Genomic DNA, 225,323 nt, shown 5'->3' with positions numbered 1-225,323 from the left:
TGAGAAATCCTCTGTGCTTTGCGATTGATTTAATGATAACCATTCTCAATTGTTCGTCAAGTGAAGCGCCTGCCTATCTTGTAAATATTTATCACTGAGGCTCGGTCACGAACCCGATCTTGCGCACACCGGCCCGTTGGGCGGCAGACATGGCCTGGGCCACGCGCTCATAGCGGACTTCCTTGTCGCCACGGATGTGCAGATCGGGTTGCGGATCCTTCACCGCTTCGGCTTTCAGGCGGGGTTCGAGTTCGTCGTCGCCAATCGTCAGTTCATTCCAGTGGTATTTGCCATCGGCGGTGACACTGAGACGAATGGTCTCGGGCTTGACGTCTTCGCGCTGATTGGAAGCGCGTGGCAGATCCACTGGCACGGCATGCTTCATCACCGGCACCGTGATGATGAATATGATGAGCAGCACCAGCATGACGTCCACCAGCGGCGTCATGTTGATTTCGTTCATCACCTCGTCGGAGTCGTCCTGGGTTCCGAAAGACATGGTTTTCAGCCCTTCTTGATCGGCAGCACCTTGGCTTGCTCGCCAGGGGCGCTGACGCGTGCGCCCGTCACGAAGTAGGCGTGCAGGTCATGCGCGAAGCTGTTCAGGTTGTTCAGGATGGACTTGTTTCCCCGCACCAGCGCGTTGTAGCCCAGCACGGCAGGAATCGCCACGGCCAGTCCGAGGGCCGTCATGATCAGTGCCTCGCCGATCGGGCCGGCCACCTTGTCGATGGTCGATTGGCCCGAAGTGCCGATCGCCACCAGCGCGTGGTAAATGCCCCAGACGGTGCCAAACAGGCCGATGAACGGGGCGGTCGAGCCGACCGAGGCCAGCACGGCCAGGCCCGATTGCACGCGGGCCGTGAACTCGTCGATGCAATTGCGCAGGCTGCGCGTGACCCAGTCGCTCACATCCAGGCTGTCATGCAGATGCGCCTTGGTATTGCGGTGGTGCGCCGTGGCTTCGCGCCCTTCCAGAGCCAGATGGCGGAAGGGGTTGGCAGGGTCGTCGCCGAGCTTGCTCAGGCCGGCGGCGAAGTCTTCGCTGTGCCAGAAATCACGTGCGCCACGCGCATGTTTCTTGAAGCGGAAGATGTCCATTGCCTTGATCAGGATGACGATCCAGGAGGCCAAAGACATGCCGAGCAACAGCACGGCAACAGCGCGGGTGACAAAGTCACCCTGGATCCAAACGTTGGCAATGCCGAAATGCGATTCCATGAAAACTCCTGAAAATTATTCGAGAACAAAATTGACGGGGACCAGGTTCCACATGGTCTCGGGCTCGCCGTTGCGTTTGCCCGGCACGAAGCGCCAGCGCATCACGGCGTCCTGGGCCTGGCGATCCAGCCGGTCGAAGCCGCTGGACTTGTTGATTTCCACCTTCTGCGGAAGCCCGTCCGTGCCGATGAGCACGCGCAGCACGACCTTGCCTTGTTCACCCAGCCGCTTGCTGATGGCGGGGTAGGTCGGCCTGGGGTTGTTCAGGTAGGCCGCATCGCTGGAAGGCAACTCGATCTTTGGAGGTGCTGGCGGCGCTGGAGGAGCGGGCGGTGGCGCAGGGGGCGCCATTGGTGCCGCGATCGGCGGCGCAGGAGGCTGGGGTTCGGTGATTCCAGTTGGCGCATTGGGCGCAGGTGTGCGGTCGGGAATGGCCACCGGCATGGGCGCCGGACGCGGGGCAGGCGCTTTGGGGGCCGGTTTCGGCGGAGGCGGCGGCGCCGGCTTGGGGGGCGGTGGAACGGGTGGAGCAGGGGGCGCTGGCGGCGTGATGAACTCGCTCAGCACTTCGGCAGGCACGATGACCTCTGCGGCCTTGCGCAGCAGGCCCGACTGAAGTGCCCACAATCCGGCCACGTGCAACAGCACGACGGAACCTGCGATCACGGCGTTGCGGCTCACACCCCGTGAGGAGCCATATCGATCAAATTGGGACATAAAAATGATAGCTGCCAACGCCCACAGGACAAGCGCCAGAGGCCTAGAAGGCCAAGTTACTTACGGAAGATCCACCACACGGAGCCGATGACGAGAATCAGGCTGCCTGCGAGGGTTGAGAGCAGTTCCATGCTTTGCTTTCCAAGATGGAGTTGGCAAGCTGGATCGTCTGCGAGGCGATCTCTTTGTGCAGCGCGGCGACCGGATGCGAAACGCTGCATTGGGCCACGACATCCCGTGCGCAGCTTTCGCAACGGCCGCATTGGGTGGCCACGCCCAGCTCGAACTGGATCTCGTCGAAACTCATGCCAGCATGTGCATGGCGTGCAATTTCGCGGTCAGAAACCCGGCGGCAGACACAAACGATCATGGTGCAGGCAGTGTTGGCTGGCTGTTGACAATAGTTCATTATAAATGCGAATTCATCGCATTTGCAATCCTTTGGTTTCTTGCTTGTTGAAAAGCATTGGATTGACACACCGGCCGCGCATGGGTTCCCGGTGGTGCAGGCGAAAAAAAGCCGGCAGTGGTGCCGGCTTCGTTTTTCATTCGCCGCCTGCTGAACGTGCAGACGATGGAATGCTTACTTCACGTGCTTGCCGATCAGGCCAGCCATTTCGAACATGGAAACCTGGGGCTTGCCGAACACTTCCTTGAGCTTGGCGTCGGCATTGATCATCCGCTTGTTGCTGGCGTCTTGCAGGTCGTTGGCCTTGATGTAGACCCACAGCTTGCTGATGATCTCGGTACGGGGCAAGGGCGTGGAGCCCACGACGGCAGCCAGGGCAGGGCTGGGCGTAAGGGCTTTCATGAAAGCGGCGTTCGGGGTGCGCTTCTTCGCGGGGGCTGCGGCCTTGGCTTCGGAGGCCGGCGCTTTCTTTGCAGTTGCCATGTTGGGTTTTCCTTGTTGGAAGTGAAATATCGTCACCAGCGAAAACCTGCTTCTCCACTGGCCCGCAGATGCTACTGGGAAAAAAACGCGTTTCCAAGCGAGGCATGGCTTTTTTTGCCTCCATTTGTTGCTTGGGTACCGCGCAAGCGCCACGGTGCTGGCGCCCGTCACGGCTACTGCAGTGAGGTGCGCATGCTCTCCGGTGGCGCATCGGCAGCGATCTCATCGCGATCGACGCGAGACGAAAATGGCCACGACCGCGGACAGGATCAACGCGCAGGCGACCCATTCGCCGGCGGTCAGGTGCTCGCCAGCGATGGCGCTGCCGAGCAGCAAGGCGATGAGCGGGTTGACGAAGGCATAACTCGATGCCATTGCCGGCGTCGCATGGCGCAACAGATAAAGGTAGGCGCTGAATCCCACCAGCGAGCCCAGCGTCACCAGGTAGAGCCATGCCAGCACGGCTTCGGGTCGCGGCGGCCACGCAGGCTGCTCGCCCAGCGCCAGGGACACGGCCATCAGCACGGCGCCTCCGCACAGCATCTCGCTGGCGAAACCACTGGCTCCGTCGGCCAGCGGGAAGCGCGTGGTGGACAGCACAGAGCCCAAAGACCAGGACAAGGTCGCCGCGAGGATGCAGACCATGCTGATAGGGGATGCAGAAAAGCTGGCGCCTTGCATCAGTACCAAAACACCCAGGGCGCCCAGCAGCATGCCCATCGTCTCGCCGCGTGTCGGCCGCCTTCCCCACAATAGCCCCCATGCGGCGATCATCATGGGCACTACGGCCACGCAAGCCGCGATGAGGCCGGAGCCGACGTGCAAGCTGGCGGTGGCCGTCAACCCCATCCCGCCGCCCAACATCAGCGCACCGACGATGAGCGCATGGAGCCATTGCCGCTTCGTCGGGCACTTCGGTGGGTTGCCGCTTTGGGGCTTGCGCCATGCCACCCATGCCATCAGCAGTGCACCTGCAGCGAGAAAGCGGGTTCCCATCTGGAAGAACGGTGGAAAGCTTTTGAGAGCCACCTGGATGGCGAGATAGGTGGAGCCCCAGATGAGATAGCAGGCCAAAAGGGCCAGGAGCAGCACCGTGGGGAGGCCGCGTGCAGCGGGGCTGGCGGGGGATGTGGAAAGTGAAGTCATGCTGCAGATGCTATGTAGGCAGAGTGTGCTCTTCCATGGCATTTGCAAGGCTGAAGATATGGATCGCCTTTGTTTCAATGGTTAAATAATGCCATGACCGAAGTTTCTCAACTAGATGCCCATGACGGCAGGATTTTGGCCGAATTGCAGCAGGATGCGCGCATTTCGATGGCAGAACTGGGCCGGCGGGTGCATCTCAGTCAGCCCGCGGTGACCGAACGGGTTCGCAAACTGGAAGCTTCGGGGGTGATACGGGGCTATGGCGTTCGTCTGGATTACGCCCGCCTGGGCTATGGCATTCGCGCCATCATCCGCGTGGGCCGGGCGGAATATGCCCGGGTGGTTCGACTGATCGAAGAGACGCCCGAGGTCTTGAATGCCTACAACGTCACGGGGGAAGACAGCTGGGTCCTGGAAATCGCAGTGATCGATGTCAGCCATCTGGATGCTGTAGTGACGGGGTTCTGCCTGCTGGCGGAAACCTCCACGTGCATCGTGCTCAACGCCCCTCGCGAGCATGCGCAGGTGTTGCCGGCGCGGCGCGATAGCATCAAGCCCCCCATCCGCAAAGTGACGGGACGTTAACCCCTGGAGCAGAAGGCGGAATCAATGCCGAGGTGATTGCGAGTCCATCGCTTTGGCATTGGCTTCGGATGAACGCTGGCGCACTGAAGATTTTTCAGGAAGCGTGGCCAGGACGACGCTGGCGATCGCAATACCGAAAGCGATCAGTTGAACCGGGGCAAGACGCTCTCCGAGCACCAGCACCCCCACCAACGCCGCGCTGATGGGAAGCATCACCGTAAAGACGCCGCCTTGTGCGGCAGGCACCGCCTTGAGCCCCGTCATCCACAGCCACACGGTCCACATGCTCGCGGCCAGTGCGTAGAAGACGAGCAACGTCCAAAGACCGGGTGTGAGGCTGGCAAAGTCAAAATGCCATGCTGCGTACAGTCCCATGGGGGTTGCCAGCGCGAATCCCCACAGGTTGATCAACGAAGTGATTCGGCGCGGCCCCAGCGTGCCCGTCAGTTTCTTGCCGATGACCGAATAGGCTGCCTCGCACAGAACGGCGCCCAGCAAGAGCAATTGCCCAAGCCAAACCAGGTTGGGAGCGTTTTCGCCCTCATGCCGTTGATTTGATTGGGTGTGATGCTCTGAATTTGATAGCGAAAAGAGCGCGGTGCCAACGACGGCGCACCCGACCGCGATCCAGGTCCGCGCAGAGACCTTTTCCTTCAGGAAGAACCAGCTCATCACCGCCACTGCGGCAGGTATTCCGGCCATCGTCACCCCTGCCGATACGGCGCTAGTGAGAGTCACGCCCGAGATCATGCAAAGGGTGAAGAGGAAGTTACCCAGAAAAGATTCGAGAAACAGCAGGCGCCGCACCTGCGGTGTCATCGGGCCTTCATCCGCTGGTTTTTTGAGCCAGTGGAGCATTCCCAATCCCCCAATACCGAACCGCATCCAAGCCAGCAGGAAGACCGGCAGCGCGGCCGCCAGCGGCTTGGACAAGGCGACATAGCTGCCCACGAGCGACATGCTCAATGCTAGGCAGAGATAGGCGATGGGGCGGCTTGGCATGTTCGCGTGTTGGCTAGACTTTGCGGGTAAGTACCCTGGAGCGCGCCATCATGCCCGACGAAACCCTTCATCCTTTTTCACGCTACGTTTTTGTCTATGGCACCTTGCGCCGTGGCGGCAGCAATGACATCACCCGCTTGACGCCCCGCGCGGCCTTTTTGGGGGATGCCACCGTCTGCGGAACGCTTTATGACCTCGGTGCCTATCCCGGCATTGCGCTGCATTTGGTGGACGTAGCGGAGCAGGGCGATTTTTCGGTGCACGGCGAGGTCTATGCGATTTCGCCCGAGCTGGAGATCCGGCTGGACGAAATCGAGGGGCTGCTGCCTGAGCCCAATGGTGAGTACGAGAAGCGGGAGATCTCAGTCTCCGTGGGGGGGCAGCAGCTGCAATGCCTGGTGTATGAAATCAATTCCGAATACTTGCAGAACGCAACCCGGATCGTGCATGGCGACTGGATGAGCGGTCGCCGTCCCTAATTTTTGCATCGCAGAATTTGCTTTTCATATTGCAAAATTAAATTATGTTGCGCTGCGGAAAAATTTCTTGATATGAGAAATTAAATTTCACCATAAGAAATTATCTGAGTAACTTATTGATTTAAAACAATAAATTTTATCTCTTATATAAGACATAAGAGCTTGATCAAGTCTTGTGCAAGACTTAAAGTGATCTCCAAGGGCGGCCTCTCGCAGCCCGGCTCATCAACCAACCCACGGAGTGACTTATGCCGCAATCCTTCAATGAACAGCTCAGCCGCGAACAGCAAATTGCCGCCCTCGAAAAAGACTGGGCACAGAACCCGCGTTGGAAGGGCATCAAGCGCGGTTACAGCGCTGCGGATGTCGTGCGTCTTCGGGGCTCCTTCCAGGTGGAATACACGCTGGCACGGCGTGGCGCCGAAAAACTGTGGGGGTTGGTCAACAACGAGCCTTATGTGAACTGCCTGGGCGCACTCACGGGAGGCCAGGCCATGCAGCAAGTCAAGGCCGGCATCAAGGCCATTTACCTGTCGGGCTGGCAGGTTGCGGCAGACAACAATGAATATGCGGCGATGTACCCAGACCAGTCGCTGTATCCCGTCGATTCGGTGCCGAAGGTGGTGGAGCGCATCAACAACGCTTTCACCCGCGCCGATGAAATTCAATGGTCCAAAGGGGCCAATCCTGGCGACGCCGGTTTTGTCGACTACTACGCGCCCATCGTGGCCGACGCGGAGGCAGGCTTCGGTGGCGTGCTGAACGCCTACGAATTGATGAAGGCCATGATCCGCGCGGGGGCCGGCGGCGTGCATTTCGAAGACCAGTTGGCGTCTGTGAAGAAGTGTGGCCACATGGGCGGCAAGGTGCTGGTTCCCACCCAGGAGGCGGTGCAGAAGTTGATCGCTGCACGCATGGCTGCAGACGTCTACGGCGTGCCGACCCTGGTGATCGCCCGGACCGATGCGGAAGCCGCCGACCTGATCACCAGCGATTACGACGCCAATGACAAGCCGTTCCTGACGGGTGAGCGCACGGCCGAAGGTTTCTACAAGACCAAGAAGGGCTTGGATCAGGCCATCAGCCGCGCCGTTGCATACGCGGATTACGCGGATCTGGTGTGGTGCGAGACAGGCACGCCGGACCTGGAATTCGCAAAGAAGTTTGCGGATGCAGTGCATGCCAAGCACCCCGGCAAACTGCTGGCGTACAACTGCTCGCCATCATTCAACTGGAAGAAGAACCTCGACGATGCCACCATCGCCAAGTTCCAGCGCGAACTGGGCGCCATGGGCTACAAGTACCAGTTCATCACGCTGGCCGGCATCCACAGCATGTGGTTCAACATGTTCGATCTGGCGCAGGATTATGTGAAGCGCGGTATGTCGGCCTATGTCGAGAAGGTGCAAGAGCCTGAATTTGCAGCGCGCGATCGGGGCTACACCTTCGTGTCGCACCAGCAAGAAGTGGGCACCGGTTATTTCGACGATGTGACCACGGTGATCCAGGGCGGCAAATCCAGCGTGACGGCACTCACGGGTTCGACCGAAGAAGAGCAGTTCCACTGACCTGGTGTTGTCGATGGGCCTGGGGCTTCAAGGCCCCAGGCTTTTTCCATTGGGGGCAGGTTAGAATCCCGCGACCATCCCATCAGCACAAGAGCGAGAAAGGCACATCTGGTTATGACACCGCGAACTACAACGGAGATGTTGACCGGCCTTTAAGGCTGCCTGTTCGCGCCTGCACAGATTTGCACTCTTCTTCCAAAAGCGCGGACTTCGTTCCGCGCTTTTTGCTTTGTGGCACCGCGCGCCACCCCCCCCCTCGACAAGGATTCTTCAATGATTCAGATCACGCTCCCCGACAATTCCCAACGCGAATATCCTGGCCCGGTGACGGTGGCAGAGGTGGCTCAGTCCATCGGTCCAGGACTGGCCAAGATGACGGTGGCAGGCAAAGTGGATGGGCGCCTGGTGGATGCCAGCGATGTGATCGACCACGATGCCCGCCTGCAAATCATCACGCCGCGCGATGAGGAAGGCGTGGAGATCATCCGCCACTCCTGCGCTCACTTGGTCGGCCACGCCGTGAAGCAACTCTATCCGACGGCTCGGATGGTCATCGGCCCCGTCATCGACGAAGGCTTTTACTACGACATCGCCTATGAGCGGCCTTTCACGCCCGACGACATCGCTGCCATCGAGCAGCGCATGAAGGAGCTGATTGCGCAGGACTACGACGTGATCAAGAAGATGACCCCGCGGGACGAGGTGATTGAGGTGTTCAAGGCGCGTGGGGAAGACTATAAGCTGCGTCTTGTGGAGGACATGCCCGAAGAGAAAGCAATGGGCCTGTACTACCACCAGGAGTACGTGGACATGTGCCGCGGCCCCCATGTACCCAACACGCGATTCTTGAAAGTCTTCAAGCTGACCCGGGTGTCCGGTGCTTACTGGCGTGGCGATGCAAAGAACGAGCAATTGCAACGCGTCTACGGTACCGCGTGGGCCGACAAAAAAGACTTGGACGCGTACGTCAAGCGCATCGAAGAGGCCGAAAAGCGCGATCACCGTCGCCTCGGCAGAGAGCTGGACCTGTTCCACATTGACGAGCACTCGCCCGGTACCGTTTTTTGGCACCCCAAAGGTTGGACGATCTGGCAGGGCGTCGAACAGTACATGCGGCAGGTGTATCGCGACAACGGCTACCAAGAGGTGAAAGGCCCGCAAATCCTGGACAAGCACCTGTGGGAAAAAACGGGGCACTGGGACAAGTACCGCGAGAACATGTTCACGACGGAGAGCGAAAAGCACGACTACGCGCTCAAGCCGATGAACTGCCCCGGGCACATCCTGATCTTCAACCAAGGCGTGAAGAGCTATCGCGATCTGCCTTTGCGCTTCGGCGAGTTCGGCCAGTGCCATCGCAATGAGCCGACGGGCGGCCTGCATGGAATCATGCGAGTGCGTGCGTTCACCCAGGATGATGGACATATCTTCTGCACCGAAGAGCAGATCCAGCAGGAATGCATCAACTTCACCACGCTGCTGCAAAAGGTCTATAAAGACTTCGGCTTCACGGACATCATCTACAAAGTCGCCACCCGGCCCGAAAAGCGCATCGGCTCCGAAGAAAGCTGGGACAAGGCAGAGAATGCATTGATTGAAAGCCTGAAGGCATCTGGCTGCGACTACCAAATCGCCGTCGGTGACGGCGCTTTCTACGGCCCCAAGCTGGAATACACGCTGCGCGATGCCATTGGCCGTCACTGGCAATGCGGCACCATTCAGGTCGATCCTTCCATGCCTGAGCGGCTGGGTGCCGAGTACGTTGGGGAAGATGGTGCCCGCCATCGCCCCATCGTTCTTCACCGTGCCATCGTTGGCAGCCTGGAGCGTTTCATCGGAATTCTGATCGAGCAGCACGCAGGCGCGTTGCCGGTCTGGTTGGCGCCAGTGCAGGTGGCCGTGCTGAACATCACGGGTGCACAGGACGATTACTGTCGTGAAATCGCCGCAAAGCTTCAAAAAGCACTGCCGAATCAAGACCTTAGGGTGGCGCTTGACCTGCGTAACGAAAAGATTACGTATAAAATACGAGAGCATTCGTTGCAAAAGCTGCCTTACATCATCGTCGCCGGTGAGAAGGAAAAGGCAGCAGGAGCTGTCGCAGTGCGCGCCCGGGGCAATCGAGACCTCGGTGTGATGTCCCTCGAAGCGTTCGTAGCGCTGATCGCCCAGGACATCGCTTCTAAAGCTTGATTTGGTGTCAAACTTGGCTTTAGCCCGCGTGAGCTGTGCGGTACTCGCTACGTTATTCGTAGCATTTTGATTGAAGGAAAATAGCCATCGCTACTGAATTTCGTGATCGTCGCCAGCGCGAAGAGCGCAAGCACCGCCTGAACCGTGAAATCATGGCCCCTGAGGTTCGCCTCTCCGGCCCTGAGAACGAGCCGCTCGGGGTCGTGAGCCTCATGGAAGCCCTCCGCATGGCGGGCGAGCTGGATGTGGACTTGGTGGAGATTGCCGCCACGGCCAACCCTCCCGTGTGTCGCCTGATGGACTATGGCAAGTTCAAGTATCAGGAGCAAAAACGCGCGGCAGAGGCCAAGGCCAAGCAGACGGTCATCGAGATCAAGGAAATCAAATTCCGTCCTGGTACGGATGATGGTGACTACAACATCAAGATGCGCAACATTCGCCGCTTTCTGGCGGAAGGTGATAAATGCAAGATCACCTTGCGCTTTCGCGGTCGGGAAATCACCCATCAGGAATTGGGCTTGGCCTTGCTCAATCGCATTCGCGATGATTTGGGCGACACCATCCTGATCGAGCAGTTTCCCAAGCTCGAAGGTCGGCAAATGATCATGATGATCGCGCCCGGCAAGAAGAAGCCCGCTGGCAAACCTGCAGCGGAAGGCGCCACCACCGCTGCTTGATGTGGCCGGTAAGCCAAGTGGTTAAGTGAATTGACCGGGTCAGCCTCAAGGCTGGCTCGGGCATAGGGGCCGTGAAAGCGGCACCGAACGGCAGGCCAAGGCCTTGCCGTCAAAAAGTGACTCGGGGCCAACAAGGTTGCGGATCGGTTCGCAAACGCCTCGCGAGCACAAACAAAAGGAGCATTCACATGCCCAAAATGAAGACCAAGAGCAGCGCGAAAAAGCGTTTCCGCGTTCGTCCCGGTGGCACCGTCAAGCGCGGTCAAGCCTTCAAGCGTCACATCTTGACGAAGAAGACCACCAAGAATAAGCGCCATCTGCGTGGTGCAGTTTCTGTGCATGAGACCAATATGGGCTCCATTGCACAAATGCTGCCTGGTGCTGGCCTTTAACAACGACGAACAAGGAGTACTCACATGCCTCGCGTCAAACGTGGTGTAACGGCCCGTGCCCGTCACAAGAAAGTTCTGGCCCTTGCAAAGGGTTTCCGTGGTCGCCGCGGTAATGTTTTCCGTATCGCCAAACAGGCGGTAATGAAGGCTGGGCAGTATGCCTACCGTGACCGCCGCACCAAGAAGCGCGTGTTCCGCCAACTGTGGATCGCCCGTATCAACGCCGCTTCGCGCGAATTGGGCCTGACCTACAGCCAATTCACGAACGGCCTGAAGAAGGCTGCCATTGAGATCGACCGCAAGATGCTGGCCGACCTCGCTGTGCACGACAAGGCTGCTTTCGGCAGCATCGTGGAGCAAGTTAAGGCCAAGCTGGCTGCTGCTTGAGTTCACGACTGGTAGCTATCTTATTGATAGCTGCTTGCGCAATAAACGCAAGGGCTAGGGCTTGAAAAGGCACTAGCCCTTGTTCATTTCCAAGAGACGATGAGAGCTGGTATGAACGAGTTGGACTCCCTGGTCGAAAGCGCGCGGAACCTGTTCGCGCAAGCCGTCACCCCTGCCGATCTGGAAAATGCCAAGGCGCAGTTCCTGGGCAAGTCGGGGCGAGTGACCGAGCTCATGAAGGGCATGGCCCAGCTGTCCGTTGAGGAAAAGAAATCCCGCGGTGCCGCCATCAATGTCGCCAAGCAGGCCATTGAAGCATCCCTGAACGCAAGCCGAAAAGCGTTGGCGGATGCCGAACTGGAAGCACAACTGCAGGCGGAATCGTTGGATGTCACCTTGCCTGGACGCCAACGGGGGCAAGGTGGATTGCATCCCGTGTCCTTGACCCTGGAGCGCATCGAGGGCATTTTCGGCTCGATGGGTTTTGACGTGGCCGAGGGGCCCGAGATTGAATCCGACTGGTTCAATTTCACGGCGTTGAATACGCCTGAAGACCACCCGGCGCGCTCCATGCACGACACGTTCTATGTCGAGGGCGGCACGGCCACCGCTCCGAACCTGTTGCGCACGCATACCAGCCCCATGCAGATCCGCCATGCCGTTCAGCATGTCAAAAAACACCGCGCGTTGATCGACTCGGGCCAGGCCATGCCGGAGATCCGCGTCATTGCCCCGGGCCGTACGTACCGCGTGGACAGCGATGCCACGCACTCACCCATGTTCCATCAGTGCGAAGGCCTGTGGATCGGCGAGAACGTGAGCTTCAAGGATCTGAAGGTCGTCTTCACCGACTTCTGCCGTACTTTCTTTGAAAGCGATGATTTGGTCTTGCGCTTTCGGCCCAGCTTTTTCCCTTTCACCGAGCCCAGTGCCGAAATAGACATCCAGTTCCAGACGGGCCCTTTGGCCGGACGCTGGCTCGAAGTGGCGGGCTCCGGGCAGGTGCATCCGAACGTCGTGCGAAACATGGGCCTCGATCCAGAAAAATACATCGGCTTTGCGTTCGGCATGGGTCCTGACCGGCTGACGATGCTGCGCTATGGGGTCAATGATTTGCGCCTCTTCTTTGATGGCGACATTCGTTTTCTTTCGCAGTTCCAGTAAACCGCACGCCGCGTTCCATACAGGCGGCCCACCTAACGAGGGCTGCTGCGCTTAAGAATCACTGAAGACTGAATATGCAATTTCCAGAATCCTGGCTGCGCGAGTTCTGCAATCCTCCACTTTCGACCACAGAATTGGCCGAGACACTGACCATGGCAGGGCTCGAAGTGGAAGAGCTGCAGCCTGTGGCGCCTCCTTTCACGAAGATCGTGGTGGGAGAAATCAAGGAGGCGATGCAGCATCCAAATGCTGATCGCCTGCGCGTTTGCCAGGTCGATACGGGGCAGGGTGCTTTGCTCAACATCGTTTGTGGTGCGCCCAATGCACGCGTCGGTATCAAAGTGCCTTGCGCGCTTGTCGGTGCGGAGTTGCCTCCCGGGGAGGATGGCAAACCGTTCTTGATCAAGGTGGGCAAGCTTCGCGGTGTGGAAAGCCAGGGCATGCTGTGCTCCGCCAGGGAGTTGAAGCTCTCGGAAGACCATGGAGGCCTTTTGGAACTGGCGGCCGATGCTCCGCTCGGGCAGGACATTCGGACTCATCTGAACCTGGACGACACGCTGTTCACCCTCAAGCTCACGCCCAATCTGGCACATGCCTTGAGCGTTTACGGCATCGCGCGTGAAGTCTCTGCGCTGACTGGAGCGCCGCTGAAGCCGCTGCAGTTTCCGTCGGTACTGGTGGGTCATGGCGACGTTTTGCCAGTCAAGATCAGCGCCTCGGATCTGTGTGGGCGATTCTCGGGACGTATCGTTCGCAACATCAACACGCAGGCTGCGACTCCGCAGTGGATGCTGGACCGGCTTGCACGTTGCGGGCAGCGAAGCGTCTCCCCATTGGTCGATATTTCCAACTATGTGATGTTTGAGCTGGGTCGCCCCTCGCACATTTTTGATCTGGACAAAATTCACGGCGCCCTGGATGTGCGTTGGGCGCGTGCAGGCGAAGAGCTCAAATTGCTGAATGGCAACACCGTCGCCCTCGACGAAAAGGTGGGCGTCATTGCGGATGCAAGCCAGGTCGAATCGCTGGCGGGCATCATGGGGGGCGATGCGACGGCCGTGTCGAACGACACCCGCCATATCTACATCGAAGCCGCTTTCTGGTGGCCCAAGGCCGTGGCTGGCCGCTCGCGCCGCTATAACTTCTCGACCGATGCCGGACATCGTTTCGAACGTGGCGTGGATCCGAGCCAGACCGTGGAACACATTGAGCGCATCACGCAGTTGGTGATCGACATCTGCGGCACGCCTGAAACCGTTTGCGGGCCGATGGACGACCAGTGTCCGAACATGCCTGAAGCCAAGCCCGTCACGCTTCGCGTTGCCAGAGCCGTCAAGGTGATCGGCATGCCATTGACGCAAGAGCAGTGTGCCGATGCGCTGAAGCGCCTGGGACTGCCAGTGACCTCTGGCGAGGGCACGTTGACGGTTCTGCCGCCTGCCTATCGGTTCGATCTCGCGATCGAGGAAGATCTCATCGAAGAAGTGGCTCGCATGGTGGGCTACCAGCAATTGCCTACCACGCCGCCATTGGCGCCCATCACGCCCAAGCTGCGTGCCGAAGAGCGTCGGGGGCCTTTTGCCGTGCGTCGTGCACTGGCGGGACTTGGATATCAGGAAACCATCAACTTCAGCTTCGTGGAGGAGCAGTGGGAACACGAGCTGGCGGGCAATCCACAGCCCATCCGTTTGTTGAACCCCATTGCCAGCCAGATGAGCGTGATGCGCTCGTCGCTGTTGGGCTCCTTGCTGCAGGTCTTGAAGTTCAACCTGGATCGCAAGGCACCGCGCGTGCGGGTTTTCGAGTTGGGCCGGGTCTTTCTGCGCGATGCATCCGTTGCGGGGTCTGATACCACGGTAGAAGGTTTTCATCAGCCCATGCGCGTGGCTGGTCTTGCGTACGGCGCAGCCGACCTTCTTCAGTGGGGCCGCAGAGAGCAGGGCGTGGATTTCTTCGATGCCAAAGGCGATGTCGAGGCGCTGCTTGCTCCCCTGAAGCCCGTTTTTGAGCCTGCAACGCACCCGGCCATGCACCCTGGCCGGTGTGCCCGCGTGCTGTTGGATGGCCAAGCCGTTGGGTTCATCGGGGAGTTGCACCCTCGGTGGCGCCAGTCCTGGGAGCTTCCCCAAGCCCCAGTCATGTTCGAGCTGGAACTCGATGCGGTCATGCAGCGGCAGGTCCCTCGTTTTCATGCAGTGGCCAAGCACCAGGCTGTGGAGCGGGATCTGGCCGTAGTGGTTGCCGAGCGGATCACGCACGCCGATGTGATGGCAGCCATTCAGGCTGCCGTGCCTCCTACACGGCTTCGCGCGGCGGTGCTGTTTGACGTGTTCCGGCCCAAGCCTTTGCGTGATGGCGAAGCCGCTGTTGGTGGTCTCGCCAGCGGTGAAAAGAGCTTGGCCGTGCGCCTGACGCTGGGGGCTGATGGCGCCACGCTGACGGATGCTGAAATCGAAGCGACGATTCAGTCGGTGGTCGAACAACTGTCGAGCCGTACCGGCGCGAGGTTGCGGTGATGACGATGCTGAACGGGAGCGCTGACGTGATGGAATTTGCGGTAGAAAGCCTGGAAACCCCTGCGTTGACGAAGGCGCAGCTGGCGGACCTTCTGTTCGATCACATTGGTCTGAATAAACGTGAATCGAAAGACATGATCGATGCTTTTTTCGATCTGATTGCGCAGCGCTTGGTGGACGGTCAAGACGTGAAGCTGTCGGGCTTCGGTAACTTTCAGATCCGTACCAAAGCCCCGAGGCCGGGGCGAAATCCCCGCACGGGCGAGGCGATTCCGATTCAGGCCCGCCGTGTCGTGACTTTCCATGCCAGCAGCAAGCTCAAGGAGCAGATCCAGAACGCGGGCGCTGCTGGCTGAAGCGCTGTCTCTTTCCCGCCTGCCACTGAACGGAAGTGGCTGGCGCCTTTGTTCCGGCTGCAGTACGCTGCTTGTTTATTCGCTAGAAACCGCGTCCCATGGGCACACCGCTTCCTCCCATCCCGGCCAAACGGTATTTCACCATTGGAGAGGTGGCCGCGCTCTGTGGCGTCAAACCGCACGTACTGCGCTATTGGGAGCAGGAGTTCACGCAGCTTCGGCCCATGAAGCGCAGGGGAAACCGCCGCTATTACCAGCACCACGAGGTGCTCATGATCCGTCGCATCCGGGATCTGCTGTACGAGCAAGGCTTCACGATCAGCGGCGCGCGCAATCGCCTTCAGGAGGTCGACTCCCTGCCGCCGGAAATGGACGGCAACTCCTCTTTTGCCCTGCAGACAGCACATGGGACCGACCTGTCGAGCCCGACAACAGCGTTGCCCTCGATTGCCCTCCTGGATGCTCAGGTCCTGCGGCGGGAATTATTTGAAATTCGTGCGCTGCTTTCCTTGAACTGAGTTTTTTGTGCATATAATCTAAGTCTTGTCGGCGTGTAGCGCAGCCTGGTAGCGCACTTGCATGGGGTGCAAGGGGTCGCGAGTTCGAATCCCGCCACGCCGACCATTTATAAAAAATCAACGGGCTATCGCCAAAAGCGGTAGCCCGTTTTTTCTTTGTCTTACCGCATTCTCTTGCCCTCTGGGCTTTGCGGTTCCCACAGTGCAGGGTCGACCTCTCCATTCCTCTCTGCACCCGCATTGATCGTTGCTCGGTCAGTCGGCATCAAGGCGATCTACGACCCCGTGCTCGCTAGGGGCGCTCCAGATAAACCGGGACCCGGCTTTGGCCCGCTTGCCTGTGAGGGATTCATCAACCGAGCCGTAGAAAGCTCGCGAAACGTTCAGCAATGCCGACATCGCTTAGCAATACGCTTGGCCCCCTACAAAAAAGGGAGGGCATGGATGAACGATCGGGTGATATGGCCGGCAAGCATGGGAGCGCTGACCCGTTTTGAGGCGCATGGCTGGAGGGTGCATGCGACCCAGGAGGTTTCATATGAAGTGCGCCAGATCGATGGCATCTTCGGTCTCGACTCCCTCGAATTGATCGCCTGCGGCAGGGCCCAGCCTTGTTTGCGCCAAGCCATCGTGATCGATGCACGCGTGGATCAGCTCTACGGCGAAGAAATGCGTGCGTACTATGGTCACCATGGAGTCGAGGTTTCCATCCTGAGTCTTTCCGTTTCGGAAGAAACGAAAGACCTGGATGCGGCCATGACGATCGCCCGCCACCTCGAATCGGCAGGGGTGCTGCGCCGTTCGGAGCCCGTGGTTGCCATCGGAGGTGGCGTGTTGCTCGACCTCGTCGGTTTTGCAGCAGGGCTCTATCGGCGGGGGATTCCTTACGTCAAGGTTCCCACCAACGCCATGGCGCTGTGGGATGCCGCGGTGGGTATCAAGACGGCCGTGAATGCGCTGGATCGTCGCAACCGCCTGGGCTCCTACCACGCGCCCACCGTTGCCCTGCTGGATCGCAGCTTCTTGTCGACGGTGGAGTCCCGCGAACTCTCCAATGGAATGGGAGAGTTGCTCAAACTCGCGGTGATCAAGAGCCCTCGGTTGTTCGACCTGCTGGAGCGGCACTCCGAGATGCTGCTGCTGACCCGCTTCCAGGACGGGATCGTCGCTCCTGAGGTCATCGGTCTGGCGGTGGAGGGCATGCTGGAAGAGTTGGCTCCCAACCTGTGGGAGCTCACGCTGGACCGATGCGTCGATTTCGGACACTCGTTTGCTCCGCTGATCGAGATGAAGGCGCTGCCCGAATTGCTGCATGGCGAGGCGGTCGCTTTGGATGTTCTGTTTTCTTGCCGCCTGGCGCGGGCGAGAGGGCTTCTTGCAGACCAGGATGTGCGTCGGGTCGTGCGTGTCATGAAATCCATGCAATTGCCTTTGCGGCATCGCTTTTTCGAGCAGCCCGGCCTGCTGCAGGAGGCGCTGGCCGACACGATGCGTCATCGCGATGGCCGGCAGCGACTGCCACTGCCCGACGGGATCGGCGCATGCCGCTTTGTGAATGATGTGGACGCCGATGCCATCGGCATTGCTGCCGAGGAGATGGCGCATGCAGATGCCTGAAACCGGTCTTTCGCGGCTGAGCGCCAGTCAGGCGCAGCAATTGGTGCAGAGCGCGCTGATCACAGGCCTGGACGAAGGCCTGGCCGTCTCGGCGGCGGCGGTGGACAGTTCCGGACACCTTCTGGCGTTTGCCCGTGCGGACGATGCCTTTCTGGGATCGATCGACGCGTCGATTGCGAAGGCGCGAACAGCGGTTTATTTCCGCAGGGACACCGCCGCGATGCAGCAGGCGCTGGAACAGGGCAAGACCGCCTATCTCGCCCTGGCCGACGTCCTGCCCCTGGAAGGCGGCGTTCCGCTGCTGGTGGGAGGAACCTTGGTGGGCGGACTCGGAATCAGCGGTGCCGCATCTGCCCAGGATGGGGTGCTGGCCCGGGCCATCGCATCGTTGCTGAACTCGTTGTCAGGTCGGACCCCATGAACGCTTTCAAGGACAGGGTGGTGCTGGTCACTGGCGGAGGGACGGGCATCGGGAGGGCGACGGCGCTTGCTTTCGCCAAGCAAGGCGCCCACGTGGCCATCGCTGGCCGCACGGTGTCTTTTTGCGCTGAGACCGCCAAGATGATTCTGGACGCCGGCGGCATCGGCTTCGCGGTGGCCTGCGATGTCGGCAGCGAGAACGACGTGATGAACCTGATGGACGATGTCGAGCGCCGCCTTGGTGTCGTGGACATCGCATTCCTCAATGCGGGCGTTGGAACAGCCTCGGCCATCGTCGACCAAGACATCGACGCGTTTGAAGCGGTCATGCGCACCAATTGCACAGGGCTCATGCTGTGCATGAAACATCTGCTCAGACCGATGTACGAGCGGCGTTCGGGCTGCATCGTCAACAACCTTTCCGTACACGCCCATCGCACGATCCTGGAAGGAACGGGCGCGTACACCGCTTCCAAGCATGCAGCGCTTGCGCTGACCAAGGCCGCCGCAGTCGAGGCGGCGCCTTATGGTGTGCGCGTGAATGCCGTGTCCCCTGGGCCGATTTCCACGGAGATGCTGGCCCGCTCCAGCGCTGTCTCCGGCGGTCTGGAGGGATGGGCCGAGCGGCTGCCCATGAAGCGCGTGGGTGAGCCGAATGACGTGGCGCAAGCCGTACTTTGGCTCAGCAGTCCCCAGGCCTCTTTTTTGACGGGCGCGGTGGTTCCCGTAGACGGCGGCTTTCTCGCACTTTGATGCCCGAACATGACATGGATTGCTTTGGGCCTGCTGGCCGGGTTGGTGCTGGGAACCTACGACTTTTTGACCAAACTCGCCCTCAAGGAAAAAACGGTCCTGGAGGTGGTGCTGTGGTCGTCCGTTCTCGGCGCGCTGATCTGGGCTCCGTTCTTTTTCCTGCCGGCCGCTTGGGCAGGCACGCTGCAACCCATGGGGTTGTACCCTGCCGCGTTGACCCGGGCCGAGCAGTTGGCCTTGCTGCCCAAATCCGCAATGATGGTGGCCACGTGGATTCTTTCGTACTACTCGGTCAAGTCCTTGCCGTTGTCGCTCTCCGCGGGCGTGCGCGCTTCTGGGCCGCTCTGGACGGCGGTGGGTGCCATCGTTTTTCTGTCCGAGCAACTCAACTGGTGGCAATGGATGGGGCTCGCAGTCTCCATGGGGTCCTACTACCTGTTCTCTTTGATCGGGCAAAAAGAGGGCATCCGGTTTCAGCGCAACGGGTGGGTGCTGTGCATGCTCGCGGCCACGTTGCTGTCTTCGGCCAACGCGCTTTACGACAAGCACATTCTGGCAACCCTGCAATTGGACTTGGCCGCCGTCCAGGCGTATTCGGCCATTCAGCGGGGCGGCATGGCGCTGCTGCTATTGCCCTGGGTTTTCGGGGCGATGGAATGCCGAAGCCTGCTGTCCCGAAATTGGGCGGTTCCTGCGATTGCCGCCGCGTACATATTGGCCGAGTTCATTTATCTCACGGCCGTGCAGACCGAGGGCGCTTTGATCTCGGTGATATCGGTGCTTCGGCGAACCAATCTCGTCATGGTGTTCGCGTTGAGCGCCCTGTTCTTCGCCGAGCGATTCATTCGGCAAAAAATGCTGGCAATTTCAGGCGTGTTGGTCGGCATCGTGCTGACCATCGTTCATTAGCCATCTTGCACCAATGCGCGGATCCAATGGATCACCGTGCTGCCGTGGCGAGAGATCAGGGCCCGCTCCGATGCGAGCAAGAAATAAGCTTGCTCCGCCGGAATGGCGATGTCGGAAACCCGCACCAGACTGCCGTTTTGAAGAAGGCCTTTCACCAGAGAACGCCGACCCAGTGCGATCCCTTGCAGATTGAGGGCTGCATCCAGCATGAAGCCCGTGTCGGAATAGGTCAGCGTGCGCTGCGCCGGCGAGATCTGTATGCCGGCCTTCTTGAGCCAGGGTTCCCAGGGCTGCCTGCTATGGGACAGGAACACCGCGCGTTTGAACAGGTCCTGGACACTGGGCGCATCGCAACGTTTCAGATAGGCCGGTGCAGCCACCGGAAACCACTCGTCCTCCAGCAGCGGTTCGCAATGGTGGGCCTGGGGCCGTGCTTTGGCGAACCGGATGGCAATGTCTGCCTCTCCCTGATCGACGTCCACCTTGCATGTGGTCGGCGACACCTCGATGGAGACGGCAGGGTGCACGCGCTGGAATTCGGTGAGCGCTGGAACCAGCCGAAAGCGTGCAAAAGAAGGCAACACGCTGATTCGGATCACGCTGCGCTCCTGCGTGAAGCCGGAAAAGGCCTCTTCCAGCGTGTCCAACGCGTCTTTCATCTGCTGGTGCAAATGCTCGCCTTCGGGGGTCATCGCGACCGAACGGGTCGTCCGTGTGAACAGGCTATTGCCCAGCAGTCGTTCCAGTTCACGAATCCGGTGGCTGACGGAACTGTGGGAAATATTCAGCTCGTCTGCCGCTTTGTTGAAGCTGCGCATGCGTGCCACAGCGTCGAACGCAAGAATCAAATGGATGGGGGGTATCTTTCGCATGGACGCGGATAAGGAAAATTCGAAGGAAAGATTCCATATCGGGATCGATCTGGGCGGGACGAAAATCGAAGGCATCGTACTCGACCATCAATATCGAGAATGCCGGCGAATCCGAATGGAGACCCGGGCCAGCGACGGCTATCTTCCAGTTTTGCAGCGCATTATCGAAATGCATTCCCAACTGGCTGCTGTGGTTTTGGGTGAAGAAGCGACATTGGGAATCTGCACCCCGGGGTCCATTTCGAAAACCACCGGCTTGCTGAAAAATTGCAATGCAACCGAGTTGAACGGCCATCCTCTGCAGGCGGATCTGCGCCAGCGGCTGGGCCGCCCATTCGCCATGGAAAACGATGCCAACTGCTTTGCGATGGCCGAAGCCCTCCAAGGCGCAGGCAGCGGGCACGGCTGCGTGCTCGGGCTCGTGCTCGGCACGGGGGTGGGGGCGGGCATCGTGGTCGATGGTCGCGTGTGGAGCGGGCGCCATGGCATCGCCGGAGAATGGGGCCATATGTCCATCGATCCGGGCGGGCCTGCCTGCTATTGCGGCCGCCAAGGATGCGTCGAGCGCTATCTGAGCGGAACTGCGCTGGAGGCCAGCTACCGGCAGTCCACCGGCCAGTCTGCCGATGTCGCCCGCGTCGTTGAAATGGCGCGCCATGGCGATGGCGCAGCCGTCGAATTGCTGGACCGATTTCTCAGCCAATTTGCCGGCGCGGTCGCCAACGTGGTCGCCGTGCTGGACCCGGATGTGATCGTCATCGGCGGTGGGCTTGCCAGCATGGATGAACTGTATGAAGAGGGGGCTCTTCGGCTGCAGCGCATGGTCTTCAACGATGACTTCCACACCCCCGTGCTGCGCAACAGGCTGGGCAATTCGGCTGGTGTGATCGGCGCTGCCATGGTCGGGGTTTGAAGTGCGTGTCCTGACGATTGGTGGTGCCACGCTCGACATCGTGGTTGCAGGGGTGGACGCGATGCGTGGCACCGGAGCCAAACACGATGTGGCCAGCGTGCAATGGTCCAGCGGGGGCGGCGCGGTGAACGCGGCGCTGGGATTTGCGGCCTTTCACGCACAGGTCACGGCCTGCTGCGCTGTCGGCGCGGATGTGGAAGGGCGATGGCTGAGCGACACGTTGGACCGGCAAGGCATCGCGGTGGAACGTGTGCAGACCATCCCCGGATGCCCCACGGGAAAGGCCGTGATCCACCTGGACCCGCAGGGCGATGCCACCGTGTTCGCGCAGCGCGGTGCCAGTACCCGGCTGTCGTTGGCGGATGCCTCTGCAATGCTCATGCAAGCCGAGCTTGTCTATGTGTCCGCGTTGGCCGATGCCGCCACCGACGAGTTGAGCCACGCGTTGGCGGGCCTGCCGTCCCGGCCTTTCCAACTGGTGATCAATCCGGGCGCACGTTCACTGCGCCAATCGCCCGACTCCTTGGAACGGTTGCTGCAAGCGGCTGACCTGGTCTGCCTGAACGCGATCGAAGCGCAGTGGCTGGCCACGCACAGAGGTGTGACCTGCACCCCGGAGATGGATGCCCACGAGGCCGTGGCGCTTGCCGCTGCATTGGTACGCCGCCAGGGGCAAGGGGTGCTGGTTACCCTCGGCGCTGGCGGTGCGGCGTTCTTCGATGGGCGGCACGGCCACCACCACCCTGCAGAGCCCACCACCGTCGTATCCACACTGGGTGCAGGGGACGCCTATGCGTCGGCGTTTGCCTTCCACTGGTTTTCGGGGCGTGGGGTCCGGGCCTCGCTGGAGGCGGCCAACCGCCGTGCGGTGGAAGTGCTTGGCGTCGCGGCTGCGAATCTCGCCACCTTGGTCATGTAGGGCAAAGGGGCGTCAACGCTGCGTTGCGGCACGCAATAAAAAAAGCCACCCGAGGGTGGCTTTTTTGTTCCCGACTTGGAATCAGGACTGTCTTTGGCGGAGAGGGCGACCGCATGAACACGAATCCGAAGTAGTCTGGTTCGATGCGCAGAAGTACGCTAACTCCGCGCCAGCACTTGCTTTGTGAACGATCTCCCCTTTAAACAACCTCCAGCTGAATTCCAGAAAATCCAGTAGTATCCAGCCATAAAATATGGTTAGAAAGATGGTTTGCAAAGCTCCCCAGCACAACGCCGGAGACACCTACAGGGAACCTCTCAAAACCCATCCGGTCCCTTGTTGATCGAGAATGCGTGCTCCATCCTTTGCCATGATCACTCCCCGTAGCGCCCTGAAGTTCGACCTGTTCGCTGAGGCCTCGCGCCAACACAAGAGAGATGAGGTGGGCGATCCGCTGCAGGTGATCGCGCGGCACATCGACTTCGCAGAACTGGCCCGGCTGGTGGATGCCTTGATCGAACGCGGGGGTGGCCGCCGGGGCGGTCGGCCCGCCTACCCCACCGAGGTGATGGTGCGCATCCTGGTGTTGAAGCGGCTGTACAACCTGTCCGATGAGCAGATGGGCTTTGTTGCACAAACCGAATCGAGCGCGTTATGACCCCAGCCCCAGGCGCACTCATGCCACAGCCGCCACCGCGACGGTTTCAGGCCGTCCAAGCTGGCTGAACCGGTTCAGCAGCGCAACTCGGACATGCAGCTCAACCACCTGACGCTCAAACGTTCGTGCCATGACCCGCTCGCCCAAGCGCTTGAAGCAGTGCATCTTGGTCTCCACCAGGCTGCGCCGGTGGTAGCCGCTCCAGCTCTTCCAGATACGCCAGCCCAGGCGCCTGCAGGCCCGTACGGCTTCGTTACGGCTGGCTGACCCGGGACTGGCCCGTTTCCAGAAACTGGCGTTCTTGCGTGGCGGGATCACGGCCTGTGCACCTCGTCTGGCAATGGTGTCCAGACAGGCCCGCGTGTCATAAGCTCCGTCAGCACTGACACTGACACTGACACTGACACTGACACTGGCGATGGGCTCATCGACCTCAATTTGCGCCAGCAACTGCGGCAGCATGGGCGCATCTCCAATGGCGTTGCTGGTGACCTCGATGGCCCGGATCTCCAGTGTCTGAGCATCGATGCCCAAATGAACCTTACGCCATTCGCGCCGGTATTCGGCCCCGTGCCTTTTGCGCTTGCATTCACCTTCTCCCAGGAACTTAATGCCTGTGCTGTCCACCAGCAGGTGCAGCGGTGAGCTCCTCGGCTGGTAGTTCAGTTGGACTTGCAGATCCTTTTGGCGCCGACAGACCGTGCTGAAGTCAGGGACCGGCCAGTTCACCCCAGCCAGCTTGAGCAGGCTTTGGACCATGCCAAGCGCTTGGCGAAGGGGCTGACCAAACAGGCACTTGATGCTCAGACAGAACTGGATCGCGGCATCCGAGAACGTTTGGTTGCGACCGCGTTTGCCTTTGGGCTCAGCCAGCCACTGCATCCCCCTATCCAGCCACATCGTCAGCGATCCACGGGCCTTCAATGCCGCGTTGTACTGTGCCCAGTTTGTCGTGCGGTAGCGGGTCCGCATCTTCTTGCCTTCACTCATCTGGTCAGACTACCAGCGAGCTGCATCGCTTTGTGCAACAAAGCCTATAGATAGGGCCAATCGCCTCAATTGCTTCGAGCAAACGTGCGTGATCTTCGGGTCCATCAGATCGTGCAATGCCACGACTGAGGTCTAGCTCGTACTTTGAGAGCTTACTGGCCAGGTCGAAGTCTGTGATCTTGGGTTTGTACATCGCAATGGCTTTGTTGCACAAATCGCGATGCTGATGCCCGTAGACTGACTGCGTGACAGAGACGAAGAACAGGCAGCGGAGCAAGTACCGCACGACGAACTGGAAGGCGTACAACGCGGCGCTGAAAGCGCGAGGCTCGTTGACGATGTGGCTAGATGAGGGCATGCAGTGGTTTGGCACGCCGACCGGCAGGCGTGGACGCAGCCGAACCTTCTCGGACGCAGCAATCCAGTTCTGCCTGAGCATCAAGTGCCTGTTCGGCCAGCCCTTGCGACAGGCGCTGGGCATGGTGCAGAGCCTGCTGCGGCTGGCAAAGCTGGACTGGCCGGTACCTGACTTCAGCACTGTTTGCCGGCGCCAAAAGACCTTGCAGGTCGAACTGAGCTACCAGCGAACCAACTCGCCGCTGCAGTTGCTGGTGGACAGCACCGGCATCAAGTTCCTGGGCGAAGGAGAGTGGAAACGCAAGAAGCATGGTGCTGAATACCGGCGCGAATGGCGCAAGGTCCATCTGGGCATCGACGCGCAGACGCTGGAAATACGCGCCATCGAGGTGACCAGCAACGCCATTGGGGATGCGCCGATGTTGCCCGGGTTGCTGGCTCAGATTCCCACTGACGAATCCATCGAAAGCGTCAGTGCCGATGGCGCCTACGACACGCGCGCCTGCCTGGACGCCATTGCCGAGCGGCACGCGATGGCGGTGATCCCGCCCCGCAAGAACGCCAGCCATTGGAAGAAGTCGAGTCCGGGCTCGGCGCATCGTAATGAGGCCATTCGGGCGTGCCAGCGCCTGGGTCGCGGCATTTGGAAGAAGTGGAGCGGCTACCACCGGCGCAGCCTTGTGGAGACGAAGATGCACTGCTTCAAGCGACTGGGCGAACGGGTGATCGCGCGCACGTTCGACCGCCAGGTTGTGGAGCTGCATGTCCGCGTGGCCTTGCTCAATCGGTTCAGTCAGATCGGCCGTCCTCACACCGTGTCGGTGACTGCTGTGGCATAGGTCCGTCTGGGGTTGGGGTCATGCCGTCTGCAATTCGATTTGTGCAACAGCGCCCATCGCAATGGCACGCAGGTAGTCCAAGGCTCGCAGTTTAGCGAGCTGTGGATCACGAGTACCAAGGGAACGTTTGAACTGTTTCTTACCTACACGCGTGTGCAGGTAGAACATGCCGTTGCGGCTGTAAACAGGGAGTGTGAGCACTTTTTGCTACCAAAAGTGCTACCAGTCCTTTTGCCGATTTGCCAAAAAATCGTTATAAATCAACGACTTAGGCCAACTGGCGGAGAGGGCGGGATTCGAACCCGCGGTGGGGATTAGCCCACACACGCTTTCCAGGCGTGCGACTTAAACCGCTCATCCACCTCTCCGAAGCCCGCGATTGTAGCAGTGGTTTTGCCCTGTTTTTGGAAAAACCGTTGAAGCGCCGTTCAAGGCGCGCGTTGGGTCGTTTGAACCATCTTCATGGCGGAGCCGATCAGGGCGGACACTTCGCTCATGTTGCTGGGCACGATCAGCGTGGTGGTCGCATCCGCGGCCACCTTGCCGTACGCGTCCACGGCGCGCTCGGCCACCTTCAGCTGCACGGCCTGTTCGCCGCCCGGCTGCCGGATGGCCGCGGCGACTCGCTCGATGGCCTGGGCGGTGGCTTCGGCCACGGCCGTGATGGAGGCGGCCTCGCCCTGGGCGTTGTTGATCTGCGCCTGCTTTTCGCCCTCCGACCGTGCGATGAATGCTTCGCGCTCGCCGGTGGCGATGTTGATCTGCTCCTGGCGGCGGCCTTCCGAGGCGGCGATGAGGGCGCGTTTTTCGCGCTCGGCCGTGATCTGCGCCTGCATGGATCGCAGGATTTCGGCCGGTGGCGTGAGGTCCTTGATTTCGTAGCGCAGCACCTTCACGCCCCAGTTCAAAGCGGCCTCGTCGATCGCCTGGACCACCTGGGCATTGATGATGTCGCGCTCTTCGAAGGTCTTGTCGAGTTCGAGCTTGCCGATCACGCTGCGCAGCGACGTTTGGGCCAGCTGGGTGACGGCCATGATGTAGTTGCTGGAGCCGTAGCTGGCGCGCATGGGGTCGGTCACCTGGAAGTAGAGAATGCCGTCCACCTGCAGCTGGGTGTTGTCACGCGTGATGCAGACCTGGCTGGGCACGTCCAGCGGAATTTCCTTGAGGCTGTGTTTATAGGCCACGCGGTCGACGAACGGCACGAGGAAGTTCAGCCCCGGCGTGAGGGTGCCGGCATATTTGCCCAGCCGCTCCTTGACCCAGGCGTTCTGTTGGGGAACCACCTTCACCGAGCGTGCGATGAAGATGCCGGCGATGACGACGATGACGAGGGCGATGATTTCCATGGGGTCCTTTGCGATGGTGAAGATTCGGGTGGGTGCGTTGCTTTGTGGCGGTGCGTGAGGGGGCGGGGGGCCGGCCTCAGAGCTTGTCGACCAGCAGCCGGTTGCCGATGACTTCCGCCACGCGGTGCATGCCGGAGGAGGGGGCATTGCCGGGGCGCAGGACCACCGTCCATTGGGCGCCGCGGTAACGCACCTGCGCGGTGCCGTCGGAGTTCCAGATCTCCACGTTCACGGACTCGCCCACATCCATGTTCACATCGCGGTTGCTCGATGCGGGCTGGGCGCCCGGGTTCTTTTTACGGAACACATAGCAGCTCACCACGCCCGCGGAACCGACCACGGCCGCCGCCAGCAGTTGCGCCGCGACCGAGCCGCCCGCGTGGGCCGCGAGGGCGCCGGCGGCCAGGCCGATGGCCAGCATGAGCAGGTAGAACGTGCCCGTGAACAGCTCCACGGCAACGGCCCCTCCCGCCATCAGCCACCAGAGGGTGGATTGCTCTATCACTGCGCGCTCCTCGTTGTGTTTAGTGCACCACATTCTGGGTCAAAAGACCGGACCGTCAAAGGCGTGACAACGTTATTCCTTACACTTCGCGCCTGTTTCGTTTTTTGGGCCCGCTCGCTCGGAGGCTGCGCATGAAATTCCGCTTTCCCATCGTCATCATCGACGAGGACTATCGTTCCGAGAACACGTCGGGCCTGGGCATCCGCGCGCTGGCGCAGGCCATCGAGTCGGAGGGCTTCGAGGTGCTGGGCGTCACGAGCTACGGCGACCTGTCGCAGTTCGCGCAGCAGCAAAGCCGCGCGAGCGCGTTCATCCTGTCGATCGACGACGAGGAGTTCACCCTCGGCTCGGGCCTGGACCCCATCGTGCTGAGCCTGCGCACCTTCATCGCCGAGGTGCGCCGCAAGAACTCCGACGTGCCGATCTACGTGCACGGCGAGACCAAGACCAGCCGCCACCTGCCCAACGACATCCTGCGGGAGTTGCACGGCTTCATCCACATGTTCGAGGACACGCCGGAGTTCGTGGCCCGCCACATCATCCGCGAAGCCAAGAGCTACCTGGAGAGCGTGCAGCCGCCGTTCTTCAAGGCGCTGCTGGACTATGCCGAAGACGGCTCGTACAGCTGGCACTGCCCCGGCCACTCCGGCGGCGTGGCGTTCCTCAAGAGCCCCGTGGGACAGATGTTCCACCAGTTCTTCGGCGAGAACATGCTGCGCGCCGACGTGTGCAATGCGGTCGAGGAACTGGGCCAGCTGCTGGACCACAACGGCGCCATCGGCGAGAGCGAGCGCAATGCCGCGCGCATCTTCAATGCAGACCACTGCTTCTTCGTGACCAACGGCACCAGCACGTCCAACAAGATGGTGTGGCACCACACGGTGGCGCCCGGCGATGTGGTGGTGGTGGACCGCAACTGCCACAAGTCCATCCTGCACAGCATCATCATGACGGGCGCCATTCCGGTGTTCATGAAGCCCACGCGCAACCACTTCGGCATCATCGGCCCGATCCCCCAGTCGGAGTTCGAGCCCGAGGCGATCCAGGCCAAGATCCGCGCCAATCCGCTGCTCAAGGGCGTGGATGCCAAGGCTGTGAAGCCGCGCGTTCTCACGCTCACGCAATCCACCTACGACGGCGTGCTCTACAACACCGAAACCATCAAGGGCATGCTCGACGGCTACGTGGACAACCTGCATTTCGACGAGGCCTGGCTGCCGCACGCGGCTTTCCACCCGTTCTACGGCAGCTACCACGCGATGGGCAAGAAGCGCGCGCGGCCCAAGCACTCGGTGGTTTATGCCACGCAGTCCATCCACAAGCTGCTGGCCGGCATCAGCCAGGCCAGCCACGTGCTGGTGCAGGACTCGCAGACGGTGAAGCTCGACCGGCCGCTGTTCAACGAGGCGTACCTGATGCACACCTCGACCTCGCCGCAGTACAGCATCATCGCCAGCTGCGACGTGGCCGCCGCGATGATGGAGCCGCCCGGCGGAACGGCGCTGGTCGAGGAAAGCCTGCTCGAAGCCCTGGACTTCCGCCGCGCGATGCGCAAGGTGGAAGAGGAGTTCGGCAAGGACGACTGGTGGTTCAAGGTGTGGGGTCCGGACAAGCTCGTGGACGAGGGCCTGGGCCGCGCCGAGGACTGGGTCATCCGCAGCGACGGCAAGGGCAAGAAGAACCACGCCAGCAAGTGGCACGGCTTCGGCCAGCTGGCCGACGGCTTCAACATGCTGGACCCGATCAAGTCCACCATCGTCACGCCGGGCCTGAACCTGGACGGCAAGTTCGACGAGAACGGCATTCCCGCCTCCATCGTGACCAAGTACCTGGCCGAGCACGGCGTGGTGGTGGAGAAGACGGGGCTCTACAGCTTCTTCATCATGTTCACCATCGGCATCACCAAGGGTCGCTGGAACACGCTGCTGACGGCGCTGCAGCAGTTCAAGGACGACTACGAGAAGAACCAGCCGATGTGGCGCATCCTTCCGGAGTTCTGCCAGCAGCACAAGCGCTACGAGCGCATGGGCCTGCGCGATCTGTGCCAGCACGTGCACCAGCTCTATGCCAAGTACGACATCGCGCGCCTGACCACCGAGATGTACCTGTCGGACCTGACGCCGTCGATGAAGCCCAGCGACGCCTATGCGCACATCGCGCACCGCAAGACCGAGCGCGTGGAGATCGATGCGCTGGAAGGCCGCATCACGACCAGCCTGATCACGCCGTACCCGCCCGGCATTCCGCTGCTCATTCCGGGCGAGGTCTTCAACAAGAAGATCGTGGATTACCTCAAGTTCTCGCGCGAGTTCTCCAAGCTGTGCCCCGGCTTCGAGACCGACATCCACGGGCTGGTGGAGATCGAGGACGACAACGGCAACGTGCGCTACTACGCCGATTGCGTGGCTGCCGCGCCGCAGCCGCCGTCCGCGCGCAAGAGCCGCAAGAACGCGCCCGCCGCCGAGGACATCGTGCAGGTGGGCAGCGACGGACCGTTCGGCCGCAAGGTCTGATCGCTGCGCGAGGCCGTGGGCCTTGACCCCGAAAGCCCGGCGGTGCGAAAGCGCCTCCGGGCTTTTTGTATGGGAATGTCACGGGTCTGAATCCAGGCGGCGTCCTGCCCCGTATCAGTGTTCAGCCGCGCGAATCTTCGGGCGGCATTCCACCCACTGACCCAACGGAGATATCCATGACCTTTCGCCTGAATGCCCGCCTGACCGCCGCCAGCCTCACGCTCGCCCTGTCTGCCGCCGCGATGCCCGCCTTCGCGCAAGTGACCGTCGGTGGTGCGCCGATGTATCCGACCAAGGACATCATCGACAACGCGGTGAACTCCAAGGACCACACCACGCTGGTCGCCGCCGTGAAGGCCGCAGGCCTGGTGGACACGCTCAAGGGCCCCGGTCCGTTCACGGTGTTCGCGCCCACCAACGCCGCCTTCGCGGCACTGCCTGCCGGCACGGTGGACACGCTGCTGAAGCCCGAGAACAAGGCCACGCTGACCAAGGTCCTGACCTACCACGTGGTGGCGGGCAAGGTCGATGCGGCCGCGCTGTCCAAGATGATTGCCGACGGCAAGGGCTCGGCCAGTCTGAAGACCGTGGCCGGCGGCACGTTGACGGCCAAGGCCAGCGGTTCCTCGATTGCGCTGACGGATGAAAAGGGCGGTACGTCCAAGGTGACCATCGCCGACGTGTACCAGTCCAACGGCGTGATCCACGTCGTGGACAAGGTGCTGCTGCCCAAGTAAGACTGCCAGGCCGTTCGCATCGCTGGCCCTCGTATGGCCGCCAGCCGTTGTGCGGGTCAGGCCTTGATGCAACGAAGCCGCACGGCACCCGGGGCGGGCGCCTTGCGGCTTTTTCGTGGGAGCCCGGCCCCGGTCCCGCTAGTGTCCTGTCCCGTTAATTCGCCCGCATAGTCTGGCGAGTTTTTCGAGGATGGAGTCTGCTGTAGCTGTCCAAGTAAACGGCTGGCAGGACTGGTTGTAATTCGCGATGAATGTGTCGATCTTGTTGATCAGATCCTTCACGCTGGTGAACGAGCCACGGCGGATTGCCCGCGTGGTGATGATCGAGAAGAAGCGCTCGACCTGATTGAGCCAGCTTGAATAGGTCGGAACGAAGTGCATGTGCCAGCGAGGCCGCTCGGCCAACCAAGCGCGCACCTTTGGATGCTTGTGGCTGGCGTAGTTATCAGCTATGCAGTGCACATCCAGTTCGTCGGGCACTGCCTTGTCGATGGCGCGCAGGAAGGCAAGGAACTCTTGATGACGATGCCGGGGCCGGCACTGCGCGATCACTTGGCCATTCATCACGTTCAGGGCCGCGAACAAGGTGGTGGTGCCGTGGCGCACGTAGTCGTGCGTGACACCTTCGACATAGCCAAACCCCATTGGCAGCATCGGCTGCGTACGCTCCAAAGCTTGGCATTGGCTCTTCTCGTCCACGCACAGCACCAGCGCGTTGTCAGGTGGGTTCAGGTACAGCCCCACAACGTCGCGCAGCTTCTCGATGAACAGCGGATCGGTCGACAGCTTGAAGCTGTCGGCCCGGTGCGGCTTGAGGTTGAAGGTCTGCAGATAGCGCGCCACCGTGCTCTTGCTGATGCCCGTATCGGCGGCCAGCGTGCGGGTGCTCCAGTGGGTACCCCCATCAGCAGGCTTGGTGTGCAACGTCTTGGTAATCAACTCAGCAACACGCTCGTCATCTACCGTGCGGGGGCGACCCGGGCGCAACTCGTCGTAAAGCCCTGCAATGCGATGGCGCGCATAGCGCCCGCGCCACTTGGTGACAGTGCTACGACTGATCCCCAGAGCCTGCGCAACCGCGGTGCTGGCTTTATCTGTGCCTTCGCAAGTCAGCACGATGCGCGCCCTGAGCGACAACGCCGCTGGCAGCGAACGTGATCGCGCCATGGACGTCAGTTCCGCGCGCTCCACTTCACTAAGCGCAATTTCTGTTCGGGTCGTTGCATTGGGCATGGCGGCACCTCAAGGATGGCCCGAAACCATGCAGCTATCGTGCCTGCGAATTAACGGGACAGGACACTAGGGCGCAGCGGCGTGCATGTCTTCGCGCACGCGAAGGAAGCTGGCGAAGCGCGGCAGGCCGCCCTCGTGCGTGCCGCGAAAGCGGTAGGTCACCCAGCTGCCCAGGGGCGGCGGATGCGCCCGGTCCGCATCGGTGAAGCCGGCGCCCAGCCGAAAGCGCTGGCCGCCGGGCATCTCCACCAGCAAGGCGCCCATGCGGCCCCGGTGCCGGCCTTTGCCGGGCACGTAGCCCACGACCCGCGCCTCGGTGTCTTCATGGGTCTTGAGCTTGATGAGATCGTCGCTGCGGCCGGCTTGGTAGAGCGACGCCCCACGGTGCAGCATCAGCCCCTCGCCGCCATCGCGCACCGTGCGGTGCAGCAGGGCCTGCAACCGGGCATCGGTGGCGATGCGCTGCTGGGGCACGGCCTGCACCCAGGGATGGCCGATGCGCGCCACGGCGGTCTGCAATGCCGGCAGGCGCTCGTCGAACGGGCCGCCCTGCGCGGGCAGGTCGAACACCATGAACTGCAGGTGGCGCCAGGCCGCATCGTCGGGCCGCTGCTGCCGCACGGTGGACTGCGCCTGGGCGAAGCGGCCCCGGCCGGCCCAAAGCTCGCCATCCATCGGGATCGCGGGCCAGCCCTGCGTGAACCAGGCGGGCGCATTCACCCGCTCGCCACCGCGCGTGTGCAACTGGTGGCCGTCCCAGTAGCCGCGCACCCCGTCGTACTTTTCGCTCACCCAGTAGTCCGCCAGCGGTAGCCCGGCGCGGTAGACGTTGGCCAGCAGCAGGGGCGGCGGCGAGGCGGGCGATACCGGCGCTGGGGGTTGCGCCCAGGCCGGCAGCGCGCCGCAGACCAGCAGGACGGTGATGGCGATGCGGCGAAGCATGGGACTATTTTGCTATTATTTTAATAGCAGTATGCCCTAGGGAAATATGCGCTGGTGGCCGATTCGGCTTGAATCTCAGGACAGCTCGGCGCTTTCCCGGCTGATGCCGCCCGTCTGGCTGAAGCCGCCGTCCACGTACATGATCTCGGCCGTCACGCCGCTGGCCAGGTCCGACAGCAGGAAGGCGGCGGCATTGCCCACGTCTTCGATCGTCACGTTGCGGCGCAGGGGCGAGGCGCCGGCGACCACGCCCAGCAGCTTGCCGAAGTCCTTGATGCCGCTGGCCGCCAGGGTCTTGATGGGGCCGGCGCTGATGCCGTTGGCGCGCATGCCGCGCGGGCCCAGCGATTCGGCCAGGTAGCGCACGCTGGCCTCCAGGCTGGCCTTGGCCAGGCCCATGGTGTTGTAGTTGGGCACCGTGCGCAGCGCGCCCAGGTAGCTCAGGGTGACCACGGACGATTTTTCGTTGAGATAGGGCAGGGCGGCCTTGGCCATGGCGGGAAAGCTGTAGGCGCTGATGTCATGCGCGATGCGGAACGACTCGCGCGACAGCCCTTCGAGAAAATCGCCGGCGATCGCCTCGCGCGGCGCGAAGCCGATGCTGTGCACGAAGCCGTCGAACTTCGGCCAGGCCTGCGACAGGTCGGCGAACATGCGGTCGATCTGCTCGTCGCTGCCCACGTCGCAATCGAAGATGAGCTTGGAGTCGAACTCGGCGGCGAAGTCGGTGATGCGGTCCTTGAAGCGCTCGCCGACGTAACTGAAGGCAAGTTCTGCGCCTTGCGCGTGGCAGGCGCGGGCGATGCCGTAGGCGATCGAGCGGTTGGACAACACGCCGGTGATAAGCAGCTTCTTGCCGGTCAGAAAACCCATGTTTCTTCTCCTGTGGAATGCGGGGGATTGGGGGCGTGGCGGCGGCGCGTGCGCCGCTGATGGCCCACCGGGGCATGTGACATGCGACCCGTCGGGGCGCCGCCAGCGTAGTGCAGAATTGTCGCATGCGTCTTTGGCCGATCTTGTTGCTGTGGGGGAGTGCGATGCCCGTGTGGGCGGGACACGCCTATGCGCTGTGGGGCGAGCCCCGGATGCCTGCGGGCTTCGACCACTTCGGGTACGTCAACCCCGATGCGCCCAAGGGCGGCGAACTGCGGCTGGTGAGCAACCTGCGCGTCTCCACCTTCGACAAATACAACCCGTTCACCATCAAGGGCAATTCCCCGGCCTACCTGTCGGACCTGATGTTCGATACGTTGCTCACCGGCTCGCTCGATGAGACCGCCACCGGCTACGGCCTGCTGGCGCAGGACGTGGAGGTGGCCGCCGATGGCCTCTCGGTGGTGTTCCGCCTGCGGCCCGAAGCGCGCTTTCACAACGGGAAGCCGGTGTTGGCGCAGGACGTGAAGTTCAGCTACGACACGCTGATGGGCCCCTACACCTCGCCGGCCTACAAGACGGCGCTGTTCGACGTGGCGGGCATCGACGTGATCGACGACCGCACGGTGCGCTACCGCTTCAAGCACCCCAACCGCGAGCTGCCGCTCACGGTGGGCGGGCTGCCGGTCTTCAGCCGCGACTGGGGCGTGGAGAACGGCAAGGCCAAGCGCTTCGATCAGGTGGTGATGGACATCCCGATCGGCAGCGGACCCTACAAGATCGGGCCGGTGCGCTTCGGCAAGGACATCACCTACGTGCGCGATCCCGGCTATTGGGCGCGCGATCTCAACGTGCGCAAGGGCACCGCCAATTTCGACCGCATCCTGGTGAAGATCTACCGCGACAACACCGCGCGGCTGGAGGCGCTCAAAGCGGGCGAGTTCGACCTCATGCGCTTTTTCAGCGCGGGCGACTGGGCGCGCCGCGTCACGGGGCGCAAGTTCGATACCGGCGAGCTGGTCAAGGGCAACTTCGAGCACAAGCTGCCTTCGGGCTTCCAGAGCTACGTGCTCAACACGCGCCGGCCGCTGCTGCAGGATGCCCGCGTGCGCGAAGCGCTGGGACTGGCCTACGACTTCGAGTGGATGAGCCGCCAGCTGTTCTACGGCGCCTACCAGCGCATCAACGGCCTGTTCGGCAACACCCTGTGCGAGACCCGCGGCACACCCACGCCCGAGGAGCTGGCGCTGATGGAGCCCTGGCGCCAGAGCCTTCCCGCCAGCGCTTTCGGACCCATGACCACGCCGCCGCGCACCGAGGGCGGCACCACGCTGCGCGACAACCTACGCCGTGCCCAGGCCCTTTTGAGAGAGGCGGGCTGGGAGGTGAAGGACGGCGCGTTGCGCAACGCGCAGGGCCAGGCCATGGTGCTGGAGTACCTGGACAGCAGCGAGGGCGGCGTGCGGTCGCTGTCGTCGTGGATCCGCAACCTGCAAAAGCTCGGCATCACGCTGAACTTCCGGGCGGTGGATTTCGCGCTCTACCAGCAGCGCCTGAGCAAGTTCGACTTCGACATCACCACCATCGCGTACCAGGGCACCAACAACCCGGGGCAGGAACTGGCCGACATGTTCGGCTCGCAGGCGGCGGACACGGAAGACTCGGGCAACTTCCCCGGCGTGAAGAGCAAGGCCGTGGACGCGATGATCCGCAGCATCGTGTCGGCCAAGACGCTGGACGAGCTGCTGCCCGCCTGCCATGTTCTGGAGCGCGTCATCGCGCACGGGCACTACCTGATTCCCCAGTACACCGCGCCTTCGCACCGCATGGTCTACAACGCCTGGCGCCTGGAGCGGCCGGCCACCCTGCCGCCGTATTCCACGGGCGAGGCCTGGGCCATCGACACCTGGTGGGCGCGCATGCCGCCCCAGACGGCGCCGGACCCCGCGCGGCGCTGATCCGTTCGACCCCCAGCACCGTCCAGACCCGCCCAATTTTCCGACCCACCACCGCCGCCATGTTCGCCTACATCCTCAAGCGCGTGCTGCTCATGCTGCCCACCCTGCTGGGCGTGCTGCTGCTGACCTTCGTGGTGATCCAGTTCGTGCCCGGCGGCCCCGTCGAGCAGTACCTGGCCGAGTCCAAGGCCGGGATGGGACGCGGCGGCGGCGGGGCCGAAGGCGGCGGCCTGGCCTACCGGGGTGCGCAGGGCGTGGACCCGAAGCGGCTGGAGCAGATCAAGGCGCTCTACGGCTTCGACAAGCCGGCGCATGAGCGCTTTTTCCAGATGCTCGGGCAGTTCGCGCGCTTCGACCTGGGCCGCAGCTTCTTTCAGAACAAGGACGTGTGGCAGCTCGTGAAGGAAAAGCTGCCCGTGTCGATCAGCCTGGGCCTGTGGACCTTCTTCATCAGTTATCTCGTGGCCGTGCCGCTCGGCGTGGCCAAGGCGGTGCGGGCGGGCTCGCGCTTCGACTTCGTCACCACGCTCATCGTGCTGGTGGGCTACGCCATTCCCGGCTTCGTGCTGGGCGTGGCGCTCCTGGTGATCTTCGGCGGGCAGTTGCAGTGGTTCCCGCTGCGGGGACTCACCTCGGCGAACTGGGATGAGATGACCTGGGGCGCGCGCATCGTGGACTACCTGTGGCACATCACGCTGCCGGTCACGGCCATGGTGCTGGGCAGCTTCGCGGTGACGGCCATGCTGACCAAGAACGCCTTCCTCGAAGAGATCCGCAAGCAATACGTGCTCACGGCCCGCGCCAAGGGGCTGTCGGAGCGGCAGGTGCTGTGGAAGCACGTGTTCCGCAATGCCCTCATTCCCATCATCACGGGCTTTCCGGCGGCGTTCATCGGGGCGTTCTTCGCCGGCTCGTTGCTGATCGAGACGCTGTTCTCGCTCGACGGCCTGGGCCTGCTGAGCTACGAAAGCGTGATCCGGCGCGACTACCCCGTGGTGCTGGGCACGCTGTATCTCTTCACGCTGATCGGACTGGTGACCAAGCTGGTGAGCGATCTTTGCTACGTATGGGTGGACCCACGTGTCAAGTTTGACTAACCCCCCGGAGTCGGCCGGTGGCCGCCCCCCGAGCGGCGCCGCGCCCGTGGCCCCGTCGCTCTCGCCCGGCCGCCGTGCGTGGCGCCGCTTCAAGCGCAATCGGCTGGGCTACTGGAGCCTGATCCTGTTCAGCGCGCTGGTGGCCCTGAGCCTGGTGGCGGAACTGATCAGCAACGACCGTCCCTTGATCGTGCGCTACGAAGGGCAGACCTACCTGCCCATGCTGCACGACTACCCCGAGAAGACTTTCGGCGGCGATTTCGACACCCCCACCGACTACCTGGACCCGTTCATCCGCGAGCGGCTGCAGCAAGGCAGCAACTGGGCGCTGTACACGCTGAACCCCTACGGTCCGGACACGCTGAACTATTTCGCGAAGTCGGCCAACCCGTCGGGCCCCACGGCGCAGAACTGGCTGGGCACGGACGACCGGGGCCGCGACCTGCTCGCGCAGCTGATCTACGGCTTTCGCGTGAGCGTGCTGTTCGGCATCGCGCTCACGGTGGTGGGCGTGCTGCTGGGCGTCATCACCGGGGCGATCCAGGGGTTTTTCGGCGGCAAGACCGACCTGGCGTTCCAGCGCTTCATCGAGATCTGGGGTTCGATGCCCGAGCTGTACCTGCTCATCATCTTCAGCGCCGTGTTCGCCCCCAGCGTGGGGCTGCTGCTGGTGCTGCTGTCATTGTTCGGCTGGATGGGCCTGTCGGATTACGTGCGCGCGGAGTTCCTGCGCAACCGCCAGCTCGACTACGTGAAGGCCGCCCGCGCGCTGGGCGTGCCCAACGGGCAGATCATCTGGCGCCACATCCTGCCCAACAGCATGACGCCGGTGGTGACCTTTCTGCCGTTTCGCATGAGCGCGGCCATCCTGGCGCTCGCCTCGCTGGACTTCCTGGGCCTGGGCGTGCCGCCCGGCACGCCGTCGCTGGGCGAGCTGCTCAACCAGGGCAAGAACAACATCGACGCCTGGTGGATTTCGCTGTTCACGTTCGCGGCGCTGGTGGTCACGCTGCTGCTGCTCACCTTCATGGGCGATGCGCTGCGCGATGCGCTCGACCCCCGCAAGGCAGACCATTCATGAGCGACGCACGCATGCGCGGCACTGCGCCGATTCCAGGCTCTTCTGCTTCATCGTCTTCGGCCGGCACTTCGTCTTCCGGCTCGTCGGCGCCGCTGCTGCAAGTGCAGGACCTGCACGTGCGCTTCGGCGACAAAGAGGTGGTGCGCGGGGTCGGCTTCGACATCGCGGCGGGCGAGAAGCTCGCGCTGGTGGGCGAATCGGGCTCGGGCAAGACCATCACCGCGCTGTCGATCCTGCGGCTGGCGGGCGATGCACACATCACCGGCCGGGCGCTGATGGACGGGCAGGACCTGCTGGCCTTGTCCGAGCGCGAGATGCGCGGTGTGCGCGGCGGCGACATCGCCATGGTGTTCCAGGAGCCCATGACGGCGCTCAACCCGCTCATGGCGGTGGGGGACCAGGTGGCAGAGGTGCTGCAGCTCAAGCAGGCGCTCTCGCGCGCCCAGGCCCGCCAGGCGGCCGTCGAACTGCTGGCCAGCACCGGCATTCCCGAGCCGGCCCGGCGTGCGGACGCGTTCCCGCACCAGTTGTCGGGCGGGCAGCGCCAGCGCGCGATGATCGCCATGGCCCTGGCCAGCCGCCCGCGCCTGCTGCTGGCCGACGAGCCCACCACCGCGCTGGACGTGACGCTGCGCGGCCAGATCCTCGACCTGCTGTCCGACCTGCAGCGCCAGACCGGCATGGCCGTGCTGCTCATCACCCACGACCTGCACCTGGTGCGCAAGTTCGCGGACCGCGTGGCGGTCATGGAGCACGGCGTGCTGGTGGAGGCCGGCGCCGTGTCGGACGTGTTCCGCGCGCCGCAGCACGCGTACACGCAGCGGCTCATCGGCAGCGTGCCGCGACGCGACGTGCTGGAGCCGGAGGCCTCGGCCACCGCGGTACCCGCGGCGCAGGCGCACGCGCTGCGCGTGGCCTATGCCACGCCGCTGCCCGGCATCCGCGGCTGGTTCCGCCGCGGGGAGTTCGTGGCGGTGAAGGGGGCCGACTTTTCCATCGCGCCGGCCCGCACGCTCGGGGTGGTGGGCGAATCGGGTTCGGGCAAGTCCACACTGGCGCAGGCGCTGCTGGGGCTGCTGCCGTACCAGGGCGACCTGCGGATCGCAGGGCAGGGCTGGCAGTTGCCGGCCCAGCGCAACACCCCGGCCAATCAGGCCTTGCGCCGGCAGGTGCAGGTGGTGTTCCAGGACCCGTTTTCGTCGCTGTCGCCGCGCCTGACGGTCGAGGAGATCGTGGGCGAGGGACTGCAGGTGCACGAGCCCGGCCTGTCGCCCGCCGACCGCCGCGCGCGCGTGGAGTCGGCGCTGCAGGACGTGGGACTGACCGACGCGCAGTTCCCGGGCCTGCTGGCGCGCTATCCGCACGAGTTTTCCGGAGGGCAGCGCCAGCGGCTGGCGATTGCCCGTGCGCTCATCCTGAGCCCCCGGCTGCTGGTGCTGGACGAGCCCACCAGCGCGCTCGACGTCACCATCCAGCAGCAGGTGCTGGCACTGCTGCAGCGCCTTCAGAAGGAGCGTTCGCTCAGCTACCTGCTCATCACGCACGACGTGGCGGTCATCCGTGCGATGGCGCACGACGTGATCGTGATGAAGGATGGCGAGGTGCTGGAGTCGGGCCCGGTGCAGACGGTGCTGGATGCACCCCGGCATCCCTATACCCAGCGGCTGGTGTCCGCGGCCGGGCTGGATGGAGAGGGTTGAGCCGATTTTGGGTGTTTTCGGCCCCATGCCGGGGTATTGATTGTCCTGATTGCTATCAATTAAATAGCAAATCGCAGGCTTGAGGCGTTGGGTCGCGCCGCGCGTTCGTGCGGTCGGCTGGGCGCCGTGCGCGGCGATCAGGCGAAGGTATCGACCTGCGTGCCCAGCGTGGTGGAGGCGGCGGGCGGGGTCTTCTTCTGGTCGGCCGACTGCTGCTGTTCCATGGCCTTTTCCATGGCCTTTTGTTGCTGTTCCTGTTGCTGGGCTTGCTGGATGGCTGCGATCTGCTGCTGCACGAGCTGGATCTGGTTCTGCAGCGCCTGCAACTTCTGCTGCTTGGCTTTGGCGTCGTTGGGGTCGGACGCCTGGCTGGCTTCTGCCGACGCCTGCTTGAGATCGGCCGTGAGGTCCTTGAGCTGCTTTTGAAGCGCCGCGATGTCGCCGCTCGATTGGCCCGAAGAGCGGCTCCCCGAAACGCTGGTGGAGGAGGTGCTGGAGGCGGAGGAGATGGACAGGGACATGAAGGAGTATCGGCCGGTCGGGGACGAAACTGTAGGCCTTGCCGGCTTTTATTCGGTCATTTCTTGTCCGCCGGCACGATGGTGGGCTCCTGGTCGGGCCCGGCATACAGCCGGAAATGCCCCCGCCCCGCGCGCTTGGCCGCATACATCGCCATGTCCGCGCTGCGCGACAGCTCCTCGAAATTGCGGCCATGCTGTGGAAACAGCGCGATGCCGCCGCTCAGGCCGATCTGCCGGACCTCGCCCTGCAGATCGAACGGCGGTTCGCACGCGGCCATGATCTTTTGCGACACCAGGCAGGCCTGGTCGGCGTTGTCCAGCTTGGGCAGCAGCACGACGAACTCGTCGCCCCCCTGGCGGCACACCGTGTCGGAATGCCGCACCGCGCCCTTGAAGCGGCGGGCGACCTGCACCAGCAGCAGGTCGCCGGCATCGTGGCCGAGGGTGTCGTTCACCTGCTTGAACCCGTCCAGGTCGATGTACATCAGCGCCAGGCTGCGGTCGTCCCGCAGGGCGTGCGCGATGGCCTGCTGGGCCCGGTCCTGCAGCAGCACGCGGTTGGGCAGGTCGGTCAGCACGTCGTACTGCGCAAGGTGGGCCATGCGGCGCGACATCTCCATGGCCTCGGTCACGTCGCGCAGCACCATCACCGTACCGGTGACTTGCCCGTGCCGGTCGGTGATGGGGCTGACCGATTTCTCGATGTCGATGCGCCGTCCGTCGCGGCACTGGAGCACCACGCCGCGTTTCGAGGGCTGGGCGCGGCCCTCGGCCAGCGCCTGGCGGGTGGGGCTCAAGCCGCTGTCGCTGCCGGCTTCCTGCAGCGGTACGACGTCGTCGATGTCCGATCCGGCGGCATGAAAGGCCTGCCAGCCGGTCATCTTCTCGGCCACCGGGTTGATGTAGGTGACGCAGCCCTGGGCATCGGTGCAGATGACCGCATCGCCGATGGACTGCAGCGTCAGCCGGATCAGCTCCTTTTCCTCGAACAGCAGGTCTTCCATGCGCTTGCGGTCGGTCAGGTCGTCGATCTGCACGAAGATGCCCTGCACCTCGTCGCCTTCCTTGTCCGGGATGTACGACACCAGCGTGTGGCGCACCTCGCCGGAGGGCAGCGGCATCGTCCGCTCGAAGACCTGCTTGTGGCCCTTGAGCGCCTGCCGGATGTGCGTCAACGCGTGTTCGTAGGTTCCCCGGTCGAGCACGTCCAGCAGCTTCACGTTGGGCATGCGCTCGCGCGAGACGCCCAGCCAGTCCATGTACGCCTGATTGGCGAAGCGGTTGTGCTGGTCCTTGTCCCAATAGCTCACCATCGAAGGCAGGTTGTCCAGGATGGTGCGCGTGTCGTGTTCGGCCTGCTTCAGCTGTGCCGCGATGGCCTGGCGGCGCTGCAGCTCCCGCGCGAACAGTGCGGACAGGCCCAGGCAGGCGGCCATCAGCAGCACCGCGAAAGCGCCCAGCACCTTGGCGCTGGCGCGCCACTTGGCCAGGATGGTGTCCGCCGACTGCCCAACGCTCACCGCCAGCGGGTAGTTGCCGATGCGGCGGAAGGTGTGCAGCCGCTCGGTGCGGTCCTGCGGGTCCTGCGCCGTGTAGCTGCCGCTGTCGACCGTCTGCAGCCGGGCCAGCAGGCCGGCGTCGTCCATCGGCTGGCCGACATCCCCTTCGGCGTAGGGAAAGCGCGCGACGGTAATGCCATCGCGGGTGCTCCACAGCTCCACTCGGCTCATCGGCCCGACGTCGATGGAGGCGAACAGCTCCTTGAAATAGTTGATTCTCACGGTGCCCACCACGACGCCGCCGAAGCTGCCGTCGCTGCGGAAATACGCGCGGCTGATGGGCAGGTTGTACGAGCCCGACACCCGGCCCCGGATGGGGTGGCCGATGTAGAGCCCCTCGCGTTGGCTGGTCTGGTGCACCTGGAAGTAATCGCGGTCTGCCAGGTTGAGGTTCAGGGGCTCCAGGCTGGTGGAGCGCGTTATCAAGTTGCCCTTGTCATCCAGCACCGCGACCGCGCCCAGGCCGGGCGTGTGCAGGGAGTGGTCGAACAGGAAGGTGTTGCGCATCTGCGGGGTCAGGCTCGGAAGGCCGGGGTCCGACAGGCTCTTGGCCACCCCGACCAGCGAGTAGTCGAAGCCGTTCAGGGTGCGCTGGATGTTCTGCTCGATGGTGCGTGCCAGGCTGCTGTTGGTGTGCAGCGCGTACGACCAGGCATCGTCGCGGATCGTGAGGATCGCCCGCACGAAGAGCGCACCGATGCCTGCCGACAGCACGAGGGCCAGCAGGACGATGCGACGGGGCGAAATCTGGGGCATGGCGCAATGCGGCCGGCACGCAGGCCGGCGGATGCTGCGCGATTACTTTATCGGGGAATCGGTGGGTTGGGAGAACAAATCCCAGGTGGCGATGAAGAGTGCTGCGATCACCGGGCCGATGACGAAACCGGTCAACCCGAACAGCGCCATGCCGCCCAGGGTGGAGATGAGGACGATGTAGTCCGGCATCTTCGTGTCCTTGCCCACCAGCACCGGGCGCAGGGCGTTGTCCACCAGCCCGATCACGCAGACGCAAAAAGCCACCAGCACCGAGCCCTGCCAGATGGCGCCGGTCGCGAAGAAATAGATGGCCACCGGGCCCCAGATCAGACCGGCACCGATGGCCGGCAGCAGCGACAGGAAGGCCATCAGCACGCCCCAGAGGATGGGGCCCTGGATGCCCAGGATCCAGAAGATCCCCCCGCCCAGCGCACCCTGCACGGCCGCCACCACGATGTTGCCCTTGACGGTGGCGCGGATCACCGTGGTGAACTTGCTGGCCAGCTGGCGCTTGTGCTCTTCGTCGAGGGGCACGGCCTGGCGGATGCGGTTGACCAGCGAACTGCCGTCACGCACCAGGAAGAACAGCAGGTACAGCATGATGCCGAAGCTCACGATGAACTGCAGCGTGTTCTGGCCCACGTCCAGCGCCTTGGTGGCCAGGAACTGGCCGGCCTGTACGGACACGGACGAGAGCTTGGCCTCCACCTCGGCGGCCGAGGTGAGGTTGAAGCGGTCCAGCAGGCCCAGCAGCCAGGAGGGCAGGGCACTCAGCACCTGCTGCACGTAGGCGCCGAAGTTGAGCTGCCCCGATTTCATGCGTTCGTAGATGAGCCCGGCCTCCTGGACCAGCGAAATGCTGATGAAGGTCATGGGCAGGATCACGATCACCAGGCACAGTCCGAGGGTGCACAGGGCGGCCAGGTTGCGCCGCCCCCGCATGCGCCGCAGCAGCCGCCGGTGCAGCGGCGTGAACAGGATCGCCAGGATGACGCCCCAGAAAACCGCTCCGTGGAACGGCCACAGGATGGCGAAGAACGCGACAGTGACCGCGATGAGAAGAAGCAACAGCGTGCGGCTCTGAAGGGTGGGTGAGTTCATAGAGGCGGGGTACGGATAATGACGAAATGTAAGCGACCGCAGTGACACGGCGGCGAAGGAACACGCGCTTACGCCGTGTAGGGCTCGCTCCTGGGCGTTCGGTGGCACAATGGCGCCCGCACCCCCGGCCCTTCCCCAGCCACAGTCGCATCCGCCAATCGGTTCAGCCGTGTCGCGGAAGGTTTTACCCACCAGCTAATGCTTCCCTCAGGGAAGCGGAGGTCAGCGGAATATGAGCGATACGACATCCGTATACCAAGCCTACCAAGGCAACACCTATCTTTTCGGCGGCAATGCGCCCTATGTCGAAGAGATGTACGAGAACTATCTCGTCAACCCCGGCAGCGTGCCCGACACGTGGCGCGAATACTTCGATGCCCTGCAGCACGTGCCTGCCGTCGACGGATCGAACGCCAAGGACGTGCCCCACCTGCCCGTGGTCAATGCCTTCGCCGAGCGCGCCAAGCAAGGCGGCACGAAGGTCGTCGGTGCCACCGGCGCCGACTCCGAAATGGGCCGCAAGCGCACCGCCGTCCAGCAACTGATCTCGGCCTACCGCAATGTCGGCCAGCGCTGGGCCGATCTGGACCCCCTGAAGCGCACCGAGCGCCCTGAAATTCCCGAACTCGAAGCCTCCTTCTACGGCTTCAGCGACGCCGACCAGGAAACGGTGTTCAACACGAGCAACACCTTCTTCGGCAAGGAAGCCATGCCGTTGCGCGAGCTGACCAACGCGCTGCGCGAAACGTACTGCGGCTCGATCGGGGTCGAGTACATGTATGCCACCGACCAGAACCAGAAGCGCTGGTGGCAGGAAAAGCTCGAGACCATCCGCAGCAAGCCCAGCTTCGGTCCCGACAAGAAAAAGCACATCCTGGACCGCCTCACGGCCGCCGAAGGCCTGGAGCGTTTCCTGCACACGAAGTACGTCGGCCAAAAGCGTTTCTCGCTCGAAGGCGGCGAAAGCTTCATCGCCGCCATGGATGAACTCATCCAGGCTGCCGGCACCAAGGGCGTTCAGGAAATCGTGATCGGCATGGCCCACCGCGGCCGCCTGAACGTGCTGGTGAACACGCTGGGCAAGATGCCCAAGGACCTGTTCGCCGAGTTCGACCACACCGCTCCGGAAGACCTGCCGGCAGGCGACGTGAAGTACCACCAGGGCTTCAGCTCCGACGTCAGCACCCCTGGCGGCCCGGTGCATCTGTCGCTGGCCTTCAACCCCTCGCACCTGGAAATCGTGAACCCCGTTGTGGAAGGTTCGGTGCGCGCCCGCATGGACCGCCGCGCCGACCCGCATGGCAAGCAGGTGCTGCCCGTGCTGGTGCACGGCGACGCGGCCTTCGCCGGCCAGGGCGTCATCCAGGAAACGCTGGCGCTGGCCCAGACCCGTGGCTATTCCACGGGCGGCACGGTGCACATCGTCATCAACAACCAGATCGGCTTCACCACCTCCGATCCGCGCGACAGCCGCTCCACGCTGTATTGCACGGACGTGGTCAAGATGATCGAGTCGCCCGTGCTGCACGTGAACGGCGACGATCCCGAAGCGGTCGTGTTCGCCACGCAGCTCGCCCTCGAATTCCGCATGGAGTTCCAGAAGGACGTGGTGGTGGACATCATCTGCTTCCGCAAGCTGGGCCACAACGAGCAAGACACGCCCGCGCTCACCCAGCCGCTGATGTACAAGAAGATCGGTGCGCACCCCGGCACCCGCAAGCTGTACGCCGACAAGCTGGCCACGCAGGGCCTGGGCGAGACCCTGGGCGACGACATGTCCAAGGCCTACCGCGCCGCCATGGATGCGGGCAAGCACACGGTCGATCCGGTGCTGACCAACTTCAAGAGCAAGTACGCGGTGGACTGGAGCCCCTTCCTGGGCAAGAAGTGGACCGATGCCGGCGACACCGCCATCCCGCTGGCCGAGTGGAAGCGCCTGTCCGAAAAGATCACCACCATTCCTGAAGGCGTGACGCCGCACCAACTGGTCAAGAAGGTGTACGACGACCGCGCCGCCATGGGCCGTGGCGACATTCCGGTGGACTGGGGCATGGGCGAGCACATGGCTTTCGCCTCGCTGGTGGCCAGCGGCTTCCCCGTGCGCCTGTCCGGCGAGGACTGCGGCCGCGGCACGTTCACCCACCGCCATTCGGTCATCCATGACCAAAAGCGCGAGAAGTGGGACACGGGCACCTATGTGCCTCTGCAGAACGTGAGCGAGAACCAGGCACCGTTCGTCGTGATCGACTCCATCCTGTCCGAAGAGGCGGTGCTGGGCTTCGAATACGGCTATGCCTCCAACGACCCCAACACGCTCGTGATCTGGGAGGCGCAATTCGGCGACTTCGCCAACGGTGCGCAGGTCGTGATCGACCAGTTCATCGCCTCCGGCGAAGTGAAGTGGGGCCGCGTGAACGGCATCACGCTGATGCTGCCGCACGGCTACGAAGGCCAGGGCCCCGAGCACAGCTCGGCCCGCCTGGAGCGCTTCATGCAGCTGTCGGCCGACGCCAACATGCAGGTGGTTCAGCCCACCACCGCCAGCCAGATCTTCCACGTGCTGCGCCGCCAGATGGTCCGCCACCTGCGCAAGCCGCTGATCATCATGACGCCGAAGTCGCTGCTGCGTAACAAGGACGCGACCTCGCCGCTGTCCGAGTTCACCAAGGGCAGCTTCCAGACGGTGATCCCGGAGCAGAACGAAGCCATCGAGAAGAAGGCCGAGAAGGTCAAGCGCGTGATCGCCTGCTCGGGCAAGGTGTACTACGACCTGGTCAAGAAGCGCGAAGAGAAGGAAGCCGACGACGTCGTCACCCTGCGCGTGGAACAGCTCTATCCGTTCCCGCACAAGGCCTTCGCCGCCGAGCTGAAGAAGTACCCTAACGCCACCGACATCGTGTGGTGCCAGGACGAGCCGCAGAACCAGGGCGCCTGGTTCTTCGTGCAGCACTACATCCACGAGAACATGCTCGAAGGCCAGAAGCTGGGTTACTCCGGCCGTGCCGCCTCGGCATCGCCCGCGGTGGGCTATTCGCACCTGCACCAGGAGCAGCAAAAGGCCCTGGTGGACGGCGCGTTCGCCAAGCTCAAGGGGTTTGTCCTGACCAAGTAAGGCCGGAAACCCGAACACACAAAAAGCAGAAACAAACCCCGAAAGAATTCCCATGGCTATCGTTGAAGTCAAAGTCCCCCAACTGTCCGAATCCGTGGCGGAAGCCACGATGCTCACGTGGAAGAAGAAGGCCGGCGAGGCTGTCGCCGTCGATGAAATCCTGATCGAAATCGAGACCGACAAGGTCGTGCTCGAAGTGCCCGCTCCCTCGGCCGGCGTGCTGGCGGAAATCGTGCAAGGCGACGGCGCCACCGTGGTGGCCGACCAGCTCATCGCCAAGATCGACACCGAAGGCAAGGCCGGCGCCGCCGCCGCTCCTGCCGCTCCCGCTCCCGCAGCCGCTACGGCGCCCGCACCAGCCGCTGCAGCCCCCGCTGCCGCGGGCGGCTCCAAGGGCGACGTGGCCATGCCTGCCGCCGCCAAGCTGCTGGCCGACAACAACCTGTCCGTTTCGGCCGTGGCCGGCACGGGCAAGGATGGCCGCGTGACCAAGGGCGACGTGCTGGGTGCCGTGGCATCGGGCACGGGCAAGGCCGCTGCGGCCGCACCGAGCGCTATCCCCACGGGCGTGCCCACCAAGGCGCTGCCGCAGGTGGCTGCACCCACCGCCAAGGAAGACCTGAGCGGCCGCCCCGAGCAGCGCGTGCCCATGAGCCGCCTGCGCGCCCGCGTGGCCGAGCGCCTGCTGCAGTCGCAATCGACCAATGCCATCCTGACCACGTTCAACGAAGTGAACATGGCCCCGGTGATGGACATGCGCAAGAAGTTCCAGGACGCCTTCACCAAGGAACACGGCGTGAAGATCGGCTTCATGAGCTTCTTCGTGAAGGCGGCCGTGCATGCCCTGAAGAAGTACCCGGTGCTGAACGCTTCGGTCGACGGCAACGACATCGTCTACCACGGCTATTTCGACATCGGCATCGCCGTGGGCTCGCCCCGCGGCCTGGTGGTGCCCATCCTGCGCAATGCCGACCAGATGACGTTCGCCGACATCGAAAAGAAGATCGCCGAGTTCGGCCAGAAGGCCAAGGACGGCAAGCTGGGCATCGAAGAGATGACCGGCGGCACGTTCTCGATCTCCAATGGCGGCACGTTCGGCTCCATGCTGTCCACCCCCATCATCAACCCGCCGCAGTCGGCCATCCTGGGCGTGCACGCCACCAAGGACCGTGCCGTGGTGGAAAACGGCCAGATCGTCATCCGCCCGATGAACTACCTGGCCATGTCGTATGACCACCGCATCATCGACGGCCGTGAAGCCGTGCTGGGCCTGGTGGCCATGAAGGAAGCGCTGGAAGATCCTTCGCGCCTGCTGTTCGACATCTGATCCCCCTGGATGGACCCGCCCGCGTGGCCCGGCCGTTGGCCGCGCCCGCCGGTGGGTCTTTCTTCAACTGATTGAGTGAGATTGACATGAGCAAACAATTCGACGTGATCGTGATCGGTGGCGGCCCCGGCGGCTACATCGCTGCCATCCGGGCCGCGCAACTGGGCTTCAACGTGGCCTGCATCGACGAGTGGAAGAACGGCAAGGGTGGCCCTGCACCGGGCGGCACTTGCACCAACGTGGGCTGCATCCCCTCCAAGGCGCTGCTGCAGTCGTCCGAGCATTTCGACCAGGCCAACCACCACTTCGCCGACCATGGCATCGAGGTCAAGGACGTGCGCATGGACGTGGCCAAGATGATCGCCCGCAAGGACAGCGTGGTGAAGCAGAACAACGACGGCATCCTGTACCTGTTCAAGAAGAACAAGATCACGTTCTTCCACGGCCGTGGCTCGTTCGTGAAGGCCGCCGACGGTGGCTATGAAATCCGCGTGGCCGGCGCTGCCGAAGAGTCCATCACCGGCAAGCAGATCGTCCTGGCCACGGGCTCCAACGCCCGCGCGCTGCCCGGCGTGCCGTTCGACGAAGAGCACATCCTCTCCAACGACGGTGCCCTGCGCATCGGCGAGACACCCAAGAAACTGGGCCTGATCGGCGCCGGCGTGATCGGCCTGGAAATGGGTTCGGTCTGGCGCCGGCTGGGCGCCGAAGTGACGGTGCTGGAAGGGCTGCCCACGTTCCTGGGCGCGGTGGACGAGCAGATCGCCAAGGAAGCCAAGAAGGCGTTCGACAAGCAGAACCTCAAGATCGAGCTGGGCGTGAAGATCGGCGAGATCAAGACCGGCAAGAAGAGCGTGAGCGTGGCCTACACCAACGCCAAGGGCGAAGCCCAGACGCTGGAAGTGGACAAGCTCATCGTGTCCATCGGCCGCGTGCCCAACACCATCGGTCTCAACGGCGAAGCCGTGGGCCTGCAACTGGACGAGCGCGGCGCGATCGTGGTCGATGCCGATTGCAAGACCAACCTGCCGGGCGTGTGGGCGGTGGGCGACGTGGTGCGTGGCCCGATGCTGGCGCACAAGGCCGAGGAAGAGGGCGTGGCCGTCGCCGAACGCATCGCGGGCCAGCATGGCCATGTGAACTTCAACACCATCCCCTGGGTGATCTACACCAACCCCGAGATCGCATGGGTGGGCCGCACCGAGCAGCAGCTCAAGGCGGACGGCGTGAAGTACAAGGCCGGCACGTTCCCATTCCTGGCCAACGGCCGCGCCCGCGCGCTGGGCGACACGACCGGCATGGTCAAGTTCCTGGCCGACGCGGCCACGGATGAGATCCTGGGCGTGCACATCGTCGGCCCCATGGCCAGCGAACTGATCGCCGAAGCCGTGGTCGCCATGGAGTTCAAGGCCAGCGCCGAAGACATCGCGCGCATCTGCCACGCCCATCCGAGCTTGAGCGAAGCCACCAAGGAAGCGGCCCTGGCCGTGGACAAGCGCACGCTGAACTTCTGATCCCGGGACTTTGGGTAAAAATGGCTGCCTGCGCTTGAAACACTAGCGCAGGCAGCTATCTTTTTTATAGCGTTTGGAGTGTGCGTGTGAATGTGAAGCAGGCGTATGAGGCGGAGCTGGCCAGCAAGGGCTATCAAAGCGATCCGGCCCAGCTGCGCGCCGTCGAGGCGTTGCAGCGGTGTGCCGACGATTGGGCGCTGTACAAGGAGCGCCGCTCCAACGCCTTGAAGAAGCTCATCAACCGGCCCGAGGTGCCGCGCGGCGTGTACATGTACGGCGGCGTGGGGCGGGGCAAGAGCTTTCTCATGGACTGCTTTTTCAACGCCGTGCCCATCCGCCGCAAGGTGCGGCTGCATTTCCACGAGTTCATGCGCGAAGTGCACCGCGAACTGGCGGGCCTGCAGGGCACCGTCAATCCGCTGGATGTGCTGGGCGAGCGCATTTCCAAGCGCTACAAGCTCATCTGCTTCGACGAGTTCCATGTGGCGGACATCACCGACGCGATGATCCTGCACCGCCTGCTGGCGGCGCTGTTCGACAACGGCGTGGGTTTCGTCACTACTTCCAATTTCGAGCCTGACGGGTTGTACCCCGGCGGGCTGCACCGCGACCGCATCCTGCCGGCCATCGAGCTGCTGAACCAGCGGATGGAAGTGGTCAATGTGGACAACGGCACCGACTACCGTCGCCGCACGCTGGAGATGGTGCGGCTGTACCACACGCCGCTCGGGCCCCAGGCCGATGCGGAGATGTCCGAGGCGTTCGACCAACTGGCCGAAGTGCGCGACGAAGACCCGGTGCTGCACATCGAGGCACGCGAGATCCGTGCGCGCCGCAAGGCCGGCGGTGTCGTCTGGTTCGATTTCAGCGTGCTGTGCGGCGGGCCCCGCTCGCAGAACGACTACCTGGAAATCGCCACGCAGTTCCACACCGTGTTGCTGTCGGACGTGCCCCACATGCCCGTGTCGATGGCGTCGCCGGCCCGGCGCTTCACGTGGCTGGTGGACGTGCTGTACGACCGGCGCGTCAAACTCATCCTGTCCGCCGCCGTGCCGCCCGAAGCGCTGTACACCGAGGGCCCTCTGGCCCATGAATTTCCGCGCACCGTCTCCCGGCTCAATGAAATGCAGTCCAAGGAGTTCCTGGACCTCGAGCGGCGCGTGGTGGACACCGGACTGACGTAACCTCTTTTCTCACCATGCCATCCTTCCAACGCTTTTTCTTTGCCACCGCACTGGCGCTCGCCTCGACGCTGGCGGTGGCCCAGTCACCGCTGGCTGCATCGCGCGCCGCTGCCGATGCCGCGCAGGCCGAGCGCCGCGCCGAGCGGGACCAGATCCAACGCGACCGCCGCGCACTGGAGGCGCGGCGCATCAAGGAAGAGGCCGTCTGCTATCAGCGCTTTTCCGTCGAAGACTGCCTGATCGGCGTGCGGGCGCAGGTGCGGGACCAGGAAAGCGCCCTGCGGCAGCGCGAAGTGGCCTTGAATGACGCCGATCGCCGCGAAAAGGCGGCCTTGCGCGTGCAGTCGATCGAGCAAAAGCAGCAGGAGCAGCGCGAGAAGCTCGAAGCCGGCGAACGCCCGGCGCCCATGCAGGCCGCATCCCGCGCCCAGGCGCAAGCGCAGGGCCGTGCGGAGCGCGAGCACGACGCGCAGCAACGCGCCGCACAGCAGCATTCGCGGGAGCAGTCGCACGACGCCGCCAAGGCCGAGCGCGCGGCGGCGCAACCCGGCCAGATTTCCGAGGCGCGTGCCCGCTACGAGGCCAAGCAGAAGGCCGCCCAGGAGCGGCGCGAAAAGCACGAGAAGGCGCGGGCCGATGCCGAAGCCCAGGGCCGCAAGCCGGCAGCGGCGCTGCCGCCGCCACCGCCGGTTCCATCGGCCAGCGCTGCCCCCTGAAGTCGGCGGCGAACCGCGTCTCGCACCAGGCACGTTGCCCCGCCATGGTGGGCCGGGCCCTTGGAGCGGGGGGCGCCGGGCGCTCGGCTCAGCGGACGAGCCGGGCCGGCTTCTTCTCTTCGGCCAGCGCCTCGATCTTCACGATGGCGAGCGAGAGGTTGTCTCCGCCACCACGGGCCCGTGACCGCGCTTTCTCGATAAGGAATTCCGTGGCTTCGCGCGGGGACAGCGAGTCCACCACCGAGGCCAGTTCCGTGGGCGAAAAATAGTGCCAGACACCGTCGCTGCACGCCAGGAGCACGTCGCCCGGCAGCAGTTGCGGAATCATGTGCTGGGCCACCGGCGGATCGCTCTCGGTGCCAAGGCAGCCCACCAGGATGTTGGAGTGCGGATGGGTGTTGGCCTCGGCCTCGGTGATTTCGCCGCGGTCGACCAGGGCCTGCACATACGAGTGGTCGCTGGTGCGATGGGCCAGCCGCGCGCCCTGGAAGTGGTAGATGCGCGAATCGCCGGCATGCGCCCAGTGGCAGTCGCCCCGGGGATTGATGATGAAGGCCGCCACCGTGCTGTGGGGCTCCTGCTCGGCCGAGATGGCGGTGAGGCGGATCACAATGTGCGCCTCTTCCACCATGTGCTTGAGCATCGTCGCGGTGTCGTCGGTGTCCGGCGAGTACCGCTCGAACCATTGCCGGGCCGTGAGCATCACCTGATCGGACGCCTTGCGCCCTCCGCTGCGCCCCCCCATGCCGTCTGCCACGACCCCGAGCACGCAGCCGTTGTAGCGGGGGTGGGCGATCAACGCGACCTGGTCCTGCTGGTATTCACGATCGCCTTTGTGGATGCCGGTTGACGCAGTGAGGCGAAACGGTTTGGTCATGGCAGAAATGGTGGAAGGCGCGGGCCGGCCGAAGGGCCGGGCGAAGCACGTATTATCGGGCGCCCTTTGGCAGTTTTGCCATGCGACGCCTCTCCTTCCTCCTTTCCTTGCACCGCCTTTTTTCCTGTCCGTCTCCTCCCGGTCCCACCATGCGGTCCAGTGCGGTCGCCCGCGAGCGCAGGCGGGGATGAACGGCATGGAACTGCCTCGCATCGAATCGCTCGTCCATGGCGTGCAGGCCGCGTTCGAAGAGGGCGGCGTGCTGTCGCTGGCCCAGGCGCATTTCTCGCCCCGCGCCGGCCAGACCGAGATGGCGCTGGCGGTGGCCGAAACCATCGAGCAGGGTGGCGCCCTGGTGGTGGAGGCGGGAACGGGCGTCGGCAAGACGTTTTCCTATCTGGTGCCGGCGTTGCTCAGTGGCGAGCGGGTGCTGGTGTCCACCGCCACCAAGGCGCTGCAGGACCAGCTGTTCGCACGCGACCTGCCCCGCCTTGTTCAGGCGCTGGCTTTGCCGGTGCGCACCGCGTTGCTCAAGGGGCGGGCCAGCTACCTTTGCCTGCACCGCATGGAGTTGGCGCGCCAGGACGGCGCCGCGCACGATGCGGCTGTGGCGCGGGTGCTGGCCCGGGTGGAAACCTGGTCGCAGGGCACGGTGAGCGGCGACCTGGCCGAGCTGCCGGGGCTGGATGAGCGGTCTCCGGTGATTCCGCTGGTCACCTCCACCCGCGAGAACTGCCTGGGTTCGCCGTGCCCGCGCTTTCGGGCCTGCCATGTCCACCGTGCCCGGCGCGAGGCGCTGGCTGCCGATGTGGTGGTGATCAACCACCACCTCTTTTTTGCGGACCAGGCTGTTCGCGATTCCGGCATGGCCGAACTGCTGCCTTCCGTGCGCGTCGTCGTCTTCGACGAAGCGCACCAACTGAACGAAACCGGCGTGCAATTCATGGGCCGGCAAGCCTCCACCGCGCAGTTGCTGGACTTTTCGCGCGACGTGATGGCGGTGGGCCTGCAGTTCGCCCGCGGGCTGGCCGATTGGCTGGGGGTGGCCGCCGCGCTGGACCGCGCCGGCCGCGACCTGCGCCTGGCCGCGGGCCGTGCCCCGGCGGGTTCTCGGTTGCGCTGGACCGGCGAGGTGCCCGACGGGGTGGATCCCGGCGAATGGCATGCGGCCATGCATCAGGTGGTCGGTGCCTGCCGCGCCGCCCTGTCGGCCCTGGACACCGTGAGCGAGATCGCCCCGGACTTCGTGCGCCTGCATGGTCGTGCCCTCCAGCTCATGGAGCGCATGGACGGCTTTTCGCAGCCCTGCGGCGCGGATGCGGTCCGATGGGTGGATGTGGCGGGTGCGTTGCGGCTCGTGGAAGCGCCGCTCGACATCGCGGGCCCGATGCGGTCCCTGTGGCAGCTGCCTGCCGGTGAGCCCGAGACCGAGGCATCGGCCTGGGACGAGCCGGAAGCGGCCGCGGTGCTGTCTCAGGGCAAGCCCCGCGCATGGATCTTCACCTCGGCCACCCTGGGGGACGATGCGACCCTGCGCTGGTTCACCGAGCCCTGCGGTTTGCAGGACGCGCGCATCCTGCGGGTGGAGAGCCCGTTCGACTATGCATCGCAGGCGGCCTTCCATGTGCCCCTGGAACTGCCCAAGCCTTCCGACCCCGTCCACAGCGCGGCATTGGCAGCCTGGGTGGGCGGCGCGGTGGTGGTGCTCGGAGGGCGCACCCTGGTGCTCACCACCACGCTCAAGGCCCTGCGGACCATCGGCGATGCGCTGCAGGTCCGGTTCGCCGCGGATTCCGGCATCGAGGTGCTGGTGCAGGGCCAGTGGCCCAAGCGGCGTTTGATGGAGCGGTTCCGCGAAGGCGCGTCCGAGGGGCGGGCAGGGTGCGTGCTGGTCGCGTCCGCCACGTTCTGGGAAGGGTTCGACGTGCCGGGCGAGGCCCTGCAACTGGTGGTGATCGACAAGCTGCCGTTTCCGCCACCGGGCGATCCGCTGGTGGAGGCGCGCTCCCAGCGGCTGGAGCAGGCCAAACGCAGTGCCTTCCGGTACTTTTCGCTGCCGGAGGCCGCGATCGCCCTCAAACAGGGTGCGGGGCGGTTGATTCGCAATGAGAGCGACCGGGGCGTACTGGTGGTGGCCGACACCCGCCTGGTCGAGATGGGCTACGGCAAGCGCCTGCTGTCAGCCTTGCCACCCATGCGGCGCCTTCACACGGCGCAGGAATTCGATGCGGCGCTGCGCGCGCTCACCACACCTTCCACCACGGCTCCGACTTGGCCTTGAGGCCATCGCGGTTCAATTCGCTCTGCGGATAGGAACTCGCCATGACGCGCTGCGCATCGTCGCGCAACTGGGTCATGCCCAGCGCGTCGTAGGACTTCACCAGGATGTACAGGGCCTCTTCCAGCGCAGGCACTTCCTTGTAGTCGGCCAGGGCGATCTGGGCCCGGCTGATGGCCGCCACATAGGCGCCGCGCTCGTAGTAGTAGCGGGCCACGTGCACTTCGTACTGCGCCAGGGAATTGACGATGTAGGTCATGCGCTGGCGCGAGTCCTGGGCATAGCGCGATTCCGGGAACCGCGTGGTCAGCTCGCGGAAGGACTCGAACGAATCCTTGGCCGCCTTCTGGTCGCGCTCGGACAGGTCCTGCCGCGACAGCCAGGAGAACAGCCCCAGGTTGTCGTTGAAGTTGACGAGGCCCTTCAGGTACAGCGCGTAGTCGTAGGCGGGGCTGGCGGGGTGCAGCTTCATGAAGCGGTCCAGCGTGGCGATGGCCTGGGCTTTTTCGCCGGCCTTGTACTGGGCGTAGGCCTTTTCCAGTTGGGCCTGCTGCGCCAGCGGCGTGCCGGCTGCGCGGCCTTCGAGCTTCTCCAGCAGGGGCACGGCCTTGTCGTAGCCACCGCTGTTGAGTTCGTCGCGGGCTTCGGAGTAGATGCGATTGGGGCTCCAGCCGGCGGTCTTGTCTTCGGGGGTGCTGGAGCAGCCCGCCATCAGGCCGGCGGCCAGCAGGGCGGACAACAGGGGCAGGGGAAAACGCGGCATGGAGGCAGCTTTCAGGCAAAAGAAGGGCATCGGTTCCCGCTTCCGATCAGGGGCCGGGACGGCCACAGGGGGCTGGCCGCGGCGATCGGGCAGGAGCCGGATTGTACCGGCGTGCCAGCCGGCGGCTTGAACGAAACGCTGGGGCTCTGGTGCGGGGCAGGGAAGCGGGCGTTCCTACAATACCCGCCATGTTTGTCCATTTGCGCCTGCACACCGAATTTTCCGTCGTCGACGGCACCAACCGCATCGATGAAGTGGCCAAGGCGGCCGCCAAGGACGGCCAGCCCGCCCTGGCGATCACCGACCTCGGCAATCTTTTCGGCGCCATCAAGTTCTACAAGGAAGCGCGGGGCAAGGGCGTCAAGCCCGTGCTGGGCGCCGAAGTGTTCGTCGAGCCCGAGGAGCCGGGCAATCCGCCCTCCCGCATGATCCTGCTGGTGCAGGGCAAGCAGGGGTACCTGAACCTCTCGGAACTGCTCGCGCGCGCCTGGACGCGCAATGTGGTGAAGAACCAGCCCCTGTGCACCTGGGCCTGGCTGGAGGAATTGGGGGAGGGCCTCATCGCGTTGGCGGGTGCCCAGGCCGGTCCCGTGGGACAGGCGATCGTGAAGGGCGACGACGCGGGGGCCGCGCGCCTGGCACTGCGGCTGGCCGGGCTGTTCCCCCATCGCTTCTACCTGGAGATCCAGCGCGCGGGCCGGCCCGACGACGAAGCCCACGTGGTGTCGGCCGTGCAACTGGCCGCCCGGCTGAACCTGCCCGTCGTCGCGACCCATCCCGTGCAGTTCGCCACGGCCGACGATTACGAGGCGCACGAGGCGCGCGTCTGCATCTCCGAGGGCGAAATCCTGGGTAACCAGCGGCGCGTGCGTAAGTTCACGCGCGAGCAGTACTTCAAATCGAGCGCGCAGATGGAGGCGCTGTTCGCCGACGTGCCGTCCGCGATCGCCAACACGCTGGAGATCGCCAAGCGCTGCAACCTGACCCTGGTGCTGGGCAAGCCGCAGCTGCCGGATTTTCCCACCCCGGGTGGCATGCCCATCGACGAGTACTTCCGGGTGGCTTCGCTGGAGGGGCTGGAAGAACGCCTGGCGCACCTGTACCCCAAGGAGGCCGAGCGCGACCAGGAGCGCCCGCGCTACCTGGAGCGGCTGGAGTTCGAGATCAACACCATCCTGAAGATGGGGTTCCCGGGCTACTTCCTGATCGTGGGGGACTTCATCCAGTGGGCCAAGAACAACGGCTGTCCGGTGGGGCCGGGCCGGGGCTCCGGTGCGGGCTCGCTGGTGGCCTATGCGCTCAAGATCACCGACCTGGACCCGCTGCAGTACAACCTGCTGTTCGAACGGTTCCTGAACCCCGAGCGGGTGTCGATGCCCGACTTCGACATCGATTTCTGCCAGTCCAACCGCGACCGCGTGATCGACTATGTGAAGGACAAGTACGGCAAGGATGCCGTGAGCCAGATCGCCACGTTCGGCACCATGGCCGCAAAGGCCGCCATCCGCGACGTGGGCCGGGTCATGGACATGAGCTACACCTTCTGCGACGGCATTTCCAAGCTCGTGCCCGGCAAGCCCGGCATGTCGTACACGCTGCAGTACCCGCCCAACCCCAAGAAGGAAGGCGACAAGAACAACTACGCACTCGAACTGGAGCCGCTGCTGGCCGAGCGCGTGCAGAAGGAAGAAGACGTCAAGACCATCATCGAGATGGCGCAAAAGCTCGAGGGCATGACCCGCAACATCGGCATGCACGCCGGGGGCGTGCTCATCGCCCCGGGCAAGCTCACCGATTTTTGCCCGCTCTACCAGCAGCCGGGCAGCGATTCCGCCGTGAGCCAGTACGACAAGGACGATGTGGAAGCCATCGGCCTGGTGAAGTTCGACTTCTTGGGCCTGGCCACGCTGACCATCCTGGAGATCGCCAAGGAGTTCATCGTCGAGCGCCACAAGGGCCAGGAGAACTTCACGTTCGAGAACATTCCGCTGGACGATGCGCGCACCTACCAGCTGTTCTCCGATGGCAAGACCGAAGCCGTGTTCCAGTTTGAAAGCCGCGGCATGCAGGGCATGCTCAAGGAGGCACGTCCCAGCCGGCTGGAAGACCTGATCGCTCTGAACGCGCTGTACCGGCCGGGTCCGATGGACCTGATCCCCAGTTTCGTGAACCGCAAGCACGGAAAGGAGGTGGTGGAGTACCCCCATCCGTTGGTCGAGAAGGTGCTGTCGGAAACCTACGGGATCATGGTGTACCAGGAGCAGGTGATGCAGACCGCCCAGGTGCTGGGCGGCTACTCGCTCGGCGGCGCCGACATGCTGCGCCGGGCGATGGGCAAGAAGAAGGCCGAGGAGATGGCCGAGCACCGCGAGATCTTCCGCGCGGGTGCGGCCAAGCAGAACATCAGCCAGGAAAAGGCCGACGAGGTGTTCGACCTGATGGAGAAGTTCGCGGGGTACGGCTTCAACAAGTCGCACGCGGCCGCCTACTCGCTGCTGGCCTACCAGACCGGCTGGCTCAAGGTGCACTACACGGCCGAATTCTTCTGCGCCAACATGACGGTGGAAATGGACGACACCGACAAGCTCAAGGTGCTGTTCGAAGACGCCATGAAGAAGTTCGGGCTGACGTTCGAGCCGCCGGACGTGAACCGGGGCATGTACCGGTTCGAGCCGGTCACGGACAAGGTCATCCGCTACGGCCTGGGTGCCATCAAGGGCACGGGCCAGCAGGCGATCGAGGCCATCATCGCGGCCCGGGACGGGCGCGGGGCGGGACCGCGCAGCGATACCAAGGGCCCTTTCACCAGCCTGTTCGACTTCTGCGTGCGCGTGGACCGCACGCGCCTGAACAAGCGCACGCTGGAGGCGCTCATCAAGGCGGGCGCCTTCGATGCCATGAACATGAACCGGGCCTCGCTCGTTGCCTCGATCGACCGGGCGTTCGACTTCGCGAACGCGACGCTGGCCAACGCCAACCAGGGCGGCCTGTTCGACATGATGGGCGAGGACGCCCACGGCTCCAGCACGCAAGAGCCCGAACTCGTCGAGATGGTGCCCTGGGGCGTGAAGGAACGCCTCACGCAGGAAAAGACGGCCGTGGGCTTTTACCTGTCGGGCCACCTGTTCGACGAGGTGGCCAGCGAGGTGCGCTGTTTCGTGCGCACGCAGATCGAGGAACTGCTCGACAGCCGAGAACCCCAGATCCTGGCCGGCATCATCAGCGATTTCCGGGTCATCAACGGGCAGCGGGGCCGGCTGGCCTTGTTCAAGCTGGACGACAAGTCCGCCACCATCGAAGCCTCGGCTGACGAGAACGTGGTCAATGCCCACCGGGACATGCTGAAGGACGACGAATTCGTGGTCATGAGCGGCCGCCTGCAGCTCGACCATTTCAGCGGCGGGCTGCGGGTCAAGGTGCAGCAGGTGTGGGACCTGGCGGCGGCGCGGGCCAAGTTCGGGCGCTACCTGCAGGTTGCCATCGGCGATACCGCGCCGGACGTGCAGCGCCTGGTGCGTGAATTCCCACCCCGCCGGCAGGAAACCGAGCAGGGCGAGGTGCTGGTGCACGGCCTTCGGGTGCGCATGGGCATCCGCTGCAAGGCCGGCCAGGGCCAGGCCGTGGCGGAGTTGCAACTGGGCGAGGGCAGCCGTTTCTTCCCCTCCGATGCCGCTTTGGCGGCGTGGAGCGCCCAGGCCGGCACCGGTTCGGTCAATGTGGTGTACGACGCGGGCTAGACGGAGCGCGGGGTAAGGCTTGAAACACCGTTGGGTGATCACTACATGGGAGAGGCTGCGTCGACCGCCGTGGCTCGCTAGAATGAAATCCATGGCAACTAAACCACCTTCCCCCACCCCCGCTCCGCCCACCAGGACGCCAGCGCGGGACGATGGCGGTTCGGTCGTGCTCGAACGTCGCACGCAAAAGACCCAGCCGCCGCAAATGTTTCAGGTGGTCATGCTCAATGATGACTTCACGCCGATGGAATTCGTCATCGTCGTGCTGCAGGAATTCTTCAGCAAAGACCGGGAAGCCGCCACGCAGATCATGCTGAAAATCCATTTGGACGGCAAAGGCGTATGTGGGGTGTATTCCCGCGATGTCGCCGCCACCAAAGTGGAGCAGGTCCGCGAGGCGGCCCACAAGGCGGGGCATCCGCTGCAATGCCTCAGCGAGCCTGTTGAATAAACGGCCTTTGGTCCCGATCTACAGTAATCCCTTCCACGCAAGCACAAAGGAGTTCACATGATTGCCCAGGAACTGGAAGTCAGCTTGCACATGGCCTTTGTCGAGGCCCGCCAGCAGCGCCACGAGTTCATTACCGTGGAGCATCTGCTGCTTGCACTGCTAGATAACCCCAGCGCAGCCGAGGTGCTGCGCGCATGTTCGGCCAACATCGATGATCTGCGTTCATCGCTGGCCAATTTCATCAAAGACAATACCCCTCAGGTCGCCGGCACCGACGAGGTGGACACGCAGCCCACGCTGGGTTTCCAGCGCGTGATCCAGCGCGCCATCATGCATGTGCAGTCCACGGGCAACGGCAAGAAGGAAGTCACGGGCGCCAACGTGCTCGTGGCCATCTTCGGCGAGAAGGATTCGCACGCCGTGTACTACCTGCACCAGCAGGGCGTCACGCGCCTGGACGTGGTCAATTTCATTGCCCACGGCATCAAGAAAGGCGAGCCGCCGGAACCTGCCAAGCCTGAGAACCAGGCCGAAGGCGAAGAGGGCGGTGGCGGTGGCGAGCGCAACGAGAAAGCCTCGCCGCTCGAGCAATACACCCAGAACCTCAATCAGGCGGCCAAGGACGGCAAGATCGACCCGCTGATCGGCCGCCACTACGAGGTCGAGCGCACGATCCAGATCCTGTGCCGGCGCCGCAAGAACAACCCGCTGCTCGTGGGCGAAGCCGGCGTGGGCAAGACGGCCATCGCCGAGGGCCTGGCGTGGCGCATCACGCAGAACGACGTGCCGGAGATCCTGGCCGAGGCGGTGGTGTATTCGCTCGACATGGGCGCCTTGCTGGCGGGCACCAAGTACCGTGGTGATTTCGAACAGCGCCTGAAGGGTGTGCTCAAGTCGCTCAAGGACAAGCCCAACGCGGTGCTGTTCATCGACGAAATCCACACGCTGATCGGCGCCGGTGCGGCCTCGGGCGGCACGCTGGACGCGTCCAACCTGCTCAAGCCGGCGCTCTCCAGCGGCCAGCTCAAATGCATCGGCGCGACCACGTTCACCGAGTACCGCGGCATCTTCGAAAAAGACGCGGCCCTGTCGCGCCGGTTCCAGAAGGTCGATGTGGTGGAGCCGACCGTGCAGGAAACGGTGGACATCCTCAAGGGCCTCAAGTCGCGCTTCGAAGAGCACCACAGCGTGAAGTACGCCGCGGCGGCGCTGCAGGCAGCGGCCGAATTGTCGGCCAAGTACATCAACGACCGTCACCTGCCCGACAAGGCGATCGACGTGATCGACGAAGCCGGCGCAGCGCAACGCATCCAGGTGGCCAGCAAGCGCAAGAAGACCATCGGCAAGGCCGAGATCGAGGAAATCGTGGCGAAGATCGCGCGCATCCCGCCCGCGAACGTGTCCAACGACGACCGCAGCAAGCTGCAGACCATCGAGCGCGACCTCAAGAGCGTGGTGTTCGGCCAGGACAAGGCGCTGGAGGTGCTCGCTTCCGCCGTGAAGATGGCGCGTTCGGGCCTGGGCAAGGGCGACAAGCCGATCGGCTCGTTCCTGTTCAGCGGCCCCACTGGCGTCGGCAAGACCGAAGCGGCCAAGCAGCTCGCCTACATCATGGGCATCGAGCTGATCCGCTTCGACATGTCCGAGTACATGGAGCGCCATGCGGTGAGCCGCCTGATCGGTGCGCCTCCGGGCTATGTCGGGTTCGACCAGGGCGGGTTGCTGACCGAGGCGGTCACGAAGAAGCCGCACTCGGTGCTGCTGCTCGACGAGATCGAAAAGGCGCATCCGGACATCTTCAACGTGCTGCTGCAGGTGATGGACCACGGCACGCTGACCGACAACAACGGGCGCAAGGCCGACTTCCGCAACGTCATCATCATCATGACGACGAACGCGGGTGCCGAGACCATGAACAAGGCCACCATCGGGTTCACGAACCCGCGGCAGGCGGGCGACGAAATGGGCGACATCAAGCGCCTGTTCACGCCCGAGTTCCGCAACCGGCTGGATGCCATCGTGAACTTCAAGGCGCTGGACGAGCAGATCATCCTGCGCGTGGTGGACAAGTTCCTGCTGCAACTCGAGACCCAGTTGAGCGAGAAGAAGGTGGAGGTGACCTTCACCGACACGCTGCGCAAGCACCTGGCCAAGAAGGGCTTCGATCCGCTGATGGGCGCTCGCCCGATGCAGCGCCTGATCCAGGACACCATCCGCCGCGCCCTGGCCGACGAACTGCTGTTCGGCCGACTGACCGAAGGTGGACGCCTGACGGTGGACATCGAAGTGAAGACGGACGAAAAAGGCGTGGAAACGCCCGAGGTGCTGCTGGACATCCAGCCGCTGCCCAAGCGGGAGCGCTCGGCGAAATCCGAGCCGGCCGAGCCGGAAGAGGCGACGGCAGACTGATCTGCCGATGGATCGCGTGGCCTCCCATGGTGGCCGCCTGATGTGAAAAAAGCCCGCGTTTGCCGCGGGCTTTTTGTTTTCGACCCTTGCCCTGGCTTGCAGGCCGCTCAGGGCAGGTCAGGCGGCGCCGGCCCGCATCACGGCGCCATCAGCCGCTGCAGCAACTCCAAGGTGGGATAGCCGTCGGCCACCACGCCGATGCTCTGCTGGAACTGGCGCAGGCCGGCGCGCGTGGCGGGGCCCATAACGCCGTCCGCTGTGCCTGCGGAAAACCCCCGCTGGTTCAATGCCGTCTGCAGGTCTTTCACCTGGCTGCGCGACAGGGGCTGCAGGTCCCGCGGCCAGGGGGCCACCACGCCCGTGCCGCCCTCGATCTGCCGCGCCAGCAGGCCCACCGCCAGGGCGTAGTTCACCGAGTTGTTGTAGCGCAGGATGCTGCGGAAGTTGTCGCCCACCAGGAAGGCTGGCCCGTGCGCACCCGCGGGGGCGATGACATACGCCGCACCCAGGTCGGGCAGGGGTTGCCGGTCGATGGCCACTACCCCTTCCGCGGCCCACTGGGCGGACGGCTGGCGCACGGTGTTCTCGGCGCGGGCGTGATCAAAGCCCGGTGGCAGCTGCACCTCGACGCCCCAGGGCTGCCCGCTGCGCCAGCCTGAGCTAGCCAGGTAGTTGGCGGTGGACGACGCCACATCGGGGATGCTGCCCCAGATGTCGCGGCGGCCGTCTCCGTCGGCGTCGACCGCGTAGGCCAGGAACACGGACGGCAGGAACTGAGTGTGGCCCATGGCCCCGGCCCACGATCCGATCATGCGGTCGGCCGCGATGTCGCCCTGGTCCAGGATGCGCAGTGCCGCCAGCAGTTCGTTGCGGGCCCATTGGGCGCGGCGGCCCTCGAACCCCAGCGTGGCCAGCGCATCGACGGCACGGAAGGTGCCGAAATTGCCGCCGTAGTTGCTCTCCATGCCCCAGATGGCGGTGACGATCGAGGCCGGCACGCCGTATCGCGCGGCGGCGGCTTCCAGGGGCACCGCGTATTCGGCCCGCTTGGCCTGGCCCTGGGCGATGCGCTGGGCAGAAACAGCGCTGTCCAGGTAGGCCCACGGAGTGCGCGTGAACTCGGGCTGCGCGCGGTCCAGCTCGATCACCCGCTGTTGCAACTGCGCGCCGGCCAAGGCCGTCTGCACGGTGTCGGGCCGGATCCCGGCCGCCAGTGCGTCCTGGGTGAAGGCCGCGATCCAGGCCGTGAAACCGGCCTGTTCGGCCGCAGCGGCTTCTTCGGGGCTGACCGCAGGCGCCGCGGTGTCCTGGACCAGGGGAGGGGGCGGGGCAGAAGGCATCGCAGCCGGTGGGGACACTGCGGGCTGCGGAGGCGGCATGGCGGGAGCGGCGTGGGCCAGGGCCGCTTCCGGAGGCTGGGCGCGCGGCGCCGATGCACAGCCTGCGAGGGCCGCCGCAGCGGCCAGGGGAACCAGCCAGTGGGCTGCGCGGGTTCTGGTGGAGGGGCGGAGGGGCGATGGGGGGGCAAGGCGTCGTTGCATGCCTTATTGTCCCGCGCCCCGGCATACTTGCGGGCTTCGGTGTTACCGGCTGCACGATTTCATGCATACCTTTTTCTGGCACGACTACGAAACCTTTGGCGCCAACACGCGCCGTGACCGCCCCGCGCAGTTCGCGGGCATCCGCACCGATGCGGACCTGAACGAAATCGGCGAACCGCTGATGGTCTATTGCCAGCCCGCGCCCGATTACCTGCCCGACCCGGTGTCGTGCCTGATCACGGGCATCACGCCGCAGGTCGCATTGGAGCGTGGCCTGCCGGAGCATGCGTTCGCGGCGCGCATCGAGGCCGAGCTGGCGCTGCCCGGCACCATCGGCGTCGGCTACAACACCATCCGGTTCGACGACGAGATCACGCGCTTCATGTTCTGGCGCAACCTGATGGACCCCTATGCCCGGGAATGGCAGAACCAGTGCGGCCGGTGGGATCTGCTCGACGTGGTGCGCATGGCCTACGCGCTGCGCCCGGATGGCATCGTCTGGCCGAAGAAGGAAGACGGCTCGCCCAGCTTCAAGCTGCAGCACCTGTCCAAAGCCAATGGCCTGGCGCACGAGGCCGCGCACGATGCGCTCTCCGACGTGCGCGCCACCATCGCCCTGGCCCGGCTGATCCGCGACCGGCAGCCCAAGCTGTTCGAGTTCGCGCTGGGGCTGCATAAAAAAGACCGCGTGGCCGCCGAATTGCGCCTGCCCGCCACGGCCGACACCGCACGGCCCTTTTTGCACATCTCGGGCATGTTCCCTGCCGAGCGTGGCTGCGTCGCGGTGATGTGGCCGCTCGCCAGCCATCCCACCAACAAGAACGAACTGATCGCCTGGGACCTGGCCCACGATCCGTCCGAACTGGCCCTGCTGGGCGCCGATGCGATCCGCGAGCGGCTGTTCAGCCGGGCGGATGCGTTGCCCGAAGGCGTGACGCGCCTGCCCATCAAGACCGTGCACCTGAACAAGTCGCCGATGGTGGTGGGCAACGTCAACACGCTGACGCCGCAGATGGCCCAGCGCTGGGCCGTCGATCTGGAGCGGGCCGCCGGCCACGCCGAGGTGGCGCGCGCCTTGCCCGACATGAGCGCCATCTGGGCCAGCGTGTTCGCGCGGCCGCAGGAAGCCGCACCGGACGTGGACCAGGACCTGTACGGCGGCTTCGTCGGCAACGAGGACCGTCGCCGCCTGAACCGCCTGCGTGCCCTGCCACCCCAGGGGCTTGCCTTGGCCAAGACGGGCTTCGATGACGAGCGGCTCGAAGAGCTGGTGTGGCGCTACCGTGCGCGCAATTTCCCGCACACGCTGGACGGGGCCGACCAGGAGCGCTGGGAGGGCCACCGCGTGGCCTGTCTGATGGAAGGGGCAGGCGGCGCGCTCACCTTCAACGAATTGTTCGCCAAGCTGGACGAACTGGGCGCCGAGGCGGACGAGCGGGGCGAGGAAATCCTGGGCGCGCTGTACGACTACGCGGAACGCATCGCGCCCGCGATGTAGCGGGAGACTTCGATGTCCACGACTCCGTCCCCTTTGAATAGCACCACCACGCCAAACCCGGCCGAGGCCATGGCCGCCACCGCCGAGGCCGGCGTGCAGGCGCTGGCGGAGTTCATGGCGGCGCACCCTCGGGTGTTCGTGCTCACCGGGGCGGGCTGCAGCACGGCTGCGGGCATTCCCGATTACCGCGATGGCAATGGCGAATGGAAGCGGCCGCCGCCCCTCACGTTCCAGGCCTTCATGGGCGACGAGGCCACGCGCCGACGCTACTGGGCGCGCAGCTTCATCGGCTGGCGTGTGATGGGGCGGGCGCGCCCTGCACCGGCGCACCATGCGCTCGCCGCGCTGGAAGCGGCCGGCCGGGTGGAACTGCTGCTCACGCAGAACGTGGACGGCCTGCACACGGCTGCGGGGAGCCTTCGCACCATCGATCTGCACGGGCGCATCGACACCGTGCGCTGCATGGCCTGCGAAGCCCGTTTGCCACGCGCCGAACTGCAGGACGAGTTGCTGCGCCGCAATCCCGATTGGGCCGCGCTGCATGCGCATGCGGCGCCCGATGGCGATGCGGACCTGGAAGGCCAGGATTTCAGCGCGTTCGATGTGCCGCCGTGCCCGCGCTGCGGCGCCGGCCCGCTCAAGCCCGATGTGGTGTTCTTCGGCGAAAGCGTGCCGCGCGATCGCGTGCAGGCCGCCCGCGATGCGCTGCTGCGCGCCGACGCCATGCTGGTGGCCGGCTCGTCGCTCATGGTGTATTCGGGCTTTCGCTTCGTGCAGATGGCGGCGGATGCGGGCAAGCCCGTGGCGACCGTCAACTGGGGCCGTACGCGGGCCGATCCGCTGCTGTCGCTCAAGGTCGAGCAGGATGTCGGAACGGCGCTGGGCGCGGTGGCCCGGGTGCTGGCTGAAGGGGCTGCCGGTCTGCTTTGATCAAGGGCTGCATGCTGCATGGGAGCGCGCGGATTGGGGGCTTCAGGATGATCCGAGGGCGCCGCCAGGGCTTTGGAAACATCCTGGCCCTGCCATTGGTGTAAGGTGCCAGTCGCCCAAGCAACACCCTGGCGCCACGCAGCGCCGGGCGATGACAGAGCCCCAAGGAGACAGCATGCAGACGAACGCATTCCTCGGTGCGCCCGGCCCGACGCCGGGCGAGGTGGCCGCTTCGGCGGCGCAGCGGATCACGCAGGCGCACGAGCGCTCCACCGCCTTCGGCCTGCGGCGGCACGAGTCGGCGGACCTGCGGCCCCTGGATGCCGAAGCCCTGGCCTGGATGGTGGCCCGCAACGAAGCGCTGTTCGCCCACGCCCGCCCCGTGATGGAAACGCTGTCGGCCCAGATCGCCGGCACGCAGAGCATGGTGCTGCTGACCGATGCGCAGGGCGTGGTGCTGCACGCCCTGGGCGACGACGAGTTCCTGGACCGGGCGAGCCGGGTCGCCCTGCGCCCCGGTGCGGCGTGGTCCGAGCGCAGCAAGGGCACCAATGCCATCGGCACGGCCCTGGCGCTGGGCGAGGCGCTGCAGGTCAACGGCAATGAGCACTTTCTGCAGGCCAACCATTTCCTGACCTGTTCCTGCGCGCCCATCCTCGACCCGCACGGGCATGTGATCGGCGCGCTCGACGTGAGCGGCGACCACCGCAGCCAGAGCGCCCACACCATGGCGCTGGTGCGCATGTCGGCCAAGATGGTGGAGAACCACCTGTTCGGCAAGGTGTTCGAAGACGCCGTGCGACTACGCTTCCATGCGCGACAGGAGTTCCTCGGCACGCTGGTGGAGGGGTTGGCCGCGTTCACGCCGGACGGGCGGTTCCTCGCTGCCAACCGCAGCGGGCAGTTCCAGCTGGGCATGTCGGCCAATGCGTTGCAGGCGCACACGTTCTCTTCGCTGTTTGGCATGCCCATGGCGGCGCTGCTCGCGCATGCCCGCCAGGCCGTTCCGGAGCCGCTGCGCCTGCAGCTGCCCGGCGGCGTGGCGGTGCAGGCGCTGGTGGAGGGTCGGCCGCGCTCGGGCACGCTGCTGCCCTGGGTCGATCCGGGCGATGGGCCCGATCGGTCTGATCGGTCCGACGGGGCCGGGGCGCCAACGGCGATCCAGCCAGGGGAGGGCGATGCGCCGGGCGCGCTGCCCGCCCGGCCACGACCGGCGAAGCCGGCCCGGCTGTCCAGCCTGCGCTACCTGGACACGGGCGATGCCCAGCTCGCCCAGGTGATCGACCGGGTCACGCGGCTGCTGGGCAGCGACGTGTCCACGCTGATCCTGGGCGAGACCGGCACGGGCAAGGAACTGCTGGCCCGCGCCATCCACCAGGACGGGCCGCGGCAGGGCGGCCCTTTCGTGGCGGTCAATTGCGCGTCGATTCCCGAGACGCTGATCGAGTCCGAGCTGTTCGGCTACGACGAAGGCGCCTTCACTGGCGCACGGCGCAAGGGCCATCCCGGCAAGATCGTGCAGGCCCATGGCGGCACGCTGTTCCTCGACGAGATCGGCGACATGCCGCTGTCGATGCAGGCGCGCCTGCTGCGCGTGCTGCAGGAGCGCAGCGTCTCGCCGCTGGGCGCCGCGCGGCAGGTGCCGGTGGATGTGGCCGTGGTCTGCGCCACGCACCGAAACCTGCGCGAGATGATGGCGCAGGGCACCTTCCGCGACGACCTGTATTACCGGCTGAACGGGCTCGTGGTGCGGCTGCCCGCGCTGCGCGAGCGCACCGACCTGGCCGTGATCGTCGAGCGCATTCTGCGTGCGCAGGCCGACGCCCCCGCCAGCGCGGTGCCGCGCGTCGCGCCCGAGGCCATGGCGCTGTTCGCCGCGCATGCCTGGCCGGGCAACCTGCGCCAGTTGAGCAGCGTGCTGCGCACCGCGGCGCTGATGGCGCGGGGCGAGGCCGGGGTGATCCAGCGGGCGCATTTGCCCGAGGATTTCCTGGAGGATTGCGACCTGCTGCTGGCCCATGCCAACGGCACTGGCAACGCGGCCAAGGGAGCTACCGTCCCGGCGGCTACAACAATGCCGGGCAGTCCCCCGGTGGCGCGCAGCCCCGTCGCCGTGCCGCGCCTGGGCGATACCACCGCAGCGGCCCTGGCGCAGGCACTCGCGGCCCATGGCGGCAACGTATCGGCCTCGGCGCGTGCGTTGGGCGTGTCGCGCAATACCGTGTACCGGCACCTCAAGGCGGCGCAGGCCGCGGTCAGGCCCGAGGCCCCTGCGTCGGCGGCCCGAGCGCGCTGACAGCCTCCCATTCCGCGTCGCTGTACAGCCGCGACCGTGTGAGAAAGCGCAGGCCCGTGGGCCGTTCCAGCGAGAACATGCCGCCGTTGCCGGGCACCGCATCGATGATGAGGTGCGTGTGCTCCCAGTAGGCGAACTGCGAGCGGCTCATGTAGAAGGGCGTCCCCGCGATCTCGCCCAGCAGCACGTCCGAATCGCCCAGCAGAAACTCCCCCAGCGCGAAGCACATCGGCGCGCTGCCGTCGCAGCACCCCCCCGACTGGTGGAACATGAGCGGGCCGTGCTGCGCGACTAGGCGCTCGATGAGCGCGACGGCCGCCGGCGTGGCAGAGACGCGGCCCACGGGCCCGGTCTCCGGGGCGGGTACCGGGGTGGAGGGAGCGGCCGGCGTGTTCATGGGGATCAGGCCGCAGCCATGTCCAGCACGATGCGCCCCTGTATCTGTCCCTGGCGCATGCGGTCGAACACGTCGTTGATGTTCTCGAGCTTTTCCGTGGCCACGGTGGCCTTCACCTGGCCGCGGGCGGCGAAGTCGAGCGACTCCTGCAGGTCGAGCCGCGTGCCCACGATGGAGCCGCGCACCGTCACGCCGCGCAGCACCATGTCGAAGATCGGCAGGGGAAAGTTGCCGGGCGGCAGGCCGTTGAGCGCCACCGTGCCGCCGCGCCGCACCATGCCCAGGGCCTGCTCGAAGGCCTTGGGCGACACGGCCGTCACCAGCGCGCCGTGGGCGCCGCCGATCTCCTTTTGCAGGTAGGCGGCGGGGTCGGTGGTCTTGGCGTTCACCGTCACGCTCGCACCCAGTTGCCTGGCGAGGTCGAGCTTGTCGTCCTCCACGTCCACGGCCGCCACGTTCAGGCCCATGGCCTTGGCGTACTGCACGGCCATGTGGCCCAGGCCGCCGATGCCCGAGATGACGACCCAGTCGCCGGGCTTGGTGTCGGTCACCTTGAGGCCCTTGTACACCGTGACCCCCGCGCACAGCACCGGCGCGATGTCCACGAAGCCGATGTCCTTGGGCAGGTGGCCCACGAAGTTCGGATCGGCCAGGGCATAGTCGGCAAAGCCGCCGTTGACCGAATAGCCGGTGTTGCTCTGCGACTCGCACAGTGTCTCCCAGCCGCCCATGCAATGCGTGCAGTAGCCGCACGCCGAGTGCAGCCAGGGCACGCCCACGCGGTCGCCTTCCTTCACGTGCTTGACGTTCTTGCCGACGCCGGCCACGAAGCCCACGCCCTCATGGCCCGGTATGAACGGCGGGTTCGGCTTGACGGGCCAGTCGCCTTCCGCGGCGTGCAGGTCGGTGTGGCACACGCCGGAGGCCTCGATCTTCACGAGGATCTGGTCGTCCGAAGGCGTGGGCACGGGCACTTCCTCGATGGTGAGCGGCTGGCCGAATGTGCGAACGACAGCGGCCTTCATGGTCTTGGCGGTCATGGGTGGGGAAATCCTTTCGTCTGCAGCGGATGTGCAGCGGGTTCAACGGGGTGTCGGGCCTTCACGGTAGGCCCGACACCCGGTGGCTGGGCTGATGCAGATCAAGCGATCAGAAGAAGCCCAGCGGCGCCTGCGAGTAGCTCACCAGCAGGTTCTTGGTCTGTTGGTAGTGGTCCAGCATCATCTTGTGGTTCTCGCGGCCGATGCCCGATTGCTTGTAGCCGCCGAAGGCCGCGTGCGCAGGGTACTGGTGGTAGCAGTTGGTCCACACGCGCCCGGCCTGGATGCCCTTGCCCATGCGGAAGGCGCGTGCACCATCGCGGCTCCACACGCCGGCGCCCAGGCCGTAGAGCGTGTCGTTGGCGATCTCCAGCGCCTCTTCCTCGGTCTTGAAGGTGGTCACCGACAGCACGGGGCCGAAGATCTCCTCCTGGAAGATGCGCATCTTGTTGTGGCCCTTGAACACCGTGGGCTTCACGTAGTAGCCGCCGGCCAGGTCGCCGTCGAGTTGGTTGCGCTCGCCGCCGATCAGGCACTGCGCGCCCTCCTGCTTGCCCAGGTCCAGGTACGAGAGGATCTTCTCCAACTGCTCCTGCGAGGCCTGCGCGCCGATCATGGTGCTCTTGTCCAGAGGGTGACCCTGCTTGATGGCCGCCACGCGCTTCAAGGCGCGTTCCATGAACCTGTCGTAGATCGATTCCTGCACCAGCGCGCGGCTGGGGCAGGTGCAGACCTCGCCCTGGTTGAGCGCGAACATCGCAAAGCCTTCCAGCGCCTTGTCGAAGAAGCCATCGTCGGCCGCCATCACGTCTTCGAAGAACACGTTGGGGCTCTTGCCGCCCAGCTCCAGCGTCACGGGGATGATGTTCTGGCTGGCGTACTGCATGATGAGCCGGCCCGTGGTGGTCTCGCCCGTGAAGGCTATTTTTGCGATGCGCGGGCTGCTGGCCAGCGGCTTGCCGGCTTCCAGGCCGAACCCGTTCACCACGTTGACCACGCCGGGCGGCAGCAGGTCGCCCACCAGTTCCAGCAGCACCAGGATGGAGGCGGGCGTCTGCTCGGCGGGCTTGAGCACCACGCAGTTGCCGGCGGCCAGGGCCGGTGCGAGCTTCCATACCGCCATGAGGATCGGGAAGTTCCACGGAATGATTTGCCCCACCACGCCCAGCGGCTCGTGGAAGTGGTAGGCCATGGTTTCGTGGTCGATCTCGCTGATGCCGCCTTCCTGCGCGCGGATGCAGCCGGCGAAGTAGCGGAAGTGGTCGATGGCCAGGGGAATGTCGGCGGCCATGGTCTCGCGCAGCGGCTTGCCGTTGTCCAGCGTCTCGGCCACCGCGATGGTGAGCAGGTTGGCTTCCATGCGGTCGGCGATCTTCAGCAGGGCGTTCGCCCGGTCGGTGGTGGAGGTCTTGCCCCAGGCGGCCTTGGCCTTGTGGGCGGCATCCAGCGCAGCGTTGATGTCCTTGTCGTTGGAGCGGGGGATGGAGGTGAACACCTGGCCGTTGATCGGCGAAGTGTTTTCGAAATACTGTCCGTCGACGGGCGGCACCCATTGCCCGCCGATGTAGTTGCCGTACTGCTTCTTGTAAGGGTTGGCGATGCCGAGGCTGGCGATTTCTGCCATGTTCATGGTGCGTGTCTCCTGTGGTCGGTTGGGGTGTTCCACGCCACCGGGGCGGCGCGGGCCTCTTTGTTGGCGCAATGCACGTGCCAGCCGGGTCAGGGCAGGCAAGCCGTCAAAATGGATAGCAAGAAAGCCAAGCGGGGAAGGCGGTGGTGCCCGATTTCTCTTCGATTCGTTCAAAACCGTATAGAACGCGGTTGCGCGCCGTGACGCAACGGGTGTTCCGTTGCGGAACAGTTCGCGGGTCGATGTGGAACATCGCCGAGCCCCGCACAATGGGCGTATTTCTCCCTCCCGAACCGCTGCACGCCTCTCCGATGAAAAAGCCGCCTTCCGCTCCCGTGAGTGCCTTCGCCCAGGAACTCCCTGGGGTCTTCGCGCCCTGGGGCTCCATACGGTTGCGGCGCATGTTCGGCGGCTGGGGCGTCTTTCACGAAGACCACATGCTGGCGCTGGTGGTGAACGATGCGCTGTACCTCAAGGCCGACGCGCTCACCGCGCCGGTGTTCGACGCCCTTGGACTGCAGCCTTTCGTCTACGAGCGCCATGGCCGCCCGGTGGCGCTTTCGTACCGGCAGGCCCCGGCGGAAATGTACGAAGGCCCGGCCGAAGCGGTGGAGTGGGCCGGCCGGGCGTGGGAGGCCGCGCTGCGGTCGGCTTCCAGGCCGGGGCCGGCGGCAAGCCGCAGGCCGGGTGGTTCGGTGGACAAAAAGGGGCGGTGAGCCACCGCGCCGTTCGATGCTATTGATTTGATAGCTACCAGGGCAATCAAAACCCCGGCGTGGGCTCTTTTTCGCCTCAAGGGTGGCGGTAACCGCGGCGGCGCGGGGTCGCGGGTGTATAACCGATGCCCTCCGGGTCGGGCGCCCGTGCAGCGCATGCGGGCGCGGGGGGCATTCCTCCCATGCCGTCGCCCGGCCCATCCAACCAATCGATCAATCAATCAATCAACGACGCGGGACGCCTGGAGCGCCGCAAACCAAGGAATCGTCACGATGGGCGCGCAGTGGAAAGCAAAGGGCAAGGCACAGGTCGCGGATGCCAAGGGCAAGCTGTTCGGCAAGCTGGTCAAGGAAATCATGGTCGCGGCGCGCGGCGGCGCCGATCCGGCGGGCAATGCGCGGCTGCGCCTGGTGGTGGAGCAGGCCCGCAAGGTGTCCATGCCCAAGGACACCCTGGAGCGCGCCATCAAGAAGGGCGCGGGCCTGTCCGGCGATGCGGTCAATTACGAGCGCGTGATCTATGAAGGCTTCGCCCCGCACCAGGTGGCGGTGATGGTGGAGTGCCTCACCGACAACGTGAACCGCACGGCGCCGGAAATGCGGGTGCTTTTTCGCAAGGGCCAACTGGGCACGTCCGGCTCCGTGGCCTGGGACTTCCACCATGTGGGCATCATCGAGGCCGAGCCGGCGTCTGCCGATGCGGACCCCGAAATGGCCGCCATCGAGGCGGGCGCTCAGGATTTCGAGCCTGGCGAGGAAGAGGGCAACACCACGTTCTGGACCGATCCCACCGACCTGGACCTGGTGTGCCGCGCGCTGCCGGCGCAGGGGTTCACGGTGCTGTCGGCCAAGCTGGGCTACCGGCCCAAGAACCCGGTGAACCCGGCCAATCTCAGCGCGGAGCAACTGGAGGAGGTCGAATCGTTCCTGGCCGCCATCGACGGCAACGACGACGTGCAGAACGTGTTCGTGGCGCTGGCGGGCTGAGCGCCTCCGGCACGCCTGCCTTCCAAAAAGAAAGCCGCCCCGGCCGTGAGGCCGGGGCGGCTTTTTCAATGCGCCAGGAGACGCTTCAGAAGTCCAGGATGTTGGACTGCACCACGGTCGGAATGTGCGACTGCACGAACGACTGGATGGTGCTGCAGGGCAGGAAGAACGGCCGCTGGGTGATCGTCACGGTGCAGGTCTGGCCGTTCACCGAAAACGTGCCAGCCACCGTACCCAGTGGCGTGCCCACCGAAAAGCTGCCACCCGCGGGACCGCCCGAGATGACGCCGCCATTCTGGTGAATGAGGGCGGCGATCTTGACGAACAGGTCCTGGGCGCTGCCCGTGAAGCTCACATTGAAAGGGCTGCATGAAGCCATGGTTTTTCTCCTGCGTAATGAAAAATGGCCGAATTGATTTTATTTTTGATTCGGCCCCTCCCTTGGTGGCAAATCAGCAGCGGCCCACCACCGTGCCGCTGAAAATGGGATTGCCGTTGAGGTAAATGGTGACTTTCAGACCCGTGGGGATAAAAGAGCCGCAAGTCTGGGCGCAGGCCTTCAGTTGGCCACCGACGGGAATGCGGATCGGAGAGGTAATGCACAGGTTGCCGTAGATCGGCACCGAGAAGCAGATCTGGTTGGTGGCCGGGTTGTAGCTGGCGCCCACGCAGACGGACAGCTTCAGGGCTTCCACGCCTTCCAGGTTGGGACCGGCGGCAGCGTTGCTGAGCAGTGCAGGTGCGTGGCTGCTGCCCTCGGCGAAACCCACGGCCGTGAAGTTCGGCACATGGGTCGAGTCGTCTTGGGCGCCGTTTTGGTTGCAATTACAGTCGGACATTATGTTTCCTAGAGGGTTTGTTTTCTCTGAACAAAATACCGGCTTCAGCAAGATTGCGTGGCCGGTTGCTTTCTCATGATGCCCCTCGATTATTTTTTTAATGGCGCTTTTAACGCCGCTTAAAAATCCCCCTCGGTTGCGATTCATGAGTGGGCGGATTTTGTTCTTCGCCCCCTTTTATTGCCCTTAAAGCGGCCTTGGAAAACCTGAAGCGTTCTGAAACAATCTTGGTGTAGAGTGAGAGACCCGCCGGGGAGGCTGGGTTGTTAGAGGCGACAAGAACTTGCGGGCCATGACCACTGAATTCACGTTTTCCCACTTCACGCTGAGGGTCCACGAGCGCCAGTTGCTGGCCCACGGTAAGCCTGTCCTGCTGGGAGCCCGCGCTTTCGATGTGCTGTGCGCCCTGGTCCACAAAGCCGGCGCGCTGGTGACCAAATCGGAGCTGTTCAACCTCGTCTGGCCGGGCATGGTGGTGGAGGAAAACAACCTGCAGGTGCATGTGTCCTCGCTGCGCAAGCTGCTGGGCTCCGACCTGATCATGACCATCCCGGGGCAGGGCTACCGGTTCGTCGCGCGTGTCGCGCCGGTGGCCAGTGGCACCCAGGTGCCTGAGCCGCTGCCGGTCGCCATGGTGTCCAGCGCCTCCCGCTCGGTGGCGGTGCTGCCGTTCGGTGTGGCGGGTGGTCTGGCCGAAGACGGCTACCTGGCCGACGGCATGGCCGAGGACATCATCAACCGCCTTTCCCGCTCGCGCTGGCTGTACGTGATCGCCCGCAGCTCCTCGGTGAGCTACCGGCATCCGCTGCCACCCAATGGCACCATCAGCCAGGAATTGGGCGTGCGCTACCTCGTGTCAGGCCTGATCCGGTTCAACGGCAACCGGTTGCGCGTGACCGCGGAGCTGATCGACGGGCCGCGCAATGAAACCATCTGGGCGCAAAGCTTCGACCGGCCGGTGGACGACCTCTTTCAGGTGCAGGACGAGATATCGGCCGCCATCGTGAGCGCCATCGAGCCGGTGTACCTGCGGCGCGAGGAATGGGTCAGCAGCCAGACCACGCCCCGCGACCGCGAGCATTGGGAACTGCTGATGCGCGCGCGCTGGCATTTCTGGCGCTCCACGCGCGACCACATGGAGAAGGCGGAGTACTTCGCGCAAAAGGCGCTGGACACCAAGCCCGACGATCCCCCGGCCCTGGCCCTGCTGGCATTCATCCTGATGTCGCGGGTGTGGGCCGGCTGGTCCGAATCCGCCCGCATGGACATCGCCGAAGCCAACCGCCATGCCCTGCAGGCGGTGAGCCACGACGACACCGACGCCTTCGCCCATTTCACGCTGGGCACGGTGCTTTCGTTCTCGCGCAATTTTCCGCAGGCGATTTCCGAGCAGGAGCACGCCCTGTCGATCTATCCGCAGTTCGCCGCGGCGGCGGGCGAACTGGGGCGTTTGCTGGCGTTTTGCGGGCGCACGCAGGAGGCCGCGAGCTACGCATTGCAGGCCTGCGAGGCCAGCCCGCTCGATCCGCACCTGAGCCTGTGGATTCGCACACGGGCGCTGGCGAGCTTCATCGAGGGCGATTACCAGGCTGCGCTGGGCTTCGCCTTGCAGGCGCTGTCCAAGCGCCCGGACTGGTTCTTCAACCACTACCTGCTGGCCGCGTGCCAGGTCGCGTCCGGCCGCCCGGAGGACGGGCAGCAGACCCTGCGGCAGGCCCAGAAGTTCGGCCCGTACTCCCTGCAGGCGTTGAAGGCCGGCCACCCTTTCGTGCATGACGAGCATCTGAACCATTACACCGACTGCCTGCGCCAGGCGGGCTGGAGCGAGTGAGGCGCGCATCCACCCGGTCGTCCACGAGAAACCCAACCATCGGCAATCCAAAAGAGAGAGGGAAACGGTATGTCTGAAGCGAATGCACCCCAGAAAATCGCCATCCTGGGGGGCGGCCTGGCCGCCCTGACGGCGGCCTACGAACTGACCAGCCAACCCGGCTGGCAGGAGAAATACGCCATCACGGTGTACCAGATGGGCTGGCGGCTCGGCGGCAAGTGCGCCACCAAGCGGGGGCCCAACAACCGCATCGAGGAGCACGGCATCCACGGGTTCCTGGGTAGCTACTACAACGCGCTGCCGATCATGGCCGACTGCTACAAGGCCCTGGGCCGCCCGGCGGACGCCAAGCTGGCCACGTTCGAGCAGGCCTTCATTCCCGAGAGCTTCGTGCTGATGTGGGAGTTCGAGAACGGCGGCTTCAAGCGCTGGCCCATGACCGTGCCGACCAATTCGCTGACCCCGGACGATGCCTCGTCGCTGCAGACCATCCGCCAGTGGATCGGCGGGCTGATCGAGACCACGCAAGGACTGATCGACCCTGAGGCCACGCCCGGCCTGAGCGAGATCCACAAGCTGGAGCTGCGCGCCGGCCAGGACATCCTGGAGCGTCTGCAGACCGCGATCCTCGACGAGAACGCCGAGCTGGGCACCAGCCACCCCGCGCTCGATGAGGTGTGGGACTGGCTGCACGCGCGGCTCAAAAGCCTGATCGACGAGAACGACGACCTGCGGCGCCTGTACATCCTGCTCGAATACCTGATGGCCATCGTGCGCGGCGTGCTGGCCGACCGCATCATCGAGCGCGGCTTCGACGCGGTGGACAACGAGAATTTCAGCGACTGGCTGGCGCGCCACGGCGCTTCGGTGATGACGGTGTCGTCCCCGCTCGCGCTCAACACGGTGAACCTGTCCTACCAGTACCCGCAGGGCGACACGGCCCGCACCGCCAGCATGGCGGCAGGCGCCTACCTGCACTGGTCGCTGCGCAGCTATGCGTACATGGGTGCGTTCGCCTGGCTGTTCGCGGCGGGCACGGGCGAGACGGTGATCGCGCCGCTGTACCTGGTGCTGCGCCAGCGCGGCGTGCAGTTCGAGTTCTTCCACAAGGTCGAGAACCTCGCGCTGTCGGCGGACGGCCAATCGGTGGCTGCCGTGGAGATGGGCGTGCAGGCCACCCTGGTGAAGCCGGATGCGCCCTACGAGCCGCTCGTGCCGGTCGAGGGCCTGCCATCCTGGCCGTCCGGCCCCTGCTACGACCAGTTGGTGGAGGGCGATGCGCTGCGCGAGCAGGACATCGAACTGGAGTCTTACTGGACGCCCTGGAAGAACGTGGGCCAGAAGACCCTGAAGGCCGGCGAAGATTTCGACCAGGTGATGCTGGCCATCGCGGTGGGCGCCGTGCCCTACCTGTGCAAGGAGCTGCTGGCCGCGCGTCCCGAATGGCGCGCGATGGTCGAGAAGGTGCCCACTGTGCAGACGCAGACCATGCAGGTCTGGCTGAACCGCAGCACCACCGACCTGGGCTGGGACATTCCCCTCAAAAACCCCACCGACACGGTGATCGGCGCCACCTACATGAACCCGCTGGATGGCCAGGTGGACTTCACCCACCTGCTGCAGTGGGAGTCGTGGCCGGCCAGCCAGATGCCCAAATCGCTGTGGTACTTCTCGGGCGCCATGGCCGATTACGAGCCGCCGCCGCCCCTGACCGACACCGGCTACCCCGCACGGGCCCACGCCCGGGTGAAAGCCCAGTGCATCCAGTACCTGCAGGTGTGCATGGGACCGCTGCTGCCGAAATCCACGACCAACGTGGTCTCGCCCCCGGGTGACCCGACGGGCATGGATTTCAGCCTGCTGCAGGACCACGACCCGGCCAATGCCGGGCTGGGCGTGCAGCGCTTTGACCAGCAGTTCTGGCGCGCCAACATCGACCCGTCCGAGCGCTATGTGATCAGCCCGCCGGGCAGCACCGCCGCGCGGCTCAAGGCCTGGGAGTCCGGCTTCAGCAACCTCGTGCTGGCGGGCGACTGGATCTACACCGGGCTGAACGTGGGCAGCGCCGAGGGCGCGACCATGGGCGGTCGGCTGGCGTCGTACGCCATCAGCGGCTATCCGGCGCTGACGGACATCGTGGGGTATCCGGTCTCGGCCGAAGCCCCGTGCGCACCGCCTGCGGCGCCCCCCGCCGCTGAATAAGGCAACAGGGCCAGCGTGAAACCGGGCTGCGGCGGCGCAGCCCGCGCGCCCTTCAGCCGAGCAGGAAGTCCGCGTGACCGGGTCGGCCGGGCAGATGCAGCGCCGCCACGGGCGCCGGGCTGCCCGCCACCCGCCGGCCGCGCCGCCACACCCCCAGGCGCGTGGCGCGCAGCCGGATCGCCTCGGCCGGATCGCGCGCATGCAGCAGCACGAAGTCGGCATGGCAGCCGGCCTGCAGGCCGTAGCCCTCCAGGCCCAGCAGCCGGGCCGGGTTCGTGGTCACTGCCTCGAAGCACTGGCGCATGGCCTGCTGGCCTGTCATCTGCCCCACGTGCAGGCCCATGTGGGCCGCCTCCAGCATGTCGCCGCTGCCGCCGCCGTACCACGGGTCCATCACGCAATCGTGGCCGAAGGCCACCGTCAGGCCCGCGGCCATCAGCTCGGGCACGCGGGTCATGCCGCGGCGCTTGGGGTAGGTGTCGTGGCGGCCCTGCAGGGTGATGTTGATGAGCGGGTTGGCCACCACGCCCAGCTGCGCCTCGGCCATCAGGGGGATGAGCTTGCTCACGTAGTAGTTGTCCATGCTGTGCATGGAGGTGAGGTGCGAGCCCGTCACCCGGCCATGCAGGCCCAGGCGCTGCGTTTCGAAGGCCAGCGTTTCGACGTGGCGCGAGAGCGGGTCGTCCGTCTCGTCGCAGTGCATGTCCACCCGCTTGCCCAGGTTGGCGGCCAGCTCGCACAGGATGCGCACGCTCTCCGCCCCCTGCGCCATGGTGCGTTCGAAATGGGGAATGCCGCCCACCACGTCCACGCCCAGGTCCAGCGCGCGCTGAAGGTTGTCCAGGCCGCCCGCGGCGCGCAGCACGCCGTCCTGGGGGAAGGCGACGAGCTGCAGGTCGAGGTAGGGCGCCACGCGGCGCTTCACGTCCAGCAGTGCGTGCACGGGCAGCAGCCGCGGGTCGCTGGTGTCCACGTGCGAGCGGATGGCCAGCAGGCCGCGCGCCACCGCCCAGTCGCAGTAGTGCATCGCCCGCTCCACGATGGCCTCGTGCGTCAACTGGGGCTTCAGTTCGCCCCACAGCGCAATGCCCTCCAGCAGCGTGCCGCTCTCGTTCACGCGCGGCTGGCCGTAGCTCAGCGTCGAGTCCATGTGGAAGTGCGCATCGACGAACGGCGGGCTCAGCAGCAGGCCGCCCGCATCGACGGTCTCGTGCGCCGGGGCCTGCAGGCCCTCGGTCACTTCGGCAATGCGCCTGTCCTGCACGGCCACGGAAACGTTCGTGCGGCCATCGGGCAGGATGGCGTTGTGGATGAGCAGGTCGAGCATGGTGTGTGGGGCCGGACAAGGGTGAGAGGGGTTGGCGGGAGCGGTGCAGGCCGGCATGCAAAAGGCTTGCCTGCGGCGCCACCGGGCCTGCCAGTGTAGGCCGCGGGGGGTGCCGTGGCGCAGCCCGATGGCCGGGCCGGGTGCGCCGGCCGGGATGACGGCCCATGTCGGATTTCTTCCAGACCGCACGGAAAAGGCCGCCTATGCTGCGGGCACGTTCGATCCACCCTGTCTTTTGCTGAAGGAGACCCCATGCAGTTCGGCTACACCATTCTTTACGTCGAGGACGTGCCCGGCACCGTCGCTTTCTACGAGGCCGCGTTCGGTCTTTCGCGCCGTTTCGTGCACGAGGCGGGCGATTTCGGCGAGATGGAGACCGGCGCCACCGCGCTGGCGTTCTCGTCGCTCCAGCTGATGGCCCAGCTGGGCAAGAACCCGCAGCGGGCGGTGGCGGGCGCGCCCCAGTGCGAGATCGCTTTCACCACGGCCGATGTCGCCGCGGCCGTGGACCGCGCGATCCAGGCCGGCGCCACCCTGGTGCAGGCCCCAGAGTCCATGCCCTGGGGCCAGACGGTGGCCTATGTGCACGACTGCAACGGCTTTCTGGTGGAGCTGTGCACGCCGATGGGCGCGGGCAACTGACGGGGGGGCGGCGCTTGGGCGGCGCTGCGCCGTTCAACGCGGCTGGTTCGATGTGGCCGATGGCAAGGCAGCGTTCAGCCGTAGCCGCTGGACTGCACGGAGGCCAGCAGGTCCTTCGATGCCCGCAGCCGGGAGGGCGTCTGTCCCAGCCAGTGCCGGCATTCGCGGCCGAAGTGCGCCTGGTCGGCGTAGCCATGGTCCGCCGCGATGGCGGCAAGCGGCGGGGCTTCATCGCCCGCCAGGGCCTGGGCCGCTCGGCGCACCCGCGCGAGCGCGCGTCAGTAGCGTGGGGGCTCGCCGGTCGCGGTGCGCATCAGCCGCTCCAGCGTGCGCTCCGACACGCCCAGCGCCCGCGCGGCGGCCCCCACGGTCGGGGCCTGCCCCAGGGCGGCCAGTGCCTCCTGCACGCGCGCGTCGCACCGCGTGAAGTCGGCCAGCGCCGCATGCACGCGGGCGGTGGTCTCGGACGGATCGCTGGCCAGGTCGATGGCCTGCACCGTCTGCAGCAGCGCATCGGCGTCCACCCCCACGCCGGGATGCAGTCGAAAGCCCAGCCAGTCCTCGCCGGCGCTGGCGGGCACGCCGTAGGCCTGCTGCGGCAAATGCGACACCATCCAGTGCACGGTATCGTGTGCGTCGATCTGCACGATGAGGTCGCGGCACCCGTCGGGCAGCACGCAGGTCACGCCGGCTTCGGTGCCCTGGTGCTGCCAGCGTTCCAGCACCGTGGGCGGCAGCCACACCGCGGTGGGGCAGGCGGGCAGCAGGGGGCGTTCCATGGGAGGCCGGAGCCCTTCAGCCGCGATGCACGCCGGCCAGCCAGTCGGTGCGGGCGAGCCGGTACAGGCAATGCGGCCGCACCGGGTGGCCCACCGGCACGGCCGGGTGGTCGAACGCTTCGGCGGGGCTTTCGCGCATGCCCAGGCGCTGCATCACCGCGCGCGAGCGCTGGTTGCCCAGGGTGGTGAACGACACGATCTCCGCCAGGCCCAAGTCTTCGAAGCCTGCCCGCAGCGCCAGGCGCGCCGCCTCGCTGGCCAGGCCCTGGCCCCAGAAGGGCCGGGCGAGCCGCCAGCCGATCTCCACGCACGGCGCGAAGGGCAGTTCGGCCGAGGGCGTGTGCAGGCCGACGAAGCCCATGAAGCGCGGGCCACCGTCGCTCAACAGGCAATCCGCGGCCCAGAAACCCCAGCCGCGCTGCGCGATCAGCGCCTGGATCCGGTCGGCCATGGCATCGCTGGTGTCGCGGGCCAGCGGCGCGGAAAAGTGCTCCATCACCGCCGGGTCGGCATTCATCGCGGCGAAGGGCGCGCGGTCGGCGGCAGTCCATGGCCGAAGGCGCAGCCGCGGCGTGGCCAGGGACTCCGGGGCGATGGGGACGAAGGTGTCCGGGGGCTGGGGTGTCGGCATGCGCCGATGTTATGGGAGACAAGAGGGGGCCGAGGCCCGGCCGCCCGAGGTTCGCTAGCGCTCGCCCTTGCGGTAGGGCTTCATCAGCGCCTGCGGATACGCCGCCTTGCGGGCCACCAGCACCAGCGCCAGGATCGACAGCAGGTAGGGCAGCATCAGGTAGACCTGGTACGGCAGCCACGCATCGCCCGCCTGTTGCAGCCGCAGCTGCAGCGCATCGAAAAAGGCGAACAGCAGCGCGCCCAGCAGCGCCTTGCCGGGCCGCCACGAGGCGAACACCACCAGCGCCACGCAGATCCAGCCGCGCCCGTTGACCATGTTGAAGAAGAACGCATTGAACGCCGACAGCGTGAGAAACGCGCCCGCCACGCCCATCAGGGCCGAGCCCGCCACCACCGAAGCGGTGCGCGTGGCCGCCACCGGAATGCCCTGGCCCTCGGCCGCCTGGTGGTTCTCGCCCACCATGCGCACCGCCAGCCCGAGCGGGGTGCGCAGCAGCACCCAGGCCAGCAGCGGCACCAGCAGCAGGGCCAGCAGCGTGAGCGGCGTCTGGGCCGACAGGATGGGAATGCCCAGCCAGGCCATGGGCGCGAACGGCTCGATCGTGGGGGGCGTGGTCACCTTCGGAAAGCCCACGCGGTAGCCGTAGTAGCTGAGCGAGGTGGCCAGCAGCGTGATGCCCAGCCCCGACACGTGCTGCGACAGCGCGAGCCCCACGGTCAGCCAGGCGTGCAGCAGCCCGAAGGCCGCCCCGGTCAGCGCGGCCACCAGCACGCCGGTCCAAAGGCCATGGCCGGCATACACAGTGAGCCAGCCCGTGAAGGCGCCTGCCACCATGATCCCCTCGATGCCCAGGTTCAAAACGCCTGCGCGCTCGCACAGCAGCACGCCCAGCGTGCCCAGGATGAGCGGCGTGGCCACCCGCAGCGTGGCGATCCAGAACGCCGGGTTGGCCAGGATGTCCATCAGCTCGGTCATGCGGGCGGCGCCTTTTGGGTATTTGCTATTGTTTTAATAGCATCGGGGGCAATTATGACTAGGGCATGGGGGCGATTCGGCTTGAAATCGGTCATGGCATGCTCCCGCATCACTTCCAGCGCACCCGGTACTGCGCGAGCAGCCCCGCCACCAGCACCGCGATCAGCGAGGCCGCCACGATCACGTCGGCGATGTAGGTGGGAACGCCCACCGCGCGGCTCATGCTGTCCGCCCCCACCAGCACCCCCGCCACGAAGACGCCCGCGGCCACCACGCCCAGCGGGTGAAGGCCCGCCAGCATGGCGATCACGATGCCGCTGTAGCCATAGCCTGGCGACATGTCGAGCGTCACGTAGCTGGTGCGGCCCGCCACCTCGATGGCGCCTGCCAGCCCTGCCAGGCCGCCCGAGAGCAGGGCCACCAGCACCACCGTGCGCGTGATGGGCACGCCGGCGAACGCCGCCGCGCGGGCATTGGCCCCCGCCGCGCGGATTTCGAAACCCGGCACCGTGCGCGTGAGCAGCGCCCACAGCAGCACGGCCAGCCCCACGGCCCACAGCAGGCCGGTGTGCAGCCGCGTCTGCGGCACCAGGCGCGACAGTTCCAGCTCGCCTTGCAGCGCCACGCTTTGCGGCCAGCCGAGGGCGAGGGGGTCTTTCATGGGACCGTCGAGCAGGGCGGACACCAGCAGCAGCATCACGAAGTTCAGCAGCAGCGTGGTCACCACCTCGTCGACCCCGAGCCGCGCCTTCATCAGCGCCGGCCCCAGCAGCAGGGCGGCCCCGGCCAGCGCGGCGGCCAGCATCATGAGCGGGAACAGCACCGGCACCGGCCACTGCAGGCCGGTGCCGCCGTGCATGCCGCCCACCGCCACCGCCGCGATCGCGCCGGCATACAACTGGCCCTCCGCGCCGATGTTGAAGAGCCGCGCGCGGAACGCCACGGCCGCGGACAGCCCCGTCAGGATGAGCGGCGTGGCGCGCGTCAAGGTCTCGGTCAGCGCGAACACCGAGCCTAACGCGCCCTGCGCCAGCAGCGCGTAGGTGCGCCCCACGGGGGCGCCGGCCCATAGCACCAGCAGGGCGCTCACCAGCAGGGTGAAGGCCACCGCGCCGACCGGGGCCGCCACATAGGCCAGCGCCGAAGTGCGCTCGCGTTTTTCCAGTCTCATGGGGTGTCGCTTTCAGGGGCGGGCGCCACGGTGGCCGGTGCGGCGTCGGCGGTGCCGCGGGCCCCTCCGGGGTCTGCCCCGGCCATGGCCAGGCCGATGGCCTCGCGCGTCCAGCCCTCGGCGGGGCGGGCTTCGCTCAGGTACCCGGCGTGCATCACCGCCACGCGGTCGCCCAGCGCCAGCACCTCGTCCAGGTCGTCGGAGATCAGCAGCACGGCCGCGCCGGCATCGCGCGCCGCCACCAACTGCCGCTGCACGAACGTGACCGCGCCGATGTCCAGGCCCCAGGTGGGCTGGTGCGCCACGATCAGGCGGGGGGCCGGCTGCGTTCCGTCACCCGGCGGCAGCAGGGCCCGGCCCAGGATGAGTTTTTGCATGTTGCCGCCTGACAGCGACCGCGCCGGCGCGTCCAGCCCGCCGCCGCGCACGTCGAACGTCTCGGCCACGCGCCGGGCATGCTGGCGCGCCACGCCGCGCCGTATCCAGAAGCCGGCGAACGCGCCGCGCGAGAACCAGCGGCTGGACAGGCGCTCGGACACCGCGTTCTCCCAGACCGGCAGATCGCCCACCACACCCACGGCATGGCGGTCTTCGGGAATGCGGGCCACGCCCTGTGCCACCAGCCGGGTGGGCCGGGCGGCCAGCGGGGCGCCCAGCAGCGTGGCGGTGCCGCCCGTGGGGGCACGCACGCCGCATAGCACATCGGCCAGCGCCACCTGGCCATTGCCCGATACGCCTGCGATGGCCACGATCTCGCCCGCATGCAGCGTGAGGCTCACGCCCTGCAGCGCGTCGTGCGCCGACCGCGCCGACGCCTGCGTCCGCACGTCGTCCAGGGTGCACACCGGCGCACCCACCGCGCGGGCCGGGCTGCGCGCCGCCACCTCCACCGCGTGGCCTACCATCCACTGCGCGAGCTGGCCCTGCGTGGTGCCCCGCGCGGGTGCCTCGGCCACGAGGCGGCCCTGCCGCAGCACGGCGATGCGGTGCGACACGCGCAGCACCTCGCCCAGCTTGTGGCTGATGAACACGATCGACAGGCCCTGCGCCACCATCTGGGCCAGGGTGTGGAACAGCGCCTCGCTCTCTTGCGGCGTGAGCACCGCGGTGGGCTCGTCCAGGATCAGGATGCGGGCGCCGCGGTACAGCGCTTTCAGGATTTCCACGCGCTGCCGTTCGCCCACCGAGAGGCTGCCCACGCGGGCATCGGGCGCCACCGGCAGGCCGAATCGGGCCGAGACGTCCAGCAGCCGCGCGCGGGCCGCGGCCCGGCGCGAGAACGGCTGCCACAGCGGCTCGCTGCCCAGCATCACGTTATCGAGCACGCTCAGGTTGTCGGCCAGTGTGAAGTGCTGGTGCACCATGCCGATGCCGGCCGCCAGCGACGCGCGGGGCTGGCCCGGCGGCAGCGGCTGGCCGAAGACCTCGATGTGCCCCGCATCGGCCCGGTAGTGCCCGAAGAGGATCGACATCAGCGTGGACTTGCCCGCGCCGTTTTCGCCCAGCAGCGCCAGCACCTCGCCCCGGGCGAGGGTCAGGTCGATGCCGTCGTTGGCCACCAGCGGGCCGAACCGCTTGGTGATGCCGCGAAGGCGCAGCACGGGCGGCGCGGCCTCGGTGGACGGCGGGCGGGCGGCGGGCTCACCCACGCGGCGTGCTCCGCCCGGCGCAGCGCGCGCGCATCACTTGGCCGTGGACTTGGGCTGGCTGTCGTCCACCTTCACGGTGAACTTGCCTGCCAGGATGTCGGCCTCCCTGGCCTTCACCTTGGCCACGACCTCGGCCGGCACCTTCTTCTCGAACGTGCCCAGCGGCGCGAGTTCGGAGCCTTTGTGCTTCATCATCGAATAGGGGCCGTAGTCCTCGGCGGCGAACTTGCCTTCCTTGACCAACGCGATCGCGCGGTCCACGCTGGGCTCCATGTGCCACAGCGCCGAGGCCACCACCGTTTCCGGGTACTGGGCCTGCGTGTTGATCACGTTGCCGATCGCCAGCTTGCCCTTTTCCTTGGCGGCGTCGGACACGCCGAAACGCTCGGCATACAGCACGTCGGCGCCCTTGTCGATCATGGCGAAGGTCGCCTCCTTGGCCTTCGGGGGGTCGAACCAGCTGTTGATGAAGGTGATGGTGAACTCGGCCTTCGGGTTCACCTCCTTCGCGCCGGCCATGAAGGCGTGCATCAGGCGGTTGACCTCCGGAATCGGAAAGCCGCCCACCATGCCGATCTTGTTCGTCTTGGTCATGCCGCCTGCCACCATGCCGGACAGATAGGCGGGCTCCTGGATGTAGTTGTCGAACACGCTGAAATTGGGCGCCTGCGGCTTGCCGGAGGAACCCATCACGAAGGCCGTCTTGGGAAAGTCCTTGGCCACCTTGCGCGCGGCGGCCTCCACACCGAACACCTCGCCGAAGATCAGCTGGTTGCCCCCGGTGGCGTACTCGCGCATCACGCGCTCGTAATCGGCATTGGCCACGTTCTCGCTGCTCTTGTATTCGATCTCGCCACGCGTTTCCGCCGCCTTGAGCGCCTTGTGGATGCGGCTCACCCATTGCTGTTCATAGGGCACCGTGTAGATCGCCGCCACCTTCAGCTTGGCCTGCGAGAAGGCCAGCGTGGGCGCCAATCCCAAGGTGGCGGAGATGGCCAGGGAGGTGCAGAACAGGCGGCCGGTGAAGAGGCGGCGAGAGGTCATGGAGCGTCTTTCTATGCGAGGAATCGATGCCGAGGTAACGCAATATACGTGCCCAACAAAGCTTTTGAAAGTGGATGCGGTGCAACGAAATTGATGGAAAGTCAATGCGATTGCGTAATTTGTTGTTTGCGTGACTATTTTTGGAAAATATGAGAATAGGTGCTAGTCCTACATAAACATTGCAAGATTTTGTCGTATAGCATCTTCGCCTTTCGATAGGCAGGAAAGTGTGTGATGGTGGCGATTAATGTGTCGGCAATGGCCGGTGGATCAACCGAGGAGCGCCGATCGGCGGATCCCATCACCGACAGGGGAGGACATGGCGGCATCGCCGCCCTTTGCCTCGTCGCCCGAATGCACCATGTGGCAGCCGATCCGGGCACCCTCGCACATCAAATGGGCTTGCAACCCAGCGAGGTACCCACGCTGCAGGATCTGGTCCGCGCGGCCAAGCACATCGGCCTGAAAGCCAAGATCAGTGTCACCACCCCCGACCGGCTGGCCCTCAGCCCCTTGCCGGCCCTGGCCATGGTGCGCAACGCAGCCGGCGAGGTGCGGGCCATCGTCCTGGCGCAATGCAACGGCCAGCGTGTGCTGCTGCAAGACCCTTCCGCCGGCCCCGGCGGCAACCGGCCCACCATCGAATCCCTGGAAGACTTCGCCGCGCAGTGGACCGGCGAGTTGCTGCTGATCACCAGCCGCGCCAGCCTGGCGGGCGAGCTGGCCAAGTTCGACTTCTCGTGGTTCATTCCCAGCCTCGTCAAGCACCGCAAGCTGCTGGGCGAGGTGCTGCTGATTTCTTTCATGCTGCAGCTCTTCGCGCTGATCAGCCCCTTGTTCTTCCAGGTGGTGATGGACAAGGTGCTCGTCCACCATGGTGTGACCACGCTGGATGTTCTGGTCATCGGCCTGGTCGTGGTGGTGGTGTTTGAGAGCCTGCTGAACGGCCTGCGCGGCTACGTCTTCAGCCACACCACCAATCGCATCGACGTGGAACTGGGCGCGCGGCTGTTCCGCCACCTCATGCAGCTGCCGCTGTCTTACTTCCAGGCGCGCCGCGTGGGCGATTCGGTGGCCCGCGTGCGGGAGTTGGAGAACATCCGTAGCTTCCTGACCGGCAACGCTCTCACCGTGGTGCTGGACGTGCTGTTTTCTGTCATCTTCATCGCCGTGATGCTGTTCTACAGCGTGCCGCTCACGTTGATCGTGCTGGTCAGCCTGCCGCTGTATTTCGGCCTGAGCCTGGCCATCGTGCCCGTGCTGCGTCGCCGGCTGGACCACAAGTTCGCGCGCGGCGCGGAGAACCAGGCCATGCTCGTGGAAACCGTCACCGGCATTCAGACCGTCAAGGCCAGCGCGCTGGAGCCTTCGTTCGCCCGCCGCTGGGACAATCAACTGGCCGCCTACGTCAGCGCCAGCTTCAAGACGCAGAACGTCGCCGCCTGGGCGCACGAGGCCGTCAACCTGATCGGCAAATTGGTGAACGCCGCTACCCTCTGGTACGGGGCCCACCTCGTCATGGACAACCAGCTCACCGTGGGCCAGTTCGTCGCCTTCAACATGTTCGCGCAGCGCGTGGCCCAGCCCATCATGCGCATGGCCCAGCTGTGGACCGACTTCCAGCAGACCGGCATCTCCATGGCGCGCCTGGGCGACATCCTCAACACCCGCACCGAAGTGCCGCCTTCCAGCGCCGCGCAGCTGCCCCCCATCCAGGGCCGCATCACCCTGGACGGCGTGCACTTTCGCTACCGGCCCGAAGCCTCGCCCGTGCTGGGCGGTGTGAGCCTGGACGTGCGGCCTGGGGAGGTCATCGGCATCGTGGGCCGTTCGGGCTCGGGCAAGAGCACCCTCACAAAATTAGTGCAGCGACTGTACGTGCCGGAGCAGGGCCGCATCCTGGTCGATGGCATCGACATCAGCCTCATCGATGCCGCCCAACTGCGCCGCCAGGTGGGCGTGGTGCTGCAGGAGAACCTGCTGTTCAACCGCAGCGTGCGCGAGAACATCGCCATCGCCGACCCCGCTGCGCCCATCGAAGCCGTGGTGCACGCCGCCCGCCTGGCCGGCGCGCACGACTTCATCAGCGAGTTGCCCGAAGGCTACGACACCCTGGTGGGAGAGCAGGGCGGCAGCCTGTCGGGCGGCCAGCGCCAGCGCATCGCCATCGCGCGGGCCCTGTTCACCAATCCCCGCATCCTCATCCTGGACGAAGCCACCAGCGCGCTCGACTACGAGAGCGAGGCCATCATCCAGCGCAACATGGCGCACATCTGCCAAGGGCGCACCGTGCTCATCATCGCCCACCGCCTGAGCGCCGTGCGGCATGCGAATCGCATCATCGTCATGGACAAGGGGCGGATCGTCGAGGCCGGGCCCCACGATGCGCTGATCCAGCGGCAGCAGGGCCTCTATGCCCACCTGTGGCGCATGCAGGACGGCAGCAAGGCCGCTCCCGCTGCCGAAGGAGCGATCGCATGACGGACACCGTGATCGCCAGCGCCGCCGTGCCGTCGGATACCCCTGGGAATGCCCCCGCGAGTGCCCCCGTCGCCAAACCCCAAACGCAGCGCCACCCTGGCATTGAACTGCTGGGCCGCTACCGCGCCGTGTTTCGTGCCGCCTGGGCGCACCGCACCGAACTGGCCGGCCCTTCGCGCCTGGCGGACGAGCAGGCCTTTTTGCCTGCCGCGTTGAGCTTGCAGGAAACGCCGGTCCACCCGGCGCCCCGGCGCATCGCCTTCGTGCTGATGGCGCTCTTCGCCATCGCGTTGCTGTGGGCCATCTTCGGCAAGATCGACATCGTGGCCGTGGCGCCCGGGCGGGTCATCGTGAGCGACCGCACCAAGCTCGTGCAGCCGCTGGAGAACAGCGTCATCCGCCGCATCCTGGTCAAGGACGGCGACCACGTGCAGGCCGGCCAGCCCTTGCTGGAGCTGGACCCCACCGCCGCGCGGGCCGACAAGGCCAGCTTCCACGAAGCGCGGCGGTCCGCAGATTCGGAATGGGTGCGCAGCCGGGCACTGCAGCAGATGCTATCGAATCAGGAGCAAAAGAACCTTGCTGGTAATGCGGTGGTGGCCCGTTTGACCGCAAAGGACCTTCCCGCCGAATGGAGCCGGGAAGAAACCGCAGAGGCCAATGCCTACCTGGCTGCCGAGTGGAGCGACATCACCGCGCGCTTGGCCAAGCTGGCCGCAGAACGCCAGCGCCGCCAGGCGGAGATGGCCACCGTGCACGCCATGATCGGCAAGCTGGAGGCCACCGTGCCCATCGCGCGCCAGCGCGAGCAGGACTTCAAGGCCCTGGCCAGCCAGGGTTTCGTGTCGGGCCACGCCAACCAGGACCGCACGCGCGAGCGCATCGAACAGGAGCGGGACCTGGCCACCCAGCAGGCCCGGCTGCAAGAGGCCCAAGCCGCCCTGCGCGAGGCCGAGCAGGCCCGTGGCGCCTACCTGGCCGAAACCCGCCGCGCCCTGAGCGATCGCCAGGCGCAGGCGGACTTGAAGCGCCAGCAATCGGGCCAGGAACTGGCCAAGGCCACCCAGCGCGAGCACCTCGCCACGCTCACGGCCCCCGTGGCTGGCACCGTGCAGCAACTGGCCGCCCACACCGAGGGCGGGGTGGTCACCCAGGCCCAGGCGCTGATGGTGATCGTGCCCGACAGCGCCGGCGTGAGCGCCGAGGTGACCCTGGAAAACAAGGACATCGGCTTCGTGGCGCCAGGGCAGGAGGTGGCCATCAAGCTGGAGACCTTCCCGTTCACGCGCTACGGCACCGTGAAGGCCACGGTGGACAAGGTGACGCAGGACGCGGTCACCGATGAAAAGCGCGGCGCGATCTTCCCGGCGCTGATCACCTTGAACCAGAGCCACATCGACGTCGACGGCAAGCCCATCCGACTGGCGCCGGGGATGAGCCTGACCGCGGAAATCAAGACCGGGCAGCGGCGGGTCATCGAATACCTGCTCAGCCCCATCCAGCGGGCGGGCAGCGAGAGCTTGAGGGAACGCTGACGGCACAACGGACGCACGGGACTGCCATCGGTTGCCATCTTCCAACGTGGCACAGGCAGACAGCGTGTCCGCACCACGAAACACCTCCTGCGAGCCATCGCACAGCCGCGGCTGTGAAGCGATGGGCGTGGGTTTTACAGATCCATTGACAACGAAAGGAATCCCGATGAGCAGCAACAACAACCAGAACGCCCCCGCCGTTTCGTGGCGCTTCCAGGGCACACAGGGCGTGACACCCTGGAAGGAAAGCTATGCCGAATCCACCCTTGCGGCGGAGCTCGCCAGCACGGTGGTGCTTCCTGCTGGCGGCACCGCTGCCGCACCCGCGCTCTCTGCCGCCGCGCAGGAAGCGCGGCTGACGCAGGCCTCCATTGCACAGGCGACGGCCACTGCGGCAGACACCGTGCAATGGAACCTGGAGGCGTTGCACTCGCGTGGCCAGAACGGCGTGCTGGGCGAACTGGTTGGCACCGAGGCGGCTTCGCAGGCCATCGCCAGCGTGGAGAGCATGCGTCCCTACGCTTACGGGTCGGGGATGGACTCGGCACAGGACCCAGCGCTCTCGGAAGGCGCTGTTGCACAAATCGAATTGCAGACGGCATGACCCCAACCCCAGACGGACCTATGCCACAGCAGTCACCGACACGGTGTGAGGACGGCCGATCTGACTGAACCGATTGAGCAAGGCCACGCGGACATGCAGCTCCACAACCTGGCGGTCGAACGTGCGCGCGATCACCCGTTCGCCCAGTCGCTTGAAGCAGTGCATCTTCGTCTCCACAAGGCTGCGCCGGTGGTAGCCGCTCCACTTCTTCCAAATGCCGCGACCCAGGCGCTGGCACGCCCGAATGGCCTCATTACGATGCGCCGAGCCCGGACTCGACTTCTTCCAATGGCTGGCGTTCTTGCGGGGCGGGATCACCGCCATCGCGTGCCGCTCGGCAATGGCGTCCAGGCAGGCGCGCGTGTCGTAGGCGCCATCGGCACTGACGCTTTCGATGGATTCGTCAGTGGGAATCTGAGCCAGCAACCCGGGCAACATCGGCGCATCCCCAATGGCGTTGCTGGTCACCTCGATGGCGCGTATTTCCAGCGTCTGCGCGTCGATGCCCAGATGGACCTTGCGCCATTCGCGCCGGTATTCAGCACCATGCTTCTTGCGTTTCCACTCTCCTTCGCCCAGGAACTTGATGCCGGTGCTGTCCACCAGCAACTGCAGCGGCGAGTTGGTTCGCTGGTAGCTCAGTTCGACCTGCAAGGTCTTTTGGCGCCGGCAAACAGTGCTGAAGTCAGGTACCGGCCAGTCCAGCTTTGCCAGCCGCAGCAGGCTCTGCACCATGCCCAGCGCCTGTCGCAAGGGCTGGCCGAACAGGCACTTGATGCTCAGGCAGAACTGGATTGCTGCGTCCGAGAAGGTTCGGCTGCGTCCACGCCTGCCGGTCGGCGTGCCAAACCACTGCATGCCCTCATCTAGTGTCCTGTCCCGTTAATTCGCCCGCATAGTCTGGCGAGTTTTTCGAGGATGGAGTCTGCTGTAGCTGTCCAAGTAAACGGCTGGCAGGACTGGTTGTAATTCGCGATGAATGTGTCGATCTTGTTGATCAGATCCTTCACGCTGGTGAACGAGCCACGGCGGATTGCCCGCGTGGTGATGATCGAGAAGAAGCGCTCGACCTGATTGAGCCAGCTTGAATAGGTCGGAACGAAGTGCATGTGCCAGCGAGGCCGCTCGGCCAACCAAGCGCGCACCTTTGGATGCTTGTGGCTGGCGTAGTTATCAGCTATGCAGTGCACATCCAGTTCGTCGGGCACTGCCTTGTCGATGGCGCGCAGGAAGGCAAGGAACTCTTGATGACGATGCCGGGGCCGGCACTGCGCGATCACTTGGCCATTCATCACGTTCAGGGCCGCGAACAAGGTGGTGGTGCCGTGGCGCACGTAGTCGTGCGTGACACCTTCGACATAGCCAAACCCCATTGGCAGCATCGGCTGCGTACGCTCCAAAGCTTGGCATTGGCTCTTCTCGTCCACGCACAGCACCAGCGCGTTGTCAGGTGGGTTCAGGTACAGCCCCACAACGTCGCGCAGCTTCTCGATGAACAGCGGATCGGTCGACAGCTTGAAGCTGTCGGCCCGGTGCGGCTTGAGGTTGAAGGTCTGCAGATAGCGCGCCACCGTGCTCTTGCTGATGCCCGTATCGGCGGCCAGCGTGCGGGTGCTCCAGTGGGTACCCCCATCAGCAGGCTTGGTGTGCAACGTCTTGGTAATCAACTCAGCAACACGCTCGTCATCTACCGTGCGGGGGCGACCCGGGCGCAACTCGTCGTAAAGCCCTGCAATGCGATGGCGCGCATAGCGCCCGCGCCACTTGGTGACAGTGCTACGACTGATCCCCAGAGCCTGCGCAACCGCGGTGCTGGCTTTATCTGTGCCTTCGCAAGTCAGCACGATGCGCGCCCTGAGCGACAACGCCGCTGGCAGCGAACGTGATCGCGCCATGGACGTCAGTTCCGCGCGCTCCACTTCACTAAGCGCAATTTCTGTTCGGGTCGTTGCATTGGGCATGGCGGCACCTCAAGGATGGCCCGAAACCATGCAGCTATCGTGCCTGCGAATTAACGGGACAGGACACTAGCCACATCGTCAACGAGCCTCGCGCTTTCAGCGCCGCGTTGTACGCCTTCCAGTTCGTCGTGCGGTACTTGCTCCGCTGCCTGTTCTTCGTCTCTGTCACGCAGTCAGTCTACGGGCATCAGCATCGCGATTTGTGCAACAAAGCCGTTGCAAATCAAAATGGATATACGGCAAATAGTGTTTTGAATGCTATATCTTTGGGCACAAATACGGACTATCTCGCCGCAAAAAGCTGGGCTCCATCCCGCGACCCCCTGGTCCTGGACCTGGACGGAGACGGCATCGAAGCCGTCGGCATCGACCCCGCCCGCCCCATCCTGTTCGACCACTACGGCGACGGCACGCGCAACGCCACCGGCTGGATCAAGGGTGATGACGGCATCGTCGTGCTGGATCGCAACGGCAACGGGGTCATCGACTCCGGGCGCGAACTGTTCGGCGACCAGACCTTGAAACCCGTGGGCAGCGATGGCCGGGCGCAGAACCATGCCAACGGCTACGAGGCCCTGGCGGCAGAGGATGGCAACGGCGACAAGGTGATCGACGCCAACGATGCGGTGTATTCGCAACTGCGCATCTGGAAGGACACCAACCAGGATGGAATCTCCCAGGCGGGCGAACTGCACACCCTGGCCGACCTGGGCATCGCCCGCATCGGCGTGGCGGGCACCGCCAGCAATGTGAACCTGGGCAACGGCAATACCCAGCCCTTGAGCGGTAGCTTCACCCGCACCGACGGCACCACCGGGGCGAGCGGCGTGGCCGAGGTCACCGGCAGCCTGCTGCTGGCCTCCAATAATTTCTACCGCGAGTTTTCCGACGACCCGGCCGTGACGGCGGCGGCAGGTGCCTTGCCCCAGATGGGCGGCAGCGGATGGGTGCGCGATCTGCGCGAGGCGATGAGCTTGCCCGGCGAGGCGGCGCAGTCCATATCAAATTGCTATCAAAAGAAGAGCAAAACAGGCAATCAATACGCCGGCATGAAGGGGATTTCATGCAAAAAACAAACGGGAACCCGTTTCAAAGCCTTGTGGGCAGGCCGACAGGGCTTTGAAATGGGTTTCGATGCAACGCAAAGGATGTAGACTTCAAAGTAACGTAATTTATTGTTCACATGAACATCCCAGCCACTGGAAGCGCGTCATGGTTGCGCGGTGTCCCGGTGGGTCCGGCCCCCCCTATCGGCGTCGCTGGCGCCTCATGCTAGGAAATTGCTATCGAAAAAAGAGCAAGGTAGGCAATCGATACGCCGGGATGAAAGGGATTTCATGCAAAAAACCTCGAAAACACCCGGACGAACGCGGAAAATCCGAGCGCCTTGTGAACTGGAACCGGTTTCAAAGCCTTGCGGGTTGACCGCCAGTGCTTTGAAATCGGGTTTCGATGAAACGGAAGGAATGTGAATCTTGAATAATTTCTCAACGGTGTTTCAACGTGAAAGGGAGTTCTGGTAATGGATTCGGTTTTTAAGAAAAGCAAGGTGCCGCGCAAGGGGCGATGGATCATCGTCGTGCTGGCGTTGATGATTCTGTACATGGGCTATGTGGCATGGCGGTTGGCCAGAGTCGGAAACAACGCCTTTGCCGCAGGCTTTCAGCCACCGGAAATGGCGGCAGCGCAATACACCGACCGCACGGTGCGCGCGAATCTGGGCGGGGTGCCCGTGGCGATTCCACCGTATTTTGCGGAGTACGTGGAATATGACGGCGACCCAGGTTGGGGGGAAAAGCGAAAAGGGCCGAAGCCTGTCAGGACGCAGGAATCCAGAATCACGAGTTTTGGCTTTGACGTGCGCTATCCCGACATGGCGGGAAAGAGTACGCCTGAATTATGGGATGACTATAAAAAAAGGAGACTGGCGACCAATCAATGGATTCATGTTGGATTTAATTCTGGTGAAATATATAACGGCGCTGGAAGTGCTGACCGAATAGGAAAAGGATCTATTGATTCAGTATCAAAATATTGGTGGAATACATATGAAAAATTAAAAGAAAAGGAGCACGGACTGGAGGTTTATGCGCTCGTTGGCGTGGACCCTAAGGAAGGAAAACCAGCCCGAGAACATCGCAATGCTGAGGATATTTTCATCAAAAGGAATGATGCTGGAAAAATAGAGACATTTATCAAATGTAGCAATTTGGAAATCCCGTCACCTCCATGTAAGCAATTCTTTGATCTAGAACCGGAGATGCGCACATCGGTCACCGTTAGTTATCGGCGGGGGTTGCTCCCCGAATGGCAGCAGATTCAGGAAAAGGTCAAAAAAACAGTCCTGGGTTTTTCGGTGAATGAGAAGAATTGATACCAATATTTTTGAAAGGGAAGATATGAATAACCTGACAGTTTCGCAATTAACGTCTTATCGTCATGCTATTGAAACGGGAGGCGTGAGTGCCGCCCGAGTGGTTTACTCCGATCTCTATTCCCAAGGTTACAACTACGCAGGCTGGGCATTGGGCGTAGCCACCGGCAATACCATCACGGGGCAGTCGGCGCTGGATTATCTTGGCGGCACAGCCATGATTGGCCTCGGGGGCGATGCTTGCCGCAATCTGACGCCCGCTCAAATCGATGCGATCCGCTTAAATATGTCTTTAGGATATATCGATACATTGATTGTAGTCGCAGAAAATGAGAACGGTATATTGAGCCGCGATGTGAAATTTGATGAGACTGCGGATTTCCACAAATCAGCCTTCGAAAAAAGCGGCCTCACCCTGGAAAACTGGACCCTGAACGTCCCGATGGAAATCATCCGCCGCCAGCAAGGTGACCAGGCGGTGGAAGAGCTGTGGACCCGCATCCGGGACACCGGAGGCGATGGCATCGACGCTTTGCTGATCAGCACCGGGCTGGCCAACACCGTGGGCCACGCCAGCGTGTCGCCCGATGCGGATATCCGGCAGATGGCGCAGGACTGGATCGACAAGGTGCCCGGCGTGGCCAACTGGGCCCAGATCGGGCGTTTCACCGAGGTGTTCTCCAAGGCATGGTCCGGAACGTTCGGCGATTGGGGCGGCACGGTGGCCCGGATCGCCAACGACCTGTACCTGAGCGCCCGCAACTGGGTCTTCCCCCGCGACCCCCTGGTCCTGGACCTGGACGGAGACGGCATCGAAGCCGTCGGCATCGACCCCGCCCGCCCCATCCTGTTCGACCACTACGGCGACGGCACGCGCAACGCCACCGGCTGGATCAAGGGTGATGACGGCATCGTCGTGCTGGATCGCAACGGCAACGGGGTCATCGACTCCGGGCGCGAACTGTTCGGCGACCAGACCTTGAAACCCGTGGGCAGCGATGGCCGGGCGCAGAACCATGCCAACGGCTACGAGGCCCTGGCGGCAGAGGATGGCAACGGCGACAAGGTGATCGACGCCAACGATGCGGTGTATTCGCAACTGCGCATCTGGAAGGACACCAACCAGGATGGAATCTCCCAGGCGGGCGAACTGCACACCCTGGCCGACCTGGGCATCGCCCGCATCGGCGTGGCGGGCACCGCCAGCAATGTGAACCTGGGCAACGGCAATACCCAGCCCTTGAGCGGTAGCTTCACCCGCACCGACGGCACCACCGGGGCGAGCGGCGTGGCCGAGGTCACCGGCAGCCTGCTGCTGGCCTCCAATAATTTCTACCGCGAGTTTTCCGACGACCCGGCCGTGACGGCGGCGGCAGGTGCCTTGCCCCAGATGGGCGGCAGCGGATGGGTGCGCGATCTGCGCGAGGCGATGAGCTTGCCCGGCGAGGCGGCGCAGGGCCTGCAGGACAGCGTGGGGCGGTTCGCGGCAGCGGGCACGCGGGATGCGCAGATGGCGCTGATCGACGAGTTGCTCGCCGACTGGGCCGGTACCTCGGGAAAACTCATCCACGGCATTGCAAGCTATGACTTGGTATCGGACGGCCATGGCAGTTTGGTCACCGCCGACAAGCCCGATGCCGACCCGACCTACGTCACCACGGCAATGCTGAACCTGACTTCCGTGGCCGGCATGATGGTGCCCAACCCCCAGGCCGGCGGCACGGGCCAGTCAGATGAAATCCTGGGCGAAGCCGGTCGCCAATTGCTGCGCCGGATGAACGTGCTGGAGGTCTTCAACGGCACCAAGTTCTTCCAGATTCCGTTCCAGACCGGCTCCGGTGGCGGTGGGGGCGGCGCGGCGTCCCCGGGCGGCGGCGGCTCGGGCGGCGAGTCGGATGGCATCAGTCGCTACACGGCCACCCTTTCCGCCCCCCAGGCCGCCTTGCTCAACCAAAGCTACGACGAACTGCGCGAAAGCGTCTATGGCGCCCTGGTCGTGCAGACGCGCCTCAAGCCCTACCTGGACAGCGTGGCGCTCACCATTGACGACCAAGGCGTCGGCTTCGACACCACCGGGCTGTCTGCCATGCTGGATGCCCGCAAGGCAGTCAGCGAGCGCGATGGGTTGATCGATCTGGTGGAATTGACCCGTTACCAGGGAAACCTGCTCACCGCCGTGGGCTTCGACGGGCTGGGCACGCTGGCGCAGTGGATCGATGCCCTGCCGGCGGGCGATGCGTTGCGCGGCGAATTGGCGGGCATGGTCCTGTCCGGTGCTGCTCCGGGAACGGGCCACAACGACCTCTACCTGGGCGGCGCGGGCAATGACACCTTCCTGGCCGGGGATGGGGACGATCAGGTGAAGGGCGGTGCAGGCGATGACCAGCTGTACGGCGGTGCGGGCGATGACATGCTGGAAGGCGGGGCAGGCAACGACCGACTCAACGGCGGGGCCGGTGCCAACACCTACCGCTTCGGTAGGGGGGATGGGCAGGATCTGATCGAGCGCAAGGTCAACGACGGCAAGATCGGTGTGCTGCGGTTCAAGGAGGGCGTGCAGGCTTCGGACTTGGTTCTGCGCCGGGTCCATGACTATGAGCGGTCCGTGCACAATGGCGCGCTGGAGGTGTCGATCGCTGGTACGAACGACAAGGTGGTCATCAACGGGTTTTTCGATAACGTGCAGAACGGCAATGGCGACCCGGTGGCGACCGACAGTTCAGTGCAGCGCTTCCAGTTCGCCGACGGCACGGTGTGGGACTTGGCCGCGATGACGCAGCGGATGCTCATGGGCACCGATGGAGCCGACCTCATCGTCGGTACGTCCGGCAACGACACGATCCGTGGCAACGGGGGCGACGATGTCCTCTACGGCGCGGCGGGCGACGACACGCTGGACGGCGGGGCGGGCAACGATCGGCTGAACGGCGGAGTAGGCGCAGATACTTACCGGTTCGGTAAGGGCGATGGCCAGGACGTGATCGAACGCAAGGCCAGCGACGGCAGCATCGGCGTGCTGCGGTTCAAGGACGGCGTGCAGGCCTCGGAGCTGGTTCTGCGTCGGGTCTATGACTATGAGCGGTCCGTCTACAACGGCGCGCTGGAGGTGTCGATCGCCGGCACGAACGACAAGGTGGTCATCAACGGGTTCTTTCAGAACGTGGCGAACGGTGATCCGGTGGCGACGGATAGCGCAGTGCAGCAGATCCAGTTCGCCGACGGCACGGTGTGGGACCTGGCGGCGATGACGCAACGGATGCTCAACGGCACGGATGCCGCCGACACCATCGTCGGTACGTCCGGCAACGACACGCTCCACGGCAATGGAGGCAACGACGCCCTTTACGGCGCGGCGGGCGATGACGTGCTGTACGGCGGTGCGGGTGATGACCTGCTGGACGGTGCGACAGGCGACGACGTGCTCGACGGCGGTGCGGGCAATGACCGGCTCGATGGCGGGGCGGGGGCCAACACCTACCGCTTCGGCAAGGGCGATGGCCAGGACACCATCGCGTTCAAGCGCGACGGCAGCGATGGCAAGACCGGCGTGCTGCAGTTCAAGGAGGGGGTGCAGGCCTCGGAGCTGATCCTGCGTCGCGTGTATGACACCGATCGTTCCTTGTACAACAGTGCGCTGGAAGTATCGATCGCTGGCACGAACGACAAGGTGGTCGTCAACGGGTTTTTCGGTAATGTGCAGAACGGCGATCCAGTGGCGACGGACAGCTCGGTGCAGCAGATCCAGTTCGCCGACGGCACGGTATGGGACCTGGCCGCGATGACGCAACGGATGCTTACGGGCACCAATGGCGCCGATCTCATCGTTGGCACGTCAAGCAACGACACGATCCACGGCAATGGAGGCGATGATGCCCTGTATGGCGCGGCGGGCGATGACACGCTGGACGGCGGGGCAGGCAACGACCGGCTCAATGGTGGAGCGGGTGCCAACACCTACCGCTTCGGCAAGGGTGACGGGCAGGACGTGATCGAAACCAAGGCCAATGACGGCAAGACCGGCGTGCTGCAGCTCAAGGACGGGGTGCAGGCCTCGGAGGTGATCCTGCGCCGTGTGTATGACACGGAACGGGCCTTGTACAACAGCGCGCTGGAGGTGTCCATCGCCGGCACGAGCGACAAGGTGATCGTCAACGGGTTTTTCGGTAACGTGCAGAACGGTGATCCGGTGGCGACGGACAGTTCGGTGCAGCAGATTCAGTTCGCCGACGGCACGGTATGGGACCTGGCGGCGATGACGCAACGGATGCTCACGGGCACCAATGCTGCCGACACCATCGTTGGCACGTCCGGCAACGACACGATCCAGGGCAATGGAGGCGACGACGCCCTGTATGGCGCGGCGGGCGATGACACGCTGGACGGCGGGGCAGGTAACGACCGGCTCAATGGCGGGGCAGGTGCGGACACGTACCGGTTCGGCAAGGGCGATGGCCAGGACGTGATCGAGCGCAAGGCCAACGACGGCAACATCGGTGTGCTGCAATTCAAGGATGGCGTGCTGGCCTCGGATGTGACGCTGCGCCGGGTTTATGACCAGGAGCGCTATGAATCCAATGGCGCGCTGGAGGTATCGATTGCTGGCACAGCCGATAAGGTGGTCATCAACGGGTTCTTCCAGAACGGCGACCCGGTGGCGATTGAGAGTTCTGTGCAGCGGTTCCAGTTCGCTGATGGCACAGCCTGGGATCTGGCAGCGATTCAAAACCAGCTGGCGGTTGCGTCCACATCACAAGCAGGCAAGGACGCAATGATTGCCAACGATTCGACGGAGTTAAACAGCGAAAGACCTTACGTGTTCGACGATGGCGTTGCCGGCATGTCCGGCACCAACAAGCCCGATCTGTTCACGGATTTGGACGATGCCGACTTCGTGGCGCTGAAGCCGCTGGAAAAAGAAGCATCGGTCAGCACGGTGACGCCGCTCGACTGGGGCATCGCGCCGTTGGAGCTCTCCGCAGGCGTTCAGTGGAAGCCGTTGTTTCACTCGATCGAGGCGGATGGCGCCTCCGCTTCACTGGACAGCCAGGCCCGATTGCTGGCGGACGCGATGGCACAGTTTGCACCGCCTGCAGGCATCGATGCCAAGGGCGGGGCAGCGGCCCAGGACGGCCAATGGAAGGTCATTGCTGCGCATTGGCAGTAAACCTGACTCGCGCACAAACAAAAACCCTGGGGCGGCGCCCCAGGGTTTTTGTGACGGCGGCGTGGGTTACTTCGTCCCGAAGATCCTGTCGCCAGCATCGCCCAGCCCGGGCAGGATGTAGCCGTGTTCATTCAGTTCGCGGTCGATCGCGGCGGTGTAGATCGGCACGTCGGGGTGGGCCTTTTGCAAGGTGGCCACGCCTTCCGGTGCGGCCAGCAGGCAGACGAACTTGATCGAGCGGGGGTTGAGTTTCTTGAGGCGGTCCACCGCGGCCGCGGCGGAGTTGCCGGTGGCGAGCATGGGGTCCACGACGATGATGTCGCGCTCTTCCATCTCGGAAGGCATCTTGAAGTAGTACTCGACCGGCTGCAGGGTCTGCGGGTCGCGGTACAGGCCGATGTGGCCCACGCGGGCGCCCGGGATCACGTTGAGCATGCCGTCCAGAAATCCGTTGCCGGCGCGCAGGATGGACACGAGCACCTGCTTCTTGCCGTCGATCACCTGGCCCGTCATGGTTTCCAGCGGGGTTTCGATCTGCACGTCCTGCAGCGGCATGTCGCGCGTGACCTCGTAGGCCATCAGGGTGCTGAGTTCGCCGAGCAGGCGGCGAAAGCTATTGGTGCTGGCGTCCTTCTTGCGCATCAGGGTCAGCTTGTGCTGGACCAGGGGATGGGTGATGACGTGGACATTGCTCATGGGCTGGGGCCTCTTGTTGGGAAAGTGAAAAGCTGGAAAACCGGTCTGCAGGGGGCAGGGGAAAGAAAAGGTGCGTGCGTCGCCGCCCAGGGGCGGCGCGGGGCGCGGATCAGTCTGCCAGAAAGCGTGCGTACCGCGCCAGGTCGACGTTGCCGCCGCTCACGATGATGCCCACGCGCTTGCCATGCAGGTCCACGCCGCCATGCAGGGCGCCCGCGAAGGCGAGGGCGCCGGTGGGCTCCACGACGATCTTCATGCGCTCGGCGAAGAAGCGCAGGGCCTGCACCAGCTGCTCGTCGGTGGCGGTGACGATGTCGGCCACGTCGCGCTGGATCATGGGAAAGGTGATGCTGCCCAGCGCCTGGGTCTGCGCGCCGTCGGCGATGGTGTGGGGCGTGTCGATGCGCACGATGCGGCCCGCGCGCAGCGATTGCTGGGCGTCGTTGCCGGCTGCCGGTTCCACGCCGATCACCTGGCAATCGGGTGCCAGCGCCTTCGCGGCCAACAGGCTGCCGGACAGCAGTCCACCACCTCCCAGGCACACGAACAGGTAGTCGAGGTCGGGCACTTCTTCGAGCAGCTCCTTGGCGGCGGTGCCCTGGCCGGCGATGACATGCGGATGGTCGAACGGCGGCACCAGGGTCATGCCGCGCTCTTGCGCGAGCCGATGGCTGATGGCCTCGCGGTCCTCGGTGAACCGGTTGTAGGTGACGACCTGGGCGCCGTACTCGCGCGTGGCCGCCATCTTGGCGGTGGGCGCGTCCTCGGGCATGACTATCACGGCCGGCATGTCCAGCAGGCGTGCGGAGAGGGCGATGGCCTGCGCGTGATTGCCGGAGGAAAAAGCCAGCACGCCGCCTTCGCGCTGGGTGGCGTCGAACTGCGCCAGGGTGTTGTAGGCGCCACGGAACTTGAAGGCGCCCATGCGCTGCAGGTTCTCGCACTTGAAAAAGAGCTGTGCCCCGCACTGCTGGTCCGCCGTGCTGGAGCGCGCCACGGGTGTGCGGTGCGCGACGCCCTGGAGCCGATGGGCCGCGTCGGCGACGTCGGTGTAGGTGGGCAGGGCCGGGATGTGCGTAGGCATGGCTGCGTCCTCGCGTAGACGGGATCGGAAAGAGCACGCATCATAGCCCGCCAGCGAGTGGCGAAGCGCCGAAATGGGCTGCAGCGCAAGCCCAGCAAGCGCAGGCAGCTATCGAATTTGATAGCAAAGGCCCGCCTGCCGCAGCCCGCAGGCCGAGCGGACCGATCGCTCACTCTCCATCGCTGAAGCGCTGCAGCGGCGCGAGCGCGGGAAAGGCGCCTTCGCGCCTGCCACGCATCGCGTCCACGGCCTCGCCCACATGCCGGTTGCTCCAGATCGCGCCCTGCAGCCAGCCCATCTGGCGCAGGCTGTCGTCCACCGAGTGGTCACGCGCATAGTGCACGGCCTGCTTGGTGCCCCAGATGGCGACCGGCGGCTTGGCGGCGATCTCGCGGGCGCAGGCCAGGGCCGCGTCCAGCATCGCCGCCTGCGTGTCGAACAATTCGTTGACCAGCCCGCAGGCCAGGGCGCGCGGTGCGGGCAGGCGCCGGCCGGTGTAGGCCAGCTCCTTGACGATGCCCAGCGGAATCAGCTTGGGCAGGCGCTGCAGCGTGCCCACGTCGGCCACCATGCCGATGTTGATCTCCTGGATGCAGAAGAACGCGTCCTGCGTGGCGTAGCGGATGCAGGCGGCCGTCACCATGTCCACCGCGCCGCCGATGCAGCCGCCGTGGATGGCGGCGATCACGGGAATGCGCAGCGATTCGATGCGCGTGAACGTGGCCTGCATGTCGGTCAGCAGGTCGAAAAGGGCGGCGCGGCCTTCGGGGCTCTGGTCGTCCATGGCGATGGCGCCACCGAACGTATCCAGCGCCATGCCGGCCGAAAAGTGCTTGCCCGTGCTGCTGATGACCAGCGCGCGCGCCTCGCCCGACCGGTGCAGCCGCGCCAGCACGGTGTCCAGCTCGCGCCAGAACGCCGGGTGCATGGTGTTCAGGGCCTCCGGCCGGTTCAGCACCAGATGCGCCATCTGGTCGGTGATGGCGAGCGAAAAGCAGGTGAGGGCGGGGAAGGCGGTGGTATCGGTCATGCGGGGCACTCTAGGCGGGTTGGACTGTGGGCCGCCGTCACCTGTGCGACGGCGGCCTCGGGGCGGCACCGCAAGGGAGGCACGGGGGGGGCGGCCGATATACTTCCTGGTCCTGTTTCCGGGCTTTCCCGCCCCATCTCCCCATGCAAATCTCCCGCCGCCTTTTCGCCCTGGGCCTTGGCCTGGCTGCCGCAATGACCGCTCCGCTGGCTGCCCATGCGCAGGACCGCGAGCTGACCGTGGCCTCCAGCGCCACCTACGCGCCGTTCGCCTTCGAGAACAAGGACAAGCAGATCGTCGGTTTCGACATCGACATCATCAACGCCATCGCGAAGAAGCAGTCGCTCAAGATCAAGGTGGTGAACACCCCCTGGAGCGGCATTTTCGCGGCGCTGAACAACGGCGATGTGGACCTGGTGATCTCCGGCGTGACCATCAACGACAAGCGCCGCCAGAGCTACGACTTCACCGAGCCGTACTTTGCCGCGCAGCAGCTGATCGCCGTGCCCAAGGCGAGCTCCGTGGCCTCGCTGAAGGACCTGGCAGGCAAGAAGATCGCCGTGGTGAATGCCTCCACGGCGGACGACGTGGCCTCGCGCGAGTTCGGCAAGACCAGCCCGAACATCCGGCGCTTCGAGAGTACGCCGCTCATCATTTCCGAACTGGCGGGCGGCGGCGTGGATGCGGCCATCGGCGACAACGGCGTGATCGCCTACCGCGTGGCGCAGAACGCTGCGCTGAAGACGGTGGAAGACCCCGCGTTCCCCGTCGAGGGCTTCGGCATCGTCGTCAAGAAGGGCGACAAGGCACTGCAGGACAAGCTCAACGCTGGCCTGGCCGCCGTACGGGCCGATGGCAGCTACAACGAGATCTACAAGAAGTGGTTCGGTAAGGAATACAAGCCACGCTGATCGCTGATCGGCACGCCGCTTTTCGGCATGACACCACGGCCGCGCTGCGGCCGTTTTTGCGGGCGCCTGTGCGCCCGACGCGACCAATGAGAGGAAGAGGCCATGGAGCCTGTTGAGTGGTTTGGCTGGTTCCGGCCGGACATCCTGGTGGAATACAAGGACCTGTTCATCCAGGGCGCGTGGATGACGATCGGCGTGACGGTGGTGTGCGTGTTGCTGGGCGGCACATGGGGTCTGTTGCTCGCGCTGGCCCGCCTGGCGCAGGCGCGCCATGCGCCGCTGAGCTGGGTGTGCCGCTATCTGCTGCGGTGGCCATCCACCGTGTATGTGAGCTTCTTTCGCGGCACGCCGTTGTTCGTGCAGATCCTGCTGATGCACTTCGCGGTGCTGCCGCTGTTCATCCATCCGACGTCGGGCCTGCTGGTGACGGGCGACTTCGCGCGCACGCTCAAGCAGGAGCATGGCGCGCTGATCTCGGGGATCGTGGCGCTCACGCTCAATTCCGCCGCGTACATCTCGGAGGTGTTCCGCGCGGGCATCCAGTCGATCGCGCGTGGGCAGTCCGATGCGGGGCGCTCGCTGGGCTTCACACCCGGGCAGGTGATGCGCTACGTGGTGCTGCCGCAGGCCTTTCGCCGAATGCTGCCGCCGCTGGGCAACAACGCGATTGCGCTGCTGAAAGACACCTCGCTGATCTCCGCCATCGGCCTGGCCGAGATGGCCTATGCCGCGCGCACCGTGGCCGGGGCCTATTCGCGCTACTGGGAGCCGTATCTGGCGATTGCCCTGGCCTACTGGATCATGACGCTCGCGTTGACCGGCGCCCTGCGCAGGCTGGAAAGCCACCTGGCGCGCAGCGATCGGGTCTGAGGCCGCTGCTGGAAGGCACTGGCGGTTTCAGCGCCGCACGGTGCTGGCGTCCTGCCCGAACAGCACCTTCTTCGCGTCTTCGTCCACGGTGGGGGCGGTGTTGATGCGCTGGACCAGGTCGTACGCCCTGACGGTGGCGGGGCGCTCGCGGATGCGTTCGAACCATTGCGCCAGGTGCGGAAAGTCGTTGAGGTTCTGCCGCTGGCGCTCGTGCGGCACGATCCAGGGGTAGCAGGCCATGTCGGCGATGGAATACGTGCCGGCGATGTACTCGCGCCCATCGGACAGGTGCTTGTCCAGCACGCCATACAGGCGCCCGGTCTCCTTCACGTAGCGGTCGATCGCGTAGGCGATGGGCTCCGGCGCATATTGCGTGAAGTGGTGATTCTGGCCCGCCATGGGGCCCAGGCCGCCCATCTGCCAGAACAGCCACTGCAGGGCTCCGGTGCGGCCGCGCAGGTCCTGGGGAACGAACTTTCCCGTCTTGTCGGCCAGGTACAGCAGGATGGCGCCGGACTCGAACACCGAAATGGGCTCGCCGCCCCCCGTGGGCGCATGGTCCACGATGGCGGGGATGCGGTTGTTGGGCGCGATGCGCAGGAAGTCGGGCTGGAACTGCTCGCCCCGGCCGATGTTCACGGGCAGCACGCGGTAAGGCAATGCGGCCTCTTCAAGGAACATTGTGATCTTGTGGCCGTTGGGTGTGGTCCAGTAGTGCAGGTCGATCATGGCAGGGGTCCTTGGTTTTTCTTGCGAGGGGGCAGATCCCTCAGCGCTTGCGGCCGCCGAACAGGCTGCCCAGCACGCCGCGCAGGATTTCCTTGCCCAGCGAGGTGCCCATGGTGCGCACGGCGGATCTGGCCATGGTCTGCACCAGCCCGTCGTGCTTGCCGCCGCGCGGGCCGGTCGAGCCGAACAGCACGTCGTTCAGCCCGCCCATGACACCGCCGCCCGCGCCATCGGTGGCGCCGCCCTTCGTGCTGGCGGGCGCCGTGGCGGCGGCTTCGGTGCGGCCCTGGAGCTTTTCGTAGGCGGATTCACGGTCCACGGCTTTCTCGTACACGCCGGCGACGAGCGAACCGGCCAGCAACCCCTGGCGCTGGGCGGGCGTGATGGGTCCCAACTGGCTGGCGGGGGGGAGCACGAACACGCGCTCGGTCACGCTGGGCCGGCCCTTGGCGTCCAGGAAGCTCACCAGCGCCTCGCCCACCGCCAGTTCGGTGATGGCGGTTTCGATGTCCAGGCCCGGTTTCTGGCGCATGGTGGTGGCCGTGGCCTTCACCGCTTTCTGATCGCGCGGTGTGAAGGCGCGCAGCGCGTGCTGCACGCGGTTGCCCAGCTGGGCCAGGACGCTGTCGGGAATGTCGAGCGGGTTCTGGGTGACGAAGTACACGCCCACGCCCTTGGACCGCACCAGCCGCACCACCAGTTCGATGCGCTCGACGAGCACCTTGGGCGCTTCGTTGAACAGCAGGTGGGCCTCGTCGAAAAAGAAGACGAGCTTGGGGACTTCCGGGTCGCCGATCTCGGGCAACTGCTCGAACAGTTCCGACAGCATCCACAGCAAGAAGGTGGCATACAGGCGCGGCGAATTCATGAGCTTGTCGGCGGCCAGGATGTTCACGACGCCTCGCCCGTCCACCGTCTGCATGAGGTCGTTGATGTCGAGCATGGGCTCGCCGAAGAACTGGGTGCCGCCCTGTTGCTCGATCTGCAACAGGCCCCGTTGGATCGCGCCTACGCTGGCGGCGCTGATATTGCCGTACCCTGTCGTGAATTCCTTGGCGTTGTCGCCGACGTACTGGAGCATGGCCCGCAGGTCTTTGAGGTCGAGCAGCAGCAGTCCGTTGTCGTCGGCGATCTTGAAAACCAGGTTGAGCACGCCCAGCTGGGTCTCGTTCAGGTTGAGCATGCGGCCCAGCAGCAGCGGCCCCATGTCGGACACCGTGGCGCGCACCGGGTGGCCTTGCTGGCCGAACACATCCCACAGGGTGGTGGGGCAGGCCAGGGGCTCCGGCAGCGGAAGGTTACGCTCCTTGAGCGTGGCCGCCAGCTTGTCGCCGATACTGCCCGGTTGGCTGATGCCGGTGAGGTCGCCCTTGATGTCGGCCATGAACACCGGCACCCCGATGCGCGAGAAGCCTTCGGCCAGCGTCTGCAGGGTGACCGTCTTACCCGTGCCAGTGGCACCGGTGATGAGGCCGTGGCGGTTGGCCAGGCCGGGCAGCAGGTGGCATTCGGTGGTGCCGTGCTTGGCAATGAGAAGAGGTTCGGCCATGGCGTCAGGGTGCGGAGTGGGGTGGATGCGTCAAAAGTAAAATCGCGGGCAGTAGATTAAATCAATACCAGAAGGACTCCTGTGGCAGGACACAGCAAATGGGCAAACATCCAGCACCGCAAAGGTCGGCAGGATGAAAAGCGCGGCAAGATCTGGACCCGGATCATTCGAGAGATCACGGTGGCGGCACGGGCGGGCGGGGGCGATGTCTCTGCCAATCCCCGGTTGCGTCTGGCCATCGAGAAGGCCAAGGCCGCGAACATGCCGGCCGACCGCATCAAGTACAACATCGACAAGGCCACCGGCAATGCCGAGGGCGTGAGCTACGAGGAAATCCGCTACGAAGGCTACGGCATCGGCGGTGCGGCCATCATCGTGGACACCATGACCGACAACCGCGTGCGCACCGTGGCAGAAGTGCGCCACGCCTTCAGCAAGCATGGCGGCAACATGGGCACCGAAGGCTCCGTGGCCTTTCAGTTCAAGCACTGCGGCCAACTGATCTTCGCACCCGGCACCAGCGAGGACCAGGTGATGGAAGTGGCCCTGGAGGCCGGCGCGGAGGATGTGGTCACGGGCGAGGACGGCGCCATCGAAGTGCTCACCGCCTACGCCGATTTCGAAGCGGTGAAGAACGCGCTGGAGGCCGCGGGCCTGGTGCCCGAGGTGGCCGAGGTCACCATGCGCGCCGAAAACACCATCGAGCTCGAAGGCGAAGACGCCGCGCGCATGCAAAAACTCCTCGACGTGCTGGAAGACCTGGACGACGTGCAAGAGGTCTATCACAACGCTGCTTTATGAACATGAGCCTGAACCTCTGCAATCGATCCCTGCCCGCCGAAGGGCCCACCTGCCTGCCGCCAGCGGCCCATCGGAGTCCGGTATGAAAGTCCTTGTGATTGGCGGCGGCGGCCGTGAACACGCCATGGCCTGGAAGCTTTCGCAGTCTCCCAAGGTCACGAAGGTCTATGTGGCGCCGGGCAACGGCGGCACGGCCCTGAACCCCAAGCTGGAGAACGTGGCCATCACCGATGTGCGCGAACTGCGCGCCTGGGCGCACGACCAGAAGATCGCGCTGACCGTGGTCGGCCCCGAGGCGCCTCTGGCCGCCGGCGTGGTGGACGAATTCCGCGCGCACGGGCTGCGCATCTTCGGCCCCACGAAGGCTGCCGCGCAGCTTGAAAGCTCCAAGGCGTTCTCCAAGGCCTTCATGCGCCGCCATGGCATTCCCACGGCGGACTACGACACGTTCACCGACCCGGCGGCGGCCCATGCCTTCGTGGAGCGGCTGGGCGCCCCGATCGTCATTAAGGCCGACGGCTTGGCGGCCGGCAAAGGCGTGGTGGTGGCCATGTCGCTGCAGGAGGCCCACGACGCGGTGGACTTCATGCTGGTGGACAACAAGTACGGCGTGACGCACAACGAAGGCGGCGCACGCGTCGTGATCGAAGCGTTCCTGCAGGGCGAGGAAGCCAGCTTCATCGTGCTGTGCGACGGCAAGAACGTCACCGCCCTGGCGACCAGCCAGGACCACAAGCGCCTGAAGGACGGCGACCAGGGCCCCAACACCGGTGGCATGGGTGCGTATTCGCCTGCGCCCGTGGTGACTGCCGACGTGCACGCCCGGGCCATGCGCGAGATCATCCTGCCTACCATCCGTGGCATGGAAAAGGATGGCATTCCGTACACGGGCTTCCTGTACGCCGGCCTGATGATCGATTCGACCGGCCACCCCAAGACGCTGGAGTTCAACTGCCGCATGGGTGACCCCGAGACCCAGCCGATCATCATGCGCCTCAAGAGCGATTTCGTCGATGTGCTGGGCGCCGCGGTGGACGGCAAGCTCGACCAGGTCGAATTGCAATGGGACCGCCGCACTGCGCTGGGCGTGGTGATGGCCGCGCACGGCTACCCGGAAGATCCGCGCAAGGGCGATGCGATCACGGGCCTGCCTGCGGACGCCGACGAAGCCATGGTGTTCCATGCCGGCACGGCGCTGAAGGACGGCGTGCCGCACACCACGGGCGGGCGCGTGCTGTGCGTGACGGTGCTGGCCGACAGCGTGAAGCAGGCGCAGCAGCGCGTGTACGACGTGGCCCGTGGCATCCATTTCGATGGCGCGCAGTACCGCCGCGACATCGGCCACCGTGCGGTGAAGAGCTGATGGCGGCACCCGCACCGGCGCCTGCCCTGAACGCGGCCGACACGGCCACCCGCGTGCGGACCTACCTGGAAGGGCTGCAGGCACGCATCACCTCGGCCCTGGAAGAGATCGAAGGGCCCGCGGCGCGCGGCGGTGGCCGGTTCCTAAACGATGCGTGGCGCAAGGCGCCGGGCGAACCGCTTCAGGGCGACGGCATCACCCGCATCCTGGAGGGCGGCCGCGTGTTCGAGCGCGCGGGCTGCGGCTTCTCGCACGTGCGGGGCGCCACGCTGCCGCCATCGGCCACGCAGCACCGGCCCGAGCTGGCCGGTGCGCCGTTCGAGGCCATGGGGGTATCGCTGGTGTTCCACCCGGTCAACCCCTATGTGCCGACGGTGCACATGAACGTGCGCATGATCGTGGCGGCTCCGGCCGAAGGCGCGCCGGTGTGCTGGTTCGGCGGTGGCATGGACCTCACGCCCTACTACGGTTTCGAGGAAGACGCGGTGCACTTTCACCGCGCCTGCCGCGATGCGCTCAACCCCTTCGGCGAGGGCCTGTACCTGCGTTTCAAGCGCTGGTGCGACGAGTACTTCTATCTCAAGCACCGCAACGAGCAGCGTGGCGTGGGCGGCATCTTCTTCGACGACTTTTCCGAGCTGGGCTTCGAGCGCAGCCTGGGCATGGTGCAGTCCGTGGGGGACGCGTTCTTGGGCGCCTACCTGCCCATCGTGCATCGGCGCCAGGCGATCCCGTTCGGTGATCGGCAGCGCGAGTTCCAGTGCTATCGGCGCGGTCGCTACGTGGAGTTCAACCTAGTGTGGGATCGGGGCACGCACTTCGGCCTGCAGTCGGGCGGGCGCACCGAATCGATCTTGCTGTCGATGCCGCCCATGGCGGGCTGGTCGTACCAGCGCCAGGAGGCTCCGGGCTCGCCCGAGGCCGAGCTCACGCGGCGCTTTCTGGTGCGGCGGGACTGGCTTTGACCCAGCCCGTGCGTTCGCAAAAAGGCCGAAAGCTATAATTTCAATAGCTGCCCGCGCTCATCCCATGAGCGCCCAAGGCCAAAAACACCCTTGATGTGCACGGGATGGCCGAATCGCCACCCGGGCCCGCCGCATTGGCCGATGCCCGGGTTGCACGCTAGTATTGGCCCATCCTTTTTAGACAAACGCCTGATGACCACCTCCTCCAAATCGGAATCCGCTGCCAAGAAAGACGTCACCAAGCTCCAGCGCGCCATCGTCGATGGACTGGAAGACGTCAAAGCGCAAGACATCCAGGTGTTCAACACCGAGCACCTCTCGCCGCTGTTCGAGCGCGTGATCGTGGCGTCGGGCACCTCCAACCGCCAGACCAAGGCGCTGGCGGCCAGCGTGCGCGATGCGGTGCGCGAAGCGGGCTTCGGCAAGCCCCGCATCGAGGGTGAGGACAACGGCGAGTGGATCATCGTAGACTGCGGCGCCGCCGTGGCGCACATCATGCAGCCGGCCATCCGCCAGTACTACCGCCTGGAAGAGATCTGGGGCGATACCCCCGTGCGCCTGAAGCTCGGCGCTGCCAAACCCAAGGCTGTGGAAGGCGCGGCAGGCACTGCCAAGAAAAAGCCCGCCGCCAAGAAGGCCGCCGCCGCTCCCGAACAACCCCCCCGCAAGCCCGGCGTGAGCAAGGTCGCCGCCAAGGCCCCCGCTGCGAAAGCCCCGGCCAAGACTGCTGCCAAGACGACCGGAAAGCCGGCCGGCCGTGGCGCCGTGAAGCAGGCCGCGCCTGCAAAGACGACCGCGAAAACGGCGGCCAAGACGACCGCCAAGCCGGTGGCCAAGGCGCCCATCAAGACCCTGGTGGTCAAGCCCATCGCCAAGAAGACGGCGGGCAAGCCCGCTGCCAAGAAGGCTCCGGGCCGCTCCACCGCCGCTGCGGCCCCCAAGGCGGCGCCCCGTGCTGGCACCGTGAAGACGGCGGCCAAGCAGCGCCCCGCCGCCAAGAAGTCGCCGACCCGCAGGGGCTGAACCAGCGCCTGAGCGATCGATGAAGTTGCTGATCGTGGCCGTGGGCCAGCGGGTGCCCGACTGGGCGCAGACGGCCTACGACGACTACGCCAAGCGGTTTCCTCCGGAACTGAAGGTCGAGCTCAAGGCGGTGAAGACCGAGCCGCGCGGCTCCAAGACGCTGGAGACGCTCTACGCCGCCGAGCGCGAGCGCATCGAGGCGGCCATACCCCGCGGCACCCGCGTGGTGGCGCTGGACGAGCGGGGCACGTCCCTCACCACCAAAGCACTCGCGGAGCGCCTCAAAGGCTGGCAATTGGGGGGCGACGACGTGGCCCTGGTCATCGGCGGGCCCGATGGCCTGGATCCCGCCTTTCGGCAGGCTGCGCACGAGCGCATACGGCTGTCCGACCTGACCTTGCCGCACGCCATGGTGCGGGTGCTGCTGATCGAGCAGCTTTACCGGGCGTGGTCGGTGAACGCGGGGCACCCCTACCACCGCGAATAAGCGGCTGACGGCGGTGTTGTCAGGCCTCGGCCAATTCTTCGGCCCGCGCAGCCGTTGCGCTGAGGGCGGCGGCGTGTCCTTGCGCCTGCAGGGCATAGGCGGGCGCGAACTCCATGGCCAGCAGGCTGAATGACAGCAGATCATGGTGCCGTCCGCTCCAGAATCCTGCACTGCGCAGCAGCCCTTCCCGCTGGAACATCCAGCGCTGCAGCATGCGGATCGATGGCAGGTTGTCGGGATGCACCGTGGCGCTGATGCGCATCAGCTGGAGATGAAGGAAGCACCAGTTCAGCACCCTGCCGATCGCTTCGTTCATGAAGCCAAGGCCCTGGTATGGCGCCGCCAGTTCATAGCCCAGTGCGGCGCTGAGCGTGGCGGCGTCGCATTGCGTGAAGTTGCATTGCCCGATCATGCCCGGCGCGTCCTTGCGCTCGATGGCCCAGCAGAATCCCGGAACGGGCCGCTGCGTCAATTGATCGGTCCAGTTCACGAAATCCATCGCGCCCTCCAGGTCATGGATCGCGTTGTAGCCGGCCCACTGCCTCGACTCCGCATCCGCATGCATGGCGAGCATGGCCGGGGCATCGGCCGCCACCATCTTGCGCAGCCTGAGCCGCGGTGTCTCCAATGTGGGAAAGAAGGTCATGCGCCATTCTTGAAAAGGCTGGCAGCGCAGGGCCGCCGGTTCCCGAAGCAGCCGACGGCGAACCGAAGCGGCGCAGCGAGAACGATCGGCTATCCTCGCGCCCCGTGCCGTCCTCTATTCCTTCCTTCATCTATCTCGCATCCCAAAGCCCGCGCCGCCGCCAACTGCTCGATCAGTTGGGGGTTCGCCATGAACTGCTGCTGCCCAATGCCGATGGCGATGTGGCGGAAGATGCAGAGGCCATCGAGGTGCCGCTGGCCAGCGAGCCGCCCGCCCGCTATGTGCAGCGCGTCACGGGGCTCAAGCTCGATGCGGCCGTCGCCCGCCGTGCCCGGCGCGGGTTGCCGGATGCGCCCATCCTTTGCTCGGACACCACGGTGGCCTGGGGCCGCACGATCTACGGCAAGCCCGAGGATGCCGCCGACGCGCGCCGCATGCTGGGCGAGTTGTCGGGGCGCACGCACCGCGTGCTCACGGCGGTGACCCTGCAGCACGGCGAAACGCGGTCGGTCGCGCTGTCGGTCTCTAAAGTGACCTTTGCCGCGCTCACTCCCGCCCAGATCGCGGCATATGTGGACAGCGGCGAGCCCATGGGCAAGGCCGGGGCGTATGGCATCCAGGGGCCCGCGGCGCAGTACGTGTCGCACCTGGCCGGCAGCTATACCGGCATCATGGGATTGCCCCTGTTCGAGACGGCGCAACTGCTGCGCTCGGCCGGCATGCTGCGCGACTGAATGCCGATGTGGGTTTGGTGAGCCCGCCATTCAGGCGGGTTTCAGGCATCATGGGTGGCCACTTTTTTCCGACCCCATGCAACAAGACATCCTGATCAACTGGTCCCCCCAAGAAACCCGCGTGGCGGTGGTCGAGCACGGCGCGGTGCAGGAACTGCACGTGGAACGCACCCTGGAGCGGGGCCTGGTGGGCAACGTGTATCTGGGCAAGGTCTCGCGCGTGCTGCCCGGCATGCAGTCGGCGTTCATCGACATCGGCTTGGAGCGCGCGGCGTTCCTGCACGTGGCGGACGTGTGGCACCGGCAGGAAGGCGGCGAGGCACCCATGTTCGCGCGCAAGGGCGAGCCACCGGTGCCGATCGAGAAACAGGTATTCGAAGGCCAGTCGCTCATGGTGCAGGTCATCAAGGACCCCATCGGCACCAAGGGCGCGCGCCTGTCCACGCAGATCAGCATCGCGGGACGGCTGTTGGTGTTTCTGCCCCAGGACGACCATGTGGGCGTGTCGCAGAAGATCCCCGCCGACGAGCGCGATGCCCTGCGCGGGCGGCTGCAGGCACTGGTGGGCGACAAGGCGTCGGGCGGCGGCGGCGGGTTCATCCTGCGCACCAATGGGGAGGACTCCACCGACGCCGAACTGGCCGAAGACATCGCCTACCTGCGCAAGACCTGGACGCGCATCAAGGATGCCTCGCTGCGTCTGCCACCCATGTCGCTGCTGCACCAGGACCTGAGCCTGCTGCAACGCGTGCTGCGCGATCTGGTGGGGGAGGAGACGGCCACCATCCGCATCGACTCGCGCGAACAGTTTTCCGCACTGCAGGCCTTCGGGCACGAGTTCATGCCGGCTGCAGCGCCCAAGCTGCAGTTGTACAAGGGCGAGCGACCCATCTTCGATCTGTATGGCATCGACGAGGAAATCGGCCGGGCCCTGGGCCGGCGCGTCGATCTGAAGTCGGGCGGCTACCTGATCGTGGACCAGACCGAAGCACTGACCACCATCGATGTGAACACGGGCGGTTATGTGGGCGCGCGCAATTTCGACGACACCATTTTCAAGACCAACCTGGAGGCGGCGCAGGCCATCGCACGGCAGTTGCGGCTGCGCAATCTAGGCGGCATCGTGATTGCGGACTTCATCGACATGGCGCGTGAAGACCACCAGCAGGCCGTGCTCGCGGAGTTCAAGAAGCAGCTCGCGCGCGACCGGGTCAAGACCATGGCCGGGGGCTTTTCGCAATTGGGCCTGGTCGAGATGACGCGCAAGCGCACCCGCGAATCCCTGGCCCACATGCTGTGCGAACCCTGCGAGCATTGCCAGGGCAAAGGCATTGTGAAGACCGCGCGCAGCGTGTGCTACGACATCCTGCGCGAAATCTTGCGCGAGGCGCGCCAGTTCAACCCGCGCGAGTTTCGCGTGGTCGCCTCGCCGCGCGTGGTGGAGCTGTTCCTCGACGAGGAGAGCCAGCACCTGGCGGGGCTGTCGGACTTCATCGGAAAGCCCATCTCGTTGCAGGCCGAAACGGCGGTGGGGCAGGAGCAGTACGACATCGTGCTGCTCTGAGAAGCGGGCTTGCCGCCCCAACCAGCCAACTTGCAATCCTTATCGGGGCGCGGTCAAGCGGCCCCTGGATCAGCCCCGGAAAACACAAGGGATCGGTAGCGCCATGGTGGATGCCGACGCCATAATAAACAATCCATCTGGATGGTTTGTATGTATGTCTGAAGCCCATAAACGCCTGAAACAACCCGAGTGGGTGCGAACCCAGTTGCTTGCCGTGGCAGCCGATCTGCTGGTGCAGGATGGCCCGGAAGCGGTCACTCTGGACGCCGTCGCGCACCGTGCCGGCGTGACCAAAGGCGGCTTGCAGCACCACTTTCGCACCAAGCAAACGCTGCTGGATGCGCTGTGCGATCAGTTGTTCGATGCATTCGACGTGTTCTACGCCGCGGCACTCGAATCCGAGCCCGAAGCTCCAGGGCGGCATGCGCGGGCCTACCTGAAGACCTGTTTCCAAGGCGGCCAGACTGCCGAAGAGCGCCTCACGCAGCGTGCCATTGCCTTGCTGGCTTTGGCGTTGCCGGCCTGCCGCGAGCGCTGGAGCGCCAAGATGCGCGTCCTGCTGGCCGAGGACCGTGCCGACCCCGCCGCCGCGGACCGATTGTTCCTGTGCCGCCTGGCGGCCGACGGCTTCTGGTTCGACCAGTTGCTGGATGTCTACGGCACGCCGCCAGACCGCAAGGATCGCCTTCTTTCCCTTCTGCTCGAAATCACCCAAGGAACCGTGCCATGACCGTGCATCCCAGCTATCTCATCTTGGGACTGGCCATCGCTTTGGAGGTGGTGGGCACCACCGCGCTCAAGGCGTCGGACGGATTCACTCGCCTGGTGCCCAGCCTGATCACCGGGGTGGCGTATGCCGCCTCTTTCTATGCACTCTCGCTGGCCTTGAAGACGATTCCGGTGGGGGTCGCCTATGCCATCTGGTCGGGCGTTGGCATTGTGCTGATTTCGGTGGTGGGCTGGGTGGTGTTTCGGCAGCGGCTCGATGCGCCGGCGATGGTCGGCCTGGGGCTGATCATCGCGGGGGTGCTGGTGGTCAATCTCTTTTCCAAGAGCACGGGGCATTGAATCGTGATGGCCCGTTCCGACATGGATTCCGCGCTTTTCAGCGACCAGTTTTTTTCGCGCGGTGCGCTGGTGGCAGCCCTCGCAGGCCCGCATGGCCCGCTGGCGTTCGAGCACTGCCGGTTCGACGGAGAAGACCTTTCCGGCCTGGACCTGGGCGGTGCCCGGTTCCTGGATTGCACCTTCGCCGAGATCCGCTTCGAGAAAGCGATGCTGGCGGATTCGCGCTGGCTCGATTGCAAGGCGCGGCAAGCGGATTTCAGCTTGGCCGATCTGTCCGGCGCCCGGCTGTGCAGCAGTGATTTCAACAACACGCGTTGGACCGGCACCAAGCTGGCGGGCGTGCTGTTCACCGAGGCCAAGCTGACGGGGGCGCATTTCAATCAAGCGAGCACCTTGGGGCTGGAGTTTCACCAGTGCCGACTGGTGGGCGCGGACCTGCGCGGCCTTTCGTTCCGCAAGCGCAGCCTGGAGCAATTGGATCTGTCCGAAGCCGACCTGGCTGGATGCGATTTCCGCGACGCGGTCTTCGAAGGCGGCAGCCTGCGGGATGCGAACCTGAAGAATGCACGCTTCGATGGCGCGGACATGCGCTCGGTGGACCTGGGCGGCCTGACGGTGACCACCGTGGCCCAATCGTTCAAGGGTGCGATGCTGTCGATGGATCAGGCCGCTGCACTCATCGGTGGCCTTGGCGTCCGCGTGGGCTGAAAGGGCGCAGGGCGGGCCATCAGCGCTTTTGGCAAGCCATCGAATGCGCGCCAGCCTCCTGGTCGCGCCTTGCCTGTGGAACTGGCTTGCCGACTGAATTCGCTGGTTTTCGCGCGGCAGGACATTCACGGACGGCGCATGCCACTCAACGCGGGCAGCCGCCACGGGGGCCGGTGCATGGCAGTGGACCCGGCTGAATGCCCCTGGCGTGGCGGTGGTGCAAAAAAGCCATGAGCCCTGCCGTGCCAGCGGCTGCCAGGAGCAGCAGCGCCACATAGACGCCAAGCGCATGTTCGAACGCCACGGTGTCGTTCCATGAACGTGCGATGCCGAGAAACGAGGCGTACAGCCACGAGATTGAAGACACGGTGGCAAACACGGTCAGCAGCAGCACCCGGCCCAGAGGCCACTGCAGGAAGACCGTGCCCTGCTGCATGTGCGGAAATGCGAAATGGTGCATGAGCATTCCGCTCAGCGTCAACACGCACACGGTGAGCACCTTCATCCAGAGTTTCTCGTTGGCCAGATACCCGGGGTACTGTGCTTGGCCGACGTAGAGAAAGCCCAGCCCGGTCAACCACAGCACGCCCAACGCCACCGTCATCGTTCGCTTGGTATGGAGCAGGTTCTCCCACTGCTGCGCTGAAATCGGGCGGTGGACGGAGCGCAGAAACCGGAAGTCATACTCCAGCATCTTTCCCACGGCAACGGCCATGGCGAGCAGGTGAACGAAGACGAGCGCATTCTTGAGGAGCATGGCGTGACGCACGGGGCGCCTTGAGAGGTGTCGCAGCGTGAGTGCCCCAACGGTCCGTCTTTGGGTGCCTGCAGGTCCACAGAATTTGCAAAGGACACCTGACGGCTTCCATCAGCCCACTTGGGCGCGGCGTCCCATCGCGCCCCATGGCGCCTTTGCTGATGCCCTGTCGCACAGGGCCGGCTTTTCTCGACTGGCTGCGCGACGCGTTGGCGGGTCAACCAGAATGATCGCCCTTTGTGATCAGAGCTTGCGCAGCCGCTGCAGTGCCTGGCGCAGCGTGTCGTCCTGCTTCGCAAAGCAAAACCGCACCACGCGCTGGTCGAATCCGTCGCCATAGAAAGCCGACAGCGGGATCGCCGCCACGCCCACCTCGCGGGTCAGCCACTGGCAGAAGTCGGACTCGTTCAGATCGCTCACCGCCGAGATGTCCACACACTGGAAGTAGCTTCCCGTGCTGGGCAGCAACCGAAGGCGCGAGCCTTCCAGCCCCTGGCGGAACAGATCGCGCTTGGCCTGGTAGAAAGCGGGCAATTGCAGGTAGGGCGCCGGGTCCTGCAGATAGGCCGTCAGGCCGTGCTGCATCGGAGTGTTCACGGTGAACACGTTGAACTGGTGCACTTTGCGAAACTCCGCCGTCAGCGCGGCCGGGGCCGCGACGGTGCCGACCTTCCAGCCGGTGACATGGAAGGTCTTGCCGAAGCTCGACACGATGAACGCGCGTGCTGCCAGGCCGGGAAAGCGTGCCGCGCTCTCGTGCTGCGCGCCGTCGAACACCATGTGCTCGTACACCTCGTCGCTGATGAGCAGCACATCAGTGGGAGCGAGCAGTTCTTCCAGCGTGCGCATGTCCTCGGCCGTCCAGATGGTGGCGCTGGGGTTGTGCGGGCTGTTGATGATGAGCGCGCGCGTGCGCGGCGTGATGGCCGCGGCGATCTTGCCGAAATCGGGCCGGAAACTGCCCGGCGTGAGCGGCACCCGCACCACCATGCCGCCTGCCAGTTCCACATTGGGTGCGTAGCTGTCGTAGCAGGGGTCGAGCACGATCACTTCGTCACCCGCATGCACCGTCGCCAGGATGGCGGTCAGGATCGCCTGCGTGGCGCCAGCGGTGATGGTGATTTCCGTGTTGGCGTCATACCGGCGGGCATGGAGCGCTTCTATCTTGGCAGCCACGGCTTCGCGCAGCGCAGGCACGCCTGCCATGGGCGGGTACTGGTTGTGCCCGGCGCGCATGGCGCGGTCCACGGCATCGATCAGCGCCGGGTCGCAGTGGAAATCCGGAAAGCCCTGGCCCAGGTTCACGGCGCCATGCTCGGCCGCCAGGGCCGACATCACCGTGAAGATGGTGGTGCCCACCTGGGGCAGTTTGCTGGGAAAGGCGGGTGTGCGCAGTGCGATGTCGGTGGAAGTCATGGCGCGAGGGGCTGGCTGGAAAGACGGTCTGGGAAAAAAGCGGGTTCGATGCGGAGCGAAAGTCGCTCGGTATGCGGGCGGTGGGTTCAGAGTTCGTAATCGTTCACGTGGCCGGTCATGGCCCGGGCGATGAGTTCGCGGTTCAGGCGGTCGCTCAGCAGCTCGGCGAACTTGTAGACGAAGTTGCGCAGGTAGGCGCCACGCTTGAACGCCACGCGTGCCACGCTCTGGCCGAAGAGGTGACCCACGGGCCGCACCACCAAGTCGCCCAGCGGGTCGTCGCGCATCGCCATCTCGGCCACGATGCCGATGCCCAGGCCCAGGCGCACGTAGGTCTTGATCACGTCGGAGTCGATGGCCTCCAGCACGATGCGCGGCTGCAGCTTGCGGGCGGCGAACGCCTGGTCGATCTTGCCCCGGCCGGTGAACGACGGGTGGTAGGTGATGAGGGCTTCGTGCGCGATGTCGTCCAGGCCCAGGCGCTCCTTTTGCGCCAGCGGATGGGCGGTGGGCATCACCAGCACATGCTGCCATTCATAGCAGGGCAGGGTGACCAGATCGGGATAGTCGGCCAGCGACTCCGTGGCCATGCCGATCTCGGCCACCTCGTCGATCACCATGCGCGCCACCTCGTGCGGCGTGGCCTGGTGCAGGCTGATGTTCACCTTGGGATACGCTTCACGCAGCTTGGCCACGGGCAGGGGCAGCACGTAGCGCGCCTGCGTGTGGGTGGTGGCGATGCTGAGGGTGCCGCTGTCCTGCGCACTGAACTGCTCGCCGATGCGCTTGAGGTTGCCGACCTCGCGCATGATCAACTCGATGCTCTTGAGCACGTGCTGGCCCGGCTCGGTGATGCGTTTGAGCCGCTTGCCGTGGCGCGCGAAGATGTCCACGCCCAATTCCTCTTCCAGTTCGATGATGGCCTTGGACACGCCGGGCTGCGAGGTGTGCAGCGCCTTGGCGGCTTCGGTCAGGTTGAGGTTGCGGCGCGCGGCTTCCTGAACGAAGCGGAATTGGTGCAGATTCATATCGTATCGCTGCTAAAGAAGGCGATCATTATGCTGCAGCCGTCTAAGGAAGAACAGCGGCTGTCCAATTTTTGAAAGGGCCCGGGTGGCGTCAGTCATGCCACCTTCCCGCCTGGATGTCCGCGTCAGGCCGAGCCGGCGATCTCCGCCATCAATGCGGTCATGCGCGGGTCCTCACCGATGGCGCCCTGGACTTCGAACTGCACGTCGGGGTGCGTGGCGCGCAGGGTCTGTACCAAGAGCGGAAGGTCCTCGCGGGCGTGCTTGCCCGTGCCCAGGAACATCGGCACCACCGTCACATGATCGGCACCTTCGTCCACCAGCGACTGCACGGCCTCCGTGAGGTCGGGCGTGTTCAATTCGAGATAGGCGCAGCGCACCCGCAGTTCGGGGCGATGCTGCTGCAGGTGGACCTGGACCGCCTCCATCGGGGCGCGCCACAGCGGGTCGCGCGAACCATGGGCGAACAGCACGACGCCTCGGGGTGGAGTAGCAGTCAACGCGTGCGCTCCTTGGGTCACCGGCGCAGCACCAGCCAGCCGAAGGCGGCCAGCGAAAGCACCGAATAGATCAGCCCCGGCGCCGCCGCAGTGAGCCAGGGCGACCAGTTCTGCAGGTTGCCCGCATAGCCGAAGACGTTGTTCAGCAGGAAGAAGCTGATGCCAGCCATCACCCCGCCGAACACGTAGCCCGCGATGCCGCCGGAGCGGAAATGCAGGTAGGCGAACGGCAGCGACAGCACCACCATCACCAGGCAGCTGAGCGGGTAGAACACCTTGCGCCAGAACTCGATCTCATAGCGCTGCGCCGACTGGCCGTTGGCCTCCAGATGGCGGATGTACTGGAACAGGTCGATGGTCGCCATGCGGTCGGGCTTGAGCAGCGCCGCGGACACCATGTCGGCGCTGATGCGCGTGGGCCAGCGCAGTTCGGCCTCCTGCAGGCGCTCCACCCGCGCCTCCGCCTCGCCGCTGCGATGGAACACGCTGCGCTTGACCTGTTTCAGCTCCCATTGGTCGCTGCCGACCGTGCCGCTGGCGGCCTGCAGGGTGGAGGCCACCCGGCCGTCCGCATCGAATTCGAACACGCGGATGTTGAGCATGCCGCCATCGGGGCTGAGCGCACGCACGTTCACCGCCATTGAATGGGTGCCCTGGCGCTCCTTGAGCCAGGCGCCCGTCGCGCCGGTGGTCAGTTGCCCCAAGTGCCGCGCCTTGACCAGCTGCGCCGCGCGGTCGGTCATCGGTGCGATGTAATCGCCGACGGCGAAGGTCAGCATGACGAACCCCAGGCCCAGCACCAGCAGCGTGCGCAGCGCGCGCCAGGGCCCCAGGCCGCTGGTGCGCATGATGGTGAACTCCGAGCTTTGCGCCAGCCGCGCCATCACGAAGATCGTGCCGATCAGCACCGTGATCGGCAGCAGCTCGTAGAGGTGGCTGGGAATGCTGAGCGCGACGAACAGCATGGCATGGGACAGCTGGTAGCCGTCCGGCCCCGTGCGGCCCACCCAACGCAGTTCATCGACCATGTCGAAGAAAAAGAACAGCGCGAGAAAGCCCAGCGTGACGAAAGCCACGGCCGACAGGGCTTCGCGGTAGATCAGGCGGCGGATGGTTTTCATGCGCGGCCTCCGCGGCGCCACAGCATGCTGGGCGACCAGCGATGGTGGCGCGCCGTCAGCAGCGCCAGGCCCAGGGCCAGCGTGCCCCCGTGCAGCAGCAGCATGAACGGCACCACGCCGAGCCGTCCGGAACTGATCCAGCTTTGTCCCAGGGTCATGAGGTTGTAGTAGACGACGAAGGCGAACAGCGCCAGCACCAGGCTGCTGCTGCGACCGGCGCGGGGGTTCACGCTGGCCAGCGCGAGCCCCATCACCACGAAATTGAGGGCGGCCACCGCCAGGCCGAAACGCCAGCCCAGTTCGGCGCGGAAGGCCGGCTCGGCCGAGGCCAGCAGGGCAGGGGTGGAGATGGTCTTGACGGCCTGTTCATCCTGCGCGCCCGGGGGCGCCGATCCGATGCGCGTGCCGTACTCGATGAACTCGCTCACCTTGAGCCCGGGCTTGTCCACGGTGGTCTCCAGGCGCTGGCCGTCGCTCAGCAGCACCATGCGCTCGCCGTTTCGCGTCTCCAGCCGGGCGCTGCGGGCGGATGTCACGGTCTCGCGGCCGCGCTCGGTCGAGGCGATGAAAACGTTGCTGGCCTGTTCGTTGTCCGGGCTTTCGCGGTCGATGAAGAACACGCGGCTGCCGTTGGCGGACTCCTGGAATTCACCGGGCGCGATGCGGTCCACGTCCCCGCGCTGTTCGTACTGCACCTTGAGGGCCTGGATCTGCTGGTTGGCCCAGGGCCAGATCACCAGGGCCAGGGTGGCGATGACCAACATCACGGGCCAGGCAAAGCGCAGCAGCGGGGTGAGCAGGTTGATGAGCCCGCGGCCGCTGGCGAACCAGATCACCATCTCGCTGTCGCGGTACATGCGCGAGAGCGTTCCGACCACGGCCACGAACAGGCTCAGGCTCAGGATGGTGGGCAACTGCCCGAGCACGGTGAAGCCCATGACGAGCATCACGTCGGAGGGATTGACGCTGCCGCGCGAGGCCTGGCCGAGCGTGCGGATCAGCATCATGGTCATGACCACGGTGACCAGCACCACCAGGGTCGCGCCGAAGCTGCGCGCCAGCTCCTTGCGAATGGATGAATCGAATAACATTGGCTCGAAGGAAAACACCGATTATGAACTTCGATCTGAAGACCCTGAGCCTTGACGGCGCCGCCGCCGAGAAATGCGACCTGCTGGCCATCGTGGTGGCCGACGGCGCGAAACCCGCCGGCGGTGCGTTGCCCAGCCTGATCGCCCATGCCCTCAAAAACGGCGACTTCGACACCAAGGCCGGCAAGAGCCTGCAGCTTTACCAGATGCCCGCCGTGGCTGCACGCCGCGTGGTGCTGCTGGGCGGTGGCGACGGCTCCGCGCGCGCCACGCGCCAGGCCATCCTAGCTGCGGCCTCTTTGCTCAAATCCCCCCAGGTCAAGCGCGCTGCGGTGTGCTTTGCCGCGCCCCCCGCCAGCGGGGCCGTCTGCGCCGCCGTGCAGGCGCTGGCCGAAGCCACCTACATCTACACCGCCACCAAATCCAAGACCGAGCCCCGCGTGCTGTCGCGCGTGGTGGTCGGCGTGGCGGACGCCGCTGCGGCCAAGTCCGAGTTCGCGCGTGGCGCAGCGTTGGTGTCGGGCATCGAATACGCCCGTGAATGGGCCAACCGCCCGGCCAACCATGCCACGCCCACGCTGCTGGCAGGCGCCGCGAAGGCCCTGGCCAAGTTCCCGTTCATCCAGTGCAAGGTCATGGGCCCCGCCGAAGCCGCCAAGCTGGGCATGGGTGCCTTCCTGGCGGTGGCGCGCGGCTCCGAAGAGCCGCTGCGCTTCATCGAGCTGCGCTATGACGGCGGCGCCCGCGGGCAGGCGCCCACGGTGCTGATCGGCAAGGGCATCACCTTCGACACGGGCGGCATCTCGATCAAGCCCGCGGCCGAGATGGACGAGATGAAGTTCGACATGGGCGGCGCCGCCAGTGTGCTGGGCGTGTTCCGCGCACTGGCCGAGCTCAAGCCCTCCATCAACGTGGTGGGCCTCATTCCCGCGTGCGAGAACATGCCCGATGGCCGTGCGGTCAAGCCCGGCGACGTGGTCACCAGCATGAGCGGCCAGACCATCGAAGTGCTGAACACCGATGCCGAAGGCCGGCTGGTGCTGTGCGATGCCATCACCTACGCGGCGCGCTTCAAGCCGGCGGCCATGGTGGACATCGCCACCCTGACCGGTGCTTGCGTGGTCGCGTTGGGCGGCCTACGCAGCGGCCTGTTCGCCACCGACGACGCGCTCGCGCAGAGCCTGCAGGCGGCTGGTGACGCGGCGCTCGACCCCTGCTGGCGCATGCCGCTGGACGACGAATACGGCGACGGGCTCAAGAGCAACTTCGCCGACATGGGGAACGTGGCGGGGCGGGCTGGCGGCGCCATCACGGCAGCCAAGTTCCTGCAGCGTTTCGTGGGCGACACGCCCTGGGCGCATCTGGACATCGCCGGCACGGCCTGGAAGGGCGGTGCCGCCAAGGGCGCCACGGGCCGGCCGGTCGGCCTCCTGGTGCAATACCTGCTCGATGCGGCCGCGCAACCCCGGGCCAAGGCGCCTGCCCGCAAGCCGGCGGCCAAGGCCGCGCGCGCGCCGCGCGTGTCGGCCCGCTGATCGCGCCGACCGGCTGGCCATGACGGAAATCGCCTTCCACTTCAATGCGCCGGACAAGCTGGCCTATGCCTGCCGCTTCGCGCGCAAGGTGCTGCGCAGCGATACCCGGCTGGTCATTACGGGGCCGGAGTCCGCGCTCGACGGCCTGGACCGCGCGCTCTGGGCGATGGCCCCGCAGGATTTCGTGGCCCACTGCAACGAGCGCGACGGTGAAGACCTGCGCGAGGCCTCGCCCGTGCTGCTGGCGCAGGACCTGCGCCTGGCGACCCACCACGAGGTGCTGCTGAACCTGGGCGGTGCGGTGCCGCCAGGTTTCGAGCGGTTCGGCAAGCTGGTGGAAGTGGTGAGCGCGCACGATGAGGCCGACCGCAGCGGTGCGCGCGACCGGTGGCGCCACTATGCGTCGCGCGGCTACCAGATCGTGCGGCACGACCTCGTGCTGAAAGGCGCGTGATGTCTTCCCCACCCAAGGCACCCCCCAGATTTGTGCCCACGCTCACCGATGTGGTGCAGCTTTCGGACGGCGTACCCGGCGTGGGGCAGCCGGGCTCCGCGATGCACGGTTCTCCGGCCCCCGCAGCGCCTGCGGTTTCGCCTTCGTTCCCGAAGCCCCCGGTGGTCGCCGGTTTGCCGCCCCGGCCGGTGCTGTCCCCTGTCGTGGCGCCGTCCATGGCGCCGTCCATGGCGCGGCCCGTGGTGCCGCCCGCTGCGCCGGTAGCGCCCCGCGCCGCGGTGCCTTCGCCGATGGACTTCGGGCGGTCGGCGGAAGGCCTCAAGGACATCGAAGAGGTGGTGATCCACCGTGTCATGCAGCGGGTGGACGTGGTGCTGGATCAGCGGCTGCGCGAGGCGATCGCCACCGTCGTCCTGGAGCAGACGCGCTCCATCGTGCCCCGGTTGCGCGAAGAGGTGGAGTCGGTGGTGCGCCATGCGGTGTACGAAGCCGTGGCCGAAGAGCTGGCCGGACACGCCGGAACGCCCCCCGTTTGACCTCTGCTGCAGGTGCGTTGGGTCAGTGACAGGGTATTCCCCTGTGGTTTCTGCCGCATGTCATCGTGTTCCCTAGTGATCTGGCCCATAAATTGCGATATGTTTCCGGCGTTGAGACACAACAATACTTCTCAGCGCTCACCCCTTAATGGAGATTCATATGCAACTGAAGTTGAAACTGACCGTGGTTGCCGCTATCGCGGCTTTTGCCGGCGCGGCCTCTGCACAAGAGCAGGTGGTCAAGATCGGTCACGTGGGACCGGTCTCCGGCCCACAAGCTCACTACGGCAAGGACAACGAAAACGGCGCCCGCATGGCAGTTGAAGAACTGAATGCCCAAGGTGTCACGATTGGCGGCAAGAAGATCAAGTTCGAACTGCAGGCGGAAGACGACGCTGCAGATCCGAAGCAAGGCACCGCCGCCGCACAGAAGCTGTGCGATGCGAAGGTTGCTGGCGTGGTGGGCCATCTGAATTCCGGCACGACCATCCCTGCCTCCAAGGTGTACAACGACTGCGGCATTCCGCACGTCACCGGCGCCGCCACCAACCCCAACCTGACCAAGCCAGGCTACAAGACGACGTTCCGCATCATCGCCAACGACAACGCCCTGGGCGCTGGCCTGGCGTTCTACGCGGCCGACACGCTGAAGCTCAAGACCGTGGCCATCGTCGATGACCGCACGGCCTACGGCCAGGGCGTTGCCGACGTGTTCAAGAAGACGGCGGCTGCCAAGGGCATGAAGGTCGTGGACGAGCAGTTCACGACCGACAAGGCCACCGACTTCATGGCCATCCTGACGGCCATCAAGTCCAAGAACCCCGATGCGGTGTTCTACGGCGGCATGGACCCCCAAGCCGGCCCGATGCTGCGCCAGATGGAACAGCTGGGCATGGGCAACGTGAAGTACTTCGGTGGCGACGGCATCTGTACCGCTGAAGTGGCCAAGCTGGCTGCCGGCGCCAAGACGCTGAACAACGTGGTCTGCGCCGAAGGCGGCGCTTCGCTGGCCAAGATGCCTGGCGGCACCGCATGGCGCGCCAAGTACGACGCCAAGTACCCCAACCAGTTCCAGGTGTACAGCCCCTACACCTACGACGCCACCATGCTGCTGGTCGATGCCATGAAGCGTGCCAACTCGTGGGATCCGAAGGTCTACATCCCTGAACTGCAAAAGTCCAACTACAAGGGCGTGACGGCCAACATCGCCTTCGAACCCAATGGCGAACTGAAGAACCCCGCCATTACCCTTTACGTGTACAAGGACGGCAAGAAGACGCCTCTGAACTGAGCGCGCAGCGGCACCGCCGGTTGAAAGACCGGTGGTCCACGCCAAGCAAAAGGCCTCCGGTTCGGAGGCCTTTTTTCCATGGTGCGGCCGAAACGGGCCGCGCTCGATTCCGGTGTGGCCGGGGGATGGGCGCTTCAGCGCCGGACCTGCAGCGCGCCCGGGTTCACGATGTTGGTGGGCGTGCCCCGGATGTAGTTGACGACGTTGTCGAACGCGGCCCCGAAGTACAGCTCGTAGCTGTCCTGCTCCACGTAGCCGATGTGCGGCGTGCAGATGCAGTTCTCCAGCCGCAGCAGGGCATGGCCCTGCAGGATGGGCTCACTCTCGAACACGTCCACGGCCGCCATGCCGGGGCGGCCGCGGTTCAGCGCAGCGATGAGCGCATCGGCCTCGATCAGTTCGGCGCGCGAGGTGTTCACCAGCAGCGCGGTGGGCTTCATGCACGACAGGTCTTCCAGCCGGATGATTCCGCGCGTCTCGTCGTTCAGGCGCAGGTGCAGCGAGATCACGTCGCACTGGGCGAAGAACTCCTCGCGCGTGGTCGCCACCTGCAGCCCGTCGCTCAGGGCCTGGGCGCGCGAGGCCTCGCGGCCCCACACCCGCACGTTCATGCCGAAGGCCCGGCCGTAGCCGGCGACGATCTGCCCGATGCGCCCATAGCCCCACAGGCCCAGCGTCTTGCCCCGCAGCACGGTGCCGACGCCGAAGTTGGGCGGCATCGACGCCGCGCGCAGGCCCGACTGCTGCCAGGCGCCATGCTTGAGGTTGGAGATGTACTGGGGCAGGCGGCGCATCGCGGCCATGATGAGCGCCCAGGTCAGTTCAGCCGGCGCCACCGGCGATCCCACGCCTTCGGCCACCGCGATGCCGCGCTCGGTGCAGGCCGTCACGTCCACGTGCGGGCCGATCTTGCCGGTCTGCGCGATGAGTTTGAGGCGCGGCAGCTTCTCGACCAGCTGGCGCGAGATGTGGGTGCGTTCGCGCACCAGTACGATGATGTCCGCGTCCTTCAGGCGCACCGAAAGCTGGCCCAGCCCCTTGACGGTGTTGGTGTACACCTTGGCGTTGTAGGGGTCCAGGCGTGCGGCGCAATGCAGCTTGCGCACTGCGTCCTGGTAGTCGTCGAGAATGACAATGTTCATGTTGTCCGTAAAACCCGCAAGCTGCGGGCAGGGCCTGTGGGAGGGCCCTGCCGCAGAAATCGAAAGAATCGTGCCGCGCGGCCTGCCGGGCCCGGGCGGTGCCGGCGGGGCAGGGCGCTTGGCCCAGCCGCACATTGTCGTTGATGCGCGCGGCCGCGTCGCCGCGCGAGCCCGCTCAAAGCGCCGGTGCGGGACACGCGGTTACAAAAGTCTCCATCCTGGCACCATTGCCGTCCCTCGGCGGGCCATGGGCAGACCGAGTCGCCCACGCGACCGGCTGTAGGGGGCATCCCCGATGCCGGGCCCAGGGCAGGTCACTAGGCTGCAAGCGAAAGGAACCGAATCGCCCATGCCTGCCCACCACGCCTTCTGGCCCCGCCGCCTGCCGCACGCGCTCACGCCGCCCGCCACCTCCCTCTGGGACAACCTGGCGATCAGCGCCCGCCGCTACCCGGACAAGCCGGCGCTGGTGTTCTTCGGGCGCACGCTGACCTACCGCACGCTCGCCGACGGCGCCGAGCGGATGGCCGCGCACCTGCATGCCCTGGGCGTGCGGCAGGGCGACCGGGTGTTGCTGTGCATGCAGAACTGTCCGCAACTGGTGCTGGCGCACTTCGCCATCCTGCGGGCCAATGCGGTGGTCGTGCCGGTCAACCCGATGAACCGGGCGCAGGAACTCACCCACTACATCACCGACCCCGACGCACGCGTGGCCATCACCACGGCCGACCTGGCCCCTGAACTGGTCCAGGCCAGCGATGGGCTGGTGCCGGGCGCCGGCCTGGCCCACATTGTGGTGACGCAGTTCACCGATGCGTTCTCGCCCGAGGGGGCCGGCGCCGACGCGATTCCGCCGGCGTGGCGCGACTGGCTCTGCACCCGCCACCCGCTGCCGGTCCTGGCCGGCGGCCAGGTGCATGCCTGGACGGATGCGCTGGCCTGCACGGCGCCCGCCCCGGATCTCACGGTCGGGCCCGAAGACCTGGCCGTGCTGCCCTACACCAGCGGCACCACCGGCCTGCCCAAGGGCTGCATGCACCCGCACCGCAGCCTCATGCACAACGCGGTGGCCAGCAGCCTGTGGGGCACCGCCACGCCCGAGAGCGTGACGCTGGCCGTCGTGCCCATGTTCCACATCACCGGCATGGTCAGCGTGATGCACTCCTGCATCTACGTGGGGGCCACCCTGGTGCTCATGCCGCGCTGGGACCGGGACCTGGCCGGGCGGCTCATCTCCCGCTACCGCGTGAGCAACTGGACCAACATTCCCACGATGGTGATCGACCTCATGGGCAGCCCGAACTTCGGCCAGTACGACCTGTCCAGCCTGGTGTACATCGGCGGTGGCGGCGCGGCCATGCCGCAGGCGGTGGCGCAGCGGCTGTTCGAGCAGTACGGCCTGCGCTACACCGAGGGCTACGGCCTCACCGAGACCGCCGCGCCGTCGCACACCAACCCGCCGGACCACCCCAAGCAGCAGTGCCTGGGCATTCCGTTCATCAGCACCGATGCCCGCATCATCGACCCCGACACGCTGCAGGAGCTGCCCGCCGGCGAGCAGGGCGAGATCGTGATCCACGGCCCGGGCGTTTTCAGCGGCTACTGGAAGCTGCCAGGGCCCACGGCCTCGGCCTTCATCGACCTGGACGACAAGCGGTTCTTCCGCTCGGGCGATCTGGGGCGGGTGGACGACGAAGGGTATTTCTTCCTGACCGACCGGCTCAAGCGGATGATCAACGCCAGCGGCTTCAAGGTCTGGCCGGCCGAGGTGGAGGCGCTCATGTTCCGCCACCCTGCCATTCAGGAGGCCTGCATCATCGCCGCGCGCGACAGCTACCGCGGCGAAACGGTCAAGGCCGTGGTGGTGCTACGACAGGAGCACCTCGGGCAGGTGACCGGCGAGGACATCATCGCCTGGTGCCGCGACCACATGGCGGTGTACAAGGTGCCCCGAGTGGTGCAACTGGTGGACGCGCTGCCCAAGAGCGGCAGCGGCAAGGTGATGTGGCGGGCCTTGCAGGAGGCCGAGCTGGCCAGCCCTGCTGCCGCCTGATGGGCAGCGCCGCGCCGCTCACTGCGCCGCGTGCGCGGCAATGAGCTCCGCCAGGTCCCGCTCCAGCAGGGCGGGGTCACCCAGCTGGAGCTCGATCACGCGGCGCAGGTGGGTCACGCTGTCCAGGTCCATCGTGCGGCACTGCAGGCCGGCATGCGGGCCTTCGATGTGCACGATGTCGCCGGTCATGGCGATGTGGTCGTTGTCGGCCGACAAGGCAATCACCAACTGGCACGGCGCGCCGGCTGGCAGTTGGGCGGCGGCGGGCTCCGTACCCAGGGCGAGCAGCGCGCCTTGCAGCGACAGGTCCAGCACTTGCACGTCGAACGTGCCCAGGCCGGTGGTGAGCAGCGCGGGTGCATCGAAAGCCACACGGACGTAGTGGCGGCGTTCATGGGGCATGGCGGATTCCTGGAATGGCGAAGGCCCCGCCATGCTACTGCACGGTTGTGATGCCGCCAGCGGATGGCTGGCACTTTTGCAGCAGGTTCCAGGGGCAGGCCGGGTTAAGCTTGGCCGCCTATGGCGCACATCACCTTCTCCCCTCCGTACCTGCCACCGGCCCAAGTGGCAAGCCATCTGCGCAGCGCCGGTTATGCCGTGCTGCGGCCTGCCGACACCGCGGCGTGGATCGGTTGCCCGCTGGGCGAGCTCCAGGCGCTGCACGCCGACTGGAGCGGCCTGCCGCCCGATGAGTTCCTGAAGGACGGCGGGCGGTACCGCCGCCGCCGCCACGCGAGCTTCGTCGTCGATGGCGACAGCGTGCAGGCGGTGCCCCACCGCGCGCACTGGCAGCCGGTGGAATACAACGCGCTGCATGGCGGCATGCAGCGGATGTTCGCGCCGATGCTGGACACCACCGTGGCGCGCCCGGCCTGGCGGCAATTGATCGCCGCGCTGGCCCGCGTGTCGCAGCAGGCCCTGGCCACGCAGCCCGAGCGCTGGTTCGTCGAGGCGCACCAGTTTCGCATCGACACCACCGACGGCATCGGCCGGCCCACGCCGGAGGGTGCGCACCGCGACGGCGTGGACCTGGTGGCGGTTTTCCTCGTCGGCCGCGAGCGGGTCAAGGGCGGCGAGACGCGTATATTCGAAGCGTCCGGGCCCAGCGGGCAGCGCTTCACGCTCAGCGAGCCCTGGTCGCTGATGCTGCTGGACGATGCGCGCATGATCCACGAGACCACGCCCATCCAGCCGCTGGCCGACGGTGGGTTCCGCGACACGCTGGTCGTGACCTGCCGGCGCGGGGGCTTCCAGGACGCGCCGGCTTGAGGCCCATGACTTGATGCGGATCAACGGCCGGCCAACCGGTCGCCGCGACACTGGGGCCTGACGCGGGCAACGGATCGCGCAGGCGATCCCCCCGGCCCAGGCCCTGCCTGATCCATCAACCGAAGGAGAAGTAACCATGTTCAAGCACATCCTGATTCCCGTGGACGGCTCGCCGACCTCCATGACCGCGGTGTCCAAGGCCGCCGGCCTGGCCAAGGCGTTCGGTGCGGCCGTGACCGCCGTGTACGTGGTGGACCCGTACCCGTTCACGGGCGTGGGCGCGGACTTTGCCTATGGCCAGTCGCAGTACCTGAGCGCTGCCACGGCCGAGGCCAACGTGGCGCTGGACGGCGTCAAGAAGGCCATGCAGGAAGCCGGCGTGCCGGTGACAGCGGTGGTGGGCGAGGGCCATGCGGTGCACGACGGCATCCTGCGCGCTCTGGAGACCAGCCAGGCCGACCTGATCGTGATGGGCTCGCATGGCCGCCGCGGCCTGGAAAAGCTGGTGCTGGGCAGCGTGACGCAGCGCGTGCTGGGCGCGGTGCACGTGCCCGTGCTGGTAGTGCGCGACTGATCGCCAGTCGATGTCATGGGGGCCGGCGTTGACCCGGCCCTCAAAGCAAAACGGCTCCCTCGGGAGCCGTTTTGCATGGGGCGCGTTGCCTGCAGGCAGCAGGGGGCACAAGGCCCCGTGCCGTGCCTATTCGATCTTCGCGCCGGAGGCTTCCACGATGCCCTTCCACTTCGCGTAGTCGGTCTTGAGCAGCGTGGAGAACTGCGCGGCCGACAGCGACTCGGGCTCGGCGCCCTGCGCCTGGATGGCGGCCTGCATCTCCGGCGAGGCCAGCAGCTTGTTGACCTCGGCGTTCACCGTCGTCACCACGCTGGCGGGCGTGCCGGCCGGCGCGAAGATGCCGTACCACGAACTCACGTCGAAGCCCTTGTAGCCCGACTCGGCCACGGTGGGCACGTCGGGCAGCGACGAGCTGCGCTTGGCCGAGGTGACGGCCAGCGGGCGCAGCTTGCCCGACTTGATCTGGCCCATCGCCGAGGGCACGGAGGACACCAGCAGGTCCACGTTGCCCGCCAGCGCGTCCATCAGCGCGGGGTTGGAGCCCTTGTACGGAATGTGGCTCAGCTTGATGCCCGCGGCCTTCTCGAACAGGTCGCCGGCCAGGTGGATGGTGGTGCCGTTGCCGGGCGAGCCGTAGGTGATCTTGCCGGGTTCGGCGCGGGCGGCGGCCACCACGTCGGCCAGGGTCTTGAAGCGGGAGTTGGCGCCGGTGGCGATGATCACCGGCGTGTAGGCCACGTGGGCCACGGCGACCAGGTCCTTGGTCGGGTCCCAGGGCAGGTTCTTGTAGAGCCAGGGCGCGACGACCAGGTTGTCCTTCTGGCCCATCACCAGGTCGTAGCCGGTGGGGGCTGCCTTCACGGCTTCGGTGATGCCGATGGTGCCGCCGGCGCCCGCGCGGTTGTCGGGCACCACGGTCCACTTGGTCACCTCGGTCAGCTTGGTGGCCACCAGGCGCGAGAGGATGTCGGTGCCGCCGCCGGGCGGGAAGGGCACGATCAGGCGCACCGGCTTGGTGGGGTACGTGGCAGCGGGCGGGGGCGTCTGCGCCTGGGCGGTGGCGCCCAGCGCCAGGGCGAGCGCGGTGAAGGAAAGCAGGCTGCGGATCATCGGTCGTGTCTCCATTTTTTGCGGGGGAAGTTCAAGCCAGTCGATGCAAGGCAAAAATGGCCTTCAGCGCAATATTATCTAGGGCATATTGCTATTGAAAGCATAGCGTTTGCACGGGGGTGGCCCTCAGGCGTCGCGCACGTCGGCCACGGGCATTTCGCCGAAGTCGGCACGCTCCAGCCAGGCCAGCACGCGCGCCGCCGCATCGGCGGGCGAGGTGAGCTGGCCGCCCGCCTTGAGGTTGGCGAAGTTCTGCACGTCAGGGAAGTCGGCGGCGCTCGCATCGCGCAAGTGGGCCTGCATGTCGGTGTCGATCACGCCGGGCGCGAGCGAGCACACCTTGGCGCCGTTCGGCTTGGCGGCTTCGTCCAGCGCCAGGCAGCGGGTGAAGTGGTCCATGCCCGCCTTGGCGGCGCAATAGGCGGCCTGCGAGGCCATCGCGCGGCGCCCCAGGCCCGAGGAGATGTTCAGCACCTTGCGCGGCACCGGCCAGTTCTCGGTGGCGCCCAGGAAGGCGCCGCTCAGCTGCATCGGGGCCTCCAGCCCGACGCGCAGCGCGTGCGCCAGGTCGGCCGGGTCGCTGCCCGAGAGCGGTGCGATGCGCGGCACCACGCCGGCGTTGTTGATGAGGGTGGCGCTGGCGTACTCGCCGGCCGGCACGTTGGCCAGCCAGGTGCGCAGGCGGGCCGCGGCGTGCAGGCCCTGGGACAGGTCCTGCTCCCACTGCTCGAGCGTGGCACCGGCCTGGGTGGCTTCGGCGGCCAGTTCGGGATGGACGTTGCGTGAGAGGGTGAGCAGCGCGTGGCCGGGCTGCAGCAGCTGGCGGGCCATCGCCAGGCCCATGCCGCGCGAGGCGCCGGTCAAGATCGTGAGGTGTTTTGGCATCCGGCGATGGTACTGCGTGGTCCACGGTCGTGGCCGGCGGGGGCTTCGGGCGCGCTCCGGTTTCCGTGGCTCAGTATGCTATTAAAAATATAGCACTATGCCCTAGTGTTGATTGTGCTGGTGGCCCGAAACACTAAAAAGGCGTGGGGCACGAAAACGCCATGGGCTGCCCGGTGCGCGGATGCGTGAACGCCACCTGGCGCGCATGCAGCAGCAGGCGCGGCGCGCGTGCCTGCACCGCCGCGGGCGCGTACAGCGCATCGCCCAGGATCGGGTGGCCGATGGCCGCCAGGTGGACGCGTAACTGGTGGGTGCGGCCGGTCACCGGCTGCAGTTCGACGCGGGTGCTGTGGGCGGCGGTGTCATGGGCGATCACGCGCCAGTGGGTCAGGCTGGGCTTGCCCTGTGCGGCGTCGATCACGCGCAGCGGGCGGCGCTCCCAGTCGGCGGCGATCGGCAGGTCGATGGCCTGCCAGCCGCCGGCGGTCCCATCGGCGGCGGGCGGTGCGGGCGCGGGGCCCTGCACCACGGCCTCGTAGCGCTTGTCCACCTGCCGTGCGGCGAAGGCGTCGCCCAGCGTGCGCTGGGCCGTCGCATGCCGCGCCATGAGCACGATGCCGGAGGTCGCCTGGTCCAGCCGGTGCACCACCAGGGCGTCCGGCCAGTGCTGCAGCGCACGGGCGCTCAGGCAGTCCTGCTTGTCGGGGCCGCGCCCCGGCACGCACAGCAGGCCCGAGGGCTTGGCCAGCACCAGCAGGTCGTCGTCGGCGTACAGGCAACCGGGCGGCGGTGCGGCTTCCCCGGCGCCTGGCGCCGCCTCAGTGGCGTCCGCCATCGGCCGGGTCATCGGGGCCCTTGGCCGTGCCATGCACCAGCTGGTGCACGGTGGCGCAAAGCTCTTCCACGTCGTTGGGCTTGTGAATGAGGGCGCTGGCGCCTTCGGCCAGGGCCGATTGTTCGATCTCCGCGGTGACGTGGCCCGAGGCCAGGGCCACCGGCAGGTCAGGGCGGATGCGCTTGGCCTCGCGCACCAGGTCCACGCCGCAGTAGCCGGGCATGTTGTAGTCGGTCACCAGCAGGTCGTAGTTGCGCGGGTCGGCGCGCAGGGCTTCGGTGGCTTCGTGCGGATCGGTGAACCCGGTCACCTGGTAGCCGCGGCGGCGCAGCAGGCGCCGCACGAGGAAGACCAGTGCCTCGTCGTCGTCCACGTACATCACGTGGCGCATGCGCTCGTCGGCGCTCTGCACGGGCGGCGGGGCGGCGGGCTGGGGGGCGTGCGGCGGCGCGCTCGGTGCCGAATCCGGCGCCACGGGGAAGTACAGCGTGAAGCGGCTGCCTTCGCCGGGAGCGCTGTGCACGTCCACCGCGCCGCCGTGCGTGCGCATCACGCCGTGCACCACGGCCAGGCCCAGGCCGGTGCCCTGGCCCACGGGCTTGGTGGTGAAGAAGGGCTCGAAGATGCGTTGCTGCGTGGCCGCGTCGATGCCCGGGCCGTTGTCCACCACGGTGAGCGCCACGTACTCGCCCAGGGGCAGGCCCAGGCGCTCGCACAGCCGCAAGTCGGGCTCCAGGGCCGAGGCCTCCATGCTGACGATGCCGCGCGCCTCGCCGATCGCATGGATGGCGTTGGTGCACAGGTTGAGCAGCGCCTGCTCGACCTGGGTGGCGTCGGCCAGCACGGGCGGCAGCCCCGCATCCAGGCGCATGCGCAGCTCGATGGCGGGCGGCAGGGTCACGCGCAGCAGCCGCTCGGTGTCGTGCATGGCGTCGTGCACGCTCACGGCGGTGCGCTGCGGCGGCTCGTTGCGGCTGAAGGTGAGGATCTGGCGCACCAGATCGCGCGCGCGCCGGCCGGCCTTGTCGATCTCGCGCAGGCTCTCCAGCACGGGCGAGGCGGCATCGCAGTCGGCCTTGGCCAGCTCGACGTTGCCCAGGATGGCGCTCAGGATGTTGTTGAAGTCGTGCGCGATGCCACCGGCCATGGTGCCTACGGCCTGCATCTTGTGCGACTCGCGCAGCTGCGCTTCCAGCTCGCTGCGGTGGGCCTCGGCCTTCTTGCGGCCGGTGAGGTCGCGCGCGAAGACGGTGGTGGTCTCGCCCTCGGCATGGCGCTCGAACGACATGCTCACCTCCACCGCCAGCTCCTTGCCGCTGGCGGTGCAGGCCACCATCTCGCCCAGCACGGCCTGCGTGGTGAGCTGCGCGAACGCCAGCGCCTGCGCCGCATCGGGCAGGAAGCGGTCGAGCCGGCTGCCCATGGCGTCGGCCGTGGCGCACTGGAACAGCGCCGCGGCCGTGGGGTTGAAGACAGTGATGCGCTGGTGCTGGTCCACGCACAGGATGGCATCGAGGGCGGAGTTGATCACCGCCTCCAGCCGCCGCTCGCTGGCGTGCAGCTGGGCATTGCGCTCCTGCAGGGCCTGGGCGCTTTGCTGCAGCGCCTGGCGCTCGGTGAGCAACGGTCCCTGGTCGATCACGGCGCACAGGAATTGCAGCACCGGCGGGCCGCTTTCCTGGGGCGCCTCGATGCGGGCGATGTGCAGGTCGCCGGTGATGGTGCCGCCCGAGCCCACGGGAAACACCACTTCGGTCGCCTCGCTGTGGCCGAGTTCGCGCGCCTGCGCGAAGGCCTCGCGCACGCGTTCGGCATCGGCCGCGCTCACGAACGGCATGAGCGAGGTGACGGGGCGGTCGGCCTCGGTGGGCTGGAAGGAGCGGTGCGCCATGGAATTGGCCTGCACCACGATATCGTGCTCGTCGAGCACCATGAGCGACAGCGGCACGCTGGCGAAAAGCGTCTCGAAGCGCTCGGAAGCGCTTTCCGCCGCGGCCTGGCTGTAGCGCAGCACCTTGTTCTGCACTTCCAGCTCGGCCTGGTAGGCGCGCAATTCGCCGATCAGCGCGGCCACGGGGCCCTCGGCACGGCTCGCGGGCGCGCGGCGCTCGGGCGGAACGGGCGCGGGCGGGTTCTCCGAACCCGGGGGCAGGAGCAGGGAAAGATCAGGACGGCTCATGGGCGAGGCAGCGACGGCAGGCAGAGCGGCAGCGGCGCCAGCGCCGCACGGAAGGGGCTCAGTGTACGCCCGCCCCTGGGTGACGGCCAGCCGCAGGCCTGCTGCGGGAAGTGCCTTTCACGCGGCGGCGCGCGAAGCCCTTTCCGGCCATCGGCAAGCGTCCACCGGGCCGGTGAACGCCACGCCGCGGTTCAGCGCGGCACGGTGCCTGGCGCGTCGTTCACCTGCCGCAGCGGCGTGAGCAGGAAGGCCAGCGCTGCCACCGCCACCAGCGCGCCGCCGCAGGCCGCGAACAGCTGGGCCAGCGTGATGCCCTTCATGACCCAGCCCGTGGCGGCGGCGGAGATTGGCGCCAGCCCCATGAAGATGAACATGAACAGCGCCATCGCCCGGCCGATGAGTGCCGGCGGCACCCGCTGCTGGATCCACGTGAAGATGCGCACCTGCATGAAGCCGCCCAGCACGCCGATGGCCAGCATGAGCGCAACCCCTTGCCAGAGGGCGCCGATCACGCCCATGGGCATGAAGAGCAGGCCGATGGTGGCGTCGAACGCCAGCAGCGTCATCCCCAGGCTGCCCCAGCGCAGGCGCGGCAGCATGCCCGAGGCCACCATGCCCGCGAGCGTGCCGGCACCGTGGGCGCCCACCAGCGTGCCGAACGCGGCGGCGCCCAGGTGGGGCAGGCTGCTCGCCAGCACCGGCATGGCGATGTGCAGCGGCCCCATGATGAGGATGGCCACGGCGCTCCAGTAGAGAAAGCAGGTGCGCAATTCGCGGTCGCGCCAGAAGTGCGCCAGGCCCTGCGCCACCGAAGCCAGCACCGCCGGTGAAGCCGTGCCCGGCGTGGCCGGTGGGGTGGAGGCGGTGGGGCCGTCGGTGCGGCCGGAGGGGGCCTGCGCCGCAGCCAGCAGACGCACCTTCGACAGGGTCCAGGCCGACACGCCGAAGCTGAGCGCATCGAGCCCGAAGGCAATGCCGATGCCCGTCGCGTTGGCCATGGCGCCGGTGCCGGCGCCGTCCGTACGGTTGCCGTCTCCGAACAGGGCGATCAGCAGGCCCGCCAGCAATGGCCCCAGGAACATCGTGAGCTGCCGGATGCCCATGCTGATGCCGTTGGCCGCCTACAACTGCGTGCGCGGCACCACGTGCGGCAGCATGGCCGTGCCGGCCGGGATGCTGAAGGCGGTGGCCAAGCCGATGGCCAGCGACAGGGCATAGACCATCCACAGCGTGAGCGCACCCGCCAGCACCAGCCCGCTGAGCACGCCCAGCAAGGCCAGGTTGGCGTATTTGGTGCGCATCAGCACCTGCTTGGGCGAGTGGCGGTCCACGAGGGCACCGCCGATGAGGATGAACAGCGCGCGCGGCACGCTAATGAGGGCCAGCACCGTCCCGAGCACCAGCGTGTCGCCGGTCATCTGCAGCACGAGCCAGGGCAGGGCGATGAGCGTGAACTGGTCGCCCAGCAGGGTGAGGGCCGTGCCGCTGACCATCCAGCGGAAGTTGGAGTCCTGCAGCAATGCGGCGCGAGGGTGGTGGGGCGAAGGGGTCATGGGTCGGTCCGTTGACTGCGCAGGGGCAGCGATGGGGGCCGACTGTGAAGTCTCACGTAGCGTGAGGGTCAAGCTTTTTTCAGGGCGATGGCGCGGCGACCGGCAGGCGTGGCACGGCGTGCAGGTAGTGGCGCACGGGCTCGCTCAAGGGGGAGCCGGCGCGCAGCAGGGGCTCGCTGGCCGATGCGCGCATCAGCTTGGCGCGCAGCCCGGCGTCGTTGCGGCAAAGGGTGGCGAACAGTGTGTCCCAGTGCGCAGCGGCATCCCTCGCCTGGGGATGGCCCGGGGGAATGCCCTGGTCCAGCAACTGCTGTACTTCCTGCTCCAGCTGCTGCCATTGCGTGTGGTGTACCTGGCCCAGCCGGCGCAGGTCGTCACGGTCCAGGTAGCGTAGCAGCAGGTCCATGCGCAACTGGATGGCGCCTTCGATGTACCGGATCATGTCGCCCGGCGGCGCATGGTTGCGGCCCTGGGTGCTGGGCTCGGTGCGGAACATGTGGCCCCAGCGTTCCAGCAGGTCCATGTCGCCGTCCATCCAGTGCAGCATCAGCGCCATCCATCGGTAGGCCAGCGCCTGGACCGCGGGCGCATCGATCGGCAGGCCCTCGTCCATGGCCTGGCACACCCGGTCCCTGACGACCAGCCAGTCCGCTTCGATGCGGTGCCAATGGGAGAAGATGTGCTTGAGCTCGGCCGCGCTGAAGTACTTGCCGTAGGTGGCCATGAGCGCCAGCGCCTGCAGCCAGTCGCCCATGTCGGGCTCGGCGCCGGCCTCCAGCCCGTCGCGCAGCAGCGACAGGCGGCCGCGCAGCTCGGTGGCCTGCGCGATCTGCTGGTCCAGCGCACGGATCTGCTGCCCGATGATCTGCTCGGGCGCCATGCCGTCGCCCGCCAGCAGGGCCGCGATGTCGCTGAGCGGCAGGCCCATCTGGCGCAGCGTCTGGATGCCGTGCAGCCGCTGCACGTCGGACGGGCTGTAAAGGCGGTAACCCGCCTCGGACCGGCCCGAGGGCTTGAGCAAACCCACCTCGTCATAATGGTGCAGCGTGCGCACCGTGAGGCCGGTGCGCCGGGCCAGCTCGCCGACCTGGAGCAGCATGGGTGGCGGGCCCCCGGCCGGTCAGCGGACCGAGATCAGTTCGATTTCGAAGTTCAGCGTGGCGTTGGGGGGAATGACGCCGCCCGCGCCGCGCTCGCCGTAGGCGATGGCCGGCGGGCAGGTCAGCTTGGCCTTGCCGCCCGGCTTCATGCGCTGCACGCCTTCGGTCCAGCAGGGAATGACGCGGTTGAGCGGAAACTCGGTGGGTTCGCCGCGCTTGTAGGAGCTGTCGAACTCCTTGCCGTCCGGCAGTGTGCCCTTGTAGTGCACCTTGACGGTGTCCGTGGCCTTGGGCGAGGCGCCGGTGCCTTCTTTCAGCGACTCGTACACCAGCCCGCTGGGCAGGGTGACGGGGGCGGTCTGCGCCATGGCGGCGGGAACGATCACAAGCCCGGCAAGCAGGGCGCACAAGGAATTTCGCACGAAAGCATCTCCTGAAAAAAGGTAGCCCGCGATCTTAAAGAGTCTGCCCGCGGCCCTGTAACCCCATGTTGAAGGGCCAGGCCGGCCGGGCCCATGGCGCGGCCGGCGCCCCCCTCGCCGTCACGCGTAGTCGCTCACCGGAATGCAACTGCACGACAGGTTGCGGTCGCCCCAGACGTTGTCCACGCGGCCGACCGGCGACCAGTACTTGCTGTGGCGCAAGGCGTCCACCGGAAAGGCCGCGGTCTCGCGGGCGTAGGGCCGCGTCCATTCCGGGGCGAGCAGGCTCTCGGCCGTGTGGGGTGCATGCTTGAGCGGGTTGTCGTCCTGCGGCCAGGCACCGGATTCGATCTGGCGGATCTCCTCGCGGATGGCGATCATCGCGTCGATGAAGCGGTCCAGTTCGGACAGCGTTTCGCTTTCGGTGGGCTCCACCATCAGCGTGTTGGGCACCGGGAACGACAGCGTGGGCGCATGGAAGCCGTAGTCGATCAGTCGCTTGGCCACGTCCTCGGCCATCACGCCGCTGGTTTCCTTCAGGCCCCGCAGGTCCAGGATGCACTCGTGGGCCACGTGGCCGTTGGCGCTCGCGTACAGCGTGGGGTAGTGGTCCTTCAGGCGTGCGCTGATGTAGTTGGCCGACAGGATGGCCGTCTCGGTCGCGGCCTGCAGGCCCTCGGCGCCCATCATGCGGATGTACATCCAGCTGATCGGCAGCACGGCGGCATTGCCCAGCGGGGCGGAGCTGACCGCGCCCACGCCGTTGGCGGCGGCGTTCGTGTCGGCGCCCAGGGCGCCTTGCGCGGCCGCGGTGCGGTGGCTTGGCAGGTAGGGCACCAGGTCGGCCACCACGCACACGGGGCCGACGCCGGGGCCGCCGCCGCCGTGCGGGATGCAGAAGGTCTTGTGCAGGTTCAGGTGGCTCACGTCGCCGCCGAACTCGCCGGGGGCGGCCACGCCCACCAGGGCGTTCATGTTGGCGCCGTCCACGTACACGCGCCCACCGTGCTGGTGCACCAGCGCGCACAGCTCCTTCACCTGCGTCTCGAAAACGCCGTGCGTGCTGGGGTAGGTGATCATCACGCAGGCCAGATGCGCGCTGTGCTGCTCGCACTTGGCGCGCAGGTCGGCCAGGTCCACGTTGCCGTTGGCATCGCAGGCCGTCACCACGACCTGCATGCCTACCATCTGGGCGCTGGCGGGGTTGGTGCCGTGCGCGCTGCTGGGGATCAGGCAGATGTTGCGGTGGCCCTCGCCCTGGGCCGCGTGGTAGGCCTTGATGGCCAGCAGGCCGGCGTATTCGCCCTGCGAGCCCGCGTTGGGCTGCAGGCTGATGCCGGCGTAGCCCGTGGCCTCGCACAGCCAGGCGCGCAACTGCTCGTCGAGCAGGCGATAGCCCCGTTGCTGGTCGGCCGGGGCGAAGGGGTGCACGTTGGCGAATTCGGGCCAGGTGATGGGGATCATCTCGCTGGTCGCGTTCAGCTTCATGGTGCAGCTGCCCAGCGGGATCATGCTGCGGTCCAGCGCCAGGTCCTTGTCGGACAGCTGGCGGATGTAGCGCAGCATGCCGGTCTCGGAATGGTGGGTGTTGAACACCGGGTGCGTGAGGAAGGCGCTGGTGCGGCGCAGCCCCGTGGGGATCAGCGGCTCCACGCCCTTTTCGAAGGCGGCGAAGGTGGGCAGCGCCTGGCCTTCCCGGGCAAACACCTTCCACAGCAGCTCGATGTCGGCACGCGTGGTGGTCTCGTCCAGCGAGATGCACAGGTAGTTCTCGAAATAGACGCGCAGGTTGGCGCCCAGCGAGACAGCGCGGGCCGCGATGGCTTGCGTGGCGCCTTCGGTGTGCAGCGACAGCGTGTCGAAGGCGGCCTGCGGGCGCAGCGGCGCACCCAGTTGCTCCAGCCCCTTGGCCAGGATGGCGGTGTAGGCGGCCACGCGCTGGGCGATGCGCATCAGGCCCTGGGGCCCGTGGTAAACGGCGTACATGCTGGCCACCACGGCTGGCAGCACCTGGGCCGTGCAGATGTTGGAGGTGGCCTTTTCGCGGCGGATGTGCTGCTCGCGCGTCTGCAGCGCCAGGCGGTAGGCGGGCTTGCCGTGCACGTCCACGCTCACGCCGACCAGGCGGCCGGGCAGGGAGCGCTTGTACTCGTCGCGGCAGGCCATGAAGGCGGCGTGCGGGCCGCCCGCGCCCATGGGCATGCCGAAGCGCTGCGTGGTGCCCACCACGATGTCCGCGCCCCATTCGCCGGGCGGCGTGATGAGGGTGAGGGCCAGCAGGTCGGCCGCGGCGATGAAGGCCGCGCCCTTGGCATGGGCCCGGGCGGCATCGGCCGCCAGGTCGTCGATGCGGCCGCTGGTGGCAGGGTACTGCGCCAGCACGGCGAAGTAGTCGCCGTCCAGCGCGTCATTCCACTCGGCCAGCGAGTTGGCCAGCACCACCTCGATGCCAAGCGGCGCGGCGCGCGTCTGGATCACCTCGATGGTCTGCGGGTGCGCGTCGCCGGCCACGATGAAGCGCGTGCTTTTCGATTTGACCGAGCGCTTGGCCAGCGTCATGGCCTCGGCCGCCGCGGTGGCCTCGTCCAGCATGGAGGCGTTGGCGATGGGCATGGCCGTGAGGTCGCACACCATGGTCTGGAAGTTGACCAGCGCCTCCATGCGGCCCTGCGAGATCTCGGCCTGGTACGGCGTGTAGGCCGTGTACCAGGCGGGGTTCTCCAGGATGTTGCGCAGGATGACGCCCGGCGTGTGCGTGCCGTGGTAGCCCTGGCCGATGAAGCTGCGCAGCACCTGGTTATGTGCGGCGATGGCCTTCAGCTCGGCCAGCGCCGCGGCTTCCGTGGTGGCGGGCGGCAGGTCCATGGCCCGGCTGCGCGCGATGGAGCGCGGCACGATGCCGTCCACCAGCGCGCGGCGCGAGGCCTCGCCGATGGCGGAGAGCATGTGCTGTTCGTCCGCCCCGTCGATGCCGATGTGGCGGGGCAGGAACTCGGTGGCGTTTTCAAGCGCGCCAAGCGGCAGGGCGGATTGCATCAGCATGGAAGAGGACCGTGGACGGAAAAGGAAAGGGGAAGGAAAAGGCTCAGGCGTTCTTGGCGAAATCGGTGTAGGCCGTTTCGTCCATCAGGCCGGACAACTGGGCTGGATCGGACAGCTTGACCTTGAAGAACCAGCCGGTGTTCAAGGGGTCGGAGTTGGCGAGCGACGGGTCGGCGCGCAGCGCCTCGTTCACTTCCACCACCTCGCCCGAGACGGGCATGTACACATCGGCGGCGGCCTTGACGGACTCGACCACGCCGGCCACTTCGCCCTGCGAGAAGGTCTTGCCGACTTCGGGCAGGTCCACGAACACCACGTCGCCCAGGGCATCCTGGGCATGGACGGTGATGCCGACCACGGCGGCGTTGGCATCGGCGGCGTCGATCCACTCGTGATCGCGGGAGTATTGAACGGTCATGGGGGCTCCTGAAAAATGAAGAAAAGGAATCTGGAATGTAGCGGTGGCCGCCGCCTTGGCGGTGGCCCCGGCTGCCCGCTTCAGCCGCGGTAGTAGCGGGGCGCCACGAAAGGCAGCGCGCACACCTGCATGGGCACCGGCTTGCCGCGCACGATGGCCTGCACGCGCGTGCCGATGGCGGCCAGTGCCGGGGGCACGTAGGCCATGGCGATGGGCTGGTTCACGCTCGGGCCCAGCAGGCCGCTGGTGACCTCGCCAAGGGCCTCGCCCTCGGTGCTTTGCAGCGGGGTGTGCTCGCGCACGGGCACGCGCTCCAGCGCGGTGAGGCCCACGCGCTTGCGCGTCAGGGTGGCCGGGTCGTCGATCTGCGCCAGCACCTTGGCCGCGCCGGGAAAGCCGCCGGCCCGCGCACCGCCCGTGCGGCGCACCTTCTGGATGGCCCAGTTCAGGCCGGCTTCGGGGGGCGTTGTGGTGGTGTCGATGTCGTTGCCGTACAGGCACAGGCCCGCTTCCAGGCGCAGCGAGTTGCGCGCGCCCAGGCCGATCGGCTTCACTTCGGGCTGCGCGAGCAGGGCGCGCGCCAGCGCCTCGGCCTGCGATGCGGGCACCGAGATCTCGAACCCGTCCTCGCCCGTGTACCCGCTGCGGGTGACGAAGGCATCGCAGCCCGCAATCTCGTAGCGCCCGCCGGTCATGAAGACGAGCTGCTCGATGCCGGGCGCCAGCCGCGACAGCGCCGCAACGGCCTGCGGTCCCTGCAGCGCCAGCAGCGCATGGTCGGGCATGGGGACGACCTCGCAGCGCTGGCCGATGCGGGCCTGGATGTGCGCGATGTCGCCGGCCTTGCAGGCGCCGTTCACGATCACGAAGATGTCGCCCTCGCCCTGCTTGATGAACATCAGGTCGTCGATGATGCCGCCCTCGTCGTTCAGCAGCAGGCCGTAGCGCTGCTTGCCCACGGGCAGGTCGATCACGTCCACGGGAATGAGGGATTCGAAGGCGGCCGCGGCATCGCTGCCCACCAGGCGCAACTGGCCCATGTGCGACACGTCGAACAGGCCGGCGGCCTGGCGCGTGTGCAGATGCTCCGCCATCAGGCCGGCGGGGTACTGCACGGGCATGGAATAGCCGGCGAACGGCACCATGCGGGCCCCGAGTTCGAGGTGCAGGGCGTTCAGCGGGGTGGTGAGCAGGGCAGCGTCGGCGGCGGACATGGCAATCTCCAGCAAGGGCAAATGGGAACGCGGCCCCATGGCCACGCCTTTGCCCCGCTGTCCGCTTTACCTGAGAGATTCACCCACGTGCCAAGGCGGCGCGGGGCTTGCTCCTTCGGTGGGCCCGCGCACGTGGCGGACCTCTCTCCAGCAAGGGGAACGCCCGCATCCCTGCGGGCGCTTTGCCAGTCCTTTTGCCTGAGCGTTCGGGGTCACCCTGCGCCTTCGGCGGCGCCGGCATTCCCGGTGACGGGGCGGCGCTCTCTCCTGACCGGGCGGATTCTAACTGCAGCGCCGGTGCGCGCCGGGCGATCCGACCGCGGTGTGCGCGGGGGCTTGCCGTGTTCGAGAAAGCCAATGCCCTGCAAAAAAGCCAAGTGCCCCGGCGAACGGTAATCCGCCGGGGCCCTGCCTGTTTCGTGCGCCCCGGTAAGGGCGCCTTGATGGATGAAGTGTGCCGTGCGCTCGCTGGATGGATTTTCTGAATTTCTTCAAAAATGATCTTTATGCAGAAAATTCTTCTGAAATATGGAAATCGGAAGAATAATGCGGTGCATGGACCGCCTCGACAGAAAAATCCTCTCCGTCCTGCAGGCCGACGCCCGCGCCAGCCTGCAGGAGATCGGCAACGCCGTGGGCCTGAGCCCGTCGCCCTGCTGGGGCCGCATCAAGAAGATGGAGGAGGCGGGCGTGATCGAGGGCTACACCGTGCGCCTGAACCCCAAGGCGCTCGATCTGAACGACACGGTCCTGGTCCAGGTCACGCTCGACAGCCATTCGGACAACACGCTGGAGAAGTTCGGCGAAACCCTGGCCAGCATTCCCGAGGTCATCGAGGCGCACCTGGTGTCGGGCGACTACGACTACCTGCTGCGCGTCGTGGTCAAGGACACGCGCGATTACGAGCGGCTGCTGCGCGAGAAGCTCTACAAGATCAAGGGCATTCGCCACAGCCGGTCGAGCTTCGTGCTGCGCACGCTCAAGCGGGCCGACCTGCCCTTGTTCGCACAGTGACGGTTAAGGGGCTGTGCGGGGCTCCAGCGCGCTACGGCCAGCGGATTTTGCTGAAAAGTGCCACTTGCCATAGTTTTTATTGTCTTGGTTGCTATTGATTTTGTAGCAATGGGGTGAAACGTTGGCTTGACGCCGCGTCAGGCCGCGATGCGCACGGCGCCGTCCTCATCTTGCGGCACCCAGACGATGCGGTCCATGTCCACGCCCATCGCGCGTGCCTGGGCCAGCAGGCGGGGCCGCACGCCGCGGGGCAGGGTGGGGGTGCGCGAGAGGATCCACAGGTAGTCGAGGCTCGCGCCCACGACCATGGCCCAGCGGTAGTCCTCGTCCAGCGCCACCACGTGGTAGCCGCCATAGAAGGGGCCGAAGAACGAAACCTTGAGCGAGGCTTGGTCGGGGCGGCCGATGAACACCGCCCGGCCGCGCGATTCGCGCCAGCGCTTGCGGGCCGGATCGAACCCGCGGTTGAGCACCTGCACCGATCCGTCCGGCCCCCGGCTGTAGTGGGCGCTGGTCTGGACCAGGCCCTTTTCGAAGCGGTGGTCGATTCGGGCCAACTCGTACCAGTGCCCGGCATAGCGGTCCACGTTGAAATCCTCCACCACCTCGACGCCCCGCGGGGCCCGCACGGATGCGCTGGCCGAGAATGCCAGCGCTGCCCCCACGGCGGCTGCGCCCACGGCCAAGGGCCAGAGCGGGCGACGGTGGGTGCGGTAGCGTGGGGCGGGGGAACGGGCCATGGGGTCTCCTGCTTCGATGGCGTGGTGGGTTTTGATGCTGCGCTGCAGTGCGCGGCGCGGAAAGGCCAGACAGTCTCGCCGGCAGGGCAGGGCGACCCTGTAGGCGCGTTCCTGCAAAGGCCGTCGGAATCGCCACGAAAAAGGGCCTGCAAAGCAGGCCCTTCGGGTCGCCCTGGCGAGGGCGGGGGAGGCATCACATGCCGGAGTAGTTCGGGCCGCCGCCCCCTTCGGGCGTGACCCAGACGATGTTCTGCGTCGGGTCCTTGATGTCGCAGGTCTTGCAGTGCACGCAGTTCTGCGCGTTGATCTGCAGCCGCTGGGCATCGCCCCCCTTGGCCTCGTCGGGCACGAACTCGTACACGGCGGCGGGGCAGTAGCGCGCCTCGGGGCCGGCGTACTTGGCGAGGTTGATGTTGACCGGCACGCTCGGGTCCTTGAGCGTCAGGTGCGCCGGCTGGTTCTCGGCATGGTTGGTGTTGCTGATGAACACGCTGGACAGCCGGTCGAAGGTGAGCTTGCCGTCGGGCTTGGGATACACGATGGGCTTGCACTCGGCCGCGGGCTTCAGGTAAGCGTGGTCGGGCTTGTCGCGGTGCAGCGTCCAGGGAATGTTGCCCTTGAGCACGAATTGCTCGATGCTGTTCATGAGCGTGGCGGTGGCCAGGCCCTTCTTGAACCACGCCTTGAAGTTGCGCGCCTTGTTCAGCTCGGCGTAGAGCCAGCTCTTTTCGAACGCCTCGGGGTAGGCCGTGAGTTCGTCGTGCTGGCGCCCCGCGTGCACCGCGTCGTAGGCCGCCTCGGCCGCCAGCATGCCGGTCTTGATGGCCGCGTGGCTGCCTTTGATGCGGCTCACGTTGAGGTAGCCCGCCTCGCAGCCCACCAGCGCGCCGCCCGGGAACACCGTCTTGGGCAGCGACAGCAGGCCGCCGGCCGTGATGGCGCGTGCGCCGTAGCCGATGCGCTTGGCCGGCTTGATGCCCTTGGCCTCGTCGCCTTCCAGGTAGTAGCGGATGTTGGGGTGGGTCTTCCAGCGCTGGAATTCCTCGAACGGGCTGAGGTAGGGATTGGAGTAGTCCAGCCCGGTGATGAAGCCCAGCGTGACCTTGTTGTCCTCGGCGTGGTACAGGAACGCGCCGCCGTAGGTGTCGCTGTCCATGGGCCAGCCGGCCGTGTGCATGACGAAGCCGGGCTGGTGGCGCTTGGGGTCGATTTCCCAGAGCTCCTTCACGCCGATGCCATAGGCCTGCGGGTCGCGCCCCTGGTCCAGCTTGAAGCGGCTGATGAGCTGGCGGCCCAGGTGGCCGCGCGCGCCCTCGGCGAAGATCGTGTACTTGGCGTGCAGTTCCATGCCCAACTGGAAGTCGGCGGTGGGCTCGCCTTCCTTGCTCACGCCCAGGTTGCCGGTGGCCACGCCCTTGACCGAGCCGTCTTCGTTGTAGAGCACTTCGGCGGCCGGAAAGCCGGGGAAGATCTCCACGCTCAGGTTCTCGGCCTGGGTGGTGAGCCAGCGCACCACGTTGCCCAGGCTCACGATGTAGTTGCCGTGGTTCTGAAAGCACTGCGGCAGCAGGAAATTGGGGGTACGCCAGGACGACTTTTCGCCCAGGAAGATCATGGCGTCGTCGGTGACGGGCTGGTTGAGCGGCGCGCCCAGTTCCTTCCAGTTGGGGATCAGCTCGGTCAGCGCCTTCGGGTCCATGATGGCGCCCGACAGGATGTGCGCGCCGGTCTCGGAGCCCTTTTCCAGCACCACGACCGAGATGTCCTGGCCTTTTTCGGTGGCGAGTTGCTTGAGCCGGATGGCGGTGGACAGGCCGCCGGGGCCGCCGCCGACGACCACCACGTCGTACTCCATGGCTTCGCGGGGGCCGTGTTGGGCGAGGATTTCTTCTGGGGTCATGGGTGTCTCGTGGTGGTTTGATAATGGGTGATCCGCCGCGGGCGACTGGCCTGCGCGCAGTCCGTCGGTCGGACAGATTGTATTCACGGAAAACCGACAATCGAACGATCGTTCTATTTTCTGACAAGAGAGACATCCCATGGCTTACAGCATCGATTTGGAAGGGCGCGTCGCCTTCGTGACCGGGGCATCGAGCGGGCTCGGCGCGCAGTTCGCCCGCACGCTGGCCGCCGCAGGGGCCGGCGTGGTGCTGGCCAGCCGGCGCGTGGAAAAGCTCAAGGAGCTGCGCGCGCGCATCGAAGGCGAGGGCGGCGACGCCCATGTGATCGAACTGGACGTGACCGACCACGACTCCATCAAGGCGGCCGTGGCCCATGCCGAGACGGAGATGGGCTCCATCGACATCCTGGTCAACAACTCGGGCGTCTCCACCACCCAGCGCCTGCAGGACGTGGAGCCCGAGGATTTCGACTTCATCTTCGACACCAACGTGAAGGGCGCCTTCTTCGTGGCGCAGGAGGTCGGCAAGCGCATGCTGGCGCGCTCGCGCGGGGCGGCGCCGGGCAGCTTCACCGGCGGGCGCATCATCAACATCGCCTCGATGGCAGGCCTCAAGGTGCTGCCGCAGATCGGCGCGTACTGCATGAGCAAGGCGGCCGTGGTGCACATGACGCGGGCCATGGCGCTCGAATGGGGCCGCTTCGGCATCACGGTGAACGCCCTGTGCCCGGGCTACATCGACACCGAGATCAACCACCACCACTGGCAGACCGAGCAGGGCCGCAAGCTCCTGGACATGCTCCCGCGCAAGCGCGTGGGCCAGCCCAAGGACCTGGACGCGCTCATCGTCATGCTGGCCAGCGACCAGAGCCACTTCGTGAACGGCGCGGTGATCGCCGCCGACGACGGTTTCGCGGTCTGACCGCCGGCCGATGCTGACTGGAATCCTGGCAGGGCTCGCCGCGGGCGCGCTCTGGGGGCTGGTGTTCGTCGCGCCACGCATGGCGGCCGGGTTCGCGTCGGTGGACCTCACCGCCGGCCGTTTTGTGGCCTATGGCGCCATGGCCGTGGGCATGCTGCTGTGGGGCCTGCGCCCGGGCACGCGCCCGGCGGTGCGCTGGCCCACCGCCCGCCAGGCCGGGGCCGCCCTGGGCCTGAGCGTGCTGGGGTTCACCGGCTACTACCTGCTGCTGGTGCTGGCGATCCGCGATGCGGGGGTGGAGGTGCCGGCCCTCATCATCGGCACCATTCCGGTGTGGGTGATGCTGCTGGGCAAGCCGAAGGGGCTGCGCTGGGCGGCCCTGGTGCCGGGGCTGGCCCTGACCCTGGCGGGCCTGGCGCTGATGGCGTTCGCGCCGCACGGCGAGGGTGGATCGCCGGCGGCGGGCGGCGGTGCGTATTGGTGGCGCGGCATCGGCATCGTGCTGGTGGCGCTGGTCTTCTGGACCGCGTTCGCCATCCTCAATTCGGCCTGGGTGCAGCGCCACCCCGAGGTGGGCGCGACGCAATGGGCCAACTGGCTGGGCGTGGCCACGGGTTTGGGTGGATTGCTGCTGTGGGGGGTGAAGGGCTTTGTTGCACAAACCGAATCGAGCGCGTTATGACCCCAGCCCCAGGCGCACTCATGCCACAGCCGCCACCGCGACGGTTTCAGGCCGTCCAAGCTGGCTGAACCGGTTCAGCAGCGCAACTCGGACATGCAGCTCAACCACCTGACGCTCAAACGTTCGTGCCATGACCCGCTCGCCCAAGCGCTTGAAGCAGTGCATCTTGGTCATTTGCGCCAGCAACTGCGGCAGCATGGGCGCATCTCCAATGGCGTTGCTGGTGACCTCGATGGCCCGGATCTCCAGTGTCTGAGCATCGATGCCCAAATGAACCTTACGCCATTCGCGCCGGTATTCGGCCCCGTGCCTTTTGCGCTTGCATTCACCTTCTCCCAGGAACTTAATGCCTGTGCTGTCCACCAGCAGGTGCAGCGGTGAGCTCCTCGGCTGGTAGTTCAGTTGGACTTGCAGATCCTTTTGGCGCCGACAGACCGTGCTGAAGTCAGGGACCGGCCAGTTCACCCCAGCCAGCTTGAGCAGGCTTTGGACCATGCCAAGCGCTTGGCGAAGGGGCTGACCAAACAGGCACTTGATGCTCAGACAGAACTGGATCGCGGCATCCGAGAACGTTTGGTTGCGACCGCGTTTGCCTTTGGGCTCAGCCAGCCACTGCATCCCCCTATCCAGCCACATCGTCAGCGATCCACGGGCCTTCAATGCCGCGTTGTACTGTGCCCAGTTTGTCGTGCGGTAGCGGGTCCGCATCTTCTTGCCTTCACTCATCTGGTCAGACTACCAGCGAGCTGCATCGCTTTGTGCAACAAAGCCTTGCGCATCCCAATCGGCATGGCGAAAGGGCGCCCTCCCAAAACATTGCTGGGTAGACTGATTAATAAATAGTTAATCAAAAAGGGGGTGGTGATGGCAGCACAATCGTGGCAGCGGGAGGTTTCCGAATGTTTCTCCAATGAAACCTGCAAGAACAGAATCTTCAGCAAAATCAAGTCCGCGGCGACGGAATTGGGTTTCGAAGGCTTTGTTGCACAAAGCGATGCAGCTCGCTGGTAGTCTGACCAGATGAGTGAAGGCAAGAAGATGCGGACCCGCTACCGCACGACAAACTGGGCACAGTACAACGCGGCATTGAAGGCCCGTGGATCGCTGACGATGTGGCTGGATAGGGGGATGCAGTGGCTGGCTGAGCCCAAAGGCAAACGCGGTCGCAACCAAACGTTCTCGGATGCCGCGATCCAGTTCTGTCTGAGCATCAAGTGCCTGTTTGGTCAGCCCCTTCGCCAAGCGCTTGGCATGGTCCAAAGCCTGCTCAAGCTGGCTGGGGTGAACTGGCCGGTCCCTGACTTCAGCACGGTCTGTCGGCGCCAAAAGGATCTGCAAGTCCAACTGAACTACCAGCCGAGGAGCTCACCGCTGCACCTGCTGGTGGACAGCACAGGCATTAAGTTCCTGGGAGAAGGTGAATGCAAGCGCAAAAGGCACGGGGCCGAATACCGGCGCGAATGGCGTAAGGTTCATTTGGGCATCGATGCTCAGACACTGGAGATCCGGGCCATCGAGGTCACCAGCAACGCCATTGGAGATGCGCCCATGCTGCCGCAGTTGCTGGCGCAAATGACCAAGATGCACTGCTTCAAGCGCTTGGGCGAGCGGGTCATGGCACGAACGTTTGAGCGTCAGGTGGTTGAGCTGCATGTCCGAGTTGCGCTGCTGAACCGGTTCAGCCAGCTTGGACGGCCTGAAACCGTCGCGGTGGCGGCTGTGGCATGAGTGCGCCTGGGGCTGGGGTCATAACGCGCTCGATTCGGTTTGTGCAACAAAGCCATGCGTCACCCACCAGACCGCACCCATCCAGAATAAGAAGTAGGTCACGCCCGCCAACGCGATGGAAGCGCCTGAAGGCCAATCCAGCTTTGCAGCGAAAGCCAAAGGAACGACCAGGATGGCGGCCAACAGCGTGCCTTTGTTCTGGGGATCCAAACCACCCGATGTCACCCAAAGCGCCACGAAGGTCGAGGCGCACGCCAAGACGAGCGCAATGGCTATCCGTACCCAGAACGGGGCGGTGATTGGTTTGCAACGGACGACACCCATTTGCCACATCCAGATTCAAGATTCAAAGGAAGCCCAACTGTGGCACACGAACGGCGGCTTGTGGCCGGATGGCTGCCTGCCGTGACCCGCTGCTTCCAGCGTTGCCCGGACGACTTGCTGCGCGCTGATTCATTCCTCCACTGGCGCTCGGGGATTTTCAGGTTGTTCGAAACACTGATTTTAAGTACAGTCTTTCAAATTCTCTCCCATCCTTCGTGGCGCTCTGACGACCTGGGCGGCGCATGAAGCCAGCTCGGCGCCAGACACCCCACCGTACCTCGGCCAACCCAGGCCATGCACGGGCCAAAGCACGTTTTCCACTCCACCGTGAAGCCAACCGTCCCGCCCCATGGCTTCGCATCCATCGCCCGCCGCCTCACACCTGCCAAGGGGTACGCACGCTGGCCATGCAACCCTTTCAGGAGGCAAAGCAATGCGAGTCAAATTCATGGGATTCCGGTTTGTCCTTAGAGCGTGTTATGAACTTCCCGCCGCAGCTAGCCCCCGTGCAGCGGCGGGCAACATGAGCACTGCAAACACCAGAAAATGCAGCCCGCCGAGCACTTGCGGCAACCGCTCATAGTCCCGGGAGAGCCTGCGGAACCTCGCCAGCCAACCAAAGCTTCGCTCCACCACCCAGCGCCGCGGCAGCAGTACAAAGCCTTTCTTCGCCTCGGGCAGCTTCACGATCTGCAGATCGATGCCGTTGTCCTGCGCCGCCTTGGATGCCGCCTTACCCGTGTAGCCTTGGTCTGCCCAGGCCCGTTGCACCGTATGGCCAGTGGCCTGCTGCACGTCCTCGCACAACTGGTGCACCTGAGCGCGCTCTTGCTCGTCGGCCGGCGTGACATGTACCGCCAGGAGATGGCCCAGCGTGTCCACGGCCATGTGCACCTTGCTGCCTCGCTTGCGTTTGTAGCCGTCATAGCCTGCACGTGGGCCACTCTCGCAACTCGATTGCAGCGTTCGCCCGTCCATCACCACGGCGCTGGGCTGGCCCTGGCGCCCTTGGGCCACGCGGATGATGGAGCGCAGATCAGAGACCATGGCCTCGAAGCAGCCCGCATCCAGCCACCGCCGGCTCTGCTGGTAAACCGCTTCCCAGGGCGGCAGATCGTTGGGCAGCATCCGCCAGGGCGCTCCCGCGCGCACCAGCCAGCGCAGCGCGTTGAAGACTTCTCGCAGATCATGCTCGCGCTGGGGCGCGTGCTGGTCCATCAGGGTCAGGTAAGGCGCAGCGAAGCTCCATTCTTCATCGCTGACGTCTGTTGGGTAGGGCTTGCGGGGCATCTGCAAACTCTACCCTTGGCTTCGCTCTCACGGAGCAAAGTTCATAACACGCTCTAAACCGCAGGGCCCCCTGTCGCTGGAGACATTCGCCCAGGCCCTATCCGCCCGGGGCTACGATCCCAGCGCGCCCGCGGATGGGCAGCGCCTGTTCTTCCTGAACGATTCGGCGGACCCCGACTACCACGTGGGCGTGGTCATCACCGTCAAGGACCACAAGACCTATTGCGAACTGGTGCGCGCGCCCACCAACATCCTGGTGCGTGTGGCGCAGGTGCGCCGCGATGCCAGTCTGATGGATTTCAACTTCTTCGTGCTGCACAAGCGCACGGGGGCGGGCATGTACCAGTACTACCACCACTCCTGCAGCGTGAGCACCTTCTGCCACCTGGCCGGCACCCATTTCAACCAGTACAAGGAGCTGGCGATCGCCGAGAAAATCGCGGCGGCTGGTGGCAGTGAGTTGACCGAGGCACGGCGCGTCAAAATCCGACGCGAGCACAATGCCCGCTTCTCCTGGGAAGTGCTGGTGCGGCAAGAGGCGCTGCAGTCCATGATCGAAGAACTGGAGAAGGTGAAGAGTTTCGAATACGTGGTCGCCACGCCCGAGGTGCCGCAGGCGCGTTCAAGGCCCATACGGCCTACATCAAGAACCGCGCGAGCAAGATCACTTTCGTGGCGGGCACGCCCGGCAGAATGCTGGCGGCGGCCATCCAGGCGTGTGTAAGGGCGGAGCGCCCCCAGCGCGGCCGCATCGAAGGGGTGGATGCCCATGGCGTCGAGAAAGTGATTTCCATCTTGGACAACCCGGAAAATTTCGGCGAATACGACTACGACCAACTGGCCTCCAGGCTCGACCAGTTGGACGTGACGCGCTTTTCCACCGCCTGGGTGGTCGAGGAGTTGCTGCGGCAGTGCCGCGAGCACCGCCACATTTTCGAGATGCCGATGCGATGAGGCGGTATGTGCTCCAGGCGTTGCTGTTCTCGGCCGCCGTGGTGGCCGGTGTGGTCTATGGGGTGCCCGACGCCGATGGGGCCATGCAGTTCTATGGCGAGAAAATCCGCGCCAGCCTGTTCACGGGCCTGCTCACCACGGGTAGCTTCTTGCTGTCGCTCAAGATCTTCATCGTGGTCAAGTTCAAGGAGACGGTGTTCGACACGCCGGGCTACCGCGAGCTGTTCGCGCAGCTGAAAAAGATCGACCCGCGCATCCGGCGCTATGCGCAGGTCCGCAATGTGAGCAACCTGATTTTTGCGTCCATCGTCTCGGCGCTCATCGGGGCCGCGGCACAGGTCACGCTGGGGCTGTTGGACGTTTTTGCCTGCTTTCTGGCCTGCGTGGCCATCGCCGCGTTCGCGGGGGCCATGCTCTTCCAGACGCTGTGGCTGGTGCACGCGATCATCTCGGACTGGCTCGACCGCACCGAGGACCTGTAACGGCCGTCTGAAGTCTCCCAGCAGCCACGGAGCGTGCCTGGCGGCGCACATCGCCCGGCGCCGGGGCGCCCACGGTGACCGCGATGCCGCAAAATGCCAGCCACTGGCGCCCATTCGTCCGTCCTGGCCGACCGATGCGATGGATTGCCTGCCTGTCTGCTTGCCCGCTGCCTGCCTGCCATGATCGAAAAACACTACCTCACCCCGCTCTTCGCCCCCAGCTCCATCGTGGTGCTGGCCGGCCGGGCCGATGCGCCCGAGTCGCTCACGCCGTGCGCCCGCGCACTGCACACCGCGCTGAGGGCGCAGCGCTTCACCGGAACGCTGCAGTTCCTGGACATCCACACCAGCGGCACGCTGGCCGATCTGGCGCAGACACGCGCGGACCTGGCCCTGATCGCGCTGCCGCCCGAGGATGTGGTGGCGGCGCTGGAGGTGGCGGGGCGCATCGGCTGCCGCGCCGCGCTGGTGATGTCGCACGGCATGGACGCGGACCAGGCGGCGCGGCTCAAGCACATCGCCCGGCGCGAGGGCATGCACCTGCTGGGCCCCAACTCGCTGGGCCTGCAGCGCCCGCACCTGCAGCTCAATGCCAGCGCGGCCGGCCCGCTGGCGCGGGAGGGGTCGCTGGCGCTGGTGTGCCAGTCGGGAGCGCTCACCGCGTCCATCCTGGACTGGGGCACCAAGAACGCGGTGGGCTTTTCCACGGTGGTGTCGCTGGGGCCGAACACTGACGTGGACATCGCCCAGGTGCTGGACTTTCTGGCCAACGACGCGCGCACGCAGAGCATCGTGGTGTACATGGAAGGCATCTCCAGCGCGCGCCGCTTCATGAGCGCGCTGCGCTCGGCGGCCAATGCCAAGCCGGTGGTGGTGCTAAAGGCCGGGCGCAAGCCGGCGGGCAACGAGGCGGCGCACACGCACAGCGGCGCCATCGTGGGCAGCGACGACGTGTTCGACGCGGCCCTGCGCCGCGCGGGCGCGGTGCGGGTGAGGTCGTTCGTGGAGCTGTTCTCCGCCGCCAAGTGCCTGGCCTCGCGCTACCGGCCGGTGGGCCGACGGCTGACCATCGTCACCAATGGCGGCGGGCCGGGCGTGCTGGCAGCCGACTGGGTGAACGAGATCCTGCTGCAGTTGGGCCGGCTGTCACCGGCCTCAGCCGAGGCGCTGGCCCCGCAGTTGCCACCGCTGGCATCCCTGGCCGATCTGATCGACGTGTCGGAAGAGGCGGGGCCGGAGCACTTCCAGCGCGCGGTCGAGGCGGCCGAGAAGGACCGCCAGATCGACGGCGTGCTCGCCATCTATTCGCCCAAGCCGGGCACCGATGCCGCCGCGGTCGCCACCGCGCTGGCCGAGACCAAGCGCCTGATGGGCAAGCCGCTGCTGGCGTGCTGGATGGGCGATGCCTCGGTGGGCCCGGCGCGCGAGGTGCTGCGCGCGGCCGCCATTCCCAGCTTCCGCACGCCCGAGGCGGCGGTGGGGGCCTTCGGCAACATCGCTTCGTTCTACCAGAACCAGCAGTTGCTGCAGCAGACGCCGCCGCCGCTCACCTCGCTGGCCAAGCCCGACATCGAGGGCGCGCGGCTGATGATCGAGAGCGTGCTGGCCGAGCGCCGGCACGTGCTGACCGAGATGGAGTCCAAGACGCTGCTGGCCGCGTTCAACGTTCCGGTCACCAAGACGCTGCTGGCGCGCAGCGCGCACGAGGCGATGATGATCGCCACGCAGTTGGGCTTTCCGGTGGCGCTCAAGATCGATTCGCCCGACGTGAGCCACAAGTCCGATGTGGGCGGCGTGGCGCTCAACATCCACACCGGCGCGGCGGCGCGCGATGCCTATACCGATATGGTGCAGCGCGTGGCCCGCCTGCAGCCGGGCGCGCGCATCCAGGGCGTGACGGTGCAGAAGATGGCGCGCGCCCGGCGCGGGCGCGAGATCTGCATCGGCCTGGTGACGGACGACCCGTTCGGCCCGGTGATCACCTTCGGCGCGGGCGGCACGATGATCGAGCTGATCGACGACCGTGCCATGGAGCTGCCGCCGCTCAACCAGTTCCTGGCGCGCCGGCTCATCGAACGCTCGCGCGTGGCCGAAACGCTGGGCGAGTGGCGCGGAGCCAGCGCGGCCAACCGCGAAGCGCTGGAGCAGGTGCTGCTGCGCGTGTCCGAAATGGTGTGTGCGCTGCCCCAATTGCGCGAGATGGACATCAACCCGCTGATCGTCGACGAGCAGGGCGCCGTCGCCGTGGACGCCCGCATCGTGGTCGGCCACGCCGCGCAGTCCATGGGCGGGCGCAGCGAGCATTACAGCCACCTGTCCATCCTGCCGTACCCGGCGCGCTACGAGCAGGTGTGGCCCCTGCGCGGCGGCGGCGAATACCTGGTGCGCCCGGTGCGGCCCGACGACGCGCAGATGCTGCAAAAGCTGGTCAAGGAGCTGTCGCCCGAGAGCCGGTACTTTCGCTTCATCTCGCAGATCGCCGAGCTGCCGGCCTCGATGCTGGCGCGCTTCACGCTCATCGACTACGACCGCGAGATGGCGCTGGTGGCGGTGTACCGCGAACGCAGCGCGGGCGAGGACGGCGAGATCATCGGAACCGAGCGCATCGTGGGCGTGTCGCGCTACGTGACCAACCCCGACCAGTCCAGCTGCGAGTTCGCGCTGGTGGTGGCCGACGACTTCAACGGCCGTGGCCTGGGATCGCGCCTGATGCTCAGCATCATGGACGTGGCCCGCGACCGCGGCCTGTCCGAGGTCGACGGGCTGGTGCTGGCCAACAACCCCAGCATGCTCAAGCTGATGCGGCGCCTGGGCTTCGAGGTGAAGGCGTACCCGGACGATCCGGATTTCAAGCTGGTGACGCACCAGCTTTGAGGCGGGCGTGTGCCTCTCTCAAGGCAGCATGCGCTTGAGCACGTCGTCGCGCCGGACGTGGTGGTGAAACAGCGCCGCGGCGACATGCAGCACCACCACGATCCAGGCGACCCATTGGCCCAGGAAATGGTGCACCGCGTCAACCGGTGGCTCGAATGCGTCCTAGCCCACGCCCAAGGCACGGCTCAGCCACTCGAACATGGCCGTCTCGCGAAAACTGGGCACGCTGAAAAGGCCGAAGTCGGTGGGTGCGTCGGTGCCGATGTAGCCGGTGAGCGGCATGGCGATCAGCAACCCGTAAAGGCCCCAGTGCGCCCATTGGGCCAACCGGTGTTCCAGCGGCGAGCCGGGCGGGTGATCGGGCTGCACGGTCGACAGCCGCCACAGCAGGCGCGGCAACACCAGCGTGCCGACCAGCAAGCCCAGGGCCCAGTGAACGTTCAGGACAGGCCAGGATTCGGGCAGGGTGTCATCCATGAACCAGATCACGTAATAGACCACTGCGTACGCGGCGATGAAGGCCACGGCGCTGGTCCAGTGAAAGAACTTGGCGATCGCGCCGAATCGCGTGGGCGTGTTTTTCCATGGCATGGGCAGGTTTCCTGTGTGGGGCCGCGAGGGCATTGAAGCGATGGCATCGGTGGCGATGCCCACCGAAGCGCCGCAGGGGCGAACAAGTCGAATTCGTTGGGATGATCGGCGGCGTGAATGGGAAATGCATCGGCGCGATGCCTCTCCGCGCTGGAAGGCATCGAACAGGCGGGCTGCGTCGTCGGCATTCAGGCCGGGGCCGCTGTCTTCTACGCACAGATGGCACATCTCGCTCTCCACCCAGTGGCGGATGCGCATGGGCCCTGGCGTGGCATGGCGCAGCGCATTCTCCAACAAGGCCAGCAGCGCCTGGCGGATTCGCACCGGGTCGCACAGCACCTCCTGGGGATTCAGATCCAGGGTCAGCGCGAAGCCGGCCGCGCGCAACTGCGGCTCGAAGGCCTGTGCCACCGCGCCGACCTCGGCCGCCAGATCGGCCAGCTCCAGGTGCAGCTCCAGGTGGCCGCTGTCCTTGAGGCCGAGCAGGCGCAGGTCTTCGATCAGCCGGCCCAGGCCCTCAACGTTTTTCAGCAGGCCCTGGAACTGCGTCGGCGTGGGCTCGAACACCCCTTCCGTCATGCCCTGAAGGCGGCCGCGAAGGATCGTCACCGGGGTGCGCAGTTCATGGGCGATGGCGGCGTTCCAGAAGGCCCGCTGCTGCGCCATGTGCTGCAGCCTTTCCGCCATGCTGTTGAAGTCCCGCACCAGTTGCGCCGTTTCGCCCAGCGAGTGGTCGTCGGTGGTCGCTCGGGCCAACAGGTCGCCTTCGGCAATCCGGCGCAGGCTCTCGGCCACCGAGTTCAGCGGCACCACGATGCGGCGCGAGAGCTTGACCGCGGTGACCACCGCCAGCACCAGGGCGACGAGCACGGTGCAGAGCATCCACATCGCTTCGATGGGCGAGGGCGTGAGGTCATCCGAAATGCTGGAAGGCGAGAACGCCATCAACAGGGCGAAGAGCGCATAGGAGCCCAGCAGGAACAGCAGGGCGATGCCGATCGCCATCACCGCCAGGGAGACGACCAGCTGGCGGCGCAGGCCGTATGCCGCGGTCATGCCGCGATCCCCAGCCGATAGCCGACGCCCCGCACGCTTGCCGGCACGCCTTCCAGCGAGATCAGCTCCAGCTTCTTTCGCAGCTTGCTGATATGGCTGTCCACCGTGCGCTCCAGCGCATCGCTTTCCGGCAGGCAGGCCGCCAGCAGTTCCGCGCGGCTGAACACCCACTTGGGTGCACGCGCCATGTGCGCCAGCAGATTGAATTCGGTCAGCGTCAGGTCCAGGGACTGCCGCTGGCCGTCCACCAGCACGCTGGCCTCCAGGGTCTCCGGATCGATCTGGAACGTGCCCACCCGCAGGATCTTCTGGGCCCGGCGTCCGTCCTGGTGGGCCGTGCGGCGCAGCACGGCCTGTACACGCGCCACCACCTCCGCCGGGTTGAACGGCTTGACGACGTAGTCGTCCGCTCCCAGGCGCAGGCCCATGAGCTTGTCGATGTCCTGGTCCATGGCGGTGAGCATGATCACTGGCGTGTCGCCCCGGTGGCGCAGCTCCGACAGGATCTGCCAGCCGCTCACCCGCGACATCTGCACGTCCAGCAGCACCAGATCCGGCTTGAGCGACAGGTGCAGGTCCAGCGCGCTGCGGCCGTTCATGGCATGCACGACCCGCAAGCCGCTGCGGCGCAGGTAGGCGCACAGGATCTCGGCGATTTCCGTTTCGTCTTCCGCCACCAGGACGAGTGCGCCTGCGCTCGCGGGATCGGCGGGTGACGGGTGGGTGTCGGTCATGGCCCGGATTGTGCCGGCTTCGCCCGGTGTTTTTTCTCTCCATTTTGGTTCCATGTTTCGTCCAGAAAAAACGGACGCGGCTTGTCCAGAATCGCGTCTCTGCTGGCGCTGCCGCGTCTGCCATGAATGCAAGTGAAGGACCGAAAGATGACGATGCGAGGATGGGGCGCCCTGGGAATGGGTTGCGCGCTGGCCGCCGGGTTGGTGGCGTGCAAACCGGCCGAGAAGCGGGAGGCGGCAGAGCCCGTGCAGGTCACGGTGCTGGCCTTGAAGCCCGAGGCGGTCACCGTGCGCGAGGCGCTTGCCGGCCGCGTGGCGGCTGTCCGCTCGGCGGAGATCCGTGCGCAGGTGGGTGGCATCGTCCAGCGCCGGCTTTTCGAGCAGGGCGTGGACATCGCGGCCGGCCAGCCGCTCTTTCAGATCAATCCGGCCCCGTTCCAGGCCGATGCGGACATGGCCGCGGCCGCCTTGCAGCGCACCCAGGCCGCATGGCGGCGTGCGCAGGCCCAGACGGCCCGGCTGGAGCCGCTGATGCGCGAGGGCGCGGTCAGCCGCCAGGATTACGACGACGCCGCCTCGCAGCGCGACCAGGCGGCCGCAGAGGTCGCCCAGGCCGAGGCGGTGCTGGCGCGCCGTCGCCTGGACCTGCGGTTCGCCCGGATCGATGCGCCCATTGCGGGTCGCATCGACCAGGCGCTGGTTACTGAAGGCGCGCTGGTGGGGGCGACCGATGCCACACCCATGGCCCGCATCCAGCAGATCGACAAGGTCTATGTGGATGTGCGCCAGCCGGCATCGGCACTGGAGGCATTGCGGGCCGGTGGCGCGCGCCTGCCCGTCCGCATCCTGCGGGCCGACGGGCAGCCCTATGCCCTGCACGGCCGGATCCTGTTTTCCGCCCTCCAGGTAGACCCCGGCACCGGCGACGTGCTGCTGCGCATCCAGGTGGACAACCCCGAGCGCCAGTTGCTGCCGGGCATGTTCGTGCGCGCCGAAGTCGTGAAAAGCCAGTACGCCGATGCCTTGCTGGTGCCCCAGCAGGCCGTGCAGCGCGTGGAGGGCAGGGCGCAGGTATGGCGGGTGCAAGAGGGCGATGTCGCCCAGCCTGCCGAGGTGCAGCTGGAAGAGGCCATCGGGCCGGACTACCGCGTTCGAAGCGGGCTGGAGCCCGGCCAGCGCGTGGTGGTCGAAGGCATCGAGCGACTCACCGCCGGTGCGCAGGTCGCACCGAAGCCTTGGCAGCCGTCGGTATCGGCATCGGCCCTGCGTGCCGGCGTGCATTGAGCGGGCAGGGAGTCACAGATGCCCCAATTTTTCATTCGGCGACCGGTGTTCGCCTGGGTGGTTGCCGCGTTCATCGTCCTGCTGGGCCTGATCGCGCTGCCGCAACTGCCGATCGCCCGCTACCCCTCGGTGGCGCCGCCCGCGGTCATTGTGTATGCCACGTACCCTGGTGCGACACCGCAGGCCATGAACGACTCGGTCGTCAGCCTGATCGAGCGTGAGCTTTCCAGCGTCAAGAACCTGCTGTATTTCGAGTCGTCGGTGGACACCTCGGGCTCGGCACAGATCTCGGCCACCTTCAAGCCGGGCACGAACCCGGAACTGGCGCAGGTCGATGTACAGAACCGGCTCAAGGCGATCGAGTCGCGCCCGCCCCAGACGGTGCGCCAGAACGGCGTGACCGTCGAATCGGCCACGTCCAGCTTTCTGCTGATCGTGAGCCTCGTGTCCGAGGACGGCCGCCATGGCGAGCTGGCGCTGAGCGACTATCTCGCGCGCAACGGCGTGGAGGAGCTGCGCCGCATCGAGGGCGTGGGCCGGGTCCAGCTTTTCGGGGCGGAGCAGGCCATGCGCATTTGGGTGGATCCGGACAAGCTCATTTCATATGGGCTGTCGATGAACGACCTGTCCACCGCGCTGTCCCAGCAGAACGCACAGATCGCACCCGGCCGCGTGGGCGATTCGCCCAGCCTTCCCGGCCAGCGCGTGACCATTCCGCTGACGGTGCAGGGCCAGTTGTCCACGCCCGAGCAGTTCGCCGCCGTGGTGCTGCGTTCGAACCGCGACGGCTCCACGGTGGTCCTGGGCGATGTGGCGCGTGTCGAGCTGGGGGCGCAGTCGTACGGCTTTGCCACCCGCGACGACGGCAGGGCGTCGGCCGGGGCCGCGGTGCAGCTTTCGCCGGGCGCCAACGCCGTGCGCACTGCCGAAGCCGTGCACCAACGCCTGGCGGAGCTGGGCCGTGCGCTGCCGGCCGGCATGCGCTACACGACGCCCTTCGACACGGCGCCCTTCGTGAAGATCTCGATCGAGAAAGTGCTGCACACGCTGCTGGAGGCCATGGCGCTGGTGTTCATCGTGATGTTCGTGTTCCTGCAGGACGTCCGCTACACGCTCATTCCGGCCATCGTGGCACCCATCGCCTTGCTGGGCACCTTCGCGGTCATGCAGGTGGCAGGCTTTTCCATCAACGTGCTGACGATGTTCGGCATGGTGCTGGCCATCGGCATCATCGTGGACGACGCGATCGTGGTGGTGGAGAACGTGGAGCGGCTGATGGCGGCCGAGGGCCTCGGCCCTCGGGAGGCCACCGCCAAGGCCATGCGCGAGATCACGGGCGCCGTGGTGGGCATCACCCTGGTGCTGACGGCCGTTTTCATTCCCATGGCGTTCGCCAGCGGCTCCGTGGGGGCCATCTACCAGCAGTTCGCGCTGTCGATGGCGACTTCCATCCTCATCTCCGCATTCCTTGCGCTGAGCCTGACGCCTGCCCTGTGCGCCACGCTGCTCAAGCCTGTGCAGGCCGGGCACCACGAAAAGCGCGGCTTCTTCGGCGGCTTCAACCGCCGTTTCGCCCGCCTGACCGATGCCTACGGCAGGCAGGTCGGCGGGCTGCTGCGCCGGCCGGCCCGCGTGATGGTGGGCTTCCTGGCCATCGTCGCCCTGTTGGGCTGGGCATTCGTGCGGCTGCCTTCGGCCTTCCTGCCAGAGGAGGACCAGGGGTACTTCATGACCTCCTTCCAGCTGCCGGCCGACGCCACCATGGAGCGCACGCTGGACGTGGTCAAGGACTACGAGGCGCATGTCGCCGCGCGGCCCGGCATTGCCACCAACCAGACGGTGATCGGCTTCGGCTTCTCCGGCTCGGGGCCCAATTCGGCACTGGCGTTCACCATGCTCAAGGACTGGCCCCAGCGGGACGGAGCCACCGCGCAGGACGAGGTCTCGCGCGCCCAGCAGGCCATGGCCCACACCAGGGAGGGCACGGTGATGAGCCTGATGCCGCCGGCCATCGACGAGCTGGGCACGTCGTCCGGCTTCACGATGCGGCTGCTGGACCGCTCCCACCAGGGGCATGCGGCCCTCAAGGCGGCCGAGGCGCGGCTCATCGCGCTGGCCTCCGGCAGCCCGCTGCTGGCCAGCGTGTATGCCGACGGATTGCCCCCGGGTGCGAGCGTGCGCCTGGACATCGACCGCCAGAAGGCCGCGGCGCTGGGCGTGCCGTTTTCCGCGATCAGCGACACCCTCTCGGCGGCCTTGGGCTCGCTGTATGTGAACGACTTTCCCAACCGGGGGCGCATGCAGCAGGTCATCGTGCAGGCCGATGCCAAGGCGCGCATGCAGCTCGGCGACGTGTTGAAACTGCCCGTGCCCAGCGCCGGCGGTGGCATGGCACGGCTGGGCGAGGTGGTGACGCCGGTGTGGACCGAAACGCCGCTGCAACTGGCCCGCTACCAGGGCTACCCTGCCGCGCGCCTGTCGGGCAGCGCCGCGCCGGGCGTCTCCAGCGGCGCGCGATGGCGGAAATGGAGCGCCTGGCCCGGCAACTGCCGCCCAGATTCGCCATCGCCTGGACCGGGCAATCCCTGCAGGAGCGCCAGTCGGCTGCGCAGGCGCCACTGCTGATGGCGCTGTCGATGCTGGTGGTGTTCCTGGTGCTGGCCGCGCTGTACGAAAGCTGGTCGATTCCTGCGGCCGTGATGCTGGTGGTGCCGTTGGGCTTGATCGGTGCTGTGGCGGCCGTGCTGCTGCGCGGGCTGCCCAACGACGTGTTCTTCAAGGTGGGACTGATCACGGTGATCGGGCTGTCGGCGAAGAATGCCATCCTGATCGTCGAGTTCGCCAAGCAGTTGCGCGAGCAGGGCCACGGGCTGGTCGATGCGGCCGTGACGGCGGCGCGGCTGCGGCTGCGGCCCATCCTGATGACCTCGCTGGCGTTTGCGCTGGGCGTCGTTCCGCTGATGCTGGCGACCGGCGCCAGCCAGGAAACCCAGCACGCCATCGGCACCGGGGTGTTCGGCGGCATCGTCACCGCCACGGTGCTGGCCGTGCTGTTCGTGCCGGTCTTCTTCGTGCTGGTCGTGGGCTTGCAGGAACGCTGGCAGCGCCGGCGGCCCGCGTTGCCCGCTCCGCCGCAGGCCGATACCGAAGGGCGGGCCTGACCGCCCACCAAACACGCCTGGCGCTTCGGCCGGCCCTTGGGCGCCTGAGGCGCAATGGCACATGGAGGGGTGGATTCGGCCATCTGCGCATGGCTTCGCACCAGCGCACCTGACAGTTCACCGGCTGGGATTTAGTGGTGCCCTTTGCCGCATCCAACTTCCAGCACGCGCCCAGCATGATCACCCCACCCTCAACGGGAAGCGCCCCCAAGGGCGTGGAAGACACCCGGAGATCCGACAGCCAGGCGCCACAGCCCCCAACGAACCGCAGTCCTCCTGCCCCCGGGGCCGGCCACGCGTCGCTCCTGCTGGAGCGAAGGCGGCTGAAACTGGGCGAGCGGGCCGGGGAGGGGTTGCGGTTCAATGCGCAGCTTCCCGCGCTCGGCGACCGCATGGCCGGGGGGGTCAGCCCCCGCTCGTTGCCGGGGAGCGGCAGCCCGTTGTCGACGCCCCGGTCCAGCCCGGGCGATAAGGCGTTTCCCAGCCCTCCCTCGATCCTTGCCTCCCTGCTGGACCCGCCCACGCCGGTTTCCCGCCATCGGACTTCGGATCCATGGAACGCGCTCAGCGCCCTGGGAAAGGAGCGAAGGTTGCAGAGCATGAAGCGTTCGACCAGCCCGGGCGTTGTGCTCAGCCCGCGTCTGGTGAACGAGTTGAGCCAGCAGGGCGGCATGCCGGAACGGATGGAAAGACTGGCCGCATTGAAACCGGGTGCAGCGGAAATCAGCAGTGGGTTTGCCGCCATTGCGCTGGAGCCCTCGTGCGAGGGATTGCCTCAGGCCGCGCATGGCATGCAGCGGCTCGGCGTGGGTGCCTCTGGGGTGGCCTACGCCGTGCGACTGGCCGAGAACTTCTGGCGCGAGGGCAAGGACTGCGGGCGGGACTTCGTGTTCAAGGCGATGCTGTGCACCGACCCCGGCCACCCGATGTCGCGCAGGTTTTTCGACACGCTGCCGGAGGGCGCCAACAGCCTGGCCGACGCGATCGAACAGGAGAAAGCCAAGATCTACAAGGAATTCCAGGTCGCCGCATCCCTCGGAGAAACCGCCCAGGTGATGCGGGTGTATGGCCTGGTTCAGATCGACGCCCTGTTCGGGATCTTGCTGGAGAAGATCGAAGGCCCCGCGGTCCACCAGGTGATCGACCGATCCCGCCTCGCCCTGGACCATGGGTTCATCAAGCCGCTGGACTACCTGGCCCTCGGGCGGCAAATGGTGGCGGACGTCCTGATCGGCGCTTCCCGGTTTGCCGACGAAGGCTTGGTGCACCAGGACATCTCGCACAACAACGTCATCTACGACGAGCACCAGAAGATGTTCCGGCTGATCGACATGGGTCTGGGCCGCGAGGAGGGTGAACCCAGCCAATTGGGCACTGCGGGCTACTTCGAAATGCGGCCATCAGCCAGCCACCACAAGCGCGACGTTTACAGCGTGGCCCAGTTGCTCGTGCATTTCCTGAAAACGCCGGCCCGCGCGATGGGGCTGATCGGCCTCAGCAATGCCTCCTCGGTAGAGACCTTTCCATTCATGGATGCGTTGAAGACTTTGCCGGCACAAAGCAAGGAGGGCATCGTGCAGTTCTTCAACCGCATGGTCACCAGGCGGCTGGACGAGCGCCCTAGTGCCGAAGAACTGTTGCGTGACCCGTTTTTCAGCGAACTGCCGCCACGAGACGAGGTCCATGCCATCTATCAGCGATCGAAGCACCCGGCTTGAAAGCACACTGCCGAACGCATTTCGGCAGATTCACTGCGCCAACGTGGGCCCCGATACGGGATGGGATGGCCTCCGGTCATGGCACTGCGGTACACCGGCGGCGGCTGGCCAGTTGGCTGCCTGCCCGCCATGTCTGCAATTGCTCCGGCACTCCGTGCAGACGCTGGCTGCAGTACACGTCCAGCCAGCTTAGATGCGAATCGAAGGCAAAGATGGCCACCCCTTCCTTGCGCTGCAGCAGGTTGACGAAACCGCGTCCGGCCTGGTCCTCCTGCCGCGCGACGGTATCGGGAACCAAGGTGAACGCACCCAGCGAATACAACCGGTATCGCTCACGCACGGCGGCATTGCTGAACGGCGGGTAGACCGCCTCGAACGGGAAGGCGGCGCCCCAGACCACAATCGATCCCGACGGCAGCGAATCCAGTTCTCTGCGCGCCTGTTCGTCCTTGTGCTGCAAGGCTTGCCACAAGCCGACGGCCATCCAGGCGCTCAATACGGCAGCCACCATCACCGTGGCGAAGACGACGGGGCGCCGCCGATGGCGCTCAGCACCGTTGAAGAGCAACGGCGTGACGGCCAGCAGGGCCATCAGCGGCACATACACGCGCAGGACGCCAGGCCGGCCGAGCAGCCCCATCATGAACACGGCCGCGATGCACAGCAACCAAGTGGCGGCCACCTTGCGATTCGGCAGCAGCAGGCCCAGCAAGAACGCTGCGGCAAGCGAGACCCGAAGATCCGGCTGCCACAGCGCGCGGATTCCTTCCCAGCCCGAGGCCAGCGCATTGGTGCGCAGCGCCAAAAAGCCGACATCGGCCAGCATGGCTTTCAAGGCCATGGGGTCGGCCAGGCGCGGGTCGGAGAAGAACCAGTTGCCCACCAAAGCCAGGTCGTTCGCCGTGTAGCCGTGCCGGTCCAGGATCTCGGGACGGTTGATGAGATGTTGTCCAGCGCCGAAATCGGTGAATGCCGCCCGCACCAGGTTCAGGTCGTTGAAATCCTTCCACTCCGGCGCCCTGTAGGCCTGCCAGTCCAGCCATACGGCAGCCAGCAGGGCCAGGGCGAGCACAGCGAAAGCCCAGCGTGGCGCGTGGCCTCGTGCCAGCGCACGCCAGGGCAACAGGGGCAGGGCCACCAGCATGACCAGCATGCATTCATGGCTGCGCACCATGGCGCTGAGAAACAGCAGGCCGACGCTCAGCCAAAGCACCGGCATCTGTCTCGCCTGGATGTACACGTTCAAGCAGATGACGGCGGCAACCGCCATCAAGCCCGCATTGACCGTGAACTGGGGGAGCAGCAACGGCCGGACCAGCAGGAAAACGACCACGCTTCCCCCCAGCCACCAGCCGTGTCCGAGGCTCCGCAGGCCGTACAGCACGGCCGTGCCGACCACAACGAGAACCGCGAACGTCGCCACCACATAGCCGCTGATGCCGCCCAGCGAAGGGATGAGGCGCACGATGTGGCCCCAGACCACATTGGAAAAAATCAGGTTCGGCGAGCCGCTGGCGGCCATGCCGTAGCCGTGCGCCACCATCGCCATGCCGACGTCGTCATTGGTCTCCCAGCGTGGTGGATGGGTGGCGCACAGTGCCAGCACCGCCAGGGACACGGCCAGCAACGCGCCCAGCCACCAGCGGTGTGCGACGGGGCGCGGCTCATCCACGGGCTTCATTCGGCACGCACCAAGGCGTCCGTGGCGGGCCGGACAGCCGACCGCGCGGTGAACGCAGATGCAGACCGTTCAAACGCCGGGGATGCACCCATGGTGCGTTCCGCCAGGCACGTTGTCGATGCGCTGCACGGTCGGTGCCACAGCACGCGGCGTTGGGTCGAAGCAGAAAAGTCATATTTTCTCCATGGTGGGGGCGGCACCGCCGATGCCTTCGAACGCCAGTGTCCGAGGCTCGGCAGCTGCCTTTCAACAGTCCCAATGGCAGGATGCAGACGGTGGACGGGCCAAGGGCCGGCAGCCTCTCAGCGCACCGTCAGCGCATCGATGGCCAGCAGATCGTCCTGCGACAGCGTGCCTGCCGCCTGGCGCAGCTTGAGCGTGCCCAGCAGCACGTTGTAGCGGGCCTGGGCGAGGTCGCGCTTGGTCTGGTAGAGCTGGCTTTGGGAGTTGAGCACGTCGATGTTGATGCGCACGCCCACCTGGTAGCCCAGCTGGTTGGCCTCCAGCGCGCTCTGGCTGGAGGCTTCGGCCGCCTCCAGGGCGCGTACCTGGCCCTGGCCGGACTGCACGCCGTAGAACGCGGCGCGCGTGGCCTGCGCCACGGTGCGGCGGGCGTTGTCCAGGTCGGCCAGCGCCTTGTCTTCGAGCGACAGGGTTTCCTTCACGCGGTTCTGCACCGAAAACCCCGCGAACAGCGGCAGCGTGAGCTGCACGCCCACGGTGGTGTTGTTGGTGCGGGAGTTGACGTTGGGAATGGTCGGCGTGCCCTTGGGGTTGCGTGAGACGCTGTAGCCGGCCTGCAGGTCCACGGTGGGCAGGTGGCCGGTTTCGGCCTTCTTCGTCTCCAGGCGGGCCACGTCGAGCGCGATGGCGGCCTGGCGCACCTGCGGCTGCAGTTCTTCGGCCGAGCGCACCCAGGTGCCCACGTCGGCGGGGGCGACCTCGGGCAACTGCACGGGCTGGGCCAGCGGCTGCGGCGTCACGCCGGGGCGGCCCACCACCTGGTCGAGCGCCAGCTGCTTCACGCGCAGGTCGTTGTCGGCGGCGATCTCCTGGGCGACGACCAGATCGAAGCGCGCCTGCGCCTCGCGCGAATCGGTCACGGTGGAGGTGCCCACCTCGAAGTTGCGCTTGGCCGATGCCAGTTGCTCGGCCACCGCGGCTTTCTGGGCCTGCACGAAGGTGAGGGTGTCGCCAGCGGCCAGCACGTCGAAATACGCCTGGCTGACCCGCACGATGAGGTCCTGCGCCACGCCTTCGAGTTGGGCCTGTGCGATGTCGATACCGCGCTGGCCCTGCTCGAAGGTGATGCGGTTGGCCGGGCGGTACAGCGGCTGCGAGGCGGTGAGGCCCACGCTCTGGCTGGGGGCGCTCAGGTCCACCGGCGGGCGGTTCACTTCGGTCTTGGCGTAGTTGGCCCCGGCGGAGAGGCCGGCGCTGGGCAGCAACCCGGCCCGGGCCTGCTCGGCGCGGCTGCCGGCGGCGTCGTACTGCGCCTTGGCGGCCTGGAAGGGCGTGTCGTAGCCGCGCGCCATCTCCACCAGCTGGGACAGGCTCTGGGCCTGCGCGCCGAAACTGGCGAGCGCAGCGGCCACGGCCACGGCCAGGGACAAGGGAATGCACCGAAGCAAGGTCGTCATGAACGTCTTTCAGGAAAAGGAAGGCGTGGCGCCCCACGCTGCCGGGCCCGATGCCGCGGCCACGGGGATCGATCAGTACCGGGGGACCGCCGCGTCGCGCTCGTGCGACCAGGCATCAATGCCGCCGCTGATGTTGGCCACGCGGTCGAAGCCCTGCTGGTCGAGGTAGTTCGCCACGCGCAGGCTGCGCACGCCGTGGTGGCACAGGCAGGCGGTGGGGCGATCGCGGTCCAGTTCGGCCAGGCGCAAGGGCAACTCGCCCATCGGGATGGCGGCCACGTCGAACCCGTCCTCGGCGGCGACGCTCGCGGTCTGCAGCTCCCACGGCTCGCGCACGTCCAGAACCAGCAGGCGGGCACCGACGGGGGTGGCGGCGAGCCACTCGGTGAGCTGGGCGGGGCGGACGTGGTCGATCATGCGGATTCCTGAGAAAGACGAAAGGGGATCAGAAGGTGAAGCGCGATGGCTCGGGGAAGTGCAGCAGGCGCGGGGCGATGGTGTCCCACGGCTGCGTGGTCTCGAAACGGTCGCCGGTGCGGCGGATAAATGTGGCGCGCATCATCGGCTCCTGGCCCACGACGGCGGCGAGCCGGCCGCCTTCGCTCAGTTGCGACAGCAGGGCCTGCGGCACGTCGCTCACCGAGCCGCTGAGCACGATCACGTCGAAGGGGCCTTGCTCCGCCGCGCCCTGGGCACCGTCGGCATGGCGCACCTCGGCGTTCAGCACGCCGGCGCTGCGCAGGTTCTCGCGGGCGAATTCGACCAGATCGGGCTCGATCTCCAGCGCCAGGACCTGCGCGGCGCGGTGGGCCAGCAGGGCCGCCATGTAGCCCGAACCGGCGCCGATCTCCAGCACCCTGTCGGTCGGCTTGACCTGCAGGTCCTGCAGCAGGCGGGCTTCCACGCGCGGGGCCAGCATGCACTGGCCCAGGCGCTGGGCCAGCTCGTTGGAGGCGTTGAGGGGGATCTCCATGTCCATGAACGCCATGCTGCGGTAGGCGGGCGGCACGAATTCCTCGCGGCGCACCACGGACAGCAGGTCCAGCACGTCGGTGTCCAGCACATTCCAAGGGCGGATCTGCTGCTCGATCATGTTGTAGCGGGCCTGCAGGATGGGGTCGCTGATGTTGGCGGACGTGTTCAGGGGCATATTCATGGGGTTACTCCGGGCGGGATCGTGGATCGGGTCAACCCTCGATTTTAGGGGCCGCGGGCGGCGCGGCCACCGGCACGCAGAGCCCGCACAGGAGGTTGTCCACCTGCGCGGCGATGAAGCGCTCGGGTGTGAGCCGCTCCAGGTCGGGCATGCAGGCCGTAGAGTGCTTCCACATCGTCATGAAGATGAGCGGCGCCAGCACGACGTGGATGCCGCAATCCATGTCGGGCACGCGGAACTCGCCCCGGTCCACGCCGCGCTGCAGGATGCGGCCGATGAGCCTCTGGCCGGGCTCGACCACTTCGTTGCGGTAGAACGCCACGATGTCGGGAAAGTTGTTGGATTCGCCGAGCATCAGCTTGGTGATGCCGGAGACGGGCGTGGCGCCGATGCGTTCCCACCACAGCTGGTAGGCGTAGCGCAGCAGCTCGGCGGTGCTGTGGGGGTACTGGTCGATCTCCAGGTCCCACTCGGGAAAATGCCGGCCGATGTTCTGGCGCACCACCTCCTTGAAGAGGTCTTCCTTGCTGGGGAAGTACAGGAACAGCGTGCCCTTGGACACCCCGGCGCGGGCCGCGACCTCGTCCACCTTGGTGGCGGCGTAGCCCTTCTCGACGAAGAGCTCCAGCGCGGCGTCCAGCAGTTCGCCCGGCCGTGCCTCCTTGCGGCGCTCGCGCTTGGAGGCTTTGGTGGACGGCTGGGGGGCGGGGGAGGGGGACAAATTCATAATTAATGACTGACTGGTTAGTAATGTAGCAATCCCGCAGAGCAGCGTCAACGCGGTGGGACTTCCATAATGGCCCGATCGCCACTCCTACCCTGTAAGACCATCCCATGACACTGCAAACCATCACCCTGGGCGGCGGCTGCTTCTGGTGCACCGAAGCCGTGTTCGACCGCGTTCGCGGCGTGACCGACGTGGAGAGCGGCTACGCCAACGGCCGCGAACCCAACCCCACGTACGAGGACGTCTGCACCGGCACCACCGGCCATGCCGAGGTGGTGCGGCTGACCTTCGACCCCGCCGTGATCGCGCTGCGCGACCTGCTGGAAATCTTCTTCGCCACGCACGACCCCACCACGCTGAACCGCCAGGGCAATGACGTGGGCACGCAGTACCGCAGCGGTATCTACACCGAGACCCCCGAGCACCAAAGCGAAGCCGAGGCGATGGTGCGGCAGATGTCGCAGGACAAGCTCTTCGGCGCCCCGATCGTGACCGAGGTGGTGCCGGTCAAGGGCTACTGGCCGGCCGAGGATTACCACCAGGACTACTTCCTGAACCATCCCGGCCAGGGCTACTGCGCCTTCGTGGTAGGGCCCAAGGTGGAGAAATTCCGCAAGACGTTCACCCGGTTCCTGAAGCCGGACTGAGCCGGCGGCGCCCCGGTGGCCTGCGGTCGCGCGCCACTGATTCGACCAACAGTTACGTAATTAATCGGCAAAATCCTTCGATTTTTGTCTAGACTTGCGCCCTGTCAAAACAAGGACTCAGGCGGAGGTCGAACCGTGTCGGCAGGTGCAGAGAATGAACCCCGGTGGCTGGACTATTGGCGGGAGAACATGGAGGCGCTCGGGATTCCCGTGCCGGCCACCGCGTTCCCGAACTACGCGTTGATCGTGGGCACCATCAAGACCCTGGTGGACGCCGCCCGTGTGCACGGGCCGCGGGTGACGGTGGGTGAGCTGGTCGTCGCCGGCACGCTGCCCGAGCGCCTGGCCATGCTGGGGGCTTTGGGTGTGGCCTACTTCGCCGGGGCGGCGGTGGGCAGCGCGGCCGTGGCCACCGGGCGGGTGATCTCGGGCGGCACCGGGCTGTCGGACGTGCTGTTCTACGCGTCGCGCCACGGCTTTCTCAACCCGCAGGTGGGCATGGTGCTGCAGACCCACCCGCAGATCTACCAGCGCCGGCATGCGGGGCGGATGACCCTGGCGCTGTCCCCCCAGAGCCTGTCGCGGGCGAGGTGATCTCCATGGCCCCATCTTCTTTCAAGGACGGCGCGTACCTGCTGGTGACGGCATTGGCGTGCGCGGGTGCGTCCTGGCTGGCCTTCGCATTTTTCGGGGAGGCGGTGTTCTACGGACTCTTCGGCCTCTCCTGGCTGGCCCTCAGCCTGGACAACGTGCGGCTGCGGCGCCAGCTCCGGAAACTGCAGGACGGGCAGGCGCCGTAGCGGCCGGGTGGGGCCAGCGGGCTACCCGCCAGACGGCCGAACGGGAAGGGCGGTCCGGTCAAAGCTGCCATAATGCAACCCGTTTGCGTTACCAAGCCATCCCCGGCGCCTTTTGCGCGCGCCGCCGGCCGCCCGCCATGCCCCGTTCTCCCCACCCCGATCCCTCCGCGCCCCGCGCCCTGCCGCCCGGCCTGCGTTCCACCCGCGCCACGCGCGCCCTGCTGGCGCTGATGTCCTCGCAGCCCTCCGTCGCGGTGTCCGGCGCGGAGGTGGAATCCGCCCTGGCGCGCCGGGGCGTGGTGGTCAACCGCGTCACGGTCTACCGGCTGCTGGACCGGCTGGCCGGCGCCGGGTTGATGCGCCGGCACATTGATGCCCAGCGCGTGGCCCGCTACACCCTGGTGGGCCACAAGAGCGAGCCGGCCGCGCCGCATTTCGAGTGTAACGACTGCCACCGGCAGTTTCCCGTGACCGAGGGCGCGGCGCCGCTGCAGGCGGCCGCGCGCCAGATGCTGAAGGCCCTGGCCTCGGCCGGCCACGACCGCCTGGCGCTGGACGTCGCCGTGCGCGGCCGGTGCGCCGTGTGCGCGCAAACCGCGCACCCCGGGGACGGCGAGTGATCCGCACGCAGGCGCTGGCCTTCGCCTACGCCGGCACCGCACCGCTGCGGTTTCCCGATGTGGACCTGCCGCAGGGCGGCTGCCTGCTGCTGCAGGGCCGCTCCGGCTCGGGCAAATCGACCTGGCTGGCCCTGGTGGCCGGGCTGCGCCGCGCGAGCGCCGGCACGGTGGAGGTGGCCGGCCAGGCGCTGGACCGCCTGGGCGGCGCGGCGCGCGATGCCTGGCGGGCGCGCCACATCGGCTTCGTGCCGCAGACCCTGCACCTGAGCGCCGCGCTCACCGTGGCCGAGAACCTCGCGCTGCCATACTTCGCCGCCGGGCTGCTGCGCGATGTCGCCGCCATCCACACCGCGCTCGACCGCCTGGGCGTGGCCGACCTGGCGGGCCGCCGGCCGCATCAACTGTCGGGCGGGCAGGCGCAGCGCGTGGCCCTGGCGCGCGCCGTGCTGCTGTCGCCCCGGGTGCTGCTGGCCGACGAGCCCACCGCCAGCCTGGACGACGAGGCCGCCGCCGACGCGCTGGCGCTGCTCACGGCCTGCGCCGAATCCTGCGGCGCCAGCCTGGTGGTCGCCACGCACGACCGGCGCGCGGCGCAGGCCCTGGCGGACCGGCCGGGCGCCCAGTGCCTGGATCTGAATGAAATCGGCCTGCAGGGCAATCAACCCTAGGGCATATCGCTATGAAAAATATAGCAAACGTCCTGGGCCTTTCGTGGCGCTATCTGTGGTCGCGCCCGCTGCCGGCCGCGCTCAACCTGCTGCTGCTCGCGCTCGGCCTCGCCGCGGTCACGCTGGTGCTGCTGGTCAGCCGCCAGATCGACCAGGCGTTCGAACGCGACGTGCAGGGCATCGACCTGGTGGTGGGCGCCAAGGGCAGCCCGCTGCAGCTGATCCTGGCGGGCGTGTTCCACATCGACGTGCCGCCCGGCAACATCGCCCTGGCCGACTTCGAGGCGCTGGCCCGCCAGCCGCTGGTGGCCGAGGCCATTCCGCTGAGCCTGGGCGACAGCTTCTCCGGCTACCGCATCGTGGGCACCACGCCCCAGTACCCCGCGCACTACGGCGCCGCGCTGGCCCAGGGCCGCCTGTGGCAGCAGCCCATGGAGGCCGTGCTGGGCGCAACGGTGGCGCGCGCCATGGCCAGCGCCGCGCAGGATGCCGCGCCGGGGCAGGGCGACGCGCTGCTGGGCCGGCGGTTCGTGGGCAGCCATGGCCTGGCCGGCGGCGGGCACGCGCACGGCGACCACCCCTACACCGTGGCGGGCGTGCTCGCGCCCTGCGGCTGCGTGCTGGACCGGCTGGTGCTCACCGCCACCGAATCCGTGTGGAAGGTGCACGAAAGCGCGCAGGCCGACGACCCCGACGATCTGGAGGCGCTGCGCCAGGAGCGCGAGGTGACGCTGGCGCTGGTGCGCTACCGCAGCCCGCTCGCGGCCGTGACCCTGCCGCGCTACATCAATGCCAACACCCCCATGCAGGCCGCCGCACCCGCCGTCGAGGTGACGCGCCTGCTGCGCCTGCTGGGCGTGGGCGCCGATGTGCTGCAGGCCTTCGGCGCGGTGCTGCTGGGCGTGGCGGCGTTGAGCGTTTTCATCGCGCTGTGGAACGCCGTGCGCGAGCGCCGCGCCGACCTGGCCATGCTGCGCATGCTGGGCGCCTCGCCCGCGCGTGTGGGTGGGCTGCTGCTGGCCGAGGCGCTGTGGCTGGCGCTGATCGCCTCGGCCCTGGGCCTGGCCGCCGGCCATGCGCTGGCGGCGGTGGTGGGCTGGATGCTGCAGGCGCAGAACGCCATGCCCGTCTCCGGCGCGCTGTGGCTGCCCGAGGAATGGGCGGTGCCCAGCCTCGCGGTGGCCGTGGCGGTGGTGGCGGCGCTGCTGCCGGCCGTGCAGGCGTACCGGGTGGACGTGGCCGACCTGCTGGTGCGGCCCTGACCTGGAATGCCTGGACGCCCCCGAACCCTTCCCCTCTGTTTTTGTCACCCACCTCCCTGAAAGGACTTTTTTCCATGACCGCCACCTCCCGACTCCGCGCCATGGCGCTCGCACCGCTCTTGCTGCTGGCCACCGTTGCCGCCCAGGCGCAGCAGCATTCCGACGCCGATACCCAGGCCGACATCCAGCGCCACCGCGCCATGGCCGCCGCGCACGAGGCCGCCGCCAAGTGCCTGGAATCCGGCAAGGGCCACGACACCTGCGAGAAGGAACTGCAGGCGGCGTGCAAGGGCCTGGCCATTGGCAAGTTCTGCGGCATGAAGCACCAGCATTGATCCGTCCCCGCGCCCGCCCCGGCCGGGCGCCTGCGACAATCGCACAGGCCGGGCAGGGCGCCCGGCCGCCGTTCGCCGCCTTTTTGAGGACCCCCGCATGAAAGCCATCCCCCTCGCATTCGCCTGCCTGCTGGCCTGCGGCGTGGCCGGCGCGCAGGCGCCGGACGGTGCCGGCGCGGCGCTGTCGTCCCCGCTGGGCGGCGGTGGGCTGCCCCAGGGCAACGGCGCGGGCTACCACAGCCCGCAAAGCCCGATCAAGCCGCTGCCCACCCGCAGCGACGTGGTCCCCTGGTCCACGCTGACCAACCTGCAGAAGAAAACCCTCAAGACCCGCATCGAGCCGGTCTTCAACCCCGAGCAGAAGGCGCTGAACCAAACCGTGCAGCGCGTGCAGGGCTTCATGGTGCCCATGACGGCCAAGCCGCAGCAGCGGCACTTTTTGCTCACCTCGGTGCCGCTGACCTGCGCCTTCTGCATTCCCGGCGGGCCGGAGAGCATGGTCGAGGTGAAGGCCTCGTCTCCCGTCACGTATTCGCTCGAACCCGTGGTGGTCGAGGGCCGCTTCGAGACGCTGCGCAACGACGAGTACGGCCTGTTCTACCGCATGGTCGACGCCAGGCCCGTCCAGTGATGCGAGTGCTTCGCTGACACAGCGCCCAGACCCGCCGTCCCCACGTTCCCCATGACACCCGCGCGCCCGCAGCCATTGCCGCACCGCCGACGCATCGCCGTCTGGTGGATCGCGTTCGCGCTGCTGCTGGCGCCATTGCTCGGCCGCATGCACCAGGTGGTGCACGGCGTGGGAGCGGGGCCGTCGGCCGTGGCGCCGGGCCTGGCCTCGGCCTCTGTCTCCTGGCCGGCAGCGGGCGTGGCGCACCGGGCCGTGGCTCCTACGGTCCCCACGGCGCCGGATGTCCTGCCAGGGCAGGGCGGCGACGGCCTCCATGCGCTGTTCGCCGGCCACCACGGCGCCGACTGCCAGCTGCTGGACCAGTTGCTGCTCGGCGGCGCGCTGCTGGCGGCCCTGGTGCTGCCGACGGTGCACGGCGCCGCGCAGGCACCGCTGCCGGAACACGCCTCGCACACCGGCACGCGCCAGCGGTCGGCCTTTCTCGCCCGCGCGCCCCCCGCACGGGGCTGACCGCGCCGTCTCCGCACCGCCCCGGCCACCGCTGGCCGCAGCGCGGTGATGCTCCTTTTTTGATAGCTACCTGCCCTAGTCGAATTTGCGCTGGTGGCACTTTTTTGCCTGATTGGCTGCCTGCGCCACGCACAGGCCGTTCCGCCCGCCCGGGCCTGCCCGGGCCGCAGGAGAACGGCGCCGTGCGCGCGCAGGCCGCCGCCCCTTTTCGTGAAGCCTGAATCCATGAACTCCCCCCACCGCACCGCGCAGCCTGCTGCGCCCCTCACCGCGCTTTCGGCGCGCGTTCCCGCTGCGCGGCGCGCCACGCTGCGCCCCCTGGCCTGGGCCGCGCTGCTGGCGCTGGGCGGTCCCGGCCTGCTGCCGGCCGTGCACGCCCAGGCGGCCAACGCGTCCGACCCCGCGGCGTCCGCCAGTGCCTCCGCCACCACGCCGACCGGGCCCACGGCGCCGGCCGCGCGCATGCCCGAGGTGACCGTCACCGGCAACCCGCTGGGTGCCGCCACCGTGGTCGCGCCGGCCGCGCAGCTGTCGGGCGATGCGCTCACCCTGCGCACCCAGTCCACCCTGGGCGAGACGCTGGACGGCCTGCCGGGCGTGAGCAGCACCTACTTCGGCCCCAACGCCAGCCGCCCCATCATCCGCGGGCTGGACGGCGACCGCATCCGCATCCTGCAAAACAGCGGCGCCACGCTGGACGCCTCGGCCCTGAGCTTCGACCATGCCGTGCCCACCGAGGCGCTGGTGACCGAGCGCATCGAGGTCCTGCGCGGCCCGGCGGCGCTGCTGTACGGCGGCAGCGCCGTGGGCGGCGTGGTCAACGTGATCGACAACCGCATTCCCCGCGAGCCCATCAACGGCGTGGCCGGCAAAGCCGAGGCGGCGGCCGCCACGGGCAACGGCGAGCGCTCGGGCGGCGCGATGGTGGAGGGCGGCAACGACCGCTATGCGCTGCACGTGGACGTGTTCGACCGCGACACCGACCACGTGCGCGCCCCGGCCGACCTGGCCTGCGAAAAGCCCGGCTCGCCGGGCCTGGCGCGCCGCATCTGCAACTCCGCCAGCCACACGCGCGGCGGCGCGGTGGGCGGCACGGTGTTCTTCGACCGCGGCTACCTGGGCGCCTCGGCCAGCACCTACCGCAACGACTACGGCACCGTGGCCGAGGACGACGTGACCATCGGCATGCGCTCCAACCGCTACGCGCTGGACGGCGAGTGGCGCATCGACGCGGGCCCGCTGCAGAGCATCAAGATGCAGGCCAGCCACACCGACTACGTGCACACCGAATTCGCGGGCGGCGAGGCCGGCACCACCTTCCGCAACCGGGGCAACGACCTGCGGCTGGAGGCCAAGCACGCGCCGCTGGGCGCGCTGCAGGGCGTGATCGGGCTGCAGGCCGAATCGTCGCGCTTTTCGGCGGTGGGCGAAGAGGCCTTCGCGCCCTACAGCCGCAGCCGGTCCACCGCGCTGTTCGCGCACGAGGAACTGGCCACCGGCTGGGGCAAGCTGACCTTCGGCGCCCGCACCGAGCAGGTGAGCGTGGAATCGTTCGGCAGCGCCGACACCGACCGCTTCGACACGGGCAAGCACACCTTCCACCCGCACAGCGCGGCGGTGGGCGCGCTCGTGAACCTGGCGCCCGACTGGCAGCTCACCTCCAACCTGTCGTACACCCAGCGCGCACCCAAGGACTACGAGCTGTTCGCCAACGGCCCGCACATCGCCACCGGCGCCTGGGAGACGGGCGACAGCCGCCTGGGCCTGGAGAAGGCGACCAGCATCGACGTGGGCGCCGCCTGGAAGAGCGGGCCCCAGCGATTCGCCGTCACCGCGTTCTACAGCCGGTTCTCCAACTACATCGGCCTCACGCCCACGGGCGCCAGCCTGACGGAAGACGGCAAGCGCGTGCCCGCCGGCACGGATGGTGCGCTGCCGGAGTACCGCTACCAGGGCGTGCGCGCCAAGTTTTACGGCCTGGAGGCGAGCGGCAGCGTGCGCCTGGTGGGCGAGAGCGGGCTGGCCGGCGCCACATTGTTCGGCGACACGGCATCGACGCTCGACCTGCAGTTGCGTGGCGACCTCGTGCGCGCCACCAACGAGGACACGGGCGAGCCGCTGCCGCGCATCGCGCCGCTGCGCCTGGGCAGCACGCTGGCCTGGGCCAGCGGCCCGTGGCGCGCCGGCGTGGGCTTTGACCACCTGGCCGCCCAGGACCGCGTGCCCAGCGACGGCACCCGCACCACCGGCGCCTACACGCTGTGGAACGCCTCGGTGGGCTACCACCAGCAGGTGCAGTTCGGCGCCACCCGCAGCAACCTGCTGTGGTATGCCCGCCTCGACAACATCACCGACAAGCTGGCCTACAGCGCCACGTCGATCCTGACCACCACGGCGTTTCCGAAGTCGCCGCTGCCGGGCCGCAGCCTGAAGGTGGGCGTGAAGGCGACGTTCTGAGCGGGCGCCGGGGGCGGGCGGCTCGGCGCCGTCCGCCCCCGGCGAATGGGGTCAGGGCAATTTGCTATTTATTTAATAGCATCATGCCCTAGATTTGATTGCGCTGGAGCCCATTTCGATGGGGATTTCTCCGGTGGCGGACGCCAGGCATGGGGCGGGCCGCCCGGCACCGTCTTGCAAACGGGGTGGATGCGTTCAGGCGATCCGGCGGCTGCAGAAAGCCGTCGGCGTGGCGCTGCCCGAGCGCGGTGCCCGTCTCTCAGCGCAGGGTCTGCTTGCCGGGCACCTGCGGGTAGGCCAGCTCGGCCACGGGCTCGCCGCGCAGCAGGTGGGATTCGACGATGCGGTCGATGCCCGCCTCGTCCACGCCGCCGTACCACGTGCCTTCCGGGAACACCTGCACCACCGGCGCGAGGTTGCAGGGCCCCAGGCAGCTGGTGCGGGCGCTCATCATGCCGTCGCCGGTGTTGCGCAAGTCCAGGCGCTTTTGCTCGTTGCGCAGGTGGCCCCAGACCAGCGCGGCGCCAGCGTGGTTGCAGGGGCCGCCCTGGCAGACGAGCACGCGGCGCTTTTGCGGCGGAATCACCGAACCGGCCGAAGGGGCCGCGGCGGGCGCGTCGATGGGGACCGTGGTGGATTGCAGCAGGCCGTGCACCAGCGCATCGACGGCCAGGGTGTCGCCGGGTGGCATGCACAGCGTCACGCCGGGCCGCCGCGGCGCCTGCGCATCGCGCATCCAGCGCTGCACCGCGCCGGTGATCCAGGTGCGAAAGCCCGGCTCCATCGGCAGGAGCAGCGGGACGATGGCGATTTCGTCCGCGACGTCCCCAGCGGCCAGGGCGTCCAGCGCTTCGCGCAGGCTCGGGCTGCCCTGTTCGCTGAAGGCAGGCACCACCGCCGCGAAGCGGCCCGCCATCGCGGACTGGGCGCGCTGGGCGAGTTCTTCCATCTCGCGAACGGCCGCGCCTGTGATGGAGGCCTTGGCCAGAAGAATGGCCGCGCGCCGTAGGGGAGGGCGGATCGGATCGCTGGGGTTCATGGGAAAGGGCTTTCGTCGGGGGTCGGGTCCATCGGGATCACATAGGGCAGCCCGCCATCGGTGCCGATGCGCGCACCGACGCCGAACAGCGCCTGCACGTTGGCGGGCGTGAGCACCTGCGCGGGCGCGCCGGCATCGAGCACGCGGCCGCCGCGCAGCATCAGCAGCCGGTCGCAAAAGCGCGCGGCCAGGGCCAGGTCGTGGATGGCGATGACGGCCCCGGCGCCGCGCTGGCGCGACAGCTCGCGCACGGTCTGCAGCGTGGCGAGCTGGTGGCGCAGGTCCAGGTCGCTGGTGGGCTCGTCCAGCAGCAGCAGGCGGCCTTGCTGGGCCCAGGCGCGGGCCATCAGCACGCGCTGGCGCTCGCCGCCACTGAGGTCGCTGAAGTGGCGCAGGGCCAGCGCCTCCAGTGCCAGGCGCTCGATCGCGGCCAGGCAGATGGCCTCGTCCTGCTGCGGCGAGCTGCGGCCCCGGTGCGGCAGCCGGCCCAGCCGCACCATGTCCAGCACCCGCAGCGACATGCCGGGGCCGGTGTGCTGGGGCACGTAGGCGACGGCACGGGCGATCTCCTGGCGCGTGCAGCCGGCCAGCGCACGGCCTTCGAGCTGCAGGTGGCCGCCGCTCAGCGGCCGCAGGCCGGCCAGGCACTTGAGCAGCGAACTCTTGCCCGACCCGTTGGGGCCGACCAGGCCCAGCACCTCGCCCGGCTGCAGCACCAGGTCGATGCCCTGCAGCACCTCGGGCGAGGCGCGCCCGCCGTAACGGCTGCGCAGGCCCTCGGCGCGCACCAGGGCAGGCGGCGCGGTGGCCGATGCGCCGCTCATGCCGACATCTCGTTGCACCGCGTGAGCAGCAGGTGCAGGAACAGCGGCACGCCCAGGAAGGCGACGACGATGCCGACCAGCACCACCACCGGCGCGAAGAGCAGGCGGCCCGCCATGTCGGCCAGCAGCACCAGCAACGCGCCCACCACGGCCGCGAAGGGCAGCAGCGCGCGGTGGTCGCCGCCGATCAGCAGGCGCGCGATGTGCGGCGCCACCAGCCCGACGAAGCCGATCACGCCGGTGAAGCTGACGATGGCCGCGCTGCACAGCACGGCGGCCAGTGTGATCGCGATGCGGGCCCGGGCGACGGGCACCCCCAGCGAGGCGGCCACATCGTCGCCGCCGGCGCTGAAGGCGTTGAGCGCGCCCGCATGGGCCAGCAGGACCGGCGCGCACACCAGGCAGATGCCGCCGGCCACCCCCACCTCGTTCCAGGAGCGGCCGTTGAGTGACCCGAAGGTCCAGTGCACGATGGCCGCGAGCTGCTGCTCGCTGGCGAAGAACTGGAGTGCCGCGGTGAGCGCGCCGAAGAGGTAGGTGAAGGCCACGCCGGCCAGCACCAGCACCATGGCATGCACGCCACGCAGCGAGGCCAAGCCCAGCACCCCGGCCGCGCACACCATGGCCGAGGCAAAGGCCAGCGCCACCGTCCACCAGGCGCCGGTGGCGGGCAGGGTGTTCCAGCCCAGCAGGATGGCGATGGACGCGCCGAACGCCGCGGCCGGTGAGATGCCCAGCGTGTAGGGGCTGACCAGCGGGTTGCGGGTGATGCCCTGCATGGCCACGCCGGCCATGGACAGCCCGGCCCCGCAGACCAGCGCCATGGCGGTGCGCGGCAGGCGCAGCTGCAGCAGCACGTTGCGCTGCGGTCCGTCGTGGGCCCAGGCCTCCAGGCCGGGCAGCAGCGACAGCAGCTGGCGCAGCACCGTGCCGACCGGCTGGGACTGCACGCCCAGGCTGAGCGAGGCCAGCACGGCCAGGCCGAGCGCGAACACCGCCAGGGCCGCGATGCGCCAGCGGCTGGCCCGCAGGCGGCCCACGGCGTGTTGCAGCGCCGCGATGGCGGGGGAGGTGGGGAAGGACGCGGGGGAGGCCGGTCCGGCACCGGTCGGGTTCATGCGCCGCCCTTCACGTGGTCCAGCGAACAGGCGTAGCCGCGCTGCGCCGGCACGCCCTGGAATGTTTGCAGCCAGGTGCCCATGACCGCCTCCGGGTCGATGCCGGCCATGCGCCCGGGGTGCAGCCACTGCGCGATCTGCAGGGCACCGGTGATCTTGGAGCAGCCCGATGCGAGGTAGTAGCTCAGGTGGTGGATCTGCCGGTGGCGCACGGCCGGCGTACCCTCCCAGCCCGGCCGCGCGGCCAGTTGGCCGAGCACGTCGGCCGAGAAGGCCCGCGGGTGCGGCAGGTACTGGCCGGGCTGCAGCTTGACGACGACCTCGGGCCGGCGGGCCGCCACCTCCTCGGGGTCCACCTCGAAGTTCTGCACGTTGCCGCGCGGGGACACGCCGCCGGGCAACCGGATGTCGCCGAACACGTTGGTGCCGCCGCCGGCCTCGATCATGTCGTGCCAGCCCGAGCCCTGCAGCACGGTCTTGTAGGGGCAGACCTCCTCGAAATACACGCGCCGGGGCGTGGCCCCCTGCAGGCGGTCCCCCAGCGTGTCGCGCCAGTGGCGGTAGAAGGCGTTGAGCCGCGCGGCCCCCTCGGTCCTGTGGAACAGCCGGCCCAGCAGCGCGACGTTCCACTCGTGCTTGAGCAGATCCCAGCCGGTGACCACGATGACCGGGATGCCGAAGGGCTTGAGCACCCGCTCGGCCTGTTTCCAGTCGCTGTTGCGCGGCATGAAGACGGCATCGGCCTGCATGCCGACGATGGCCTCGTAGTGGACGCTGGACTGCCCGCTGCCGGCGATCATGCCGGGGGTCACGCCCGGCCAGTAGTCAGGGTGCTTGCGGCCGTCGAAGTCCACGCCGACCACGGCCGGCATGGCCCCGATGGCGCGGATGAACTCCGTCGTGTAGCGGTTGAACACCACCACGCGCCGCAGGGGCAGCGAAACGGACACGCTGCGGCCCAGGTCGTCGGTGATGGCCGTGGCCTGCCTGGCCTGGTCCATCGCGCGGCCCGGCAGCCAGGCCGCGCCGGCGATGCCCGCCGCACCGGCCGCACCCCAGCCCCGCAGCAGGGCCCGCCGGCTGCCCGGGCCCTGCGGGACGGGGGCATCCGAACGCATCTCAGAACGCATGGGTGCCGGTCAGCCAGACGGTGCGGGGCCGGCCGAGAATCCACTGCACTTCCGAGCCCTGCGTGGCATAGCGCTTGTCGAAGAGGTTGTCCACCCGCAGGTCCAGCGTCACCCCCTGCATGGCCCGCCAGTTCACGCCGGCCTGGACCACGGTGTACGACGGCAGCGAGGCCGTGTTGGTGTTGTTCACGAAGCGCTGGCCCACGTACTGCAGGGCCGTGCGCGCGGTCCACTGGGGGGCGAAGTCCCAGAAGGCGCTCAGGTTGGCGCTGCGCCTGGGCACGGTCATCGGCACCTTGCCCGCCAGCTGCTGCGTGCCGCTGCCGACCTGGGCCCGGAAGTCGTCGAACTTCGGATCGAGCACCGTGCCGTTGACCTCCACCCGCCAGGCGCCCAGCCGGGCGGATGCCGAGGCCTCGATGCCGCGAGAGGACTGCTGGCCCACCTGTTCCTGGAGCGTGGGGTTGGCCAGGTTGGCAGTCAGCAGGTCCTTCTTGACGAGGTGGTAGGCCGCCAGCGTCCAGTCGAAGCGGCCGCCCCAGAGGCTTTGCTTGAGGCCGAATTCGATCTGCCGGCCCTGGGACAGGCCGAAGCCCTGCTGGTTGGCGCCGATGCTCGCCAGCGAGGTGACCGGATCCTGCGCCGTGGCGATCTGGCCGTACAGCGCCACCTCCGGCACCGGGTTGAAGACCACGCCCAGGCTGCCGCTGGTGCCGCTGACCTTGCCGCGGGTGGTGTTGCGCAGCTGGCGGTCTTCGCGTTCGGTGCGGTAGCTGTCGCCGCGCAGGCCGGCCACCACGGACCAGCGCTGGCTCAGCGTCAGGTGGTTTTCGAAGAAGACGCCGACGCGGTCGAGGTCCAGGTAGTACATGGGGATCGACTCGCCCCGCCACGCATCGCGGTAGAGGCCCGGCACCGGGTGCAGCGCATCGACGGTGGAGGTGCCGCCCCGGACGTTGTCGAAGCGGTCGTAGAAGCTGCGCTCGAGTTGGAGGCCGGCGAGGAACGCGTTCTTCATGCCGGCGATCCGGCCCTGGAACCTGGCGTAGGTGTTGACGCCCTCCTGCGTCTGCCGCGAGTAGGAAATGTCCCGGTAGCTGCTGCGGCGCACCGATGCGCTGGCGGGCAGGTAGGTGAACACGGTGGCGTCGCGGTAGCGGCGGTTGTGGGTCAGCCGGTAGAGGGTGTTGTGCACCGTGACATCGGCCGAGGGCTTCCACTCGGTGTCCAGCGTGGTCCACTGGTCCTGGAAAAACAGGTCGCTGTCGGCGATGTTGTAGTTCAGCGTCTCGGTGCCCGACACGGGCGCGCCATTGAACACCGGGGTGCCGAGGTAGTGCATGGGCTTTTGGCGGCCGTAGTCGGCAGCCAGGATGAAGTTCAGCTGGGGCGACAGGTCGTAGCGCAGCGAGGCCGACGCGGCGAGGGTGTCGGACGCTCCGCGGTCCACCCAGTTGTCCGCGCTGCGGTGGCTCAGGTCCAGCCGGTAGGACAGGCCGTTGTTGCCCATCGGGCCGGTGCTGCTGAAGGCCTCGTGCCGCGCGTTGTCGGAGCCCACGCCCAGGCCGATCTCGTGCGAGGCCTGCGCCGGGTCCGGCCGCTTGCTCACCACGTTGACCGCGCCGCCGATGGCACCGGCGCCGTACAGCACCGAGGCCGGGCCGTACAGGGCCTCGATGCGCTCGACGTTCCAAGGATCGAAGGGGAAGCTCACCACGCCGCCGGCGTTGGAGAGTTCCAGGCCGTTGTAGAGCTGCTTGACGGAGTTGACGCCAGTGAAGCCGCGGGCGCTGAGCACATTGCCGCCGTTGCCCGGGCTGTTGGCCGAACTCATGCCGGGCGCGAGCGTCTTGGCGTCGATGACCGACGTGGTGCCCAGGGCGCGGATCAGCTCGCCGGGCACGATGGCCACGCTGGCGGGCGTCTCGAACGGCGTGAGTTCCAGGCGGCTGCCGGCGGTGGAGGGCAGCACCAGCGGCGTGGCGACGCCGCGGTCTTCGGTGACGGTGACCGGGGCCAGGGTGGCGGGGGCCGCGCTGCCCTCGGTCTGGGCATGGGCGCAAAAGCCGGGATAGGCGGCCGCGAGGGCGAACGGGAGCGCAGCGGCGCGCGCACGAAGGACGGGCTTCATGGGAAGGGAGGGGCGATCAAAAAGCAACCCTGGCCGGCATCCCCGCCGGCGTCTGGGCGATACGAATGCGCCACCCGTTCATGCATTCATTCATGTATGCAGGCGGCGCACTCACCTCGTTGGCCGGTATCCGGGCTGACGGCGCTGCATTCCTCGCCTTCCCAGCGCTTGTTCAAGGCGTCCAGTGGCTGTGTGGAGGGATGCTGAAGGCACCTCGGCGGGAATGGCCGGTGTGCATTCGTCCGTTTGACCGTTGCGGGGGCAGCGCAGGCGGGACGGGTCGGCAGGCCGGCGCTGCGCATCGGCGGCCGGTTGCCGGAGTGTCCTCCTGCTTCCCGTTGAACTGCGGCATGTGAACCACGCCGCGAGCACCAACGGCGCGATTGTAGAGGGGGGTGCGCGGCGGAATCCGGAAAGTCCGCAATGCGTTCCGGACGGGCCCCAAGGCGGGGCGGGGCACGGATAATCGACGGCTTTGCCCGCAGGATCGCACCGTGAACTCCCCCGTCTTCGCCTCCATGATCCCGGTGATCCTGTTCATCGCCATCGGCTTTCTCGCGGGGCGGCTGGGCTGGGTGCGGGCCTCGGCGGTCAAGGACCTGTCCAACCTGGTGTTCCTGGTGCTCACGCCCGCGCTGCTGTTTCGCACCATGGGCACGTCGCGCGTGCAGGACTTGAACTTCGAGCCGGTGGGCCTGTACTTTCTTGCGGCCGGGCTGGTGTTCGTGGTATCGCTGGCGGTCATGGGGTTTTCCACCCGCTCGGCCGCGTTCGGGCTGGCCAGCATGTTCAGCAACACCATCATGATCGGCGTGCCGCTGGTCGGGCTGGTCTACGGCCAGGAAGGGCTGGTGACGCTGTTCACGCTGATCTCGCTGCACGCGCTCATCCTGCTCACGGCGGCCACGGTGGTGTTCGAGCTGGCGCAGGCGCATGAAAGCCAGCGCGACGGCCGCAGCCCGCCGCGCCCCATGCTGCACACGGTGCTGCAGGCCGTTCGCAACGGCATCCTGCACCCGGTTCCGCTGCCCATCCTGGCCGGTCTGCTGTTCGCGCAGACCGGGCTGCGCCTGCCCGACGTGGTGGACAAGCCGCTGCAACTGCTGGGCATGGCGCTCGGTCCCATGGCGCTGCTGCTGGTGGGCGTGACCCTGGCGTTCAGCAAGGTGGGCCACCACGCGCGCGACGCGCTGCGCATTTCACTGGTCAAGAACGTGGCGCACCCCATGCTGCTGCTGGCGCTGGCCTGGGCCTTCGGCCTGGGCGGCACCTCGACGGCGGTGATGTTCCTGGCGGCGTCGCTGCCGGTGGGGGCCAACGTGTTCCTGTTCACGCAGCGCTACGACACCATGCAGGACGAGGTGACGGCCAGCATCGCCGTGTCCACGGCGCTGGCGCTGGTGACGGTGCCGCTCATGCTGATCGTCGCGCAGCGGTTCTTTCACTGACCCTGCGCATCGCGCGGGCGTGCGGCGCTGGCGGCTGGCTAGAAGGCTTCAGGGCGCCAGCCGTTCGCGCACCCACTGGCCGCCATCGTCCCGGTAGCGCAGCCGGTCGTGCAGGCGGCTCTTGCGGCCCTGCCAGAACTCCCATTGTTCGGGCTTGAGGCGGTAGCCGCCCCAGTGCGGCGGGCGCGGTGGGCTGAGCAGGAACTGCGCGCCGTACCTGGCCGCGTTGGCCACCAGCACGCCGCGCCCCGCGATCACCTCGCTCTGCGGGCTGGCCCAGGCGCCGATGCGCGAATCCAGCGGGCGGCTCTTGAAGTAGGCATCGCTCTCGGCGTCGTCCACCTTCTCCACCGTGCCTTCGATGCGCACCACCCGTTCCAGCTCCACCCAATGGAACTGGAGCGCCGCGAACGGGTTGCCGGCCAGTTGTCGGCCCTTGCGGCTGTCGTAGTTGGTGAACCAGACGATGCCCCGCTCGTCGTAGCCCTTGACCAGCACGATGCGCGTGCTGGGCCGAAGATCGGCCCCCACGGTGGCCAGCGTCATGGCATTGGGCTCGGGGACCTGGGCGACCAGGGCCTGCTGCAGCCACTGGTCGAACTGGGCCAACGGGTCGGCCAGGGAGGCGTCTTCGCTCAGTTCCGCGCGCTCGTAGCTCTTGCGCAGGTCGGCGATGGAGGAGGAAAGGGGGCTGCTGCTCATCGGGCGATTGTGCCCCGGCGCGTGCCGCAGGTCAGCGTTCGTGGGCGGATGTCAGCGCCAGCAGCTTGCCCAGCGCCCGGTCGTCGATGCCCAGGCGGCGCAGTTCGTCGTAGGTGGCCTGGGCGTAGTCGCGCGTGGTGCCGTAGATGCCGCTGGCCTGCTCGAAGATGCGGCGGTATTCGTCGTCCGGCAGCACCCCGGCGTGGCTCGGGCTGCGGCGCGACAGTGTGAAGGCGAGGGCGCGCACCGTGCCCTGCGGCGTCTGGCAAGGCAGCCAGCGCGGGTCGTACACCGCAAGCGCCATCTCCCGCTGCCACAGGTTGACGAGGGTCTGGCGGGCCTGCGCGCCGGCCACGCGGAACACCATGCCTCGGCAACTGCCGCCCGAGAGCATGCCGAACACCAGGCCGGGCTGCTCGGGCGTGCCGCGGTTGATGCGGCTCCACATCTTGAGGGCCCGGTGCCAGCCGTGCACTCGGGCGGGACGCCGCTCGGCGAACTCGAAATCGGGCCGCCAGATCAGCGAACCATAGCCGAAGATCCACAGATCGTCCTGGCCGCCCCATTCGTCCAGGGTGCGCTGGAGCAGTGGGGCGGGGTCGCGCAAGGGGGCGGGCAGCGGCGTCATGACTCTACAATCGCGGGTTGTCTTCAGCCCCCATTATTTACTTTACGGAGTTCTTCCCATGGCCTTCAGCAGTGCCGATGACGACAGCCAGCAACGTTTTGCCCTCGGGTTCCTGTTCGCGTTGATTGCCCTGGTGGTGTCCTCGGTGGTGGGCGTGACGGTGTACAAGCAGCGCAGCCTGGCGCGCGCGCCGGTGGTCGAGCCCGCCGCAGTGGTGGTCGCGCCCGCCGGCACGCTGGTGGTGGCCGAGGACGAAGTGGCCCGCGTGGTGGTGGACGGCGGCGTGGTCCGCTTCTACTTCGCCACGGGCCGTGCCGACCTGGCCCCCGGTGCCGCACCGGCCCTGGCCGACGTATCGCGTGCCGTGGCCGAAGGCCGCTCGGTGGTGGTCTCCGGTTTCCACGATGCCACGGGCGACGCCGCCGCCAACGCGCAACTGGCCAAGGACCGCGCCTTTGCCGTGCGCGATGCGCTCAAGACGGCCGGCGTGCCCGAAGACAAGATCGACCTGCGCAAGCCCGCCGTCACGCAGGCCGGCGGCAGCAACGCCGAAGCCCGCCGCGTCGAGGTCACGCTGGCGCCGCTTTGATCCGGGCGTGAGGGGGTGGCCGCCGGCCGCATCCTCCGATCCCTCGACAGCAAGCCCGGTCCGCCGGGCTTTTTCTTTGGCGCCGCGTTCCCGAAAGGGGCCTCAATGCAGCCACTGCACGATCTGCTGCGGGGTGAGGTTGCTGCCGCACAGCACGGTCGCCAGCTTCTGCGAGCGCAGCGCGGGATGTTCCATCACGGCGGCCACGCCGACGATGCCGGCGGGCTCCACCATCAAGCCGGCCGTCTGGAACACCAGCTGCATCGCGCGCCGGATGGCCGCATCGCTCACCAGCAGCACGTCGTCCACCAGGCCCTGCATGTCGTCCAGCGCCTGCGGCACGGGGCGCCGGACCGCGATGCCATTGGCGATGGTCTGCGTGGCGGGCCGCTCGATCAGCCGGCGCGCCTTCCAGGAGGCGGCCGTGGCATCCGCGCCTTCCGCGCAAACGCCGATCACCCGCGTGGCCGGCGCATGGGCTTTCGTCCACAGGCCCATGCCGTTGAGCAGGGCGCCATTGCCCAGCGGCACCAGCAGGGCATCGAAGGCATCGCGCGCCAGCAGTTCGCGGGCGATGGTGCCGGCGCCTTCGCTGATTTGGGTCTCCAGCCCATCCTCGACCAGCAGCGCGCCGGACGACGCGCAAAAGCGCCGGGCCTCTTCCTTGGCGGTGTCGAAGTCGTCGCTGTGCAGGCGCACCTCGGTGCCCATCGCGCGCATGCGCTCGACCTTGAAGGCATTGGCCGTGGTGGCGGTATAGACCACCAGCGGCCAGCCGCGGGCGCGGCACACATAGGCCATGGCCTGCCCCCAGTTGCCGGCCGTGGCGCAGACCAGGGGCCGGCCGGCCAGCGCCGCCGCGTTGTCCTTGAGGAAGAAGTCGGCGCCGCGCCCCTTGAACGAGCGCAGCGGGTTCAGCGTTTCGACCTTGAGCGTCAGGGCTGCGCCCAGCGCCTGGCTGAGCGGCTCGCATTCGTACTGCGGGCTGTGGAGAAACACGGGGTCGATGAGGGAGGCCGCGCGCTCGATGTTGCGCAGCGACAGGCGGTGGGGGGTGTCGATAATGGTCATGCCCAAAGTATGCAAACCGGGGCGGTGGGGCGGGCCGCGATTGCGCCCCCGCCAGCGCCGCCTTGCCGCATTGTGGGCGCCTTCCACGCGGCCTTCGTGCAACCCTCCGACGCCATGCCCCTCGACGCCTTCGACCGCCAGATCCTCGACCTCTACCAGCGGGACACCCGCGTGCCCAGCGAGCAGATCGGCGCGCGCGTCGGCCTGTCCGCCGCCGCGGTGCAACGGCGGTTGAAGCGCCTGCGGCAGGCGGGCGTGATCCAGGCCGAAACCGCCCAGCTCGATTGCACCCGGCTGGGCCTGGGCATCACGGCCATCGTGCAGGTCGACCTGATCGACGAGTCGGCACGCGCCACGCAGGCCTTCCGCGAGACCGTGGGGCAGCGCGACGAGGTGCAGCAGTGCTACGGCGTGGCCGGCAGCGTCGACTATGTGCTGATCGTCATCGTGCCCGACCTGGCGGCCTACGAGGCCTTCTGCAAGGCGTGCCTGCTGCACGACCCCAACGTGCGCAGCTTCACCACGCAGATCGTTCTGGATGCGCACCAACGCGGCGCACCGCTGGCCATCCCCCCGGCGGATAGGTGATCAGGTGCTGCCGCGCACGACGAGTTCGTAGCCCAGCTCGACGCACCCCGGCCCGGTGGGCGCGCCGCGCATCAGCCCGAGCAGCATCGCCGCGCCGGCGCGCCCGACCTCGGCGCGCGGCGTGCGCACGGTGGTGAGCGGCGGCACCATCTGGTCGCTGCCCTCCAGGTCGTTGAACCCGGCCACCGCGATCCGCCCTGGCACCGCCACCCCCAGCCGGTTGGCCGCCAGCAGCCCGCCCTGGGCGATGTCGTCGTTGCAAAAGAAGATGGCATCCACACCGGGCATGCGGCGCACTACCTCTTCGAACAGCCGCGCGCCCAGTGCGACCGACGAGCGCTCCGGGCTGAGCACCTCCAGCGCCGGGTCGTACAGGCCCGCCTCGCGCAGGCAGCGGCGGTAGCCCTCGGCGCGCTGCAGCGTGCGCGGGTCCAGTTGGGCGGCGCAGAAGGCGATGCGGCGACGGCCCCGGTCCAGCAGGTGGCGGGTGATGGCCGCGCCCGCATCGGTCTGCGAAAAGCCCACGCACGCGACGTCCGGCGCCGTGCTGGTCTCCATCAGGTGCACGCAGGGCACGCCGCTGCGGGCGATGAGCTGGCGGGCTGTTTCGCTGCGGTCGAACCCGGTGACCAGCAGGCCGGCTGGCCGGTGGGGCAGGTAGGTGCGCAGCAGCAGCTCTTCTTCGGTGGTGTCGTAATGGGTCACGCCGATGAGCGGGTGAAAGCCCTCGGGGAACAGCGTCCGGTGCACCGCCTCCAGCAAATCGACGAAGAGCGTGTTGGACAGCATCGGCACCAGCACCAGCACCTGGGTGCTGCGCTGGGAGGCGAGGGCGCGCGCCGCCGGATCGGGCACGTAGCCCAGGCGGTCGGCCGAGGCGCGCACGCGCTCGGCGAGTTGCGCGTCCACGCTGCGTTCGCCGCGCAGCACGCGCGAGACGGTGATCGGGCTCACGGCGGCATCGCGCGCCACGTCGTCGAGCGTGATGCGGCCGCTGGAGCGGCGGGGGCGGCGGGTGGCGTCGGTCAAGGGTTAATCCGGAGCAGTCTGGGTGGCATTGTTTCCTAAGATAGCGCTATCTTTCACAGGGTAAACAAGCATGCGGCGACCGATGGCGCTGTAGCGTGCGGCAAACCCGGCCCAGCCACCCGCGGTGCGGCTCCATGCCCCACCGCATTTCTTCGAATTCAATGGATAGCGCTATCTCAATGTTTCGCCCCCAGGCCATCGTCGTGATGGGCGTGTCGGGCTGCGGCAAGTCCTGCGTCGGCGAGTCCTGCGCGCAGGCCCTGGGCTGGACGCTGCACGAAGGCGACGCCTACCATGCCCCCGAGAGCATCGCCAAGATGCGGGCCGGCACGCCGCTGACCGATGCCGACCGCGCCGGCTGGCTCGGCCGTCTGGCCCTGTTGCTGGACTCCAGCGAAGGCGGGCAGGGCGTGGTGCTGACCTGCTCCGCGCTGCGCCGCAAATACCGCGACCGCCTGCGCGAGGCGCACCCGGCGCTCGGCTTCGTCTTCCTGAAGCTGGGCTATGACGAAGCGCTGGTGCGCGTGCAGTCTCGGCCTGGCCACTTCTTTTCGCCCGCACTGGTGGCCGACCAGTTCGCCACGCTGGAATCGCCCGAGGGCGAGCCCGGCGTGCTGACGCTCGATGCCACCCAGCCCATCGCCACGCTGGTGCAGGACGCCGTGGCCTGGGTGCGCGGCCCCCAGGGTTTCGCCCCTGAAAAAACAGGCCGCGGCCCAGCGGCAGGAGACAACGCATGAGCATTCCGCAGCCGCCGACGAGGGATCTGGCCGCCCCGTCCGCACCATCTTCTTCCCCGCACGCGCCACCCCGCCGCAAGCCGGCGCTGCAGCGGCTGGCCGAGCTGTTCATGGTGCTGGCGCTCGCCGGCATGGTGGTGGCGGTGTTCGTCAACGTGGTGCTGCGCTATGTGTTCCACACCAGCATCGTGTCGTACGAAGAGGTTTCGCGCCTGCTGTTCGTGTGGCTGGTGGCGGTGGGCTCCATCGTCGCGGCCTTCGAAGGCAAGCACCTGGGCTTCGACATGCTCACCTCGCGCGTGAAGGGCGGGGCGCGCAAGGGCCTGTTCTGGGTGAGCCAGTTGCTCGTGGCGGTGTGCATGGTGCTGCTGCTGAAGGGCTCCTGGGAGCAGGTGGCGGCCGGCATGAGCAGCTACAGCACGGTGCTCGGCTACCCGCTGGCGCTGGCCGCAGCCGCCACGCTGGTGCTGGCGGCCGGCCTGCTGGTGGCCCTGGTGTTCGACCTGCTGCGCGGCGAGCCGCCCACGCCGGCCGGCCCGGCGGGCGACATCGAATAAGGGGCCGGACATGATCGTGACCGCGATTTTTCTGCTGGTGCTCATCGGCGGCATGGTGATCGGTATGCCGATCGCCCACGCGCTGGTGCTGACGGGCGTGGCCCTGATGTGGCACCTGGACTTCTTCGACTCGCAGCTGCTCGCGCAGAACCTGCAGGCCGGCTTCGACAACTTTCCGCTGCTGGCGGTGCCCTTCTTCATCCTGGCGGGCGAGCTGATGAATGCGGGCGGGCTGTCGCGCCGCATCATCGACCTGGCGCGCGCCTTCGTGGGGCACATCCGCGGGGGCCTGGGTTTCGTGGCCATCGGCGCCGCGGTGCTGCTGGCCTCCATGAGCGGCTCGGCCATCGCCGACACCGCGGCCCTGGCCACCATCCTGCTGCCCATGATGCGCCAGCAGAACTACCCGCCCAGCTACAGCGCGGGCCTGCTGGCATCGGGCGGCATCATCGCGCCGATCATTCCGCCGTCGATGCCGTTCGTGATCTACGGGGTGACGACCAACACCTCCATCAGCAAGCTGTTCCTGGCCGGCGTGTTTCCCGGCCTTATGATGGGTATCTTCCTGATCCTGGCCTGGTGGTGGATCGCCCGCAAGCACCAGCTGCCGTCCATGGAGCGCGTGGAATGGGGTGCGCGCATGAAGGCGCTGGTCAACAGCTTCTGGGCCATGATGATGCCGGTCATCATCCTGGGCGGGCTCAAGGGCGGCATCTTCACGCCGACCGAAGCCGCCGTGGTGGCCGCGGTCTACGCCCTGTTCGTGTCGATGTTCGTGTACCGCGAACTCACCTGGGCCCAGTTGTACGAGGTGTTCCTGGCCGCGGGCAAGACCACCGCCGTGGTGATGTTCCTGTGCGGCGCGGCCACCGTCACGGCTTACATGATCACCCTGGCCGACCTGCCCGCCATGCTGGCGGACAGCTTCTCCGGCGTGATGGGCAATCCCATCGTGTTCATGGCGCTGATGATGCTGTTCCTGCTCGTCGTGGGCACGGCCATGGACCTGACGCCCACCATCCTGATCTTCGGGCCGGTGTGCCTGCCGCTGGCGGTGAAGGCCGGCATCGATCCGGTGTACTTCGGCTTCATGTTCATCTATGTGGGATCGCTCGGCCTCATCACGCCGCCCGTCGGCACGGTGCAGAACGTGGTGGCGGGGGTGGGCGGTCTGCGCATGGAGACAGTCATCAAGGGCACCACGCCGTTCCTGCTGATGTACGTGGTGCTGCTGGTGCTGGTCGTGCTGTTCCCGGTGCTCATCACCGGCCCGCTGCGCTGGCTGCATTGAGCCGCCGCCGGCCCCGATTTCCGATGGTTTCGTTTTCCCTCTCTCTTCAGCGCTTTCAATACAAGGAGACAAGCATGCGCATCCGTTTCGCTCTCGCCGGCCTGGTGGCCGCACTGGTGGCCACCGGGGCCGCCCAGGCCCAGGACTTCAAGCCGCGCCTCGTGCGCTTCGGCTATGGCCTGGTCGACGATTCCAACCAGGGCCGCGCGGCGCGCCTGTTCGCGCAGGAGGTCGAGAAGGCCTCCGGCGGCAAGATGAAGGTGCGCACCATCGGCAACGCCGCCCTGGGCTCCGACACCCAGATGCAGCAGGCGCTGATCGGCGGCGCGCAGGAGATGATGGTGGGCTCCACCGCCACGCTGGTGGGCATCGTGCCCGAGATGGCCGTGTGGGACACGCCGTTCCTCTTCAACAACGTGAAGGAGGCCGACGCCGTGCTCGACGGCCCGGTCGGCGAAAAGGTCAAGGCCAAGCTGGAGCCCAAGGGCATGGTCGGGCTGGTCTACTGGGAGAACGGCTTTCGCAACCTCACCAACAGCAAGCGCCCCGTCAACAAGCTGGAAGACCTGGGCGACATCAAGCTGCGCGTGATGCAGAACAACGTGTTCCTGGACAGCTTCAAGGCCCTGGGCGCCAACGCCGTGCCGCTGCCGTTCTCGGAACTGTTCACCGCCCTGGAAACGCGCGCGGTCGATGGCCAGGAGAACCCGTTCAACACGGTGGTGTCCAGCAAGTTCTACGAAGTGCAGAAGTACCTCACGGTGACCAACCACGTCTACAGCCCTTGGATCGTCACCGTCAGCAAGAAGTGGTGGGACACCCTCTCCGCCGCCGAAAAGAAGGTGCTGCAGGACGCCGCCGTCAAGAGCCGCGACTTCGAGCGCAAGGACACGCGCGAAGAAGCCGCCAAGGCCCTGGCCGACCTCAAGACCAAGGGCATGCAGGTCAACGAATTGCCCGGCTCGGAAGCCAACCGCATGCGCGAGAAGCTCGCCAGCGTGAACACCGGCATCGCCAAATCGGTCGGCCAGGAAACCTGGGACGCGGTGAACGCGGCCGTCAAGCAGGCACGCGGCGCCCAGTAACCCGGCACGCATGGGCTCGCCCCGCGGCCACGGGCCGGGGCGGGCCGACACATGCCCTTTGCCTACAGACGGAGCGGCCTGCGGGTTTACCATGGGCGCTCCGCCAGCCCGTTGCCAACACCCGCCAGCATGCCCATCCACGACACCGTTGAAGCCGTTACCCGGCGCATCCGCGAGCGCAGCGCGCCCACCCGCGCCGCCTACCTTGCCCAGCTCGAAGCCCATGCACACCGCGACCGCGGCGCCGACCGCCTGGGTTGCGCCAACGTGGCGCATGCCTTCGCCGGCATGCCCGGCAACGACAAGCTGCGCGTGGTGGCCCAGAAGGCACCCAACGTCGGCATCGTCAATGCCTACAACGACATGCTCTCGGCCCACGCGCCGCTGCAGCACTACCCCGATCTGATCAAGGACGAAGTCCGAAAGCACGGCGCCACCGCGCAGGTCGCCGGCGGGGTGCCCGCCATGTGCGACGGCGTCACGCAGGGCACGCCCGGCATGGAGCTGAGCCTGTTCAGCCGCGACGTGATCGCCATGGCCACGGCGGTGTCCCTGAGCCATGACGTGTTCGACGCCGCGCTCATGCTGGGCGTGTGCGACAAGATCGTGCCCGGCCTGCTCATCGGCGCGCTGCAGTTCGGCCACCTCCCCACTGTCTTCGTGCCGGCCGGCCCCATGACCTCGGGCCTGTCGAACAACGCCAAGGCCAAGGTGCGCGAGCAGGCCGCGCAAGGCCTGGTGGGTCGCGCCGAACTGCTGGCCGCCGAATCCGCCGCGTACCACAGCGAAGGCACCTGCACGTTCTACGGCACCGCCAACAGCAACCAGATGCTGCTGGAAGCCATGGGCCTGCACGTGCCCGGCACCGCCTTCATCAACCCCGGCCAGGCGCTGCGGCAGGAACTGACCCGCGAGGCGGCACGCACCGTGCTCGGCCCCGCGTGCCCGCCCATCGGCAAGGTCATCGACGAGCGCGCCATCGTCAACGCCATGTCGGCATTGCTCGCCACGGGCGGCTCCACCAACCACCTCATCCACTGGGTGGCCGTGGCGCGTGCGGCCGGCATCGTCATCGACTGGGACGACTTCGCCGCGCTGTCGCACGCCGTGCCGCTGCTGGCCCGCGTGTACCCCAACGGCAGCGCCGACGTGAACCAGTTCCAGGCCGCGGGCGGCCCGGGCTACGTGCTGCGCGAACTGCTCGATGCCGGCCTGATGCACGAAGACGTGCTCACCGTGCGGCCCGGCGGCATCCGCGAATACACCCGGCTGCCCCATAGCGACGCCGAAGGGCGCCTGGGCTGGACCGACATCGGCGCCAGCGGCGACGACGGCGTGCTGCGCCCGGCCACCGCGCCGTTCAGCGCCACCGGCGGCCTCAAGCTGCTGCAGGGCAACCTGGGGCGCAGCGTGATCAAGGTCTCTGCCGTGCCGGAAGACCGTCACGTGGTCGAGGCGCCCGCCGCCGTGTTCGGCTCGCAGGCCGAACTGCAGGCCGCCTTCCAGGCCGGGCAGCTGGACCGCGACGTGATCTGCGTGGTGCGCTGGCAAGGGCCGCAGGCCAACGGCATGCCCGAGCTGCACAAGCTGACCCCGCCGCTGGCCGTGCTGCAAGGCAAGGGCTACCGCGTGGCACTGGTGACCGATGGCCGCATGAGCGGCGCATCGGGCAAGGTGCCCGCCGCCATCCACGTCTCGCCCGAAGCCAACGCCGGCGGCGCGCTGGCGCGGGTGCAGGACGGCGACGTCATCCGGCTGGACGCCGTGGCAGGCACGCTCGATGTGCTGGTCGATGCCGCCACCTGGCAGGCCCGCACGCCCGCCGTGCTGCCGCCCGCACAGGCCGAAGACAACGCCCACGGCTGGGGCCGTGAACTGTTTGCCGGATTCCGGCGCAACGCGCTTAGCGCAGAAGAGGGAGCCTGCTCGTGGCTGTGAACGACGACGACACCAACCAGAACCACGGCAACGCGGCCTTCACCGCCGTGCAGGTCATGCGCGACGCGCCGGTCATTCCGGTCATCGTGCTCAACGATGTGGCCCACGCCGTGCCCGTGGCCCGCGCCCTGGTGGCTGGCGGCATCCGCATGCTGGAGGTGACCCTGCGCACCCCGCAGGCCCTGGCCTGCATGGAAGCCATCGCCCGCGACGTGCCCGAAGCGGTGGTCGGCGCCGGCACCGTGCGCAGCGTGGCCGATGCCCAGGCCGCTGCGCGCGCCGGGGCCCGCTTCGCGGTGAGCCCGGGATTCACCCCCGCGGTCGGCCGCGCCTGCCGCGACCTGGGGCTGCCGCTGCTGCCCGGCGTGGCAACGGGCAGCGAAATCATGATGGCGCAGGAAGAGGGCTTCAACGCGCTGAAGTTCTTCCCCGCCGTTCAGGCCGGTGGTCTGGCCATGCTCAAGGCGTGGCAGGGGCCGTTCGGCGATGTGGTCTTCTGCCCCACGGGCGGGATCCAGCCGGGCAATGCGGCGGAGTTTCTGGCGCTGGGGAATGTGGCCTGCGTGGGCGGGTCTTGGCTGGTGCCGGGGGATGCGCTGGCCCAGGGGGACTGGGCGAGGGTGACCGAGTTGGCGCGAGGGGCCGTGGCGCTGCGCGCGAAGGTTTGAGGCGAATGGACTGCTGGCGCTGATGGGGAGTGCTGGCCATTGTCCCCAAGCAGTCGGTGGGTTGCGGTTTGTTTTTGATCGCCTTGGTACCTCCTTATCTGGCAAACAATTGCTACCGCGACAGCGACCGGCCGGGAGCTAGCAATTGTCCCGGCTTCTGACCAACTGGTTTAGGCTGGGTGCGGCCATTCGCTGCATGCTTCGCGGCTGGCCGCTATCGACCGAAGCGCCAGTAGCAAAGCCCGTCGAGATCCGCCAGCGTCCGAGGGCTTCATAACGCGGTTCCCACTTAAAATTCCCAGGACCACTTTGAGGCTTAACGATATGAACGGTGTAGATGACGTCATGTTCAGGAGCAGGCTGCAGTCCATGCTCGAACTGCAGGATGGCATCAACAGCAAGATTCGCCCCGATTGGCGCGACGCGAACAACGCCTGGTTCCGGGCGATTTGGACGGAATGCGCCGAACTCGTGGACCACATCGGCTGGAAGTGGTGGAAACATCAATCCCCAGACATACCCCAAGTCCGTTTGGAACTGGTCGACATCTTCCATTTCGGATTGAGCGAGCTCTTGCAGCAGCACGGCGCGGCAGACGACGCTGCAACAAAGCTCCTCGGTACCTACGTCGTCTACGGAAAGCGCAGCGGCGCTGACGTTGACGACTCTGCGGAGCGCATCGCCCTGGTGGAGGCTTTCGCGAAGTCGGTCCTGACCACGAAGCGCTTCGACTTGGCCGAGTTCTGCGAGCTCGCCAGTGCGGTTGGCCTTGAAGAGCAGACACTCTACGAGATGTACGTGGGAAAGAGCGTGCTGAACGGTTTCCGGCAGGACCATGGCTATAAGGCGGGCACTTATATCAAGACTTGGCAAGGTCGCGAAGACAACGTGTGGCTGGTTGAGTTTGCAGCGGGCCTAGACAAGAACCCGGCCACCTTCGCGGCCGAACTCTACGGCCAGCTATCGAAAAAGTACGACGAGGTGGCACGTGGCCGTTGAGCTGCCGCCAACCGTTGCCGAGAACTGGAAGTTTTTTGTCAGTGCGCAGCTGTGGCCACGAGCGACACGTTTTGACCCCAAAGGCTGGCTCGAGAACTTCGATGTCGCCGACCAAAAGTACGCCATCCGCTTGCTAGAGGGCTTCACCTACTTCGCGGACGAGCTGGTGGGCGCGCTGTTCCAGGGTGCCTTCCAGAACCTTTCGCAGTTGGTTGTCCAGAACAAGGACAACTACTTCTCGGCCAGCTCGCAGTGGACCCAATTCCTGGAGTCGGCCATCGTCGTCCGCGCCGAGGGCAACTACAGCAGCGATGCAGACAGTGGCTTTATCTTCGCCCGGCTGGCTCGCAACAAGCTTGGAGTGCAGGAGGAGCAGTTGCTCTCGCCAGCGAAGGCACTTGACCAGCTGAAGGCAACCCAGCGCGGCAATGTCATCTTTGTCGACGACTTTGTCGGTTCCGGCGAACAGTTCGAGAACACGTGGACAAAGATTCACCAGCTGTCTGACCTGGGAGCGGCGTCGTTCAAGTCGCTCGTAGCCACTATCGGGTCAGGCGCGGTGGCTTTCTATTACTGCCCGTTGATTTGCACCGATGTCGGTCGTGACTACATTGCCCGCAAGTGCCCGCTGGTGAAACTTGTGCCTGCCCACGCCCTTCCGGAAACGTACAGTGCCCTGTCCCCCAGCTCAGTGATTTGGCGGGACGACATGAAGGTCGAAGGCCCCCTCTTTGTCGAGCGCGCGAGCGTAAAGGCCGGCATTCCATTTCGCGATGGACAGGAGGGGTGCTGGATGGGCTACAGAAAATTAGGCCTTGCGCTCGCCTTCGAACATGGGTGGCCAGATGCTGTGCTGCCTATCTTTACGCACCAAGAGAACGGCTGGAAGCCGCTCCTGAAGAAATAGCCATGACGAGCCAGAACGGGTCTATCGACAAGCTGAGCACGGTGCTTGGCCTCTACAAGGCGGAATGGCTTCGCGAGCAGCTGTTCGACTTGTTCACCGTACCGGGCTACTTCGATTTGCTAAAGACGAATCGGCCGTGTGTACTCATTGGAGGCCGGGGCACTGGGAAGACTACTGTTCTGCAGGGCCTGTCGTACCAAGGTCAGTTCGCCTTTGCCAAATCTGACAAGAGTGTCATCGACACTTGGCAATTCTTTGGCCTATACCACCGCGTAAACACCAACCGCGTGACCGCTTTCCGGGGACCGGAGCTTTCTGAGGAAAGGTGGCGCGCCTGTTTTGGCCACTATCTGAATTTGGTGTTCTGTACCCAGCTCCTGGAGTTCGCCTGCTGGTACGAGCTTCAAACGGACAGAGATCTGTCGCTAGACCCGAATGACCTTGCAGCGTTCCGCGCGACCCTCGGCCTCAAGTCTGACGGCCGCCTAGCCGACCTGGCTCAGGAAGTCAGACTTCAGATGTTGGGGTTCGAAGCGTCTATCAACAGCATCGTGGACTCGCCACCGACCTTTCTGTCGATGCAGGGCGCGCCGGTGGACGCGCTTGCCTCGGCGTTGCTCCACACGAAGGAGCTGGCCGGCAAGCAGTTCTTCTTCCTCATCGACGAGTTCGAGAACTTTGAGGACTATCAGCAGCGCATCCTCAACACTATCATCAAGCACTCTCAGGGTGCCTACACATTTAAGGTCGGTGTCCGAGAGCTCGGATGGCGAGAGCGTTCAACGCTGAATGGGAACGAGCAGCTGACCTCTCCCGCGGACTACGCACGCATTTCCATCGCGGAGATGCTGACGGAATCTCGCTTCAAGTCGTTCGCCGAGGGCGTTCTGTCGGCTCGATACCAAGGAACCGTTGAGGGTACGGCTGTTGTCGCAGATTTCCCTTCGCTATTCCCTAAGCTGGACGATCTTGATGAGGCCGCGCGCCTGATTGACAAGGGTCAAGAGTCTCGCGTCCGTAAGGCGATTGAAGCGGCTAGCTCGCCAGCGCAGCGCGAGGCGGCAAAGGCACTTCCGATTGGCGTTCAGTACTTCTTGGACTATTGGGCGAGCTCCCATAAGGGGACGACTACGCTCTCCCAGGAGGTTGACGCGTGGCTTACGGACACTTCTTCCAGCAAGGACCGCTTCAACAACCACTTCCATGCATCTTTGTTCGCCATCCGCAACGGCAAACGAGGTATTCGGAAGTACTACTGTGGCTGGGACGTCTACCTATCGCTCTGCGAAGGCAACATCCGCTACCTTCTTGAGCTGGTGCACTCCGCGCTTCTCCTTCACGACGAAGAAGGCGGCGAGCCGTTCTCGCCTATTAGCGCCGAAGTTCAGACCCGAGCTGCGCAGGCAGTCGGGCGGAAGAACCTATCCGAACTGGAGGGTCTCAGCGTCGACGGCGCGCGGTTGACGAAGCTACTTTTGAGCCTCGGTCGGGTCTTTGGCGTTCTGGCTGAGTCTCCGGCCGGACACACGCCGGAGGCGAACCAGTTCCACCTCCGCGAGGAGCAGGTGTCCGACAGTGATGGGAAGGCCATGGACCTGCTCAAGCACTCGGTGATGCATTTGGCGTTGGTCAGGTATGCCGGCAGCAAGCTGCTGGACGAGCGGGATACCAAGGCCTACGACTACATGATTCACCCCATCTTTGCGCCCTTCTTTGTCTTTAGCCACCGGAAGAAGCGAAAGATTCTGCTGACGACGGCAAACCTGTTGAACCTGGTGGACAAGCCGAGGGAGGGCATCGAAGCCGTTTTGAAGCTCAACCACAGGGAGTCCGAAGCGGACCTTCCCGACCAGATGCAACTGTTCGGCGACTTCTATGCGTGAGTTGAAGCGCGAGCCGATTCTGACCGACACCTTTGAGTCGGTCAGTCACTTTACGCCCGTGCCTGGAAGCGCGTACATCTATCGCGTCAGCAATGAAGACCGCAGCAGTCACACCGGACAGTGGCGACAGGGCTGCAAGGATGTTCAGTTCATCGAAGTTACCACTGAATCCGTCTCTGGTTTCCAGGTGTCCGGCGTAGAGGAGGAGTTCTTCCTGCGGAGCGCCGCATCGCTTTCCAGGCTACTTGCTGCATGGGGAATAGGTCGAGTCCTCTACGTCGACATCACCGGCCTAAGCCATCCAACCTGGGCTGCGCTCATCCGAGCGGCCATTGCCGCGAGGATGGAGGTGCGTGCTGTCTACGTGGAACCATATCGGTACAAGCGAAGCGCGGCACCGCTGGAAGGCCAAATCTACGACCTGAGTGCACGCATCGCGGGCATCGCGCCAATGCCGGGCTTCGCAACGATTTCCACAACGGAAGAATCAGTCTTCGTGCCGCTGCTGGGGTTCGAGGGGGCAAGGTTTCGTCATGTCATCGAGCAGGTGCAGCCAAGCCACGAGCGGATAGTGCCGGTGGTGGGCATCCCAGGCTTCAAACCCTGGTACATCTTCGAGACCTACATGGGGAACAGGGCTGCACTGGAGGAGACAAGCGCCTGGCACCACATCGAGTTCGTGCCTGCGAATTGCCCCTTCAGCTGTTTTTACCTTCTGCAGGAATTGGCTCGGCGCCATCCCAACTCCACGTTGAAGGTCGCCATGATTGGCACGAAGCCCCACGCGCTCGGCGCTGTGATGTTCGCGTTGACGTCGCCGAGCCGTATTGAGCTCATCTATGACAACCCGATTCGCAAGGAGGGCCGCACCGACGGCCTAGATAGGCTCTTGGTATATCACGTTGGCGCAATCACCGCAGGTGCAGGCGGCAGCTCAATGACGAGCGGAGCGGGGCGGCGCTGATGGACCGTTTCTATACATCACCCGAGCTTGCCGATGCGCTGGTCGGCCTCGCGACGCCGCGTCGTAGCGCGCTTTCGATTGCCGACTTTGCATGTGGCGAGGGCAGTCTGTTACTGGCCGCCGAGCGTCGCTGGCCCGCGGCTTCGATAATTGCCAATGACGTCTCCGCCGCGTCTGTGGCCAGCCTGCGAAAGAGCCGACCTCAGTGGCGGACAGCATGTTCGGACTTCCTGAAACCGCGCTCTGTGCGGTCGTCGTCGCTCCGGAATCATCTTGCAGGCGTTGACTTGGTCCTGCTGAACCCTCCGTTCTCGCGCAGGAACCGACAGACGTTCGAGGTTGTGGTTGGAGAGGAGGTGTTTCACACCAGCATCGCGATGGCGTTTGTCGTCAACAGCATTCCGTTTCTACGGCCGGATGGCGCCATCTTGGCAGTTCTACCTGACGGATGCTTGGTGAGCGAGCATGACGAGTCTGTATGGAGGGTTCTGCGCAAGCAGTTCCACGTCGAGGTGATTCGCGACAACGCGCGGTCTGCATTCCAGGGCGTAAGGGCACGCACATGCCTCGTTCGTATGACGAAGTTGAGGATGCCTTTGGCTGCCACCGAGCATGTCACCAGCCCACCGACGCTTGCGATTGTGCGCGGCCGCGTCCAGATGCATTCTCGCAAAGTGGTCTCGTCCCGTTCAGGCAAGCCGTTGGTCCACACGAACCATTTGCAGAATGGTGCTGTAACGAGCTCCGGAGTGCATGTCGTGGGGGCCGTCCTCACTGGTCCGGCTCTCCTCTTCCCTCGCGTCGGACTTGTAACGCCGGGGAAGTTGTGCGTGCTCGGCAAGGGACGACGAGTGACCTTGTCGGACTGTGTTCTTGGCGTGGCTTGCGAATCGGAGACCGAGGTTGAGTTGTTAAGGCAAATGGTGCTCGCCGATTGGCCCACCTTCGCGTCTGCCTATCGAGGAACGGGAGCGCCTTACATCACGCTTGAACGTGCGTCAAGGATCCTATCCAGCATCTCGACAGACGGTCGATTACTTCTGACCGAGACTTCAAGGGAAGCATTGACATAGTCCTTCGACGCCTGATTTCACTGTGCGTGCTGGGCGATTTATGGGCGCCAACATCATTCGAACCAAACAACAACTCTAATCGCCCGATCTCCATCTGCACTGCGGCGAAGCTGTTTGACGATGTCGGCGGCGCTGGGCCTGCCGGGCGCGATGCTGCAGCCGCTGTCCAAAGAGTTCGGCTGGACGACGGACCAGATCTCCACCGCGCTGGCATTGCGCTTTGCACTGTTCGGGCTGATGGGGCCGTTCGCCGCCGTGCTGATGGAGCGCTGGGGCCTGCGGGCGGTGATGTGCCTGGGCCTTGCCCTGGTGGGCACCGGCATGGCGCTGGTCACGCTGGCCAGCCAGCTGTGGCAATTGTTCGTTCTGTGGAGCCTGCTGCTGGGCCTGGGCACCGGCCTGACGGCGCTGGTTCTGGGCGCGGTGGTGGCCAACCGCTGGTTCGTCGCACGGCGCGGCTTGGTCGTGGGGCTGCTGACGGCCAGCGCAGCGACGGGGCAACTGGCCTTCCTGCCCTTCGCGGCCTGGATGATCGAACACTGGGGTTGGCGCTCCGCCATCGCGCCGATCTTCATCGCCTGCGCGACAGTGGGCATGCTGGCACTGGCCTTCGTGCGCAACCGCCCGTCGGACCTGGGCCTGGCGGCCTATGGCGACAAGGCGCCGGCCGCGGCGACGCCCCCGCCACCCGCCATGGCGATGAACTTCGCCACGCCGTTCAAGGGTAAGCGTCTTCTCAGTACCCTCTGTTTTTGCTGAGGGCTGATGTGCAGGATCGGTGGTCCATGTACGCTGCGATGGTGGTAGGCGCCGTCTCAGCCCCCCTCTTGACGCGGGATCGACGGAAGAACTACAGCAGGTCGCTCTCGCCGTCGTTGACCTCGTCAACGAACGTGTCGTTTGACCAAGCCAGGCCGATGGCCTTGTTCAAGCGTTTGAGCAGGACGTTGAGGCTCTCACCGTCGCGACGCACGAGCATGGCCAGGCAGTTGCTGCCATCGGCGGCCGTGGCGACGCACTCGTGCGGTGGCAGCGCACCGATCGTGATGTCGCCGCCGTCCTCGATCAGGGCCTTGATGTAGTTCGTCCGAGACATCGTCGCTCAGACCTTGATCGCGGCGAGCCGGTCGTTGATCTCGATGCTGTCGAAGGCCAACGGGTCCCAGGTATCGGCACCGATCCATTCGACCAGGTTGTCGTGCTCGGGATCGTCAGGGTTCGCCATGGCCCGCACGAACTCCGCATAGCCCGGTGCGCCTCCGCAATCCTCCGGCGGCGTTGCACAGGCACCGCCGGCACAGAACGGGAGCACGAACTGCGGCATCGGTGCGATCTTCTTCTCGACCTTGATGCGGTGGTCCCAGTAGTCCCCGAAGTCGTAGACGTAGCTCAGCGTCGACCGGTTCAGGGCAGTGGTCAGTCGCGTGCTTTCGCTGGTGATCGAGCCAGGCTCGTCGTGCATCGGGTCTGGCGTGCCATAGCGCTCGCCGTCGCCAGCGATGAACTCGTGCAGATGCGAGTGGCCCCAGCCGAAGGCAGCCTGGACCACAAGATGCAGCTTGGCCAGGGTGATCGTCTCTGGCACCAGGACGCGGCGCCAGACCTTGGGCTTGGTGCCGCGCAATTCAATGTGCAGTTGCAGGATCGCCGCTGGTGCCTTGATCCGTTGGACCTTGCTCGCCATGCTCAAGCTGCTTGTCGTTGGTCTTCGGCGTGTCGGCCGATGTTCCACGGCAGCAACTCGTCGATGCGATTGATCGGATGGTCCGCAATGCGCCCGAGCACATCGCGCAGGTAAGCCTCGGGGTCGAGCCCGTTCAGCTTGGCCGTCTCCACCAGGCTGTAGATGGCCGCGGCGCGCTCGCCCCCAGCGTCCGAGCCCATGAACATGAAGTTCTTGCGGCCCAGGCTCACGCCGCGCAGCGCGCGCTCGGCGGCGTTGTTGTCGATCTCGATGCGACCGTCGTCACGGTAGCGCGTCAACGACCGGAGCCGTGTGAGCGTGTAGCCGATGGCGCGTGCGAGTTCCGACTTGGCACACACCTGCCCGAGCATCCCTCGCAACCAGGCGAACAGTTCCTCGAGCAACGGCCCGGCTCGCGCCTGCCGCTCCCGGCAGCGCTCATCCGGTGGGCGGCCGCGGATGTCGGATTCGATCGCATACAGCGCACCGATGCGCCGAAGGGCCTGTTCTGCAACCGAGCCCTGCGCCCGCCCCTGGCTCTCGTGCAGATCCCAGAATGGTCTGCGCGCATGCGCCCAGCACGAAGCCTCGATGACGTTGCCGTTTGCATAGAGCTTGGCGAAGCCGGCATACGCATCGGCCTGCAACACGCCCTTGAAGTTCTTCAGGTGCGCCTGAGGATGTTCACCCTTGCGGTCGGGCGAGTAACGCAACCACGCCGCGGGCGCGTCTGCACTCGCAGATGACCGATCGTCACGCACGTAGACCCAGAGCCGCCCGGTCTTGGTCTTGCCCCGCCCGGGCGAGAGCACCGCCACTGGCGTGTCGTCGGCGTGGAGCTTGGAGCCCGCCAGCACGTAGCGCCCGAGCGCTGCGACCAGTGGGTGCAAGAGCTTCTCGCTCTGGCCGACCCAGCCAGCCATCGTGGAGCGCTCGATCAGGACGCCCTCGCGTGCGTAGATCCGGCTCTGGCGGTACAGCGGTTGGTGGTCGCAATACTTGGCGACCAGCACGTGGGCCAGCAGCCCGGGGCCGGCCACGCCGCGTGCGATGGGCCGGCTGGGCGCTGGCGCCTGGAAGATCGATTCGCACGCCATGCAGGCGAGCTTGGGGCGCACGTGGCGGATCACCTTGAAGCGCGAGGGCACGTACTCCAGTTGTTCCGAGACGTCCTGGCCGATCTGCCGCAGCCGACCACCACATGCGCTGCAGCCGCAGGCCTGGCCGGCGGCATCGCGCCGCGCATCCGATGTCTCGGGCCGGTACACATGGTTCTCCCGCGGCAGGTGTGTGGGCAGGCTGCGGTCGAAGCCTTCGCTGTTGGCCGCTTGCGCCTTCGGTGTCTTGCCGACCGGTGCGAGTTCATGAGCAGTTTGAGCAGGGCGACTTCCGCGTCACGGGCCTGCACGACACGCAGCAGCGAGTCGACGGTGTGGGGTGCGTTGGCGGTGTTCGGCACGCCATCTACTATGCCATCGGACCTACCCGGAATCGACCGCGACCAGCGCGTTCAGAAGACGAATTCTTGAGCCCAGTTCAAGCTGCGAGCGCAGGCTGATCTGTGCGCATCGGCATGCGCCAGTCGATGCCTTCGAGCAGCATCGAGAGCTGTGCCGGCGTGAGCGAGACCTTGCCGCCTTGCGCCTGCGGCCAGACGAATCGGCCGCGCTCCAGGCGCTTGGCCAGCAGAAGCAATCCCTGGCCATCGAACCACAGCACCTTGAGCATGTCGCCGCGCCGGCCGCGGAAGACGAAGACGTGACCGCAGAAGGGGTTGGCCGCCAGCGCCGTCTGCACCATCGCAGACAGGCCGTTGAAGCCCTTCCTCATGTCGGTGTGGCCGGCAACGATCCAGACGCGGGTGCTCGTGGGAAGGCCGATCACGCCAGCGCCTTGAGCGTCTGCAGGACATGGCGCACGCTGGCTTCGTCGACTGCACCGCGCAATCGCACCCTCGCCCCGCCGACATCGATCTCGATGGTCCCGCCAGGCTGACGAGGCGCCGCCGCCGTGGGTGAAGGGCATGGCGCAACCGGAGCAGCTTCGATGGTGACGGGCAGCAACATCGGCGAGGGCTGCGGCGGCGCTGGCGTCTGGGGCTGCTCTTGCGTGCTCAGGTGCATCCGGCGCCATGCGAACAGCAGGTTCGAGTTGATGCCGGCCTGCAGCGCGACGGCGGCCACTGACGCGCCGGGCACCAGGCTTCGTGCGACCAGCTCGCGCTTGAACATCGGGCTGTGCTCGCGCCGACGGCGCTTGCTCGGGGTGTCTTGATCGTTCATTGATGTGCATTAGCGGTTCTTCATGCACACCATCGCAGCGTACATGGACCACCGATCCTGCACATCAGCCCTCAGCAAAAACAGAGGGTACTGAGAAGACGCTTACGATCCAGCCACTGGGCCAGCGGAGCGCGGAATCCGTCACAGTCTTCGGGGGTGGAGGCATCGTGCACCAGCGCCAACGCCGCGGTGCCTGTCGGCGCCCAGGCGATGCGGGCGCCGAGTTCCATGGCGCCTGCCTCCACGAGATCGTGCAATGGCTGCATCCCGCTAAAAAGCCGCGCGCTGGCCGACACCTCTGCGACGACGCAATCCTCCAGCAATGCCACCCGGGGAGTGAACTGCAAGGCCCAGATGCCGAGAGCAGTCACATCAATGGGCGATGGACTGGCGGGCAAAGGGATCGGGAGCAACGCGGCCCAATGCCCGAGCATCGGAGGCCTCCTTGTGGGAGCGTGCCACAGGGATCGCCTGCGGGACCCTCAATCGCGGCGGGATGACTGCCGCCAAGCTGGCAGGCATGGCCTCCAGATACAAGGCGTCCTCCAGCGACCCGCCACGCCGCTTGGGGATGCGCACTTCCAGCTGCCAGCCAGGAGCGAGCGACACTGCGACCCGCAGCGGAGCGGGCGAGGCATCATTCAAAGCGGTGATGGGGCGAAGCAGAAACACCGGGGCGTCGCAGGACTGGGCGTGGATCTGCAGGCGCCGGATCTGCTCTGGCCGGGCTTGAGGCAACCATGCCAATACGGCACCGGCAGGGTCGGACTTGACGAGTTGCTCAGTGATCCAGAGGCGGTCTACCGGGGCGCTGGCATGAATCCATACCACCTGGTCCGGCGTCAGTCCGAGTTGGATCAGGCCGCCTACGTGCGGCTGCTTCGGGGGCGCGATCAGGTAAACACGTCCGCCAGAATCGAGGAACGATGGGACCGATGGACCCAGCAGACGCCACTCGCACAGGGCCGCTTGGGGCAGGAGCAACTCGGTCAGGGTATGGGTAGGCCAGCCACCGCCAGGAAGCAAGGAGTCAAGGGCCGCAAATCCTGTAGAAACTGTGCGAGATGACGAACTACCGACTTCCGCACCGCGCCACACCGCCTCGGCCACGTGCCGGGGGAGTGCATCTAAGCCAAAGGCACCAGATGGATGAGCAGGAACTGGCATGGTCAAATTGCCGGATAAGAATCACAAATACTGCATGAAAGCACAGTATATGGATTCGACTCGTATGCCGATGGTCCAAGCTCACCTCGTCACCCACGGGGGCGTGGAACTCGCTCAAAATGGTCAACACAGTGACAGCACAACAAGGGGTCTGATGAGCGGAAAATTCATGGGGCGCGATGCGGTGATCAGCACGATCAAAAGTGCTGAGCGAACCAACGCGATGCAAAAGCGCAGCGGTACGAATCACCCTGTACGCGCAGTGGTTTGCGGATGCTCCGATCCGCATTGCGGGGCGTTTCATCGACTCGTGAAGGATCGGACACTCCCTACGCGTGAAGAAGCCGATGCGATCCTTAAAACGATCAAACTGGAGAGGCGAAGTGCCCGTGGTCCGGACGGCGTAGATTAAATACGCTGGAAAGCCGTTCTAACTGTTGAAGGCTCAAAAGTTAGAGGTCGCGAACGTTGGCTAGGGCGAGTCAGCCGAGTGGACTGATGAAAACGCCAAGCAGCGCAACCAGGGCAGGGAAGGGCGCCCCCCCTCTGAGGTAGCTACATCGTCAGTCGCGGACCAAGAAGTTCGTAGCGAACTGGCGTCCATCCAGCCCCGTTTGGGTGCGACGGCGAGCCTGTACCACCCGTGCAACGCCCACCAGACCGAAGTCATCCAGACCAACAGCGCTCTCGCGTTGTGGCCGTGCACGATCATGCGCCTGCTCCAGCGCATCGAGCTGCGCGTTGGACAGGGGCTTGAGCAAGTGCTTGACGGCGTTGTAATTCATGGTGAGACCTCAATTCCATTGTCCTGCAAGTAGCGATCAAGAGCAACCCAGGACGCCGAGCCGCTGACAAGGTCAAATCGCAAACGACAAGAGGGAGCCTCTCACAACCCCATGTTTGACGAATCCGAATAGGGAGGAGTGGGCGCCAGTAGCCGTTTGAGCGTGATGAGGCCCAGCAACGGTCTGCGCCTGGGTGCATGAGGGGCCTTGCAGGCCCGGTGGCTCAGGCTTTCACCGTTTGCAGGCGCACTTGTGCCTTGCCAGTGGCGGGCTTGAAGAAAGCATCCACGCCCCGATGCAGGAACCAGGCCAGTCGCTTCATGTTGTAGCAGGCGGCCATCATCGTCATCCCCACCGTGGCGCGCGCCTGTCCGATGGTGCGCACGAACTTGCCCCCCAGGTGGCGGATACCGGCGAACACGTGCTCCACCTTGGCTCGTTTCTTTGCGATGCGCTGGTTGCGCCCCTTCTGGCATTCGCTCTGTGGTCGGCCCGCCTGCGCACGGCGCTGCATCGCATCCACGAATCCCAGCACTTTCAGCATCTGGCACCTTTGGCGGCTCGGGTAGGCTTTGTCCGCATGCACTGCCCGCCCGGTGTTGTGCATGTCCAGCACCTCATCGAAGTGGTGCCCGTCGTGCTCGCTGGCCGTGCCCGTGGCGAGGCGGCGGATGAAGCCGTGCTTGAGGTCCACGCTCACGCTGAGCTTGTAGCCGAAGTGGCTTTTGCCGTGCTTCTTCGTGTGCGTGGCCTCCACATCCTTTTGCCTGCGTCGCGCTTGGCTCCAGTCCGGCTGCCCGCCTTGTGCCAGCGTTCGCCGCTCCTGCTGGCCGATGTGCTGTCGGGGCGCGGGCACCAGCGTGGCATCAATGGCCTGCCCGCCCCGGGCGATGTAGCCGTGGCGCTGCAGTTGGGCATCCACCCCCTGGAACAAGGCCGTTGCCCCGCCCACGCCAAGGCGCTCGCCAAAGCGCCAGATCGTGTTGCGGTCCGGCACGTTCATCGCATCCTGCAACAGGCAAAACCGCTGGTAGCTCCCCCGGTCCAGCAACTGATACTCCATCTGCTCATCGGACAGGTTGTACAGCCGCTTCAACACCAGGATGCGCACCATCACCTCGGTGGGGTAGGCGGGCCGACCGCCCCGGCGGCCACCCCCGCGTTCGATCAAGGCATCCACCAGCCGGGCCAGTTCTGCGAAGTCGATGTGCCGCGCGATCACCTGCAGCGGATCGCCCACCTCATCTCTCTTGTGTTGGCGCGAGGCCTCAGCGAACAGGTCGAACTTCAGGGCGCTACGGGGAGTGATCATGGCAAAGGATGGAGCACGCATTCTCGATCAACAAGGGACCGGATGGGTTTTGAGAGGTTCCCAATAGTCTCCATACGTCGCCCACTTAGATTTGCCGTCGACAGATTTCAATACGTCCGAGACCATTTCGCATGGGTGGAGATCAGCCTTTCGATTGGCCGGTATCGGACCATCAAAGCCCATCTGAGGCCAGACAACGTATCCGTTCAAATAATCGAGCGGGTTGTCGGGATTCAACGTGGATGCATTGCCTGCGGCATTGACTTCTACAAACGCAAACTGCCCCGTAAGCTGTGCCTCACGCAGGCTTTGTTGCACAAACCGAATCGAGCGCGTTATGACCCCAGCCCCAGGCGCACTCATGCCACAGCCGCCACCGCGACGGTTTCAGGCCGTCCAAGCTGGCTGAACCGGTTCAGCAGCGCAACTCGGACATGCAGCTCAACCACCTGACGCTCAAACGTTCGTGCCATGACCCGCTCGCCCAAGCGCTTGAAGCAGTGCATCTTGGTCTCCACCAGGCTGCGCCGGTGGTAGCCGCTCCAGCTCTTCCAGATACGCCAGCCCAGGCGCCTGCAGGCCCGTACGGCTTCGTTACGGCTGGCTGACCCGGGACTGGCCCGTTTCCAGAAACTGGCGTTCTTGCGTGGCGGGATCACGGCCTGTGCACCTCGTCTGGCAATGGTGTCCAGACAGGCCCGCGTGTCATAAGCTCCGTCAGCACTGACACTGACACTGGCGATGGGCTCATCGACCTCAATTTGCGCCAGCAACTGCGGCAGCATGGGCGCATCTCCAATGGCGTTGCTGGTGACCTCGATGGCCCGGATCTCCAGTGTCTGAGCATCGATGCCCAAATGAACCTTACGCCATTCGCGCCGGTATTCGGCCCCGTGCCTTTTGCGCTTGCATTCACCTTCTCCCAGGAACTTAATGCCTGTGCTGTCCACCAGCAGGTGCAGCGGTGAGCTCCTCGGCTGGTAGTTCAGTTGGACTTGCAGATCCTTTTGGCGCCGACAGACCGTGCTGAAGTCAGGGACCGGCCAGTTCACCCCAGCCAGCTTGAGCAGGCTTTGGACCATGCCAAGCGCTTGGCGAAGGGGCTGACCAAACAGGCACTTGATGCTCAGACAGAACTGGATCGCGGCATCCGAGAACGTTTGGTTGCGACCGCGTTTGCCTTTGGGCTCAGCCAGCCACTGCATCCCCCTATCCAGCCACATCGTCAGCGATCCACGGGCCTTCAATGCCGCGTTGTACTGTGCCCAGTTTGTCGTGCGGTAGCGGGTCCGCATCTTCTTGCCTTCACTCATCTGGTCAGACTACCAGCGAGCTGCATCGCTTTGTGCAACAAAGCCGATGTCCCGGGAGAAATCCACCGGGAAATCCGGCACCGGGTTGTACGAACGCATGTCGGCGTAGTAGCCCGACTCCGTGCGAAACAGCTGGCTGCCGATCCAGTCCACGTCCGTGGGGCCGTACTCCTTGTTGTCCACCGCCACGAGGCTTTGCCCTGTCGGCGAAAGGGCGCCGCTGGCGGCCGCCAAGTAGCGGCTTCGGGCCGGGATGAAGCACTCGCTGTAGAAGCGCTGGATGGCGTTGAGCACGCGCGGGTCCTGGATGGTCGCGTTGCGTGCCATGTCCTCGACCATGCGGATCTGCCGGTCGCCCGATCGAATGCCGGCGCGCACGGCGCGCTTGATGCCCGAGGAGATGGCCATGGTGGAGAACCACCAGGCCGGCATCTGGGAGAGGTTGCCCGCCGTGCTCATGGTGCCGTCCGACGCATCCTTCATCGCCGCGTCGTAGCCCGAGCCCGTGCCGCCGTTGCGCAAGACCAGGGTGGGGTTGGGCTCCTGGGGCGTTGCGCTCGGCATGTAGCTCAGGTTGACGGAGCTGAGCGACGTGATGGGCGTCGTGGCGAAGCACAGCGACATTACGAACAGTGCGACGATGATCTTCGTGCCCACGCTCTCCAGGAGGGGCAGCACGCCGGCGCTCTCCAAGCCCTGCTCCTTGGCCTCGCGCCAAGCGTTAAAGAGGATGACTGCGAAGGGCACGATGATCAGGCCGGTGCCGGTGATCACCTCGCCGATGATGTTGGCGAAGGCCCACCCGTACATGGTGGTGAAGATTTCGAGGTAGCTGTCGAGCTGCATGGTGGTGGCGAAAGGTGAGTTCGGATCAGTGCAATCTGCAGTGCGTGTCGACCAGCTGGCCGGGCTCGGCGAGCGAGTCTTCGAGCGTCGGCTCCTGCAGCGTGGCCAGGAGGGCGGCGGGCAGGGCCGCGCGACCGGGCTCCTGCAGGGCATTGACGAGTTGCACGAGCAGGCGGTGGACGTGACGCAGCCTCACCGCACGAGAGCAAACACAGGGCAGGGGCTTGGTTCCGCTCAATTGGATCGAGGCTGGTTTGAGGTGGATCTTCGACATCGACTTCATCTGGTTTGGTTTATCGAATCTCACTGCTCCATTTGGAGCAGTGAGATCGAGCAAGGTCTGGAGGCCTGTCATGCCTGCATCCAGCGCAGCAAGTTGTTGGGCCCGATCGGGATCAGCAGCAGGTAGACGATCAAGAACGCCATCACCTTCCACCGCAGGGCGATGACCTGTGCATGCTCCTGTGGCCGCACGATGCCGCGGCGCGCACCCCAGGCCACGATGGCCTGCCACCAGATGCCGATGCCGGCAACGACCATGCACTGCACCAGCGCACCGTAGTGCCGAATCCCGCTCGCCCAGATCTGGAACGTGGCCAGGGTCTCTGGCTGCACCTGCAGGTGCGACAGCAGCGCGACCAGGACGAACCCCATCGCGCTGGCGCTGGCCAGCCAGGCCAGGCCGATGAACGCCAGGCGCAGCAGCCGCCGGCGCCGGGATGACCCCGGACGCTCGGTCTCTGCTCCACCCACTGGCTCTCCCGTTTCGGTTTCACGAGGCTGCGTGCTCATGGCGTCACCTTTACGCGGCCGTTCTCCATCGGCTGGGGATCGGCTGCCCGCCCATCGGGCACGCGCATCGAGCGCGAATCGGCCTGGAACTGGCTGCCCATGATGGCCAGGGCCGTGTCGGAGGTCAGCTCCTTGCGAATCCGGGCCTCGAACATCAGGTCGTTGATGAATTGCGTCAGGCGGTCGATCTGCGACTGCGTGTCCCGCATGGCGTCGCCCGCGGCCGTCACCTCGGGCAGGCTCAGGCCCGTGAGCAGCACGGCACGTGCTACCAGCGCCTTGTCGATCACCCGGTGCATCGCCAACTCCTGGCCGAGCCGGGTCACGGCGATGCCGCGTGTGTCGGGAGGCAGCTTGCGCAGCGCGTCCAGCAGCTGCGGGCTGATGGCCATGCCGGGCGCGGCGATCGTGTTCAGATCGGCGTAGGGACTGCCCGAGGGGGCGCCCGCCATGGCCTGCAGCTTCGGCAGCACCTGGTCCACCTCCGCTTCGTACTTCGGGCCCAGGCCGGACGCCGTGGTCACCGCCGTCGCGACCGGGCAGTCCGCGCTTTGTGAGCAGGTATAGACGCGCTTGTCGCCCAGCACCTCGGTGGTGAACCGGGCCAGGTCGTCCGGCGATGCGAAGGCCTGCACTAGGCGCGTGGACTTGTCGGTCGAGCCGGTATAGCTGGTGCTGGAGGAGGTCGTGACGGACTTGTTCAGCGTGGCGTTGTAGCCCGCCACCGAGAGATCGCGGATGGGGCGAAGGGGAAGCGAGTTGATGCCGCCGGCCTTCTGGCCGAACACCCAGTTCACGCCCGTGCGCTGCGCCTCCTCGTTCTTGTTGATGTCGATCTTGGCCTGCACGATGTCGCCGGACGTATTGGCCTTGACCTTCCAGGCATCGCCCTTGGCCATCTTGATCCAGTCCTCGTAGGGATTCTGGCCGGCGCGGATCATCGCCTCGGTTTCCTCACAGGTCTTGAGGGAGGAGGCGACCAGCAGATCCGCCTTCTGGCTGTAGTTCTGGAAGAGCTGGTACAGGCCCGGCTGGGCACGCTGCAGGACGTACAGCGGCAGCGAGGCGATCCCCGCCTGCACGGCATTGGTCACCTGCTGACCCAGCCGCGAGATGTTGTTCATGATGTTGCCCCAGGACATGCCCACATCGAACTTTCCGCAGGAGTAGTTCAGGCGCAGATTGGCCTGCAGGCCCAGGGCCTGGGAGGTCTGCCCGCGGTTGTTGGCCGCACCGCCCGGCGTGCCGCCGCCCATGCGGTAGTACAGGGTGGAGTTGGAAACCGGCTGTGCATGCAAGGCCGATGTTGTGCCCATGCTGGCCAGGGCAAGCGCCGCGGCCAGCGCGTGAGGGCGCCATGGGGATTTCGAGATCGAGATGAATCGCATGAGAGTGCTGAAAAATGTGCGGAGGGCGTGCAAGCGATGGATCAGGGAACCGAGAACAGGTAGATGCCGCGTCGCTGGCAGCAGTCGTACTTGTTCCAGAGGTTCCAGACGTAGCCGTTGACGGCGCTGGTGCGGCCATCACCGAAGGACAGCAGGGACAGGGAGTCGTTCTCGCCGAACCGCACGCAACTGGGGGTGGTGCGGGGATAGACCATCGACCAGCGGGTGTCGGAGTCCTCGATGGATGAGAAATACTTGAAGTTGCCGCTGGTCTCCAGGCGCTTGTAGATGTGGGGTTGGGCGCGCTTCTTGATGATGCTGGCCACGCGCTCGGCCAGTACGGCCGAGGCCTTGACCGGGTGCTGCTGGACCACCTCGCCCGTGCGCGGGTAGATGCTGCCCCAGGTACTGGTGATCCCCGAGTGGCTCACCTCGTTGCGGGTGGGCACCCAGGAGGATGCGTACAGCATCTCCACCGGCAGGATGCCGCGCCAGAACAGCGCATCGAGTTCCGACTGGTAGTGCAGTCCGAACGCGGAGGCGCCGCCTGGGCAAAAAAGACCGCCCGGCCCCAGGTCCATGCTGCCGCCGGCAAGCGATGCGATCGACACGACCTGCTGCAGCGGCCCCAGGTCGATGCCCGCCAGCGCCGCGGCATCCATGCCCAGGGTAGCCAGACCACTGCTGGAGCCCAGGAAGCTGCCGACGTTGCCGGCCGCGGACTGCAGCTGCGACAGGCGCCCGGGCAGGCTCGTGATCTTGCCGATGATGTCCATGGGGGCCTTGGCAAGATTCGCCGCACCCTGCAGGACCGAATTGGCCGCATCCATGGGCACGGACATCCATTCGCGCTGGATGTTGGGCAGTTCTTCGGTGGGGAACTCCATCAACTCCGAGATCCCTGGGATGCCGAACACGGAGGGCACGTTCGGCAGCGTCCCGGTGGAGAGCGTGCTCGCCACCATGCCCACGGGGTTGCCGATGGCGTCCGCCCCCTTGAAGGTGGTGATCTCGGTGTCGTCCCGCGCGGTATCGGCCGCGGAATCCAGCGGCATGCCGGCCATCGCCGAGCCGACGCCCGCCATGGCGGTGGCGATCGGCTTGCCCACCTCCAGCCAGGGGTGCATCAGCGGATCGTTGTAGGTGCTCACGATCGCATCGGGCAGGTAGTGGCTCATGCGGATCGAGTAGAGGACCGTACAGCCCTTGATGTTGCAGCGCAGGAAGAAGCACATGCCCTTGACCTGGTAGGACAGGCAACTGGGGAAGGATTGCAAGGTGGCGGTCAGGATCGCCACGGTGTTGGTGGTCTGCGCCAAGGCCGTGCTGGGCGCCATGGCGAAGGAACCGGACAGGACCAGTGCAACGGCGGCGGATCGCAGCGCTGCCAAGGGGCCCCTTGCGTTGCCCATTGATCGGCGAAAAGGTGATGGCCTATTTATTGCACGCCCCTCGATCCAGAGGCCGACACAGAGGATGCCCGGGCGCGCTGGAACGCGGCCAGCGCGGCATTCACGTCCGTCATCCCGAACACCACGGTCTGGCGGTTCACGACGATGGCCGGCAGCCGGTCGATGCGATAGTGCATCGCCAGGGTGATGCCATTGGCCGCGTTGGCGACCACGGGCTGCACCTGCCGGCGGATGCGCGCTTCGTTCGCAACGAGCCACGCGCGGGCATCGGCCTCGTTTTGCGGCAATCCCTGGTTGATGGACTGCTGAACGCTGGACATGGCGTCCAGGCGGTAGATGTCGAGCTTGAATCGGTCCGAACGCTGGGGCGTGACGAACATGGCCGAGTTGGCGAACACCTCCACTTGCGTGATGCCCCGGTACAGGTCATCGCCCAGGATGACCTGAGCTTGGGCAAGGGAGGCCGTCATGAACGCCGGCAATGCCAGTGCCCATGGCCGGAGTTTCGAGCAGATCCGATGCACGGCGCTCATCCGCGTGCCCGCGCGAGTTCCTCGGCCACAAGCATGGCCGCCTCCAGTTCGGTGCAGCCGTGCTGGTCCATGAGACGGCGCCGGTGCGCCTTCTCGTGGCCCTCGGTCATGGCGAGGGCGATCGGCAGCGCAGGCGGCACGTTGCGAAACAGCATCTGGCCGAGCGCCGAGATGATGACGCCCTCGGTGTACTTGGGCGGCTCCTTGCGGGCGGACTCCATCAGATGGCGCTGCTCGGGCGTGAGGCTCCGAAACCGCGCGACCTCGGCGATCTCCGATCGGTCCATGGTGAGCAGCATCCAGTATTCGCACATGGACAGCACCCGCTCCATCGAGTCCGGGAAATCCTGCAAATTCTGCGTCGCCAGCCAGAACCAGATGTTCAGCTTGCGCCACATCTTGGTGCCCTTGGCGATCTTCGGGCCCAGCAACTCGTTGGTGGTGATCAAGTGGCCTTCGTCGGTCAGGAAGACGATGGGGCGGCCCTCGGCCTGCGTGCGCTCGCCGCGCGACTGCACCGAGTCGATGAGGCTGGTGTAGGCCACCGCCAGGGCGTCGCCGTAGCCATCCTGCGTGAGCGTTCCCATCTCGATGAGGGTCACGTCCGCGTCCGGCCAGTCCTGTCCCTCGCGATTGAAGAGCTTGCCGCGCAGCGCCTGCGTGAAGGTCATCATGGACTGGCCCATTTCCTCCGCGCGCATCTGGCGCGGGCCGGAAAGCGTCTCGTCGCGGTGCATGCCCATGAGTTCGATGGCCACGTCCTGGGTCAGCGGGTGCGTGCGGCCTTCCCTTTTGCAGCGCACGGACGCGCGGATGATCGCCCGCGAGACGAGGTAGCGGTCGGCGCGGCCCATGCGGGCCACCTCCTGCTCCTCGCCGCCGGTGATCATCATGATGGCGGCAATCAGCATCTCCCCCAGCAGATCGCGCCGCTCCGTCCCGTCGTCATCCTGGTCTTCGTCGGGCGAGGCCTCGGCCTGCTTGCCCGCCTGCGCGCCGACCGGACTCTCGTGCGCTTCACCGATCAGAATGTCGATGCCCTCGTCGTCCGGCACGCCGGCGTTGACCCGGGCCTGCTGCTCGGCGGCGTTGTAGGAGGACATGACATCGGGATCGTCCAGCAGCCGCAGGGCATGCACGAAGGGCGGCAGCGATACGTCCGCTTCGCTCGTGAGCGTGACATGGTGGGTGGACAGGCCCATGCCCTTGAAGTACGCGAGCAGCAGCTCGAAGGAGCGGCCCGCGTCCACGATCACAAGGCGAGGCTTGTGGATGGCCATGGTCATCATGGCCAGGTAGTTCAGCGTGGCCGACTTGCCCGCGCCCGTAGGGCCCAGCACGAGCATGTGCGCGTTCTTCTTCCTGTCCCGCCGGTTCAGCGGATCGAGCCAGAGCGGTTCGCCGCCGCGGTTCCAGAACCACATGCCCGGGTGGGGAGTCCCGCGCGCCCGTCCATACACGGGCAGCAGCGCGGCGGCGTGGGAGGCGAAGGTCAGGCGTGAGCGGCGCAGTGAACGGTTGTCGAATGCCGGATCGAAGTTGAAGGGCAGCCCACGCATGAAGGTGTCCAGGGGCACCAGGTCGTGCCTGGAATCGATGAACCGCAGGCCTGAGGGCACGAGCAGCGCATTGACCTGGGAGATCTGCTGCTCCAGGTCGGCGGTGTCGTGTCCGCTCACGTAGAGCGTCATCATCATGGGGTAGAGCTTGTCCCCTTGCACCATCCGGGCAAGGACATGCTCGCACTCGCGGTGCGTTTCCATGGCCGCGGCGGACTTGGCGCGGGAGGCGTCCCGGATGCGCTCGATGTGGCGCTCCAACTGGTGCTGCGGCTGCACGGTGAGGGAGATGGAGAGCATGGCGCCGGCGGGCAGGCGGTCCAGGCGTGCGAAGCTCTCCTTGCCGCTTTGCAACTCGGCCGAGAAGTGGCCGGTTTGCGGCTGACTGCGCATGCTCTGCAAGGCCAGGGCCTTGACGGGCATACCGTCGAACTCGAAGGTGCCGGCGGCGAGGTCGGATCTGGGGGGCGATAGATTGAGCAGGTCCGACAGGTCGCAGCCGAACAGGGGCGCCTCTCCTGCCTGCGCGCTGTCGTCGCCGGGGTAGGGCGCCTGGCGCATCAGGTCGGTGGGCGTGCTGGCCCAGGGCACGGCCCGGTTGAAGAAAGGCAGGAGCCACTCGTAGAGGTCGCGGCCGGTGCAGCGGCGCGCGGCCACGCCGGCCTCGCCGAAGGTGGACATGAGGGTGATGGCCACCGACTCGATCTGCGCGGTGGGCGGCGCCGGGTCGTCGGCCAGGCCCGCGAAGCGCTTGTAGATGCAGCAGCGCACGCGCCGCATCTGGCCGCGCCAGACCTGGCCCGTCACCAGGGTGTCGGTGAACAGGCCTTGCGGGCGGGATACCAGATCCAGGTGCCGGGACATCTCCGACAGGACCGACTGGGTGAAGCGCGAATCCAGGATGGCGCGGCAGCGCTCGGGGTAGTCCTTGTGCTGCTCGGCGATGTAGTCACGCAGCACCCCCGTCAGAGGGCCGAGATTGCGGTCGTCGCTGGCGAAGAACTGGACGATCCAGGGGGAGGCGTCCGACTCGGGGAGCGCCTGCAGGGCTTCCTGCACCTTGAGAGCATGTTCGGCGAGCACGTGCGCGGCCTGCGCCTCGGTGGGGATGGCGGACAGCTCGAACATCGCGCCGAGGGTGGCGCCGTCCTTGAGCACGAACACCTTGTCCTCGCTCTCGTAGGCGACATAGGGCAGCATGTCGGTGAAGGAGGGCGGGCGCAGGGCCATGCGCCGGCGCTGCGCGACGGTCTGGCCATTGGAGGAGGATGAGGAGGTGGTGGTCGCGGCTGCGCCCTCGGCAGGGGAGCCGGGCGCGCGCTTGGGTCGGATCAGATCGAGGAGCATGGATCGGAGGTTCTTCGTGGTGGGCTCGGTAAAAACGGCCTTGATGCAATCAGCGAGTGCTATTGGCTGTAGTCGCGCCCGCGTCCGGACGCAGGGCACGACCCGCCTGCAGGTCCTGCTCGACCTCTCCCGGCAGCGCGTAGAACGTCTGCTCGTACATCGGAAACGTGGTCACGTAACCCGGCACCGGGTAGGTGCCGCGCGCCAGATGCGGATAGACCACCATGACCAGATCGGGGTTGGGCACGCGGGCAAATCGCTGGCGCATGGGCTCCAGGGCAGACCAGTAACGCTGGGTGTCGGCGTCGCCCGCAGCAATGGGCCGCGCGGTCGATGCCCCGCGCAGGCGGTCCTGCGCGGTCTGCGTGGGGACGGTGAGGGCACCCTTGTCATCCTTGGCCACGGCCTTGCCGCGGTAGATGTCCAGCACGGTCGGGCTGCCACGGGTGACCTCGTTGATGGGCGATTCCCGGTTTCCGGTGACAGAACAGCCGGAGCCCAGCAGGGCCAGGGACAGCAAGGCTGTGGGCATCAGACGTGATGTCATCGGGATGGGGTCATTCGAGACCATGGCGTTCTCCTCGTGCGATTTGGGTGCCGCCCTGCTGGCGATGCACCAGGCGGCGGGCGTTGACGGCTTTGTCCAGGCGGATTTCCTGGTCCAGGTGGATGACGAGCTGCGCACCCGAGGGCACGATCACCGCATCGAAGCTGTTGCGAAGGCGCTGGAGCATCCACTGGGTCACCTCGTCGGTGGCGCCGCTCACGGCCTGGCCCATGGCGAAGCGCCCTCGGTCGCCCGTGATCGAGGAGGACGTCGATCCGTCGTTGTTGTTGCGCTGGGTGCGCTGCGCGTCGGCGAAGGCCTGGCCGGCCACGCCGAGGCCGCGCAGCATGCTGATGTCGGTGAGGTAGCTCGCCGCGTTGGTCACGAACTTGCCCGGGATGCACGGGTTGCCGTGCAGGTCCGAGATGAAGCCGATGTCGCCCCCAGATGAACCGCCCGATCCGCTCCCCGTGGAAATCCCGCCGGCCCGGTTGCGGGAGGACACGGTGCGCACGGTGCCGTCGTTGAAGACGAAGGTGATCGAGCGCACCTTGCCCTCGGAACACGACAGCGCCATGTCCCCGATGGCCACCCCCGTCACGATCATGCCGGCGATGTCGGGCGGCAACTCCCAGCCGCTGGCGGCGAGGTTGTCGCGCCCGACCATGGCCTTGAATTGCATGGGGTCCGTCACCAGGCCATCGATGGGCACCCGGCCGATGAGGCTGGTCATGGCTGTGACGCCTGCGAGCGTGGAGTTCTCTGGAAGGGTGAAGAACGGCGTGTCTTCAGCCTTCTGCGCGGCGGCTCTTGCGGCCTGCGTGGCAGGCCCTGCCGGCCCTGCAATGCCGGCGTCGCCGCTCGCCTGCGTGGTTCGCACGAACCGCGTCGTGGCCACGGCGCCCGATCCCCGCGCCGGGTCCACGTGCGCGACGTAGCCCATGGGGGTCATGAGCTTGTACTGGACCACACCGGCGGGGGAATCAGCCTGCGCAGTGGCACCGGCATCCGACCAGCCCGCCGCACCGGCACGCGAGCCTGGCACGGCCTGCGATCCCGTGGACGGGCCGCGAGTGGTCGAAGAACCGGACGAACTTGGCGCACCAGGCAGGCCCTTCATGAGCGTGTCCGCAGCCTCTGCGGCGGTGTCGATCGCGTTGCCCAGGGCGGACTTGTCGGCGGCGGGGGGATCGATGGCGGTGGCCTGTGGTGCCGGCAATGAAGCGGCACTGGGGTTGTTGGTCTGCGCCGGGCTACCCGCGCCTGCAGTACCACCCGTACCCCCCAGGCGCCGGTTCTCTTCGGTCAGGCGGTTGTTCGTCTCGATGATCTTGGCAACGTCCTGGCGCAGCTGCGCGTTGCTGGCCACCACGGTGGCGAGGGTCTCGGCCGGCGTGTCGTTGTCGGCTCCAGCCGCCTTGGGTAGGGCGGTCTTGGCCTTGGCGGGATCGGGGACGGCCTTCATGGGGGCGTCCGCCTTCGGCTGGGCGGGTCCGGAGAACTGCTGGTACAGCACGCCGATGATGACAGCGGCACCGACGGTGCCCAGGACGGGAATGAGTTTGTTGCTGGTGGTGGCCATCGTCTTGCCTTGCGTCAAGACCGGGCGAGCATGCGCGCTTGGTCCAGATGCCACTTGGCAACCTGGTGCATCGTGGTGCCGCGTTGCCCGCCTTGGGCAAAGAATCCAGCTTCGCGCAGTAGCTGCTTTGCATTCACGCGATGCTGGTTTTTGCGCTTGCGCTTGTCTGCGCTGTAGCCCATCTTGATAGCCCTGTCATCCCTGAGCAGTCTGTTCTTTGGAGTCATAAAAATCGCTCGTACCCTTCAATTAGCAAAGCAGCAAATGCGTGAGCAAGTGCATGCCGAATTCCGTTAAAGACAAGCCTCGAAGGCGCGCTCGCACACCAGGTACAGGGCGGTGGTGTCCCAGTCGCTGCCGGCCGGGCCGATGCGTCCGTGCTGCGCGGTCGCGGAGATCCAGCGTCCCCGGATGTCCTCCAAAGGCAACTCCAGGGGCGTCCTGGCGCGGTTGGTCACGCGCACGGCCGTCACGTACAGGTTGCCCGAGCGCCATTGGCCCAGGGGCGCGGCCTCCACCCGGGCGCCACGCAGCAGGCCGGTGACGGGCTGCGTGCCCACCTCCACCTGGCGCACGCCGGGCAGGTCGTAGGCTAGGCGGCGTGGGGCATAGAGCATCCGGGCTGCGTAGCGGGTGAGCTGCACCATGTCGGCCGCGGGCTGCTCCGGCTCGGCCTCCTTGGCGACGGCTGCGCCCCCTGCCGCGGCACCGGTGGCGGTTGCCGCAGGGCCGGAAGCCTTGCCCGCTTCGACCACGAACACCTCCAGCTCGGACGTGGCCGAAGCCGTACTCTCGCCCGCAACGAGATCCATCGGAATCTGCTGCCCGCTGTCCACCAGTTCCGCGACGATGCGCAAGGTGGTGAAGGGGACGAGGGCGGTGGCATACAGGGTGCGGTCGATCACCTCCAGGCGCGCCACCGACTCCATGTCGCGCGGGACATGCAGGGCGGCGGGCGCCGGCAGCGTGATGAGCCGCTCACGGCCCACGGGCAGGGGCACGGCGATGGGCGCCCGCTCGAAGACCGCGCGCTCCACGCCGGCACGGGCGGTGGCACCCGTGGCGGGTGGGCGGCGAGTGCGAGCAGCCGAGGAACTCCCTGCGCGTGCCGCCTGGGCGGCCGCCCGCGCGGGCGAGGCGGCTCCCACGGACCCAGGCTGCGGGCTGGTCCCCTCGGGAGACAGATCCTGTCCAAGGTCGACATCGTTCCTGCCGGCGGGCTTGCCGCCCCCTTGCGCACTGCCTTGCGGCCCGGCATCGATCATGTCCGGTGGAACGTTGGCCAGGGAGAGCTGGCGGACCTCCTGCGCCTGCGGCAGGCAGGGCAGCATTGAGGCGGCAGCAACCGCGGCCAGCACGGGGCGTCGGAACAGGAGTCGGGTCATGGTGTGGTGGACCATCATTGGGGGGCAGGGGACGAAGGGGTGGATGCGGAGGGCGAAGCGCCGCCCTCGGCCTGCAGGGGCGTGGCCTGAGGACTGTTGGGGTCCACGCGCTGGTCGGCCGTGCGCGGCAAGGCCGCGGGCGTGAGGGTGGTGGGCAGCTTGGGCGCGGCCTGGCCGCTGCGCACCGCCTGCACCTCGCTCATCTCCAGGCGCGCCGGACGGTTGGCGCCGTAGCAGTCGATGGCCATGCGCCAGGGATTCTTCTCGCGGTCCACGTCGTAGCGGACGATGCGCAGCGGGTAGCGGATGAACGCATCCTTGACGGGCTGGCCCCGGAAACTCTCCATGAGCTGCATGTCCAGCAGCACGGTCCAGGCATCAGGGCCGTCCGCGACCACGCGCGCGCTGGAGTAGCCGAAGCCGGGAATCTCGGTCATCTGCCGCGTGCGCGAGCGCAACTCGCCGCTGTTGTAGCGCGACTGCATGTCCGCTTCGAGCTGGGCCCGGCAGGCCGGCGTCACGAAGGCTTGCAGGGCGAAGATCTGCGAGCCATAGTCCTTGGCGCCATCGGCCTGCCAGCGGTTGACCTGCTGCCAGAGGTAGTACGCGAAGCCATAGACGTTGGTGTCGGGCACGGGCGCGTTGCCGCTCTCCACGTGCACGCTGTCGCCGGCCTTGACGTTGGGCGCCAGGTGCAGGTCCAGGTTCTTGGGCATGGAGTGGGCGTAGTACATGCCCAGGGCGCCCATGGCGGCGACGATGAGGATCGCGTGGCGCAGTGTGGCGTTCTGTGCCCGGGCCGAGGCCAGGGCGTCGAGGTAGGGATTCATGGTGTCGGTGGCTCAGTTGATCGGGCGGATCAATCCGGTCGGTGATGTGTGTCGGCATGGGACTGGCCGTGCGAATCCCTGCGCACCTCCCTCGGTGGCCGCAAGGAAGAGGCGAGGGAACCCTCGAAGGAGCGCCCCAGGTCCCACCAGCCCTCGTGCCCGATGAAGCGGCACCGGACCCATCCCCGGCGAGCGGCCCACAGGTGCAGGTACTGGGTGTAGTAGCCATCGGGCCGGCCGCGCTTGATGCGGGCCAGCCAGGTCGAGGAGAACCACAGCACCGCCATCGGCCCGAAGATCGCGAGCATCAGCATGACCTGCCACAGGCCCGTGAACGCGGTGACGATGGCGCCCATGAACAGACAGGCAGCGAGTGCCGCGGCTGCGATCACCTTGGCCTCGGTCGTGGTCATCCCGTTGAAGATCGACGGCTCGACGTTCACGTGAGCGGTCAGCGGGGCCCCGCGCGAAGCTGCAAAGTGCTGCGGTGCGTCTGGATGACTGTCGGGAGTGCGGGGCATTCAGCGCGACTTGCCGGTTCACTTGATGGTTTCCAGCGCGTAGGTCACCATGATCACCATGAACCCACCGAGTACGCCGGCCATGATGAAATACTCCACCAGGTCGGCTTTTTCCGCTTTACCCGCGGTGTAGGCGCGCCATTTCGCGATCGCACCGGCAACGACATGGATGAATCCATAGCCCACGATGATGAGGCCGAGAATGATGAGGCCGGCCTTCATCAAGGCCCCCATGTTGCCCAGCCAGTCGCCCTCGGCGACCGTGCCGCCGCCGATGGCCTCGCCGGGCTTGGGCATGGTGGGCAGCGCTGCCAGGGCGGGAGTGCAGATCAGGGCCACGGCAGGAGCGAGCAATGCACGGGCTGCACGGTCCCGGGCGAGGGACAGGGTGTTGCGGGCGAGCGCCTGCAGGCGTTGAAGTCGGGACGATGGCATGGGAATGGTTCCTTCTGTGAACGTTTTTGGAGTGATGGGCATGGGCGAAGCAATGTCCGTGAGGCAACGGTCGCGGCTAGACGACGACGTAGAAGACGAGCGAGAGCAGCACCATGGCCTTGACGCCGGCGACGGTGGCCTGCACCGCGGTGATGCGCTCGTGGCGGTAGGCATCCATGAGTTGCAGCACGATCCAGGCGAAGAAGGTCAGGACCACGGCGCTCACGATGAGCGTGAGCGTGGTCTTGAAGGCTGCGGGATCGGCGCCCGAGCCGGTGCGGAAGGCCTCGCGCATGGTCTGGTTCATGGCGTCACCTGACTCACTGGCGGTAGTCGCCGCGCAGCGGCGCCACGGGCCGCGGCTGGCGAGGGGTGTCGGTGTGCCGCTCGATGCCCTCGCGCAGCATCTGCAAGTCGCTGGCCAGCCAGTCGTAGCGGAACTTGACGCGCTGGCCGGTGGGCGCATCCTGCGCGGCGGTGGCCACCATGGCCTGCACGCGCTCGATCTCGTGCGCGATGCGCGCCAGGTGCTCACGCTCGGTGTCCTCGTCGCTGGCGTGCGCGGGAGCGGTTGCGGCCGCGCCCGCCGCCAGCAGCAGGGCGATCAGCCAGGCGCTGCGGCAGCGTTGGCCGGTTTCGTGGGAGGGCGGGGATTGCATCATGGTTCTCCTGATGGGTTCAGACATATTTCTTGAAAGCCGCCACGGTGGTCGAGAGGGTGGCGGCGACGAGGACGGTGAAGACGAGGACCATGTAGGCGGGGTTGAAGCCGCCGAAGGGCCAGGTGAGATACAGGCCGAAGCCGCCGGTGAGCGACCAGGCGGTGTAGCGCTTGGCGTGGTGATAGACGAAGGAGCTTTCCCGCCCGCCGCCCCAGCGGCGCAGGTCGCGGCGCACCAGGCCATCGACGGCCCCCACCAGGCAGGCGAGGACGAAGGCGGGCAGGGCGAAGAGCGCCACCGACATGCGCAGCAGCACGTCCTGCGCGACGTACATCGAGACCAGCGCCCATTGCGACAGGAGCTTGCCCATGGAGCGGCTGACCTGGCCCACACCCTTGGACAAGGGACTGCCCTCGCGCGGATTGCCACCGACTGCGGCGGTGGCGTGCGATGGCGTGGGCTCAGGCGCCGCCTGCGGACCGTTGAAGCGCGCATACCAGCGCAGCACGCCGAGCCGCTCGTAGGGAATCTGCACCCATCGCACGATCTGCCGGGAAAACGCCACCGTGTCGGGCACCAGGAGGCTGCGCGGTGC

Annotated in this window: 208 protein-coding genes, 2 tRNA genes, 8 pseudogenes and 3 riboswitches (2 of these 221 only partly in view); of the genes and pseudogenes, 105 read left to right on the top strand and 113 right to left on the bottom strand. The window is 66.3% G+C overall.

Annotation, left to right across the window (positions count from 1 at the left end; translation table 11 throughout):
- The 7 genes from hemP to yedA all read right to left on the bottom strand — a co-directional run.
- A protein-coding gene (gene hemP, locus M5C96_RS14390) for a hemin uptake protein HemP (RefSeq protein WP_272563845.1) crosses the window boundary here: on the bottom strand, position 1 shows a 1-nt sliver of it. 218 nt of this gene lie to the left of the window's left edge; only 1 of the gene's 219 nt is visible here; the start codon is cut by the window's left edge — 1 of its three bases falls inside, at position 1; its stop codon lies beyond the left edge, outside the window.
- Between the two features lie 90 nt (positions 2–91).
- Complete coding sequence (locus M5C96_RS14385; protein ID WP_272563844.1) at positions 92–499, bottom strand: ExbD/TolR family protein; 408 nt, start codon at positions 497–499, stop codon at positions 92–94.
- Positions 500–504: 5 nt separating this feature from the next.
- Positions 505–1,221, bottom strand: coding sequence for a MotA/TolQ/ExbB proton channel family protein (locus tag M5C96_RS14380; protein ID WP_092745016.1), 717 nt, complete (start codon positions 1,219–1,221; stop codon positions 505–507).
- A gap of 15 nt (positions 1,222–1,236) precedes the next feature.
- On the bottom strand, positions 1,237–1,938 hold the full coding sequence (locus M5C96_RS14375; RefSeq protein ID WP_272563843.1) for an energy transducer TonB: 702 nt from the start codon (positions 1,936–1,938) through the stop codon (positions 1,237–1,239).
- Between the two features lie 97 nt (positions 1,939–2,035).
- Entirely contained in the window at positions 2,036–2,308 is a 273-nt protein-coding gene (locus M5C96_RS14370; RefSeq protein WP_272552300.1) for a (2Fe-2S)-binding protein, read from the bottom strand.
- A gap of 213 nt (positions 2,309–2,521) precedes the next feature.
- Positions 2,522–2,830 carry an SWIB/MDM2 domain-containing protein gene (locus tag M5C96_RS14365; RefSeq protein ID WP_272552302.1) on the bottom strand — a complete coding sequence of 103 codons (309 nt, stop codon included), beginning with the start codon at positions 2,828–2,830 and terminating at the stop codon, positions 2,522–2,524.
- Positions 2,831–3,052: 222 nt separating this feature from the next.
- Entirely contained in the window at positions 3,053–3,976 is a 924-nt protein-coding gene (gene yedA, locus M5C96_RS14360; protein ID WP_272563842.1) for a drug/metabolite exporter YedA, read from the bottom strand.
- Positions 3,977–4,069: 93 nt separating this feature from the next.
- Between yedA and M5C96_RS14355 the strand changes: the two genes are divergently transcribed.
- Positions 4,070–4,561 carry an Lrp/AsnC family transcriptional regulator gene (locus M5C96_RS14355; protein ID WP_272563841.1) on the top strand — a complete coding sequence of 164 codons (492 nt, stop codon included), beginning with the start codon at positions 4,070–4,072 and terminating at the stop codon, positions 4,559–4,561.
- A gap of 21 nt (positions 4,562–4,582) precedes the next feature.
- Here M5C96_RS14355 and M5C96_RS14350 read toward each other — a convergent pair whose 3' ends face one another.
- Positions 4,583–5,563, bottom strand: a complete 981-nt coding sequence (locus M5C96_RS14350; protein ID WP_272563840.1) for a DMT family transporter — start codon at positions 5,561–5,563, stop codon at positions 4,583–4,585.
- Between the two features lie 50 nt (positions 5,564–5,613).
- Between M5C96_RS14350 and M5C96_RS14345 the strand changes: the two genes are divergently transcribed.
- The 15 genes from M5C96_RS14345 to M5C96_RS14275 all read left to right on the top strand — a co-directional run bounded on the left by M5C96_RS14345 (position 5,614) and on the right by M5C96_RS14275 (position 19,512).
- The gene (locus M5C96_RS14345) at positions 5,614–6,042 is read left to right on the top strand and encodes a gamma-glutamylcyclotransferase family protein (RefSeq protein ID WP_272563839.1); all 429 of its coding nucleotides are present in this window, start codon (positions 5,614–5,616) and stop codon (positions 6,040–6,042) included.
- Between the two features lie 248 nt (positions 6,043–6,290).
- Entirely contained in the window at positions 6,291–7,610 is a 1,320-nt protein-coding gene (gene aceA / locus M5C96_RS14340) for an isocitrate lyase (protein ID WP_272563838.1), read from the top strand.
- A gap of 273 nt (positions 7,611–7,883) precedes the next feature.
- Positions 7,884–9,803 carry a threonine--tRNA ligase gene (thrS, locus tag M5C96_RS14335; RefSeq protein ID WP_272563837.1) on the top strand — a complete coding sequence of 640 codons (1,920 nt, stop codon included), beginning with the start codon at positions 7,884–7,886 and terminating at the stop codon, positions 9,801–9,803.
- Between the two features lie 152 nt (positions 9,804–9,955).
- A complete protein-coding gene (infC, locus tag M5C96_RS14330) occupies positions 9,956–10,480 on the top strand; it encodes a translation initiation factor IF-3 (protein WP_272552311.1) in 525 nt (174 codons plus the stop codon).
- Between the two features lie 188 nt (positions 10,481–10,668).
- Entirely contained in the window at positions 10,669–10,872 is a 204-nt protein-coding gene (rpmI, locus tag M5C96_RS14325) for a 50S ribosomal protein L35 (protein WP_092745026.1), read from the top strand.
- Between the two features lie 24 nt (positions 10,873–10,896).
- A complete protein-coding gene (gene rplT / locus M5C96_RS14320; RefSeq protein WP_092745027.1) occupies positions 10,897–11,259 on the top strand; it encodes a 50S ribosomal protein L20 in 363 nt (120 codons plus the stop codon).
- A gap of 111 nt (positions 11,260–11,370) precedes the next feature.
- On the top strand, positions 11,371–12,423 hold the full coding sequence (gene pheS, locus M5C96_RS14315) for a phenylalanine--tRNA ligase subunit alpha (RefSeq protein ID WP_272563836.1): 1,053 nt from the start codon (positions 11,371–11,373) through the stop codon (positions 12,421–12,423).
- Positions 12,424–12,497: 74 nt separating this feature from the next.
- Positions 12,498–14,939 carry a phenylalanine--tRNA ligase subunit beta gene (gene pheT, locus M5C96_RS14310; protein WP_272563835.1) on the top strand — a complete coding sequence of 814 codons (2,442 nt, stop codon included), beginning with the start codon at positions 12,498–12,500 and terminating at the stop codon, positions 14,937–14,939.
- Complete coding sequence (locus M5C96_RS14305; protein ID WP_272563834.1) at positions 14,939–15,295, top strand: integration host factor subunit alpha; 357 nt, start codon at positions 14,939–14,941, stop codon at positions 15,293–15,295. Before pheT ends, M5C96_RS14305 begins: the two co-directional genes overlap by 1 nt.
- Before the next feature lie 98 nt (positions 15,296–15,393).
- Positions 15,394–15,813, top strand: a complete 420-nt coding sequence (locus M5C96_RS14300) for a MerR family transcriptional regulator (protein WP_272563833.1) — start codon at positions 15,394–15,396, stop codon at positions 15,811–15,813.
- Positions 15,814–15,842: 29 nt separating this feature from the next.
- Positions 15,843–15,919 (top strand) — tRNA-Pro (locus tag M5C96_RS14295).
- Positions 15,920–16,257: 338 nt separating this feature from the next.
- Complete coding sequence (locus M5C96_RS14290; protein WP_272563832.1) at positions 16,258–17,430, top strand: sedoheptulose 7-phosphate cyclase; 1,173 nt, start codon at positions 16,258–16,260, stop codon at positions 17,428–17,430.
- Positions 17,417–17,851, top strand: coding sequence for a GlcG/HbpS family heme-binding protein (locus tag M5C96_RS14285; protein WP_272563831.1), 435 nt, complete (start codon positions 17,417–17,419; stop codon positions 17,849–17,851). Before M5C96_RS14290 ends, M5C96_RS14285 begins: the two co-directional genes overlap by 14 nt.
- Entirely contained in the window at positions 17,848–18,603 is a 756-nt protein-coding gene (locus tag M5C96_RS14280) for an SDR family NAD(P)-dependent oxidoreductase (RefSeq protein ID WP_272563830.1), read from the top strand. The genes M5C96_RS14285 and M5C96_RS14280 overlap by 4 nt, the downstream gene beginning before the upstream one ends.
- Positions 18,604–18,612: 9 nt before the next feature.
- A complete protein-coding gene (locus M5C96_RS14275) occupies positions 18,613–19,512 on the top strand; it encodes a DMT family transporter (RefSeq protein WP_272563829.1) in 900 nt (299 codons plus the stop codon).
- On the opposite strand, the gene M5C96_RS14270 is transcribed toward M5C96_RS14275, so the two are convergent.
- Positions 19,509–20,330, bottom strand: coding sequence for a LysR substrate-binding domain-containing protein (locus M5C96_RS14270; RefSeq protein ID WP_272563828.1), 822 nt, complete (start codon positions 20,328–20,330; stop codon positions 19,509–19,511). The genes M5C96_RS14275 and M5C96_RS14270 overlap by 4 nt on opposite strands.
- Between M5C96_RS14270 and M5C96_RS14265 the strand changes: the two genes are divergently transcribed.
- The 3 genes and pseudogenes from M5C96_RS14265 to M5C96_RS14255 all read left to right on the top strand — a co-directional run.
- Positions 20,317–21,297 (top strand): ROK family protein, encoded by a 981-nt coding sequence (locus M5C96_RS14265; RefSeq protein ID WP_272563827.1) that lies wholly within the window; start codon positions 20,317–20,319, stop codon positions 21,295–21,297. The genes M5C96_RS14270 and M5C96_RS14265 overlap by 14 nt on opposite strands.
- 1 nt (position 21,298) lies before the next feature.
- Positions 21,299–22,216 carry a carbohydrate kinase family protein gene (locus M5C96_RS14260; RefSeq protein WP_272563826.1) on the top strand — a complete coding sequence of 306 codons (918 nt, stop codon included), beginning with the start codon at positions 21,299–21,301 and terminating at the stop codon, positions 22,214–22,216.
- A gap of 373 nt (positions 22,217–22,589) precedes the next feature.
- Positions 22,590–22,844, top strand: a pseudogene (locus tag M5C96_RS14255) (transposase); the annotation flags it as partial.
- Positions 22,845–22,892: 48 nt separating this feature from the next.
- Here the strand turns inward: M5C96_RS14255 and M5C96_RS14250 are convergent.
- The gene (locus M5C96_RS14250) at positions 22,893–23,864 is read right to left on the bottom strand and encodes an IS5 family transposase (protein WP_272563825.1); all 972 of its coding nucleotides are present in this window, start codon (positions 23,862–23,864) and stop codon (positions 22,893–22,895) included.
- Between the two features lie 245 nt (positions 23,865–24,109).
- Here M5C96_RS14250 and M5C96_RS14245 point away from each other — a divergent pair, with 245 nt between their 5' ends.
- Positions 24,110–25,060 carry an IS5 family transposase gene (locus M5C96_RS14245; protein WP_272563652.1) on the top strand — a complete coding sequence of 317 codons (951 nt, stop codon included), beginning with the start codon at positions 24,110–24,112 and terminating at the stop codon, positions 25,058–25,060.
- 18 nt (positions 25,061–25,078) lie between these two features.
- Here the strand turns inward: M5C96_RS14245 and M5C96_RS14240 are convergent, their stop codons facing one another.
- The 4 genes from M5C96_RS14240 to M5C96_RS14225 form a co-directional block, all read right to left on the bottom strand.
- Positions 25,079–25,228, bottom strand: coding sequence for a DUF6538 domain-containing protein (locus M5C96_RS14240; protein WP_272563824.1), 150 nt, complete (start codon positions 25,226–25,228; stop codon positions 25,079–25,081).
- 110 nt (positions 25,229–25,338) lie between these two features.
- Positions 25,339–25,428 (bottom strand) — tRNA-Ser (locus M5C96_RS14235).
- Positions 25,429–25,488: 60 nt separating this feature from the next.
- Positions 25,489–26,409 carry an SPFH domain-containing protein gene (locus M5C96_RS14230; protein ID WP_272563823.1) on the bottom strand — a complete coding sequence of 307 codons (921 nt, stop codon included), beginning with the start codon at positions 26,407–26,409 and terminating at the stop codon, positions 25,489–25,491.
- 76 nt (positions 26,410–26,485) lie between these two features.
- Entirely contained in the window at positions 26,486–26,911 is a 426-nt protein-coding gene (locus M5C96_RS14225) for an NfeD family protein (RefSeq protein WP_272569721.1), read from the bottom strand.
- 134 nt (positions 26,912–27,045) lie between these two features.
- Here M5C96_RS14225 and M5C96_RS14220 point away from each other — a divergent pair, with 134 nt between their 5' ends.
- Positions 27,046–29,427 (top strand): arginine/lysine/ornithine decarboxylase, encoded by a 2,382-nt coding sequence (locus tag M5C96_RS14220; protein ID WP_272563822.1) that lies wholly within the window; start codon positions 27,046–27,048, stop codon positions 29,425–29,427.
- Between the two features lie 176 nt (positions 29,428–29,603).
- Complete coding sequence (locus M5C96_RS14215; RefSeq protein WP_272563821.1) at positions 29,604–30,164, top strand: fasciclin domain-containing protein; 561 nt, start codon at positions 29,604–29,606, stop codon at positions 30,162–30,164.
- A gap of 138 nt (positions 30,165–30,302) precedes the next feature.
- On the opposite strand, the gene M5C96_RS14210 is transcribed toward M5C96_RS14215, so the two are convergent.
- The 3 genes from M5C96_RS14210 to fabI form a co-directional block, all read right to left on the bottom strand.
- Positions 30,303–31,397: an IS630 family transposase gene (locus tag M5C96_RS14210; protein ID WP_272563777.1), complete on the bottom strand. Its 1,095-nt coding sequence runs from the start codon at positions 31,395–31,397 to the stop codon at positions 30,303–30,305.
- 66 nt (positions 31,398–31,463) lie between these two features.
- A complete protein-coding gene (locus M5C96_RS14205; protein WP_272563820.1) occupies positions 31,464–32,339 on the bottom strand; it encodes a DNA ligase in 876 nt (291 codons plus the stop codon).
- Between the two features lie 75 nt (positions 32,340–32,414).
- Positions 32,415–33,212 (bottom strand): enoyl-ACP reductase FabI, encoded by a 798-nt coding sequence (fabI, locus tag M5C96_RS14200; RefSeq protein WP_272563819.1) that lies wholly within the window; start codon positions 33,210–33,212, stop codon positions 32,415–32,417.
- Positions 33,213–33,337: 125 nt separating this feature from the next.
- Between fabI and M5C96_RS14195 the strand changes: the two genes are divergently transcribed.
- Genes M5C96_RS14195 through M5C96_RS14180 form a run of 4 tightly spaced genes read left to right on the top strand, consistent with a single transcriptional unit; the run spans position 33,338 to position 39,048 of the window.
- Positions 33,338–35,170 carry an extracellular solute-binding protein gene (locus M5C96_RS14195; protein ID WP_272563818.1) on the top strand — a complete coding sequence of 611 codons (1,833 nt, stop codon included), beginning with the start codon at positions 33,338–33,340 and terminating at the stop codon, positions 35,168–35,170.
- Between the two features lie 59 nt (positions 35,171–35,229).
- Positions 35,230–36,267 (top strand): microcin C ABC transporter permease YejB, encoded by a 1,038-nt coding sequence (locus M5C96_RS14190; RefSeq protein ID WP_272563817.1) that lies wholly within the window; start codon positions 35,230–35,232, stop codon positions 36,265–36,267.
- Positions 36,260–37,348 (top strand): ABC transporter permease, encoded by a 1,089-nt coding sequence (locus M5C96_RS14185; RefSeq protein WP_272563816.1) that lies wholly within the window; start codon positions 36,260–36,262, stop codon positions 37,346–37,348. Before M5C96_RS14190 ends, M5C96_RS14185 begins: the two co-directional genes overlap by 8 nt.
- An 11-nt stretch (positions 37,349–37,359) precedes the next feature.
- Positions 37,360–39,048 (top strand): ABC transporter ATP-binding protein, encoded by a 1,689-nt coding sequence (locus tag M5C96_RS14180; RefSeq protein ID WP_272569719.1) that lies wholly within the window; start codon positions 37,360–37,362, stop codon positions 39,046–39,048.
- Positions 39,049–39,185: 137 nt separating this feature from the next.
- On the opposite strand, the gene M5C96_RS14175 is transcribed toward M5C96_RS14180, so the two are convergent.
- From M5C96_RS14175 to M5C96_RS14165, 3 genes are read right to left on the bottom strand one after another with little or no spacing between them, the layout of a single operon-like run.
- Entirely contained in the window at positions 39,186–39,569 is a 384-nt protein-coding gene (locus M5C96_RS14175; protein WP_272563815.1) for a FlxA-like family protein, read from the bottom strand.
- Between the two features lie 56 nt (positions 39,570–39,625).
- A complete protein-coding gene (locus tag M5C96_RS14170) occupies positions 39,626–41,884 on the bottom strand; it encodes a diguanylate cyclase domain-containing protein (protein ID WP_272563814.1) in 2,259 nt (752 codons plus the stop codon).
- Between the two features lie 42 nt (positions 41,885–41,926).
- Positions 41,927–42,985: an AI-2E family transporter gene (locus tag M5C96_RS14165; protein WP_272563813.1), complete on the bottom strand. Its 1,059-nt coding sequence runs from the start codon at positions 42,983–42,985 to the stop codon at positions 41,927–41,929.
- Positions 42,986–43,217: 232 nt separating this feature from the next.
- On the opposite strand from M5C96_RS14165, the gene M5C96_RS14160 reads away from it, so the two are divergent.
- The 5 genes from M5C96_RS14160 to M5C96_RS14140 all read left to right on the top strand — a co-directional run bounded on the left by M5C96_RS14160 (position 43,218) and on the right by M5C96_RS14140 (position 50,838).
- Positions 43,218–46,097, top strand: coding sequence for a 2-oxoglutarate dehydrogenase E1 component (locus M5C96_RS14160; protein ID WP_272563812.1), 2,880 nt, complete (start codon positions 43,218–43,220; stop codon positions 46,095–46,097).
- Positions 46,098–46,149: 52 nt separating this feature from the next.
- On the top strand, positions 46,150–47,424 hold the full coding sequence (odhB, locus tag M5C96_RS14155) for a 2-oxoglutarate dehydrogenase complex dihydrolipoyllysine-residue succinyltransferase (RefSeq protein WP_272563811.1): 1,275 nt from the start codon (positions 46,150–46,152) through the stop codon (positions 47,422–47,424).
- Positions 47,425–47,510: 86 nt separating this feature from the next.
- The gene (gene lpdA, locus M5C96_RS14150; protein WP_272563810.1) at positions 47,511–48,938 is read left to right on the top strand and encodes a dihydrolipoyl dehydrogenase; all 1,428 of its coding nucleotides are present in this window, start codon (positions 47,511–47,513) and stop codon (positions 48,936–48,938) included.
- 86 nt (positions 48,939–49,024) lie between these two features.
- Complete coding sequence (gene zapE, locus M5C96_RS14145) at positions 49,025–50,122, top strand: cell division protein ZapE (protein ID WP_272563809.1); 1,098 nt, start codon at positions 49,025–49,027, stop codon at positions 50,120–50,122.
- A gap of 14 nt (positions 50,123–50,136) precedes the next feature.
- On the top strand, positions 50,137–50,838 hold the full coding sequence (locus M5C96_RS14140) for a hypothetical protein (protein ID WP_272563808.1): 702 nt from the start codon (positions 50,137–50,139) through the stop codon (positions 50,836–50,838).
- An 88-nt stretch (positions 50,839–50,926) separates the two neighbouring features.
- On the opposite strand, the gene M5C96_RS14135 is transcribed toward M5C96_RS14140, so the two are convergent.
- On the bottom strand, positions 50,927–51,715 hold the full coding sequence (locus M5C96_RS14135) for a PP2C family protein-serine/threonine phosphatase (RefSeq protein ID WP_272563807.1): 789 nt from the start codon (positions 51,713–51,715) through the stop codon (positions 50,927–50,929).
- A gap of 196 nt (positions 51,716–51,911) precedes the next feature.
- On the opposite strand from M5C96_RS14135, the gene M5C96_RS14130 reads away from it, so the two are divergent.
- Entirely contained in the window at positions 51,912–53,996 is a 2,085-nt protein-coding gene (locus M5C96_RS14130) for an ATP-dependent DNA helicase (protein ID WP_272563806.1), read from the top strand.
- Here the strand turns inward: M5C96_RS14130 and M5C96_RS14125 are convergent.
- Positions 53,959–54,756, bottom strand: a complete 798-nt coding sequence (locus M5C96_RS14125; RefSeq protein ID WP_272563805.1) for an outer membrane protein assembly factor BamD — start codon at positions 54,754–54,756, stop codon at positions 53,959–53,961. The genes M5C96_RS14130 and M5C96_RS14125 overlap by 38 nt on opposite strands.
- A 188-nt stretch (positions 54,757–54,944) precedes the next feature.
- Between M5C96_RS14125 and dnaE the strand changes: the two genes are divergently transcribed.
- The 3 genes from dnaE (at position 54,945) to clpA (ending at position 61,353) form a co-directional block, all read left to right on the top strand.
- On the top strand, positions 54,945–58,493 hold the full coding sequence (gene dnaE / locus M5C96_RS14120; protein WP_272563804.1) for a DNA polymerase III subunit alpha: 3,549 nt from the start codon (positions 54,945–54,947) through the stop codon (positions 58,491–58,493).
- 82 nt (positions 58,494–58,575) lie between these two features.
- The gene (clpS, locus tag M5C96_RS14115) at positions 58,576–58,944 is read left to right on the top strand and encodes an ATP-dependent Clp protease adapter ClpS (RefSeq protein WP_272563803.1); all 369 of its coding nucleotides are present in this window, start codon (positions 58,576–58,578) and stop codon (positions 58,942–58,944) included.
- 57 nt (positions 58,945–59,001) lie between these two features.
- Positions 59,002–61,353: an ATP-dependent Clp protease ATP-binding subunit ClpA gene (gene clpA / locus M5C96_RS14110; RefSeq protein ID WP_272563802.1), complete on the top strand. Its 2,352-nt coding sequence runs from the start codon at positions 59,002–59,004 to the stop codon at positions 61,351–61,353.
- A 137-nt stretch (positions 61,354–61,490) separates the two neighbouring features.
- Here clpA and M5C96_RS14105 read toward each other — a convergent pair whose 3' ends face one another.
- The gene (locus M5C96_RS14105) at positions 61,491–62,894 is read right to left on the bottom strand and encodes a lytic murein transglycosylase (protein WP_442867310.1); all 1,404 of its coding nucleotides are present in this window, start codon (positions 62,892–62,894) and stop codon (positions 61,491–61,493) included.
- 61 nt (positions 62,895–62,955) lie between these two features.
- Between M5C96_RS14105 and sbcB the strand changes: the two genes are divergently transcribed.
- The 3 genes from sbcB to M5C96_RS14090 all read left to right on the top strand — a co-directional run bounded on the left by sbcB (position 62,956) and on the right by M5C96_RS14090 (position 67,618).
- Positions 62,956–64,392, top strand: coding sequence for an exodeoxyribonuclease I (sbcB, locus tag M5C96_RS14100; RefSeq protein ID WP_272563800.1), 1,437 nt, complete (start codon positions 62,956–62,958; stop codon positions 64,390–64,392).
- Positions 64,393–64,461: 69 nt separating this feature from the next.
- A complete protein-coding gene (locus M5C96_RS14095; RefSeq protein WP_272569717.1) occupies positions 64,462–65,322 on the top strand; it encodes an NAD-dependent protein deacetylase in 861 nt (286 codons plus the stop codon).
- Positions 65,323–65,497: 175 nt separating this feature from the next.
- Positions 65,498–67,618, top strand: a complete 2,121-nt coding sequence (locus tag M5C96_RS14090; RefSeq protein ID WP_272563799.1) for a sigma-54-dependent Fis family transcriptional regulator — start codon at positions 65,498–65,500, stop codon at positions 67,616–67,618.
- On the opposite strand, the gene M5C96_RS14085 is transcribed toward M5C96_RS14090, so the two are convergent.
- The 3 genes from M5C96_RS14085 to adh all read right to left on the bottom strand — a co-directional run bounded on the left by M5C96_RS14085 (position 67,578) and on the right by adh (position 70,685).
- Entirely contained in the window at positions 67,578–68,015 is a 438-nt protein-coding gene (locus M5C96_RS14085) for a DUF779 domain-containing protein (RefSeq protein WP_272563798.1), read from the bottom strand. The two genes, M5C96_RS14090 and M5C96_RS14085, sit on opposite strands and share 41 nt — an antisense overlap.
- A 5-nt stretch (positions 68,016–68,020) precedes the next feature.
- Positions 68,021–69,055, bottom strand: coding sequence for an alcohol dehydrogenase AdhP (gene adhP, locus M5C96_RS14080; protein ID WP_272563797.1), 1,035 nt, complete (start codon positions 69,053–69,055; stop codon positions 68,021–68,023).
- A 109-nt stretch (positions 69,056–69,164) separates the two neighbouring features.
- Positions 69,165–70,685, bottom strand: a complete 1,521-nt coding sequence (adh, locus tag M5C96_RS14075) for an aldehyde dehydrogenase (RefSeq protein WP_272563796.1) — start codon at positions 70,683–70,685, stop codon at positions 69,165–69,167.
- Between the two features lie 335 nt (positions 70,686–71,020).
- Here adh and M5C96_RS14070 point away from each other — a divergent pair, with 335 nt between their 5' ends.
- Both M5C96_RS14070 and M5C96_RS14065 read left to right on the top strand, forming a co-directional pair.
- Positions 71,021–71,401 carry a TfoX/Sxy family protein gene (locus M5C96_RS14070; protein ID WP_272563795.1) on the top strand — a complete coding sequence of 127 codons (381 nt, stop codon included), beginning with the start codon at positions 71,021–71,023 and terminating at the stop codon, positions 71,399–71,401.
- Positions 71,402–71,674: 273 nt separating this feature from the next.
- Positions 71,675–72,388 carry a YebC/PmpR family DNA-binding transcriptional regulator gene (locus tag M5C96_RS14065; RefSeq protein ID WP_272563794.1) on the top strand — a complete coding sequence of 238 codons (714 nt, stop codon included), beginning with the start codon at positions 71,675–71,677 and terminating at the stop codon, positions 72,386–72,388.
- 85 nt (positions 72,389–72,473) lie between these two features.
- Here M5C96_RS14065 and M5C96_RS14060 read toward each other — a convergent pair whose 3' ends face one another.
- Complete coding sequence (locus M5C96_RS14060) at positions 72,474–72,767, bottom strand: hypothetical protein (protein WP_272563793.1); 294 nt, start codon at positions 72,765–72,767, stop codon at positions 72,474–72,476.
- A 73-nt stretch (positions 72,768–72,840) separates the two neighbouring features.
- Positions 72,841–73,374 (bottom strand): hypothetical protein, encoded by a 534-nt coding sequence (locus M5C96_RS14055; protein ID WP_272563792.1) that lies wholly within the window; start codon positions 73,372–73,374, stop codon positions 72,841–72,843.
- Positions 73,375–73,519: 145 nt separating this feature from the next.
- Here M5C96_RS14055 and M5C96_RS14050 point away from each other — a divergent pair, with 145 nt between their 5' ends.
- Both M5C96_RS14050 and M5C96_RS14045 read left to right on the top strand, forming a co-directional pair.
- Entirely contained in the window at positions 73,520–75,058 is a 1,539-nt protein-coding gene (locus M5C96_RS14050) for a winged helix-turn-helix domain-containing protein (protein WP_272563791.1), read from the top strand.
- A gap of 69 nt (positions 75,059–75,127) precedes the next feature.
- Positions 75,128–77,260 carry an NAD(P)/FAD-dependent oxidoreductase gene (locus M5C96_RS14045; RefSeq protein WP_272563790.1) on the top strand — a complete coding sequence of 711 codons (2,133 nt, stop codon included), beginning with the start codon at positions 75,128–75,130 and terminating at the stop codon, positions 77,258–77,260.
- Between the two features lie 52 nt (positions 77,261–77,312).
- On the opposite strand, the gene M5C96_RS14040 is transcribed toward M5C96_RS14045, so the two are convergent.
- Positions 77,313–78,587, bottom strand: a complete 1,275-nt coding sequence (locus M5C96_RS14040) for an amidohydrolase family protein (protein ID WP_272563789.1) — start codon at positions 78,585–78,587, stop codon at positions 77,313–77,315.
- A 252-nt stretch (positions 78,588–78,839) separates the two neighbouring features.
- On the opposite strand from M5C96_RS14040, the gene M5C96_RS14035 reads away from it, so the two are divergent.
- Complete coding sequence (locus M5C96_RS14035; RefSeq protein WP_272563788.1) at positions 78,840–79,229, top strand: VOC family protein; 390 nt, start codon at positions 78,840–78,842, stop codon at positions 79,227–79,229.
- 74 nt (positions 79,230–79,303) lie between these two features.
- On the opposite strand, the gene M5C96_RS14030 is transcribed toward M5C96_RS14035, so the two are convergent.
- The 7 genes from M5C96_RS14030 to M5C96_RS14000 all read right to left on the bottom strand — a co-directional run bounded on the left by M5C96_RS14030 (position 79,304) and on the right by M5C96_RS14000 (position 85,481).
- On the bottom strand, positions 79,304–79,492 hold the full coding sequence (locus tag M5C96_RS14030; RefSeq protein ID WP_272563787.1) for a helix-turn-helix domain-containing protein: 189 nt from the start codon (positions 79,490–79,492) through the stop codon (positions 79,304–79,306).
- A gap of 15 nt (positions 79,493–79,507) precedes the next feature.
- Positions 79,508–80,008, bottom strand: coding sequence for a hypothetical protein (locus M5C96_RS14025; RefSeq protein WP_272563786.1), 501 nt, complete (start codon positions 80,006–80,008; stop codon positions 79,508–79,510).
- A gap of 16 nt (positions 80,009–80,024) precedes the next feature.
- Positions 80,025–80,639: a GNAT family N-acetyltransferase gene (locus M5C96_RS14020; protein ID WP_272563785.1), complete on the bottom strand. Its 615-nt coding sequence runs from the start codon at positions 80,637–80,639 to the stop codon at positions 80,025–80,027.
- A 54-nt stretch (positions 80,640–80,693) separates the two neighbouring features.
- Positions 80,694–81,617, bottom strand: a complete 924-nt coding sequence (locus M5C96_RS14015; RefSeq protein ID WP_272563784.1) for an ABC transporter permease — start codon at positions 81,615–81,617, stop codon at positions 80,694–80,696.
- Between the two features lie 109 nt (positions 81,618–81,726).
- Positions 81,727–82,788, bottom strand: a complete 1,062-nt coding sequence (locus M5C96_RS14010) for an ABC transporter permease (protein ID WP_272563783.1) — start codon at positions 82,786–82,788, stop codon at positions 81,727–81,729.
- Positions 82,785–84,437, bottom strand: a complete 1,653-nt coding sequence (locus M5C96_RS14005; RefSeq protein WP_272563782.1) for an ABC transporter ATP-binding protein — start codon at positions 84,435–84,437, stop codon at positions 82,785–82,787. Before M5C96_RS14005 ends, M5C96_RS14010 begins: the two co-directional genes overlap by 4 nt.
- A 33-nt stretch (positions 84,438–84,470) precedes the next feature.
- Positions 84,471–85,481: a BMP family protein gene (locus tag M5C96_RS14000; RefSeq protein ID WP_272563781.1), complete on the bottom strand. Its 1,011-nt coding sequence runs from the start codon at positions 85,479–85,481 to the stop codon at positions 84,471–84,473.
- A 354-nt stretch (positions 85,482–85,835) separates the two neighbouring features.
- On the opposite strand from M5C96_RS14000, the gene M5C96_RS13995 reads away from it, so the two are divergent.
- The 3 genes from M5C96_RS13995 (at position 85,836) to M5C96_RS13985 (ending at position 90,101) form a co-directional block, all read left to right on the top strand.
- Positions 85,836–87,962, top strand: coding sequence for a type I secretion system permease/ATPase (locus M5C96_RS13995; protein WP_272563780.1), 2,127 nt, complete (start codon positions 85,836–85,838; stop codon positions 87,960–87,962).
- Positions 87,959–89,497 (top strand): HlyD family type I secretion periplasmic adaptor subunit, encoded by a 1,539-nt coding sequence (locus M5C96_RS13990; protein WP_272563779.1) that lies wholly within the window; start codon positions 87,959–87,961, stop codon positions 89,495–89,497. The genes M5C96_RS13995 and M5C96_RS13990 overlap by 4 nt, the downstream gene beginning before the upstream one ends.
- A gap of 166 nt (positions 89,498–89,663) precedes the next feature.
- Positions 89,664–90,101, top strand: a complete 438-nt coding sequence (locus M5C96_RS13985; RefSeq protein WP_272563778.1) for a hypothetical protein — start codon at positions 89,664–89,666, stop codon at positions 90,099–90,101.
- Positions 90,102–90,119: 18 nt separating this feature from the next.
- Here M5C96_RS13985 and M5C96_RS13980 read toward each other — a convergent pair.
- From M5C96_RS13980 to M5C96_RS13970, 3 genes and pseudogenes are all read right to left on the bottom strand, one after another.
- Positions 90,120–90,971, bottom strand: a pseudogene (locus tag M5C96_RS13980) (IS5 family transposase); the annotation flags it as partial.
- Entirely contained in the window at positions 90,968–92,062 is a 1,095-nt protein-coding gene (locus M5C96_RS13975) for an IS630 family transposase (protein WP_272563777.1), read from the bottom strand. The pseudogene M5C96_RS13980 and the gene M5C96_RS13975, both read right to left, overlap by 4 nt.
- 67 nt (positions 92,063–92,129) lie before the next feature.
- Positions 92,130–92,231: pseudogene (locus M5C96_RS13970) on the bottom strand (IS5/IS1182 family transposase); the annotation flags it as partial.
- On the opposite strand from M5C96_RS13970, the gene M5C96_RS13965 reads away from it, so the two are divergent.
- The 3 genes from M5C96_RS13965 (at position 92,200) to M5C96_RS13955 (ending at position 99,600) form a co-directional block, all read left to right on the top strand.
- Positions 92,200–93,216, top strand: a complete 1,017-nt coding sequence (locus M5C96_RS13965; RefSeq protein ID WP_272563776.1) for a hypothetical protein — start codon at positions 92,200–92,202, stop codon at positions 93,214–93,216. The pseudogene M5C96_RS13970 and the gene M5C96_RS13965 sit on opposite strands and share 32 nt — an antisense overlap.
- A gap of 368 nt (positions 93,217–93,584) precedes the next feature.
- Entirely contained in the window at positions 93,585–94,436 is an 852-nt protein-coding gene (locus tag M5C96_RS13960) for a hypothetical protein (RefSeq protein ID WP_272563775.1), read from the top strand.
- 25 nt (positions 94,437–94,461) lie between these two features.
- A complete protein-coding gene (locus M5C96_RS13955; RefSeq protein WP_272563774.1) occupies positions 94,462–99,600 on the top strand; it encodes a calcium-binding protein in 5,139 nt (1,712 codons plus the stop codon).
- A 66-nt stretch (positions 99,601–99,666) separates the two neighbouring features.
- Here M5C96_RS13955 and upp read toward each other — a convergent pair whose 3' ends face one another.
- The 3 genes from upp to M5C96_RS13940 form a co-directional block, all read right to left on the bottom strand.
- A complete protein-coding gene (upp, locus tag M5C96_RS13950; RefSeq protein WP_272563773.1) occupies positions 99,667–100,296 on the bottom strand; it encodes a uracil phosphoribosyltransferase in 630 nt (209 codons plus the stop codon).
- Positions 100,297–100,405: 109 nt separating this feature from the next.
- Positions 100,406–101,380, bottom strand: a complete 975-nt coding sequence (locus M5C96_RS13945) for a threo-3-hydroxy-L-aspartate ammonia-lyase (protein ID WP_272563772.1) — start codon at positions 101,378–101,380, stop codon at positions 100,406–100,408.
- Positions 101,381–101,549: 169 nt separating this feature from the next.
- Complete coding sequence (locus M5C96_RS13940; protein ID WP_272563771.1) at positions 101,550–102,410, bottom strand: enoyl-CoA hydratase-related protein; 861 nt, start codon at positions 102,408–102,410, stop codon at positions 101,550–101,552.
- Positions 102,411–102,553: 143 nt separating this feature from the next.
- On the opposite strand from M5C96_RS13940, the gene M5C96_RS13935 reads away from it, so the two are divergent.
- Both M5C96_RS13935 and M5C96_RS13930 read left to right on the top strand, forming a co-directional pair.
- The gene (locus M5C96_RS13935) at positions 102,554–103,321 is read left to right on the top strand and encodes a basic amino acid ABC transporter substrate-binding protein (RefSeq protein WP_272563770.1); all 768 of its coding nucleotides are present in this window, start codon (positions 102,554–102,556) and stop codon (positions 103,319–103,321) included.
- A gap of 102 nt (positions 103,322–103,423) precedes the next feature.
- Positions 103,424–104,191, top strand: coding sequence for an amino acid ABC transporter permease (locus tag M5C96_RS13930; protein WP_272563769.1), 768 nt, complete (start codon positions 103,424–103,426; stop codon positions 104,189–104,191).
- A gap of 27 nt (positions 104,192–104,218) precedes the next feature.
- On the opposite strand, the gene M5C96_RS13925 is transcribed toward M5C96_RS13930, so the two are convergent.
- Both M5C96_RS13925 and M5C96_RS13920 read right to left on the bottom strand, forming a co-directional pair.
- On the bottom strand, positions 104,219–104,920 hold the full coding sequence (locus M5C96_RS13925) for a glutathione binding-like protein (protein ID WP_272563768.1): 702 nt from the start codon (positions 104,918–104,920) through the stop codon (positions 104,219–104,221).
- A 40-nt stretch (positions 104,921–104,960) separates the two neighbouring features.
- A complete protein-coding gene (locus M5C96_RS13920; protein WP_272563767.1) occupies positions 104,961–106,469 on the bottom strand; it encodes a helicase HerA-like domain-containing protein in 1,509 nt (502 codons plus the stop codon).
- 81 nt (positions 106,470–106,550) lie between these two features.
- Between M5C96_RS13920 and M5C96_RS13915 the strand changes: the two genes are divergently transcribed.
- From M5C96_RS13915 to rlmH, 5 genes are all read left to right on the top strand, one after another.
- Complete coding sequence (locus M5C96_RS13915; protein ID WP_272563766.1) at positions 106,551–107,270, top strand: YebC/PmpR family DNA-binding transcriptional regulator; 720 nt, start codon at positions 106,551–106,553, stop codon at positions 107,268–107,270.
- Positions 107,271–107,352: 82 nt separating this feature from the next.
- Entirely contained in the window at positions 107,353–108,633 is a 1,281-nt protein-coding gene (gene purD, locus M5C96_RS13910) for a phosphoribosylamine--glycine ligase (protein ID WP_272563765.1), read from the top strand.
- The gene (gene hemF / locus M5C96_RS13905; protein WP_272563764.1) at positions 108,633–109,598 is read left to right on the top strand and encodes an oxygen-dependent coproporphyrinogen oxidase; all 966 of its coding nucleotides are present in this window, start codon (positions 108,633–108,635) and stop codon (positions 109,596–109,598) included. The genes purD and hemF overlap by 1 nt, the downstream gene beginning before the upstream one ends.
- A 192-nt stretch (positions 109,599–109,790) precedes the next feature.
- Positions 109,791–110,621, top strand: a complete 831-nt coding sequence (gene rsfS / locus M5C96_RS13900) for a ribosome silencing factor (RefSeq protein WP_272563763.1) — start codon at positions 109,791–109,793, stop codon at positions 110,619–110,621.
- 19 nt (positions 110,622–110,640) lie between these two features.
- A complete protein-coding gene (gene rlmH, locus M5C96_RS13895; RefSeq protein WP_054255308.1) occupies positions 110,641–111,108 on the top strand; it encodes a 23S rRNA (pseudouridine(1915)-N(3))-methyltransferase RlmH in 468 nt (155 codons plus the stop codon).
- A gap of 19 nt (positions 111,109–111,127) precedes the next feature.
- On the opposite strand, the gene M5C96_RS13890 is transcribed toward rlmH, so the two are convergent.
- Positions 111,128–111,754, bottom strand: coding sequence for a GNAT family N-acetyltransferase (locus tag M5C96_RS13890; protein ID WP_272563762.1), 627 nt, complete (start codon positions 111,752–111,754; stop codon positions 111,128–111,130).
- Positions 111,755–111,870: 116 nt separating this feature from the next.
- Between M5C96_RS13890 and M5C96_RS13885 the strand changes: the two genes are divergently transcribed.
- From M5C96_RS13885 to M5C96_RS13865, 5 genes are all read left to right on the top strand, one after another.
- On the top strand, positions 111,871–112,488 hold the full coding sequence (locus M5C96_RS13885; protein ID WP_272569716.1) for a Maf family protein: 618 nt from the start codon (positions 111,871–111,873) through the stop codon (positions 112,486–112,488).
- 76 nt (positions 112,489–112,564) lie between these two features.
- The gene (rng, locus tag M5C96_RS13880; RefSeq protein WP_272563761.1) at positions 112,565–114,052 is read left to right on the top strand and encodes a ribonuclease G; all 1,488 of its coding nucleotides are present in this window, start codon (positions 112,565–112,567) and stop codon (positions 114,050–114,052) included.
- Positions 114,053–114,155: 103 nt separating this feature from the next.
- Positions 114,156–114,782 (top strand): TetR/AcrR family transcriptional regulator, encoded by a 627-nt coding sequence (locus M5C96_RS13875; RefSeq protein WP_272563760.1) that lies wholly within the window; start codon positions 114,156–114,158, stop codon positions 114,780–114,782.
- A complete protein-coding gene (locus tag M5C96_RS13870; RefSeq protein WP_272563759.1) occupies positions 114,779–115,120 on the top strand; it encodes an SMR family transporter in 342 nt (113 codons plus the stop codon). The genes M5C96_RS13875 and M5C96_RS13870 overlap by 4 nt, the downstream gene beginning before the upstream one ends.
- Positions 115,121–115,126: 6 nt before the next feature.
- Complete coding sequence (locus M5C96_RS13865; protein WP_272563758.1) at positions 115,127–115,828, top strand: pentapeptide repeat-containing protein; 702 nt, start codon at positions 115,127–115,129, stop codon at positions 115,826–115,828.
- Positions 115,829–115,973: 145 nt separating this feature from the next.
- Here M5C96_RS13865 and M5C96_RS13860 read toward each other — a convergent pair whose 3' ends face one another.
- From M5C96_RS13860 to lptF, 6 genes are all read right to left on the bottom strand, one after another.
- Positions 115,974–116,597 carry a hypothetical protein gene (locus tag M5C96_RS13860; RefSeq protein WP_272563757.1) on the bottom strand — a complete coding sequence of 208 codons (624 nt, stop codon included), beginning with the start codon at positions 116,595–116,597 and terminating at the stop codon, positions 115,974–115,976.
- 231 nt (positions 116,598–116,828) lie between these two features.
- Positions 116,829–118,001: a pyridoxal phosphate-dependent aminotransferase gene (locus M5C96_RS13855; RefSeq protein ID WP_272563756.1), complete on the bottom strand. Its 1,173-nt coding sequence runs from the start codon at positions 117,999–118,001 to the stop codon at positions 116,829–116,831.
- A gap of 86 nt (positions 118,002–118,087) precedes the next feature.
- Positions 118,088–119,029, bottom strand: a complete 942-nt coding sequence (locus tag M5C96_RS13850) for a CysB family HTH-type transcriptional regulator (RefSeq protein ID WP_092743937.1) — start codon at positions 119,027–119,029, stop codon at positions 118,088–118,090.
- Between the two features lie 125 nt (positions 119,030–119,154).
- Positions 119,155–119,457: a sirohydrochlorin chelatase gene (locus M5C96_RS13845; RefSeq protein WP_272569715.1), complete on the bottom strand. Its 303-nt coding sequence runs from the start codon at positions 119,455–119,457 to the stop codon at positions 119,155–119,157.
- A gap of 89 nt (positions 119,458–119,546) precedes the next feature.
- Complete coding sequence (gene lptG, locus M5C96_RS13840; protein WP_272563755.1) at positions 119,547–120,650, bottom strand: LPS export ABC transporter permease LptG; 1,104 nt, start codon at positions 120,648–120,650, stop codon at positions 119,547–119,549.
- Positions 120,647–121,741 carry an LPS export ABC transporter permease LptF gene (gene lptF, locus M5C96_RS13835; protein WP_272563754.1) on the bottom strand — a complete coding sequence of 365 codons (1,095 nt, stop codon included), beginning with the start codon at positions 121,739–121,741 and terminating at the stop codon, positions 120,647–120,649. Before lptF ends, lptG begins: the two co-directional genes overlap by 4 nt.
- 23 nt (positions 121,742–121,764) lie before the next feature.
- On the opposite strand from lptF, the gene M5C96_RS13830 reads away from it, so the two are divergent.
- The 4 genes from M5C96_RS13830 to M5C96_RS13815 all read left to right on the top strand — a co-directional run bounded on the left by M5C96_RS13830 (position 121,765) and on the right by M5C96_RS13815 (position 125,557).
- Positions 121,765–123,276 carry a leucyl aminopeptidase gene (locus M5C96_RS13830; RefSeq protein ID WP_272563753.1) on the top strand — a complete coding sequence of 504 codons (1,512 nt, stop codon included), beginning with the start codon at positions 121,765–121,767 and terminating at the stop codon, positions 123,274–123,276.
- A gap of 19 nt (positions 123,277–123,295) precedes the next feature.
- On the top strand, positions 123,296–123,730 hold the full coding sequence (locus M5C96_RS13825) for a DNA polymerase III subunit chi (protein ID WP_272563752.1): 435 nt from the start codon (positions 123,296–123,298) through the stop codon (positions 123,728–123,730).
- Positions 123,730–124,266 carry a hypothetical protein gene (locus M5C96_RS13820; protein WP_272563751.1) on the top strand — a complete coding sequence of 179 codons (537 nt, stop codon included), beginning with the start codon at positions 123,730–123,732 and terminating at the stop codon, positions 124,264–124,266. Before M5C96_RS13825 ends, M5C96_RS13820 begins: the two co-directional genes overlap by 1 nt.
- Before the next feature lie 160 nt (positions 124,267–124,426).
- Positions 124,427–125,557, top strand: coding sequence for a branched-chain amino acid ABC transporter substrate-binding protein (locus M5C96_RS13815; RefSeq protein WP_272563750.1), 1,131 nt, complete (start codon positions 124,427–124,429; stop codon positions 125,555–125,557).
- 134 nt (positions 125,558–125,691) lie between these two features.
- Here the strand turns inward: M5C96_RS13815 and M5C96_RS13810 are convergent, their stop codons facing one another.
- Positions 125,692–126,699 carry a D-2-hydroxyacid dehydrogenase family protein gene (locus M5C96_RS13810; RefSeq protein ID WP_272563749.1) on the bottom strand — a complete coding sequence of 336 codons (1,008 nt, stop codon included), beginning with the start codon at positions 126,697–126,699 and terminating at the stop codon, positions 125,692–125,694.
- Between the two features lie 349 nt (positions 126,700–127,048).
- Between M5C96_RS13810 and M5C96_RS13805 the strand changes: the two genes are divergently transcribed.
- Positions 127,049–128,752, top strand: a complete 1,704-nt coding sequence (locus M5C96_RS13805; protein WP_272563748.1) for a long-chain fatty acid--CoA ligase — start codon at positions 127,049–127,051, stop codon at positions 128,750–128,752.
- An 18-nt stretch (positions 128,753–128,770) separates the two neighbouring features.
- On the opposite strand, the gene M5C96_RS13800 is transcribed toward M5C96_RS13805, so the two are convergent.
- The gene (locus M5C96_RS13800) at positions 128,771–129,154 is read right to left on the bottom strand and encodes a PilZ domain-containing protein (RefSeq protein WP_272563747.1); all 384 of its coding nucleotides are present in this window, start codon (positions 129,152–129,154) and stop codon (positions 128,771–128,773) included.
- A 120-nt stretch (positions 129,155–129,274) separates the two neighbouring features.
- On the opposite strand from M5C96_RS13800, the gene M5C96_RS13795 reads away from it, so the two are divergent.
- A complete protein-coding gene (locus M5C96_RS13795; protein WP_272563746.1) occupies positions 129,275–130,024 on the top strand; it encodes a 2OG-Fe dioxygenase family protein in 750 nt (249 codons plus the stop codon).
- Between the two features lie 136 nt (positions 130,025–130,160).
- A complete protein-coding gene (locus M5C96_RS13790) occupies positions 130,161–130,598 on the top strand; it encodes a universal stress protein (protein WP_272552433.1) in 438 nt (145 codons plus the stop codon).
- A 126-nt stretch (positions 130,599–130,724) separates the two neighbouring features.
- On the opposite strand, the gene M5C96_RS13785 is transcribed toward M5C96_RS13790, so the two are convergent.
- The 11 genes from M5C96_RS13785 to gcvT form a co-directional block, all read right to left on the bottom strand.
- Positions 130,725–131,708: a Bug family tripartite tricarboxylate transporter substrate binding protein gene (locus M5C96_RS13785; protein WP_272563745.1), complete on the bottom strand. Its 984-nt coding sequence runs from the start codon at positions 131,706–131,708 to the stop codon at positions 130,725–130,727.
- Between the two features lie 126 nt (positions 131,709–131,834).
- Positions 131,835–132,593, bottom strand: coding sequence for an SDR family NAD(P)-dependent oxidoreductase (locus M5C96_RS13780; protein WP_272563744.1), 759 nt, complete (start codon positions 132,591–132,593; stop codon positions 131,835–131,837).
- Between the two features lie 133 nt (positions 132,594–132,726).
- Positions 132,727–133,428 (bottom strand): RluA family pseudouridine synthase, encoded by a 702-nt coding sequence (locus tag M5C96_RS13775; protein WP_272563743.1) that lies wholly within the window; start codon positions 133,426–133,428, stop codon positions 132,727–132,729.
- Positions 133,412–135,607, bottom strand: coding sequence for a PAS domain-containing hybrid sensor histidine kinase/response regulator (locus M5C96_RS13770; protein WP_272563742.1), 2,196 nt, complete (start codon positions 135,605–135,607; stop codon positions 133,412–133,414). The genes M5C96_RS13775 and M5C96_RS13770 overlap by 17 nt, the downstream gene beginning before the upstream one ends.
- 191 nt (positions 135,608–135,798) lie before the next feature.
- Positions 135,799–136,710, bottom strand: a complete 912-nt coding sequence (locus M5C96_RS13765) for a hypothetical protein (RefSeq protein WP_336297857.1) — start codon at positions 136,708–136,710, stop codon at positions 135,799–135,801.
- Positions 136,711–136,728: 18 nt separating this feature from the next.
- Positions 136,729–137,160 carry an MFS transporter gene (locus M5C96_RS26845; RefSeq protein WP_336297856.1) on the bottom strand — a complete coding sequence of 144 codons (432 nt, stop codon included), beginning with the start codon at positions 137,158–137,160 and terminating at the stop codon, positions 136,729–136,731.
- 79 nt (positions 137,161–137,239) lie between these two features.
- Positions 137,240–138,259 carry a MerR family transcriptional regulator gene (locus tag M5C96_RS13760; RefSeq protein ID WP_272563741.1) on the bottom strand — a complete coding sequence of 340 codons (1,020 nt, stop codon included), beginning with the start codon at positions 138,257–138,259 and terminating at the stop codon, positions 137,240–137,242.
- Positions 138,260–138,280: 21 nt separating this feature from the next.
- The gene (locus M5C96_RS13755) at positions 138,281–138,628 is read right to left on the bottom strand and encodes an FKBP-type peptidyl-prolyl cis-trans isomerase (RefSeq protein WP_442867392.1); all 348 of its coding nucleotides are present in this window, start codon (positions 138,626–138,628) and stop codon (positions 138,281–138,283) included.
- Positions 138,629–138,802: 174 nt separating this feature from the next.
- On the bottom strand, positions 138,803–141,724 hold the full coding sequence (gene gcvP / locus M5C96_RS13750; protein WP_272563739.1) for an aminomethyl-transferring glycine dehydrogenase: 2,922 nt from the start codon (positions 141,722–141,724) through the stop codon (positions 138,803–138,805).
- Between the two features lie 43 nt (positions 141,725–141,767).
- On the bottom strand, positions 141,768–142,142 hold the full coding sequence (gene gcvH, locus M5C96_RS13745; RefSeq protein WP_272563738.1) for a glycine cleavage system protein GcvH: 375 nt from the start codon (positions 142,140–142,142) through the stop codon (positions 141,768–141,770).
- Between the two features lie 80 nt (positions 142,143–142,222).
- A complete protein-coding gene (gene gcvT / locus M5C96_RS13740; RefSeq protein WP_272563737.1) occupies positions 142,223–143,356 on the bottom strand; it encodes a glycine cleavage system aminomethyltransferase GcvT in 1,134 nt (377 codons plus the stop codon).
- 47 nt (positions 143,357–143,403) lie between these two features.
- Positions 143,404–143,517: riboswitch (glycine riboswitch) on the bottom strand.
- Between the two features lie 23 nt (positions 143,518–143,540).
- A riboswitch (glycine riboswitch) is annotated at positions 143,541–143,628 on the bottom strand.
- A 283-nt stretch (positions 143,629–143,911) separates the two neighbouring features.
- Between gcvT and M5C96_RS13735 the strand changes: the two genes are divergently transcribed.
- Positions 143,912–144,370: an Lrp/AsnC family transcriptional regulator gene (locus M5C96_RS13735; RefSeq protein WP_272563736.1), complete on the top strand. Its 459-nt coding sequence runs from the start codon at positions 143,912–143,914 to the stop codon at positions 144,368–144,370.
- 137 nt (positions 144,371–144,507) lie between these two features.
- Here the strand turns inward: M5C96_RS13735 and M5C96_RS13730 are convergent, their stop codons facing one another.
- Both M5C96_RS13730 and M5C96_RS13725 read right to left on the bottom strand, forming a co-directional pair.
- Positions 144,508–145,110: a lipocalin family protein gene (locus M5C96_RS13730; protein ID WP_272563735.1), complete on the bottom strand. Its 603-nt coding sequence runs from the start codon at positions 145,108–145,110 to the stop codon at positions 144,508–144,510.
- A gap of 193 nt (positions 145,111–145,303) precedes the next feature.
- Positions 145,304–147,010 (bottom strand): electron transfer flavoprotein-ubiquinone oxidoreductase, encoded by a 1,707-nt coding sequence (locus M5C96_RS13725; protein ID WP_272563734.1) that lies wholly within the window; start codon positions 147,008–147,010, stop codon positions 145,304–145,306.
- A gap of 139 nt (positions 147,011–147,149) precedes the next feature.
- Between M5C96_RS13725 and M5C96_RS13720 the strand changes: the two genes are divergently transcribed.
- Both M5C96_RS13720 and M5C96_RS13715 read left to right on the top strand, forming a co-directional pair.
- Positions 147,150–147,932 (top strand): SDR family oxidoreductase, encoded by a 783-nt coding sequence (locus M5C96_RS13720; protein ID WP_272563733.1) that lies wholly within the window; start codon positions 147,150–147,152, stop codon positions 147,930–147,932.
- A 10-nt stretch (positions 147,933–147,942) separates the two neighbouring features.
- Positions 147,943–148,581, top strand: a pseudogene (locus M5C96_RS13715) (EamA family transporter); the annotation flags it as partial.
- A 51-nt stretch (positions 148,582–148,632) separates the two neighbouring features.
- Here M5C96_RS13715 and M5C96_RS13710 read toward each other — a convergent pair.
- Together M5C96_RS13710 and M5C96_RS13705 are read right to left on the bottom strand one after the other, a co-directional pair.
- A complete protein-coding gene (locus tag M5C96_RS13710) occupies positions 148,633–149,340 on the bottom strand; it encodes an IS5 family transposase (RefSeq protein WP_272563731.1) in 708 nt (235 codons plus the stop codon).
- Positions 149,337–149,648 carry a hypothetical protein gene (locus tag M5C96_RS13705; RefSeq protein WP_272563732.1) on the bottom strand — a complete coding sequence of 104 codons (312 nt, stop codon included), beginning with the start codon at positions 149,646–149,648 and terminating at the stop codon, positions 149,337–149,339. The genes M5C96_RS13710 and M5C96_RS13705 overlap by 4 nt, the downstream gene beginning before the upstream one ends.
- On the opposite strand from M5C96_RS13705, the gene M5C96_RS13700 reads away from it, so the two are divergent.
- Positions 149,635–150,342: an IS5 family transposase gene (locus M5C96_RS13700; RefSeq protein ID WP_272563731.1), complete on the top strand. Its 708-nt coding sequence runs from the start codon at positions 149,635–149,637 to the stop codon at positions 150,340–150,342. The genes M5C96_RS13705 and M5C96_RS13700 overlap by 14 nt on opposite strands.
- Before the next feature lie 18 nt (positions 150,343–150,360).
- Here M5C96_RS13700 and M5C96_RS13695 read toward each other — a convergent pair whose 3' ends face one another.
- Positions 150,361–150,666, bottom strand: coding sequence for a hypothetical protein (locus M5C96_RS13695; RefSeq protein WP_272563730.1), 306 nt, complete (start codon positions 150,664–150,666; stop codon positions 150,361–150,363).
- A gap of 477 nt (positions 150,667–151,143) precedes the next feature.
- Positions 151,144–151,956, bottom strand: coding sequence for an IS5 family transposase (locus M5C96_RS13690; RefSeq protein ID WP_272563729.1), 813 nt, complete (start codon positions 151,954–151,956; stop codon positions 151,144–151,146).
- 190 nt (positions 151,957–152,146) lie between these two features.
- Here M5C96_RS13690 and M5C96_RS13685 point away from each other — a divergent pair, with 190 nt between their 5' ends.
- From M5C96_RS13685 to M5C96_RS13670, 4 genes are all read left to right on the top strand, one after another.
- Positions 152,147–152,680: a hypothetical protein gene (locus M5C96_RS13685; protein ID WP_272563728.1), complete on the top strand. Its 534-nt coding sequence runs from the start codon at positions 152,147–152,149 to the stop codon at positions 152,678–152,680.
- Between the two features lie 59 nt (positions 152,681–152,739).
- On the top strand, positions 152,740–152,910 hold the full coding sequence (locus M5C96_RS13680) for a hypothetical protein (RefSeq protein ID WP_272563727.1): 171 nt from the start codon (positions 152,740–152,742) through the stop codon (positions 152,908–152,910).
- Between the two features lie 8 nt (positions 152,911–152,918).
- Positions 152,919–153,392: a hypothetical protein gene (locus M5C96_RS13675; protein WP_272563726.1), complete on the top strand. Its 474-nt coding sequence runs from the start codon at positions 152,919–152,921 to the stop codon at positions 153,390–153,392.
- A gap of 180 nt (positions 153,393–153,572) precedes the next feature.
- Positions 153,573–156,266: a bifunctional acetate--CoA ligase family protein/GNAT family N-acetyltransferase gene (locus M5C96_RS13670; RefSeq protein WP_272563725.1), complete on the top strand. Its 2,694-nt coding sequence runs from the start codon at positions 153,573–153,575 to the stop codon at positions 156,264–156,266.
- 18 nt (positions 156,267–156,284) lie between these two features.
- Here M5C96_RS13670 and M5C96_RS26840 read toward each other — a convergent pair.
- Together M5C96_RS26840 and M5C96_RS13655 are read right to left on the bottom strand one after the other, a co-directional pair.
- Positions 156,285–157,739 (bottom strand): annotated as a pseudogene (locus tag M5C96_RS26840) (cytochrome b/b6 domain-containing protein).
- A 170-nt stretch (positions 157,740–157,909) separates the two neighbouring features.
- Entirely contained in the window at positions 157,910–158,647 is a 738-nt protein-coding gene (locus M5C96_RS13655; protein WP_272563724.1) for a response regulator, read from the bottom strand.
- Positions 158,648–158,794: 147 nt separating this feature from the next.
- On the opposite strand from M5C96_RS13655, the gene M5C96_RS13650 reads away from it, so the two are divergent.
- The 3 genes and pseudogenes from M5C96_RS13650 to xopAU all read left to right on the top strand — a co-directional run bounded on the left by M5C96_RS13650 (position 158,795) and on the right by xopAU (position 164,810).
- Positions 158,795–159,931 carry an efflux RND transporter periplasmic adaptor subunit gene (locus M5C96_RS13650; RefSeq protein WP_272563723.1) on the top strand — a complete coding sequence of 379 codons (1,137 nt, stop codon included), beginning with the start codon at positions 158,795–158,797 and terminating at the stop codon, positions 159,929–159,931.
- A gap of 18 nt (positions 159,932–159,949) precedes the next feature.
- Positions 159,950–163,092, top strand: a pseudogene (locus M5C96_RS13645) (multidrug efflux RND transporter permease subunit).
- A gap of 176 nt (positions 163,093–163,268) precedes the next feature.
- Positions 163,269–164,810 carry a XopAU family type III secretion system effector serine/threonine kinase gene (xopAU, locus tag M5C96_RS13640; RefSeq protein ID WP_272563722.1) on the top strand — a complete coding sequence of 514 codons (1,542 nt, stop codon included), beginning with the start codon at positions 163,269–163,271 and terminating at the stop codon, positions 164,808–164,810.
- A gap of 76 nt (positions 164,811–164,886) precedes the next feature.
- On the opposite strand, the gene M5C96_RS13635 is transcribed toward xopAU, so the two are convergent.
- The 5 genes from M5C96_RS13635 to M5C96_RS13615 form a co-directional block, all read right to left on the bottom strand.
- A complete protein-coding gene (locus M5C96_RS13635; protein ID WP_272563721.1) occupies positions 164,887–166,482 on the bottom strand; it encodes a hypothetical protein in 1,596 nt (531 codons plus the stop codon).
- 311 nt (positions 166,483–166,793) lie between these two features.
- Complete coding sequence (locus M5C96_RS13630) at positions 166,794–168,131, bottom strand: TolC family outer membrane protein (RefSeq protein WP_272563720.1); 1,338 nt, start codon at positions 168,129–168,131, stop codon at positions 166,794–166,796.
- Between the two features lie 72 nt (positions 168,132–168,203).
- Positions 168,204–168,548, bottom strand: coding sequence for a rhodanese-like domain-containing protein (locus tag M5C96_RS13625; protein WP_272563719.1), 345 nt, complete (start codon positions 168,546–168,548; stop codon positions 168,204–168,206).
- A gap of 28 nt (positions 168,549–168,576) precedes the next feature.
- Positions 168,577–169,287, bottom strand: coding sequence for a protein-L-isoaspartate O-methyltransferase family protein (locus M5C96_RS13620; protein ID WP_272563718.1), 711 nt, complete (start codon positions 169,285–169,287; stop codon positions 168,577–168,579).
- A gap of 31 nt (positions 169,288–169,318) precedes the next feature.
- Entirely contained in the window at positions 169,319–170,014 is a 696-nt protein-coding gene (locus M5C96_RS13615) for a TetR/AcrR family transcriptional regulator (RefSeq protein WP_272563717.1), read from the bottom strand.
- 107 nt (positions 170,015–170,121) lie between these two features.
- Here M5C96_RS13615 and msrA point away from each other — a divergent pair, with 107 nt between their 5' ends.
- From msrA to M5C96_RS13565, 10 genes are all read left to right on the top strand, one after another.
- The gene (gene msrA, locus M5C96_RS13610; RefSeq protein WP_272563716.1) at positions 170,122–170,661 is read left to right on the top strand and encodes a peptide-methionine (S)-S-oxide reductase MsrA; all 540 of its coding nucleotides are present in this window, start codon (positions 170,122–170,124) and stop codon (positions 170,659–170,661) included.
- Positions 170,662–170,796: 135 nt separating this feature from the next.
- Positions 170,797–171,255 carry a hypothetical protein gene (locus tag M5C96_RS13605; protein ID WP_272563715.1) on the top strand — a complete coding sequence of 153 codons (459 nt, stop codon included), beginning with the start codon at positions 170,797–170,799 and terminating at the stop codon, positions 171,253–171,255.
- 5 nt (positions 171,256–171,260) lie between these two features.
- The gene (locus tag M5C96_RS13600) at positions 171,261–171,461 is read left to right on the top strand and encodes a hypothetical protein (protein ID WP_272563714.1); all 201 of its coding nucleotides are present in this window, start codon (positions 171,261–171,263) and stop codon (positions 171,459–171,461) included.
- A gap of 137 nt (positions 171,462–171,598) precedes the next feature.
- Positions 171,599–172,081 carry a Fur family transcriptional regulator gene (locus tag M5C96_RS13595; RefSeq protein ID WP_272563713.1) on the top strand — a complete coding sequence of 161 codons (483 nt, stop codon included), beginning with the start codon at positions 171,599–171,601 and terminating at the stop codon, positions 172,079–172,081.
- Positions 172,078–172,749 (top strand): ABC transporter ATP-binding protein, encoded by a 672-nt coding sequence (locus tag M5C96_RS13590; RefSeq protein ID WP_272563712.1) that lies wholly within the window; start codon positions 172,078–172,080, stop codon positions 172,747–172,749. The genes M5C96_RS13595 and M5C96_RS13590 overlap by 4 nt, the downstream gene beginning before the upstream one ends.
- Positions 172,750–172,760: 11 nt before the next feature.
- Positions 172,761–174,011, top strand: a complete 1,251-nt coding sequence (locus M5C96_RS13585; RefSeq protein ID WP_272563711.1) for an FtsX-like permease family protein — start codon at positions 172,761–172,763, stop codon at positions 174,009–174,011.
- Between the two features lie 74 nt (positions 174,012–174,085).
- Positions 174,086–174,346 carry a hypothetical protein gene (locus tag M5C96_RS13580; RefSeq protein ID WP_272563710.1) on the top strand — a complete coding sequence of 87 codons (261 nt, stop codon included), beginning with the start codon at positions 174,086–174,088 and terminating at the stop codon, positions 174,344–174,346.
- Between the two features lie 97 nt (positions 174,347–174,443).
- Positions 174,444–174,977 carry a DUF3299 domain-containing protein gene (locus tag M5C96_RS13575; protein WP_272563709.1) on the top strand — a complete coding sequence of 178 codons (534 nt, stop codon included), beginning with the start codon at positions 174,444–174,446 and terminating at the stop codon, positions 174,975–174,977.
- A gap of 51 nt (positions 174,978–175,028) precedes the next feature.
- On the top strand, positions 175,029–175,487 hold the full coding sequence (locus M5C96_RS13570; protein ID WP_272563708.1) for a hypothetical protein: 459 nt from the start codon (positions 175,029–175,031) through the stop codon (positions 175,485–175,487).
- Positions 175,488–175,712: 225 nt separating this feature from the next.
- Entirely contained in the window at positions 175,713–177,944 is a 2,232-nt protein-coding gene (locus M5C96_RS13565; protein WP_272563707.1) for a TonB-dependent receptor, read from the top strand.
- A gap of 259 nt (positions 177,945–178,203) precedes the next feature.
- Here M5C96_RS13565 and M5C96_RS13560 read toward each other — a convergent pair whose 3' ends face one another.
- From M5C96_RS13560 to M5C96_RS13540, 5 genes are read right to left on the bottom strand one after another with little or no spacing between them, the layout of a single operon-like run.
- A complete protein-coding gene (locus tag M5C96_RS13560) occupies positions 178,204–178,983 on the bottom strand; it encodes a (2Fe-2S) ferredoxin domain-containing protein (RefSeq protein ID WP_272563706.1) in 780 nt (259 codons plus the stop codon).
- Positions 178,980–179,807: an ABC transporter ATP-binding protein gene (locus tag M5C96_RS13555; protein WP_272563705.1), complete on the bottom strand. Its 828-nt coding sequence runs from the start codon at positions 179,805–179,807 to the stop codon at positions 178,980–178,982. Before M5C96_RS13555 ends, M5C96_RS13560 begins: the two co-directional genes overlap by 4 nt.
- Positions 179,804–180,925 (bottom strand): FecCD family ABC transporter permease, encoded by a 1,122-nt coding sequence (locus M5C96_RS13550; protein WP_272563704.1) that lies wholly within the window; start codon positions 180,923–180,925, stop codon positions 179,804–179,806. Before M5C96_RS13550 ends, M5C96_RS13555 begins: the two co-directional genes overlap by 4 nt.
- Positions 180,922–182,055 carry an ABC transporter substrate-binding protein gene (locus M5C96_RS13545; protein WP_272563703.1) on the bottom strand — a complete coding sequence of 378 codons (1,134 nt, stop codon included), beginning with the start codon at positions 182,053–182,055 and terminating at the stop codon, positions 180,922–180,924. Before M5C96_RS13545 ends, M5C96_RS13550 begins: the two co-directional genes overlap by 4 nt.
- Positions 182,045–184,186 carry a TonB-dependent receptor gene (locus tag M5C96_RS13540; RefSeq protein WP_272563702.1) on the bottom strand — a complete coding sequence of 714 codons (2,142 nt, stop codon included), beginning with the start codon at positions 184,184–184,186 and terminating at the stop codon, positions 182,045–182,047. The genes M5C96_RS13545 and M5C96_RS13540 overlap by 11 nt, the downstream gene beginning before the upstream one ends.
- A gap of 104 nt (positions 184,187–184,290) precedes the next feature.
- A riboswitch (cobalamin riboswitch) is annotated at positions 184,291–184,577 on the bottom strand.
- Positions 184,578–184,680: 103 nt separating this feature from the next.
- Between M5C96_RS13540 and M5C96_RS13535 the strand changes: the two genes are divergently transcribed.
- Positions 184,681–185,634, top strand: coding sequence for an AEC family transporter (locus tag M5C96_RS13535; RefSeq protein WP_272563701.1), 954 nt, complete (start codon positions 184,681–184,683; stop codon positions 185,632–185,634).
- Between the two features lie 48 nt (positions 185,635–185,682).
- Here M5C96_RS13535 and pdxH read toward each other — a convergent pair whose 3' ends face one another.
- Together pdxH and M5C96_RS13525 are read right to left on the bottom strand one after the other, a co-directional pair.
- A complete protein-coding gene (gene pdxH, locus M5C96_RS13530) occupies positions 185,683–186,336 on the bottom strand; it encodes a pyridoxamine 5'-phosphate oxidase (RefSeq protein WP_272563700.1) in 654 nt (217 codons plus the stop codon).
- Positions 186,337–186,367: 31 nt separating this feature from the next.
- On the bottom strand, positions 186,368–186,964 hold the full coding sequence (locus M5C96_RS13525) for a gamma-glutamylcyclotransferase (RefSeq protein WP_272563699.1): 597 nt from the start codon (positions 186,962–186,964) through the stop codon (positions 186,368–186,370).
- A 58-nt stretch (positions 186,965–187,022) separates the two neighbouring features.
- On the opposite strand from M5C96_RS13525, the gene M5C96_RS13520 reads away from it, so the two are divergent.
- A complete protein-coding gene (locus M5C96_RS13520; protein ID WP_272563698.1) occupies positions 187,023–187,553 on the top strand; it encodes an OmpA family protein in 531 nt (176 codons plus the stop codon).
- A 102-nt stretch (positions 187,554–187,655) separates the two neighbouring features.
- On the opposite strand, the gene M5C96_RS13515 is transcribed toward M5C96_RS13520, so the two are convergent.
- Positions 187,656–188,624 carry a threonine ammonia-lyase gene (locus tag M5C96_RS13515; RefSeq protein ID WP_272563697.1) on the bottom strand — a complete coding sequence of 323 codons (969 nt, stop codon included), beginning with the start codon at positions 188,622–188,624 and terminating at the stop codon, positions 187,656–187,658.
- A 114-nt stretch (positions 188,625–188,738) separates the two neighbouring features.
- Between M5C96_RS13515 and M5C96_RS13510 the strand changes: the two genes are divergently transcribed.
- Positions 188,739–189,212: an Lrp/AsnC family transcriptional regulator gene (locus M5C96_RS13510; protein WP_272563696.1), complete on the top strand. Its 474-nt coding sequence runs from the start codon at positions 188,739–188,741 to the stop codon at positions 189,210–189,212.
- On the opposite strand, the gene M5C96_RS13505 is transcribed toward M5C96_RS13510, so the two are convergent.
- Positions 189,213–190,241 carry a LacI family DNA-binding transcriptional regulator gene (locus M5C96_RS13505; protein ID WP_272563695.1) on the bottom strand — a complete coding sequence of 343 codons (1,029 nt, stop codon included), beginning with the start codon at positions 190,239–190,241 and terminating at the stop codon, positions 189,213–189,215.
- A 161-nt stretch (positions 190,242–190,402) separates the two neighbouring features.
- On the opposite strand from M5C96_RS13505, the gene M5C96_RS13500 reads away from it, so the two are divergent.
- From M5C96_RS13500 to M5C96_RS13445, 12 genes and pseudogenes are all read left to right on the top strand, one after another.
- The gene (locus M5C96_RS13500) at positions 190,403–190,981 is read left to right on the top strand and encodes a gluconokinase (RefSeq protein WP_442867309.1); all 579 of its coding nucleotides are present in this window, start codon (positions 190,403–190,405) and stop codon (positions 190,979–190,981) included.
- Entirely contained in the window at positions 190,978–191,538 is a 561-nt protein-coding gene (locus M5C96_RS13495) for a TRAP transporter small permease (RefSeq protein ID WP_442867308.1), read from the top strand. Before M5C96_RS13500 ends, M5C96_RS13495 begins: the two co-directional genes overlap by 4 nt.
- 10 nt (positions 191,539–191,548) lie before the next feature.
- Positions 191,549–192,829 (top strand): TRAP transporter large permease, encoded by a 1,281-nt coding sequence (locus M5C96_RS13490; protein WP_272563693.1) that lies wholly within the window; start codon positions 191,549–191,551, stop codon positions 192,827–192,829.
- A 74-nt stretch (positions 192,830–192,903) separates the two neighbouring features.
- A complete protein-coding gene (locus tag M5C96_RS13485) occupies positions 192,904–193,914 on the top strand; it encodes a TRAP transporter substrate-binding protein (protein WP_272563692.1) in 1,011 nt (336 codons plus the stop codon).
- Positions 193,915–194,043: 129 nt separating this feature from the next.
- Positions 194,044–195,852 carry a phosphogluconate dehydratase gene (edd, locus tag M5C96_RS13480; RefSeq protein WP_272563691.1) on the top strand — a complete coding sequence of 603 codons (1,809 nt, stop codon included), beginning with the start codon at positions 194,044–194,046 and terminating at the stop codon, positions 195,850–195,852.
- A 56-nt stretch (positions 195,853–195,908) separates the two neighbouring features.
- Entirely contained in the window at positions 195,909–196,520 is a 612-nt protein-coding gene (gene eda / locus M5C96_RS13475; RefSeq protein WP_272569712.1) for a bifunctional 4-hydroxy-2-oxoglutarate aldolase/2-dehydro-3-deoxy-phosphogluconate aldolase, read from the top strand.
- A gap of 369 nt (positions 196,521–196,889) precedes the next feature.
- Positions 196,890–197,519 carry a dUTP diphosphatase gene (locus tag M5C96_RS13470; protein WP_272563690.1) on the top strand — a complete coding sequence of 210 codons (630 nt, stop codon included), beginning with the start codon at positions 196,890–196,892 and terminating at the stop codon, positions 197,517–197,519.
- Entirely contained in the window at positions 197,509–198,426 is a 918-nt protein-coding gene (locus M5C96_RS13465) for a phosphoribosyltransferase-like protein (protein ID WP_272563689.1), read from the top strand. The genes M5C96_RS13470 and M5C96_RS13465 overlap by 11 nt, the downstream gene beginning before the upstream one ends.
- Before the next feature lie 2 nt (positions 198,427–198,428).
- Positions 198,429–200,309 carry an ORC-CDC6 family AAA ATPase gene (locus M5C96_RS13460; protein WP_272563688.1) on the top strand — a complete coding sequence of 627 codons (1,881 nt, stop codon included), beginning with the start codon at positions 198,429–198,431 and terminating at the stop codon, positions 200,307–200,309.
- Positions 200,302–201,273: a hypothetical protein gene (locus M5C96_RS13455; RefSeq protein ID WP_272563687.1), complete on the top strand. Its 972-nt coding sequence runs from the start codon at positions 200,302–200,304 to the stop codon at positions 201,271–201,273. The genes M5C96_RS13460 and M5C96_RS13455 overlap by 8 nt, the downstream gene beginning before the upstream one ends.
- Positions 201,273–202,346: a methyltransferase gene (locus M5C96_RS13450; protein WP_272563686.1), complete on the top strand. Its 1,074-nt coding sequence runs from the start codon at positions 201,273–201,275 to the stop codon at positions 202,344–202,346. Before M5C96_RS13455 ends, M5C96_RS13450 begins: the two co-directional genes overlap by 1 nt.
- A gap of 78 nt (positions 202,347–202,424) precedes the next feature.
- Positions 202,425–203,069: pseudogene (locus M5C96_RS13445) on the top strand (MFS transporter); the annotation flags it as partial.
- Between the two features lie 127 nt (positions 203,070–203,196).
- Here the strand turns inward: M5C96_RS13445 and M5C96_RS13440 are convergent.
- The 7 genes and pseudogenes from M5C96_RS13440 to imuA all read right to left on the bottom strand — a co-directional run bounded on the left by M5C96_RS13440 (position 203,197) and on the right by imuA (position 207,479).
- On the bottom strand, positions 203,197–203,442 hold the full coding sequence (locus M5C96_RS13440; protein ID WP_272563685.1) for a hypothetical protein: 246 nt from the start codon (positions 203,440–203,442) through the stop codon (positions 203,197–203,199).
- Positions 203,443–203,448: 6 nt separating this feature from the next.
- Positions 203,449–204,030, bottom strand: a complete 582-nt coding sequence (locus M5C96_RS13435; RefSeq protein WP_272563684.1) for a plasmid pRiA4b ORF-3 family protein — start codon at positions 204,028–204,030, stop codon at positions 203,449–203,451.
- Between the two features lie 2 nt (positions 204,031–204,032).
- Positions 204,033–205,418, bottom strand: a pseudogene (tnpC, locus tag M5C96_RS13430) (IS66 family transposase); the annotation flags it as partial.
- A 148-nt stretch (positions 205,419–205,566) separates the two neighbouring features.
- Positions 205,567–205,914: an IS66 family insertion sequence element accessory protein TnpB gene (tnpB, locus tag M5C96_RS13425; protein ID WP_272563683.1), complete on the bottom strand. Its 348-nt coding sequence runs from the start codon at positions 205,912–205,914 to the stop codon at positions 205,567–205,569.
- Positions 205,911–206,312, bottom strand: coding sequence for an IS66-like element accessory protein TnpA (tnpA, locus tag M5C96_RS13420; protein ID WP_272563682.1), 402 nt, complete (start codon positions 206,310–206,312; stop codon positions 205,911–205,913). Before tnpA ends, tnpB begins: the two co-directional genes overlap by 4 nt.
- Before the next feature lie 71 nt (positions 206,313–206,383).
- The gene (locus tag M5C96_RS13415) at positions 206,384–206,683 is read right to left on the bottom strand and encodes a hypothetical protein (protein WP_272563681.1); all 300 of its coding nucleotides are present in this window, start codon (positions 206,681–206,683) and stop codon (positions 206,384–206,386) included.
- Position 206,684: 1 nt separating this feature from the next.
- Positions 206,685–207,479 (bottom strand): translesion DNA synthesis-associated protein ImuA, encoded by a 795-nt coding sequence (gene imuA, locus M5C96_RS13410; RefSeq protein ID WP_272563680.1) that lies wholly within the window; start codon positions 207,477–207,479, stop codon positions 206,685–206,687.
- On the opposite strand from imuA, the gene M5C96_RS13405 reads away from it, so the two are divergent.
- Positions 207,478–207,891, top strand: a complete 414-nt coding sequence (locus M5C96_RS13405; RefSeq protein ID WP_272563679.1) for a hypothetical protein — start codon at positions 207,478–207,480, stop codon at positions 207,889–207,891. The genes imuA and M5C96_RS13405 overlap by 2 nt on opposite strands.
- Before the next feature lie 151 nt (positions 207,892–208,042).
- Here the strand turns inward: M5C96_RS13405 and M5C96_RS13400 are convergent, their stop codons facing one another.
- From M5C96_RS13400 to M5C96_RS13305, 20 genes are all read right to left on the bottom strand, one after another.
- Positions 208,043–208,264, bottom strand: a complete 222-nt coding sequence (locus tag M5C96_RS13400) for a hypothetical protein (protein ID WP_272563678.1) — start codon at positions 208,262–208,264, stop codon at positions 208,043–208,045.
- Between the two features lie 223 nt (positions 208,265–208,487).
- Complete coding sequence (locus M5C96_RS13395; RefSeq protein WP_272569564.1) at positions 208,488–209,573, bottom strand: IS5 family transposase; 1,086 nt, start codon at positions 209,571–209,573, stop codon at positions 208,488–208,490.
- A 362-nt stretch (positions 209,574–209,935) separates the two neighbouring features.
- On the bottom strand, positions 209,936–210,889 hold the full coding sequence (locus tag M5C96_RS13390; protein ID WP_272563677.1) for an IS5 family transposase: 954 nt from the start codon (positions 210,887–210,889) through the stop codon (positions 209,936–209,938).
- Positions 210,890–210,898: 9 nt separating this feature from the next.
- Positions 210,899–211,735, bottom strand: coding sequence for a conjugal transfer protein TraG N-terminal domain-containing protein (locus M5C96_RS13385; protein ID WP_272563676.1), 837 nt, complete (start codon positions 211,733–211,735; stop codon positions 210,899–210,901).
- Positions 211,736–211,760: 25 nt separating this feature from the next.
- A complete protein-coding gene (locus M5C96_RS13380) occupies positions 211,761–211,901 on the bottom strand; it encodes a hypothetical protein (protein ID WP_272563675.1) in 141 nt (46 codons plus the stop codon).
- A 185-nt stretch (positions 211,902–212,086) separates the two neighbouring features.
- The gene (locus M5C96_RS13375; RefSeq protein ID WP_272563674.1) at positions 212,087–212,527 is read right to left on the bottom strand and encodes a hypothetical protein; all 441 of its coding nucleotides are present in this window, start codon (positions 212,525–212,527) and stop codon (positions 212,087–212,089) included.
- Positions 212,524–213,915, bottom strand: coding sequence for an integrating conjugative element protein (locus M5C96_RS13370; protein ID WP_272563673.1), 1,392 nt, complete (start codon positions 213,913–213,915; stop codon positions 212,524–212,526). Before M5C96_RS13370 ends, M5C96_RS13375 begins: the two co-directional genes overlap by 4 nt.
- Positions 213,916–213,956: 41 nt before the next feature.
- Complete coding sequence (locus M5C96_RS13365) at positions 213,957–215,252, bottom strand: TraU family protein (RefSeq protein ID WP_272563672.1); 1,296 nt, start codon at positions 215,250–215,252, stop codon at positions 213,957–213,959.
- A 101-nt stretch (positions 215,253–215,353) separates the two neighbouring features.
- On the bottom strand, positions 215,354–215,797 hold the full coding sequence (locus M5C96_RS13360; RefSeq protein ID WP_272563671.1) for a TIGR03757 family integrating conjugative element protein: 444 nt from the start codon (positions 215,795–215,797) through the stop codon (positions 215,354–215,356).
- A 59-nt stretch (positions 215,798–215,856) separates the two neighbouring features.
- Entirely contained in the window at positions 215,857–218,766 is a 2,910-nt protein-coding gene (locus M5C96_RS13355; RefSeq protein ID WP_272563670.1) for a conjugative transfer ATPase, read from the bottom strand.
- Positions 218,767–218,815: 49 nt separating this feature from the next.
- The gene (locus tag M5C96_RS13350) at positions 218,816–219,337 is read right to left on the bottom strand and encodes a TIGR03751 family conjugal transfer lipoprotein (RefSeq protein ID WP_272563669.1); all 522 of its coding nucleotides are present in this window, start codon (positions 219,335–219,337) and stop codon (positions 218,816–218,818) included.
- Complete coding sequence (locus M5C96_RS13345; protein WP_272563668.1) at positions 219,324–220,895, bottom strand: TIGR03752 family integrating conjugative element protein; 1,572 nt, start codon at positions 220,893–220,895, stop codon at positions 219,324–219,326. Before M5C96_RS13345 ends, M5C96_RS13350 begins: the two co-directional genes overlap by 14 nt.
- 14 nt (positions 220,896–220,909) lie before the next feature.
- Positions 220,910–221,122, bottom strand: a complete 213-nt coding sequence (locus tag M5C96_RS13340; protein ID WP_272563667.1) for a hypothetical protein — start codon at positions 221,120–221,122, stop codon at positions 220,910–220,912.
- A gap of 66 nt (positions 221,123–221,188) precedes the next feature.
- Positions 221,189–222,280, bottom strand: coding sequence for a TIGR03749 family integrating conjugative element protein (locus M5C96_RS13335; RefSeq protein WP_272563666.1), 1,092 nt, complete (start codon positions 222,278–222,280; stop codon positions 221,189–221,191).
- A gap of 14 nt (positions 222,281–222,294) precedes the next feature.
- On the bottom strand, positions 222,295–223,110 hold the full coding sequence (locus M5C96_RS13330) for a PFL_4703 family integrating conjugative element protein (protein WP_272563665.1): 816 nt from the start codon (positions 223,108–223,110) through the stop codon (positions 222,295–222,297).
- A 29-nt stretch (positions 223,111–223,139) separates the two neighbouring features.
- Positions 223,140–223,553, bottom strand: coding sequence for a TIGR03750 family conjugal transfer protein (locus M5C96_RS13325; RefSeq protein WP_272563664.1), 414 nt, complete (start codon positions 223,551–223,553; stop codon positions 223,140–223,142).
- A 96-nt stretch (positions 223,554–223,649) separates the two neighbouring features.
- On the bottom strand, positions 223,650–224,066 hold the full coding sequence (locus M5C96_RS13320; RefSeq protein WP_272563663.1) for a DUF2976 domain-containing protein: 417 nt from the start codon (positions 224,064–224,066) through the stop codon (positions 223,650–223,652).
- Between the two features lie 76 nt (positions 224,067–224,142).
- Entirely contained in the window at positions 224,143–224,373 is a 231-nt protein-coding gene (locus M5C96_RS13315) for a DUF3262 family protein (protein ID WP_272563662.1), read from the bottom strand.
- Between the two features lie 13 nt (positions 224,374–224,386).
- Positions 224,387–224,725 carry an integrative conjugative element protein, RAQPRD family gene (locus M5C96_RS13310; protein WP_272563661.1) on the bottom strand — a complete coding sequence of 113 codons (339 nt, stop codon included), beginning with the start codon at positions 224,723–224,725 and terminating at the stop codon, positions 224,387–224,389.
- 19 nt (positions 224,726–224,744) lie between these two features.
- A protein-coding gene (locus M5C96_RS13305) for a TIGR03747 family integrating conjugative element membrane protein (protein WP_272563660.1) crosses the window boundary here: on the bottom strand, positions 224,745–225,323 show its 3' portion. 216 nt of this gene lie beyond the right edge of the window; the window shows 579 of its 795 coding nt (coding positions 217–795); its start codon lies beyond the right edge, outside the window; it ends in the stop codon at positions 224,745–224,747.

Source organism: Acidovorax sp. GBBC 1281, from assembly GCF_028473645.1.
GTDB lineage: Bacteria > Pseudomonadota > Gammaproteobacteria > Burkholderiales > Burkholderiaceae_C > Paracidovorax.
The sequence above is the reverse complement of the archived record's forward strand: the minus strand, read 5'-3'. Positions and strand labels throughout refer to the sequence as shown.

Excerpts from the sequence above, each read along its gene's own strand:
- M5C96_RS14385 (WP_272563844.1), bottom strand. The coding sequence starts at position 499 with ATGTCTTTCGGAACCCAGGACGACTCCGACGAGGTGATGAACGAAATC.
- M5C96_RS14380 (WP_092745016.1), bottom strand. The coding sequence starts at position 1,221 with ATGGAATCGCATTTCGGCATTGCCAACGTTTGGATCCAGGGTGACTTT.
- M5C96_RS14375 (WP_272563843.1), bottom strand. The coding sequence starts at position 1,938 with ATGTCCCAATTTGATCGATATGGCTCCTCACGGGGTGTGAGCCGCAAC.
- M5C96_RS14370 (WP_272552300.1), bottom strand. The coding sequence starts at position 2,308 with ATGATCGTTTGTGTCTGCCGCCGGGTTTCTGACCGCGAAATTGCACGC.
- M5C96_RS14365 (WP_272552302.1), bottom strand. The coding sequence starts at position 2,830 with ATGGCAACTGCAAAGAAAGCGCCGGCCTCCGAAGCCAAGGCCGCAGCC.
- yedA (WP_272563842.1), bottom strand. The coding sequence starts at position 3,976 with ATGACTTCACTTTCCACATCCCCCGCCAGCCCCGCTGCACGCGGCCTC.
- M5C96_RS14355 (WP_272563841.1), top strand. The coding sequence starts at position 4,070 with ATGACCGAAGTTTCTCAACTAGATGCCCATGACGGCAGGATTTTGGCC.
- M5C96_RS14350 (WP_272563840.1), bottom strand. The coding sequence starts at position 5,563 with ATGCCAAGCCGCCCCATCGCCTATCTCTGCCTAGCATTGAGCATGTCG.
- M5C96_RS14345 (WP_272563839.1), top strand. The coding sequence starts at position 5,614 with ATGCCCGACGAAACCCTTCATCCTTTTTCACGCTACGTTTTTGTCTAT.
- aceA (WP_272563838.1), top strand. The coding sequence starts at position 6,291 with ATGCCGCAATCCTTCAATGAACAGCTCAGCCGCGAACAGCAAATTGCC.
- thrS (WP_272563837.1), top strand. The coding sequence starts at position 7,884 with ATGATTCAGATCACGCTCCCCGACAATTCCCAACGCGAATATCCTGGC.
- infC (WP_272552311.1), top strand. The coding sequence starts at position 9,956 with ATGGCCCCTGAGGTTCGCCTCTCCGGCCCTGAGAACGAGCCGCTCGGG.
- rpmI (WP_092745026.1), top strand. The coding sequence starts at position 10,669 with ATGCCCAAAATGAAGACCAAGAGCAGCGCGAAAAAGCGTTTCCGCGTT.
- rplT (WP_092745027.1), top strand. The coding sequence starts at position 10,897 with ATGCCTCGCGTCAAACGTGGTGTAACGGCCCGTGCCCGTCACAAGAAA.
- pheS (WP_272563836.1), top strand. The coding sequence starts at position 11,371 with ATGAACGAGTTGGACTCCCTGGTCGAAAGCGCGCGGAACCTGTTCGCG.
- pheT (WP_272563835.1), top strand. The coding sequence starts at position 12,498 with ATGCAATTTCCAGAATCCTGGCTGCGCGAGTTCTGCAATCCTCCACTT.
- M5C96_RS14305 (WP_272563834.1), top strand. The coding sequence starts at position 14,939 with ATGACGATGCTGAACGGGAGCGCTGACGTGATGGAATTTGCGGTAGAA.
- M5C96_RS14300 (WP_272563833.1), top strand. The coding sequence starts at position 15,394 with ATGGGCACACCGCTTCCTCCCATCCCGGCCAAACGGTATTTCACCATT.
- M5C96_RS14290 (WP_272563832.1), top strand. The coding sequence starts at position 16,258 with ATGAACGATCGGGTGATATGGCCGGCAAGCATGGGAGCGCTGACCCGT.
- M5C96_RS14285 (WP_272563831.1), top strand. The coding sequence starts at position 17,417 with ATGCAGATGCCTGAAACCGGTCTTTCGCGGCTGAGCGCCAGTCAGGCG.
- M5C96_RS14280 (WP_272563830.1), top strand. The coding sequence starts at position 17,848 with ATGAACGCTTTCAAGGACAGGGTGGTGCTGGTCACTGGCGGAGGGACG.
- M5C96_RS14275 (WP_272563829.1), top strand. The coding sequence starts at position 18,613 with ATGACATGGATTGCTTTGGGCCTGCTGGCCGGGTTGGTGCTGGGAACC.
- M5C96_RS14270 (WP_272563828.1), bottom strand. The coding sequence starts at position 20,330 with ATGCGCAGCTTCAACAAAGCGGCAGACGAGCTGAATATTTCCCACAGT.
- M5C96_RS14250 (WP_272563825.1), bottom strand. The coding sequence starts at position 23,864 with ATGAGTGAAGGCAAGAAGATGCGGACCCGCTACCGCACGACAAACTGG.
- M5C96_RS14240 (WP_272563824.1), bottom strand. The coding sequence starts at position 25,228 with ATGTTCTACCTGCACACGCGTGTAGGTAAGAAACAGTTCAAACGTTCC.
- M5C96_RS14230 (WP_272563823.1), bottom strand. The coding sequence starts at position 26,409 with ATGGAAATCATCGCCCTCGTCATCGTCGTCATCGCCGGCATCTTCATC.
- M5C96_RS14220 (WP_272563822.1), top strand. The coding sequence starts at position 27,046 with ATGAAATTCCGCTTTCCCATCGTCATCATCGACGAGGACTATCGTTCC.
- M5C96_RS14215 (WP_272563821.1), top strand. The coding sequence starts at position 29,604 with ATGACCTTTCGCCTGAATGCCCGCCTGACCGCCGCCAGCCTCACGCTC.
- M5C96_RS14210 (WP_272563777.1), bottom strand. The coding sequence starts at position 31,397 with ATGCCCAATGCAACGACCCGAACAGAAATTGCGCTTAGTGAAGTGGAG.
- M5C96_RS14205 (WP_272563820.1), bottom strand. The coding sequence starts at position 32,339 with ATGCTTCGCCGCATCGCCATCACCGTCCTGCTGGTCTGCGGCGCGCTG.
- fabI (WP_272563819.1), bottom strand. The coding sequence starts at position 33,212 with ATGGGTTTTCTGACCGGCAAGAAGCTGCTTATCACCGGCGTGTTGTCC.
- M5C96_RS14195 (WP_272563818.1), top strand. The coding sequence starts at position 33,338 with ATGCGTCTTTGGCCGATCTTGTTGCTGTGGGGGAGTGCGATGCCCGTG.
- M5C96_RS14190 (WP_272563817.1), top strand. The coding sequence starts at position 35,230 with ATGTTCGCCTACATCCTCAAGCGCGTGCTGCTCATGCTGCCCACCCTG.
- M5C96_RS14180 (WP_272569719.1), top strand. The coding sequence starts at position 37,360 with ATGCGCGGCACTGCGCCGATTCCAGGCTCTTCTGCTTCATCGTCTTCG.
- M5C96_RS14175 (WP_272563815.1), bottom strand. The coding sequence starts at position 39,569 with ATGTCCCTGTCCATCTCCTCCGCCTCCAGCACCTCCTCCACCAGCGTT.
- M5C96_RS14170 (WP_272563814.1), bottom strand. The coding sequence starts at position 41,884 with ATGCCCCAGATTTCGCCCCGTCGCATCGTCCTGCTGGCCCTCGTGCTG.
- M5C96_RS14165 (WP_272563813.1), bottom strand. The coding sequence starts at position 42,985 with ATGAACTCACCCACCCTTCAGAGCCGCACGCTGTTGCTTCTTCTCATC.
- M5C96_RS14160 (WP_272563812.1), top strand. The coding sequence starts at position 43,218 with ATGAGCGATACGACATCCGTATACCAAGCCTACCAAGGCAACACCTAT.
- odhB (WP_272563811.1), top strand. The coding sequence starts at position 46,150 with ATGGCTATCGTTGAAGTCAAAGTCCCCCAACTGTCCGAATCCGTGGCG.
- lpdA (WP_272563810.1), top strand. The coding sequence starts at position 47,511 with ATGAGCAAACAATTCGACGTGATCGTGATCGGTGGCGGCCCCGGCGGC.
- M5C96_RS14140 (WP_272563808.1), top strand. The coding sequence starts at position 50,137 with ATGCCATCCTTCCAACGCTTTTTCTTTGCCACCGCACTGGCGCTCGCC.
- M5C96_RS14135 (WP_272563807.1), bottom strand. The coding sequence starts at position 51,715 with ATGACCAAACCGTTTCGCCTCACTGCGTCAACCGGCATCCACAAAGGC.
- M5C96_RS14130 (WP_272563806.1), top strand. The coding sequence starts at position 51,912 with ATGGAACTGCCTCGCATCGAATCGCTCGTCCATGGCGTGCAGGCCGCG.
- M5C96_RS14125 (WP_272563805.1), bottom strand. The coding sequence starts at position 54,756 with ATGCCGCGTTTTCCCCTGCCCCTGTTGTCCGCCCTGCTGGCCGCCGGC.
- dnaE (WP_272563804.1), top strand. The coding sequence starts at position 54,945 with ATGTTTGTCCATTTGCGCCTGCACACCGAATTTTCCGTCGTCGACGGC.
- clpS (WP_272563803.1), top strand. The coding sequence starts at position 58,576 with ATGAAATCCATGGCAACTAAACCACCTTCCCCCACCCCCGCTCCGCCC.
- clpA (WP_272563802.1), top strand. The coding sequence starts at position 59,002 with ATGATTGCCCAGGAACTGGAAGTCAGCTTGCACATGGCCTTTGTCGAG.
- M5C96_RS14105 (WP_442867310.1), bottom strand. The coding sequence starts at position 62,894 with ATGCAACGACGCCTTGCCCCCCCATCGCCCCTCCGCCCCTCCACCAGA.
- sbcB (WP_272563800.1), top strand. The coding sequence starts at position 62,956 with ATGCATACCTTTTTCTGGCACGACTACGAAACCTTTGGCGCCAACACG.
- M5C96_RS14095 (WP_272569717.1), top strand. The coding sequence starts at position 64,462 with ATGGCCGCCACCGCCGAGGCCGGCGTGCAGGCGCTGGCGGAGTTCATG.
- M5C96_RS14090 (WP_272563799.1), top strand. The coding sequence starts at position 65,498 with ATGCAGACGAACGCATTCCTCGGTGCGCCCGGCCCGACGCCGGGCGAG.
- M5C96_RS14085 (WP_272563798.1), bottom strand. The coding sequence starts at position 68,015 with ATGAACACGCCGGCCGCTCCCTCCACCCCGGTACCCGCCCCGGAGACC.
- adhP (WP_272563797.1), bottom strand. The coding sequence starts at position 69,055 with ATGACCGCCAAGACCATGAAGGCCGCTGTCGTTCGCACATTCGGCCAG.
- adh (WP_272563796.1), bottom strand. The coding sequence starts at position 70,685 with ATGAACATGGCAGAAATCGCCAGCCTCGGCATCGCCAACCCTTACAAG.
- M5C96_RS14065 (WP_272563794.1), top strand. The coding sequence starts at position 71,675 with ATGGGCGCGCAGTGGAAAGCAAAGGGCAAGGCACAGGTCGCGGATGCC.
- M5C96_RS14060 (WP_272563793.1), bottom strand. The coding sequence starts at position 72,767 with ATGGCTTCATGCAGCCCTTTCAATGTGAGCTTCACGGGCAGCGCCCAG.
- M5C96_RS14055 (WP_272563792.1), bottom strand. The coding sequence starts at position 73,374 with ATGAATCGCAACCGAGGGGGATTTTTAAGCGGCGTTAAAAGCGCCATT.
- M5C96_RS14050 (WP_272563791.1), top strand. The coding sequence starts at position 73,520 with ATGACCACTGAATTCACGTTTTCCCACTTCACGCTGAGGGTCCACGAG.
- M5C96_RS14045 (WP_272563790.1), top strand. The coding sequence starts at position 75,128 with ATGTCTGAAGCGAATGCACCCCAGAAAATCGCCATCCTGGGGGGCGGC.
- M5C96_RS14040 (WP_272563789.1), bottom strand. The coding sequence starts at position 78,587 with ATGCTCGACCTGCTCATCCACAACGCCATCCTGCCCGATGGCCGCACG.
- M5C96_RS14035 (WP_272563788.1), top strand. The coding sequence starts at position 78,840 with ATGCAGTTCGGCTACACCATTCTTTACGTCGAGGACGTGCCCGGCACC.
- M5C96_RS14025 (WP_272563786.1), bottom strand. The coding sequence starts at position 80,008 with ATGGAACGCCCCCTGCTGCCCGCCTGCCCCACCGCGGTGTGGCTGCCG.
- M5C96_RS14020 (WP_272563785.1), bottom strand. The coding sequence starts at position 80,639 with ATGCCGACACCCCAGCCCCCGGACACCTTCGTCCCCATCGCCCCGGAG.
- M5C96_RS14015 (WP_272563784.1), bottom strand. The coding sequence starts at position 81,617 with ATGACCGAGCTGATGGACATCCTGGCCAACCCGGCGTTCTGGATCGCC.
- M5C96_RS14010 (WP_272563783.1), bottom strand. The coding sequence starts at position 82,788 with ATGAGACTGGAAAAACGCGAGCGCACTTCGGCGCTGGCCTATGTGGCG.
- M5C96_RS14000 (WP_272563781.1), bottom strand. The coding sequence starts at position 85,481 with ATGACCTCTCGCCGCCTCTTCACCGGCCGCCTGTTCTGCACCTCCCTG.
- M5C96_RS13995 (WP_272563780.1), top strand. The coding sequence starts at position 85,836 with ATGCACCATGTGGCAGCCGATCCGGGCACCCTCGCACATCAAATGGGC.
- M5C96_RS13990 (WP_272563779.1), top strand. The coding sequence starts at position 87,959 with ATGACGGACACCGTGATCGCCAGCGCCGCCGTGCCGTCGGATACCCCT.
- M5C96_RS13985 (WP_272563778.1), top strand. The coding sequence starts at position 89,664 with ATGAGCAGCAACAACAACCAGAACGCCCCCGCCGTTTCGTGGCGCTTC.
- M5C96_RS13975 (WP_272563777.1), bottom strand. The coding sequence starts at position 92,062 with ATGCCCAATGCAACGACCCGAACAGAAATTGCGCTTAGTGAAGTGGAG.
- M5C96_RS13960 (WP_272563775.1), top strand. The coding sequence starts at position 93,585 with ATGGATTCGGTTTTTAAGAAAAGCAAGGTGCCGCGCAAGGGGCGATGG.
- M5C96_RS13955 (WP_272563774.1), top strand. The coding sequence starts at position 94,462 with ATGAATAACCTGACAGTTTCGCAATTAACGTCTTATCGTCATGCTATT.
- upp (WP_272563773.1), bottom strand. The coding sequence starts at position 100,296 with ATGAGCAATGTCCACGTCATCACCCATCCCCTGGTCCAGCACAAGCTG.
- M5C96_RS13945 (WP_272563772.1), bottom strand. The coding sequence starts at position 101,380 with ATGCCTACGCACATCCCGGCCCTGCCCACCTACACCGACGTCGCCGAC.
- M5C96_RS13940 (WP_272563771.1), bottom strand. The coding sequence starts at position 102,410 with ATGACCGATACCACCGCCTTCCCCGCCCTCACCTGCTTTTCGCTCGCC.
- M5C96_RS13935 (WP_272563770.1), top strand. The coding sequence starts at position 102,554 with ATGCAAATCTCCCGCCGCCTTTTCGCCCTGGGCCTTGGCCTGGCTGCC.
- M5C96_RS13930 (WP_272563769.1), top strand. The coding sequence starts at position 103,424 with ATGGAGCCTGTTGAGTGGTTTGGCTGGTTCCGGCCGGACATCCTGGTG.
- M5C96_RS13925 (WP_272563768.1), bottom strand. The coding sequence starts at position 104,920 with ATGATCGACCTGCACTACTGGACCACACCCAACGGCCACAAGATCACA.
- M5C96_RS13920 (WP_272563767.1), bottom strand. The coding sequence starts at position 106,469 with ATGGCCGAACCTCTTCTCATTGCCAAGCACGGCACCACCGAATGCCAC.
- purD (WP_272563765.1), top strand. The coding sequence starts at position 107,353 with ATGAAAGTCCTTGTGATTGGCGGCGGCGGCCGTGAACACGCCATGGCC.
- hemF (WP_272563764.1), top strand. The coding sequence starts at position 108,633 with ATGGCGGCACCCGCACCGGCGCCTGCCCTGAACGCGGCCGACACGGCC.
- rsfS (WP_272563763.1), top strand. The coding sequence starts at position 109,791 with ATGACCACCTCCTCCAAATCGGAATCCGCTGCCAAGAAAGACGTCACC.
- rlmH (WP_054255308.1), top strand. The coding sequence starts at position 110,641 with ATGAAGTTGCTGATCGTGGCCGTGGGCCAGCGGGTGCCCGACTGGGCG.
- M5C96_RS13890 (WP_272563762.1), bottom strand. The coding sequence starts at position 111,754 with ATGACCTTCTTTCCCACATTGGAGACACCGCGGCTCAGGCTGCGCAAG.
- rng (WP_272563761.1), top strand. The coding sequence starts at position 112,565 with ATGCAACAAGACATCCTGATCAACTGGTCCCCCCAAGAAACCCGCGTG.
- M5C96_RS13875 (WP_272563760.1), top strand. The coding sequence starts at position 114,156 with ATGGTGGATGCCGACGCCATAATAAACAATCCATCTGGATGGTTTGTA.
- M5C96_RS13870 (WP_272563759.1), top strand. The coding sequence starts at position 114,779 with ATGACCGTGCATCCCAGCTATCTCATCTTGGGACTGGCCATCGCTTTG.
- M5C96_RS13865 (WP_272563758.1), top strand. The coding sequence starts at position 115,127 with ATGGCCCGTTCCGACATGGATTCCGCGCTTTTCAGCGACCAGTTTTTT.
- M5C96_RS13855 (WP_272563756.1), bottom strand. The coding sequence starts at position 118,001 with ATGACTTCCACCGACATCGCACTGCGCACACCCGCCTTTCCCAGCAAA.
- M5C96_RS13850 (WP_092743937.1), bottom strand. The coding sequence starts at position 119,029 with ATGAATCTGCACCAATTCCGCTTCGTTCAGGAAGCCGCGCGCCGCAAC.
- M5C96_RS13845 (WP_272569715.1), bottom strand. The coding sequence starts at position 119,457 with ATGGAGGCGGTCCAGGTCCACCTGCAGCAGCATCGCCCCGAACTGCGG.
- lptG (WP_272563755.1), bottom strand. The coding sequence starts at position 120,650 with ATGAAAACCATCCGCCGCCTGATCTACCGCGAAGCCCTGTCGGCCGTG.
- lptF (WP_272563754.1), bottom strand. The coding sequence starts at position 121,741 with ATGTTATTCGATTCATCCATTCGCAAGGAGCTGGCGCGCAGCTTCGGC.
- M5C96_RS13830 (WP_272563753.1), top strand. The coding sequence starts at position 121,765 with ATGAACTTCGATCTGAAGACCCTGAGCCTTGACGGCGCCGCCGCCGAG.
- M5C96_RS13825 (WP_272563752.1), top strand. The coding sequence starts at position 123,296 with ATGACGGAAATCGCCTTCCACTTCAATGCGCCGGACAAGCTGGCCTAT.
- M5C96_RS13820 (WP_272563751.1), top strand. The coding sequence starts at position 123,730 with ATGTCTTCCCCACCCAAGGCACCCCCCAGATTTGTGCCCACGCTCACC.
- M5C96_RS13815 (WP_272563750.1), top strand. The coding sequence starts at position 124,427 with ATGCAACTGAAGTTGAAACTGACCGTGGTTGCCGCTATCGCGGCTTTT.
- M5C96_RS13810 (WP_272563749.1), bottom strand. The coding sequence starts at position 126,699 with ATGAACATTGTCATTCTCGACGACTACCAGGACGCAGTGCGCAAGCTG.
- M5C96_RS13805 (WP_272563748.1), top strand. The coding sequence starts at position 127,049 with ATGCCTGCCCACCACGCCTTCTGGCCCCGCCGCCTGCCGCACGCGCTC.
- M5C96_RS13800 (WP_272563747.1), bottom strand. The coding sequence starts at position 129,154 with ATGCCCCATGAACGCCGCCACTACGTCCGTGTGGCTTTCGATGCACCC.
- M5C96_RS13795 (WP_272563746.1), top strand. The coding sequence starts at position 129,275 with ATGGCGCACATCACCTTCTCCCCTCCGTACCTGCCACCGGCCCAAGTG.
- M5C96_RS13790 (WP_272552433.1), top strand. The coding sequence starts at position 130,161 with ATGTTCAAGCACATCCTGATTCCCGTGGACGGCTCGCCGACCTCCATG.
- M5C96_RS13785 (WP_272563745.1), bottom strand. The coding sequence starts at position 131,708 with ATGATCCGCAGCCTGCTTTCCTTCACCGCGCTCGCCCTGGCGCTGGGC.
- M5C96_RS13780 (WP_272563744.1), bottom strand. The coding sequence starts at position 132,593 with ATGCCAAAACACCTCACGATCTTGACCGGCGCCTCGCGCGGCATGGGC.
- M5C96_RS13775 (WP_272563743.1), bottom strand. The coding sequence starts at position 133,428 with ATGGCGGACGCCACTGAGGCGGCGCCAGGCGCCGGGGAAGCCGCACCG.
- M5C96_RS13770 (WP_272563742.1), bottom strand. The coding sequence starts at position 135,607 with ATGAGCCGTCCTGATCTTTCCCTGCTCCTGCCCCCGGGTTCGGAGAAC.
- M5C96_RS13765 (WP_336297857.1), bottom strand. The coding sequence starts at position 136,710 with ATGGGCATCCGGCAGCTCACGATGTTCCTGGGGCCATTGCTGGCGGGC.
- M5C96_RS26845 (WP_336297856.1), bottom strand. The coding sequence starts at position 137,160 with ATGACCCCTTCGCCCCACCACCCTCGCGCCGCATTGCTGCAGGACTCC.
- M5C96_RS13760 (WP_272563741.1), bottom strand. The coding sequence starts at position 138,259 with ATGCTGCTCCAGGTCGGCGAGCTGGCCCGGCGCACCGGCCTCACGGTG.
- M5C96_RS13755 (WP_442867392.1), bottom strand. The coding sequence starts at position 138,628 with ATGGCGCAGACCGCCCCCGTCACCCTGCCCAGCGGGCTGGTGTACGAG.
- gcvP (WP_272563739.1), bottom strand. The coding sequence starts at position 141,724 with ATGCTGATGCAATCCGCCCTGCCGCTTGGCGCGCTTGAAAACGCCACC.
- gcvH (WP_272563738.1), bottom strand. The coding sequence starts at position 142,142 with ATGACCGTTCAATACTCCCGCGATCACGAGTGGATCGACGCCGCCGAT.
- gcvT (WP_272563737.1), bottom strand. The coding sequence starts at position 143,356 with ATGTCCGCCGCCGACGCTGCCCTGCTCACCACCCCGCTGAACGCCCTG.
- M5C96_RS13735 (WP_272563736.1), top strand. The coding sequence starts at position 143,912 with ATGGACCGCCTCGACAGAAAAATCCTCTCCGTCCTGCAGGCCGACGCC.
- M5C96_RS13730 (WP_272563735.1), bottom strand. The coding sequence starts at position 145,110 with ATGGCCCGTTCCCCCGCCCCACGCTACCGCACCCACCGTCGCCCGCTC.
- M5C96_RS13725 (WP_272563734.1), bottom strand. The coding sequence starts at position 147,010 with ATGACCCCAGAAGAAATCCTCGCCCAACACGGCCCCCGCGAAGCCATG.
- M5C96_RS13720 (WP_272563733.1), top strand. The coding sequence starts at position 147,150 with ATGGCTTACAGCATCGATTTGGAAGGGCGCGTCGCCTTCGTGACCGGG.
- M5C96_RS13710 (WP_272563731.1), bottom strand. The coding sequence starts at position 149,340 with ATGAGTGAAGGCAAGAAGATGCGGACCCGCTACCGCACGACAAACTGG.
- M5C96_RS13700 (WP_272563731.1), top strand. The coding sequence starts at position 149,635 with ATGAGTGAAGGCAAGAAGATGCGGACCCGCTACCGCACGACAAACTGG.
- M5C96_RS13695 (WP_272563730.1), bottom strand. The coding sequence starts at position 150,666 with ATGGGTGTCGTCCGTTGCAAACCAATCACCGCCCCGTTCTGGGTACGG.
- M5C96_RS13690 (WP_272563729.1), bottom strand. The coding sequence starts at position 151,956 with ATGCCCCGCAAGCCCTACCCAACAGACGTCAGCGATGAAGAATGGAGC.
- M5C96_RS13670 (WP_272563725.1), top strand. The coding sequence starts at position 153,573 with ATGATCGAAAAACACTACCTCACCCCGCTCTTCGCCCCCAGCTCCATC.
- M5C96_RS13655 (WP_272563724.1), bottom strand. The coding sequence starts at position 158,647 with ATGACCGACACCCACCCGTCACCCGCCGATCCCGCGAGCGCAGGCGCA.
- M5C96_RS13650 (WP_272563723.1), top strand. The coding sequence starts at position 158,795 with ATGACGATGCGAGGATGGGGCGCCCTGGGAATGGGTTGCGCGCTGGCC.
- xopAU (WP_272563722.1), top strand. The coding sequence starts at position 163,269 with ATGATCACCCCACCCTCAACGGGAAGCGCCCCCAAGGGCGTGGAAGAC.
- M5C96_RS13630 (WP_272563720.1), bottom strand. The coding sequence starts at position 168,131 with ATGACGACCTTGCTTCGGTGCATTCCCTTGTCCCTGGCCGTGGCCGTG.
- M5C96_RS13625 (WP_272563719.1), bottom strand. The coding sequence starts at position 168,548 with ATGATCGACCACGTCCGCCCCGCCCAGCTCACCGAGTGGCTCGCCGCC.
- M5C96_RS13620 (WP_272563718.1), bottom strand. The coding sequence starts at position 169,287 with ATGAATATGCCCCTGAACACGTCCGCCAACATCAGCGACCCCATCCTG.
- M5C96_RS13615 (WP_272563717.1), bottom strand. The coding sequence starts at position 170,014 with ATGAATTTGTCCCCCTCCCCCGCCCCCCAGCCGTCCACCAAAGCCTCC.
- msrA (WP_272563716.1), top strand. The coding sequence starts at position 170,122 with ATGACACTGCAAACCATCACCCTGGGCGGCGGCTGCTTCTGGTGCACC.
- M5C96_RS13600 (WP_272563714.1), top strand. The coding sequence starts at position 171,261 with ATGGCCCCATCTTCTTTCAAGGACGGCGCGTACCTGCTGGTGACGGCA.
- M5C96_RS13595 (WP_272563713.1), top strand. The coding sequence starts at position 171,599 with ATGCCCCGTTCTCCCCACCCCGATCCCTCCGCGCCCCGCGCCCTGCCG.
- M5C96_RS13585 (WP_272563711.1), top strand. The coding sequence starts at position 172,761 with ATGAAAAATATAGCAAACGTCCTGGGCCTTTCGTGGCGCTATCTGTGG.
- M5C96_RS13580 (WP_272563710.1), top strand. The coding sequence starts at position 174,086 with ATGACCGCCACCTCCCGACTCCGCGCCATGGCGCTCGCACCGCTCTTG.
- M5C96_RS13575 (WP_272563709.1), top strand. The coding sequence starts at position 174,444 with ATGAAAGCCATCCCCCTCGCATTCGCCTGCCTGCTGGCCTGCGGCGTG.
- M5C96_RS13570 (WP_272563708.1), top strand. The coding sequence starts at position 175,029 with ATGACACCCGCGCGCCCGCAGCCATTGCCGCACCGCCGACGCATCGCC.
- M5C96_RS13565 (WP_272563707.1), top strand. The coding sequence starts at position 175,713 with ATGAACTCCCCCCACCGCACCGCGCAGCCTGCTGCGCCCCTCACCGCG.
- M5C96_RS13560 (WP_272563706.1), bottom strand. The coding sequence starts at position 178,983 with ATGAACCCCAGCGATCCGATCCGCCCTCCCCTACGGCGCGCGGCCATT.
- M5C96_RS13555 (WP_272563705.1), bottom strand. The coding sequence starts at position 179,807 with ATGAGCGGCGCATCGGCCACCGCGCCGCCTGCCCTGGTGCGCGCCGAG.
- M5C96_RS13550 (WP_272563704.1), bottom strand. The coding sequence starts at position 180,925 with ATGAACCCGACCGGTGCCGGACCGGCCTCCCCCGCGTCCTTCCCCACC.
- M5C96_RS13545 (WP_272563703.1), bottom strand. The coding sequence starts at position 182,055 with ATGCGTTCTGAGATGCGTTCGGATGCCCCCGTCCCGCAGGGCCCGGGC.
- M5C96_RS13540 (WP_272563702.1), bottom strand. The coding sequence starts at position 184,186 with ATGAAGCCCGTCCTTCGTGCGCGCGCCGCTGCGCTCCCGTTCGCCCTC.
- pdxH (WP_272563700.1), bottom strand. The coding sequence starts at position 186,336 with ATGAGCAGCAGCCCCCTTTCCTCCTCCATCGCCGACCTGCGCAAGAGC.
- M5C96_RS13525 (WP_272563699.1), bottom strand. The coding sequence starts at position 186,964 with ATGACGCCGCTGCCCGCCCCCTTGCGCGACCCCGCCCCACTGCTCCAG.
- M5C96_RS13520 (WP_272563698.1), top strand. The coding sequence starts at position 187,023 with ATGGCCTTCAGCAGTGCCGATGACGACAGCCAGCAACGTTTTGCCCTC.
- M5C96_RS13515 (WP_272563697.1), bottom strand. The coding sequence starts at position 188,624 with ATGACCATTATCGACACCCCCCACCGCCTGTCGCTGCGCAACATCGAG.
- M5C96_RS13510 (WP_272563696.1), top strand. The coding sequence starts at position 188,739 with ATGCCCCTCGACGCCTTCGACCGCCAGATCCTCGACCTCTACCAGCGG.
- M5C96_RS13500 (WP_442867309.1), top strand. The coding sequence starts at position 190,403 with ATGGATAGCGCTATCTCAATGTTTCGCCCCCAGGCCATCGTCGTGATG.
- M5C96_RS13495 (WP_442867308.1), top strand. The coding sequence starts at position 190,978 with ATGAGCATTCCGCAGCCGCCGACGAGGGATCTGGCCGCCCCGTCCGCA.
- M5C96_RS13490 (WP_272563693.1), top strand. The coding sequence starts at position 191,549 with ATGATCGTGACCGCGATTTTTCTGCTGGTGCTCATCGGCGGCATGGTG.
- M5C96_RS13485 (WP_272563692.1), top strand. The coding sequence starts at position 192,904 with ATGCGCATCCGTTTCGCTCTCGCCGGCCTGGTGGCCGCACTGGTGGCC.
- edd (WP_272563691.1), top strand. The coding sequence starts at position 194,044 with ATGCCCATCCACGACACCGTTGAAGCCGTTACCCGGCGCATCCGCGAG.
- eda (WP_272569712.1), top strand. The coding sequence starts at position 195,909 with ATGCGCGACGCGCCGGTCATTCCGGTCATCGTGCTCAACGATGTGGCC.
- M5C96_RS13470 (WP_272563690.1), top strand. The coding sequence starts at position 196,890 with ATGCTCGAACTGCAGGATGGCATCAACAGCAAGATTCGCCCCGATTGG.
- M5C96_RS13460 (WP_272563688.1), top strand. The coding sequence starts at position 198,429 with ATGACGAGCCAGAACGGGTCTATCGACAAGCTGAGCACGGTGCTTGGC.
- M5C96_RS13455 (WP_272563687.1), top strand. The coding sequence starts at position 200,302 with ATGCGTGAGTTGAAGCGCGAGCCGATTCTGACCGACACCTTTGAGTCG.
- M5C96_RS13450 (WP_272563686.1), top strand. The coding sequence starts at position 201,273 with ATGGACCGTTTCTATACATCACCCGAGCTTGCCGATGCGCTGGTCGGC.
- M5C96_RS13440 (WP_272563685.1), bottom strand. The coding sequence starts at position 203,442 with ATGTCTCGGACGAACTACATCAAGGCCCTGATCGAGGACGGCGGCGAC.
- M5C96_RS13435 (WP_272563684.1), bottom strand. The coding sequence starts at position 204,030 with ATGGCGAGCAAGGTCCAACGGATCAAGGCACCAGCGGCGATCCTGCAA.
- tnpA (WP_272563682.1), bottom strand. The coding sequence starts at position 206,312 with ATGAACGATCAAGACACCCCGAGCAAGCGCCGTCGGCGCGAGCACAGC.
- M5C96_RS13405 (WP_272563679.1), top strand. The coding sequence starts at position 207,478 with ATGGTCAAATTGCCGGATAAGAATCACAAATACTGCATGAAAGCACAG.
- imuA (WP_272563680.1), bottom strand. The coding sequence starts at position 207,479 with ATGCCAGTTCCTGCTCATCCATCTGGTGCCTTTGGCTTAGATGCACTC.
- M5C96_RS13400 (WP_272563678.1), bottom strand. The coding sequence starts at position 208,264 with ATGAATTACAACGCCGTCAAGCACTTGCTCAAGCCCCTGTCCAACGCG.
- M5C96_RS13390 (WP_272563677.1), bottom strand. The coding sequence starts at position 210,889 with ATGAGTGAAGGCAAGAAGATGCGGACCCGCTACCGCACGACAAACTGG.
- M5C96_RS13385 (WP_272563676.1), bottom strand. The coding sequence starts at position 211,735 with ATGCAGCTCGACAGCTACCTCGAAATCTTCACCACCATGTACGGGTGG.
- M5C96_RS13375 (WP_272563674.1), bottom strand. The coding sequence starts at position 212,527 with ATGAGCACGCAGCCTCGTGAAACCGAAACGGGAGAGCCAGTGGGTGGA.
- M5C96_RS13370 (WP_272563673.1), bottom strand. The coding sequence starts at position 213,915 with ATGCGATTCATCTCGATCTCGAAATCCCCATGGCGCCCTCACGCGCTG.
- M5C96_RS13365 (WP_272563672.1), bottom strand. The coding sequence starts at position 215,252 with ATGGCGCCCAGCACGGCCTTGGCGCAGACCACCAACACCGTGGCGATC.
- M5C96_RS13360 (WP_272563671.1), bottom strand. The coding sequence starts at position 215,797 with ATGACGGCCTCCCTTGCCCAAGCTCAGGTCATCCTGGGCGATGACCTG.
- M5C96_RS13355 (WP_272563670.1), bottom strand. The coding sequence starts at position 218,766 with ATGCTCCTCGATCTGATCCGACCCAAGCGCGCGCCCGGCTCCCCTGCC.
- M5C96_RS13350 (WP_272563669.1), bottom strand. The coding sequence starts at position 219,337 with ATGGTCTCGAATGACCCCATCCCGATGACATCACGTCTGATGCCCACA.
- M5C96_RS13345 (WP_272563668.1), bottom strand. The coding sequence starts at position 220,895 with ATGGCCACCACCAGCAACAAACTCATTCCCGTCCTGGGCACCGTCGGT.
- M5C96_RS13340 (WP_272563667.1), bottom strand. The coding sequence starts at position 221,122 with ATGACTCCAAAGAACAGACTGCTCAGGGATGACAGGGCTATCAAGATG.
- M5C96_RS13335 (WP_272563666.1), bottom strand. The coding sequence starts at position 222,280 with ATGACCCGACTCCTGTTCCGACGCCCCGTGCTGGCCGCGGTTGCTGCC.
- M5C96_RS13330 (WP_272563665.1), bottom strand. The coding sequence starts at position 223,110 with ATGAATCCCTACCTCGACGCCCTGGCCTCGGCCCGGGCACAGAACGCC.
- M5C96_RS13320 (WP_272563663.1), bottom strand. The coding sequence starts at position 224,066 with ATGCCATCGTCCCGACTTCAACGCCTGCAGGCGCTCGCCCGCAACACC.
- M5C96_RS13315 (WP_272563662.1), bottom strand. The coding sequence starts at position 224,373 with ATGAACCAGACCATGCGCGAGGCCTTCCGCACCGGCTCGGGCGCCGAT.
- M5C96_RS13310 (WP_272563661.1), bottom strand. The coding sequence starts at position 224,725 with ATGCAATCCCCGCCCTCCCACGAAACCGGCCAACGCTGCCGCAGCGCC.